Here is a 230,686-nt window from a genome sequence, read left to right as displayed (position 1 = left end):
CCGATCACCCCGACGCCACGATGACCGCCGGCAATTCGACCCCGCTCACCGACGGCGCGGCCACCGTGCTGCTGGCGAGCGAGGAGTGGGCCGAGGAGCACGGCCTCGAACCGCTGGCGTATCTGTCGCTGTACGAGACGGCCGCCGTGGACTACGTGAACGGCGAGGACGGGCTGCTGATGGCGCCCGCGTACGCCGTGCCCCGCATGCTGGAGCGCGCCGGGCTGACCACGGAGGACTTCGACCTCTTCGAGATCCACGAGGCCTTCGCCTCCCAGGTGCTCGCCACCCTGGCGTCCTGGGAGAAGCAGGGGCTCGCCCCCGTCGACAGGGACCGGCTGAACGTGGCCGGATCGTCCCTCGCCACCGGCCATCCCTTCGCCGCCACGGGTGCCAGGATCGTCGCGACCCTGGCCGAGCTCCTCGCGGAACGGGACGCGCCTGGCCGCGGCCTGATCTCGATCTGCGCCGCGGGCGGCCAGGGGGTCACCGCGATCCTGGAACGCCCCTGACGGCCCCTGATGCCCTCCCGGAGCTGACCGCACGGTCGCTGGCCCGGTCCGTACGCCGCGGCTCCGTGTGTTCTTCGTCCGTCGTCCGCATGTGAACGCCCCAGCGCATCCAGCAGCAGCCGCCTCGGCGCCGGAACCCCAGTGACGGGGCCGGCGCCGGACCCCATGTCGAGGAGCCGCTCGTGTCCACGCCCGCCCCCGCCGCCGTATCCGCCACACCCTCCGCTCCGGTCCTGGTCGAGCCGACCAGGATCAGGGCGGCCGACGGCTCCGTACGGGAAGTCTCCGTGCCGCCGTTCGCGCCGACCGTGCGTCGGGGCTCGCTCGCCGAGATCCCCTTCGACAACGCCGCTCAGGCCCCGTCCGACCCGGTCCTCAGCCGTAAGCGGGACGACGGCGGCTGGCAGGACGTGACCGCGGCCGAATTCGCCGACGAGGTACGGGCCGTCGCCAAGGGCCTGATCGCGGAGGGTCTCCAGATCGGTGACCGGGTCGCGATCATGGCCCGTACGACCTACGAGTGGACGCTGCTCGACTTCGCCTCCTGGGCGGCGGGGCTGGTCACCGTGCCCGTCTACCCCACCTCGTCGGCCTTCCAGACGCGCTGGATCCTCCAGGACTCCGGAGCCGTCGCCTGCGCCGTCGAGACGAAGGTGCAGGGCAGGCTGGTCAGCCAGGAGCGGCAGCAGCTCGGGGACCTCGCCCATCTGTGGCAGTTCGACACCGGGGCGATCGGCCGGCTGAAGACGCTCGGCAAGGACATACCCGACGCGGTGGTCGCCGCCCGACGCGGCGCCCTGGAACCGGACAGCCCCGCCACCCTCATCTACACCTCAGGCACCACGGGGCGCCCCAAGGGCTGCGTCCTGACCCACGGAAACTTCTTCGCCGAGGTCGACAACGCCATAGAGCTGCTGCACCCGGTCTTCAAGTCGGTGTCGAAGTATCCGGCCTCCACCCTCCTGTTCCTCCCCCTCTCCCATGTCTTCGGACGGATGGTCGCGATCGGCTGCATGCGCGCCCGCGTACGCCTCGGGCACGCGCCGTCCATCCAGACCGACGATCTGCTTGCGGACCTGGCCGGCTTCAAGCCGTCGTTCCTGCTGGCCATCCCGTACGTCCTGGAGAAGGTCTACAACACCGGCCGCGCCACCGCCGAGAAGATGGGCCGCGCCTCGTCCTTCGACCGTGCGGCCCGGATCGCGCAGCGTTACGGAGAGGCGGTCGAGGCTGCCGAACACGGCACGGGCCCCGGCCCCGGCCTGGGGCTCCGCGCCGCCCGCGCCCTCTACGACCCGCTGGTCTACCGGCGTATCAGGGCGGCGCTCGGTGGCCACGTCCGGTACGCGATCTGCGGCGGCTCCCCGCTGGGGCGCCGGCTCGCCGCCTTCTACGCGGGCGCGGGCATCCAGATCTTCGAGGGCTACGGCCTGACGGAGACCACCGCGGCCGCCACGGTCACCCCGCCCCTCAAACCCCGTCTGGGCACGGTGGGCTGGCCACTGCCCGGCACCGCCGTGCGGATCGCGGACGACGGGGAGGTGCTGCTCGGCGGAGGCCAGGTCTTCCGCGGCTACTGGGACACCGAGCTCGGCAAGGCCACGCGGGGGCCCGACGACGGCTGGTTCGCGACGGGCGACCTCGGGAATCTGGACGAGGACGGCTACCTCACGATCACCGGCCGCAAGAAGGACATCATCATCACGTCCGGCGGCAAGAACGTCGCCCCCGCCCCGCTCGAGGACTGGCTGCGCGCCCACCCGCTGGTCAGCCAGTGCATGGTCGTGGGGGACAACCGGTCGTTCATCAGCGCCCTCATCACCCTGGAACCGGACGGCCTCGCGCACTGGCGCCGGATGCGGAAGAAGGAGACCGTCCCCATGCGTGAGCTCGTCCAGGACGAGGAGCTGCTCAGCACACTCCAGCGCGCGGTCGACGAGGCCAACCGGCTCGTCTCGCGCGCCGAGTCCATCCGTAAGTTCACGGTGCTGCCGAAGGACTTCACCGAGGAGAGCGGCCACCTCACCCCGTCGCTGAAGCTGAAGCGGGACGCGATCACGCGGGACTACGACGCGGAGATCGAGGAGCTCTACCGCAAGCCCTAGATGTATTGCCCTGTGAGGTTGGGGACGCGGCTGAGAGGCTCCACGGGGAAGGGCGACTCCGCCGAGTGCACCCGACGGCACCCCCGCACCGCTTACCGTTGACCCGTCACGACGACGACGGAGGTGCCTCGCATGCGGATCGCCACAACGATCTTCCTCACCGACGAGACGATCACGCCGGTCCGGCTCGCGCGCGAGCTGGAGCAGCGGGGGTTCTCGGGGCTGTATCTGCCCGAGCACACCCATATCCCTGTGAGCCGGGAGAGCCCGTATCCGGCGGGCGGCGAGCTGCCGCCCGAATACGGCCGCACCCTCGACCCCTTCATCGCCCTGGGGCAGGCCCTCGCCGTCACCGAGCGGCTCGACGTCGGTACGGGCATCACGCTGATCGCGCAGCACGACCCCATCGATCTGGCGAAGCAGGCCGCCACGCTCGATCACCTCTCCGGCGGCCGCTTCACGCTCGGCATCGGCTTCGGCTGGAACGTGGAGGAAGCCGCCGACCACGGCGTGGAGTGGTCGACCCGGCGCGCGCTCGGCAGCGACCGGCTGGCCCTGATGCGTGCCCTCTGGTCGGACGAACCGACGGCTTACGACGGTGAGTTCGGCTCGGTCAGGGCGAGCCAGGTCTATCCGAAGCCGGTACGGAGGCCGCGTGGCCCGGTGAACGGCCCTCGCACCCTGATCGGCGGGGCGGCAGGCCCGAAGCTGTTCGCGCAGATCGCCGGGAACGCGGACGGCTGGCTGCCGATCGGCGGGCGCGGCCTCTCGGAGTCCATCCCGAAGCTGCGCGCCGCCTGGGAGGAGGCGGGGCGTGACCCCGAGCATCTCCAGGTGGTGCCGTACGCCGTCCTGCCCTCCCCGGGGAAGCTGGCCCACTACGCGGACCTCGGCGTGGAGGAGGTCGTTCTGCAACTTCCACCGGCCGGAGAGGCCGAGGTGCTGCGCGCACTGGACGGGTACGCGGCCCATCTGTGAGACCACAGACCCGAGAGTCCCGCCGGGGGTGAGACTCCGGTGCAACCATCAACGCTAAAATCGCATCTATCACCTCCGGACATCGATGGTGCGGCCCGTGTGCGTGTGTGCTCGGCTGCCTGGGAGCGGGAGCACGATGAACAGGCCGTTGCGGCACATAGCCATATTCTGTGGGCTGCTGATGCTGGCTCTGCTGATACGGACCAACTGGCTTCAGTACGCCGAGAGCGAGGAGCTGGCCGGCCACGAGCACAACAGGCGGGTCAAGATCACCCAGTTCGCCACCCCGCGCGGCGACATCATCGTCGGCGGCAAGGCCATCACGGGGTCGAAGGCGGTCGAGGGGACCGACTTCAAGTACCAGCGGACGTTCAAACAGGGCGCGATGTACGCCCCCGTCACCGGCTACGCCTCCCAGGCACAGGGCATGTCCCTCCTGGAGAAGACGTACGACAGCATCCTCAGCGGCCAGGACGACCGCTTCGCCTTCCAGAACGCCAAGGGCATCATCACCGGTGAGGAGCGACGAGGCGGCGACGTGATCACCACCATCGACCCGAAGGCGCAGGAGGCGGCCTACAAGGGCCTGACCGACCTCGACGCGCGGGGCGCGGTCGTCGCACTCGAACCGTCGACCGGCAAGGTACTCGCCCTGGTCTCCACCCCCTCGTACGACCCCTCGGTCTTCGCCGGCAACTCCTTCAAGGAGGGCGACAAGTTCCAGGCGCTGGTCGACGAGAAGGGCAAGCCGCTGGCCAACCGCCCGCTGCGTGAGACCTTCCCGCCCGGCTCCACCTTCAAGATCCTCACGGCCGCCGCGGCCTTGGAGCACGGCGTCGTCACGGACGTGGACGCCCGTACCGACGCGGTCTCCCCGTACCCGCTGCCGCTCTCGACGAGCAAGATCAGCAGCGAGGCGGGCGACGCCACGTGCAACAAGGCATCGATGAAGACGGCCATGCAGTACTCCTGCAACAACGTCTTCCTGGACGCCGCCGTCAAGGTCGGCGACAAGGGGATGCGTGAGACGGCCGAGAAGTTCGGCTTCAACGAGGACGTCTACTCCGACGCCTTCGGCGACATGCTCGCCAGCCGGAGCCTCTACCCCGAGAAGCTCGACAAGCCCGGCACCGCCCTCACCGGCATGGGCCAGGGCAGCCTCACGAGCACCCCGATGCAGATGGCGATGGTCACGGCGGCCCTCGCGAACGACGGCAAGCTGATGCAGCCGTACATCGTCGACGAGCTGCGCGGCCCGGACCTGAGCACGCTGGAGAAGCACCAGCCGCAGCTCAAGAGCGAGGCCGTCTCCGAGGAGACGGCAAAGAAGGTGCAGGAGATGATGGAGTTCACCGCCAAGGAGGGCAGCGCGCAGCGCGCGCTGATCGACGGCGTGACGGTGGGCGGCAAGACGGGCACGGCGCAGCGCGGCGACGACGTGAGCAAGGAAGTCCCGTACGGCTGGTTCGTCTCGTACGGCAAGAAGGCCGACGGCCGGTCGGTCGCGGTCGCGGTGTTCATCGACCCGACCGCGATGGACATCTCCCGCTCGGACATCTCGGGCGGCGGCCTGGGCGGCCCGATCGCGAAGAACGTAATGAGCGCAGTCCTGGCCAAGTAGCCCCGCCCGCCGCCCGCCCCGCCCCCCGCCCCGCCCCCCGCGGGGAGGTTACGGACGCGGCTGCGGGCGTTTTGCCCGATTCTTGCGTCCGTAACCTCCCATCGGCTCAGAGCCCCCGGGGGCGGTGTGCTCGCGGGGGTTTGCCGCGTGCGATGTGCGGCTGGTCCGGCCTGAGTTGGGGGTTTCGGCGGCCCTAGAGTGCGGGCATGTCCTTCTCTGCTGATCCGAAGCAACCCTGGTCCGACCCTGTGCTCGCGTCACGGGTACGACAGGGCAGACGCCGGCGGCGGTGGGGCGTCGCGGCTGCCGGATCCGGACTCGTCGTGATCGCCGGAGGTGTGTGGCTCATGGCGGGAGACGTACCCGGTCCTGGTGGTCATGAGCCCATGGCCATATGCGCCGTCGACAGCGGTACCCTGCGCGCCGATGTGGACGCGGACGGGCGGCTGGACGAGATCCTCGACCCGGATCGCGACGGCACCGGCTCAGTGGTCTTCCGGAGCGGCGACGACCGCACGACTGTCGGCGTCGACACTGCCCGCGGGTTCTGGCAGAAGCTGCGAGGGATGCCGAGGGCCGACATGAAGACAAGGGGGACCTTCGGCGACTTCGACGGCGACGGGTACCTCGATCTGGCCCTCTTCTACAGTCAGGAGGACGAGGGCGACAGCCTGCGGGAGAACATGGTGGCGCATGAGGTGCACTACGGTCCCCTCGCCCGCGACCTGAGCAGTGACCGGACCGGCACCATCCGCATGCCGAACTCGGCGTTCGTGTCCGGGGTGCGGGCCACCGACGCCGATCACGACGGCCGCGCCGAGCTCCAGGTCCTTCAGTCGACCGGGGACGGCGTCGTTGTCCGACGTGTCGGTCGACAGCACGACGGCGGGGTCTCCGTGAGCCGGGAGGAGAGCGACTCCTACGGGAACGGGGACTGGCACGGATTCAAGTCCGGCTGGCTCGACTTCGGTACGGGCGAAGGGGCATGCGAACGGGCCGGGTCCTTCATCCCCGGGGGAGAGCCCGGCCCGTCCTCGTAGGAGAACCTGGCGGTGACGCCGGTGTCAGGACCGGGTCGGCGCTTGATCTCCTTGATCTTGAGCATCCGCGTGATGACCTTGTCGAGTTCGTCGTCCTTGAAGACGTTCTTCCAGTCGTCGCGGACGATCGACTCGCGGCCGTAGTCCATCGCGATCAGGCACGCGTCGGAGAGCGGGTTCGACCCCTTGAGGGTGTTGGCCAGTGCCACCTGCGTGTGGCCGAGCGCCATGGCGCGGGCCGCCTCCTCCGGGACGCCCACCGTGTGGACGGTCTCGTGGAGTGCCTCGGTCAGCAGGGCGCCGACCATGCACGCGATCGTCTCGACGAGGGTGGGCTCCAGGACAGCGAGCTGCTTGACGGTCACCCGGTGCACCTCGACGACCGGGGCGTACATGGTGGAGATGACGGCCTCGGCCAGCTCCTGGGCCGCCGGGTCGGCGGACTCGGCGGCGGGCTCGAAGGAGGCTACGACCTCCTGTGGGGCGGCGATGACCAGGGTGCGGGTGCGGCGGCGTAAGGGCCTGGCGCTGTGGGGGCGCCGGAGCCTGGGGGCGTAGGAGGGCTTCAGGTCCGCGACTGCTCGGGTGGCGTGGACTGTGTGGGGAGGACGGGCTGTTCCGACGGGGTGGGCTGATCCTGATCCGGGGAGGCGGCCTGCCCCGGGAACGGGTCCTGCTCCAGGAGCGGGTCCTGTGCCGGCGGGACGGCCTGATCCGGAAGAGGCGCCTGGTCCGGTGGGGCGGCCTGTTCCGTGGGGGACGCCTGGTCCGGTGGGGCGGCCTGTTCCGTGGGGGACGCCTGGTCCGGTGGGGCGGCCTGTTCCCGGACGGACGCCAGGCCCGGTGAGGCGGCGAGTGCCTTGCGGCGCGTGGATCGGCCCAGCAGCGCGGGGAGTTCGGTCAGGGCGCTGATGCGCCAGTCCGCCGTCTCCAGTACGTCCGGATGGTCCGCCCACCAATGCCCGTACGGGCCCCGGCGGATGTGGGCCGTCCGCAACCCGCAGGACCTCGCCGGGAAGAGGTCATCGGCCGGGTGGTCACCGACGTACAGGGTTGCCTCGGGCGCGGCGCCCGACACCTCCAGTACGCGCGTGAAGAACTCCGGGTCCCGCTTGGTGACACCCCACTCCCCGGACGTGACGACCAGGTCGGCCGGCAGGTCCAGGGCCCGCAGCAGCTCTCCCGCCCGGGCCGTCCGGTCACCCGCGACGACGACCCGCAGGCCGAGTGCGCGTAGTTCGGCCAGGGCGGGGCGTACGTCCGGGTAGAGGTCCGTCTCGTCCAGGTGTTCGCCACGCCCGGCCGCCGCGCGTGCGTGGTAGGCCTCGCCGACGTCCATCCCCGGGCGCAGGATGCCCAGTGCGTCGGCACTGTCACGGCCCTGTACGACGGCGGCGCCGACCAGCGCGCTGACCGTGTGCGGGGGGATCCCGAGCCAGTTGGCCCACGAGGCCCAGTGGCGGTCGTCGCGGACGAGGGTTTCTCCGATGTCGAAGACGATCGTTTCCATCACCTCCCCGAGACTACGGGGCAAGAGGTGCATATCGGTCAAGGCGCCAGTGTCGGACGGCGGTCGGACGCGCCGGGGGCGGGACAGATCGGGGCAGGTCCGGGGTAGGTTCGAGGCGTGTCCGGGGGGCGCGGGTGGGACGAAGGTCATGGTCCGTAAGGAGTGACCCGCTCGTATGCTCGGAGCATGACCGATCCTCAGCGCCCCACGACCAACGCCATGCGGCGCGCCCTCCGGCGGGCCCGCGACGGCGTCGCCCTCGACGTGGCCGAGGCCGCAGTCCTGCTCCAGGCGAGAGGAGAGGACCTGACCGATCTGGCCGCGTCCGCCGCCCGGGTCAGGGACGCGGGGCTCGAAGCAGCCGGCCGGCCGGGGGTGATCACGTACTCGCGCAAGGTCTTCATCCCGCTGACCCGGCTCTGCCGTGACACCTGCCACTACTGCACCTTCGTCACCGTGCCGGGGAAGCTCAGGCGTGCGGGCCACGGCATGTTTCTGTCACCGGACGAGATTCTCGACATCGCCCGTAAGGGTGCGGAACTGGGCTGCAAGGAAGCCCTTTTCACGCTCGGGGACCGGCCCGAGGACCGATGGCCCGAGGCGCGGGAGTGGCTGGAGGCCGAGGGCTACGACGACACCCTGGCGTACGTACGCGCCATGGCGATCCGGGTGCTGGAGGAGACGGGGCTGCTGCCGCACCTGAACCCGGGTGTGATGACGTGGACGGACCTCCAGCGGCTGAAGCCCGTCGCCCCGTCCATGGGGATGATGCTGGAGACGACGGCGACCCGGCTGTGGTCCGAGAAGGGTGGCCCGCACTACGGGTCACCGGACAAGGAGCCGGCCGTCCGGCTGCGGGTGCTCGAAGATGCGGGCCGGTCCAACGTGCCCTTCACCACCGGCATCCTGATCGGGATCGGCGAGTCGTACGAGGAGCGTGCCGACTCCCTGTTCGAGCTGCGCAAGACGGCCCGCGCCTATCACGGCATCCAGGAAGTCATCGTCCAGAACTTCCGCGCCAAGCCGGACACCGCGATGCGGGGGATGCCGGACGCCGAACTGGAGGAGCTGGCGGCGGCCATCGCCGTCGCCCGCCACATCCTGGGCCCATCGGCCCGTATCCAGGCCCCGCCGAATCTCGTCGACGCGGAGTACGCCCTGCTGATCGGTGCGGGCATCGACGACTGGGGCGGCGTATCGCCCCTCACCCCGGACCATGTGAACCCCGAGCGCCCCTGGCCGCACATCGACGAGCTGGCCTCGAAGACCGCCGAGTCCGGCTTCCAGCTGCGCGAACGCCTCACCATCTACCCGGAGTTCATCCAACGCGGCGAGCCCTGGCTGGACCCGCGCCTCCTGCCGCACGTGCGCGCGCTCGCCGACCCGGAGACGGGCCTCGCGAAGGAGGGCGCGATCCCGGCCGGACTGCCCTGGCAGGAGCCCGACGAGGGGTTCAACGCCTCAGGCCGCACCGACCTGCACCGCACCATCGACACCGAGGGCCGCACCGGCGACCGGCGGAACGATTTCGACGAGGTGTACGGCGACTGGGAGGCCCTGCGTGAGGCCGCGGCCCCCGGCATGGTCCCGTCCCGTATCGACACCGACGTGCGCCAGGCCCTGAGCCAGGCCGCCGACGACCCCACGAAGCTCACCGACGACCAGGCACTCGCCCTGCTCCACGCGGACGGTCCTGCGCTGGACGAGCTGTGCCGGATCGCGGACACGCTGCGCCGTGACGTGGTCGGGGACGACGTCACCTACATCGTCACCAGGAACATCAACTTCACCAACGTCTGCTACACCGGCTGCCGCTTCTGCGCCTTCGCCCAGCGGCGTACGGACGCCGACGCCTACACCCTCTCCCTCGACCAGGTCGCCGACCGCGCGGCGCAGGCCTGGGACGTCGGCGCGGTCGAGGTCTGCATGCAGGGCGGTATCCACCCGGATCTGCCGGGCACCGCGTACTTCGACATCGCACGGGCGGTGAAGGAACGCGTGCCCGGCATGCACGTCCACGCCTTCTCGCCGATGGAGGTCGTCAACGGCGCGACCCGTACCGGCATGTCGATCCGCGACTGGCTGGCCGCAGCCAAGGACGCGGGCCTCGACTCGATCCCCGGCACGGCGGCGGAGATCCTGGACGACGAGGTCCGCTGGATCCTCACCAAGGGCAAGCTGCCGACCGCCACCTGGCTGGAGGTCATCAGGACGGCCCACGAGACGGGCCTGCGCTCCTCCTCCACGATGATGTACGGCCATGTGGACCAGCCCCGCCACTGGCTCGGCCACCTCAGGACGCTGTCCCGCCTCCAGCAGGAGACCGGCGGCTTCACCGAGTTCGTCACGCTCCCCTTCATCCACACCAACGCCCCGGTCTACCTGGCGGGCATCGCCCGCCCCGGGCCCACCGACCGCGACAACCGCGCTGTCACGGCGATGGCCCGCCTGCTCCTGCACCCGCACATCACCAACATCCAGACCAGCTGGGTGAAGCTCGGCGCGGAGGGCGCGGCGGAGATGCTCCGCTCGGGCGCCAACGATCTGGGCGGGACTCTGATGGAGGAGACCATCTCCCGTATGGCGGGCTCCAGTTACGGCTCGTACCGCTCGATCCAGGACCTCACCGCCATCGCCGACCTCGCGGGCCGGCCGGCCAAGCCGCGCACGACGCTGTACGGCGAGGTGCCGGAGGAGCGCATCACGTCCGGCGCGGCCTCGGACGGCCACCTGCCGGAACTGCTGCCGGTGCTGCCGCAGTAGCGAAGCACGACCCGCTTCCGGAGCCGCCGGCCCTGGCTCCGGAAGCGACCGCTCGCAACTACGGTTCCGCGTACCGTCACTCACATGGGTGAGCCGACCCATTCGGACGGTCTGGGGCGACACTGCGGACATATTCTCCTGGCAAGTACGAACCCGGTGCTCGGGGGCGCTTCGAGCATCACGCCACTCGCAGGAGTCCCGCATGGTCAGTTCGCCCCACGAGGCGATGCACCGCATCTTCCAGGAGCACCCGGGCCTGTTCTCCCGTGTCTCGGAAGTACTGGGGATCACGATCGCCCCACCCGTCTCGGTCACCGTGATGCCCACCGACCTGACCGAGAGCCGTCCACTCGAACGGCGTGTGGACACCCTGCTGCGGCTGGACACGGAGGACGACGAGCCGCTTCTCCTGGCCATCGAAGCCCAGGGGAAGAAGGACACGGACAAGCCGGCGAGCTGGGCCTACTACCTGTCCTACCTGTACACGAAATACCGGCTCCCGCCGCTGCTGCTGGTGGTCTGCCAGGACCGTGTGACCGCGGAATGGGCCTCCCGCACGGTCCCGATCGGCCCCCGCCAGTGGCCCGCGCTCACCCTGCGCCCGCTCGTCGCGGGCCCGCACAACATGCCGGTGATCACCGATGTCGCCGAGGCCCGCAAGGATCTGGCGCTCACCACGCTGGCGGCGATCACACACGCCGCCGATCCGGACGTCGGTGCCATACTGAAAACGCTGTCCACCGCTCTGCGGGACGTACCGGAAATCATCGCCGATCCCCTTGTCGAACTCACCGCACAAGGCTTGGGCAACCGCCCGGCCGCACAACAGTGGAGGAACCTGGTGGCCGTGGACCTCTCTTTCTACAAGTCCTTCATGGCAGAGGAAATCCGGGACGAGGGCCGGACGGAGGGCCGGACGGAGGGCCGGACCGAAGGCATTGCGCAGGGCATCCTGCTCTTCCTCGCGCAGACGGGCGTCGAGGTGTCAGACGAGGCGCGTGAACGGATCACCACCTGCGGCGATCTCGACACCCTGAACCGCTGGCTTCTGCGGGCCCCCACCGCCCGGTCGGCCGAGGACGTCTTCGCCGGGGAGTAGGGGGGTAGGCGTCCCCTCGACCGGAGGCGCGGCAGGGGTCGAGGTGAGGCCAGTGCCCGGCTGCGAAGTCCACGAAGGCGGCCCACGCGAGGGCGTTGACGATGAGGGTCGGGCCGCCGGAGACCTTGCTGCCCCGGACGGGAACCAGGTCGGGGAAGTTGTCCGCGACTTCCAGGCAGTTGTTCGCTCCGCCGTCGCTGTAACTGGACTTGCGCCACGCTGTGGACCCGATCTCGGGGATGCGGCTCATGAACTGCTCTCCTTCCCGGACGACCCGGCCAGCTGGCTGTCCCGGCCGGCCGACGAGGTCGGAGCTGATCGCCTGCGGCGAGGAGGTGCTCGGCGGGGCCGAGTCCGTGCTCGCGGATCAGGCGGCGGGGGAGCGGGCCGTGCGGTTCGCGCTCGTACGGACGACCGAGTCGCTCAGGGACGTACTGCGGGTCGCGGCGCGCAGGGAGCGTCGGGCGTGAGACCCAGTTCACACGTAGCCGTGTCACATCCCGACGGGGCCGGTCCGTCGAGGGAGTGTAGGCATCGGCAACGACTAAGGAGCAGATCATGAGCGCTCGTCTCGACGTCTTCGGCAACAAGGCCGCCAGCACCTTCCTGAAGCACATCAACTCGGCCGGGAAGGTGGTCACCGACCTGGGCCTGCCCGCCACGACCCAGGAGCTGGTCAAGATCCGGGCCAGCCAGATCAACGGGTGCGGCTTCTGCACCGACATGCACACCAAGGACGCCACGGAGGCGGGCGAGACGGCGCTCCGGCTCAACCTGGTCGCCGCGTGGCGCGAGGCCACCGTCTTCACCGATGCCGAGCGCGCCGCGCTTGAGCTGGCCGAGCAGGGCACCCGGATCGCCGACGCGGCCGGCGGTGTGCCGGACGAGGTGTGGACGAACGCCACCAAGTACTACGACGAGGACCAGCTGCTCGCCCTGGTGGCGCTGATCGCACTCATCAACACGTACAACCGCCTGAACGTCATCGTCCAGCAGCCGGCGGGCGACTACCGGCCCGGCATGTTCGGCTGACCTGACCACTCCCGTACCTGATTTTCCCGGGGCCGGCGTCCCGGGAAGACCAGGCCGGAAATGATGAGGAATGCCGCGCACAAGTGCTCTCGCGTACCAGTGCGTACATTCCGTTCCGCCGCTGAACCGCTCGTTCCCGTTCGATTACGCTGCTTGCGCAGTCGCACACGGCAGGCGGGCGGAAGGGGCACGGTGAGCACAGGGACCACAGGGGCCGCAGCTGTCTGGGGCCGTGTCCAGCAGCAGGACTTCCGCGGCCGGGTACGGGGATCCCTGCTCGGCGGCGCCATCGGGGACGCGCTCGGGGCCGGTGTGTCCGGGCTCACCCTGGAGGAGATCCGCGCCGCCCACGGTGTGGACGGGGTGGCCGACTTCGTCCCCGTGCACGGCAGACGGGGTGCCGTCACCGCCGTCACCCAGCTCACCCTCTTCACCGTCGACGGGCTCATCCGCGCTCAGGTCAGGCGTGACACCGGCGCCTGGCATCCGCCCACGGACGTGCACCGCGCCTATCTGAGGTGGGCGGCCACCCAGAACGCCTGGGGGCCCGACGAACGCCGCAAGGACAACGGCTGGCTGGCCAGGGAGGAGTGGCTGTACACGCGCCGCGCCCCCACCCGGGAGTGCCTCGTCGGCTTCGGGGACGCCACGATGGGCACGCTCGCAGTGCCCAAGAACCCCGCGGCGCGGGACTCGGCCGCGCTGACCCGCTCCGCGCCCTTCGGGCTGCTCGTCGGCTGGGACCCCCAGCTGGTCCTCCAGCTGGCTGTCGAGTGCGCCGCCCACACCCACGGCCACGCCACCGCGCAGCTCGCGGCCGGAGCCCTCGCCGTCCTGGTGCACGGGCTGGCGCGCGGCGAGACCCTGGACGGCTCGGTCCAGCACGCTCTGGCCCTGCTCGCCGAGCGTTCGGGCGGCGAGCAGGTCTCCGACGCGCTCCGGCAGGCACTCGGCTCCGTACGCCAGGGGATCCCCGGGCCGGCGCTGATCGAGGCGCTCGGCGACACCGACTCGGCGGAGGAGGTCCTCGCCGTGGCGCTGTACTGCGCGCTGGTCGGCGAGGACATACGCCACGGGCTGCGGCTCGCCGTGAACCACTCCGGGCCGTCCGCGGCCACCGGGGCCGTCTGCGGTGCGCTTCTCGGTGCGCTGCACGGGGAGACGGCGCTGCCGCCGGCCTGGCTGGCGGAACTGGAGGGGCGCTCGACGCTTCTGGAGCTCTCCGACGACTTCGCGATGGAGATGACGCAGGGGCCCGCCCTGCACAGTCCGGCCGCGGTCGCCCCGGGCTGGCTGGCCCGCTACCCGCGGGGCTGAGCGGCGACCGGGCCGGTGCGGGCACGGCAGGCCGGGTGTGCGCGGCAGGGCGGCCGGGCGGCCATGGGAGTCGGACTCCGGCCACGGGGGCCACGGGAGTCGGACTCCGGCCACGGGAGGCCGGGCGGGCGCCGCCGTGCCCGCCCGGCGTTCGTAGGTCCCGCGTGAGTGCCGGTCAGTCCTTCACGCCCTCCTGGACTCCCGTGCTCTCCTGGCCGGGCTTCTGCGTCGGCACGGTCGCCGCCGCGGCTGCGCCCGCAGGCCCCCCGCCATCCGAGTTGATCTTGTCGATCAGCGCGTCGCGCTCCGGGGTGTCCTCGGGCTTGATGAAGCCGATGATGATGTAGAGCACCAGCGAGATCGCGAGCGGCAGTGCCACCTGGTATTGCAGGGCGACATCCGTCTTCGTCGAACCGTCGAAGTTGTAGTTGGTGAAGTAGAAGGCGAGCAGCCCCGCCGCCCAGCTGGTGAGCGCGGCGGTCGGCCCGGACCGGCGGAACCTGCGCAGCAGGCCCAGCATGAAGGGGATCGCGATCGGGCCCATCAGACCGGCCACCCACTTGATGACGACCGAGATGATGTCTTTGAACGTCGGCGAGTTGATCTGGGTCGCCAGAGCCATCGACAGTCCGAGGAACGCGAGCGTGGAGAGCCGCGCGGCCAGCAGACCGCCGCGTTCGTTCCAGCTCCGGGCGGCCTTGGAGAAGACCGGTGCGATGTCCCGGGTGAAGACCGCCGAGATCGCGTTGGCGTCGGAGGAGCACATGGCCATCGTGTGGGAGAAGAAGCCGACGACGACCAGACCGAGCAGACCGTGCGGCAGCAGCTGCTCGGTCATCAGGGCGTAGCTGTCGGACGCGTCCGGCTTCTGGGCGTCGACGAGCAGCGGCGCGGCCCACATCGGGAAGAAGAGCACCGTCGGCCAGATCAGCCACAGCGCGGCCGAGAGCCAGGCCGAACGGGACGCGGAGTGCGCGGAGTCCGTGGCCATGTAGCGCTGGGCCTGGTTCCACATGCCGCCGTTGTACTCGAAGGTCTTGATGAAGAGGTACGCGAGCAGGAACGTCACCGTGTACGGGCCGGCGGTCGGGCTCGTGTGGCCTTCGGGAAGCTTGTCCCAGATCGTCCACAGCGAGCTGAAGCCGCCCAGCTTGCTCATGGTGATGACCAGCATGGCCACACCGGCGAAGAGCTGGATGATGAACTGCCCGAGCTCCGTGAGCGCGTCGGCCCACAGTCCGCCGATCGTGCAGTAGAGGGCGGTGATGGCACCGGTGATGAAGATGCCCTGGGTCAGGGTGATGCCGGTGAAGACGGACAGCAGGGTGGCGATGGCCGCCCACTTGGCGCCGACGTCCACGATCTTCAGCAGCAGACCGGACCACGCCAGGGCCTGCTGGGTCGGGACGTTGTAGCGGTTCTTGAGGTATTCGAGCGGCGAGGCGACGTGCAGGCGTGAACGCAGCCGGTTGAGCCGGGGTGCGAAGAGCTTCGCGCCGATGCCGATACCGATCGCGATCGGCAGCGACCAGGTCACGAACGACGTGACCCCGTACTGATACGCGATGCCCGCGTATCCGGTGAACATCACCGCGCTGTAACCGGACATGTGGTGCGAGATGCCCGACAGCCACCAGGGCATCTTGCCGCCGGCCGTGAAGAAGTCGCTGACATTGTCCACGCGCTTGTGCGACCAGAGTCCGATCGCGACCATCACACCGAAGTAGCCGATGAGCACGGCCCAGTCGAGACTGTTCATGTGCCCCCTCCAGGGGTCCGCCTTGTGAACGGGAACGCGCTTCGTCAGTACGGCCGTTCAGCGGGGCCCCGCGCGGGAACGGGGACTTCGGGGATTGAACCGCCTGTCCGGGGCAGCGGTCAAGGTTTTCTCGATCAGGGATGTGAACACCAATCAGTAAGGCGAACGATTTTACGTCTTCTTGACCTTTCGGGGCGTTGTCGTGAACGTGACCGCGGCCACACGATGGGCGGGCACTTCGTCAGGCTGTGCAGAGATCGGCGAACAAGGCGGAAACCGTAAACGCGGCAGGAACACCCAGGAACGTCGACGACCGCACGGGATGCGGGTCCCGTGTGGCCGGAGGGAGGGGGGAAGCTTCACCTGACAGCGACATTCCGTCGCACATAGTGTGGTCGTCCTGTCCAGGTGCCGAACGGGCGCCGATGGAGTGGGGGCGTGGATGGACGCACAGTTGATCGAGCTGGCTCGGAACGCGGGGGCCACTGTGGTCACGCTCATGGCCACCGACGCGTGGGAGAGGGCCAGGGACGGCATCGTCTCCCTGTGGCAGCGGGCCGGCTCGTCGCGCGCCGGGAGTGTTCAGGGCGAACTGGAAGCGGCTCGGGACGACTTGCTCACCGCCAGGGACAACGGCGACGAGCTGACCGAGCAGGAACTGCGCGACGCGTGGACAGGCCGCGTACGGCGTCTGCTCACCGAAAGGCCCGACATCGCGTCGGACCTGCGCCGGATCCTGGTGGAGCTCGCCCCCGAGGTGGACGACGCGCCGCGAACCGTGCAGATGCGCGCGGAGGCGTCCGGCGGTGGCCGGGTCTACCAGGCAGGGCGCGACCAGCACATCAACGAGCGGTGAGCGGGGCCGAGCAGGGCCAGGACCCCCAGGTGGAAGGCAGGGCGTCGGGGCAGGGCCGTGTCTACCAGACGACCGGCAACCAGTACGTCACCGAGAACCACTACCACCACTCGCCCGAGCACCGTTCGCCCGAGGCCGAGCCGACCGAGCACGAGCCGCCCGGCCGTGGCGGCTCCCTCTTCGGGGCATCCACGCGACGAACGGTGGTCAGGGCGAGGGACCACGCTTTCGGCTGGCCGGCGCCGGACTCGGTACGCACCCCGCTCGTGGGCCGGGCGCCCCGGATCCTCAGGGACCGCGCCGACCTGATGGCCAGGCTGACGGGCGCCGTCCGGCACGAGGGCGGGGGAGGGGTCCACGTACTCCATGGAATGGGTGGCTGCGGCAAGACCGCTGTGGCCCAGACGCTCTTCCATCGGGTCGCCGGCCAGGAGAACCGCGTAGGGCTGTGGGTCAACGCCTCCGAACGGGCCACACTCCGCGCGGGCATGCTGGCCGTGGCCGCCGACCGTGGGGCGGAGACGTCCGAACTCGCGGCGGCTCACGACGGGCAGCGGGCGGCAGCCGATCTCGTCTGGCATCACCTCGGCCATTCCGCACAGCCATGGCTCCTGGTTCTGGACAACGCGGATGATCCCGCTGTTCTTGAAGAAGGCGCATGGCTCAGATCCAGCCCGCGAGGAACGGTCGTCGTGACCACGCGGGTGGCCGGATCACGCGTATGGAACGGCGCCGAACTGCACCCGGTGGGTGTACTTCCACTGGAGGACGCCGCACTGGTTCTGCATGATCTCGCCCCGTCCGCGGGCACCGCGCACGAGGCGGAGACCGTGGCCAGAAGACTCGAATGTCTCCCGCTTGCCCTGACCTTGGCCGGATCCTTTCTGTCCCGTCAACTTCTGGAGAACTGGTCCATGAGTGACTATCGACGGCACCTCGACGAAAACCCCACCGAATTGATCGACCGGGGTGCGGCGCCGGGCAGTTCGGAGCAGAATGCCCGTCAACTCGTGGGACGCACATGGGAGATCTCGTTGAGGTCCCTGGCCGAGGACGGCATTCCCGAGGCCGGGTCGCTGCTGCGTCTGCTCTCCTGCTTGAGCTCCGACCCCGTTCCGCTGGCGCTGTTGAGGCCGCTCTCGGCCGGCACGGTCGACCTCGGTGCGGTGGAGCCGCAGTTGCGTGGTGACCGGGTGGAGACCGCGCTCCGGGGGCTGCTGGATCACTCCCTGATCTCGCTGGTGGACTCCGAGGAGAGCGGTGGAGCCACGCGATGCGTCCAGACGCATGGAGTCCTGCTCGACAGTGTCGCCGCCACGGTGCCGGACGATCGGAGGTCGCTTCTTGTCCAGGGGGCCGTGCGCCTGCTCGAAGCGGAGATCCCCGCCGAGGTGGGCGGGGGAGCGGTGGGAGGCCGGGTCCGTGGACTGGTCCCGCACGTCACGCAGCTGCTTCGGCTGGTCGAGGATCATGACACCGGAGCCGGCGTGGTCGGGGTCGCGAATCTGCTGAACCAGCACGTTTTCGAAAGCGGCGACTATCAGGCGTCCTTGCATATGGCCCAGGCCGCCATGAAGACGGCGGACCGGCATCTGGGCGAAGATCATCCACTGGCCCTCGACGCCGGCCACCATGCGGCCCTGGCTCTTTTCCGGCTGGGGCGGTTCGAGGAGTCCGAAGCTCTTCACCGGAAGGTCCTGGGCGGGCGGGAAAGAGTTTTCGGTGAGGAGCACCCAGAAACTCTGCGCAGCTTCCTGGCCCTTCATGAGCCTCTTGGTCAATTGGGGCGATCCGTAGAGAGCCTGGCGTCTCTGCGAAGGACCCGCGAAGTCCGCGGACGTATTCTCGGCGAGAATCATCCGGACACTCTTTACGTCCGCGCGCTGCTCATCGAATATCTGGCCTCCGCCGGCGAGGCAGAGGAATTCGACCTGGTAGGTCCCGAGACGGTGGCTCTCTGTGAGGAGCACCTCGGTCATGACTCCGTGGTAACCGTCACGAGCCGCCATACGTACGCCTACGGCCTCCACCGCTTCGGCAAGTACGAGCAGGCGGAACCGGTGGCGCGGACGGCTCTGTCCGACCGGCAGCGCGTGCAGGGTGCCGAGCATCCGCTGGCTCTCTCGGCCGCGATCCTCCTGAGCTGGATCCTGGCCGAGCGCGGGGCGCTGGAGGAGTCGATCTCGTACGCCAGGCTTGCGGTGAACGGTCAGGAGCAGGCGCTGGGGCCTGAGCATCCCTACCTGCTCACCAACCGGACAGGGCTGGCCGCTTCCCTTGCGGCCTTCGGTGAGGTGGCCGAGGCCCAGGCGCTCGCCCGGCTGAATCTGCCGCTGTGCGAACGCGTACTGGGCACGGACAGCCCCGTCACGGTGAAGACCCGCAGTTTGTTGCTCGCTCCCTGAGCGAGCTCCTGGAGAAGCCCCTGAATGAGCGAGCAACCCTCTCGGCCAGGACGGCGGGCCAGTCGAGAGGGCGTGTGGCTGGCAGTGCTCAGGTGTTCAGTCGGCCTTTCGGCCGGCTTCAGTGCTCTGCGGGTCGGCTGAGGTCCGAAAGAAACACCGACCAGGTGTCCACCGTAAATCCGAGGACGCCGGTGTGCGGATCCTTGGAATCGCGCACTGCCACGGCACCGTATGCCGCGGACTTGATCTCGACGCAATCCCCATTAACGGCGGAATAGGATGACTTGGTCCACTCTGTCAGCTTGCCTTGCTCCATCAGTGCGCCTCCGATGATTATCTCGGCCGTTGGGCCGTGTGACGCAGTCGCCGCGAGTCAGCGACTCCAGGAAGGACGCTACGCTGCGACCTCATCGAAGGTGAGTACCCCTCACCCTTATGGGTGAACTATTCCTTTGGAGTCTTCCGGGATGGGCCTGGCAAGGCGTATATTGCCGCCTTCCATTCAGGATGAGCCCGGTGTGCCCCGCTCGATCGTTTCCGGTTCAATCGTCCAGGGCGAGGCAGCTGTCGGCCGCCGCCACGATGAAGTCGCGCGACTGTTCCGCGCTCAGCGCCTTGGCCCGCAGGTGCTCGTACATTACGGCGTAACTCTGGACGTCATTCGCCTTCTCCAGATAAAGGTCGCTCGTGACGCCTTCGAGGTAGACCACGCTGGCGTCCATCGCTTCCTGGAATTCGAGGATGGCGAACTTCCCGTACATGCCGGGGTGCGCGCCCACGTCGTAAGGCAGCACCTGAAGTGTCACGTGCGGGAGTTCGCTCAGTTCCGCCAGGTGCATCAACTGGGCCCGCATGGTCTCCGGGTCACCGACGATGCGACGCAGAAGTGCCTCGTCGATCACCGCCCAGAAGCGCAGGGGGTTGACCGGATCGGTGAGGCGGTCCTGGCGCTTGAGGCGGATCTGGATGCGCTTGTCGATCTCACTCGGCGTGGCTTCGGGCCACATCCCCTCGATGACCGCCTGTGCGTACTCGCGTGTCTGCAGGAGGCCGGGGACGATCAGCGACTCGTAGACCCGCAGCGAGGCGGCATCGGTCTCCAGCCCGATGTACACGCTGTACGGGATGTCGCCGAAGGCGTGCCACCAGCCCTGCTGGCGGGAGTCCTTCGCCATCTGCATCAGCGAGTCCACGATGCGGTGGTCCTCGACCTCGTACACCCCGCAGAGATCGCGTACGTCGCGCTGGCTGATCGAACGGCGGCCGTTCTCCAGGCGGCTGATCTTCGACTGCGAGACCAGCAGTCGCTCGGCGACCTCCTCGGCCGTCATGCCCTTGACCTCACGGAGGCGGCGCAGTTCCTGACCCAGCCGGCGTCGCCTGACGGTGGGATTGACGTTGGTCGGCACGGGAAGGGCACCTCCGGCTATGCAGCTGTTGTAGCTGTGCGTATCTGCTTGCTCAGCAGATTGCCACCCGAGGCCCTGGCCGCGCTGGGAAATGGCCACACGCAATCACCGTGCGCAAGAGCGCGGGGCAGCCGGTGGATCCGGCTGCCCCGCGCCTGGTGCGGCTCCCGAACCGGGTCATGGGGACTTCGGTGCGGCGATATGGCGGTATTCGGTACTCCGCGCAAGTGTCCGCGCGGTCGTGCTGTCAGTGGACGGAGGTGTGCGCCATGCTGCCCCGGCGCGCTTGCGCTTGCGGCTGCAACGGCACACCTGCCGTCTGCTGATTACGGCGTGGCTGGACGGCCACGCCGTTCTGGACGTCCATCACGGCGTGCGCCACGAGACCGCCCATCGGGTCGTGTCTGATCAGGTCCCGGAGCCGGGAGCGCGATGAACGCCCCTCGTTCCCGGGGTACAGGTGCTTGCCGAGTCCGACCGCGTGGGCCAGTGCGGCGAGCGCCGCGGTCCGTGGGTCCGGCGGTACGCCGGTACGGATCGCGTTGTCCAGCCGGGCTCTGATGTCCCGGCTGATTGCCGTGTCCGTCGCCTGGTAGCGAGTCGTCGGCAGCACTCCGCACATCTGGCCCGCCACGGCATGAACCATGCCGCACCGCTCCAGATGAGCGAGGTAGATCTGGCGAAGCCCCAGCCGGGGTCCGCCGATCCAGTGGACGGCCCGAACCGGACTGCCACGACGGCGCAGCAGTTCCAGTGCGGAGTCCAGAGTCGGATCTCCTGTCGGCCGTGGCATCACCACGGCGATACGATCCCCGTCAGGGGCTATCCGTCCTGCCAGAGCCAGCTCCACTAGCTGTGCCCCGGCCAGGCCGAGGTCGAGCGACTGCGGCTGCGCTGTGGTACCCGTGGTCGGGTCCAGAGCGAGCAACAGAAGCTCCTCCGGAATTGTTCTGCGGCTCCTGCCCATCCATGCCTCCCCGCGTGGATGAATGACAGGGTGACCCCTCTCACATTGGTCTGTCGAGGGTGCCTGGTCTCTTTGTGAGGGAACCGTTAGGTATGTCGTTCTCGTCTAGCGGGTCGGCCAAGGGTTCACACAGGACACTGGTAGATGGTTCGGACAGTGCGGGGCATGGTCCCGCGGCACAACACGGAGGTATCGGTGGCGGGCGAGTCCCCCGGCAAGTCGGAGCAGCGGAAGTCGTCGGGGACGGCTTCGGGAACGGCTGAGGAACGCGATCCGCGTCTCGCCGTGTTCCGTGAACCGGTCGCAGCAGCGGGCGGGGATACGGCGGGCGGGACGACAGACACCGCGACAGGCACCAGGACGGACGGCGAGGCGGACGGCGCGACGGAGACGGGCAGCGGGGCGGACAGCAAGACGGCTGTCTTCCGCTTGCCGCGCTCGGCGGAGCCCGACGCGTCCGAGGCCACTTCCGCGCCCCGGACGGACGCGGAGGTCTCCGATGACCCTGAGGAGGCCTCCACGGCCCGCGGGGAGGCCGGAGGGGCGGCAGAGGCGGAGCGAGTGCCCGAGGGTGCCACGGCGGCCTCTGAGGCGCCTGTGAGTGCGCCCGAGACCGCGGCGGCCGGCCCCGATGCCGAAGCGGAAGCGGAGCCCGAAGCGGCGTCCGGTTCCGGCGATCCGGACGCCGATGAATCCGCATCGGACGCGGAGCCCGCGCCCGATGCTGCGCCCGATGCCGATGCCGATGCCGATGCCGATGCCGATGCCGGTGTGGGTGCCGACGGTGACGGCGGCGCGGATGCCGATCCGCCGGTCGATGCGCGGCTGCGTGCCGCCGTAGCGGCGTGGGTGGCGACCGGGCCCGAAGAGGAAGCCGCAGCTCAGGACAGTGCGGCCGAGGACGGGGACAAGCCGTCCGCGGCCGATGACGCCGCGGCTGACGACAGCGACAGCGACGATGACGCCGACAACACCTCCGCCCCCGTCGACGAGACGCCCGAAAAGGGCGACGACTCGACGACGGACAGCGCCGCCGGCGCTCCGGCCGGCAGCGACGACTCGGCGACGGATGCCCCGGCCGGGGAGGATGCCGAGGCTCCGGCCGACGGCGCGGCCAAGGCGCCGACCTCCGGCGCCGATGCCGATGCCGATGACGCCGGCACCGATACCGCCGCAACCGATGCCGACGCCCCCCGCGTCCCGAAGAGCCGCGAGGAGGCCTCCCCGGCCAAGGACGCGGCCCCGGCCCCCGCCAAGGACGCGGCAGAGGACTCCGTACAGGACGCACAGGACACCCAGGACGCACAGGACGACGCGGAATCCGCGTCCGACGGGCGAGGAATCGATCATCCGACGGCCGTCTTCAAGGCGCCGCGGCCCGAACGCCTCGACCGGCCGACGACCGCGCTGAAGCTCCCGCCGAAGGAGAAGGAAGCCGCCCGGAAGCCCGCCTCCTGGGCCGCCAAGCCCTCCGACGACCCCGGGACCGCCCCCGGGGCCGCCCCCGGAACTCCCGCCGAGCGGACGAGCAAGTTCGTGCCGCTGCGCTCGGACGACGTACACCCCGCGCCCGTGGTCGGCCCCACGGTCACCCCGGACGTCGCCGCCGGCCCCGGCACGCCCGCGAGTCCGGGCGAGGGTTTCGCCGAGGCCGAGCGGACCAGGCAGCAGCCCATGCCGCCCAGGCCCCCGCTCGACCTGCTCGCCGAGCTGACGAACACCCCGCCGCCCGCCGAGACCCCGGTACGCACCGCGGTCCGCCGGGTGAAGATCTGGACGCCGCTCCTCCTGCTCGTCGTGATCATCTTTGCGATCGCGCAGGCCGTGCGTCCGCTGCCCGACCCGACGCTGACGCTGTCCGTCGCCCCCACCTACACCTTCGGCGGCGAGAAGCTGGACATGCCGTGGCCGGAGGACGGGCAGGGCGCCGTGGAGGTCGAGGGCGTCGGCACCATCGGTGTGTACGGCAAGGAGAAGTCCGCGCCGATCGCGAGCGTCGCGAAGATCATGACGGCGTACGTGATCCTCCAGGGCCACCCGATCACCGGCAAGCAGGCAGGCGACCAGATCGTGGTCGACGCGAAGGCCGGCGAGGAGGCGGACCGGGAGGACGAGTCGACGGCGCCGATCAAGGAGGGGCAGAAGTACACGGAGCGTCAGATGCTCCAGCTCCTGATGATCCCCTCCGGCAACAACGTGGCGCGGCTGCTGGCCCGCTGGGACGCCAAGACCGAGAAGGCGTTCATCGAGAAGATGAACGCGGCGGCCAAGGATCTCGGGATGACGAACTCGGTGTACACGGACCCGAGCGGTCTCGAACCCACCACCCGGTCCACCCCGGCCGACCAGCTCAAGCTGGCCGAGGCGGTCGTGCAGAACGACGTCTTCCGCGAGATCGTGAACATGCCGCAGGCCGATATCCCCGGCATCGACAAGACGATCTACAACAACAACAACATCCTGCTGGAGCCCGGCGTCAGCGGCATCAAGACCGGTTCGTCGACCCCCGCGGGCGGCAACCTCATCTGGACGGCCGAGACGGTCGTCGACGGCAAGACGCGGCGGATCATCGGCGCGGTCATGGGCGCCGACGCCGACGGCACCCTGGACGCCAAGCTGCAGCGCGCTCTGCAGAGCAGTCTGGCGCTGATCCAGACCGCCCAGGAGGGCGTCGACTCCGCCGCCGTCGTCAAGAAGGGCCAGGTCGTCGGTTACGTCGACAACGGCGTCGGCGGCCGGACCCCCGTGGTCGCCACCAAGGACCTGAAGGCCGTCGGCTGGGGCGGGCTCAAGGTCGACCTCAAGCTGACCGACGGTGGGAAGACGCCCGCCCAGGAGGCGAAGGCGGGCACCGTCGTGGGCGAGGTGACCGTCGGTACGGGCGCGGGCAAGGCGTCGGTACCCGTCGCCCTGCAGAGCGCGATGACGGAACCGGGCTTCGGCGACAAGCTCACTCGCATCACCTGACGGGCAGGCCCCTGTCCCGCCCGCGCGGGGCAGGGGCGTCCATCGTGCCAACGGGGCGGCGCGGCGCAAATGCCGCGTGCTAGCGTCCCAAAAGCAACGGATGGGCGCCGGGACGCGTCCTTCCGACTACGGATGAGGCCCGTGCGGTACATGGACGGTTCGGCAGGCCCGGGCGAGGACGGGGAGAGTCGCAGTGACTACCGCTGAGCCGACACGGGCAGCCGCCGACCAGCGGGCCGAGGGCGTGTCCGTCCGTGTCCCGGCCAAGGCCGGCCCCGGCGACGGCGGTTCGATACGGAGCCGCCTCGGACGCCATCCCGTCCTGCTGACGACCGTGGTCGCCGCGGCCGTCCATCTCCTCTGGTTCTTCTTCTTCGCGAACAGCGGCGGCGACATCGCCGCCCAGGACGCCTGGGCGGAGTTCGTCGGCCGCCACCCCGGTACCGCGTACAACCTCGCTTGGTACGGGGGCATGCACCCGGTCTCGTACAGCGTGGTGTCGCCGTATCTGATGTCACTGCTCGGGGTCCGGTCGACGATGATGGTCGCCGGCACGGTGTCATCGGCCCTCACCGCCCTGATCCTGGTGCGGGTGCCCGCCGTCCGTAACCCCCTCGCGTGCGCGCTCGCCGGGGTCTTCGCGTATCTGTGCAACGCCCTGTCCGGCCGGGTGACGTTCGGGCTCGGCATGATGTTCGCGCTCGGTGCCGTCGCCGCCGTCTTCTGCTGGCCGCACCGCTGGCGCTACCGGCGGTGGGCGAAGGCCGCCGTCGCCGCACCGCTGGCCGGGCTCGCGACGGCGAGCAGCCCGGTCGCCGGGCTCTTCCTCGGCGTGGTCGCGGCGGCGCTGTTCCTGAACAAACGACGGCCAGGGGCGTACGCGCTGGGCCTGGCCCCCGTCGCGGTGGTGGTCCTGTCCGCCTGGCTGTTCCCGTTCTCCGGCACACAGCCGATGTCCATCGGCACCCTCTCGCTGCCCTTCGTGTACGCGGTGTTCGTCTTCTTCCTGGTGCCCCGCGACTGGCGCACCGTGCGGACGGCCGCCGCGGTCTACGGCGCCGGGACACTGCTGACCTATGTGGTCGACTCGCAGATCGGCTCGAACGTGTCGCGGATGGCGATGCTGTTCGCCGGTGTCGTCCTGCTCGCCGCGCTCCCGTACACGGCGCCGCGCACCCGGCGCTGGTACGCGCTGCTCGTCGTCTTCGCGGGGCTGAACTTCTGGATCGGCTTCAAGGGCGTCGACGACATCGTCCGTACCGCCCCCACCGCCTCCTGGAACCGTGAACTGGCCCCGCTGGTCAACCAGCTCCAGAAGGTCGGCGCGGAGCGGGGTCGGGTCGAGGTCGTGCCCGCCAGCAGCCACCGTGAGGCCTCCGCGCTCACGCCGTACGTCAATCTGGCCCGCGGCTGGAACCGGCAGGCCGACATGAAGCGCAACCCGCTCTTCTACGACGACACCCTCAACGCCATGAACTACCGGGAGTGGCTGGACCGCTGGGCGGTGCACTACGTGGTGCTGCCGACCGGGATGCCGGACTCCGGGGGCGAGCAGGAGGCGGGGCTCGTCGAGGAGGGGCAGCCGTACCTGAAGGCGGTCTGGAGCGATGCCAACTGGAAGCTGTTCCGGGTCCTGGACCCGGTGCCGCTCGCCGACCCGCCCGCGACGGTGGAGCGGGCAGGTGACGACAAGCTGACGATCCGCGTGCAGTCGGCCGGCCGCGTCCTGATCCGTATCCCGTACTCCAGGTGGCTCGCCGTCGTGGACGACGACGGCAAGAGTGTGGAGCGGCCGCAGGAGACGGAGGCGTCCAAGAAGCGTTCGGAGGAGGACGGGGACGCCCCGAAGGACTTCACCAACGACCACGGCTGTCTGATCAAGGTGGAGGAGGACGGGGACGGCGACGAGTGGACCGAGCTCCTCGCGCCACGCCCCGGCGTCTACCGCCTTGCGGCCCCGTACCAGCTGCAGCCGGGGACCCCGTGCCCCGAGGAACTGCACCCGTAGGGCGGCGCGCGCTCACGACGAAACGGCCGCTCAGTCGAGGCAGAATTCGTTGCCCTCGATGTCCTGCATCACGAGGCACGACTCGTCGAAGTCATCGGCGGTCAGCAGCTGTACGCGCACCGCGCCGAGCGGGATCAGCCGTGCGCACTCGGCCTCGAGCGCGGCCAGCCGCTCGGCGCCCACGAGCCCCGTACCGACCCGCACGTCGAGGTGCACCCGGTTCTTGACGACCTTGCCCTCGGGTACACGCTGGAAGTACATGCGGGGGCCCACCCCTGTGGGATCCATGCAGACGAACCCGGCACCCTGACGCTCGGGCGGCAGCGAGCGATCGTAATCGGCCCACGTGGCGAACCCCTCCGGTACCGGTGGTACGACGTACCCCAGCACCTCGCACCAGAAGCGGGCGACGCGCTCAGGTTCCGCGCAGTCGAAGGTGATCTGGACCTGCTTGATCGACGGCATCGGACCACCATAGAGGCGGAGCGCTTTCGAGCGGACCTGTTTTTTCGGCGGCCCCGACACGGTCGTCCGCTGCCTCCGCGCGTCACGCCGCCGGCTGGAGCACCTCACAGGAGCAGTGGCGGAATTCCAGTCCGAGTTCCTGGTCCACGGCCGTGCTCGAACGGGTGGCGGCCTCGGCGACCTTCTCCCAGGAGCCGTACTTCAGGTAGAGCTGGTCCGCTGTCGGGCCGAGCGGGTTGCCGTACTTCTTCTCGTTGCGTGTCTCCAGTTCCGCGACCTGTTCCGGGGTCATGCCGGCGCGGACGACGTCCTTGGCGTCGTTGCGCATCCGGACCAGTGTCCGGGCGATGTCCTCCTCCGAGCGCCCTTCCGCGCGCATGGCGCACTCCGTGCGCTCCATGTCCTCGAGTAGGTCGTGATAGCGCATCCGCTGGTCGCGGGCGACCTCGCGCTCCTCCGGGGTCTCGCTCCGGATCAGGCACACGACCGGTTCCGGGCTGGTGCAGCGACCGTGGTCAGGGGCCGCCTGGGAGACAGGGGCGACGATGACCGAACCGCAGCCGGCGAGCGCCCGGCAGGGGTGCGTCAGGTGCTGGGCGGCAGCGGCGGAGGCAGGCTGAAGAGGGAGGAAAGCGGCTTGGGCGACCAGCAGTGCGGGAATCACGCGGCGGGCCGGCGAACGCAGAATGTTCAGTGACATGCGCTCATCGTTCGACGGACCACAGCGATGCCGAAGCATGTCGCAGCCGACAGTCCCGCGCGGGCGGCCGACTCCACTCCGCCGAGTGAACCGAGGCGCCCGGTGACACCGCCGATCACCCCTCCGCACCGGTGCGGGCAGCCCGTGCGGGCAGGGGCCCGCCGTGCTGTACTGGCCAGGTGGAGCGAAAGCACGCACTGGCATCGGTCGTCCATCTGAGGCGACCCGGTGGGGCGGCTCCGGACAGTGAGAGTGCCCGGCGCGCCGAGAAGGTACGCACCAGGGTCCGGCTGATGATCGAGATCACCGCGCGGGCAGGGGCGTACCGCAAGGGCCTGCTGGAGGCCGCTCGCCGCCTCAGCCCGGAGGAAGCGACGATCCTCTCGGATCTGGAGCGCCACGGACTGCAGGTGCCCCAGTTGCACGATGTGCTGTGCGGCGGCCATGTGCTGGTGGACGAACCGCGGCTGTACGAGGACTGGCGGTTCGCCGACGTGAGTCATGAGCGCCTGTCCAGCCACCACCGTGACATCGACAAGACGCTCTATCCCGACATCGGGATGCGCGGGGTCGTGGTGCGGGAGAAGCTGCACGGGCGCACGGCCCAGGGCACCTGGGTGCAGCTGGAGAAGACACCGGCTGCGTTCGGCGGGCGGAGGCTGCCCAGCGTGAGCGACCTGCGCCACCTCGTGGACTACGTCGTCTACCGGATCACGCGCAGCAATGTCGGCCCCTGGGGGCTGTCCCGGATGACCGAACGACGACCGATGTACCTGTCGCCGTTCCTCGCCGTGCCGACGTCCCTGTCGCCTCCCGTCGCGCGGGTGCTGACCCAGGCGCTGCGCCGGATCGAGGAGGGGGACGACGTCACCGCCGTTTCCGCGGACCTGGCGGCCCGCTTCCCGCCCCCGGACCGGGAGGATCTGGCCGGCGAGCTGGGGCGGTCGCTGTCCGGCAGGGCGGGCCGTGGGCTGTTCGGCAACTCCGAGGTGTGGGTGACGGAGACCCTCTCGCGCAGCGCAGCCGCCGTGCTCAGGGAGAGTCGCGTGCCGCCTGTGGTGGAACTGTTGCAGCCGGGAGGGCCCTCATGAGCGACGACGAACAGCGCGATGTCCCCCCGGCGGCGCCGGGGGCCACGGGTGCGGTGTCCAGACCCGCGGGGCTGGTGTCGGCCGTGGTGAACCTGGTCGACACAGGACCGGTGCTGCTCGGTGCGTACACCATCGCGGAGCTCACCGCCGTGGACGCGATCGTCGACTTCCTGGAGGCCAGACCGTCGGACGACGTGATCGCCGAGGCCGTCCGCTCGCTGGCGGCCCGACAGCTGCTGCTGGCGGGTGACACGGGCGAGGAGGTTCAGGTGCAGGGAGACCTGGGCATCGCTGTGGCGTTCCAGCAGCGGGCCCGCAAGGTGCTCGATGCCCGTACGACCGGGTCGGGTCCGGGCGAGCCGTGGCGGATCCTGTTGCTCCCCCAGCCCGAGCGGATCTGCCTCATGGTCCGCATCGACGCGCTCGGCGTGCACCAGCTGGGGCTGTACAAGATCGACGAGGCCCTGAACGCGCTCACCGAGTGGCTGCCGCGGGGCTCGGCGGCGGACCGCGGAGAGTCGGCGGACACCGAGGCCGTACTCGCCGAATCGGAGCGCTCCGCGCTGATCACCGTCACCGACTACACGGCGCAGGGATCGGCCGAGACCGCGGGCAGCAGCAGGGACCTGGTGCTGGCCCGCAGCGGCGGACGGCTGCACGTCCTCGCCCGGGACCCCGACGACCGGGAGAAGCTGGTGCCGGACCCCGAGGCGGGCAAGGACGACGTGCGGGAACGACTCATCGATCTTCTGACCTGACCTGACCTGACCTGACCTGACCTGACACATCGACAACTCGCCGGTTCTGGCGTGTCGATGAGGAATGTCGGGCACGGTGTAAGGGAGACGAGCCCCGCGCCGACCGGCCGGAGCTCCCTGTACGTCAGGAGATCCATGTGGCCACACCACTGTCTGCCGCAAAGTTCCTCGCCGCGCTGAAGGCCGAGGGCGTCACCGTCGTCGAGGTGGGCAACTGGCGCACCCACAACCGCGCCGGACACGGTGCATGGGGCCCGGTGCACGGGGTGATGATCCATCACACCGTCACGAAGGGCACGGCGAACACCGTGAAGATCGTGCGCGACGGTTACGCGGGCCTGCCGGGACCGCTGTGCCACGGCATGATCGCGAAGGACGGGCGGGTGCACCTCGTCGGTTACGGCCGGGCGAACCACGCCGGCCTCGGCGACGACGACGTGCTCGCCGCGGTCATCGCCGAGCGCAGGCTGCCCACCGACAACGAGGCGAACACCGACGGCAACGCCCGCTTCTACGGCTTCGAGTGCGAGAACCTGGGCGACGGGAAGGACCCGTGGCCCGACGTCCAGGTCGAGGCGATGGTGCGGGCGTCGGCCGCACTGGTCCGGGCGCACGGATGGGGCAAGCAGGGAACGACGTCCGTCATCGGACACCTGGAGTGGCAGCCCGGGAAGGTCGACCCGAAGGGCGTCAGCATGGGCGGGCTCCGGCGCCGTGTCGCCGAGCGCCTGGAACACGCCGCGTCATGGTCGCGCCCCACCACCACTGCTGTGTACACCGTCGCGCAGGGCGACACGCTCTGGTCGATCGCGGCCGACAAGCTGGGCGACGGCGCCCGCTACACCGAGATCAAGACCCTCAACGGCCTGAAGTCCGACACGCTCACCGTCGGCCAGAAGCTCAAGCTCCCCAAGAAATAGGGCCGGCCTGTCCCTCGGGTCGGTCTGTCGGCCACCGCCCACGCGCGGTGTCGGCGTCGCCTGGGTGGTGTGGGCGCGGTCACCGGATGCCGCACCCACACCCTCAGGTGGGAATCACCGCCTGCGCAGCTTCCGCCGCACCAGTACGCCGGCTACCGCGAGGACCACGCAGCCCCCGAGCGCGCCGGCAACCCCGACGCCGACGTTTGTCCCCGCGTCGGATTCGGCCTCGTCGGGCACCGGCCCGAACAGGTCGAAGGTGCGCGAATTGTTCGTGGCGTCGAGATCGGCATGGTCCTCCTCCATGTCGCCGATCCTGAGCGCGGCCTTGGCCTTTCCGCTCCCCACGCTCTTGCTCCCGCGTACCTCGAAGTCGAGGGTGTAGGACTCGCCGGGCACCGCTGTTCTCAGGGGACAGGTGTAGGTGAGCCCCTGGTGCCGGCAGACCGGATCGAACGTGTCCGTATCGATCTCCTCCATCGGCTCCTTGTGCACGTCGGTGCCCTCCGGCAGCGTGAGGACGAGCGTGGCGCTCCCGCCGCTCGGCCTGCCCGGGCCGTTGTTGCGCAGCCCCACCCGGAGGTGGCGCCCGTCGCCGTCTGCGGCGGAGAGGTCCGACACGAGTACGTAGTCGGGGTGATTGGCGATGCGCACTGTCGTCCAGACCTCTTTCTCCTCGCTGTACTTCGCGCCCTTGGAGGGTGCCGCATGTACCTGCGGGGCGAGCGCCGGGCCGGCGCCCGCGCGCGGGGTGCCGGACGGGGAGGGGCCCGAGGTCGAGCGGGAGGAGCCGTCGAGGCCTCCGTTGTCGGCACCACTGCCCAGGAGTTCGACGGTGGCGCGGAAGAAGGAGCCCATCTGGGTGCGTGAGCCGCGGAGAACGAGCCAGTTCGGGACGTGGGCCTCTTCGCCGGGTTCGATGCGCAGTCCGGGGAAGCGGCACGTCACGACCGTGGCGCCGCGGTGGGAAACGTAGTCGCACGACCGGGAACGGCGGACAGGGCCCATTGCGCCGTCGACCGTCGCGGTCACGGTGAAGCCGTCCGCCGGCAGTTCCCCGGTGTTGCGGACGTCCAGCGCGGCAGCGTGCCGCTTGCCCGATTCCATACGAAGAGGGTCCTGTTCGCGCAGGGCAAGGACGGGGCCGCCGACCGCGATACGGGTCGTCGCCCGACTCACCTCGCCGTTCGCGTTACGGAAGGTGATGTGCAGTTCGCCCTTGTCCCCGGGCTTGCTCGTGGGCGCCGCGCGGGGCAGGACACGGGCTCCGTCGGTCCAGCTGTCATACGCCTCGCCGACACGGCACACCACCTTGTGGTCCGTCCCCGAGCAACTGGTGCTGTACCCCTTGAGCCGCAGCACGCCGGAGGAGCCGGAGACGTCCATGGTGAGCGTGGACTCGTTCCCGACACCGCGCGGCACTCCTCGGTCGTAACTGACGAGGAGGTTCTTCTCGCGGTCGGGACGCGGCTTTCCGCCGTACGGGGCGACACGGAACGACGCGGGTGCCGAGAGCCCTGACGCGGAGCCGTTCTCGTCGGCGGGGCCGGTATTCGGCAGGAGGACGTATAAGCCGAGCACCGCGAGAACGCCGACCAGCAGGCCGAGAGCGGGCAGCCAAGCGCGGGGTGCGGGGGAGCGGCGGCGCGGAGCAACAGCTTCTGAGGAGGGCATCCCTCCAGTCGAACAGTTCGCGCCCGCGTCGCGATCACTGTCGTATGACAGAACAGCGACGGTTCCGGGGCGTCTGTGGCTGCTGTCTTCGCGGGCGGGGTATCCGACGGACTTGGCCTGGGAGTACCACGTCGTCCCTGGAGCAGGTCGTTCATCGAATGATCAGTGCGCGGACAGGATTTTACAGGCGCGGTGCTCGCCGGCGGGTGCGTGACCACCTGTGCCAGCGGCCTGTGAAGAGCCGTTCAACGAGCATCATCAGCGCCAAGCTCGCGACCATGATCCCGCAGGACTGGAGGGCCAGGGTGCTGAAAGGCGCTTTCCCGAGGGTCTTAGAGGCTATGAGGCCGCCGACCACGAACGCGATCGTCCCCACGAGTTGAAGCAGAACGTAGAGCGGCGCAAGGGCGTTACGCAGGCTCCCGGCCGACAGAGGCTTCGGCTGCACTCTGTGAACGTGAACCGTCACATGCTGGTCGCCACCAGCTTGATACACGCGCCCCTTGCCCGCGGCCTGGGCATGCATACTCCATCGGGAGTGCTCTTCATCGCGCCGTCCTTCGGCCGTCATGGCTGGATACTCCTGATGCTGGTGGGCAGCAAGCACATGCTTGGGGCGGGATCACAGAGGGCCGAGCTTGCGAGCAAGCGGTCGTCACCACGGCTGTACCGCCCGCGCCGGCTGAGGCCATAAGCGTCGGGTCCACGGTGTCGCCTCCCCGTTGTGCCCACATGTTCGACTGGTAGTGAATCAGTAACTCGGCTATGTGGGCTGGTGCTTCAGGCAAGAAAGGGACGTGTTGTCCGCAGTCCCATTGCGCCCCTTGGCCTCCAGTCGGTCTCGGCCAAAACCACAACGGGGTCGGGCAGGTCCGCCAGGCTCACTGATGCTCCCGCCATGCCCGGTCCAGCGCCTCGGCGGCAGCTTTCTCGGTGAGCTCCTCGATCTCCTCGGGCACCTCGCGCTCGTCGAGAACAAAGAGTCGGCCCCCGACGAGCCTGGTGGTGGGATTCCAGCCGAGGCGCCGACCCGCCTCCTGGGCAGCACGCCGGACAATCTTCAGCTCGCCCAGCTCTTCGAGGTCACCGCTGCTCAGTGAGCTGCCCGTAGTACCCCCTTGTACGTGGGCTTGACGGCGGACCTCATCAGCGATTCCAGGCGGTCGACCAGCTTCTCGTGTCGGCGCGGGGCCAGCTCGTCCTTCGCAGGCATCTGGTGACAGCTCCCCGTCCTCGGTGCGGACCCATGTGTGCCATATGTGCGCTGCGAGACCAGTGGCCCTGCCGCCCACTTGGACGACAGGGCCACTGACCTGGCGTGTCTCTGTGCCCCCGGCAGGATTCGAACCTGCGACACCCGCTTTAGGAGAGCGGTGCTCTATCCCCTGAGCTACGAAGGCGAAGACGCAGGGACCAGCGTAGCGGATTGCGGTCCGGACCGGGTCATGGATATGGGGGGTGGCCCGGGCGGCGGGTGGCTGTAGAGGGTGGCCTGCCTACTTGTCGGTATGTCCGGAGGGGCTCCGGACATACCGGGCCGCGATTGTCGGGTACCTCGTCGACCCCTGATACACCCGAGCGCGGGCGTGCGAATGGCCCGTATGAAGGCCCCTTTCCATTCAATACGCCCCCATGGTGATAAACGCACCGTTTTCAGTCGTCCAACGCAATGAATCCGCCTGTTTTCTCTCCGTAGCCATAGCGCGGACGGCAAAGGGAACGAATGGGCCTCGTCACTGTTGCCGCACGGCGAGGGGAACGCGTTGGACGTAACCGGGGATCTGACGACCGTAGGAGTGGCGGGCGCATCCGCCCTGGTCGCATCCATGACGGTGGATGGTTGGCACGGCTGCAGGCAATGGATCGCGCAGTGGTTCGGCCGAGGAGGATCGGGCACGGAGGCCCGTACGCTCACTCGGCTCGACCGTGACAGAGAGTCGCTGCTTGCTGCCCCGGAGGACGAAGCCGAGGACCGGGCAAGAGAGGTGTCGGCCTCCTGGGCTGTGCGGTTGCAGGACGCGGCAGATGAAGATCCGTCCGCGGCGGGTGAACTGCTGGAGTTCGTGTCCCGATGGAGGGCGGAGCATCCTGAGGCCGCGCAGAAGGAGACGGTGATCCGGCAGAACGCGAAGGCGAGTGGGAAGGCGCGTGTCAACCAGGTCGGCGGCAACCAGACCGTCTTCCACGCGAGGCGGACATGAGTGGCGAGGAGGAGGCCCCGGGGAGTGTTCACCAGGAGGCCGAAGCGTCCGAGAACGGTCAGGTCACCCAGGTCTCCGGGGACTACGCGGAACACCACCACACGTACGTCCGCGGATGGGAGTACCTGGGGGCGGTCGGTGTGGATCCGGCCGAACTCGCCATGGTGGAGAAGGAGTACGTCCACGCAGTGGCGGAGGCCGGCCAGGAGCGCCAGGTCGACCGTGCTGTGCGACTGCTGAAGAGGCCCGTGGGCCGGCACAACATCGTGGCCCTGACCGGAACGGCCGATACGGGGAGGCGTACGACGGCACTGCGCGTGCTCCAGGGCGTGGGCGTTGCGGGAGAGAACATCCACAGCCTCATCCTCGACTGGGACCGCCCGCGTACCGAGCAGATTCCCTGTACACCCGGGAACGGCTTCCTCCTGGACCTCTCGGACTACAGGACGCTTCCCGAGGACTTCTACCAAGGGCTGAGTGGCTATCAGAAGAAGGCCGCCAGCGTCGGCGCGTATCTCGTGATCCTGGCCGCGCCCTCTACCTGGAAACCCGGCACGATGGCCTCCATCGCCCGCGTCGAACACGCTCAGCCTTCCGGAACCGCGGTGGCCAAGGGACACCTGCGGCAGAACCGGCCCGATCGACTTGACTGGCTCGACGAAGGTCGGACCCTTGCCGCGGTGCTCAGCGCTACGACCCCGCCGGCTGTCGCGGTGCGCCTGGCCCGGATCGCCGCGGTGGCTGCCTCCGATGGCGAGGCGGACGCCAAGAGCGAGTTCGAGAACTGGCACGGCCACCTTGTGGGCTGGTTCGAGAAACATGAGGGCGTTGAGCACTTGCGTGATCGGGCGCTGCTGATCGCTGCGGCTCTGCTGGAAGGGGTGCCCGCCGATGTCGTCATGGCGGCCGGAGACCGGCTGTTCAGTGAGGTGGATGGCACGTTGCCGCCAGGTGGCGCGCTGGGCGGGCCCGATCTGGAGACCCGGCTGGAGATCATCGGGGCGGAGCGCGTCGGCGACGACGCCCTCTCCCTGAGCGAGCTGCGGCACGGCTTGCACGAAGCGGTCCTGGCGCACGTCTGGAAGCAGCGGCCGTTGCTGAGAGATGTGCTTCTGCGCTGGGCCTCGGACATCACCGGCCCCAAGGGCATCGCCGCGAAGTACCGTGGCCACGTCGCCGAGGCGATCACACGACTGGCGGCCGCCCCCGGAGGCCACGTGGTCCTGAGCGTCGTCAGCGTCTGGACTGCCATGGACACCGCCACCCACCGCAAGCTCGCGGTCGGCATCCTGGACAGCACGGCGACCCACCCCGGCATCGGAGTGGCAGTGCGAAAGCGCCTGTACGACATGGCCGGGCACAAGAAGCTCAGTGAGTCACTCGCCACCACGATCGCGGACGTCTGCGCCGGCCGCCTGGGGCAGGTCTATCCCCGTGTCGCCCTTACCCGCCTCCGGCTCCTCGCCTCGCGCACCGACCGGCGCGGCGCCGACGCCGTAGCCCGGAGCATCCGGACTCTGGCCGCCGAGAAGGACCTTCGGGACCTGGTCCTCGGCGAGATCGTCGAATGGGCCGAGGACGGTGACGCCGTGATCCGGCAGGCCGGGGCCACGGCATTCCTCGCCCTAACGGCCTTGGTCGAGGACGAGACTCCCGTCGCCCTGGAGTTCGCCGAAGCAGGGGGCGAGCCCGACCTCGCCTCTGCCACCGAGGAGGACGGAGCCGAGGGAGAACTGTTCGTGCGCGGCTGGCGGGCGGCATGGAGTCACGCGCCGACGACCGACCAGGCGATGCAAGCGCTGGCTGCCTGGCTGAACTCTCCTGCCGTACCCGACAGGCAGGTGCTGGGCACGGCGGAGGCCGTGCTCCGCGGCAACCTCGGTGACGCCGGGGTGTCCCACCTCCTTCTGGGAGTGGAGTGCGGCATCACGGAGACCGGGCGACGACGACGTCAGATCCTGCTCGAAAGCATCCTGGCGTCGGCGTCGTCCGAAGCAGCCCTTGATCCGTCGCCCGAAGGGACCTCCGAGCCGCCGGCGGACGTGACCAGTTCCGGGGTCATCGAACCGGGAGCGCTGGACGCGACACCGGTATGAGCCTGTTCGCCCGACGGCGTACGCGTCCGGGCCCGCCGCCTCTCGCCAAGCGCCCGGCGGCGGTCCCGGACGCGTCAACGACAGAGGCAGTGGCAGCGGGAGCCGTCGAACTCGACGAACGCCTCCCTAGTCGCGTGCCGAGTGTGTTCTTCACCGTGTGCATCGACGGCTCGTGGCAGCTGGCGGAAACTGGCCCGAGGGATCGCCGGGATCCGGCGGTTCTCGCACGTCACCGTCTGCGTGAGCGCACCCGACGGGCGCTCACCCGCCACACGGTGCTCGAACTCGGCGCCGCCCAGGACGCCGTGAACCTGGCCATCGCCTACCCGCCGGATCCGGTCCACGATGCGCTCACCGTGAGAGGCACTGCATCCCTGACCGTCACCGGCCCAGATCTGGCGCTGGCGGAGGAACACCTTCGCCGAGAACAGCAGGGAGACCTCGACCGAGGAGACGAACACCGTCGGCTCGTCTTCCGCCAGCGCATCCTTGCCGACCCTGATCTCCGTCCGGTCTGGTGGATCGACCGGTACCCCGAGCGCATCAACGATCTCAATCAGCTGAATACGGCAGTGCAGGGGCTCAAGCCCCCACGCAGCCTCGAACACCACGCACTGCGCGACGAGATCGTCCGCTTCATCGACCAGCTGCTCATGGACATCCGCACGCCGCACCAGCGGGAGATCTTCCTCCGAGCCCTGACCCAGACCCTGCAGGCGCTCGGCAGCACCGAACTGCATCAGACGGCCGCGGCCTGGCTCCCCACTACTCGGACCGATTCGGGAGACGACCCCGCATGAACGTGAAGACCAGACGCTGGCTCCTCGCGCCTCTACGTCAACGACGCACCTACCGCCTCATGAGGCAGCACGGCCCCGCTCTCGACTACGCGACCGCCTGGGCCCTGATAGCTCTCCGATACGCCCCGGGGGAGTTCGGCTTCATCGAGCAGGCGGCAAGGGAAGGCGGCGCAGAGGGCGGAACCGGTCTCCGCTCCGACGACTGGACCTGGCTCAGCCCCCAGGAACGCGATCGCAGAAGGCGCTGGCTCCGACGCTATGGAAGATCCCCGATACAGCGACTCGGCCTCAGTAACGACTTGCTGATGCGCGCCGGCCTCAGCGTCACGGACTGGGGCCGTCCGCATGACTGACGCAGCCGCAGCCGCAGCCGCAGCCGCGGATGGTTCTCCATGTCGGATCAACGGGGGGCGGAGAGCACTGCTCTCCTAAAGCGGGTGTCGCAGGTTCGCAGGCGGTTGACCGGCTACGTTCGAATGGTGCGGGGGATGTGGGCTCAGCGCGAGTGCGCTCGGCTGAGCACGGCGCACGGCCGAGCACTTACGCCTGCGCGCCGACAGGAGCACCTCCATCGAGCCCTGTTCGCCGGGGCCGGGTGTCCTGGGCCTGGTGGAAGCCCGCTCTGCGGTTGATGCCCCCGGCCACGCGTGTGACCGTCCTGCGGGGCAGCAGTCTTACCGCCCAGGTGGACGCCCGGTTGCTTGGCCGGCCCGGGTACGAGGTCGTCCTGCCGCGTGCGAAGTCGTCCAGTGTCTTCGCGGCGACCGCCGCGGGGGTGTCCGTTCTGCCCGGGTCCATGACGGCCGTGGTGTTGTCGAAGAAGCCGGTCGCGGTCGCGCCGGGGTGGGCAGCCATGACGCGTACCTCCGTGTTCTGGAGTTCCTCCGCGAGTGCCTCGGTGAAGGAGAGGACGAACGCCTTCGTCGCGCCGTAGCTCGCCTGGTAGGGCATGGGCAGGAACGCGGCGGTCGAGGCGACGTTGATGATCCCGCCCGAGCCGCGTTCGAGCATGCTCGTCCCGATGAGCCGGGTCATCAGCATCAGACCGGTGATGTTGAGATCGACCGACCGCAGGTTCTGATCGAGAGGGCGGTCGAAGAAGGGGCCGACGGAGCCCATCCCCGCGTTGTTCACCAGCAGATCGACGGTCAGGCCCTGCCTGTGCAGTTCTTCGACGATGGCGGCGGGGCCCGTCGGGTCCGAGAGGTCCGCTCCGATCACATGGACGTCCACCGGGTGTGCCGCGCGGATCTCGGAGGCGAGCTGATCGAGGGCCGGGGTCGAGCGGGCGACGAGAACCAGGTGCGAGCCTCGCCGGGCGAGTTCCTGGGCGTAGGCCCTCCCGAGCCCTTTGGAAGCTCCGGTGACCAAGGTGGTGGTGCCGTTGTAGCCGTACATGCGACCGGGAGCCTTTCAGTGAGGGTCGGGGGTGGGGTGCGTGGAGGGGTGGGGCGCGTGTGCGTGGTCCCCTCTCGCGTACCAGCGCCGGTAGCGGCGCAGCGCCCGATGGCGGTGGAGCCGTTCGCGCAGCAGTGCCAGGGCGGGCGACAGGGGCCTGCGGGTGTCGCGTTCCGCGCCGAGGCGTGCGAGCCGGTGGCGGACCACGGCCTGGGTCGCGGCGGCGGTCAGTGCCTTGTCCTTCCACCGCGGCTGCACCGGCTCGACGACGGTCTCCTCGCCGCTGAGCCACCGCTGCGGGAGATCCGGGACACAGGCCAGCGCCGTTGCCATGCCGGCCAGCGAGCCTCCCTGGTCAAGGACGCGCTGTGCCACCGCGGCCCGTCTGATTCCGCCGGTCACCATGACCGGCAGCCGTGCGGTGCGGATGATGTCGGAGGCCAGGTCCAGGAAGTAGGCCTCCCGTGCCAGAGTCCGCTCATCGGCGGGGTGTCCATGGGTTGCCAGGCTTTCGACGGAGCCGCCGGAGAGTTCGACCAGGTCGCAGCCGGCCGAGGCGAGTGCGTCCACGACCTGGACGGCTTCGCCCTCGTCGAATCCGCCCCGCTGGAAGTCGGCGGTGTTCAGTTTGACGGCCACCGCGAAGCCCTCGGGCACGGCGGCGCGTACGGCGTGCACCACGTCGAGGAGCATCCGCGCCCGGTTGTCCAGCTCGCCGCCCCACCGGTCGGTGCGCCGGTTGGTCAGGGGGGAGAGGAACTGGGCCAGCAAGTAGCCGTGCGCGGCGTGGATCTGTACGCCGTGGAACCCTGCCTCGGCGGCCAGCGCCGCCGTCGCGGCGAAGCGGGCGACGGTCCCGGCTATCTCCGTCTCGGTCATGGCGCGGGGCCGGCCGAACATACGGGAGTAGCGCCCGGCGTCGACCGCGACGTCCGATGCGGACAGGGCGGGACCCGGCATGTCGGAATTGACCACGCGGCCGGGGTGGTTGATCTGCATCAGGACCCGCCCGCCCGCGCCGCGTACGGCTCCGGCCCAGCGGGTGAACGGTTCGAGTGGCGTGCCGTCCTGAAGGACCACGTCGGAAGGGTCGGCCAGGGCGCTGCCGTCGATCATGACGTGGCCGGTGATCAACAGTCCGGCGCCGCCCATCGCCCAGCGCCGGTACAGCTCCAGCAGCTGCTCGCCGGGCAACTGTCCTTCGGTGGCCAGGTTTTCCTCCATCGCGGACTTCACCAGCCGGTTGGGCAGGGTCAGGCCGCCGGGGAGCACGAGCCGGTCATCGATCCTGGGCAAGGGAGGACACTCCGTCCGCAGGGCGCGCCGTGTGGCGGCACAATGTGTACAGCGCCAACAATCACTCAAGGAAGTGTTCAGTGTCAACATCTGATCGGCGGAGCTATCACCACGGTGATCTGCGTGCCGCGCTGCTCCGGTCCGCTCTGGACCTGCTGGACGCCGACGGCGCGGACGCACTGTCCCTGCGGGCCGTGGCCCGGCACGCCGGTGTCTCCGCCAACGCCCCGTACCGGCACTACCAGGACAAGGAGGCCCTGCTCGCGGCGCTGGCCGCACACGGCTTCATGGAACTCAAGGCGCGCTTCGAGGAGGCCTCGGACGGCTCGAAGGGTGGCACGGCCTCCGCCCCTGCGGACCTGGCCGGCGCTCTGGCGCCCGTGGCGCGGGCCACCGTGCACTACGCCCTCGGCCACCCTGGCCTCTTCCACCTGATGTTCGGGCATCCGTGCGTCAGTCATGCCGAGGTGAGCGCGGCCTCCGACGCGGCGTTGGCCGTCGTGACGGCGCACATCGCCGCTTTCGCGGCCCCGGAACACCGTGAGCCTCTCAAGGTCGGGGTCTGGGCACTCCTCTACGGACTCAGCCTCCTGCTGCTCGACGGTCGCCTCGGTGACCCCGAACCCCACCAGATCGACGCCCTGGTCGATTCGGTGGTGCGCACCGTGATCAGCGCCGACTGGATGTCCGGCGGTGACGTGCCCGATGCACCGGGCGCACCCGGCGTGCCCGGCGCCGGTTCGGACGAAGGGGAGCCGGTTGACGGAGGCGGGGCGCGGGCATAGCGTCGCCGGGTCGCTGAGCCAGTACGCAGTACGTGGGAGGCCGCTCGTGCCGCACAGCAGTTCATCCGGCCCGGCGGACCTCGCCCGGATCGAGGCGTCACTGACCGGCCCGGGGGCCCCGTTCGCCGTGGTGCGGGCGGAGCACGGGCCTCTCGTCTACGCGAACGGCCCGCGCACACTGCGGGAGTTCGTGGAGGCCACCTGGGCGTTCGGCGACCAGCCGTTCCTGATCTCGGGTGAACGGACGTGCTCGTACGGTGAGTTCTTCGCCGCCGCCTCCTCGCTGGCCCGGCGGCTCACCGACGCGTACGGACTCCGCCCCGGGGACCGGGCCGTGCTGGCGATGCGTAACCACCCCGAGTGGCAGATCGCCTTCTGGGCGGTGCAACTGGCAGGCCTCGTCGCCGTACCCCTCAACACCTGGTGGACCGAGGGGGAGTTCGGCTACGCGCTCGACGACTGCGAGCCTGCGGTGCTCCTGGCCGACGCCGAGCAGGTGCCGAAGGTGGTGGGCTGGGTCCGCGCGGCCGGGGCGCGGCTCGTCGTCTTCCATGATGAAGAAGCCGACGAAGACGAAGACGAAGGCGGCCCCGCGCACGCGGCAGGGCCCGAACTCCCGCCCGGGGCCGAGCGGTACGCCGACCTGCCGGAGCCCGATCCGTACGCGGCACCGCCCGAGGTGGAGATCAGGCCGGAGGACGACGCCACCATCATCTACACCTCAGGCACCACCGGGCGGCCCAAGGGTGCCGTGGCCACCCACCTCGCGCAGGCGGGCGCCGCCCTCAACCCGCGCTACCAGGCGGCCGTATCGGCGCTCTGCCGTGGCGTCGTCCCGGGCCAGGGCCCCGCGTTGGCCACCCTGATGACGTTCCCGTTCTTCCATGTCGCGGCGTTCACCGGGCTGTACGCGGCGATGGCGTCGGGCGGCGCCCTCGTCCTGATGCCGAGGTGGGACGCGGGCGAGGCCCTGCGGTTGATCCGCCGCCACGGGGTCACCCACTACGCGGGCGTTCCCGCGACCGCGCTCCAGCTGCTCGCGGCGGCGGACGCCGCGGGCGACGGCCTGGAGAGCCTGAAGGGACTGAACACCGGCGGGGCGGCGGCCCCTCCCGACCTGGTCGCGCAGCTCACGGCCCGGCACGGCGAGCGCATCGAGCCGCGCAACGGTTACGGCCTGACCGAGACCAGCGGCGGGGTGCTGGCCGCCTTCGGCGCGGCGTACCGGGCGCACCCCGACTCCGCGGGCACCCCGACGCCGGTCACCGAGACGCGGATCTCCGGACCCGCGGGCGAGGCGGTCCCGGACGGCGAGGCGGGCGAGCTGTGGTTGCGCGGCCAGTCCCTGGCACGTGGCTACTGGCGCGACGAGGCGGCGACGGCCGAGGCGTTCACGGGAGGCTGGTTCCGCACCGGGGACCTCGCTGTCGTCCGGGACGGGCGGGTGACCGTCGTGGACCGGATCAAGGACATGGTGATCCGGGGCGGCGAGAACGTGTACTGCGTGGAGATCGAGGCCGCGCTGCACGACCATCCCGACGTCCGGGACGCGGCGGTGCTCGGCGTCCCGCATCCGGTGCTGGGCGAGGAGGTCGCGGCGGTCGTCCGGGTGCGCCCGGGGTCCCTCGTCACGGCGGACGCGCTGCGGGAGCACGTGGGCCGTGGACTGGCCGCGTTCAAGGTGCCGGCCCATGTGCTGGTGACGGCGGAGCCGCTGCCCCGCAACGCCACGGGGAAGATCCTCAAGCGGGAGCTGCGCGGCGTGGTTCAGGAGTGCGCGCGAGAAGGCCGCCCTCGGGCCGGGTGACGGAGCGGCCCCGGGAGGCCCCACGGCCGGGCGCCCCGGCGGCTGGACGGTCCACGGCCCCACGGCCGGGCGCCTCGTCGGCGGGACGGTCCACGGCCTCAAGGCCGGGTGATCCGCACCCGGTAGTTCCCGTCGGCGTCCTTGTCCAGCACGGATATGCGTATGCCGTCGGTCCGGTCGGTGAACGTCTCGCCGGGCTGGAACGGGGCGTCGGAGAGCTCGGCGTGGACGTTCGGCCGCCGGGTGCAGCCGCCGCTGTCCTCGGTGCTGTCCTCGACGGACACCGGGCCCCGACCGGTGTCCACGTCGGAGCTCACCTTGTAGATGAGGACGCCGGGCCGGCAGACCGCTTCGTCGTTGCCCTCGGCGGTCCGTACCTCCACCGCGTAGCCGGACTCCGCGCTCACCGGCACGAAGGCCAGCTTCGGGCCGCCCGGCGTGGCCAGCGGCCCGAGCGTGTGCTCGCTGGTGCCGGGCATGGCGGCGCAGCTGATCTGGTCGCTGTCCAGCCAGCCGAGCTTCCACTTGTGCCAGCCCAGGAAGTCGTTGTTGGCTCCCCAGTCCTCGGACATGATGTCCCAGTGCCCCACCGAGCCGCCGCCCTCCATCGTGTAGAGGTCGGGCAGCCCGAAGACATGGCCGTTCTCGTGGGGCAGGACCCGGTAGCCGGTCTTCGCGTACGAGCCGGAGCCGTCGTCCTGGCGGCTGTAGACGAAGGACGTGTTGGCCAGCGGAGTGCCGTCGGCGAACGGGGCGTCGTCGTTGCCGGAGAAGGTCACCGACAGGACGGTGTCCAGTGCCGAGGGGCCGGCGTTCGGGGTGGCCAGGACGTTGACCAGGTCGTACGCCGAGAAGTCGACCTTCGGATCGGCGACGGACACCAGGTCCTTGACCATCTCGCGGTAGCCGGGTTCGTACGGTGAGCCGCGCTCGATCCCGTACTCGGAGAACGGCTTCGGCATCCGCAGCCAGTCCTTCACGGGTGCTTCGGGCACATAGGTGAGCCGGCCGTAGGAGCTGGTGCGGTACCAGTCGGAGGTCTGCGGGAAGAATTCCTCGAGCCGGTCGGATGCCGGTTCCGTGGCCTGCGCGTCCGGGAAGTCGATCATCAGGTTCAGTGCTTTGATCCGGCCGGTGGAGCGGGCGTAGCCGGGCGGTGTCGGCATGCCCTCCGACATCTGTACGCCCATGGTCGAGGGTATTCGGCACGGTGCGAGCCCGGTTCCCCGTGGTGCGGACGCCGGCCCGGCGGAGGCGCGGCTGGCGACGGGGAGGGTGGAGCTGGCCGTTGCCACGGTCGCGATGACCAGGGCCGTCGCTCCGGCGAGTGCGAGGGGACGGTGGTATCGGCGTATCCGGTGGCGGGGCTGCGGCATGGGGCGACGCCTTCGGGTCCGCGGCAGTCGGCCGGCCCTGACTGCGCTCTGGCGATCAGCCTCTGCCGGGTGGTGGGGGACCGCTCGTCGGGTGCGCCGATGGAGGGTTTCTGTCCGACATGCCCTGTGACGTAGATCACATGACGTGAGGGAAATAACTGGGGATCCCGTCCCCGTTTGCACGTGTGTCCCCATGAAGCGGGGACACGGTCCCCGGTTCCGATCGGGGGACCGGCCAGACACCGGAAGAAGGAAGCCGTGAAGTCCGTCGCCGACATCGCCGCCTGTGCGGCGCAGCACCGTACGACCCGCACGCGGGCCGACGCGCTGCGCAACCGGGAGCGGATCGTGACGGCCGCGCGCGAGATGTTCGTCGAGTTCGGTCCTGACGTGCCGCTCGACGAGGTCGCGCGGAGGGCGGGCGTCGGCAACGCCACGCTCTACCGGAACTTCCCCGACCGGTCGGCTCTGATCCATGAGGTCGTCCTCGCCGTCACCTCTCGCACCATCGAGAGGGCGCAGGAGGCCGTCGCGGCCGAGTCCGACCCGTTCGCCGCTCTCAGCCGCTTCGTGCACGCGGCTGCCGGCGAGAGGATCGGCGCCCTGTGCCCGATGCTGTCCGGTGGCTTCGACAGCACCCACCCCGAACTGCTCACCGAGCGCCGTCGCCTCGAAGAGGCCGTCGAGGGGCTCGTGGAGCGTGCCATGTCCGCAGGGAGGCTGCGCACCGACATCGCCGTCGGTGACGTACTCGTCGCCCTCTCCCAGCTCACCCGGCCACTGCCCGGCATCGCCTGCCCGGACATCGACCGGTTCACCCACCGCCATCTGCAGCTCTTCCTGGACGGCCTGGAAAATCCGGCCCGCTCCGAGCTGCCGGGATCGGCGGCGACCTTGGAGGACCTGCGCAGCGGGCGGTGACGCCCGCGCACCGGAGAACCGACCCACAGACTCCCGGCCCCCAGCGGCCCACCCCAGTCCCATGAAGCCGGACCGGACCTGACACGCAGGTCCGGCCGCCGGAATCGCTCGCCCTTTTTCGGCTTCGTACGCGGCCCCGTCGCGGCCCGTTCCGCCGGATTCACCACTCTTCGTGTCCTTAGGTGGCTAGTTCCATGTCGAAAACAGCCGGAACCCTTCCGGATCCCAGTCGCTGGAAAGCGTTGGCGTTCATCGCCCTCGCCCAGCTGATGGTCGTGCTCGACGCGACCATCGTGAACATCGCCCTGCCTTCCGCCCAGACCGACCTGGGCATCTCCGACGGCAACAAGCAGTGGGTGATCACCGCGTACGCGCTCGCGTTCGGCGGGCTCCTGCTCTTCGGTGGGCGCATAGCCGACCTCTGGGGCCGTAAGCGGACCTTCCTGGTAGGTCTGATCGGCTTCGCTCTGGCCTCCGCGCTCGGTGGCGCCGCCACCGGCCAGGCCATGATGTTCGGTTCGCGCGCCCTCCAGGGTGTCTTCGGCGCCCTGCTCGCACCGGCCGCGCTCTCGCTGCTCGCGGTGATGTTCACCGACGCCAAGGAGCGCGCCAAGGCCTTCGGTATCTACGGAGCCATCGCGGGTGGCGGTGGCGCGGTCGGCCTGATCCTGGGCGGCTTCCTCACCGAGTACCTGAACTGGCGCTGGACGTTCTTCGTCAACATCCCGTTCGCGATCATCGCCGCCGCGGGCGCGTACTTCGTCATCCGGGAGCCGGCCGGTGGCCGCAACCGCTCCCCGCTGGACATCCCCGGTGTCGTCCTGTCCACGCTGGGCCTGGTGTCCCTGGTCTACGGCTTCACCCGCGCCGAGTCGGCAGGATGGTCGGACTCGCTGACCATCGGCATGTTCGTCGCGGCCGGTGTGCTGCTGCTGGCCTTCGTCGTCACCGAGGCGCGGGTCAAGTCCCCGCTGCTGCCGCTGCGCGTCCTGACCGAGCGCAACCGTGGTGGTGTCTACCTCTCGCTGGGCCTCGCCATCATCGGGATGTTCGGGCTCTTCCTCTTCCTGACGTACTACCTCCAGGTCGTCCAGGGCTACTCGCCGGTGAAGACCGGCTTCGCGTTCCTGCCGATGATCGCGGGAATGATCACCGGCTCCACGCAGATCGGCGCGCGGCTGATGACCCGCGTCCCGCCGCGGCTCCTGATGGGTCCCGGCTTCCTGGTGGCGGCCGTCGGCATGCTGCTGCTGACCCAGCTGGATCTCAACACGTCCTACACGTCCGTCATCCTGCCGGGCCAGTTGCTGCTCGGCCTCGGCATGGGTACCGCGTTCATGCCGGCCATGTCGCTGGCCACGCACGGCATCGAGCCGCGTGACGCGGGGGTGGCCTCCGCGATGGTGAACACCTCGCAGCAGGTCGGCGGCGCCATCGGTACGGCGCTGCTCAACACCATCGCCGCCGGCGCCACCACGGCCTACATCGCCGATCACGCCGCAGGGGCGAGCGACCCGAAGGTGCTCCAGCTGCAGGCCATGGTCGCGGGCTTCTCCGGCGCGATCTGGTGGGCGGTCGGCATCCTGGTCGCCGCCTCGGCGATCGCGGTGACCCTGATCAACACCGGACGCCCCGGCACGGGTGCGACCGGCGGCTCGGGGGAGCTGACGGAGGGTGCCGAGGACGAGTTCAGGATCCCGGTCGTCGCGCACTGACCTGACGGGCTGCTGACAGGCATCGTGCATCTGCCCTGGTTCCGCTCAGCGGAGCCAGGGCAGATCTGTGTCCGCGCCTTCCGGCTGCAGGCCTGAGGCGATGACTCGCATGATCTCGCCGAGGTTCTTCGCCTGTTCAGGGCTGAGCCGGGAGAAAATCGCCTGGCGCACGGCATCGACATGCCCCGGTGCGGACCGCGACAGCATGGCGTAGCCCTCATCGGTGAGGATCGCGTTCTGGCCGCGCTTGTCGGTGGGGCAGTCCTCGCGGCGGACCCAGCCGTTCTTCTCCAGCCGGGCGACGGCGTGCGAGAGACGCGAGCGCGTGATCTTGGCGTCCTTGGCCAGCTCGGTCATGCGCTTGCGCCGCCGAGGGGCCTGGGAGAGGTGGACGAGCAGTCCGTAGTAGACGTGCGGCATGCCGGCATCGCGCTGCAACTGACGGTCGAGGTGGTCCTCCATGAGCGTGGTGGCCTGGAGATAGGCGCGCCACACGCTCTGCTCTTCGTCGGTGAGCCACCGGGGCCCGCCGTGGGATGCCGTGGTCATGTACTCCACTGTACGACCTTTTCTTGAAAGTTGAACTAGATAGAGCTAAGGTCTCTGGTAGTTGGAACTTGAAGTTTCAAGTTCCAACTTTACCTGTATGGAACACACATACCTTGATCGGCAGCGGAATGGGAGCGTCATGACAACCACCACGGAGCGCATGCCCGCCCTCTACCTCTCCCATGGCGCTCCGCCGCTCGCCGACGATCCGGTCTGGCCCGGCGAACTGGCCGCCTGGTCGGCCGGGCTGCCGCGCCCCAAGGCGATCCTGATGGTGTCCGCGCACTGGGAGGAGGCCCCGCTCGCCCTCGGTGCGATCGAGACCGTGCCGCTGGTCTACGACTTCTGGGGCTTTCCCGAGCACTACTACCAGGTGCGTTACGCCGCCCCGGGCGCCCCGAAGCTCGCGGACGACGTCCGTAAGCTGCTGCGCGGCGCCGGGACCCCGGTCCAGGACATCCCCGACCGTGGCCTCGACCACGGGGCGTACGTGCCGCTGGTCGAGATGTTCCCGGGTGCCGACATCCCCGTGCTCCAGATCTCGATGCCGACGCTCGATCCCCAGAAGCTGATGGCCGTCGGACGCAAGCTGGCCCCGCTGCGCGACGAGGGTGTGCTGATCGTCGGGAGCGGCTTCTTCACGCACAACCTGGCGGCGCTGCGGCATCCCGGTGGCGGCACTCCGGGCTGGTCGGCGGAGTTCGACGACTGGGGGCACCGGGCGCTCCAGGCGCAGGACATCGACTCCCTGCTGGACTTCGAGCACGTGTCACCGGCGGGCCGCCTCGCCCACCCCCGCACGGAGCACTTCGCGCCGCTGTTCGTGACCCTGGGTGCGGCCGAGGGGGAGCTCGATCAGGGGCGCAGTGTCATCGACGGCTTCTGGCTGGGCCTGGCGAAGCGCTCGGTGCAGTTCGGCTGAGCGGCCGGGCCCTCCCGAGGTGCCGGAAGCCGAAGGTGTCGTGCGGCCGCACCGGCTGGTGGCGTAGCCGAGGACATACGGCGCGTCGTGCCGGGTATCCGGACCCGAAGCAACCAGGAGCCGGTGGGGGCCGTCTTCCGGGTGGGAGTGCAACCACGGCAGGCGCTCGTCCCGGGTGAAGGCGACCGTGTCGAAGGTGAGCGCGGTCTCACGGACGTAATGGTTGTAGATGTCCGTCAGGGCCCCCAGGTCGGCCTCCACGCCTGGCCTGACCTGCACTTTTGAGGGTATCTGCACGTTGTGTCCTTATTTTATGGGCGACAGGGTACTGCATGATCTCGAAAGTGAATGGCCCCCGTGGGAATTCTGTCCGGATTCCAGTCGTTGTTTCCATCGGATGCAGGGCACCCGGGAGGGTGTCGCGACCTACTCAGCAAGGGAGCACGCATGGCAACCCGTGCCGTCGCCCGTCGTACGTCCGCCAGCACCGGCGGGACCGACCGGGCAAGCAGTGTTCGCGCCACAGGCGGGGAGATCGCCGATCGCGACCTGGTCGGCATGTACCTGGACGAGATCGCTCGCACACCACTGCTCGACGCCGCCAAGGAGGTCGAGCTCTCCCAGACGATCGAGGCGGGCGTCTTCGCCCAGCAGATCCTCGACGGAGTGGTGGAGAGCGAAGCCGGCGGAGCGAAGCGTGAGGAGCTGGAGGCGCTGGTCGCCGAGAGCGAGCGCGCCAAGGACATATTCATCCGCTCCAACCTCCGGCTCGTCGTTGCCGTGGCCAGGCGCTACCCCAGGGCGGGCCTGCCTCTGCTCGACCTGATCCAGGAGGGGAACGCGGGCCTGGTGCGCGCGGTCGAGAAGTTCGACTACGCCAAGGGCTTCAAGTTCTCCACGTACGCCACCTGGTGGATCCGGCAGGCCATCACCCGTTCCATCGCCGATCAGTCCCGCACGATCCGGCTGCCCGTCCACCTCGTCGAGGAGCTCGGCAGGATCAGGCGCGTGCAGCGTGAATTCAACCGTGAACACGGGCGCGACCCGGACCACACGGAGATCGCCGCCGAGCTCGACTCCAACGCCGAGCGCGTCGGTAACGTCCTGGACTGGGCCCGCGACCCGGTCAGCCTGAACATGTCCGTGGACGACGACGGCGACACGCAGTTCGGGGACCTGCTGGAGGACACATCCGCCGTGTCGCCCGAGCAGTCCGTCATGACGCTGCTGCGCAGCGAGGAGCTCGAGGACCTGATCGGCAAGCTCGACAACCGCACCGCCTCCATCATCAAGATGCGGTACGGCATCGAGGACGGCCGCGAGCGGACCCTCACCGAGGTGGGCAAGCAGCACGGTCTGACGCGCGAGCGGATCCGCCAGATCGAGAAGCACGCATTGCTCGAATTGAAGCGAATGGCTCACGACACGGGCTTTGACGCTGCGGCGTGAGCGAATAACCCGTAATCTCCCCATCAAGCCGGTTTTCACCGGCCCGACGACCGGTCTCCTTCCGGTCCCCTGAGCTGAGTCCCGGCGCCCACCCCCCCCGGCGCCGGGGCTCATCCATGTCGGCCCCGACTCCTGCCGAGTGACGCGGCGCGGGTCAGGCGGGCGCCCAGGCCGCTGAGGTACTCCACCAGGCGGTCGGGCCCGTGCACCTCGAACTCGCAGTCCACGAGCGCCAGCCGCAGGGCCACCCACTCCAGCGAGTCGGAGGAGACCGTGCGCAGCCGGCAGCTCTGCTCACCCGTCGCTTCCACCGCTCCGAGCGTCGCGGGCAGCCGCGCCGCCACGAAGCCCGCCGGCGCCCTGAAGGTCACGTCCAGGTGCAGCCCGGGCTGCGTACGCGCCATCGAGCGCGTCAGGAACTCCGCCGCGTCCCCGTCCCCGGTGGGCAGCTCGCGCGGGGTGAAGCGGGACCCGGTGGCGAAGGGCTCGCTGACCCGGTCCACCCGGAAGGTGCGCCAGTCCTCGCGGTCCATGTCGTACGCCACGAGATACCAGCGGCTGCCCGTGCTCACCAGGCGGTACGGCTCGGCCTGCCGTCTGGAGTCGGTGCCGTCCCCCGCCCGGTAGGCGAAGCGCAGCCGCTCCCGCCCGGTGACGGCCGAGGCGATCGTGGTGAGCGTGTGCGGGTCGATGGTCGAGCCGTCGCCGCGAGTGAGCGGCACGGTGGCGTTCTGCAAGGAGGAGACCCGGTGCCGCAGCCGGGACGGAAGGACCTGCTCCAGTTTGGCCAGGGCCCGTACGGACGCCTCGTCGACGCCTTCGATGGCGTGACCTGCCCCGGCCCGCAGGCCCACCGCGATGGCCACCGCCTCCTCGTCGTCCAGGAGGAGCGGCGGCATGGCGGAGCCCGCGACCAGGCGGTATCCGCCGACCGAACCGCGCGAGGCCTCGACCGGATAGCCGAGGTCACGGAGTCGGTCGATGTCGCGGCGGATGGTGCGCGCGGTGACGTCGAGCCGGTCGGCCAGTTCGCTGCCCGGCCACTCGCGCGGGGTCTGGAGGAGCGACAGCAGTTTCAGCAGTCGTGCCGGGGTGTCGGTCATGCGTACAGGATGCCCATCCAATAGGTCACTATCTGACCTGTTGGCCCTCTAGCTTCGCCGCATGACTTCATCCGAATCTCTGCCGGCCCTGCCGCCGCAGCCGGCGGACCGGCGTCGCTGGTTCGCGCTCGCGATCGTGATGACCGCGGCCTTCATGGACCTGGTCGATGTCACGATCGTGAACATCGCCATCCCGAGCATCACGCGGGACACCGGGGCCTCGTTCACCTCGATCCAGTGGATCACCGCCGGATACGCGCTGGCCTTCGCCGCCGGCCTGATCACCGGCGGCCGGCTCGGCGACATCCATGGCCGCAAGCGGCTCTTCCTCATCGGCATCGGCGGCTTCACGATCGCCTCCGCCCTCTGCGGCTTCGCCGCGAATCCGGAGATGCTGGTCGCCTCGCGCATCCTCCAGGGCGGCATGGCCGCGCTGATGGTGCCGCAGGTGCTGTCGATCGTGCACGCCACCTTCCCGGCGCACGAGCGCGGAAAGGTCTTCGGGTTGTTCGGGGCGATCGTCGGGCTCGGCGCGGTGTCGGGACCCCTGCTGGGCGCCCTGCTCACCGAGTGGAACTTCTTCGGTCTCGAATGGCGGCCGATCTTCCTGATCAACCTGCCGGTCGGCATCGCGGGACTGCTGCTCGGGCGGAAGTTCATCAGCGAGTCCAAGGCGCCGAAGGCCCTCCGGCTGGACCTGACCGGCGTGGCCCTGGTGACGCTCGGGCTCCTCATGCTGCTCTACCCGCTGACCCGGGGACGCGACCTGGGCTGGCCGCTCTGGGGCCATGTCTCGATGGTCGCCAGCCTCCTGGTGTTCGCTGCACTCGTCGTGTTCGAGCGCCGGAAGGCGGACCGGGACGGCTCGCCGCTCATCGAACTGTCGCTGTTCCGGGTGAAGAGCTTCGCGGCGGGCACAGCCGTGCAGCTGACCTTCGGTGTCGTCATGGGGATCTACTTCCTGGTCTGGACGCTCTACCTCCAGATGGGGCTCGGCTGGAGCGCCCTGCGCGCCGGCTCGACGGGGATCCCGTTCTCGGTCGCCGTCTCCTGCGCCGCCGGGATCTCTGTACAGAAGCTGGTGTCCCGCTTCGGCCGCAAGGTGCTTCAGGCGGGCGCGCTGCTGATGATCGCCGGGCTGCTGCTGTACATCTGGGTGGCCGGACGGTACGGATCAGCCGTCACCCCCTGGCAGATGGTGCTCCCGCTGGTGGTCATGGGCGTGGGCATGGGGCTGATCGTGGCTCCGCTGACGGACGCGGTGCTCTCCGGGGTGCCGAAGGAGCACTCCGGCTCGGCGTCCGGGCTGATCAACACGGTGCAGCAGATGGGTACGGCGCTGGGGCTCGGCCTCGTCTCGGTGGTCTTCTTCGGCTCGATCGGGGACCGGCTGCCGCCGGAGGCGATGGGTGCGGCGTTCGTGGACGCGTTCCAGCGGTCGCTGTGGTGGGTGGCCGGGGTGCTCGCGGTGATCTTCCTCGTGATGTTCGCCCTGCCTGCGAGGCCCCGGGTGAGCCCGGGTCAGATCCCGGCCTCGGACCAGGCCGAGTCCTCGGATCAGGTCCCGGCCTCGGACCGGGCCGAGGGTTCGGATCAGGCTCAGGACGACGGTCTGCCGAACGAGCCCGCGCTGACGAGCTGAACCTGCCGCACCCGGGTCAGCAGATCCGGGTGCGGTCCTCCATGGCCAGGCGCGCGGCCTGCTCGTCGTCGTAGACCTCGCACATGTGCCGGCCGTCGGGTGTGGCCGTGTGTTCGACCTCCCACAGGCTCGTCTCGCTGCCGTCCAGGAGGAGGAAGGCGTGCTCGTAGAGCGTGAAACCGGCATCCCGTCCGTCGACGTGATACTGGCGGCCGAAGACCTGGGTGATGTGGTGGGCGAAGGCGGCCCGGAGGAGTCCGGCCGTCCCGTCGCCCGGCCGGTCGCCGTTCTCCGCGCGGCGCAGGACCCGGCGGGCGTGGTCCGCCGAATTGTCCGGGGCGTACGTACGGGGCACGGGGGCGGGCGGGACGCTCATGAGCAGGGTGAACGCCTCCAGCTCGTCCCGCAGGCCCTCGTCACCGAGGGCGGGGGTGTCCCAGAAGCTACCGGCGAGGCGCGCCGCGGCGAGCTGGGCATCGCCCTCGTCGTCGTACAGCTCGTGGCGGAGGGGGGCGGGGACGACGTCTCTGCCGCCGCCGTGCACCAGCTCCCACAGGGTGACCGTGGTGCCGTCGGAGAGCAGGTAGGTGTGCTTGTAGGTCTCGCGGTGCAGCACGGCGCTGTGGTGGGACGAATGCAGGGCGCTGCTGTGCGCCAGCGCCGTCCCGAGCCGGCCGACCGTGGTGTCGGACAGGTCGAAGGAGTTGAGGGCGCATCGCAGGAGTCGCTCGAGGTGCTGCTCGGTTGTCTCGTACGGATCGCTCAAGGTGCTGTCTCCAGGCCGTTGCCGCGTGTTACCTGATGCGTGCATAACGTAGTCCCTGGGTCTGACATCGTGACCGGGGTTCGCAAAAAACGTACCGCGCACGCAGAAAGTTCCCGGCTTTTCGCCACTGCGTGCCGGCGTCCTCAGGGCGCGCCGTAGAGCTCGCCGTACGAGGGGAACGTGCCACCGGGGCCATCGACGCCCCGGGCCGCCCTGACGGCCTTCACGATGGCGCGGGCCAGGGCATCTGCCCCAGCAGCCAGAATGCCGTTGAGCGCGGCCACGGGCTCGGGGGGCAGCGGGAGCCGGCCGGTGGAGAGCGCGAAGACGGTGTCCCCGTCGGTGAGCAGATGGACCGGCCTGACGGCGCGCGCCAGCCCATCGTGCGCCGTGCCCGCGAGCTTCTGCGCCTGGGCGCGGGTGAGGGCGGCGTCGGTGGCGACGACGGCGATCGTGGTGTTGAGGTCGCTGCCCGCCCGTGGGTCGCCGCTCCGTGTGTCGGCCTCCGGCGCGCCCGCCCGTTTCGCGTGCGCCTCCCGCGCGCCCCGGATCCCGGCCAGCCGCCGGCGCGCGGCCTCGTGCACCTCCGGCGCGGGGTGCGCGGGCGGTTCCCCGGCGCCGTACTCCCCGTACAGCACCCCTGTCACCGGGTCGAGGACCGAACCGGCGGCGTTGACGACGGCCAGTGCGGCGACCGTGGTGCCTGAGGCCAGGCGGATGCTCGCCGTGCCGACACCGCCCTTGAGCCCTCCGGCCACCGCACCCGTGCCCGCGCCCACCGTGCCCTCGGGGACCTGTGCGCCCGGCTCGGAAGCGGCGGCGGCCTCCACGGCGGCACGGCCGGTCGACGCGTCGGGGCGGGCCCGCCATGCGCCGCCCCGGCCCAGATCGAAGAGGCAGGCCGCCGGAACCACCGGCACCACCTGGGAGGGGTCGGGGCCGACCTGGACGCCCCGCCCCCGCTCCTCCAGCCAGGCCATCACGCCGGACGCAGCGTCGAGGCCGTACGCGCTGCCGCCGGTCAGGACGACCGCGTCGATCCGCTGCACCAGATTGCGCGGGTCGAGCGCGTCGGTCTCCCTGGTGCCGGGACCCCCTCCTCGTACGTCGACGGCCGCCACGGCTCCGCCCTCGGGGGCGAGGACGACGGTGGTCCCGCTCAGCGCGCCCTCGCCCGGCACCCGGGCGTGCCCGACGCGGATTCCCGCGACGTCCGTGAGCGCGTCCAGCGGGCCCTGGCCGGGCCGTTCCTCGGTCATGGCGAGCTCCTCCTGAGCGAGGGTGTGTGAGTGAGTGCGGGGATGCCGCGTACCGGCGAACGTACAGGCGGCAGCCGGGGGAGGGGGAGATGTGTCGGAACGCACCACCCGGCGCGGCACCCGCCCCGGATAGAATCGGCCACATGGTCCGACCGTCCCGTGGCGACGCGCGCCCCGGGATGTGGCGGCGCGAGGCGGGCACCGTGCTGCGCGAGGTCGCACCGATCCCCGAGCAGGCGACAGCCCCTTTCGCCATCATGGCCGGGCTCCGGATTCCCCGCGTCCCCACGGAGTGGGCACCCCACGCGCATGCCCTGCACGAGCTCGTCTGGGTGCGCGGCGGGACGCTGACGTCCCGGGTGGCGGACCGCGTCTTCACCGTGTCCGAGGGGCAGGGGCTGTGGATGCCCGCCGGGCTGGTGCACGGCGGCAGGGCGACGGCGGGCGCGAGGTTCTACGAGGCCCTCTTCGCCCCCGACCGCGCGCCGGTCGCCTTCGAGGAGCCGAGGGCGATCGCGATGACGCCGCTCCTGGAGTCACTGCTGAACCATCTGTCCAGCTCGGACCTGGACGCGGCGGCCAGGGCGCGGGCGGAGTCGGTCGTGTTCGACGTGCTCCAGCCGTCGGAGCGCCAGTTCGTCCTGCAGCTGCCCGGCGACGCCCGGATCGACGCGATCGCCGAAGCCCTGCTGGACGACCCGGCCGACTGCCGCTCGCTGGAGGAGTGGGCGCGACGGCTGGGGATCAGCGAGCGCACCATCACCCGTGCGTTCCGTCACGCGACGGGGCTGTCCTTCGCGCAGTGGCGGCAGGTGCTGCGGGTGCATCAGGCGCTGACGCTGCTCTCCGACGGGCTCGACGTGACAACCGTGTCCGAGACACTCGGCTACGCGCAGCCCAGCACCTTCATCGCCTCTTTCCGGAGGGTCATGGGCACCACACCTGGCGCGTTCTTCGACGTCGCCGATGACAGCCCACGGGATGTCCGGAATCCCGTATTGCCTGTCCAAAACTCCTGATTGCCGACATGACAAGCGGAACATACCCTTCTGGAGTTAGGTAACCCTTAGTTTTGCTCGCCGGATACGGCGGAGGGTGCCGCAGTCCTGCCCCTCCGAGCATCCGGACCACCCATGTTCACAAGCCCCTCCCGGCGCGCCGACCGGCCCGTGGCCGATCCCGCCACGCCGGCGGCCTCGGCTCTCAACGGGCACGACCTGGTGCTGCGTTACAGCGGCACCCAGGTCGTCCACGGCGTCTCGCTGGCCCTGGAACCCGGCCGTGCGACCGCCCTGGTGGGGCCGAACGGCAGTGGGAAGTCCACGCTGCTGCGTGCGCTCTCCCGGCTGCACCGGGTGGACGGCGGCCGGGTCACGCTCGGCGCCCCCGACGGCCCGTCCGAGCGCGACGCGGCTCTGCTCAGCGCCCGGCAGTTCGCCCGGGAGGTCACGCTGTTCTCCCAGTCGAGGCCCGCACCCCAGGGACTGACGGTCACGGAGGTCGTGGCGTTCGGACGGCACCCCTACCGGCGCGGCTTCGCCGGGCTGACCGCCGATGACCGGAGCGCCATCGACCGCGCCATGGGTGTCACCGGTGTGCGGGAGATGTCGGGCAGGCCGGTCGGGGAGCTCTCCGGCGGCGAGATGCAGCGCGTCTGGCTCGCGGCCTGTCTGGCCCAGGACACCGGCGTCGTACTGCTGGACGAACCGACCAACCACCTGGATCTGCGCTACCAGGTCGAGACCCTCGACCTCGTACGCGATCTCGTCGAGGACCACGGCATCGCGGTCGGGATCGTGCTGCACGACCTCGACCAGGCGTCGCGCGTCGCGGACACCCTGGTCCTGATGCGCTCCGGCCGCGTGCACGCGGCGGGCGCACCCGCCGACGTCCTCACGGCCCGGAACATCGGCGAGGTCTACGACATCCGGGTCGATGTCGGCATCGACCCGCGCACGGGCCGTCTCCGCATCGACCCGATCGGACGCCACCCCGCCTGAGGCGGCCGGACGTCACCCCCGTGCCTGAAGCGGCACATCCGCCGCTGCAACTCCTCGCAACCCATCGCGCCCCCTTGCATCTCGTCGCTTCATCGCAAGAACAAGAAAGAGGATCGTTCATGAACCGTGCCCATCGCCTTGCGGCGTCAGCCTCCACAGGGCTCATAGTCCTCGCCGCAACGGCTTGCGGCACGACCGATGTCGACAAGGCCACGGCCACCAGCAGCGCCAGCGCCTCGCCCGCGTCGAAGGACTGCGCGGCGGACACCACGGCCACCTCGACGAAGCCGGTCTCCTTCAAGGACGGCGTGGGCCGGCAGGTGAAGCTCGACAAGCCGGCCAAGCGGATCGCGGTCCTGGAATGGCAGCAGGTCGAGGACGCGCTGACCCTGTGCGTCACCCCCACCGCGGTCTCCGACGCGAAGGGCTACAGCACCTGGGTCAGCGCGGAGAGGCTGCCCGGCGGGGTGACCGACATCGGCACCCGTGAGGAGCCCGACCTCGACACCCTCTACGCGGCGAAGCCCGACCTGATCGTCGTGGAGGCGTTCGACGCCGACGACGAGACCCTCGCGAAGCTGGAGAAGCGAGGCGTCCCCGTGATGGCCACGCGGGGGGCGAATCCGAAGGACCCGATCGGGAACATGCGGGACGTGTTCAGCATGATCGGCAAGGCGACGGGGCGCACCGAGCGGGCCGACCAGGTGCTCAAGGAGTTCGACGAGCACCTCGTGACGGCGAAGAAGCAGGTCAACGACGCCGATCTGCCGACGAAGGACTTCCTGTTCTTCGACGGATGGCTGGAGGGCGGCAACCTCACGATCCGCCCCTACAGCAAGGGCGCCCTGTTCACCGAGATCGGTGAAGAGCTCGGCATGAAGTCCGCGTGGACCGACGACGTCAACAAGGCCCACGGTGACGGAGGCGTCGACCCCTCCTACGGCCTCGCGCAGACCGATGTCGAGGGACTCACCTCGGTGGGCAACGCCAACCTCTTCTACGCCAATGACGAGGGGGCCGGCGGATACGTCGCCGCGATGGAGAAGAACCCGCTCTGGAAGACCATCCCGGCGGTGAAGGAAGGCCGCACGCACGCCTTCCCGGCGCGGGTGTGGGGGGCCGGGGGTCCGCGCTCCTGCGAGCAGGCGATCGACGCCTACGTCGACGTGCTCGACAAGAAGTGAGCTCACCGCACGACGTGAGCTCACCGCACGAGGTGAGCTCACCGTACGACGTGAGCACACCGCACGACGCGAGCTCACCGTACGACGCGAGCGCAACGCACGACGTGAACGCACCGCAGGACGTGAACCGGCAGGACGTGAAGTGAACGCACCGCAGGACGTGGGTACATCGCCGAAGGCGGGCTCACCGCGTACACCGGCACCCCGGGGGGAAGCGCTGCCGCGCGCGGAGCGCGGCAGCGGCCCCACCGGGGTGGCCGTCCTGGTCCTCCTTCTCGTCCTGACCGCGCTGGTGGGCATGTGGCACCTGACGCAGGGGACGTCGGGCGTCGGGTTCGGCGACCTGGTGCGGTACCTCGCGGGGGACCGGGACAGCACCGGCGGGGCGCCGGTCGGCGAGATCCTCACCGGATCGCGCCTGCCGCGCCTGCTCGCGGGCGCGGCGGTGGGGATCGCCCTCGGCTCCGCCGGCGCGCTGCTGCAGTCCGTCACGCACAACACGCTCGCCTCCCCCGACACCCTCGCGGTCTCGGCCGGGGCCTACTTCATGCTCTCGCTCGTCGCGGCCTTCGGTCTCTCCGTACCGCTCTGGGCGTCGGGCGCAGTCGCCTTCGCCGGCGGCCTGGCAGCGGCGGCGGTCGTACTGGCACTCGCGGGCCGGTCCGCCGGCACGTCGGGCACCCGCCTGATCCTCGCCGGATCGGCGATGGCCATGGCCCTGGACTCGGCGACCGCGATGGTCCTCATCCTCTTCAAGCAGAACACGACCGGCCTGTTCGCCTGGGGCAGCGGTTCGCTCGCCCAGCTGAACATCGACGCGTCCGTACGCGCCTTCCCGCTCGTGGCCGTCGTGCTGTGCGTCGCCCTGGCGCTGTCCCGGCGGCTCGACGTGATGAACCTCGGTGACGACGCCGCGTCCACCCTCGGGGTGCCGATCCGGGCCACCCGCGTGACCGCCGTGATCTGTGCGGTGCTGCTGTCCAGCACCGCGGTGACACTCGCGGGCCCGATCGCCTTCGTCGGCCTCGGCGCCCCGGTCCTGGCGCGACTGCTCGCGGGACGGATCAAGGCGCTGCGCCCGCACCTGCTCCTCGTACCGGCGGCCGGGCTGCTCGGCGCGCTGCTCATCCTGCTCGTGGACGCGACACTGCGCGCCGTGCAGGGCGCGGACGGAGCGGCCTCCATACCCACCGGAGTGCCGACCGCGCTGCTCGGCTCGATCGTGATCGTGGTCCTCGCGCTCCGCCTGCGCGACACGGGCCGGATCGTGCGGCCACCGCACGCGCGGGTCGCCGCACGGTCGCGCCGCGCGTTCCTCCTGGTGGTGCTGGGAGCGGTGGTACTCCTGATCGTTGCGGCCGTCGTGGCGGTGCTGGCGGGGAGCCTCTGGCTGCGAACGGGGGACATCGGGCTCTGGGTCCAGGGAACCGCCCCCGACCTGATCGGGCAGGCGCTCGACGACCGGGTCCCGCGCGTGATGGCCGCGATCGTCGCCGGCGCGGCACTCGGACTGGCCGGATGCGTCGTACAGGGCGCGGTACGCAACCCGCTGGCGGAGCCGGGCATCCTCGGCATCACGGCGGGCGCCGGGCTCGGCGCGGTGTGCATCGTCACGTCGGGTCTGTCCGGCGGACGGCCGCTGCTCATCGTGGCGGCGATCGTGACAGGTCTCGCCACGTTCGCGGTGATCGCCCTGCTGTCGTGGCGCGGAGGCTTCCTGCCCGACCGGTTCGTGCTGATCGGCATCGGCTGTGGATACGGCATCAACGCCATCACCACCTTCCTCCTGCTGCGCGCCGACCCGTACAACACGCCCCGGATCTTCACCTGGCTCTCCGGGACGACGTACGGGCGCACGTTCTCCGACGTCGTACCGGTCGTCGTGGCGCTGGCGCTCGCGCTTCCCCTGCTGCTCGCCCTGCGCAGCCGGCTCGACCTGCTCGCGGTCGACGAGGACACCCCGCGCATCGTCGGCGTCCGGCCCGCACGCGTGCGCTTCACGGCCCTGACGGTCGCCGCGGTGCTGGCGGCGCTCAGCGTGATCGCCGTCGGTGTCGTCGGCTTCGTGGGACTCGTCGCCCCGCACCTCGCCCGCTCACTGGTGGGCGCCCGGCACGGACGGTCGATCCCGGTCTCGATGCTGCTCGGCGCGCTGCTGGTCTGCGTGGCCGACGCCCTCGGCCGCACGCTCGTCGCACCCTCCCAGGTGCCGGCGGGTCTCATGATCGCCCTGGTCGGTGCCCCGTACTTCGTGTGGGTGCTCCGGCAGTCCCGCGCATGACGCACCCGCCCCCCATCCTTCGCCCCCTTCGACCCGTCAGGAGCACCCGTGCGAAGCGTCGTCGTCCCCTTCGACCCGGACACGTCACCGGACCCGCTGAGCCGATTCGGGCACGAGGTGCCGGAGCGATGGAAGACGGTCGACCGCTCCGCCCACGCCCCCCGCATCGTGGCCGTTCCTGGCGAGGACGCTGACGACTGGATCGCTGCCGCGCTCGTGACGGCGCGCCCGCACACGGGGTACCTGAAGATCGTCGACGTCGTCGGGGATGTGCGGGCAGCCGTCACGGCCGTCGTCGCGCACGCGCGCGAGCAGGGGCTCGTACAGGTCAAGTGGGAAGGGTGGACGGCGAGTCCGGAGGACGCCGCCGCTGCCGGCTTCGCCCCGCTGCGTCCTCCGTCCGTGCCGCCGGAGGACGGGGCCGGGCCCGCCGCCGGTTACGTCCGCTGGCTGCGCGACGGCGCGGGGACCGAGCCGCCGTACCACCCGGAGACCGAGCCGCCGCACTACCCGGAGACCGAGACCGAGCCGCCGTACTACCGGCAGACCACGCACTTCACGTGCGGCGCGGTCACCGCCCTGGTGGCGCAGGCGCACGCGGGAACGCTGCCGGGGGAGGGGGCGGCGCTCGACCGCGAGGCGGAGCTGACGTTGTGGCGCGGCGCGACCAACTTCCCCGCGTGCGAGCCCGTCGGGCTGGGTGTCGCCGTGCGCCGGGCATGGCCGACGTCCCCCGTCACGATCCACCTCGATACGGACCTGCCCGTCCTGCTCGACCACTACGCGGCGGAGGAACAGGAGTGGCGTGCCCTGCTCCAGCGCACCTCGCGTACCGAGGCCGGGCGGATCGGCGTCCCGGTCGACCCGAACCGGCTTCCCCTGGCCGGGATCCGGAGCGCGATCGGCCGCCGGGAGCATGTGCTGCTCCTGGTCTCGCTCGACGGGATGCAGGGGTTCGACGTGCCGCACTGGGTGCTCTGCCACGGCGTCGTACCCGGGGCCGTCGTGATCGAGGACCCGTGGGCCCACGCGGTCGCGGGGGACACCTGGGTCGACGCCCATATGCTGCCCGTCCCCGACGCGTCGCTGGACACCATGTCGGCCATGTCGTCGGTGTCCGTGGACGGCTTCCGCGGGGCCGTGACCATCGGCCGCCCTATCCCCAGATCCGGCCCACCAGCGGCTACGCCGACCCCCGGGTGCGTCACACCGGGCCGGGCCCCGGGGCCGGCTCCGAGCAGGAACCGGAGCGTTCCACCAAGCTGACGGCCCGCCTCGTGCTGGCGATGAGCGTCGTCATCGGTCAGCTGTGGGCGCTGGCCGAGGTCGTCAGCGTCCGGATGGGGGGCGACACGGTCACGGCCTGGTGGGGAGCCGGTTTTCTGTGCCTGTCCGTCCTCGTCGTGCTGGGGCTGTGGCTGCTCGACCTCAAGGACCGCTGAGCTCGGCCGTACTCTGGAGGTATGAGTACCGCCCCCACCTCCGGACCGCGCGAGTCGAAGCCGCCGAAGCCACAGCAGCGGCCACCGCAGGAGTCCGGGCCCCGGCCTCCAGCTCTGATCTTCGACGATCCGTTGGACCGGCAGTCCACGGACGACACGGACCAGGGGTGGGGCGAGCGGGCTCCTGCCGGCGGCGGCGCTGCCGACCTGGCCCGCTTCCTCGACGAGAAGCCGCCCCACCACGTCTGAGCCTGTCCTATTCGGCATGGGACACCGCCACTGCGAGCTGCCCCGACGCACCGGCCCCCGCCAGAGCCGCCGCGGTGTCCCGCTCCACGGACAGGACCACCAGCGCGCCATGGCCCATGCCCGCCCCGCCGTCGGCCGCCAGGAACGGCGTCTCCCCGTCCGCCGGTCCCTTTCCGTCAGCCCCTGGGAACGGCGCCTCCCCGGCACCCGCACCACGCGAGCCATCCGCCGAGACGTGCGAGCCAGAGCCGTCCGCCGCACCACGTGGGACTTCCGGCGCACCGCGCGGGACCTCCGCCACCCGTACGTCGCGCGCCACCACCTCGGCCTCGGTCCCGCCGTCGCCCGCGGCGATCACATCGACGCGATCGCCCGGCCGCAGCAGCCCGACCGTCGCCGCGTCGGCGATCCGCACCGGAGCTGACACCAGCTGTACGGCCGGCCTGTCGGGCCCCGGTGGCGCGCTCCCGGCGACGGCGGCCGCCCCTCTCTCACCGACCGCACCCGAAGCCGCGAGCACGGCGGAGGCCAGCGCGAAGCCCGCCGCCAGCGCCCGGCGCTGCCCGCGCAGGACCCTCCTCAGCCGCCGTCCACCGCCGCCGCGCACCCGCAGGGGCCCGAAGGGCGGGACCCCGCACGGCGCGGGAGGCGCGGGAGGCGCGAGGGAAGCGGGATGTGTATCGGGAACCGAGGGGAACATGGCCAACACCACCTGCCGTGAGGGGAGTCCCGCGGGCGGCCCCGCCGGATTCCCTCACGATCCACCCTCCGCGGAAATCCTGCCCTGACCTGTGGACAGCCCGCCCGATGTGGACAACTCGGCCACCCGCACGCGCCGGCCCGAGGCAGTTCGACCCCGTGTCGAGCCCGCGCTACGGCAGCGTGATTGCCGTGTCGAGCCCGCCCTACGGCAGCGTGATTGCCGTGTCGAGCCCGCCCTACGGCAGTGCGATCCCCGTGTCGAGCCCGTCCAGCGCGTGCGCGCAGACGCAGTCACGGTCCTTGGTCCCGGGCAGAGCGGCGACCGCGTCGAAGAGCACCGACCGCAGCCGGTCCACATTGGCCGCGAACACCTCGAGCACCTCCGTGTGGCTGACGCCCTCACCGGCCTCGGCCCCCGCGTCGAGGTCCGTCACCAGCGTCAACGTCGTGTAGCAGAGGTTCAGTTCACGGGCGAGCACCGCCTCCGGGTGTCCCGTCATCCCGACGACGGACCAGCCCATCGCGGCATGCCAGCGCGACTCGGCACGGGTCGAGAAACGCGGGCCCTCGACCACGACCAGGGTTCCGCCGTCCACCGGCTCCCAGTCGCGGCCACGTGCCGCCGCCAGAGCCGCCTTGCGGCCGTCGGGGCAGTAGGGGTCGGCGAAGCCGAGGTGCACCACCTTCGGCTGGGTCCCGTCCGCCAGGGGCTCACCGTCGTAGAACGTCTGCGTGCGGGCCTTGGTGCGGTCGACCATCTGGTCCGGTACGAGCAGGGTGCCGGGGCCGTACTCCGGTCGGAGCCCGCCGACCGCGCACGGGCCGAGCACCTGGCGCACGCCGACGGAGCGCAGCGCCCAGAGATTGGCGCGGTAGTTGATCCTGTGCGGCGGGAGATGGTGGCCGCGCCCGTGGCGCGGGAGGAAGGCCACCCGGCGGCCGGCGAGCTCACCCAGGAAGAGGGAGTCGCTCGGAGCCCCGTACGGGGTGTTCACCTGGACCTCGGTCACGTCCTCCAGGAAGGAGTAGAAGCCCGATCCGCCGATGACACCGATTTCCGCTGTACCCGTTTCTGCGTTCACCATGCGGTCACACTACGGGCCGTCGCGCCACGGGCCGCTGCACCGCGGGCAGTTCCGCGCTGCCGGGCGGGCACGACAAGGACCCCGCCGGGTCGATCGGCGGGGTCCTTGCGAAAGGCGTGGTGTACGTGGGTGGCAGACGGCCTCAGGCGGCCGACGAACCGCTCGACGACGTGGAAGAAGCCGAGGAGGGGGACGAGGAAGCAGCCGAAGCGGCCGGCTTCGCGTCCGACGTCGACGATCCGGCGGACGAGTCCGACCCGGAAGACGAATCCGACGCCTTGTCCGATCCCTTGGAGGACGACGTGGCCGGTGTGCTGCTCGACGAGGAGCCACGGCTGTCGTTCCGGTAGAAACCGGATCCCTTGAAGACGATGCCGACGGCCGAGAACACCTTCTTGAGGCGTCCTTCGCAGTTCGGGCACACGGTCAGGGCATCATCGGTGAACTTCTGCACCGCTTCGAGGCCCTCGCCGCACTCGGTGCACTGGTACTGATAGGTCGGCACTTGCTCCTCCTGGCACTCTCACTCAATGAGTGCTAACGACGTTCTATAGTGACCTATTCCGCGCGATCAGTCCACCGTGACCGGCTCTCGGTGACCGATCCCACGCGCCACGGTCCGCCCTCCGTGTCTCGGTGTCAGTCGTGAACGCAGGGTCAGCAGGGTCGCCAGCGCCAGTGCGGTGCCGGCCAGCGGGACCACGAAACCGGTGCTCGCGCCATGGGTGTCAGCCAGCTGTCCCGCCGCCGTGACGGCCGCCGCCTGGCCGAGCGCCACCGCACCCGTCAGCCAGGTGAAGGCCTCGGTACGCGCGGACGCGGGCACCAGCGCGTCGACCAGGGTGTAGCCGCTGATCAGCGCGGGCGCGATGCACAGTCCGACCAGCAGTCCGAGTCCCGCCAGCAGCGGTACGGAGTGCACGGCCCAGAGCCCGGACGCGGTCAGTGTCAGGGCCACGTAGCCGATGATCAGCCGGCGGCGCGGGCTGCTCTTCCACGCGATGGCCCCGCAGGCGATGCCCGCCAGCATGTTGCCGGCCGCGAATATCCCGTACAGCAGCCCGTTCACACCGGGCCGTCCGATCTCCTCCGAGAACGCCGTCAGGGAGACCTGCATGCCGCCGAAGACGGCGCCGATGCCCAGGAAGGTGACCGCGAGGACCCGGACCCCGGGCACGGAGAGCGCCGAGCGGTGCGGTTCGGCCGCCGTGGCGGCGACACGGGGGGCGGGCTGGGTGGAGCGCTGGGCGGCGAACAGCGCGCCGCCCAGCAGCGTCAGCGCGGCCTCGGCGATCAGTCCGGCGGCCGGGTGCACGCCGGTGCACAGCGCCGTCGCGAGCACGGGTCCGACGACGAAGGTGAATTCGTCCGTCACGGACTCGAAGGCGGTGGCCGTCACCATCAGCGGGGACGCCGGGCGCCCCGGTGCCGCGCCGAGCCGGGCCGCCCAGCGGGCCCGCACCATCGGCCCGACCTGGGGGATGGACGCACCTGTGGGCACCGCCGCAAGGAACAGCGCCCACAGGGGCGCGTCCGCGAGGGCGAGCGCCGTGAGGGCGCCGACGGATGCGGCGTGCGCGAGGACGCCGGGCAGCAGCACGGCGCGCTGGCCGAACCGGTCGGCGAGCCTGCCGCTCTGCGGCGCGAACAGGGCCATGGAGACGCCGGACACGGCGGCCACCGCGCCCGCACTGCCGTACGAGCCGGAGGTGTGCTGCACCAGGAGCACGATGCCGATGGTCAGCATCGCGAAGGGCTGCCGGGCGGCGAAGCCCGGGAGGAGGAAGGTCCACGCACCCGGGGTGCGCAGCAACTGCCCGTAACCGGGGCGGTCGGAGACCGTGGACGCCACGGTCCTTGCCTTTCTGCCGCCTGGTGGCCGTGCTCCCTGGCCGGCCCGCGCCGGGGCGCGGTGGGCGTGCGGGGGCTGCCGAGAGCTGTCCTCTTCGCGCGGGACTGCGGTAGATGCCGGGCGCTCGCCCGGAGGCGATGAGGACGCCACGACCGCCATACGGTCGCGCCAGCTCTGCGTCAGGCAGAGTTGGTCGACGTTGGTCGACGTTGGTCGACGTTGGTCGACGTTGGTCGACGTTGGTCGGTGTTGGTGAATGGTGTCGATCAGGTGGGTAAGTCACTGGATCAGAAGATCCAGTCCTTCATCTTACAGGCCCCAGCCCTGCCGCACCTGCGATTCTGTGCGGGCCCCGGCTGCATCGAGTCCGCCGCGGGTCAGTGACGCGCGGCCTTGCTGCCGTCGGCCTTGTCGCCTGGGCGGCTCTCGTCGCCCTTGCCCAGCTTTCTGGCCAGCTTCGCGAGGCCCGGCACCTCCACCACGGCGTCGTCCGGTCCGTCCGTCCCGCCCGTCCCCAGCCAGCCGGCCAGCTTTCCGCCCTGGCCGACCGCCCGCAGCCGGGCCTCCGCCGCGTCGCGCACCGGGTCGGTCGCGACGACCAGCAGCTCGTCCCCGCGGTGCAGCACGGTCGACGGCGCCGGGACGAAGCTCTTGCCGTCCCGTACGACGAGGGTGACCGCGGCCCCGGCGGGCAGCCGCAGCTCCGCGACCTCCACGCCGTGCATCTTGGACTTGCCGGGGACCGCGACGGACAGCAGATGGCCGCGCAGCCGCTCCAGGGGGGCCGACTCGATACCGAGGTCGGCGGTCTCCGACGGGGCGTCGGAGATCTTCAGGGTCTTCGCCAGCCAGGGCAGCGTCGGTCCCTGGATCAGCGTGTAGACGATGACGAGTACGAAGACGATGTTGAAGACCCGCGTGCTGCCGTCGACCCCGGACACCATGGGAATCGTCGCCAGGACGATGGGTACGGCGCCACGGAGGCCGGCCCACGACATCAGGGCTTTCTCACGTCTCGGCAGCCGGAACGGCGCCAGGCTGATGAAGACCGACAGCGGCCGGGCGACGGCGGTCAGCGCCAGCCCCACGACCACGGCGGGCCAGAAGTCGTCGACCAGGTCGTGCGGGGTGACCAGCAGACCGAGCAGGACGAACATGCCGATCTGTGCCAGCCAGCCGAGTCCGTCGGCGAAGCCCCGGGTGGCCGGCCAGTGCGGGAGCTTGGAGTTGCCGAGGATCATGGCGGCCAGATAGACGGCCAGGAAGCCACTGCCGTGGGCCATGGCGCCCGCCGCGTACGCGGTCACCGCGACGGCCATCACGGCGATCGGGTAGAGCCCGGACGCGGGCAGCGCGACATGACGGATCCCGTAGGAGCCGAGCCACCCCACCGCGAGGCCGATCGCCGCGCCGATGGCCAGCTCCAGGGCTATCTCGCCGATCAGGACGTACCAGTGCTCCACCGGGCCGACGGCGGAGAAGGCCACCACGAGGATGACCACGGGGGCGTCGTTGAAGCCGGATTCAGCCTCCAGGACACCGGTGATCCGGGAGGGCAGAGGGACCCTGCGCAGGACGGAGAAGACCGCCGCCGCGTCGGTGGAGGAGACGACGGCGCCGACGATGAGGGCCTGCCGCCAGTCGAGACCGACGAGGAAGTGCGCCGCGGTCGCGGTGACACCCACGCTGACGCCCACGCCGAGGGTCGACAGCATGGCTGCCGCCGGCAGCACGGGTTTCACTTCTTTCCACTTCGTGCCCAGGCCGCCCTCGGCCAGGATGACGACCAGGGCGGCGTAGCCGATCACCTGCGTCAGCTCGGCGTTGTCGAACTTGACGTCGAAGATGCCGTCCTGCCCCATGACAATGCCGATGCCGAGGTACAGGAGCAGGCTGGGGAGCCCGCTGCGGGACGAAATGCGTACGGCCACCACGGCGACCAGCAGGACGAGTGAGCAGACGAGCAGAAGTTCGTTGAGCGTGTGGACAGTCAGGGTCCGTTCCTTCCCTGCGTACGCCTTCCGGATCGACCTCCGGGCGGCCAGTACTTCGTTACCTTACCTAATCGTTAACGTTTTCTTGACGCCTTCGAGTGTCCGTGCGAACCGGTGCGCAAATGGATGCATCCCCATACCGCGTCCGAGTGGCTTCGGCGGGGCGCTTATGGTTGCTCCTGCACTCCCAGGACCACCCTGCCCCTCGAAGGACAGCGATGCCCGCCAACACAACCGCCCCTTCCGGGTCTTCCGCTGCGAAGAAGGCCGGCAGGAAGAAGGGGCGACGCGCCCGCCTGCTCGTGATCGTCCTGGTGCTGGCGCTTGTCGCGGGTGTCGGATATGGCGCCTACTGGTCCGTTTCCACGGTCAGGGCCTCCTACCCGCAGACCACCGGGTCGATAGAGATGAAGGGTCTTTCCGGCGACGTCGAGGTCAAACGCGACGACTACGGGATCCCGCAGATCTACGCCGACACCGACAGCGACCTCTTCCGCGCCCAGGGCTTCGTCCAGGCCCAGGACCGCTTCTGGGAGATGGACGTACGCCGTCACATGACCTCCGGACGGCTCTCCGAGATGTTCGGCGCCGACCAGGTCGGGACCGACTCCTTCCTGCGCACGCTGGGCTGGCGCAAGGTCGCGCAGGAGGAGTACGACACGGTCCTCGACGAGGACACCAAGAAGAACCTCCAGGCGTACGCGGCCGGGGTGAACGCGTATCTGGACGGCAAGGACGGCAAGGACATCTCCGTCGAGTACGCGGCGCTCGGCCTGACCAACGACTACAAGCCCACCGAGTGGACCCCTGTCGACTCGGTCGCCTGGCTGAAGGCGATGGCCTGGGACCTGCGCGGGAACATGCAGGACGAGATCGACCGCTCGCTGATGACCAGCAGGCTCAGCGCGAAGCAGATCAAGGACCTGTACCCGGACTACCCGTACAAGAAGAACAAGCCGATCGTCGAGGAGGGCGGGATCTCTCCGGCCACCGGCACGTTCGACCCCGAGGCGAACCCGTCGGACGACATCGGCTCGCAGACGATCGAGGGCGCCACCGAAGGACTGAACACCCAGCTCTCCTCGCTCTCCGACACCCTGGACCAGATCCCGGCGCTGCTCGGCCCCAGTGGCAACGGCATCGGATCGAACTCCTGGGTCGTCTCAGGCAAGTACACGACGACCGGTGAACCACTGCTGGCCAACGACCCGCACCTGGCACCGCAGCTTCCCTCGCTCTGGTACCAGATGGGGCTGCACTGCCGTCAGCTCTCGGACTCCTGCCAGTACGACACGGCCGGTTACACGTTCTCAGGGATGCCCGGTGTGATCATCGGCCACAACCAGGACGTCGCCTGGGGCTTCACCAACCTCGGCGCGGACGTCACCGACCTCTTCCTGGAGAAGGTCTCCGCCGACGGCTACCAGTACGACGGAAAGACCAAGCCCTTCACCACCCGTGTGGAGACCATCAAGGTCGCGGGCGGCAAGAGCCGGAAGATCACCATCCGCGAGACCAACAACGGCCCCCTGGTCTCCGATCGCGACACCGAGCTGGAGAAGGTCGGCAAGAAGGCCCCCGTCACCACCTCCGCGCCCGACCGGGGCGAGGGGTACGGCGTCGCCCTGAAGTGGACGGCGTTGCAGCCGGGGAAGTCCATGGACGCGGTCTTCGAGCTCAACCGGGCCAAGGACTTCACGAGCTTCCGTAAGGCCGCCTCGCACTTCGAGGTGCCGTCGCAGAACCTCATCTACGCCGACACCGACGGCAACATCGGTTACCAGGCGCCCGGCACGATCCCGGTCCGCCTGCAGGGCGACGGTACGAGGCCGAGCCCAGGCTGGAGCTCGAAGTACGGCTGGGAGAAGGACCCCATCCCGTTCGACGAGCTGCCGTACGAGTACAACCCGGACCGTGGCTACATCGTCACCGCGAACCAGGCGGTCATCGGCAAGGGTTACGAGCACATGCTCACCAAGGACTGGGGATACGGCACCCGCAGCCAGAGGATCAACGACCTCATACAGACGAAGATCGACGGCGGCGAGAAGATCTCGACCGACGACATGCAGACGATGCAGATGGACAACCAGAGCGCGATCGCCGCGCAGCTGGTGCCCGAGCTGAAGAAGATCTCCATCTCCGACAAGAGCGTCCGCGAGGCGCAGAAGCTGCTGGAGGGCTGGGACTACACCCAGGAGTCCGACTCGGCGGCGGCCGCGTACTTCAACGGTGTCTGGCGCAACATCCTCAAGCTGGCGTTCGGCGACAAGCTCCCCAAGGAGATGCGCGCAGAGGACGACTGCATCTATGTCGAGCCGGTCGCCGGCACCGGGCCGGTGGACGAGCAGAAGAAGCTCGTACGCGAATGCGGACAGCGTGCCCATGACGCCGCGCAGCCGGACGGCGGTGACCGCTGGTACGAGGTCGTCGAGAACATCCTGGACGACCAGGACAACGACTGGTGGAAGGTCCCGGCCAAGGGGCGCGACAAGGCCATCGACAACCGTGACGAGCTCTTCGCCCGCGCCATGAAGGACGCGCGCTGGGAGCTGACCGCCAAGCTCGGCAAGGACATCACCACCTGGAGCTGGGGCAGGCTGCACCAGCTGACCCTGCGCAACCAGACGCTCGGCAAGGAGGGCCCCAGCCTTCTTCAGCGGGCACTCAACCGGGGGCCCTGGGACCTCGGCGGCGGCGAGGCGGCCGTCGACGCCACCGGATGGAACGCGGCGGGCGGCTACCAGGTCGTCTGGGTCCCGTCGATGCGGATGGTCGTCAACGTGGGCCAATGGGACAAGTCCCGCTGGATCAACCTCACCGGAGCGTCCGGACACGCGTTCAGCGCGCACTACACCGACCAGACCGGCAAGTGGGTCGACGGTGAACTGCTCAACTGGTCCTTCGGGGCTCAAGCGGTGAACAAGTCCACCGTCGACACCCTCACGCTCAAGAAACCCTAGGGCCCCTCAGCCGCCGCCCGAGTAGGAAACCAGGCGCCCCTGGTTGATGAGGGATGCCGCCTGTTTGAGGTGGCGTACGCGGATGCTGACCGTGTAGGCGTCGATGTCGGTGATCGCGGCGAGGCTCGTCGTCAGGTAGCGGTAGAAGTCCTGCGTACCGGTGCAGATGACGATGCACATGAGGTTGTGCTCGCCCGCGATGGCAGCGGTGAAGGCGACCTCCGGGTGATGGACGAGGTCGGAGCCGACCTGGTGGAGGTGCGCGGGGGCCGTCCGCAGCCACAGGGTCGCCTGGAGGTTCCAGCCCAGGCGCTGGGACAGCAGGTCCACGTCGAAGTAGAGGGTCCCCGCCTCCACCAGGGTCTCCATACGGCGCGCTACACGGCTTGTCGACCATCCGGTGAGCTGGGCCAGCCGGGCATGGCTCGCACGGCCGTCCTCGGCGAGCGCGGCCAGCAGGGGCTGGTCCTCCTCCTTCGGCGGGACGGGCGTGCCCGGTGAGGGCCCGGGCCGGGTCTCGGGTCGCGATTCGTGCGCGGTCAGCAGTGCGACCGCTTCCGCGCTCAGCGGAGGCCCGAAGCCCGCCCAGTGTGCCCAGGGCGCGTGGAAGGGGTGCAGCAGGAGGGACATGTCGACGCCGAGCACTCCGGAGGAACGCTGGAGACGGCGCGGCAGCAGGTCCGGGCCGCGGTCCTCGGCGATCGGCGCGTGGAGGGTGCAGATGATCTCCGCGCCGCCCGAGGCGAGGTGGGCGTAGGACACGTCGGGCCGACGGGTCAGCGCCTCAGCGATCGCGTCCACCCGGTCCGGACGGCAGGTCACGCGCGCGACCCAGGTGGCCCGGCCGTGGACCGCCGGATCCACCAGGCCCACCACGCGCACCACTCCGCGGCGCAGCAGCGCCTGGAAGCGCCGCGCCACCGTCTGCTCGGACACTCCCGCGACCTCGCTGATCAGGCGGAACGGCGCCCGGGGCGAGATCTGGAGGGAGTGGAGGATTTGTGCGTCCACCGGGTCGACCATGGAGTGAATATCTCTCTTTCGAACTCATGGTGCAATTTTGCCGCGCAGAGGGTGTTTGGAGGGGGTAGTCAGGTGCCCCTTGCCTGAGACTGGTCGACGGAATCAGATGCGGCCGTACCGCGGAGCGCGGGGCAAGGAAGCCCGGCGCCGCGACGGCCGGGCGTGGGAGAGCGGGCAGACCCGAGCCGTACGGCGTCGGGAGCGCCCCGACCACGCTCCGTTTCGTCGTCTCGTCCTGACGACTGAACTGGTTCCGATCGGACGGACCATCGCGCAGGCCCGACAGGGCGCGCGGTGAGGCTGTCGGGTCATCTGTGCCCGCACGGACGTGCGCGCAGGAGCCCGCGGTCCGGCTCGGCGTGAAGAAGTCGCCGGGCGGCCGTCCACGCAGCTACATGCTCAGAAGGAGCTGTCCACGTGTCCCACAGCAGTCCGGCCACCGCGCCGGGCCAGACCGCCGAGCCGGGTGGCGCCAACGCCTCCGGCCGCCAGGCGTCCGCGCCGCCGGTCGCCCACCGCCGCGCCACCATCGTCATGGCCTGCCTGGGGGTCTTCGTCGCGTACCTCCCGGTCACGACGGTGTCGGTGAGCCTCCCGGCCATCCAGGAGGCGCTGGGCGCCTCGACCGCCCAACTGTCCTGGGTCTCGGACGCGTTCGTCCTGCCCATGGCCGCGTTCATCCTGACAGCGGGGGTGTTCGGCGACGTACACGGCCGTAAGAAGGTCTTCCTCACCGGTATCGCGCTGACGGCCGCCGGAGCGGCGACCGCGCTGAGCGCCGGCACCGTGCAGGTCCTGTGGATCGGCCAGGCGCTGTCCGGCCTCGGTGCCGCCGCCCTCCTGCCCACGACACTCGCCCTCATCAGTCACGCCGTGCCCGACTTCCGGGAGCGCGGCAAGTACATCGGTATATGGGCGATGTGCCTGCTCGGAGCGCTCGCCGTCGGCGGTGTCCTGGCCGGCACCGTCCTGTCCCACGCCGAGTGGCGCTGGATCTTCGTGGCGCCCATACCTGTCGCGCTGATCGCCTTCGTCATCGCCGTACGGCTGCTCGCGGACTCCCGCGCCCCGCACGGGCGGCGCCTCGACTGGCCCGGCCAGATCACCGCCGCTCTCGCGATCACCGGGCTCGTCTACGGCGTCATCGAGGGCGGAGCCGGTTCCTTCGGCGACGCCCAGGTCCTGGTGGCGCTCGCCGTGGCCGTGGTCAGCGGCGTCCTGTTCGTGCTCGTCGAACGCCGCTCCGCGAGCCCCATGCTCGACCTGTCCCTGTTCCGCAGCCCGGGCTTCGCCGCGACCACCCTCGTCGCGATGGTGATGTTCATGGCCATGATCGGGTTCTTCTTCGTCCTGAGCCTGTACTTCGGGATGGTGCAGCACCTCGACACCCTGGACGCGGCCTGGCGGATGCTGCTGATGACCGGGACGTCGCTGATCGTCAGCGGGCCGGCCGGCCGTCTCATGCACCGGCTCTCCACGCGCGGCATGATCACCGTCGGCCTGCTCATGGTGACGGTCTCGCTGCTGACCCTGCTGGGCGCGGAGGCCGACACGTCCTTCGGGGCCCTGTCCTGGCGGCTGATCCTGCTCGGGCTCGGGATGGGCCTGGTCACCACACCCATGACGGCGACCGCGGTCGGTTCCGTCCCGCACCAGCTCGCGGGGATGGCCGCCGCGGGGAACAACGCCTTCCGGCAGGTCGGCGGTGCCCTCGGTCCTGCGGTGCTCGGCGCCCTGCTCACCAGCCGTGCCGCCAGTGCTCTGCCCGGCCACCTCGCCGAAGCGGGTGTCTCGGACGCGACGGGCTCCCGCGTCGAGGAGGCCGTGAGCGCCAACGGCCTCGGCGGCGCCAACGGGGTGCCGCTGGGCGCGGAGGCGGGACGGGTGTGGGCCGCCGTCGGCGACTCCTTCCTCGACGGCATGCGCCTGTGCCTGATCGTCGCCGCCGCGTTGACCTTCCTGGCCGCCGTACTCGCCTTCGTCCTCCTGCGCGCCCCGCGCCCGGCCGCGGTGCCCGCCGGGCAGGTCGTACGACAGGGCGGAGGCACGAAGCCGTCCGCCGTGCAGGACGGGACCGCCACCGCGCAGGACGGTGCCGCGAGCCCGGACCTGCCTCCGGCCTCGGTGGCACGGACGGAGGACTAGGGCGGGTTTCGAAAGTCCCGCATGCCCGGCGACGCCTGGCACGCACGCTCGCCGCGTTGTCGGGATCACCCCGATACACCCAGTATCGGGGCGACCCTCCGCCTTGCGATCGCACGCACCGGACGCCGCCGGGCCCGCCCTCCGGGCGGACGGCGCTACTTTCGAAACGCGCCCCAGGGCCTTTCGTCCGGGCCAGGGCGGGAAGGGCCGCTCAGCCCTTCCCGCCCTGGCCCTCTGTCCCTGTGCGGGAAGCGCCGGGCTCCGGCAGGTGTGACCACGGCGTCCACGGGGTGGTCGTGCGGTTCCTCGGGGACCCGCGCGACCACCTCGTCGTCGTACAGCAGGACGACCAGGGCGGGGTGCGCCCCGGCGGACGCGAGGCGGGCCAGTACGCGGTCGTAGCTGCCCCCGCCGCGCCCCAGCCGCATCCCGCGCCCGTCCACGGCCAGTCCGGGCAGCAGGACCACGTCCGCGTCCAGGACCGCCCCCGGCCCGAGGCGTGCGCCGTCCGGCTCCAGGAGGCCCCGGCCGGCGGGCAGGAGGCGCTCCGCGCCCTCGAACTCGGCCCAGTCCAGGTCGTTGTCCGCCATGAGCACCGGCAGCAGTACGCGTACGCCCCGGGCTCGCAGGGCGTCCAGGAGCGCGTGGGTCCCCGGCTCGCGCCCCACGGACACATAGGCCGCCACGGTTCGGGCGCCGGCCAGCTCGGGAAGATTCTCGGTGGCCGGGACGAGAACCGAAGCGGCCTTTCTCACGTCTTCCGGGGTGAGGAGGCGTCGTGCGGCGAGCAAATCACGCCGTAGTGTTGCCTTTCGGGACATGTCGTCGTTCAACGGGTGCTCGCATAGTTCGTTTATGAGGGTGTATGGGGACGAAGTTAACCGGACGATCATCTTCCGCCCATACTCACCGGTTACAGTGCTGGGCATGACTCAGTCGCCCCGCAGGATCAGCAAAGCTGTCATTCCAGCTGCAGGCCTCGGCACCCGGTTCCTGCCGGCCACCAAGGCCACTCCCAAAGAGATGCTGCCTGTCGTCGACAAGCCCGCCATCCAGTATGTCGTCGAGGAAGCCGTCGCAGCAGGCCTCTCCGACGTACTGATGATCACCGGTCGCAACAAGCGTCCCCTGGAGGACCACTTCGACCGGAACTACGAGCTGGAGTCCGCGCTGACCCGCAAGGGAGACGCCGAACGCCTCTCCAAGGTCCAGGAGTCCAGCGACCTGGCCACCATGCACTACGTACGCCAGGGCGACCCGCGCGGTCTCGGCCACGCCGTCCTCTGCGCCGCACCGCACGTCGGCGACGAGCCGTTCGCCGTGCTTCTCGGTGACGACCTCATCGACCCGCGCGACCCTCTTCTCGCCAGGATGGTCGAGGTCCAGGAGCGCGAGGGCGGCAGCGTCGTCGCGCTGATGGAGGTCGACCCCGCGCAGATCCACATGTACGGCTGCGCTGCCACCGAGGCCACCGCCGACAGCGACGTCGTCCGGGTCACCGGGCTCGTCGAGAAGCCCGACCCGACCGACGCCCCCAGCAATCTCGCCGTCATCGGCCGCTACGTCCTGGACCCGGAGATCTTCGGCATACTGCGTCGCACCGAGCCGGGCCGCGGCGGCGAGATCCAGCTCACCGACGCCCTCCAGCTGCTGGCCGAGGACGAGAAGACCGGCGGTCCTGTGCACGGCGTGGTCTTCAAGGGCCGCCGCTACGACACCGGTGACCGCGGCGACTATCTGCGTGCCATTGTCAGACTCGCGTGCGAACGTGAAGACCTGGGCCCGGACTTCCGGACCTGGCTGCGCAGTTACGTCGACGAGGAGTTGTAACAGCTTGAGCAGCACCATCTGGTCGGTGGACGAGCACCTGGACGACATCCTCGCCGCGGTGAAGCCGCTCGAACCCATCGAGCTGCAACTGCCCGACGCCCAGGGCTGTGTCCTGGTCGAGGACGTCGTGGTGGAGGTCTCCCTGCCGCCCTTCGACAACAGCTCGATGGACGGATACGCCGTCCGGATCTCCGATGTCGAGGGCGCCAGCGAGGAGTTCCCCGCCGTGCTCACCGTCATCGGTGACGTCGCGGCGGGCGACGTAGGTCTGGCCGGCGACCGGTCCGTCGGCCCGGGTGAGGCCGCGCGCATCATGACCGGTGCGCCGCTTCCCAAGGGCGCCGAGGCGGTCGTCCCGGTCGAGTGGACCGACGGCGGCACGGGCGGCGGCCCCGCCTCCGCCATGCGGGCCCACAGCGACGCCCCGGAGGGGGCGAGCGGCGAGGTCCGCGTCCACCGCTCCGTCGAGCCACGCGCCCATGTCCGGGCCAAGGGCAGCGATGTGACCCCAGGAGACCTGGCGTTGCGCGCGGGTTCGGTCGTCGGACCGCCGCAGATCGGACTGCTCGCGGCCATCGGCCGCTCGACGGTGCGGGTGCGGCCCCGTCCGCGCGTCGTCGTGCTGTCGACCGGCAGCGAGCTGGTCCAGCCCGGCGACGAGCTGACCGCCGGCCGGATCTACGACTCCAACAGCTTCGCGCTGACCGCCGCCGCGCGGGACGCGGGAGCCATCGCCTACCGCGTGCCGGCGGTCGCCGACGACGCCGAGACGCTGCGGGCCACGATCGACGACCAGCTGATCCGCGCCGACATCGTCGTCACCACGGGCGGTGTGAGCGTCGGCGCGTACGACGTGGTCAAGGAGGCCCTGTCCTCCGTGGGTGACGAGGACGAGCCAGGCAGCGGTGTCGACTTCCGCACGCTCGCCATGCAGCCGGGCAAGCCGCAGGGCTTCGGCTCGATCGGCCCCGACCACACGCCTCTGCTGGCGTTGCCCGGCAATCCGGTCTCCTCGTACGTCTCCTTCGAGCTGTTCGTCCGGCCGGCGATCCTGGCGCTGATGGGGATCGAGGACGTCCACCGTCCGACGGTGCGGGCCACGCTCAACGCCGACGAGGCGCTCACCTCACCGGCCGGCAGACGCCAGTTCCTGCGCGGGACCTATGACGCCGAGTCGGGCACCGTGACCCCTGTCGGAGGGCCCGGATCGCATCTGATCGCCGCCCTCGCCCAGGCGGACGCGCTGATCGTGCTGCCCGAGGACGTCACGAAGGCCGAGCCCGGCACGGAAGCCGAGGTGGTCCTCCTCCGCTGACCCGGGCGCGGTGACGGTACGGTATCTGGCGCTGTGCCTTACCGGGGGAAGCCCCCGGGTCCCCTGGTGCGCGCTCCGGAGCGCGACGGGCGGGCAACCGGCGCCCTACCGCTAGGCGGAGTGAGTTGAGTACGCAGAACAGGCTGACGCACATCGACGAGGCGGGTGCGGCCCGCATGGTCGACGTGTCGGAGAAGGACGTCACGGCTCGTGTCGCCCGGGCGAGCGGCCGGGTCCTCGTGTCGCCGCGTGTCGTCGAACTCCTCAGGGGCGAGGGCGTCCCCAAGGGCGACGCGCTCGCCACCGCGCGCATCGCCGGGATCATGGGGGCCAAGCGCACCCCGGACCTGATCCCGCTCTGTCACCCGCTCGCCGTCTCCGGTGTGAAGGTCGACCTGAGCGTCGCGGACGACGCGGTGGAGATCCTGGCCACCGTGAAGACCACGGACCGTACGGGTGTCGAGATGGAGGCGCTGACCGCGGTGACGGTCGCCGCGCTCACGGTGATCGACATGGTCAAGGCGGTGGACAAGGGCGCGGTGATCACGGACGTCCGGGTCGAGGCGAAGTCGGGCGGCAAGTCCGGCGACTACCGGCGGTCCGCCGCACCGGACGGGGCCGACGCATGACGGAGGCCGGGGGCCACGCGGAGGCCGGGGGCCACGCCGGGGCCGGGGGCCACCACGCCGGGGCCGGCAGCCGGCCGGCCGACAGCCAATCGGCCACCGACGGGGCCCCGGCCGCCGGGGGCCCGCCCGCCACCGTCGGCTCCCCGCCCACCACCGTCGGCTCCCCGCCCACCACCGGATACCGCGCCCTCGTCGTGACCGCCTCCAACCGTGCCTCCGCCGGGCTGTACGCCGACAAGGGCGGCCCCCTCATCGCCGAGGCACTCACCGGTCTCGGATTCACCGTCGAGGGCCCCCAGATCGTCCCGGACGGAGACCCGGTGGAAGCGGCCCTCCGAGCAGGAGCGGCCGCCGGCTACGACGTCATCGTCACCACCGGCGGTACGGGCATCTCGCCCACCGACCGCACCCCCGAGGCCACCCGCCGCGTCCTGGACCGGGAGATCCCGGGTATCGCCGAGGCGATCCGCGCCGAGGGCCGGGACAAGGTCCCTACCGCCGCGCTCTCCCGCGGCCTCGCGGGCATCGCGGACCGCACCCTCGTCGTGAACCTGCCCGGCTCGACCGGCGGCGTGCGCGACGGACTCGCGGTCCTGGGCAGGCTACTGGTGCACGCCGTCGACCAACTGCGCGGCGGCGATCACCCCCGACCAGGGAGCCCGAGCTGAACGTCCGGACCTGGCCGGTGATCCTGACCGACGGCGCTGTCACCCTCCGCCCGATAAAGCTGCGCGACCAGAGCATGTGGCGTGAGGTCAACCGGCGTAACCGCGACTGGCTGCGGCCCTGGGAGGCGACCGTCCCGCCGCCCGCCCCGGGCGGCCCGGTGGCCCACCGCCCCACCTACCGTCAGATGGTCCGCCATCTGCGCGCCGAGGCCAACGCCGGCCGGATGCTGCCCTTCGCCATCGAGTACGAGGGGCGCCTCGTCGGGCAGTTGACGGTGGCGGGCATCACCTGGGGCTCGATGTGCTCGGGCCATGTCGGCTACTGGGTCGACCAGGCCGTGGCGGGCCGCGGTGTCATGCCGACCGCGGTGGCACTCGCCGTCGACCACTGTTTCCGTACGGTCGGACTGCACCGGATCGAGGTATGCATTCGGCCCGAGAACACCCCCAGCCGACGGGTCGTGGAGAAACTCGGATTCCGCGCGGAGGGACTACGTCCACGTTATCTTCACATCGACGGCGCATGGCGTGATCACCTGATCTTCGCGCTCACCGCGGAGGAAGTCCCCGACGGGTTGCTGCGGCGTTGGCGCAGGATGCGACCGGGTTCGCCCCGCACGCCCGGCGAAATGAAATAAGTGTTCGAATTTGATCGCTCTCTGACAGTAATCAGCCTCACTTTCGGCGACTGTTGACCCGAACAATCACAAAAAAAGTCCGCGATATCAGCCGGATCGTGCGACACACCGGCCCAATTGGCGGATGCCGCCGTGCAAACCCCTCTACGGTGTGAGCGTGAGCAGCAGCGGCCTCATCTACGCAGTCATCGTCGGGGCCTGGGCCGCCTACTTGGTGCCGATGTGGCTCCGCAGGCAGGACGAGCTCAATGAAGCCCGTCCGACGGAACGCTTCAGCACCGCCATCCGGCTGCTGTCCGGACGGGCGGCCATGGAGCGCCGTTACGCCAAGGAGCTGCGGGAGCGGGATGCCGAGCAGGCGCCTGGCGACGTGGACCCGGATGCCGTCACGGACCAGTTGGAGTCCGTCGACGTCCGGGCCTTTTCCGCGCCCCCGGACCGTACGGAAGCACGGTTGCGCCCCCCGGTTCCCGCCGCCCGCGCGGACCAGGAGCGTCCGCAGGACCGGGACTCCCGCCCGGCGCCCGCGCGGCGGGAGGGGCGACGCGAGGGCCGACGGCCTTCCGGCGCCGAGACCGAGCGGGAACGCCGACGGCGCTCGCAGGTCCTGGCGCGCCGGCGGCGTACCACCACGATCCTGTTCATGGCGTTCACGCTCGGTGCGGTCGTCGCGGCCGTAGGTGGACTCCGCTTCCTCTGGGCGCCTGCCGTGCCTGCCGTGCTGCTGAGCACGTACATCGTGCATCTGCGCGGCCAGGAGCGCCGCAGGTTCGTCTTCACCATGGACCGGCGCCGTGCCGAGGTGGCCGCGCAGCGGCTGCGCGAGAACCGGCCCCGCAGGCACCAGGCCGCCTCCTCGGCTCCCGCCGAGGCCGACGAGGAGCCCGAAGCGGTCACGCCCGTTCCCACGGTCTCGCCCCAGGAGGCAGGCCGCCGCGCCCTCGTCGAGCAGACGGACCACGCGGAGTGGGTCGACCAGCAGCGCGAACGCGGACCGGCTCAGGGCGACAGCTGGGACCCGGTGCCGGTCCCGCTGCCGACCTACGTCACCGCCCCGGTCGCCCCGCGCGCCACGGGCGGGGTCGAGGTCGGCGACCCGGAGACCTGGAGCGCGGCCCGCTCCAGCTCGGCCGAGCCCACCCGCACGGGCACCCGGGCCGACCAGGAAGCGGCCGCACCCGACGCCGAACCGGCCCCGCGCCGCCGCGGCAACGGACCCAGGCGCACCCGCGACCGCGGCCGGACACCCCTCTTCGACCAGTACGACGACGAGGACCGGCCGCGCGCGGCCAACGAGTGACACCGACGGCGAACCCGACTCGGTGACCTGCCGGGATACGGATTTCCGAGCACCCCGATCGGGGTGCTAGAGTTTCACTCGTTGCAAGGGCCTGTGGCGCAGTCTGGTAGCGCACCTCGTTCGCATCGAGGGGGTCTGGGGTTCAAATCCCCACAGGTCCACCGCACACACGAGATCCCGTCCGATCGAAAGATCGGGCGGGATCTCGTCGTTTGAGGCCCTGGCCCTCAGGTGGGCCTGTCTTTGTTCGATGTGTCGGCGGCTGCCTCCGGAGTACCGATCACGTACGTCCCTTTCGCGGGCAGGGTGGCGACGAGTTCGCGCCTGCGCAGTTCCACGATGGCGCGACGCACGGTCCCGATGCTCACCCCATGCAGTTCCGTCATGGCGCGCTCGCCCGGAAGTGCGGCGCCCTTCGGGAGTGTGCCTGACGCGATATCAGCGGCGATGGCGTCGGCAAGCTTGACGTATTCGTAGCGCGGGAAATCGCTCATCTCTCAACAGTGGTGCACTATGACGCAGAGCACAGAGGTAAGTAGCGGCGGACAGCGTCCGGACGCGGACTAATGCAGAGGGGTGCAGGGGGACGCGGTTGCGGGTGTGGTCGATACGACAGACCCCGGCGAGGTGGCTAGACCTCCCGGGGCATGGCCAACGCTGCGCTTGGAGCGTCGATGTGTACGACCTTATCCGCTGGATTTCTGCATGCCTGCTGAGGCCGGTCAGCGGCCCCCGTGCCGGTGTCGCCGCGCCGGGGGCGGCGGCCTGATGGGTGCCCCGCCGAACCCCGAGGCCCGGCCCGTCCCGCAGGCCGCGACGAGACCCCGCCTGCTGCCGTGGCCGTCCCCTGACGGCCAGCCCTGTTTCCTCGTCACGGACGACGAGAGCAGTCACCTCTCGCAGGTGGCTGACGAGATGGAGGCCGCGCAACTGGACATGGGAGCCGAGGTTCTCGACAACGCCCTTGCGGTGCTGGGCGACACGATGTCCCCCTACAGCGAGGTGCGCTACGCCGGCATCAGACTCGCTGAATGCCTCGGTGACGCTCTGCGGGTCGCCGAATCGCGCGGGATGCGTCTGCTCCCGACGGTGCCGGTGGATGGGTGATCCCTGGGGAGCGGACGGAGGGGAGGAGCGGCGGTGTCCGCCGCCGCGACCGACCGGTAATCTGGGCCTCTTCGCTCACCCGCCCTGTCGGTGACCGCTGTTGAGGGTCGCGTGGAGTCAGGGCGGGGGTGGCTGTTCGAGGTTCCGCATGGAGGGCGCATCGTGACTGCCGGCATACCCAGCACCAGCATCGACACCAGCAAGCCGCACCCGGCGCGGGTCTACGACTGGCTGCTCGGCGGGAAGGACAACTACCCGGTCGATCAGGAGGTCGCGGAGAAGCTTCCCGCCGAGGCGCGCGCCAACGCCGCGCGGAACCGGGCGTTCATGCACCGGGCCTCCGCCTGGCTGGCCCAGCAGGGCGTCGATCAGTTCATGGACATCGGGACCGGCATTCCCACCGCGCCGAACCTCCACCAGGTCGTCCAGGCCGTCATCCCGAGCGCCAAGGTCGTCTACGCGGACAACGACCCCATCGTGCTGCGTCACGCGGAAGCGCTGCTGGTGAGCCACCCCGAGGGGGCGACCGATTACATCCAGGCGGATGTGCGACAGCCCGAGGCGATTCTCGAACAGGCGGCGAAGTCACTGGACTTCGCCAGGCCCGTCGCGCTGTCCCTCATCGCGTTGATGCACTTCCTGCCCGATGAGCAGGACCCGTACGGCATCACCCGCACGCTGGTCGAGGCGCTGCCACGGGGCAGTTACCTCGTGCTGTCGCACGGGACCGCCGATCAGCACCCGGAGCTCAAGCAGGAGACGGAGTCGGCGTACAAGAAGGGCGCCATCGCGCTGCGCATGCGTACGCGTGCGGAGGTCGAGCCGTTCTTCGAGGGGCTTGAGCTCGTCGAGCCGGGGCTCGTCACGGCGCCCGAGTGGTACCGGGACGAGCCCGCGCCGGCGTACGAGCGGAGCGGGTTCTACGTCGGGGTGGCGCGGGTCTCCTGAGAACGGCCGGAGAGAGCGGTGGTCGGTCCCCATGACCGGCCTCGTGGCCCCGCCGACGGTCATGGGGCGGACGCGAGATGCTCGTACACCGTCACCCTTCGGCCGCGGACCTGTTCGTCGGACACCGGTGTGAAGTACTTCTTGAGCACCTCGGTCTTCGTCCGGTCCCGCTCCCCGCTCGTCGGCCTCGCCACCTGCGGCGCATCCGTGATCAGGACTATCCGTCGCTCGGCGAGCATCGCCGTCCGGACTCGCGAAGGGCTCGCCTCCACTCCTTTCAGCGTGCCGGACTCCTCGGGCGTCCGGGCGAGGGCTATGTCCCGCAGGCCTGCGAAGGCGTCGGGGGAGACCAGCCTGGTGTCCCGTCGTGCTGCGGGTATGAACAGCACGCCGCGTCCGTCCTGTTCAAGGCGTCGCATCTGTTCGGCGGCAGCGAGTACGTCGTCGACCCGGCTCGCCGGGGACCTCTTCGCCAGCGACTGAGGAAGCAGCGAGACCACGGCCACGGCGATCACGACGGGAAGTACCCATCTCGAGGCCTTGGCTGAACGTCGCGCGGCCTCGCGCACCGCCGCGCCGATGATCCCGCCGGTCAGCAGTGCCAGACCGAGCAGGCTGAACAGGATGTAGCGGTCCACGAAGAGTGGTTGGAACAGGGAGAGGCCGATCAGGCCGATCTGTGGAACTGCCAGCAGGGGCAGTCCGACGGCCGCCACCGACAACCGCGAAGCCGTCGGCCGGCTGACCAGGCAACCGAGCCCGCCGATGGCCAGGAGCACCGCCGGGCCGATGAGCATGTGCCAGGTCAGCGGCGGCACCCAGGACACCTGGGCGGACTGGGTCATGCTGAAGAGGATCAGGGGCAGGACACCAGCCGTGGCGGCCGTCGAGGCTATGGCCCAGCGCACCTGGACCCGCCGTGCGGCCCGTGTCCACAACAGGCTGGCCAGGTGCGCGGGGAGGATCAGCAGCGCCAGCCAGTTCAGGTAGCCGCACACGAGGACCGTGCAGCCGTAGGCCACCCAGTATCGCCCGCGGTCGCGTCCCTGCAGCACCGTCACGAGCAGCAGGGTCGAGATGCCGGCCCCGGCTGCCACCAGGGCGTACGGGCGCCCTTCCTGGAGGTGGAACTGCACGGCCGGGAGCATTCCGAACACCAGCCCGCCCCCGAGGCCGACGTGCGTGCCCGCCAGTCGCTGACCGATCAGCGAGACACAGGCCGCCCCCGCCGCTATGGCGAGCACGGACGGGAGTCGCAGGACGGTGGTGGAGGGCCCGAAGCACTCGAAGAGGCCATGCATCGAGAGGTAGTACAAGCCGTGCACGACGTCGACGTGCTCCAGCATGCGCCCTATGTCCTCGGTGGACCGCAGGGCCACCTGCCAGGTCGCGGCTTCGTCACGCCAGACACTGGCCTGCCGGGAGAGGCCCCACATGCCGAGGGCGACGGTCCACACCACCGGAATCAGCCAGATGGGAAAAGGCTGATGGGAAGCGACGGCGGGTTTCATGAGCGTCGGCGCTGACCCCTGATATCGGCGTCGGAGCACGTCTGGCGGCAAAGGAATCACGATAACCGAGATTGCTTATTACGCAGAAGTAAAACAATCCATTTCAGGCCGATCTTCGGGCTCATCGCCGAGGGGAAGGCCTCAGTGTGGCCTGAAGTCCATGGTCAGAGTGCCCTCATGGCTTGATCGGGTGCTCGGGGATATTGGTTTGTTTTATTGGCGGCGCTCTGTAAGTCCAGATAGGGTGTAGGGGTGTCGAAGCGCGTGAGAGGTCGCTCTCCTTAATCGGAGTATTCTATTCCGTGCATGTCGGCTTCACTCTTAACGCCTGGAATCGCCGAAGCGCTCGATTGTGTGGCCGCCGCGCGGCTCCTGGTCCAGCAGTCGGCACTCGTGCTCGCGGACGCCGTCGGCCGGGGGTTCGTGAAGGGCACGGTCTAGATCGACGCCGGACCCAGCGGCTTGGCCATGCAGATGCTGCTGTCGTACAGCCGGTAGTGGCCGAACTTCTCGCAGAACGTGTAGCCGCTCGATGTGTACAGCGCGATCGCCTCGGGCTGCTGATCGCCGGTCTCCAGGACCATGCGGGTGCGGCCGGCCGCGAGGGCGTCGGCCTCCAGGGCGGCGAGGAGGCGGCGTGCGAGGCCCCGGCCACGGCCCTCGGGGATCACGTACATCCGCTTGATCTCGGCGTCGCCGTCGGAGTACCCCTCGTCGTTCTGCTCCTGGCTGCGCCAGCCGCCGGTGCCCACGGGGCGGTCCTGCTCGTCGTAGGCCAGCAGGTACAGGCCGAGGGGCGGATCGAACATGGTGGCGTCGAGCGGTGTGATGTCGCCCCCGTCGCCGTAGCGCTCGTCGTATTCGAGCTGCACCTGGTCGTTGAGTTTGACGGCGTCAGGGTGGTCGAAAGGACGAGGCCGGATAATCATGCGAGCCATAGTACAGCTATGCACTAGCGTCTGTAGGTACTCTACGGGGATGCTGACTGTTACCACGGTAAACGTGAACGGGCTCCGTGCCGCCGCGAAGAAGGGTTTCGTCGAGTGGCTGGGGCAGACCGAGGCCGATGTGATCTGCCTCCAGGAAGTCCGCTCCGAGGCGCAGCAGCTCCCTGACGAGGTGCGTGAGCCCGAGGGCTGGCACGTCGTGTTGGCCCCGGCCGAGGCCAAGGGGCGTGCAGGGGTGGCCGTCTACACGCGGCGTGAGCCGGAGCGCGTCCAGATCGGGTTCGGTGGATTCGATATCCCGGGAAGTGACGAATTCGACACCTCGGGCCGCTATGTCGAGGTGGATCTCCCGGGTGTGACGGTCGCCAGTCTCTATCTGCCCTCCGGTGAGGTCGGCACCCCGAGGCAGGAGGAGAAGGAGCGCTTCATGGCGGCCTTCCTCCCCTATCTCCAGGGACTGAAGGCGCGGGCTGCGGCCGAGGGGCGCGAGGTGGTCGTCTGCGGCGACTGGAACATCGCCCACCGCGAGGCCGACCTCAAGAACTGGAAGTCCAACAAGAAGAAGTCCGGCTTCCTCCCCGAGGAGCGGGAGTGGCTGACCCGGGTGTTCGACGAGGCGTCGTACGTCGACGTGGTCCGCGCGCAGCATCCGGAGGAGGAGGGCCCCTACTCCTGGTGGTCCTACCGTGGGCGGGCGTTCGATAATGACGCAGGGTGGCGCATCGACTACCAGGTGGCGACCCCCGGTCTCGCCGGCCGTGCGGTGAAGGCGTGGGTGGAGCGCGCCGCCACGCATGACGAGCGGTGGAGCGACCATGCCCCGGTGACTGTCTCCTACGAGAGCTGATCCGTCGGCCGGTCTACGTCGGCCGGTCTACGTCGGCCGGTCTACGTCGGCCGGTCCGCGTCGGCCGGTCTACGCCCGCCCGTCGTCCTCGTGCAGCCGCCGGTCCAGGGCCATCGACAGCTCGGCGTCCACCACCGCCTGGGCCAGTGTGCGTAGATGCTCCGGTTCGGACTGCGCGGTGTGGGCGCGCAGGACGCGTACGAAGAGGTCCGCGAGCGCGTCGGCGTGCTCGCGAACCTGGCGGCCCGAGGTGAGCACGGCGTCCAGCGGGACCCCGGCCCGCACCAGTTCCGAGGAGGCGTCCAGCAGCCGGCGGCTGATGTGGACGATCTCGTCGCCGTCGATGCCGAGGTAGCCCAGCTCCATGGCGGCGGCGAGGTTCTCCGCCGTCGCCTGGTCCTGGAAGTAGTCGGCGAGCTGCTCGGGCGTGAGCCTGACCGGGGTCTCCTCGCTCGGTTCGCCCAGACCCAGCACCTCGGCGACATCGCGGCCGCTGTCGAAGGTGCTGGCGAGGTCGGCGATGCCGTTGAGGGTGTGGCCCCGCTCCAGCAGGCCCGTGATGGTGCGCAGCCGGGCCAGGTGGTGGTTGTCGTACCAGGCGATGCGGCCCTCGCGGCGAGGTGGCTGGATCAGGCCGCGCTCGCGGTAGAAGCGCAGGGTGCGCACGGTGATTCCGGCCTCCCTGGCCAGCTCCTCCATGCGGTACTCGCGGTGCTCGTCTCCTTCAGCCACACCCGCACCCTATGTCGTACCGCCGGTAACTTTCCTTGCCGCGCCCCCTACCCATCAGTACGGAGCTGCTCTACCCTCCCAACAATGCCAGTGATTGCTGGCAGAGTCGTGTCACGTACCGCGGGGAGGCGGCAGCATGGCCCAGCACGAGCATGTACGAGTGGCGGTGATCGGATCCGGATTCGGGGGCCTCGGAGCCGCGGTCCGGCTCCGCCGCGAGGGCGTCACCGACTTCCTGGTCCTCGAACGGGCCGGCTCCGTCGGCGGCACCTGGCGGGACAACAGCTATCCGGGCTGCGCCTGCGACGTACCGTCCCACCTGTACTCGTTCTCGTTCGCGCCCAACCCCGACTGGCCGCGCACCTTCTCCGGGCAGCAGCACATCCGCGCCTACCTGGAGCATGTGGCCGACACCTTCGGACTGCGCCCGCACCTCAGGCTGAACCACGAAGTCACCGTCATGCGGTGGGACAACGACGAGCTGCACTGGGTGATCGAAGCGGCGAACGGCTCCACGATCACCGCCGACGCGGTCGTGTCCGCCACCGGTCCCCTCTCCGACCCGAAGCTGCCCGACATCCCGGGGCTGGCCGAATTCCCCGGCAAGGTCTTCCACTCCGCCCGGTGGGACCACGACTACGACCTGAGCGGCAAGCGCGTCGCCGTGATCGGCACCGGCGCCTCCGCGATCCAGATCGTCCCGGAGGTCCAGCCCAAGGCCGGCCGGCTCACCCTCTTCCAGCGGACCCCGCCCTGGGTGATGCCGCGCATGGACCGGGCCATCAGCAGCACCGAGAAGTGGCTGCACCGGACGTTCCCCTTCACGGCCACCGCCCGGCGCGGACTGCTCTGGGGAATCAGGGAGTTGCAGGTCGGCGCCTTCACCAAGCATCCCGACCAGCTGGGGCTCGTCGAGCGGATAGCCAAGTCGAACATGGCGCGGGCGATCAAGGACCCCGCGCTGCGGGCCAGGCTGACCCCCTCGTACCGCATCGGCTGCAAGCGCATCCTGCTCTCCAACGCGTACTACCCGGCGCTCGCGCAGCCGAATGTGGACGTCGTCGACTCCGGCCTCTCCGAGGTGCGGGGCTCCACGCTGGTCGGTTCCGACCGTACGGAGACCGAGGCCGACGTGATCATCCTCGGTACCGGCTTCCATGTGACGGACATGCCGATCGCGAGCCGGGTCGTCGGCGCCGAGGGCATCACCCTGGCCGAGGCCTGGAAGGACGGGATGCAGGCACTGCGCGGCGCGACCGCGGCCGGTTTCCCCAACTGGATGACCATCATCGGCCCCAACACCGGGCTCGGTAACTCCTCCATGATCCTCATGATCGAGGCCCAGCTGAACTACATGGCCGACTTTCTGCGCCAGCTGGACGTCCTGGGCGGTCGCGTCGCGCTCGACACACGGCCCGCCGCCGTGGGCGCCTGGAACCGGCGGGTCCAGGAGCGGATGAAGCGGACCGTCTGGAACACCGGCGGCTGCACCAGCTGGTACCTCGACCCCAACGGGCGCAACACCACGGTATGGCCCGGCACCACGGCCGAATTCCGGCGGGCCACCCGCTCGGTCGACCTGGGTGAGTACGACGTGATCCGCCCGCCCGCAACCCGCCCCGCGGTGCGGGCCGTGACCGAGGAGGCCGCACGATGAGCAGGCTGACACGGCGGGGGGACACCCCGCCCGTACCCGTACGCGAGCTGAGCGTGGTGTCCGCGGACGGCGCGCGCATACATGTCGAACTGCACGGACCCGAGGCCGCCCCGGCCGTGGTCCTGTCCCACGGCTGGACCTGCAACACCCGCTTCTGGGACGCCCAGGTGCGTGAACTCGCGGTGGACCACAGGGTCGTCGTCTACGACCAGCGTGGCCACGGCCGTACGCCCGAGCCCGGTGCCGGCGGATACAGCACGCGTGCGCTCGCCGACGACCTCGAAGCGGTCCTGAACGCCACCCTGGAGCCGGGGCGGAAGGCGGTGCTCGGCGGCCACTCGATGGGCGGGATGACGCTGATGGCGGCGGGGGGCCGCGCCGCCGTACGGGAGCACGGGGCGGCCGTACTGCTGTGCAGCACGGGGAGTTCGCGCCTGACGGCGGAGTCCCGGGTGCTTCCGCTGCGGGCCGGCGCCCTCCGTACCCGGATGACCGCGGCCGTGCTCGGTGCGCGTGCACCGCTCGGGCCGGTCAACGCGGTGTCCAGGGCGATCCTCAAGTACGCCACCATGGGGCGTGGTTCTGTCCCGGAACGGGTGGATTTCTGTGCGAAGATCGTCCATGCGTGTCCTCGTGGGGCGCGGGTCGCCTGGGGGCATGTGCTCGCGGAGCTCGACCTGGAGGCGCGCGTACGGGAGCTGCGGCTGCCGACGGCGGTGATCGCGGGCACGGAGGACCGGTTGACGCCTCCGGTGCACGCGAGGGCCATAGAGGCCGCGCTGCCGCAGAGCCTCGGGCTCACCGAGCTGGCGGGCATGGGCCACATGACGCCGGTCGAGGCGCCCGGGACGGTCACGGGGAAGCTGCGCGAACTCGTGGCTCTGTACGTCACTGTGGAAGACGCGGGCAGCGGTACGGCGGAAGCCGTGAGCGAGGAGGAGGTCGCATGAGCGGCAGGCGGAGTCTCGAAGGTCAGGTCGTCGTCGTCACGGGTGCGGCGCGGGGAGTGGGTGAGCTGCTGGCCCGCAAGCTGTCGGCGCGGGGTGCCACGCTGGCGCTGGTCGGCCTCGAGCCGGACGAGCTGAGGAAGGTCTCGGAGCGGCTGCACGCGTCGAGCGGCCACTGGTACGCGGACGTCACCGACCAGGCGGCGATGAGCCGGGTCGCGGACGAGGTCAAGGCGCGTTTCGGGAAGATCGACGTCGTCGTGGCCAACGCGGGCATCGCCATAGGGGGACCGCTGGTGGACTCCGACCCGGAGGCGTGGCGGCGGGTCATCGAGGTGAACCTGATAGGCGGGGCGGTGACCGCGCGGGCCTTCCTTCCGGTACTCATGGAGAGCCGCGGCTACTTCCTCCAGATAGCGTCGCTGGCCGCGATCACCCCGGCGCCGATGATGAGCGCGTACTGCGCCTCCAAATCGGGGGTCGAGGCGTTCGCGCACTGCCTGCGCGGCGAGGTCGGACACCGGGGTGTGAAGGTCGGGGTCGGCTATCTGTCCTGGACCGACACGGACATGGTGCGGGGCGCGGACGAGGATGACGTCATGCGGGAGTTGAGGCAGCGGCTGCCGTGGCCGACGAACCGTACGTATCCGCTGGGTCCTGGGGTCGACCGGATCGTGGCCGGGATCGAGCGGCGCTCCGCGCATGTGTACGCGCAGTGGTGGCTGCGGGGAATGCAGTCGGTCCGGGGGTACCTGCCGATGGTGACAGGGACTGTCGGGCAGCGTGAGATGAAGCGGTTCGGACCAAGGCTCGACGGCGTCGGCAAGGGGTTCGTGGGGGCCGGTGGCGAGGCGGACCGGAAGGCCAGAGTCCCGCAAGGATGATCGAAATGCGATGAATGTCCGGGTGTGTAAGTCTGAGCGAGGTCCCACCGGGGCCGACCCCACGCACCCACATAGGAGTGAACGGCATGGGCATCGCAGACCAGTTCAAGGACAAGGCGCAGGAGCTTGCCGACCAGGCCAAGCAGCAGAAGGCCAAGGGCGGCAAGGACGAGGGCCGGCGTCAGGGCGAGGGTCAGGGCGAGGGCCAGGACCGGCGTCAGGACGCGTCCGGCCGGGCCCGCCAGGCGTCCGAGCAGGGTCGCGACAAGGCGAAGGGTGCGGCGGACGACGTACGCGAGAAGTTCGACCGCTGACCTCGCGCTTCTGAGCGTCGTGTGTCGAGGGGCGTTCCCGGGTGAGTCCGGGAGCGCCCCTTTCCGCGTGGGACGGACGAGGTGTCCGGTCCGGGTCCGCCGTGCTCGTCCCACCGTCCCGCCAAGCCGTCACCACAGGCATTGTTTCCGCAGGTCAGCGCATGGGACGTCCCAGAGGCGCGTCACTTTTCGGCGGTTGTGGAAATGCTTCCTGACCGCCCCGCAATCTGGTTCCCGAACCGGCCGCCACGGTCGGATCGACGACGTGGGAGAGGGAACCAGCATGCGCATCATCACAAGGACGCTCGTGGGTGTCACCACCGCGATCGCCATCGCCGGTGGAGGCGTGGCAGCAGCGGGGACGAGCTTCGCCGCGACCGGTCAGTCCGCGAAGGCGGAGGCGATCTCCGAGGCCGCCACCCCGCTCGCGGTGGTCAACCTCGGCCTCAACGCGACGCAGGCCAAGAAGCTCCAGCGCGACCTGAAGGCCAACTGGAAGTACACCGGCGCCATCGACGGCCAGCTCGGCACCGGCAGCTGGAAGGCGATGCAGCGCTTCCTGAAGGCGAACTACGGCTACACCGCCTCGATCGACGGGGTCGTCGGGAGCGGCACGGTGAAGGCGCTGCAGCGTTGGCTGAAGGCGAACTGGGGCTACACCGGAGCGATCGACGGGGTCGCCGGGGCGGGTACCAAGGCCGCGCTCGCGCGGTACTGCAACTCCTGATCAGCCACCGATCGACGCCTGAACCGTCGTACGTGCCGGAGGCCGGCCGGGCCTCCGGCACGTACGACGCCGGCCTCCGGGTTCAGCCCGCGAAGCATTCGGGGCTGCTGCCCGGTCTGTTCAGGCAGATCCGGGTGCCCGTACCGCTGTTGCCCGCGGCCATCGGCGTCGCCAGATATCCCCCGGGCGCGCCGCTTCCATCGGCCACTGCCTGCTGCGCGCGCCCGGTCGGCAGTGTCAGTTCGATCCGGTCGCCCTGTGTCAGACCGGTGGCCCGTACCCACAGGGCGTGGCAGAGCTCGGCATGGCGGAGTTCCAGGCGTCGTCCGTCGGCTGCGGTGTGGGTGGCGAGCGTGGTGATCATTCCGGCGCCGCCGCATCCCATGGCCACCGCGTTGTGGCCCTCGCACGCGTCGGCCCTGCAGCCCGGGTTCCGTACCAGCGGCTCCGCCGCGCCTCTCGACCCTCCCTCCGGCTTCCCGCCGAGCAGGGCCGGGAGGCCCAGGCCGGCCGCCACCGCCCCCACCACGAGAACCGTGACGGCCGCGCTCCACCGGCGTCGGTCGGCACGAGGAGCGGCGTCCCGGCGGGCGCCGGGCGTTGCGGTCGGCCCGGGTGCGGGCCTTGCCCGGCCGCTCCACTCGGCGTCCGCCAGCTCCCAGAGCGCCAGCAGCCGGCCGGATGGTTCCCCCGTGACTCCGCACAGCGCCGCGACGGCCTGACGCGGGGCGGGCTTCCTGCCGTTGAGGTACCGCTCCCAGGACGACTTGCTGTACGGGGTACGGGACGCGAGTGCGGCCAGGCTCAGCCCGGACCGAGCTCTGATCGCCCGTAGTTCCTCCGCCAGTTGTTCGCACACCGAGGTCGTCATCCGCGCAGTTCCTGCCAGGTGTCCGGCCCGATGATGCCGTCGGTGACCAGGTGGCGACTGCGCTGGAACTCCGTGACGGCCTTCTTGGTCCGCTCGTCGTACAGCCCGTCGAAGACGCCGGGACTGAAGCCCTTCGCGCGGAGCAGGCACTGCGTTTCGACCACGTCGAAGCCCGTGCTGTTGATGTCGAGCAGCATCTCCCGGGTGTCGCTGTGGCCCGCCCGCAGCCGGCCGTCCTTCCGGTGCACCTCGCAGGTGTACGTCTGGCCGCGCAGATACCCGGTCCCGGCCGCCGAGCCACCGGTCGTGGCCGCCGGAGTGTCGTCGTCCCAGGCCCGAGCCGCCAGCAGTCCGGCGCCGAAGGACACGACGACCGCGAGAGCCAGCGCGAGAAGCATGCCCCGCAGGCGCACCGTGCGGCCCGGCGTTCCGGCCGTCCTGCCCTGCGGCTGTTCCTGTTCCGGTTCCGGTTCCCGCGCCTGCGTGGGTACGGATTTCGGTGGCCGCGTCGGGTCGGTCTGTCTCTCGGGTGCCTTGGTGCGGTTCCGTTCGGCGACTTCGTGCAGCGCGATGAGCCGTGTCGGTTCCGTGTCGCACGCCTGGGCGAGTTCCTCGACCGCCCTGCGTGGCACGGGCTTCTTCCCGTTCAGATACCGCTCCCATGAGGATCGGCTGTAGCCGGTGCGGCCGGCCAGGGCGGCCAGGCTGAGACCGCTGTGGTCCTTCAATCGGCGTAAATGTCCCAGCAGTTGCCGTTCGCTGCCGGCAATGTGCGGCGGCAGCTCCTTCCACTGCGCCATGTGGATTCCCCCGATGCGTCCTGTTGGTACCAAATATTCTGCGACATCGTGGGCGCTCCGGGGGAGTGCTTCGCTGAATTCGGTCATAGCGTGGCGGGCCAGGGCATCTTGACACCCGCGATGAACGGTGCCCTGGCCGCATCGAACGCCGTCCCCCTACCGCGGCGGCAGCGGTGGGCGGCGTAGGTTCGGGGCTGTCTCGTAGCTGGGGGGTGTGGCCGCGGGATGGGCGGCCAGGAGGTCAAGGGCCACCCTGACCGCGTCGTCCAGCACCGCGTGGCGGCCCTCCGCCCAGTCCAGCGGGGTGCGCAGCGCCTCCAGATCGGGTTCGACCCCGTGGTTCTCGACGGACCAGCCGTACGTGTCGAACCAGGCCGCGTTCATCGGCACCGTGATCACCGTGCCGTCACCGAGCCGGTGCCGGCCGGTCATGCCGACCACACCGCCCCAGGTGCGCTGTCCCACCACGGGGCCCAGCTTCAGCAGCCGGAACGCGGCCGTGATCATGTCGCCGTCCGAGGACGTGGCCTCGTCGGCGAGGGCGACGACCGGGCCCCGGGGGGCGTTGGAGGCGTAACTGACCGCCTGGGCGTTGCGGGTCAGGTCCCAGCCGAGGATGGTGCGGGTGAGTTTCTCGACGACCAGCTCGCTGATGTGGCCGCCCGCGTTGCCCCGTACGTCCACGATCAGTGCCGGGCGCGACACCTCGAGCCGCAGGTCCCGGTTGAACTGGGCCCAGCCGGAGCCGCCCATGTCGGGGATGTGCAGGTAGCCGCACTTGCCGTGGCTCAACTCCCGTACGACCTCGCGGCGTTTGGCCACCCAGTCCTGGTAGCGCAGGGGGCGCTCGTCGATCAGGGGGACGATCGCGATGCGCCGGGACCGGCCGCCGCACTCGCCGCCGGCCGGGCGGAACGTCAGCTCCACGGTCGTGCCGCCCGCCGCCGTCAGCAGCGGGTACGGCCCCGCCGCCGGGTCGACCGGCCGGCCGTCGACATGGGTGAGGACGGCGCCCTCCCGGATTCCCGTACCGGCGAGCGGCGAACGGGCCCTGGAGTCGGAGGAGTCGCCGGGCAGGACTCGCTGGACTGTCCAGTCGCCGTCCCGGCACACGAGGTTGGCGCCCAGCAGCCCGATCGCGCGCTGGTAGTGCGGGGGGCCTTCGTTGCGGCGGGCGGGTGAGACGTACGCGTGTGAGGTACCGAGCTCGCCGAGCACCTCGCGCAGCAGGTCGGCGAACTCGGCGGGGGAGGCGACCCGTTCGACCAGCGGGCGGTACTGCTCCAGTACGCCGTCCCAGTCGATGCCGCACATGTCCGGTTCCCAGAAGTAGGACCGGGTGATGCGCCCTGCCTCCTCGTACGCCTGGCGCCATTCCGCCGCCGGGTCGACGTCGTGCAGGATGCGGCGCAGGTCGAGGAAGACTGTCGTGTCGTTGTCGCCCGGCTCGTTGGACGGCACGGCGCGCAGCTCGCCGTCGTCCATGACGACCAGCCGGGTCGCGTCCCCGCTGACCGCGAACCAGTCGAGGTGGCCGACCAGTTCGGTCTTGCGGGCCCTGGCGATGTTGAAGTGCTCCAGTGTGGGGCGGCCCGACATGTCCGCCGGGTTCGCGAAGGTCTCGCCGAGGGCGCCGGAGATCGGCCAGCGCAGCCAGACCAGGCCGCCGCCGCTGACCGGCTGGAGCCCCGAGTATTTCGACGCGGAGACCGGGAACGGGGTCACCCTGCTCTCCAGGCCCTCGAACTCCACCATGACCGTCGGCCCCTCGACCGGTCCTTCGGCGATGTCCACCGGGTCCAGACCGCCCGCCGCGGGCCTGCCGTCCGGGAGCAGGGCGAAGGGGGAGGGGGTCGCCGACGAGAGGGGGACCAGGTACGGGCGGCAGCCCAGGGGGAAGGAGAGGTCGCCGGTGTGGACGTCGTACACCGGGTCGAACCCGCGCCAGGAGAGGAAGGCGAGGTAGCGGCCGTCCCCGGTGAAGACGGGGTTCTCGTCCTCGAAGCGGCCGTTGGTGACATCGACTATCACCGGGGCGTCGGGGCCGGTGATCCTGGCCAGTTTGATCTGCCGCAGCGACCGGCCGACGCCGGGGTGCGACCAGGTCAGCCAGTGACCGTCGGGGGAGAACGCGAGGTCGCGCACCGGGCCGTTCACGGAGCGGATGAGTTCGGTGACCTCCACGGCGTCTTCGGCCCCGGCGGCGGCTCCGGCTTCCGCGGGGGCCCCGGCTTGTACGAGGCTGCCTTCCACGCGCCCGCTGTCGACGTCCTCGATGATCTCGACGATGTCCACCACCCCGGTCTCCGTTTCCCGGCCGGTGTCCAGGAGCAGCAGCCGGCCGTCGTGCGACGCGATGGCCAGCCGCTCGCCCTCCGGGTCGGAGACGAGCTCGTGGACCCTGCCCAGCTGCCCCGCCGCCAGCCGGCGGGGTGGGCGGTCGCCACTGGCACGGGGGAGGTGGGCGATCTCGACCGCGTCGTCGCCCTCGGCGTCCGTGACGTACGCGACCTGGCCGCTGCTGCCGAGCATCTCCGGCAGCCGGACCCGCACCCCCGGGGTGTCGGCGATCGTCCGGGCGGGGCCGTCGCGGTGGGTGAGCCAGTACAGGCTGCCGCGCACGGAGACGGCGCTCGCCCGGCCCGTCTCGTCCACGGACAGCGAGTCGACATGGCTGGACGCCGGCACCTGGTACGTACGCCGGCCGGTCCGTGGGCCGCCGAGGCGCACCTCCAGTTTCCGGGGCCTCGCGTCCGGCGACTCCAGGTCGTCGACCAGCCACAGATCGCCCGCGCACTGGTAGACGACCCTGCTGCCGTCGCTGGAGGCGTGGCGGGCGTAGAACGCGTCGTGGTCCGTGTGCCGGCGCAGGTCGCTGCCGTCCATCAGGCAGGAGTACAGATTGCCGACGCCCTCGTGGTCGGAGAGGAAGGCGATCCGGCGGCCGACGAACATCGGCGCGTCCAGGTGTCCGCCGATGTCGGGCAGCAGCCGCTCGCCGTGCAGCCACAGCCGCCCGGTGGCGCCGCCCCGGTACCGCTTCCAGGCCGCCGGCTCGTGCGGCGGCTTCCCGGTGAGCAGCAGGGTGCGGCGCTCGCCGTCGATGTCGGCGACCGCGATGTCGGATACGGGCCCCCAGGGCAGCTTCCCGCCGGGGCTGCCGTCGGTGGGGACGCTGTACGCCCAGGAGAAGTACGAGAACGGCTGGTTGTGCGAGGACACGGCGAGGATCTGGGACGAGTCCCCGGGGTCGGGGCTCCAGCCGCAGACCCGGGCGTCGGTCGAGCCCCAGTAGGTGAGTCTGCGGGCGGGCCCGCCCGCGACGGGCACGAGGTTGATCTCTGGATCGAGCGTGCGCCAGGTCGTATAGGCGATACGGCTGCCGTCGGGCGAGAAGCGCGGATGACTGACCATGGTCCGGTCGACAGTCAGCCGCCACGCCCGTCCGGGCCGCTGCCCCGCCGGGGCGAGAGGGGCGACCCAGAGGTCGTCCTCCGCCGCGAAGCAGAGCAAGTCCTTGTGGAGGTGCGGGAAACGGAGATACGCGACATCGTCACTCACCCTCCAATGCTTTCCGTGTGAAGGGCCCGCGGCAACTTGTGGTGCGGGAACCTGTGGTGCAGGACACAAGCGAAACTGTTCCGTTTCGCTAGGGGTGGGGGCTATCTTCGATGTGTACGAAACAGTTTCGTTCCGCTAGTTGATCTTTTGTGTTTTGGTTGATCTTCGACTGGCGTACGATCCAGCGGGCACAGAGGAAGAGGAGGTCGATCCATGGCACGCAGCCGGCTCACGCCCGAACGCGAGAGCGAGCTGTACACCGCCGTGCTCGACCTGCTCGGCGAGGTCGGCTACGAAGCGCTGACCATGGACGCCGTTGCCGCCCGCACCCGATCCAGCAAGGCCACCCTCTACCGCCAGTGGGGGAGCAAGGCCGAGCTGGTCGTCAAGGCGCTCCGCAACGACAAGCCGGTGCACCTTGCCGATGTCGACACCGGTTCGCTCCGCGGTGACTTCCTGGCCGTGATGGGGCAGACCGACGACTGCAAGATGGAGAAGAACTCCGCGCTGCTGCGGGGTCTGAGCCATGCCGTCCACAACAACCCCGATCTCTTCCAGGCGCTGCGCGAGCTGCTGATCGAGCCCGAGATCACCGGTCTCGGTGCCATGCTCCAGCGGGCCGTGGACAGAGGGGAGGTGCGTCCGGACAATCGGGCGCTCCCCTATGTCCCGCACATGATGATCGGTGCCCTCGCCGCCCGTGAGCTGGTCGACCACTGTCCTGTCGACCAGGTGTTCCTCACCGACTACGCGGAATCCGTGGTGTTCCCCGCCCTCGGCGTCTGACGTCCCCGTTCCTTTCCGTACGACCTGTCTCCGACGCTCCACCTGACACGCCGCTCTCGTCGTCGGGCTGGTTCCTCACGCCCTTTTCCACTCCACGACCTGACCGGGAGTAACCCCTCCGTGGCTACATTCCTGTACAAACTCGGGCGGCTCGCCTTTCGGCGCCGCCGTTACGTCGCCCTGATCTGGGTGGCCCTGCTGGCGCTGGCCGGATTCGGTGCCGCCTCCGCGTCCACCGCGACCTCCAGCTCCTTCTCGATCCCGGGCACGGAGGCGCAGCGCGCCTTCGACCTGCTGGACGAACGTTTCCCCGGAGGCAGCGCGGACGGCGCGACCGCCCGGGTCGTCTTCAAGGCACCCGAGGGCGAGAAGGTCACGGCGACGGCCAACAAGGCCGAGGTCCAGGAGATCGTCGGCGAGTTGAAGTCCGGCTCCGACCAGATCGCCTCGGTCGCCGACCCGTACGATGCGGACGCCGTCAGCAAGGACGGCTCGACGGCCTACATCTCCGTGTCCTACAAGGTCAGCTCCATGGAGCTGACCGACGGGACGCGGGAGGCGCTCGAAGACGCGGGTGAGGCCGCGCAGAGCAGCGGTATGACCGTGGAGATCGGCGGTGACGCGCTCCAGGTGATGCCGGAGACCGGCGCCACCGAGGTCATCGGAGTCGCCATCGCCGCCGTGGTGCTGGTCATCACCTTCGGCTCGCTGATCGCGGCGGGGCTTCCGCTGCTCACCGCGCTGATCGGTGTGGGGGTCGGCGTCTCGTCGATCACCGCCCTGGCGAACGTGCTCGACCTGGGCTCCACCACCTCCATCCTGGCCATGATGATCGGCCTTGCGGTCGGCATCGACTACGCCCTGTTCATCGTCTCCCGCTACCGTGCGGAACTGGCCGAGGGCCGGAAACACGAGGAGGCGGCCGGGCGGGCCGTGGGCACGGCGGGATCCGCGGTGGTCTTCGCCGGTCTGACCGTCGTCATCGCGCTGGTCGGCCTCGCCGTCGTCAACATCCCGATGCTGTCGAAGATGGGCTTCGCCGCCGCGGGTACGGTCGCGATCGCCGTCCTCATCGCGCTCACCCTCGTTCCGGCGATGCTGGGTTTCGCGGGCAAGCGGATCATGGGGCGCAGGGCGCGCAAGGCCGCCGAGGCCGAGAACAGGCCCGACGCCAAGCCGAACATGGGCACCCGCTGGTCACGGTTCGTGCTGCGGAAGCCGGTGTGGGTCCTGCTGGCCGGTGTCATCGGCCTCGGTGCGATCGCCCTGCCGGCGGCCTCACTGGAGATGGGCCTGCCGGACGACGGTTCGCAGCCGAAGAGCACCACGCAGCGCCAGGCCTACGACATGCTGTCCGACGGCTTCGGCCCCGGATTCAACGGTCCGCTGCTGGTCGTCGTGGACACGAAGAACAGCACGGACGGCAAGGCAGCCGTCGACCGGGTCTCCCAGGAGATCGAGGGCACGGGACACGTCGCCGCCGTCACCCCGGCTGCCTTCAACAAGGCCGGCGACGCCGCGACCATCACGGTCATCCCCAAGGACAGGCCGAGCTCCACCGACACGGAGAACGTCGTCCACGCCATCCGTGACGCGGGCCAGGACATCAAGGGCGACACCGGCGCCGAGGTGCTGGTCACCGGTGCCACGGCGATGAACATCGACTTCTCGCAGAAGATGAACGACGCGCTGCTGCCCTACCTGGCGCTCGTCGTCGGACTGGCCTTCCTGCTCCTGATGGTGGTCTTCCGCTCGATCCTGGTGCCGCTGAAGGCGGCCCTCGGATTCCTGCTCTCGGTCGTCGCGGCCCTGGGCGCGGTCGTCGCGGTCTTCCAGTGGGGCTGGCTCGGCTCGCTCTTCGGGGTCGAGCAGACCGGTCCGATCATGAGCATGATGCCGATCTTCATGGTCGGTGTGGTCTTCGGTCTCGCGATGGACTACGAGGTCTTCCTGGTCACACGGATGCGCGAGGCGTACGTCCATGGGGAGACGCCCGGCCAGGCGATCGTCACCGGATTCCGGCACGGCGCCCGGGTGGTCACGGCAGCCGCGGTGATCATGATGGCCGTCTTCTCCGGCTTCATCGGCTCCAGCGAGTCGATGATCAAGATGATCGGCTTCTCGCTGGCCATCGCGGTCTTCTTCGACGCCTTCGTCGTGCGGATGGCCATCGTCCCGGCGGTGCTCGCCCTGCTCGGCAAGCACGCCTGGTGGCTGCCGCGCTGGCTGGACCGTGCGCTGCCCAACGTGGACGTCGAGGGTGAGGGCTTGCGCAAGGAGCTCTCGGACGACGGCACGGGCGAGGGCGGCGGCGAGCGGGAGCTGGCCGGCGTGTGACCCGACACGCCCTGGACCCCGGGGTCTGCTTCTGAGCGGATGAGCGGAACGCGGCCCCGGAGCGCCGGTTACCTGTGGGGACGGGGGGCCGGGGCAAGGATGAGCCCCCGTGCACGCGGCACGGGGGCTCGCCCGTGTTCAGGCGCGGGTGGTGGTGGCGGTGGCAGCCGACGGGCGCTTCGCCGCCATCGCGCCGGTCCGCGCCAGGAAGCGGATGACGGGCGCGTTGTCGAACTGGAAGACGGCGACGCCGTCCGTCGCGTGCAGCTCCAGGACCAGTTGCGCCCGGCCGCACGGCCATATCCGTACGTCGCCGCGGGTGGCGGGGGAGCGCAGCCCGCGCTCCAGGAGGTCGAGGCCGAAGGTCCGGTCGACACCCCCGGGGAACCGGACGTGGACGGTCCCCGGATCATCGGGGTCGTAGCGAAGCTCGACAGGGACCGGCCGCGGGTCGGGACCGTCGGTGATGAGCCGGGCTCGGGCGTGTTCTTGGATCACGAGGGACATGGCCGGCTCCTCCTGTGTGAAAATCTCTCCCCCCAATGTCCCATATATTCCTGTTTGGGCATGTTGGGGTTGGCGTAGTTGTCATGTGTGCGCTCTTGCGAACCCTTCGCAAAAGGTCCCTATCATGGAGCGTTTCCCGACCAGGCCAGCAGTGACGCCCGAAGCGGAGCTCCTTCATGCATGTACCCGACGGTTTCATCAACGCACCTGTCTCCGCTGTCGCAGGTGTCGTCGCCGCCGGCGCGGTCGCCGTCGGCCTCCGTGGTGCCCGGCGGGAGTTGGACGAACGCACCGCGCCGCTGGCAGGGCTCGTCGCCGCGTTCATCTTCGCCGTGCAGATGCTGAACTTCCCTGTCGCGGCGGGTACCAGCGGCCATCTGCTCGGCGGAGCGCTGGCGGCGATCCTGGTCGGGCCCTACACAGGACTGCTCTGCATAGCGGTCGTCCTGCTGATGCAGGGCATCCTCTTCGCCGACGGCGGGCTCACCGCGCTCGGCGTGAACATCACGGTGATGGGGGTCGTCACCACCGTCGTCGCCTACGCCCTCTTCCGCGGGCTGACGCGTGTGCTGCCCCGCACCCGCCGCTCGACGACCGTCGCCGCCTTCGTGGCCGCGCTCGTCTCCGTGCCGGCCGCCGCCGTCGTGTTCACCCTGATCTACGCGATCGGCGGGACCACCGACGTACCCATCGGCAAGGTGTTCACCGCGATGGTCGGCGTCCACGTCCTGATCGGCATCGGGGAGGCGGTGATCACCGCGTTGACCGTCGGCGCCGTGATCGCGGTGCGCCCCGACCTGGTGCACGGGGCCCGCGGCCTGGCCGCCCCGCTCAAGCTCCGTGTCGACGGCGATCTCATCGATGCCCCCGCCGCACCGGCCGCCCCGGCTCCCGCGGCCGCCCGCTCCACGCGCAAGGTCTGGGTCACCGGTCTGGTCGCCGCGCTCCTCCTCGCGGGCTTCGTCTCCTTCTACGCCTCCGCAAGCCCCGACGGCCTGGAGAAGGTCGCCGCGGACAAGGGCATCGACGAGAAGGTCGAGGAGCATGGCGCAGCCGACTCCCCGCTGGCCGACTACGGCGTCAAGGACATCGGCAACGCCCGCGTCTCCGGGGGCCTCGCCGGAGTGATCGGCGTCGGCGTCACCATCGCCGTCGGCAGCGGCGTCTTCTGGGCCGTACGCCGGAGCCGTACGCCGGGGACTTCCGAGAACCGCACCCCCACCGAGTCCGTCTGACATGGGAGCCGGCCACGCGCACAAGCTCTACCGGCACGGTCACTCCCCGGTCCACGCCCTGCCGCCGCACTGCAAGCTCGCCGCCGTCCTGTGCTTCGTCGTGGTCGTCGTCTCCACCCCCCGCGAGGCCGTCTGGGCCTTCGCCCTGTACGCGGTGCTGCTCGCCGCCGTCGCGGCGGTGGCCCGGATTCCCGCCGGATTCCTGCTGAAGCGGCTGGTCATCGAGGTGCCGTTCGTGGCGTTCGCGCTCCTCATGCCCTTCGTCGTACCCGGCGAGCAGACCGAGCTGCTCGGTATCTCCGTCAGCGTCCCCGGACTCTGGGGCGCCTGGAACGTACTCGCGAAGGGCACCCTCGGTGTGGCCGCGTCGGTGATCCTGGCCTCGACCACCGAGCTGCGCTCCCTGCTGCTCGGCCTCCAGCGGCTCCGGCTGCCGCCGCTGCTCGTCCAGATCGCGTCCTTCATGATCCGGTACGGCGACGTCATCACCGACGAGCTGCGCCGGATGTCGATCGCGCGCCGCTCCCGCGGCTTCGAGGCAAGCGGAGTGCGCCACTGGGGTGTCCTCGCCAAGACGGCCGGCGCCCTCTTCATCCGGTCCTACGAGCGCGGCGAACGCGTCCACCTCGCGATGGTCAGCCGCGGCTACACCGGAACCATGCCGGTGATCGACGAGGTGACCGCCTCCCGCACCCAGTGGGCGCGCGCGGCGGCACTCCCCGTGCTCGCCCTCGTCGTATGTCTGCTGGGATGGACCATATGAGCCAGAACACCGCGGCCCCCGTCCCGTCCCTGGAGGTCAGCGGCCTCGCCTATGCCTACCCCGACGGCCACCAGGCCCTCTTCGGCGTCGACCTGACCGTGGCCAGGGGCGAACGCGTGGCGCTCCTCGGCCCCAACGGCGCGGGCAAGACCACACTCGTCCTCCACCTCAACGGCATCCTCGACGCGGGCGCCGGCACCGTCCGGGTCGCCGGGCTGCCCGTGGAGAAGCGGCACCTCGCCGAGATCCGCCGCCGTGTCGGCATCGTCTTCCAGGACCCCGACGACCAGCTCTTCATGCCGACCGTCCGCGAGGACGTCGCCTTCGGACCCGCATCGGCCGGGCTGCGCGGCCCTGAGCTGGAGGACCGGGTCATGACCGCGCTGCGACGGGTCGGCATGGAGGAGTACGTGGCGCGGCCCCCGCACCACCTCTCCTTCGGCCAGCGCCGCCGCGTCGCCGTCGCCACGGTCCTCGCCATGGAGCCGGAGATCCTCGTCCTGGACGAACCCTCCTCGAATCTGGACCCGGCCTCCCGCCGTGAACTCGCCGACATCCTGCGCTCCTTGGACGTCACCGTGCTGATGGTCACCCACGACCTGCCGTACGCACTCGAACTCTGCCCGCGTGCCGTCATCCTCAGCGACGGGGTGATCACCGCCGACGACCGCACACAGGACCTGCTGTGCGACGACGCACTGATGCGCCTGCACCGGCTCGAGTTGCCCTTCGGTTTCGATCCGCGTTCCGTGACCGTTCCGCGTTCGTGAACAGAGGGTGACCCGGCACCCGTTCCACCTGCGCAGGGATGCACCATGGGGGGATGAGCGGGAGTGCGGGAGCAGGCGTGGACGTACGGGGCACGGTGGCGCCGGGATTCGAGGCGGTACGGGACGCTTTCGTCCGTAACTTCGAACAGCGCGGGGAGCGGGGAGCGGCCGTCGCCCTCTACCGGCACGGCCGCAAGGTCGTGGACCTGTGGGCCGGTACGAGAGATGTCGACGGCGTCGAACCCTGGGCCGTCGACACCGTGCAGATCGTCCGCTCGGCCGGGAAGGGCGTCGCCGCCGCCGTACCGTTGCTGCTGCATCAGCGCGGACAGGTGGATCTCGACGCACCCGTCGGCACGTACTGGCCGGAGTTCAAGGCGAACGGCAAGGAGCGCGTCCTCGTACGCCATCTCCTCGCCCACCGTGCGGGGCTGGCCGCCCTGGACGCGACACTCACGCCCGAGGAGGCAGCGGACGGGGTCACCGGACCGCGGGCCGTCGCCGCCCAACGGCCCCAGTGGGAACCGGGAGCCGACCACGGGTACCACGCCCAGACCTACAGCTGGCTCGTCGCGGAACTGGTGCGCAGGGTCACCGGGCGCACCATCGGCCGCTGGATCGCCGAGGAGATCGCGCGTCCGCTCGGGCTGGACTTCTGGTTCGGGCTGCCGGCCGACGAGGCGCACCGTATCGGGCGGATCGGCCCCGTCGAACCTCCGCCGGCCGAAGGCAGCGGCGCCCTGCGTATGCGGCCCAAGCGCTCCGTCGTCGACGCCTACGCCGATCCGGCCTCGCTGACCCGTCGCGCCTTCGGGGCGATCGACCCCTTCCCCGACGAGAACGCCCCGGACTACCGCGCGGCTGAGCTCCCCGCGTCCAACGGCGTCGCCACCGCACGCGGACTCGCCCGCTGCTATGCCGCGATGATCGGCCAGGTCGACGGGCAGCGGCTGTTCGCCCCCGCCACCCTCACCCTGGCCCGCACCGAGGAGTCGGCGGGCCCGGACCAGGTGCTGGTCGTCAACACCCGCTTCGGCCTCGGCTACATGCTGCACGGTCCGGCCGCGCCGCTGCTCGGCCCCGGGTCCTTCGGGCACCCGGGCCGCGGCGGCTCGCTGGGCTTCGCGGATCCCGAATCGGGTATCGCGCTCGGTTATGTGACGAACGGTCTGCAGAAGGGAGTTACCGCCGACCCCCGTGCCCAGGCTCTGGTCCGGGCAGTACGGTCGGCGCTATGACTCCTCGCACCGAAGGAAGCACCGACGGAAGCACCCAAGGAAGCACCGAAGGGCGCCTCGACGGATACGCCGCGCTCCTCACCGGCGCTGGACGGGGCATAGGGGCGGCCACCGCCCGCCGGCTCGCATCCGAGGGCGCGGCCGTCCTGGTCACGGACCTGGACGTCGGCCGCGCCTCCCATGTCGCCACGGAGATCCGGGAGAAGGGCGGCATCGCCGAGTCCCTGGCCTGCGACGTGGGCGACCGGTCGGCGGTCGAGGCGGCGGTGGCCCACGCGGTGGCAGCCTTCGGACGGCTCGACACCCTGGTCAACAACGCCTACGCCGAGCACCAGGACGCCCCGCTCTTCGAGGACGAGACGGACGAGGCCTGGGCCCGCAGCCTCGACATCACCTTGACCGGCCCCTACCGCTGCTCCCGCGCCGCCCTGCCGCACCTGGTGGCCTCCGGCCGTGGCGCGATCGTCAACATCGGCTCGGTGAACGGCGAGCAGGACTTCGGCGGTCACGCCTACAGCGCCGCGAAGGCGGGCCTGGCCGGCCTGACCCGCACCCTCGCCGGCCACGCGGGGCCACGCGGCGTCCGCGTCAACCTCATCGCCCCCGGCACGATCCGCACGGACGCCTGGGCGGGCCGCGAAGCCGTACTGGAGCGGGCGGAGTCCCTCTACCCGCTCGGCCGCGTCGGAGAACCGGACGACATCGCATCCGCGGTCGCCTTCCTCGCCTCCCGGGACGCGGCCTGGATCACCGGGATCACGCTGCGGGTGGACGGCGGCCTGCTGGCCGTCAACACGGGCTTCCGTGCGGCGATATCGGAGGTCTCAGAAGCCCCGTAGCCGGATCCTGACGCGGGCGGACGCTCAGCTCGTGTGCAGCATCAGGCCGATACCGACCACCATCAGCCCCGCCGCAGCGAGCCGTGGAGCCCCGAACCGCTCCTTGAAGAACAGCGTCCCTATGGCCGCGCCCACGATGATCGAGGACTCGCGCAGTGCGGCGATCGGGGCGAGCGCGGCTCTCGTCTGCGCCCACAGGACCAGGCCGTAGGCGGTGACCGACAGTGCCGCGCCCAGCAGTCCACGTGCTGCGAACGGGGTGAGCCGGGGCAGCAGTTCGCCCCGGCGGCGCCAGAACGCGTAGGCGGGGATGGCGATCCCCTCCAGGATCATCAGCCAGGCGATGTAGCCGAGCGGGGTGCCCGAGGTGCGTACCCCCACCCCGTCGACCGTCGTGTAGCCCGCGATGGCCAGACCCGTCGCGAGAGCCGCCGCGATCGCGGGCCAGTGGGGCTGCTTGCCGGAGCCCCGGATGCCCCACAGCGCCAGTCCGACGAGCCCCGCCGACGCCACCGCGACGCCCGCCGCCGCCCAGCGGTCCGGGCGCTCCCCGATGAACACGGCCGCCAGGACCGTCACGACGAGCGGGGCCGTGCCCCGGGCGATCGGATACATCTGGCCGAAGTCGCCCAGGGTGAACGAGCGCATCAGCAGCAGCATGTACGCCACGTGCAGGCCAGCGGAGACGAGCAGATACGGCCAGGCGCCGGACGCCGGGAGCGGCGCGAAACAGGCCAGTACGAGACCGATCAGCGCACCGCCGCCGGAGATCAGGGTGAAGGACACCAGCTGGTCGCGGATGGCGTGGGCGATGGCGTTCCAGGTGGCGTGCGTGATCGCGGCGGCCAGGACGGCCACCGCCACCAGCGGGGTCACGCGCTCTGCTCGCGCACGTCCACCAGGGCTCCGCCGGCGTGCGTGACCAGGCTCTGCGGGTCCAGCGGGAAGACCGTGTGCGGGGTGCCCGCGGCCGCCCAGACCGTCGCGTGGGCGAGCAGCCCCCGGTCGGCCAGCACCCGGGTCCTCGTACGGTGGCCGAAGGGCGGGACCCCGCCGATCGCGTATCCGGTGGTCTCCCGGACGAGGTCGGCCCCCGCCCGCTTGACCTTTCCGGCGCCGAGTTCGGCCCGCACACGCTCCACGTCCACCCGGGACGAGCCGTCCATCAGGACCAGGACCGGAACACCGTCGGCCTCGAAGATCAGGGACTTGACGATCTGGCCGAGTTCGCAGCCGACCGCGGCGGCGGCCTCGACCGCGGTGCGGGTGGCGTCGGGGAAGCGGCGTACCTCGACGTCGAGGCCCAGCTCCCGCAGGGCCTCGGCGAACCGGGGGTGGGCATCGGACGAGCTCGTCGCGGGGGTGATGTCGGAAGTGCTCATACCGCGCACGCTACCGCTGCCGGGGCGGACCACTGCGCTCCCGGCGGCTGTACCGATCGTCGCTCCGAATCGGACACCCGGCCGGAAATGTCCCCTGCGCCTGCCTTCGCGCCCGCCCACGCCCCCAGAGTGGTGAGGAGTACGACAAGGGGGGATATTTTGCTGCGCATCCATTTCACCGCCCAGGACCTGGAGTACCTCCGGATCGCCCGCAGGCCCGACCCGTTGTGGGAGATCGTCTGCAGCCTCTGCCGGCTGCAGAACAAGGAGGGGGCGGTCGCGTTCGGCCCCTGGCGGCGCAGTGTCGCCGGGCGGCTGACGGCGGAAGGACCGGGGCGTCACGCCGCGCGGTTCCTGTGCGGTCTGGTGCCGTACGGGCCCTATTTCCCCGACTTCCTGACGCCCGCCGTGGACTGCGGCGACACCGATCTGCGGCACGGGATCGACCGGGTGCTCACCACCCCGCGCACCCGGCTGCGCACCGAACTGGGGCTGCTGGCCGGGGTGGGTGGCCGGCCCTTGGCGGGAGCGGAGCTCGCCAGGGGTGACACGTCGGCGCTGCGGTCGCTGGGCGGCGCGCTGAGCACCTACGACAGGCTGTTCGTCGCCCCGTTCCGGGAGACCGTCGACGCCGCGGTGTCCTCCGATGTCGCCTGGCGGTCCCGGGAGCTCTCGGCCGGCGGCACCCGGGCGCTGCTGGAGACCTTCCGGCCGATAATCCGGTGGTCCCCGCCGGTGCTGGAGATGGCCTACCCGGTGGAGCGGGACATGCATCTGAACGGGCGCGGTCTCCTGCTCGTGCCCTCGTACTTCTGCTGGCGCATGCCGGTCACCCTGGTCGACGACGCGCTGCTGCCGATGCTGGTCTACCCGGTCGACAAGCAGGTCGTCCCCGGCGCGTCGCCCGCCGGATCGTCGCTGGCCAAACTGCTCGGTCCGACGCGCGCGGCTCTCCTGTACGAGATCGCGGTCCAGGGCTGTGCCTCGACCTCCGAACTGGCCGCCGCCGTCGGCTCGTCGCTGCCCAACACCAGTCAGCAGCTGGCCATCCTGCGCGAGGCCGGGCTGGCCGCCAGCCGCAGGGAAGGGCGGCGTGTGCTGCACCTTCCGTCCCCGCTGGGGCGGCAGTTGCTCGATTCGACGGAGGCCTGACGAAGCGGACGTTTCCACCGTGATGAAAGGGTGCGGTGCGCGCGGCCGCGGGGTGCCAGTCTTCCGTCAGGCCGGGCGTACGCGCAACGGGGGAAGTTGCGGGGGACAAGCGTCCGGGAACCACAACGGAGGAACCATGCGCAAGATCGTACGAGCCACGGTTGCACTGACGTTCGCGGCGGGTGCCGTGCTGGCGACGGGGGCCGGTTCGCAGGCGGCCGAGACAGGAGCCCAGGCCGCTTCCGTCCGCGGATGCGCGTCGGGCGCCGTCTGCATCTACCCGGGTGCGAGCTGGAACGGCAACAAGCCGTCTCACTCGTACTACACGTACGGAGCCCACGACCTGGTCAACCAGACTGGCACGCACCGCATCTTCAACAACCAGACGGGTGGCGCCGTGGTCCAGCTCTGCAAGGCGTACGGCGGCGGTCAGTGCGGGGCCAAGATCCCGGCCGGTAAGTCCTTGGATGTCAACCTGACGCCGATCAACTCGATCAAGCTGTCCAAGTCCTGATCCAGCCCGGCCGTCGCTGCCCGGGGCGCGGATGCCCCGGGCAGCGTTCGCTCACGACCCGGCGCTCAGGACCGCCGCCACCACCGGCCCGGCCGCGTCGCCGCCGTGGCCGCCGGACTGGACGACCGCCGCTGCCGCGAGGTCGTCGCTGAAGCCGGTGAACCAGCTGTTGGACGCGCCCTGGCCGTCGACCTCGGCCGAGCCCGTCTTGGCGCCCTTGTCGCCGCCGACCGAGGCCATGGCAGCCTTGCCCGTGCCCCAGGAGGCGGTGGCCCGCATCATGTCGTTCAGCTGCTGTGTGACGCCTCCCGGCAGCGAGCGGGACGCCTTGGCGAGTTCGCGGTCGTCCAGGGACTGCGGGACGATCACCGGCTGACGGAACGTCCCGGTGCGGGCGGTCGCCGTGATGGACGCGACGTTGAGCGCGTTCATCTGGACGGTGCCCTGGCCTATGTACTGGGCCGCGGCCTCACCACCGGCCTCCTCGGGCACCTTGCCGTCGACGGAGGTGATGCCGGTCTTCCAGTCGAGGCCGATACCGAAGACGTCCCGGGCCTCCTTGGCCAGCGCCGTGTCGTCCTTCGTGTCATCGATCAGCTTGATGAAAGCGGTGTTGCACGAGCGGGCGAAGCTGGTGGTGAAGCTGCTGGACGCGGGCAGTTCGAAGTTGTCGAGGTTGTGGAACGTACGGCCCTGGTACAGCACCTCCTTGGGGCACTCCGTGGGGCCGTTCGCCGTGACCAGGCCCTTCTCCAGGAGCATCGCGGCCGTCATGACCTTCAGCGTGGAACCGGGTGCCTGCGTGCCCTGCATCGCCGCGTTGAAGCCGGTCGCCGGGTTGTTGGCGACCGCGCGTATCTCGCCCGTGGTCGGCTTCACGGCGACCACCGACGCCTCGCTGAACTTCTTGACCGCCTTCTCGGCGGCCGCCTGGGCGCCCGCGTCGAGCGTCGTCCGCAGCTTGCCCGGCTTGCCCTTGGTGAGCGTCAGCAGTGTGGTGTCGGCGACCTTCTCGTCCGCCGGCTCGATCCAGGTCTCGATGCCGGGGGAACCGCCGACGGTGTCGCCGTACCTCTCCCGCAGGCTGTCCAGGACCGTCCCGAGCGACGGGTAGGTCTCCTTGTCGAGCACCTTGCCGTTGTGGTCGACGGCCTCGACGGACGCCGTCGGGGCCTCACCTGTCTTCAGTGACGCGCCCTCGGTGAGCTGCGGATGGAGCACCGCAGGCTGCCAGTCGACGAGGGCCTTGCCGGTCGTCTCACCGCGCACCACGGTCAGTTCGGAGGAGTACGACCAGGGCTTGGTCTTCCCTCCGTACGACACGGTCGCCTTCACCGTGAACGGCACCTTCGCGCCCACGGCGGCACCCGGCGAGATCACCGCCTTCGTGACATGGGCGTCCTTGGCGTAGCCGGTCAGCAGCGGCTCGGCGACGGTCTCGTTGTTCGTGCGCAGGGCGGCGGCCGAGGCGTCGCCCGACGCCCATGCTTCGAGGAAGCCCTTGGCGGTCTCCTCGATCTCCTTCTTGTCCGGTGGCCCTGTCTTCACCTCGGAGGACGTGGACCCGATCCCTCCGGACCCGCCGCCTCCCAGCACGACCTCGTACACGCCGTAACCGAGCCCCCCGGCCACCAGCACGAACGCTCCGCCGATCACGGCGACCTTCGCTCCACTGCGCATCTGTGCAGTCCCCCCTCCCAAGGACCACCCCCTGAACAGGGTTCCGAGGGGTGTCATCCTTCGAGACCCTACGGGACAGCAGAGGCCCCTGAGATGGTTGTTACCGGACCGCTACGCTCACAGGAGAGCGCTTTCCACTCCCTGCCGCTACACCCAGGTGTCCAGCCACATCCGGTCGCGCCAGGACGTGTCCGGGAGCGACGTGCCCGTGTAGAGCGGCCAGAAGTAGATGAAGTTCCAGACGATCAGCAGCACCAGGACGCCCGCGGCGATCGCCCCCAGCGTGCGTCTGCGTTCGCCGGCGGGGTCGGCGGTGATCTCGCCTCCGGGGTGGTGGCCCGGGCCCGTGCCGGAGGCGGGACCCAGGAGGGCGCCGATCATCATCGTGACCGCCAGACAGAGGAACGGCACGAAGACGACCGCGTAGAACAGGAAGATCGTGCGCTCCTGGTAGAGGAACCAGGGCACCCAGCCGGCCGCCACCCCGCAGGCGATCGCGCCGGCCCGCCAGTCGCGGCGGAAGAACCAGCGCCACAGCACGTACAGCAGCGCCACGCACCCGGCCCACCAGAGCAGCGGGGTGCCGAGCGCCAGGACCTCGCGGGCGCACTTGCCGGTCGCGGATTCGGCGCAGCCCGTCTTCTCCTCGTAGAAGTACGAGACGGGGCGGCCCAGCACGATCCAGCTCCATGGATTGGACTGGTAGGTGTGGCCGGAGGTCAGGCCCACATGGAACTCGTAGACCTGGTTCTCGTAGTGCCACAGGCTGCGCAGCCAGTCCGGCAGCCAGGTCCAGCTGCCGCCCTTGCCCTCGGTGGCCGCCCAGTTGCGGTAGTACCCCTTGTCCGTGACGATCCATCCGGTCCACGAGACGAGGTACGTGCCGATCGCGACCGGCACCGTGGAGACGAACGCGGGCAGCAGGTCCCTGAGGGCCACGGCGCGGTACGGCTGCAGGGCGCCCGCCGTGCGCCTCGCGCCGACGTCCCAGAGCACCGACATCACACCGAACGCGGCCAGGATGTAGAGCCCGTTCCACTTCGTGGCGAAGGCCAGGCCCAGCATCAGGCCGGCCATGATCCGCCACGGGCGCCACCCGAGGCGGAGCGTTTCGGCGACGTGGGCGTCCGGGCGCAGGACGCCCTCCTCGTCCACCGGGAGCGCGGCGGCCAGCTTGCGGCGGGACCGGTCACGGTCGATGAGGAAGCACCCGAAGGCGGCGAGCACGAAGAACATCAGGATCAGGTCGAGCAGCGCGGTGCGGCTCATCACGAAGTGCAGCCCGTCCACCGCCAGCAGGGTGCCGGCGAGGCAGCCCAGGAACGTGGAACGGAACAGACGTCGCCCGATGCGGCACAGCATCAGGATCGAGAGGGTGCCGAGCAGCGCCACCATGAAGCGCCAGCCGAACGGGGTGAATCCGAAGATCTGCTCGCCGAACCCGATGATCCACTTGCCGACCGGCGGATGGACGACGTAACCCGGGTCCACCGGGATGTCCACCGACGACGGGTCCTTGAGGATCAGCTTGTCGACGTCCTTGGGCCAGGAGCCCTCGTACCCCTGGTTGACCAGCGCCCAGGCGTCCTTGGCGTAGTACGTCTCGTCGAATATCACCGCCTTCGGGCTGCCCAGGTTCCAGAACCGCAGCACGCCGGCGACCAGCGCGACCAGCAGCGGCCCGCCCCAGGCGGACCAGCGCACCAGACGGTCGGCGAGGACCGGCGGCACCGGGAGCACGTCGCGGAACTGTTTGCCAGGGCGGGCGTAGGGCGGGTCGAGGCGCTCGCGCAGCCCCGCCTCCGGCCGTGGGGAATGGCCGAAGCGGCGCAGCCGCTGCTGCCAGGAAGGCGGCTGGTCGCCGGTGTGAACCCCGGCGTCGTTGCCCTGCTGGGCTTCGGGCGCAGTACTCGTCACCGCGCCATCGTAGGGAACGCATCTGTGCGAGTGGTGCCGCCCGGGCTGGGAGGATGGCCGATGTGACTGGAACGACTGGAACGCTCGTACTCGCAGGGACCCCCATCGGCGATGTGGCGGACGCCCCGCCACGGCTCGCCACCGAGCTGGAGACGGCCGATGTCGTGGCCGCTGAGGACACCCGGCGGCTGCGCCGGCTCACCCAGGCCATGGGCATCCACACGACGGGGCGTGTCGTGTCCTACTTCGAGGGCAACGAGTCGGCGCGCACCCCTGAACTCGTCGAGGCGCTGGTCGGCGGTGCGCGTGTCCTGCTCGTCACCGACGCCGGGATGCCGTCCGTCTCCGACCCCGGCTACCGGCTGGTGGCGGCGGCCGTGGAGCAGGACATCAAGGTCACCGCCGTACCGGGCCCGTCGGCCGTACTGACCGCGCTGGCACTGTCCGCGCTGCCCGTGGACCGCTTCTGCTTCGAGGGCTTCCTGCCGCGCAAGGCGGGCGAGCGGCTCGGGAAGCTGCGCGAGGTCGCCGGTGAGCGCCGCACGATGGTCTTCTTCGAGGCCCCGCACCGGCTGGACGACACCCTGGCCGCGATGGCCGAGGTGTTCGGGGAGGACCGCAGGGCGGCAGTCTGCCGGGAGCTGACCAAGACCTACGAGGAGGTGAAGCGCGGCCCGCTGGGGGAGCTGGCCCGCTGGGCGGCCGAGGGCGTGCGCGGCGAGATCACCGTTGTCGTCGAGGGCGCCACGGACTCGGGGAACGAGGGGCTGGACGCCGCCGAGCTGGTACGCAGGGTGCAGGTGCGCGAGGAGGCGGGGGAGCGGCGCAAGGAGGCCATCGCGGCTGTCGCCGCCGACGCCGGGCTGCCCAAGCGCGAGGTGTTCGATGCGGTGGTCGCGGCAAAGAACGCGGCTCGGACCGGCCAGGATCAGGGCAAAGGACTAGCCTGAAATGTAAAGCGCGAGCCGCATACCGGGCCGTTCGGCCACGGATCGGCCAAAAGCGTTCCAACACTCGGCAGACCTCGTGCTTCGCCGTCGGCGAAGGCGTCCACTTGAGGGTGGAACGCACCATCCGGAGAAGCTTGTCCGGAGTGCTTGTCCAGCGGACAAGAGGAGCAGGCATGAGTGAGATCGCAGCAACCACCGTGCATGAGGCGTACGCCTTCGCCTGCATGAGGTGCGGACACGGCTGGGAACAGGCCTACGAGATATCGCACCACGTCGACAACTCCGGCAACCCCTTCGTGGTGTACACGGCGGACGGGCAGCGCGTGCCGTCGCCGCTGTCCACCCCGACCTGCGCGAACTGCGGCGGGCACGTGGTGCGGATCATGCGCGCGGGACGGGTCTCCACCGTCCAGCGGATGAGCAGGCCCCTGGAGACCGCGCGCCCCGGGGAGACCGCGCGCCCCAGGGAGACCGCGCGTCCCGAGGAGGACGACGTGGACGAGGCGGGTGGGCGGATGTCCGTGGCCACCGCCGTGCCGGCACATGACCGCGAAGCGCACCACTGGCAGCTGTCCGATCTGCTCCGTCCCTTCCAGCGGCGGTAGGGGGCCCACAGGCCCACAGGCCCACACAGGTCACCGGGGCGGTCCCGGGGCCGGCACCGGGGCCCATGGGAGGGCTCACGCCCTTGTGGGCGCGTGCCCTCGTAGAGTCGTGGGCATGAGCCGTACCGACGCCCCGCCGCTCCCCGAACCCCTCAGGGTTCCGGTCGCCGATTCGCACACCCACCTGGACATGCAGGACGGAACCGTCGAGGAGGGCCTCGCCAGGGCCGCCGCGGTCAACGTGACCACCGTCGTCCAGGTGGGCTGTGATGTGAAGGGCTCGCACTGGGCCGCCGAGACCGCCGCAGCGCACCCCTCCGTCCACGCCGCCGTCGCCCTGCACCCCAACGAGGCGCCCCGCATCGTGCACGGCGACCCGGACGGCTGGTCGCGCCAGGGGGCGCGGGAGCCGGGCGGGAAGGCGGCACTCGACGAGGCGCTGGCGGAGATCGACGCACTGGCCGCTCTCGGTCATGTACGCGCGGTCGGCGAGACGGGACTCGACCACTTCCGTACGGGGCCCGAGGGCATCGCGGCCCAGGAGGAGTCCTTCCGGGCCCACATCGAGATCGCCAAGCGGCACGGCAAGGCCCTGGTCATCCACGACCGTGAGGCCCACGCGGACGTCCTGCGCATCCTCGCCGACGCGGGCGCACCGGAGCGGACCGTCTTCCACTGCTACTCGGGGGACGCCGACATGGCCCGGATCTGCGCGGCGGCCGGGTACTACATGTCCTTCGCGGGCAACGTCACCTTCAAGAACGCGCAGCCGCTGCGCGACGCGCTGGCCGTCGCCCCCGCCGAGCTCGTGCTCGTCGAGACGGACGCACCCTTCCTCACCCCCGCCCCGTACCGCGGACGGCCCAACGCGCCCTATCTGATTCCGGTCACGCTCCGTGCCATGGCCGAGGTGAGGGGTACCGACGAGGACACCCTGGCCGCCGCCGTCCAGGACAACACCGCGCGGGCGTTCGACTTCTGAGGGTGGTCGCGGCGTCCGAAGGGCGGGCCGAACCGACACGCTGGGTAATCGTACGACTTTGTACGGTGACGGTGCCTCCGCTAGGGTGCCCGCGCAATGGGGTCGGCCGGCCGGAACGTCTGGAGCGTCGTGGGCCATTCGCAGGGCAGTCACCGCGCGGCGCGCGGCAGTCGGCGCACGAGGCAGGCCCCGGCGAGGGCCCCCGCACCGCCCCCGACAGCGCCGCGCCCCCTCCACGAGGAGCGGACGATCGTCGCCGGGTCCTGGCCGGGCACCCGGCCGGTCCATGACCCCACCGTGCTGGACAGCCCCCTGGTGCCCCGGCAGGCCGCCCCGTGGAAGGCCGTGGGGCCGCGCGACGAGCCCGCCCCGCGCGGCAGGCGGACGGCCGGACACCGGGCGGCCAGGCGGGACCGCCTCACCCCGGAGAGCCTGCGGCGGATCGTCCCGCGCGCCCTGGTCATCGTGGTGCTGGCCGGCGGCACCGCCGCGTTCCTCGCCCAGGACAAGGCCGTCCGCGTCAGCGTCGACGGAACGACGCACACCCTGCACACCTTCGCCGACGACGTCGGAGAGCTCCTCGATGCCGAGGGCGTCACGGTCGGCGCCCGCGACCACGTCGCCCCCGCGCCCGCCACGGGTCTTGGCGACGGCGACGAGGTCGTCGTCCTCCGGGAGGCGCGAGGGTGAGGCCTTCGGGCCCCTCCGGCGGCCGTAGGCTTGACGGGTGAGCACCACAGAGCCCGACGCCCTCCTGGGCCCCGCAGACATCCGCGAGCTGGCCGCAGCGCTGGGCGTACGCCCCACCAAGCAGCGCGGCCAGAATTTCGTCATCGACGCCAACACGGTCCGCAGGATCGTGCGCACCGCCGAGGTGCGGCCCGACGACGTGGTGGTCGAGGTGGGGCCCGGTCTGGGTTCGCTGACGCTGGCCCTGCTGGAGGCGGCCGACCGGGTCGTCGCCGTGGAGATCGACGAAGTGCTCGCGGGCGCCCTGCCGGCCACGGTCGCCGCACGGATGCCGCGGCGCGCAGAGCGCTTCGCGCTCGTCCACTCCGACGCGATGCTGGTCAAGGAGCTCCCCGGCCCCGCGCCCACCGCGCTCGTCGCCAACCTGCCGTACAACGTCGCCGTGCCGGTCCTGCTCACCATGCTGGAGCGCTTCCCCACCATCGAGCGGACGCTCGTGATGGTGCAGGCCGAGGTCGCCGACCGGCTGGCCGCCCGCCCGGGCAACAAGGTCTACGGAGTGCCGTCGGTCAAGGCCAACTGGTACGCCGAGGTCAAGCGCGCCGGGTCGATCGGCCGCACGGTGTTCTGGCCCGCGCCCAACGTCGACTCGGGTCTGGTGTCCCTGGTCCGGCGTACGGAACCGATCCGTACCACCGCGAGCAGGACCGAGGTCTTCGCCGTCGTGGACGCCGCGTTCGCCCAGCGCCGTAAGACGCTGCGCGCCGCCCTTGCGGGCTGGGCGGGCTCCGCACCGGCCGCCGAGGCCGCGCTGACAGCGGCCGGCATCTCGCCGCAGGCGCGTGGCGAGGCGCTGACCGTCGAGGAGTTCGCCGCCATCGCCGAGAACAAGCCGGAGCCCTCCGCATGAACCCCAGCGTCACCGTCCGCGTACCCGCCAAGGTCAACGTGCAGCTCGCGGTGGGCGCCGCACGCCCCGACGGCTTCCACGACCTGGCCAACGTCTTCCTCGCCGTCGGCCTGTACGACGAGGTCACCGTCACCCCCGCCGACACCCTGCGCGTCACCTGCTCGGGTCCCGACGCCGGCCAGGTCCCTCTGGACACCACGAACCTCGCGGCCCGCGCCGCGACGGCGCTGGCCGCCCGGCACGGCATCGCCCCCGATGTGCACCTGCACATCGCCAAGGACATCCCCGTCGCCGGCGGCATGGCGGGCGGCAGCGCCGACGGCGCCGCCGCCCTGCTGGCCTGCGACGCCCTGTGGGCCACCGGTGCCACCCGGGAGGAACTCCTGGAGATCTGCGCCGAGCTGGGCAGCGACGTGCCCTTCAGCCTGACCGGCGGGGCGGCGCTCGGCGTCGGCCGCGGTGAGCGGCTGACGCCCGTCGAGGTCGGCGGCGGCTTCCACTGGGTCTTCGCCGTCGCCGACGGCGGGCTCTCCACCCCCGCGGTGTACGGCGAGTTCGACCGGCTCACCGCCGGCACCCGCGTGCCGGAGCCGACCACGTCCCCCGCGCTCCTGACGGCCCTGCGCAAGGGGGACACCACGGCGCTCGCCGGCGCCCTCAGCAACGACCTCCAGGCCGCGGCGCTCTCCCTGCGCCCCTCGCTGGCCGACACCCTCGCGGCGGGCACCGCCGCGGGCGCCCTGGCCGCCCTGGTCTCGGGATCCGGACCGACCACGGCGTTCCTGACGGCCGACGAGGAGTCGGCGCGGAAGGTGGCCGACGCCCTGCTGTCCTCCGGCACCTGCCGCGAGGCCCGCGTGGCGACGTCCCCGGCGGCGGGCGCCACCGTCGTCTGACCGCGGGCGAGCGCTTCGGCAGGAGCTCCTGAACGCTCCGGCCCGCGCTTATGCCTCATGATCGATCACCGCAGGCGAGCGCACTCCGCGCGGCGACTACGCTGGGACATCGAGCGGTCCCCGACGCAAGGACCCCCGAGGCAGGAGTGAAATGGCCGTCAATCTGGTCAATGTCGAGCAGGTCACCAAGGTGTACGGCACCCGTGCCCTGCTCGACGGTGTATCCCTCGGGGTGTCCGAGGGCGACCGGATCGGCGTCGTCGGCCGCAACGGCGACGGGAAGACGACGCTCATCCGGATGCTCGCCAAGCTGGAGGAGGCGGACACCGGCCGCGTCACCCACAACGGCGGGCTGCGCCTCGGCGTCCTCACCCAGCACGACTCGCTGGACCCCACGGCCACCATCAGGCACGAGGTGATCGGCGACCTCGAGGACCACGAGTGGGCGGGCAGCGCCAAGATCCGCGACGTGCTGACCGGTCTCTTCGGCGGCCTGGCACTCCCCGGCTTCGAGCACGGCCTCGACACCGTCATCGCCCCGCTCTCCGGCGGCGAGCGGCGCCGGATCGCGCTGGCGAAGCTGCTCATCGCCGAACAGGACCTGGTCGTACTCGACGAGCCCACCAACCACCTCGACGTCGAGGGCATCTCCTGGCTGGCCGGGCATCTGCGGGCCCGTCGCTCCGCGCTCGTCTGCGTCACCCACGACCGGTGGTTCCTGGACCAGGTCTGCACCCGCATGTGGGACGTCCAGCGGGGCTCGGTCCACGAGTACGAGGGCGGCTACAGCGACTACGTGTTCGCGCGGGCCGAGCGGGAACGGATCGCCGCGACCGAGGAGTCCAAGCGGCAGAACCTGATGCGCAAGGAGCTGGCCTGGCTGCGGCGGGGAGCCCCCGCCCGTACGTCCAAGCCGCGCTACCGCATCGAGGCGGCCAACGAGCTGATCGCCGACGTGCCGCCCCCGCGTGACACCAGCGAGCTGATGAAGTTCGCCAACGCCCGGCTCGGCAAGACCGTCTTCGACCTGGAGGACGTGACCGTCACGGCCGGGCCCAAGACGCTGCTCACCCACCTCACCTGGCAGCTCGGCCCCGGTGACCGCGTCGGCCTGGTCGGCGTCAACGGCGCCGGCAAGACCTCGCTGCTGCGGGCGCTCGGCGAGGCCTACCGCAGCCAGGGCGACGTACAGCCCGAGGCCGGGAAGGTCGTCGTCGGCAGGACGGTGAAGCTCGCCTACCTCTCCCAGGAGGTCGCGGAGCTCAACCCGAACCTGCGGGTGCTCGAAGCCGTTCAGCAGGTGCGCGACCGGGTCGACCTCGGCAAGGGACGGGAGATGACGGCGGGTCAGCTCTGCGAGCAGTTCGGCTTCGCCAAGGAGAAGCAGTGGACCCCCGTCGGTGACCTGTCCGGTGGTGAGCGGCGGCGGCTTCAGATCCTGCGGCTGCTGATGGACGAGCCCAACGTCCTCTTCCTCGACGAGCCCACCAACGACCTGGACATCGAGACGCTGACCCAGCTGGAGGACCTCCTCGACGGCTGGCCCGGGTCCATGATCGTGATCTCGCACGACCGGTTCTTCATCGAGCGGACCACGGACAAGGTGATGGCGCTCCTCGGCGACCGCGCGCTGCGGATGCTGCCGCGCGGCATCGACGAGTACATCGAGCGCAGGCAGCGCATGGAGGAGGCGGCGACGCCCGCGTCCTCCGGTCCGTCGGCGCCCAGGGCGGCGGCTCCGGCCGAGACGGTCTCGCCGCAGGCGGCGCGCGCCGCGAAGAAGGAACTCCAGAAGGTCGAGCGGCAGCTCGACAAGATGTCGACGAGGGAGACGGCGCTGCACGCGCAGATCGCCGACAACGCCACCGACTTCGAGAAGGTCGCCACGCTCGACGCCGAGCTGCGTGAACTGGTCGCGGAGCGTGACGTGTTGGAGATGCGCTGGCTGGAACTGGCCGAGGACGCCTGAGCCCTGGCGGCAGCGGGTGCGTAACGGCGGCATCACGGCCCGGTTCTCCCTTGGGCACAGGGGATGGACCGAGCCGGTGCCCGGTGTGGTGCGGGTGGTACAAAGAAGCCCCGCTCGACTGCCGTAACGCCGCGGAAGCCATGCCCGATTCGCTCCTTTCCGGGGGGAATTCAGAGATTTCTCGCACCTGAACCTCTGAGCCCAGCGGAATCGCGGGGGAGACCGGACCGGGCACCGGACCGCACGAAGGGGGACGTGCTGATGACCCAGCCGCCCAGCCAGCAACCGCCGCAGGGGGGTTTCGGGGCTCCGCAGGATCCGCAGGGCACTCCTCAGCCGCCGCAGACACCACCGCCCGCGGCTCCGCCGCAGATGCCGCCCGCACCCCCGCAGGGGCCGCCGCCGGGTGCCCCGCAGACGCCTCCGCCCGCGCAGCCCGGCTACGGCTATCCGCAGGCGCCCGGGGAGCAGCCCGGCTACGGCTACCCCCAGGCACCCGGACAGGCACCCGGACAGGCACCCGGTCAGGCCCCTGGCCAGGCGGCCCCCGGCCCGTACTCCCAGCAGCCCGGCCCGTACGGCGCCCCGTCAGGTCCGTACGCCCAGCAGCCCGGCCCTTACGGCCAGCAGCCCGGTTACGGCTACCCGCAGCAGCAGTACCCCGGTGCCCCCGCGCCCGGCGGCCCCGGCGGCGGCGGTTTCTTCAAGGGCAAGCCCGCCGTCATCATCGGTGCCGCGCTCGCCGCGCTCCTCGTCGTCGGCGGCGGCATCTTCTTCGCCACGAGCGGTGGCGACGACGAGAAGGACCCCGTCGCCAAGTCCAGCAGCGGCGCCCCGGACCCGACCGCTTCGCCCACCGTCGACCAGGGCGACGGCAAGGGTGACGGCCGCGAGGCCAACGACGACCTGAACGCCGGGCGCAAGGAGGGCGAGGCGAAGGTCCTCTGGCTGACGAAGAACGACGTCGACCTCCCGCGCAACGGCGCGGACGTGTTCGGCCCGTGGGTCGTCGGGGACACGATCGTCAAGGCCATGTACCGCTCGGTCGTCGGCTACTCGGTGGCCGACGGCAAGGAGAAGTGGAAGCTTCCGCTCCCCGTCGACGTGTGTGCGGGACCGGGTAACGCCACGGCCGACGGCAAGATCGTCCTCGGTGTGAAGAGCGGCACCACGGAGCGGGCCAACTGCTCCGTGCTGCAGATGGTCGACCTCAACACCGGCAAGGCCGGCTGGAAGAAGACGATCAAGAAGAACGGCAACTTCGACATGTTGTCCGACATCGGTCTCGCGATCAGCGGCGACACCGTGGCCGTCGGACGTACGAGCAACTCCAACGCCTACCGCGTCAGCGACGGCAAGGAGCTGTTCGGCAACCCCTCGGGCAACTGCCTGCCGTTCGCCTTCGCCGGCGGTACCAAGATGATCGCCGCGGCCAGTTGCCGCACCGACGACGTGGACAACCCGCAGCACCAGATCCAGGAGATCGACCCGACCACGGGCAAGGCCAAGTGGACGTACCAGCCCAAGCGCGGCTGGGAGGTCGAAAAGGTCTACTCGGTGAGCCCGCTCGTCGTCTCGCTGACCCAGCGCGACGAGAAGAAGTGGGGCATCCTCGCGCTCAAGGAGAACGGGTCGCTGCGCTCCCAGCTGATCAGCGACAAGGGCGACAAGCTCTCCGTCGACTGCGGAGGCGGCTTCGTGGTCTTCGGCGGGCAGTTGGAAGGGTGCACGGGCCTCGCCGCCGACGCCAACACCTTCTACATGATGACCGAGGACGACACCAGCGGGTCCGCCCGCACCAACAAGGTCATCGCGTTCGACCTGAACACCGGCAAGACCAAGTGGAAGGCGGCGGCTCCCGCCGAGCGCACCATGAAGCCGCTGCGCATGGAGGGCGGCAACGTCCTGGTCTACCTGGAGCCCTCGTACGACAAGGGCGGGGCGATCGCGACGATCGCACCCACCGGTGGCGCGCCCAAGGTGCTGTTGCAGCACCCGGACTCCACGACGCGGATCGAGAGCTTCTTCTCGGCCGACGTCTCCTACGTGGGTGGCCGTTCCTTCATCGTCAGCACCCGCGTCAGCGCGAGCAACGACGAGGAAGAGAAGGAACAGACGACCATGATGGCCTTCGGCAAGTGACGGCCGACACCGGCAACCGCCGCCCCTTCTTCTCAGATCCCGCAGAGGTACGCACGCCATGACCCAGCCGCCCCAGCCACCCAACGAACCGCCCCAGGGCGGATTCGGCGCCCCGCAGGACCCGCCGCCCGGCGGTTTCGGCGAGCCCACCCCGCCGCCGTCCGACCCGCTGGCCAAGCCCTCGGCCGCGCCGCCCACCCCGCCCACCGGCGGCTACGGCACGCCGCCCCCGCCGCCGCCCCCGGGTGGTTACGGCACTCCGCAGACGCCGCCGCCCTCGGGTGGTTACGGCGCCCCGCAGACGCCGCCGCCCTCGGGTGGTTACGGCGCCCCGCAGACGCCTCCGCCCGGGCAGCCGCCGCAGAATCCCGCGTACGGCTACCCGCAGGCGCCGCCTCCCGGCCAGCCGCCGGCCCAGCCCGGCTACGGCTTCCCGCAGGGGCCTCCGCCAGGCCAGCCCGGCATGCCTCCGCAGCAGGGGTACGGCTACCCGACCGCGCCGATGCAGCCGCAGTACGCCGGGCCGCAGCAGGGCGGCGGCAAGAAGTTCACCACCCAGATGCAGATCATCGTCGCCGCGGCCGTCGCCGTGGTGCTGATCGTCGGCGGCGGTATCTTCTACGCCTCCAGCGACGACGGCAAGCAGGACGAGGTGTCCTCGGCCGGGCCCGACGGCGGCGGCGAGGGCGGCGAGGGGAAGGGCGGCAGCGGCGACGGCCTGGCCGGCGGCACCGAGAAGGCCCCGTCCGACACCAAGTCCAAGGTCGCCTTCCAGCTTCCCCAGCCGAAGGTCACCGACACCACGGTCGTCGCCGGTTCCTGGGCCACGGACAAGGCGTACGTGAAGACGGGTGTGAACGAGATCGTCGGCTACGACCTCGACAAGGGCACCAAGCTCTGGTCGATCCCGCTGGACGGCCAGCTCTGCGCCGCGTCCCGGCACATGAGCAAGGACTACAAGACGGCCATCGCCTTCCAGGACGGCAAGCCGAGCGCCAAGAACAAGTACCCGTCGTGCACCCAGGTCGCCGGGCTCGACCTCGCCACCGGCAAGCTGATGTGGAGCAAGTCCGTCACCTCCTCGTCCAGCGGTGACGACGCCGTCAGGTTCAACGAGGTGACGCTCAGCGGCGAGACGGTCGCGGCCGGCGGCACGAGCGGCGGCGCCGCCTTCAAGCTCGCTGACGGCGCCGAGCTCTGGAAGCCGAAGGCCGACGCCAACGACTGCTACGACATGGGTTACGGCGGCGGCGAGGCCCTCGCGGTCGTCCGCAAGTGCGGCAGCTACGACGATCCGCAGCTGACCATCCAGCCGCTGAACCCGGACACCGGCGCACCGCTCTCCTCGTACAACATGCCGGCCGGCGTGGAGTACGCGAGCATCGTCTCCACCAAGCCGCTCGTGGTCGCGGCCGACGTCGGTGAAACCGCCGGCGACGGCAGCAGCATCTCGGACTTCTTCTCCATCGACGCGGCCACCGGCAAGCTCATCGTCAAGATCTCGGCCGACGCGGACAAGTACGCGGCGGACTGCGGCTCCACCGAGGTCGAGGAGTGCACGGCCCTGGCCGTCGGCAACAACAAGATCTACCTGCCGACCGAGGACCACGAGGGCGGCGGCGAGTACGGCGACACCAACGAGATCGTCGCCTTCGACCTCACCACCGGCAAGCTCGTCGGCGGCAAGGCGGACGCGGGCGACCGCTACTCGCTGACCCCGCTGCGCATGGACGGTTCCAACGTCATCGCGTACAAGCGGCCCCCGTACGACAAGGGCGGCCAGATCGTCTCCATCAACGGCTCGACCTTCGAGCAGACCGTGCTGATGGTCAACCCGGACGACAAGTCGGTCCACGACGCGGAGACCAGCTTCTCCATCAACTACGCCGAGTTCATCTACGAGAAGGGCCGGCTGTTCATCTCCGAGCAGATGCTCAGCAAGCCCAGCAACAGCTCGCTGGACGACAAGCAGTACCTCGTCGTCTCCTTCGGCACCGGCTGACCCGCCCGGCCCGTTTCGCGGGCCGGCTGCGACGGCCCTGCCGGTTGATCATCCGACCGGCAGGGCCGATCGTTTTCCGGTCGGGTTCCGATCGTTTTTCGACGGGCAAGCGACCCTGAACGACGCATAATTCGGCATTCCGGGGGGCTCCTGCCCGTTAGAGGGCGCGCGGCGTCGAACAAGCGTGTAACTTGCCGGGGCAGAAGGGCCGGGGGGCCTGTTCAGGGTTACGCAGCGGTAGAGCGCTGCACACATGGGGGCTATCTCGATGGGCGTGCGGCTCATGGTGGTCGATGACCACCGACTGCTCGCCGAGGCACTCGCCTCGGCGCTGAAACTTCGTGGGCACCGGGTGCTCGCGGCGGCAGCGCCGACGTCCGGGGCCGCGGAACTGGTCGTCAGCAGGGCGCCGGAGGTCTGCCTGTTCGGCACGGCGGCGCCCGCGGAACCCGGGGCCTTCGACCCGATCCTGCGGATAGGGCGCGAGCGCCCCCAGGTGGCCGTGGTGGTGCTCGGACCGGTGCCGAGCCCGCGGGGGATCGCCGCCGCCTTCGCGGCGGGAGCGGCCGGTTACGTCCGCCACGACGAGCGGATCGAGGGCGTCGAACGCGCCATGGTCAAGGCCCGCGCGGGGGAGGTCGCGGTCGCCCCGCAGCTGCTGCGGGGCGCGTTCGCCGAGCTGCTGCATCCGGCGGCCCAGCCGGACGACGAGGGGCAGCGGCTGCTGCGGATGCTGACCCCGCGCGAGGTGGAGGTGCTGGTGCGGGTCGCCGAGGGTGAGGACACCCGGCTGATCGCGGCCGGCATGAGGATCGCTCCGAGCACCGCCCGCACACATGTGCAGCGGGTGCTGATGAAGCTCGGTGTCGGCTCCCGCCTGGAGGCCGCCGCACTCGCCGCCCGTACGGGACTGCTCGACCGGGCGGCGGCGGGAACGCCGCAGGGGCCGGACGGCCTCGCGTGACGCGTGGTCGTCCGGCCCCTGCGGATGGTGCGACGGGTCAGCTCTCCGGTGTGCCGGGGTCATCCGCGCCGGGCGCGGAGTCGGGCACCTGGGTCGGGCGCAACTTCATCCAGATCAGGAAGAAGAGGCCGAGCACCAGCATGGCCAGGCCGGTCCAGAGGTTGATGTACACGCCCTCGGCCTTCTTCAGGTCGGCGTCGGACGGGCTGATGCCGGCGATGGTGACGATCACTCCGTAGACCACGAAGAGACCGCCGATGATCCGCCGGATATCGAAGAGCCGGGCCGCGGTCGCGGACTTCTGCTCCAGCTCGGAGACTTCCTTATGCAGGTCGGACATGGTGAGTGCCTCCGATCAGAGCGAGTAGGGCAGGTAGCAGAGGGCAGCGAGGACCATGGCGCCCCAGCCGAGCAGGGCAGGCTTGCGGTACCAGGCGCTGTCGCCCTCCTCCGGCGCCTCTTCGGCGTCCGGGGACTCCGTGCCGTAGACCAGACCGGCCAGTTCGGCCTCCGGCTTGGGGGCGGTGAAGAGGGTGACGGCGACCATCACGACCGCACCGGCGACGAATCCGACGATCGCGGAGACGAAGTTGGCGCCCTGGTCGGACGGGATGTCGATGATGCCCTGCTTGTAGATCACGAAGTAGTTCACCATCGCGGCCGTGGTGCCCGCGACGAGACCCCAGACACCGGACTTCATCGAGGCGCGCTTCCAGAACATGCCGATGATGAAGACGACGAACATCGGGACGTTGAAGAAGGAGAACAGCGTCTGCAGGTACGTCATGATGTTGGAGAAGCTGGCCGCGATGAACGCCGTGCCGATCGAGGCCAGCACACCCACCGCGGTGATCAGCCGTCCGAAGCGCAGGTAGTACGCGTCCGGCTGGTCCTTCTTCACGTACCGCTGCCAGATGTCCGTGGTGAACACCGTGTTGAACGAGGACACGTTGGCGGCCATACCGGCCATGAACGCGGCCAGCAGACCGGTCACCGCGATGCCGAGCACACCGTTGGGCAGGAGCTCCTGCATCAGCAGCGGGATGGCGTCGTTGTACGTGAGGTCCGAGCCGGGCGTGCCGATCTGCGGGACGACGACGGCGGCGACCAGGCCGGGGATCATCACCACGAAGACGATGAAGATCTTCGGGAAGGCGGCGATCAGCGGGGTGCGCTGGGCGGCCGAGAGGTTCTTCGCGGACAGGGCGCGCTGCACCTCGGCGAAGTTCGTGGTCCAGTAGCCGAAGGAGAGCACGAAGCCGAGGCCGAGGATGATCGTCAGCCAGTTGGCGCCGAGCGGGTTGGCGTCACCGATGCCGGTACCGCCCCAGGCGGACATGAAGTCCGTGCCGTGCTGCTTCTCCAGCGAGCCGGTCAGACCGTCCCAGCCGCCGACGCGCTTGAGGCCCAGCAGGGTGATCGGGATCAGCGCGGCGAGGATGACGAAGAACTGCAGCACCTCGTTGTAGATCGCCGAGGAGAGTCCTCCGATGGTGATGTACAGGAGGACGAAGAGGCCGGCGACGACGATCGCGACCCACTGCGGCCAGCCGAGCAGCGCCTCGACGACGATCGACAGGGCGTAGAGGTTGACGCCCGCGATCAGGATCGCCGCGAAGGCGAAGAGCACGGAGCTCAGCAGGTGCGCCGACTTGTCGAAGCGCTGGAGCAGGAACTCCGGTACGGAGCGGACCTTCGAGCAGTAGTAGAAGGGCATCATCACCAGGCCGAGGAAGACCATGGCGGGGATGGCGCCGATCCAGTACCAGTGGACGACCGCGACGCCGTACTGCGCGCCGGTCGCCGCCATGCCGAGGATCTCGGTGGCCCCGAGATTCGCCGCGACGAAGGCCAGGCCGGTCACCCAGGCGGGCAGCGACCGTCCGGACAGGAAGAAGTCGAGGCTCGTCTTCACACTGGCCCGGGCGGCGAAGCCGATGCCGAGCACCACGACGAAGTAGATCGCCAGAATCGTGTAGTCGAGCCCGTTCGTGGGGAGCCGGAGCCCTTCGGCCAGATATTGCATGGGGGGTACTCGCTTCGTTGCGCGAACTGAACTCGACGGAACCTACGCCTTTGTGTTCAGAAAATGAACAGGGTGGATGGCGTTCTTTGTTTGATCGTGATCGTGTGGGGTGAAATGTCCCGATCTAGGGCTCCGCTTACACAGTTCATACACAGGACTCGACGGCATTGACTGTGGTGTTTACTTGTGATTTGTTATGTGCGGTTATGTTTGAGGGCGTCACATGGAGGACCCTGGTGAAGAAGACGGTTACGACCCTCGCCGACGGCCGTGAGCTGATCTACTACGACTCCGCGGACGACACCGTCCGCGATGCCGTCGACCTGAGGCCGCTGGATGCCGTCTCGACATCCTCGGAGATCCGTCGCGATCCCCTGCTCGGCGACTCGGTCGCCATCGCCTCCCACCGTCAGGGGCGTACGTACCACCCGCCGGCCGACGAGTGCCCGCTCTGCCCCTCGCGGGACGGCCGCCTCAGCGAGATCCCCGACACCGACTACGACGTCGCCGTCTTCGAGAACCGCTTCCCCTCCCTCGCCGGTGACTCCGGCCGGTGCGAGGTCGTCTGCTTCACCTCCGACCACGACGTGTCCTTCGCCGGCCTCACCGAGGACCAGGCCGCCCTGGTCCTGGAGGCCTGGACCGACCGCACCGCCGACCTCGCCGAGCTCCCGCAGGTCACCCAGGTGTTCTGTTTCGAGAACCGGGGCGCCGAGATCGGCGTCACCCTCGGCCACCCGCACGGCCAGATCTACGGCTACCCGTTCGTCACCCCGCGCACCGAGCTGATGATGCGCTCGGCGGAGAAGCACCGGGCGGAGACCGGCCGCAACCTCTTCGACGACGTCGTCGCCCGCGAGCTGGCCGACGGCGACCGCGTGGTCCTGGAGAGCGAGCACTGGGTCGCCTTCGTGCCGTACGCCGCGCACTGGCCCTACGAGGTCCATCTGTACCCGCGCAACCGCGTCCCCGACCTGCGGGAGCTCGACGCGGGCGCACGCACGGAATTCCCACAGGTCTATCTGGAACTCTTGAGGCGATTCGACCGGATCTTCGGCCCCGGCGAGCCGCCGACCCCGTACATCTCGGCCTGGCACCAGGCACCCTTCAGGGTTCCAGGGCGTGAGGACTTCGGGCTGCACCTGGAGCTCTTCACCATCAGGCGGACCACCGGAAAGCTGAAGTTCCTCGCGGGCTCCGAGTCCGGCATGGGCGTGTTCATCAACGACGTGCCGCCGGAGGCCGCGGCCCAGCGACTGCGAGAGGTAGCGAGCGAATGAGCAACACCGGCAAGAAGTACCTGGTGACGGGCGGCGCGGGATACGTCGGCAGCGTCGTCGCCGCACACCTGCTGGAGGCCGGTCACGCCGTCACCGTCCTCGACGACCTGTCGACCGGCTTCCGCGCAGGCGTCCCCGGGGGCGCCGACTTCATCGAGGGCCGCGTCCAGGACGCCGCCAGGTGGCTGGACGCCTCCTACGACGGAGTGCTGCACTTCGCCGCGTACTCCCAGGTCGGCGAGTCCGTCGTCGACCCCGAGAAGTACTGGGTCAACAACGTCGGCGGCACCACCGCCCTCCTCGCCGCCATGCGCGACGCCGGGGTCCGCACCCTCGTCTTCTCCTCCACCGCGGCCACCTACGGCGAGCCGGTCTCCAGCCCCATCACGGAGACCGACCCCACCGCACCCACCAACCCGTACGGCGCCTCCAAGCTCGCCGTCGACCACATGATCACCGGTGAGGCCGCCGCACACGGCCTGGCAGCGGTCTCCCTGCGCTACTTCAACGTCGCCGGGGCCTACGGCAGCCACGGCGAACGCCACGACCCCGAGTCGCACCTCATCCCGCTGGTCCTCCAGGTCGCCCTCGGGCAGCGCGAGTCGATCTCCGTCTACGGCGACGACTACCCGACCCCCGACGGCACCTGCGTACGCGACTACATCCACGTCGCCGACCTCGCCGAGGCCCACCTGCTGGCCCTGGACGCTGCCACCACGGGTGAGCACCTCATCTGCAACCTCGGCAACGGCAACGGTTTCTCCGTACGCGAAGTGATCGAGACCGTCCGCCAGGTCACCGGCCACCCCGTCCCGGAGACCGCCGCACCCCGGCGCGGCGGCGACCCCGCCGTCCTCGTCGCCTCCGCCGCCACCGCCAGGGAGCGGCTCGGCTGGAAGCCTTCGCGCGCCGACCTGGCCGCCATCGTCGCCGACGCCTGGGCGTTCGCCCGCCGAGAGGAGCCCACCGCACCATGACCGACAACGCCGAGCTGACCGCCTCCTTCACCGAGCTCTACGGGACCGCGCCCGAAGGGGTCTGGGCCGCACCCGGACGAGTGAACCTGATCGGTGAGTACACCGACTTCAACGACGGCTTCGTCATGCCGCTCGCCCTCCCGCACCACGCCCGCGCCGCCGTCGCCCGCCGCACCGACGGGCAGTTGCGCCTGCACTCCACCGACGTACCCGGCGGGGTCGTGTCCCTGCGCGTCGACGAGCTGGTCCCGCACTCGGGTCATGGCTGGGCCGCCTACCCCGCGGGCGTCGTCTGGGCGCTGCGCGAGGCGGGCCACGCCGTGACCGGCGCGGACATCCAGCTCACCTCCACCGTCCCGGTGGGCGCCGGCCTCTCCTCGTCGGCCGCCCTGGAGGTCGTCACCGGGCTTGCCCTGAACGACCTCTTCGAGCTGGGCCTGAGCGCTCCGGAGATCGCCGTGCTCGGCCAGCGCGCCGAGAACGCGTTCGTCGGGGTGCCCTGCGGCGTCATGGACCAGATGGCGTCGGCCTGCTGCACCGAGGGCCACGCGCTGTACCTCGACACGCGTGACCTCACCCAGCGCCAGGTCCCCTTCGACCTGGCCGCGCACGGGCTGCGACTGCTGGTCGTCGACACCCGCGTCAAGCACGCCTTGGGCGACGGCGCGTACGCGGAGCGCAGGGCCGGCTGCGAGGCGGGTGCGAGGGCGCTGGGCATCGGCACCCTCCGCGACCTTCCGTACGAGGGCCTCGACGCCGCGCTGGAGACCCTGGCTGCGGCCGGCGAGGACGAGTCGGTCGTCCGCTACGTCCGCCATGTGGTGAGTGACAACCACCGGGTGGAGCGGGTCATCGCGCTGCTCGACGCCGGTGAGGTGCGCGCGGCGGGCCCGGTGCTCAACGAGGGCCACGTCTCGCTCCGTGACGACCTGCGGGTCTCCTGCCCGGAGCTGGACCTCGTGGTCTCCGCGGCGAACGAGGCGGGCGCGCTCGGGGCCAGGATGACCGGGGGCGGCTTCGGCGGCTCGGCGGTCGTGCTGGTGGAGGAGTCGATGGCGGACACCGTCGCCAAGGCCGTGTCGGAGGCCTTCACCGCCGCCGGCCACGCGGCCCCAGGAGTGTTCCCCGCGGTGCCCTCGGCGGGCGCCCGCCGGGTCGCCACAGCTGCTTGACCGCCGAATACGACGTTCCTGCGACGTTCCTTGTCCACTTCGGTCACAGGACGGAACATGAACAACACCCTGAACGCCTGGGGTGGTCAGTTCTGCGAATCGCCTTCCGGCGCCCACCGCCCGCCGTAGTCTGAGCGCAGCACCGGTGGGGGCCGGTGTCGTTTCAGGGGACGAGACAGTCGGATACGGCGCCCGGGGCGGGTGGCGGCCGGCACACGGCGGCGGCCGTGCGCCGACAGTCACCGGAGTGCTCCGGGCGTCGTATCCGCCGTGGTCCGTCCTCGTCGGGGCCGGCCATGAACGGGGCGCCCCAGGAGCTCACACAGCATGGGGGTGTCTGTGGCTCGTATCCGGGTTCTGGTGGTCGACGACCATCGCATCTTTGCGGAGTCCCTGGCCGCGGCCCTCGCGGCCGAACCGGACGTCGACGTGTCCGCTGCGGGCAGCGGCCCCGCCGCGCTGCGCTGTCTGGAGCGGGCTGCCGCAGAGGGGCGCCGTTACGACGTGATGCTGGTCGACGCCGAGCTGGGTGTCGATGCCACGGGCGGCGCCCGTGGCATTCCCGCGCCGCGCGGCGTACCGGACGGCGCACCCGGCAGGGGAGCGCTCGGCGGGGGAGCGTCCGGCGGTCAGGTCGACGGCCTGTCGCTGGTGGCCGGCGTGCGCGCGGGGCAGCCCAGGATCCGTACGGTGGTACTCGCCGAGAAGGACGACCCGCGCAGGGCAGCGGCGGCGCTGCAGGCCGGTGCCTCGGGCTGGGTCGCCAAGGACTGCTCGCTGCAACGCCTGCTCGCGGTCATACGGGGCGTGTTGCGCGACGAGACGCATCTGCCGGCCGCGCTGCTGACCGGCGTCCTGCGGGAGCTGACCGCGGCCCGCAAGCACCGCACCGAGAGCGAGCAGCTCGTCGAGTCGCTGACGCCGCGCGAGCGCGAGGTGCTGCGCTGCATGGTGGCGGGCCTGGGCCGCAAGGCGGTCGCGGAGCGGCTCTTCCTGTCCCCGCACACGGTGCGTACGCACATGCAGAACGTGCTCGGGAAGCTCGGCGTCCACTCGACCCTGGCGGCCGTGGCGCTCGCCCGGCGGGCCGGGGTGGGCCCGGTCGCGCTAGCTGGGGATGTTGTCGAACGGGGCGGTCAACTGGCGTAGCAGTCCGGCCAGTTCGGAGCGCTGCTGCGGGGAGAGCTCGCCCAGGATGGCCCGCTCCTGGTAGAGCAGCCCGGCCAGCGACTGGTCGGCCTTGTCGCGGCCACGCTCGGTCAGCCGGACGAGGACGCCGCGGCGGTCACTCGGGTCGGGCAGCCGCTCCACGAGATTCTTCTTGGTCAGCCGGTCGATGCGGTTCGTCATCGTGCCCGAGGTGACCAGGGTCTGGGTGAGGAGCTGTCCGGGGGAGAGCTGATACGGGGCGCCGGCGCGGCGCAGCGACGTCAGGACGTCGAACTCCCAGGGCTCCAACTGATGCTCGGCGAAGGCGATTCTGCGGGCCCGGTCCAGATGCCGGGCCAGGCGGGAGACGCGGCTCAGGACCTCGAGTGGTTCCACGTCGAGGTCGGGGCGCTCGCGGCGCCATGCAGCGACCAGTCGGTCGACCTCGTCCTCCATGTCGATCAGTGTAGAGGGTCCCTCGACATGAAGTCTCTTGAATTCAAGTGTCTTGACATCAAGATATTCTCCTGGTGATCCTGATCCCATGACATCACCGACCTGGGACCCGCAGCAGTACCTCCGTCACGCGGATCACCGCACCCGCCCCTTCCACGACCTCCTGGCCCGGATCGGACCACTCCCGCACGACCCCGCACCCCGGATCGCCGACCTCGGCTGCGGCGCGGGCAACGTCACCGCACTCCTCGGCGACCGCTGGCCCCGCGCCCGCATCACCGGCTACGACAGCTCACCCCGGATGCTGGAGCGGGCCCGCACCCACGCCGGCCCCCTCCTGGACTTCGTCCGAGCCGACGCCGCCACCTGGGCCCCCACCGAGACGTACGACCTCATCGTCTCCAACGCCCTGCTCCAATGGGTCCCCGGCCACACCGACCGCTTCCCCCATTGGCTGGACGCCCTCACCCCCGGCGGCACCCTCGCCTTCCAGATCCCCGGCAACTTCGACGCCCCCAGCCACACCCTCATGCGTGAACTCGCCGAATCCCCCCGCTGGCACGACCGCCTCGGCGGCACCCTGCGCCACGCGGACGCCGTACACAGCCCGACCGACTACCTGGAACACCTCACCGCACCCGGCCGCACCGTGGACGTCTGGGAGACCACCTACCTGCACCTCCTCCAGGGCACCGACCCCGTCCTGGACTGGGTCAAGGGCACCGGCCTGCGCCCCGTACTCGACGCCCTCGCCGACACCCCGGATGCCCACGACGCCTTCCTCACCGAATACCGCGACCTGCTGCGCACGGCCTATCCGACGGGCCCGCACGGCACGGTCTTCCCGTTCCGCCGGATCTTCGCGGTCGCCCGCACCGCGGGGTGACCGCGTCCGGGTGAGCGTCAGAGCGCGTCGAGCGCCTCCGCCGAGATGTCGAGGTCGATGGGGAAGGGCACACCCGTCTTGAGCCGGTCGTGATGGATGCCCGTCAGCGCGTACGCCTTCGTCACCGGATCCAGCTCGTAGACCCGCACCACCGGGTGCTGATCAGTGCCGGTCATCTCGACCAGCCAGAAGTGCTCGATCCCGGCGGTCGCGTACTTGTGCGGCTTGGTCTCCCGGTCGCGGGCCTCCGAGTCGGGGGAGACCACCTCGACGGCGAGGAGCACGTCGGCGGCCTCGAAGCGAGTCTGCTCCCGACCGGTGACCGACTCCGCCCGGACGACGGAAACATCAGGCTCAGGCCCGTTGCGCCGGTCGAGGACCACGGTCATCTCGCGCACGACCTTCAGCTCGCGGGGCACGCTGCCGCGCAGCCCGGAGGTCAGCAGGTCGATCATGAGGCTGTGGAAGATGCGCTGCGGACTCACAAAGATGAGGCTCCCGTCGAGCAATTCCGTGTGCGGCGGGAGATCGGGCAGCGTGAACAGGTCGTCCACGGTGTATCCGTCCTGCGGGGGCACCGGCCAGCGGCTGCTGTGCCCGGTGATCGGCTCGGCGGTCATGGTTCCTCCCATGGACGGGATTCTGTGCCCTGCCGACCAGACTACGGCCGGGGTTCCGCAGGCGTCATCACAACGAGTGACGACTTGGGCGTCAGCTCTTCCGGTGGCCTATCAGCCGCGGCTTCGGCTCCAGGTTCTCCAGCCCGTGCCAGGCCAGATTCACCAGATGCGCGGCGACCTCCGCCTTCTTCGGCTTCCGGACGTCCAGCCACCACTGGCCGGTCAGCGCCACCATCCCGACCAGGGCCTGCGCGTACAGCGGGGCCAGCTTCGCGTCGAAGCCCCGGGCCTTGAACTCCAGGCCCAGGATGTCCTCGACCTGTGTCGCGATGTCACTGATCAGCGACGCGAACGTGCCCGTGGACTGCGCGACCGGTGAGTCACGGACCAGGATCCGGAAGCCGTCCGTGTACGTCTCGATGTAGTCGAGCAGCGCGAACGCCGCCTGCTCCAGCAGCTCACGCGGATGCCCCGCCGTGAGCGCGCCCGTCACCAGGTCGAGCAACTGGCGCATCTCACGGTCGACCACCACGGCGTACAGGCCCTCCTTGCCGCCGAAGTGCTCGTACACCACCGGCTTGGAGACCCCGGCACGCGCCGCGATCTCCTCCACCGACGTGCCCTCGAAGCCCTTGTCAGCGAACAGGGTGCGGCCGATGTCCAGGAGCTGCTCGCGGCGCTCCTTCCCCGTCATCCGGACCCGCCGGGCCCTTCGCGTGGGGGTGGTGGATCTGCTCTTCTCTCCGCTGGTACTTCCGTCGGTGGCCACGTCGTCAATCATGCCGGGTCGGCGGCCACGGGCTTGCGCCGGGAGGCGATACGTGACGCATCGGGCCACCGCACATCATGTGCCCAGCCCAGCTTCTCGAACCAGCGGATCAGCCGGGCACTGGAGTCGATCTGCCCCTTCATCACCCCGTGCCGTGCGCTCGTCGGGTCCGCGTGGTGCAGGTTGTGCCAGGACTCACCGCACGAGAGGACCGCGAGCCACCACACGTTCCCCGACCTGTCACGGGACTTGAAGGGCCGCTTCCCGACCGCGTGACAGATCGAGTTGATCGACCACGTCACGTGGTGCAGCAGCGCGACCCGGACCAGCGAACCCCAGAAGAAGGCGGTGAACGCGCCCCACCACGACATCGTGACCAGGCCGCCGACCAGCGGCGGGATCGCCAGCGAGAGAATCGTGAAGCTGAGGAAGTGACGCGAGATCGCACGGATCGCCGGGTCCCTGACCAGGTCCGGGGCGTACTTCTGCTGCGGGGTCTGCTCCTCGTTGAACATCCACCCGATATGGGCCCACCACAGGCCCTTCAGCAGCGCCGGCAGATTCTCGCCGAACCGCCACGGCGAATGCGGGTCGCCCTCGGCGTCGGAGAACCGGTGGTGCTTGCGGTGGTCGGCCACCCAGCGCACGACCGGACCCTCCACCGCCATCGAACCCGCCACGGCCAGCGCGAGTCGCAGCGGGCGCTTCGCCTTGAACGAACCGTGCGTGAAGTAACGGTGGAAACCGATCGTCACACCGTGGCAGCCCCAGTAGTACATGGCGACGAGCAGACCCAGATCGAGCCAGCTGACACCACGGCCCCAGGCCAGCGGCACCGCCGCGACCAGGGCCGCGAACGGCACCACGATGAACAGCAGCAGCGCGATCTGCTCGACCGAACGCTTCTTGTCGCCACCGAGCGTGGCGGAGGTGCCTGCGGGGCCGCCTGCCGCGGTCGGCAGGCCGTCGTCGATCACATCAGGGCTGGTGGGCATTGGGGAGTCCCCCGTGAGGTGAGGAAATATGACGGAATGAGCGGGCTACGCTTCCGTAACCTACGGCAACGTAAGTATGGCAGCGAACAGGCGCACGGCACGAGAGCGCCGCCACCACAACCCGTGTCAGGCGAGGCTCTCCCCGCTCTCCTGCCCCGGATCCTGTCCGCCCCCGCAGGGCAGCGAGCACGCCGGAGTCGCGGACACCTATCCTGGGTGCGTCGGACAGCGCGGTCCGCACTCTGCACATCCGGGGTGACCCGTCAGCACCGCGAGCGCCCCGGCCCCCCTGACAGACGTGCTCAACCACTGCAAGGAGCCGCACACTGTGAGCAGTGCCGACCAGACCCCTGCCGCCAACAGCGAACTGCGGGCCGACATCCGCCGCCTCGGCGACCTGCTGGGCGAGACCCTCGTACGACAGGAGGGCCAGGACCTCCTCGACCTCGTCGAGCGCGTCCGCGCCCTGACCCGGACCGACGGCGAGGCAGCAGCCGAGCTCCTCGGCGACACGGACCTGGAGACCGCCGCACAGCTCGTGCGCGCCTTCTCCACCTACTTCCACCTCGCCAACGTCACCGAGCAGGTCCACCGGGCCCACGAGATGCGCGACCGCCGGTCCGCCGAGGGCGGGCTCCTCGCCCGCACCGCCGACCGCCTCAAGGACGCCGACCCCGAACACCTGCGCGAGACGGTCAAGAACCTCAACGTCCGGCCGGTCTTCACCGCGCACCCCACCGAGGCCGCACGGCGCTCCGTGCTGAACAAGCTCCGCCGCATCGCCGAGCTCCTCGAGACGCCCGTCATCGAGGCCGACCGCCGGCGCCAGGACGTCCGGCTGGCCGAGAACATCGACCTCATCTGGCAGACCGACGAGCTCCGTGTCGTCCGCCCGGAGCCCGCCGACGAGGCCCGCAACGCCATCTACTACCTCGACGAACTCCACGCCAACGCGGTGGGCGACGTCCTGGAGGACCTGGCCGCGGAGCTGGAGCGCGTCGGCGTCGAACTGCCCGCCGGCACCCGCCCGCTCACCTTCGGCACCTGGATCGGCGGCGACCGCGACGGCAACCCCAACGTGACGCCCACCGTCACCTGGGACGTGCTGATCCTCCAGCACGAGCACGGCATCACCGACGCCCTCGAACTCATCGACCAGCTGCGGGGACTGCTCTCCAACTCCATCCGCTACACCGGAGCCACCGACGAGCTCCTCACCTCCCTCCAGACCGACCTGGAGCGGCTCCCGGAGATCAGCCCCCGCTACAAGCGGCTCAACGCCGAGGAGCCCTACCGGCTCAAGGCCACCTGTATCCGCCAGAAGCTGGTCAACACCCGCGAGCGGCTCGCCACCGGCACCCCCCACCGCCCCGGCTGCGACTACCTCGGCACCGCCGAACTCCTCGCCGACCTCGTGCTCATCCAGACCTCCCTGCGCGAGCACCGCGGCGGACTCTTCGCCGACGGCCGCATGGACCGCACGATCCGTACGCTCGCCGCGTTCGGCCTCCAGCTCGCCACCATGGACGTACGCGAGCACGCCGACGCCCACCACCACGCGCTGGGCCAGCTCTTCGACCGCCTCGGCGAGGAGTCCTGGCGCTACACCGACATGCCCCGCGACTACCGGCAGAAGCTCCTCGCCAAGGAGCTGCGCTCCCGCCGCCCCCTCGCACCCACCCCGGCCCCGCTGGACGCCGCCGGCGAGAAGACCCTCGGCGTCTTCCACACCATCAGCCAGGCCTTCGAGCGCTTCGGCCCCGAGGTCATCGAGTCCTACATCATCTCGATGTGCCAGGGCGCCGACGACGTCTTCGCCGCCGCCGTACTCGCCCGCGAAGCCGGCCTCATCGACCTGCACGGCGGCTGGGCCAAGATCGGCATCGTGCCGCTCCTGGAGACGACCGACGAGCTCAAGGCCGCCGACGTCATCCTCGACGCGATGCTCGCCGACCCCTCCTACCGCCGTCTCGTATCACTGCGCGGCGACGTCCAGGAGGTCATGCTCGGCTACTCGGACTCCTCCAAGTTCGGCGGCATCACCACCTCCCAGTGGGAGATCCACCGCGCCCAGCGCCGGCTCCGCGACGTCGCCCACCGCTACGGCGTACGCCTGCGCCTCTTCCACGGCCGCGGCGGCACCGTCGGCCGCGGTGGCGGCCCCTCGCACGACGCGATCCTCGCGCAGCCCTGGGGCACGCTGGAGGGCGAGATCAAGGTGACCGAGCAGGGCGAGGTCATCTCGGACAAGTACCTCATCCCCGCCCTCGCGCGCGAAAACCTGGAACTGACCGTCGCGGCCACCCTCCAGGCCTCCGCGCTGCACACGGCGCCCCGCCAGTCCGACGAGGCCCTCGCCCGCTGGGACGCGGCCATGGACACCGTCTCCGACGCGGCCCACGACGCCTACCGCAAGCTCGTCGAGGACCCCGACCTGCCCTCGTACTTCCTCGCCTCCACCCCGGTGGACCAGCTCGCCGACCTGCACCTGGGCTCGCGGCCCTCCCGCCGCCCCGGCTCGGGCGTCTCGCTCGACGGCCTGCGGGCCATCCCGTGGGTCTTCGGCTGGACCCAGTCGCGGCAGATCGTCCCCGGCTGGTTCGGCGTCGGCTCCGGCCTCAAGGCACTGCGCGAGGCCGGTCTCGACACCGTCCTGGAAGAGATGCACGAGCAGTGGCACTTCTTCCAGAACTTCCTCTCCAACGTCGAGATGACACTGGCCAAGACCGACCTGCGTATCGCCCAGCACTACGTCGACACCCTCGTCCCCGACGAGCTCAAGCACGTCTTCGACGCCATCCGGACCGAGCACGAACTCACCGTCCAGGAAGTCCTCAAGGTCACCGGCGGCAAGGAACTCCTCGGCACCAGCCCGGTGCTCCAGCAGACCTTCGCCATCCGCGACGCCTACCTGGACCCCATCTCCTACCTCCAGGTGTCCCTGCTCGCCCGTCAGCGCCAGGCCGTCGAACGAGGCGAGGAAGCCGACCCGCTGCTCGCCAGGGCCCTGCTGCTCACCGTCAACGGTGTCGCCGCAGGCCTGCGCAACACCGGCTGAGACCCATGTGACCGGGTGCGGTCCTGTTCACAGGGCGATGAACGTCGCCACCAGCAGGACCGCGCCCGCGATCCCCGCACCCCACGCCGTACGCGTCAGCCGCATGCCGCCGCCGATCAACAACGCGGCCAGCACGAGCGCACCGCCCAACGGCACCCAGGCATGCAGAAAGCCCGGCAGCCCCGTACGCACGACGTCGCCGGTCCCGGGCTTCACCACCACGGGGAGCCGGTCCCCCTCGTGCACCGCGACGGACCGCTCGACCGCCACAGCGGACCGCTTCTGCGCATCCGCGTCCGGCGAGAACGACCCCGTGCAGGCATCCTCACCGCACGTCGTCACCTTCATCGTCCCGTGCTCACGGCCCTTGGACAGAACGATGTGCTGCGCGCTGCCCCATGACGCCCAGGCGCCCGCCACCAGCAGCAGCAACACGACACAGCCCACGGCGAACATGCGCCCGTGGGCCACCAGCCGGTGGGAGGAACTCCGCTTCATGGGGGCCGATCCTTGGGTAGAGCCCTGCCACCGGTCAACCTATGGCTGAAAAACACCCAAGAAGCAACAGGAATGTCAGGAGTTGTACGCGGACTGAGCCCGCTCCAACCCCTCGGCCAGCAACGACTCCACCGCGTCGGCGGACCGGTCCACCAGATACGCGAGTTCCTTGCGCTCGGCCGACGAGAAGTCCTTCAGTACGAAGTCCGCGACCTGCATCCGCCCCGGCGGCCTGCCGATGCCGAACCGTACCCGGTGATAGTCGGGCCCCATCGCCTTCGTCATCGACTTCAGCCCGTTGTGCCCGTTGTCGCCGCCGCCCGACTTGAGCCGCAACATCCCGAAATCAATGTCCAACTCATCGTGGATCGCCACGATGTGATCCGTCGGCACCTTGTAGAAATCACGCAACGCCGTCACAGGGCCGCCCGAAAGGTTCATGTACGACATCGGCTTCGCCAGCACCACACGACGGCTCGCCGGCCCGGGCGGCCCGATCCGCCCCTCCAGCACCTGTGCCTGTGCCTTCTGCGCCCGCTTGAACTTCCCGCCGATCCGCTCGGCCAGCAGATCGGCCACCATGAACCCGACGTTGTGCCGGTTGGCCGCGTAGTCGGGGCCCGGATTGCCGAGGCCGACGATCAGCCAGGGGTCGGTGACGTCGGACATCAGAACTCGGTCTCCTCGTGTACGGACCAGTGATGGCAGAGAAGCGGGGCGGCGGAACCCCGGAAGGGAACCGCCACCCCGTCAGTCAAGCAGGTGGGGCGAGACTCAGGCCTCGACGGCCGCCTCCTCGGCGGGGGCCTCCTCGGCCTGCGCGGCGACGACCTGGAGCACAACGGCCTCAGCGTCATCGGCGAGCACGGAGCCCTCGGGCAGCGGGATGTCCTTGGCGAGGATCGAGGCACCGGCGTCCAGGCCCGCGATCGAGACCGTCACGGACTCCGGGATGTGCGTGGCCTCGGCCTCGACGAGCAGCGTGTTCATCACGTACTCGAGAAGGTTGCCGCCCGGGGCCAGCTCGCCCTCGACGTGCACCGCGATCTCGACCTCGACCTTCTCGCCGCGCTTCACGGTCAGCAGGTCGACGTGCTCGATGTTGCCCTTGATGGCGTTGCGCTGCACGGCCTTGGGGATGACCAGCGCGTCCTTGCCGTCGATCTCGAGACCGATCAGCACGTTGGCGGTACGCAGGGCGAGAAGCAGCGCGTGGCCCGGAAGGTTGACGTGAACCGGCTCAGCACCGTGGCCGTAGACGACTCCGGGAACCAGGTTGGCGCGACGGGTACGACGGGCAGCGCCCTTGCCGAACTCCGTACGGACCGTTGCGTCGAGCTTGATCTCAGCCATGCTGCACTCCTCGTAGGTGAAACGTAAGGTGACGAAAACCGATGGTCACCCGGCCCACGACAGGCCTGCTACGAAGAGCGCGTCGATAACGGAGCGCCGGACCCATGACCAGGCATGAGAACGGCCTCCCTCGCCGAGCAACTTGTCCAGTCTACCCGGCGGAGAGGCCGCGCCCAAAGTCGATCACCGGGACCACCCGTGGGCGATCACCCGAGGGTGACTACTCCTGCTCCTCGAAGAGGCTCGTCACCGAACCGTCCTCGAACACCTCGCGCACCGCACGCGCGATCGTCGGTGCGATCGACAGCACCGTGATCTTGTCGAGCTCCAGCTCGCCCGGCGTCGGCAGCGTGTCCGTGAAGACGAACTCGCTCACCTTCGAATTCTTCAGACGGTCCGCGGCAGGACCCGACAGCACACCGTGCGTCGCGGTCACTATGACGTCCTCGGCACCGTGCGCGAACAGGGCGTCCGCGGCCGCACAGATCGTGCCACCCGTGTCGATCATGTCGTCGACCAGGACACACACCCGGCCCTGGACGTTGCCCACGACCTCGTGGACGCTGACCTGGTTCGGCACGTCCTTGTCGCGGCGCTTGTGCACGATCGCGAGGGGAGCGTCGAGCCGGTCGCACCAGCGGTCGGCGACGCGCACCCGGCCGGCGTCCGGAGAGACGATCGTCAGCTTCGAACGGTCGACCTTCGCGCCCACGTAGTCCGCCAGGATCGGCAGCGCGAACAGGTGGTCGACCGGGCCGTCGAAGAAGCCCTGGATCTGGTCCGTGTGCAGATCCACGGTGAGGATGCGGTCCGCACCCGCCGTCTTCATCAGGTCCGCGATCAGACGGGCCGAGATCGGCTCACGGCCACGGTGCTTCTTGTCCTGACGGGCATAGCCGTAGAACGGCACGATCACGGTGATCGACCGGGCCGACGCGCGCTTCAGCGCGTCCAGCATGATCAGCTGTTCCATGATCCACTTGTTGATCGGAGCCGTGTGGCTCTGGATCAGGAAGCAGTCGGCGCCACGAGCGGACTCCTGGAAACGTACGTAGATCTCACCGTTGGCGAAATCGAAGGCCTTCGTCGGCACGAGACCGACACCCAGTTGATGTGCGACCTCCTCGGCCAGCTCGGGGTGGGCGCGGCCGGAGAAGAACATCAGTTTCTTCTCGCCGGTCGTCTTGATCCCGGTCACAGCACAGTCTCCTCAGACGTGTATCTGGCACCGCGCGCATGAGTCCCGATCTGCGACGAGCCAGCCGAAATGGGTGAGCATCTATCACGGTACGCCGCCTTTGGCGCACCTGTTTCCGGTCAGCTTTCGCCGTCGGACTCCTGTGAGGCGGCCTGAGCGGCCTGAGCCGCCGCGCTCCCCGGCCGCTTCCGGGCGACCCAGCCCTCGATATTCCGCTGCTGGCCCCGGGCCACGGCCAGTGAACCCGATGGCACGTCCTTGGTGATGACCGAACCGGCGGCTGTGTAAACGCCGTCCCCGACCGTGACAGGCGCCACAAACATATTGTCCGACCCGGTCCGGCAGTGGGACCCGATCGTGGTGTGGTGCTTGGCCACCCCGTCGTAGTTCACGAACACGCTCGCCGCACCGATGTTCGTGTGCTCACCGATCGTCGCGTCCCCGACGTAACTCAGATGCGGGACCTTGGTGCCCTCGCCGATCGTCGCGTTCTTCATCTCGACGTACGTACCGGCCTTGGCCCTGGCGCCCAGCCGCGTACCGGGACGCAGATACGCGAACGGACCCACCGACGCCCCGGGGCCCACCTCGGCGCCGTCCGAGACCGTGCTGTCCACCCGCGCGCCCGCGTGGACGACGGTGTCCTTCAGACGGGAGTTCGGGCCCACCTCGGCGTCCTCGGCGAGATGAGTGGCCCCCAGCAGCTGGGTCCCCGGGTGCACGACAGCGTCACGCTCGTACGTCACCGTCACGTCGATCAGCGTCGACGCCGGATCCACGACCGTCACGCCGGCCAGCATCGCGCGCTCCAGGAGCCGCTCGTTGAGCAGACGCCTGGCCTCGGCCAGCTGGAGCCGGTTGTTGATCCCCAGGATCTCCCGGTGGTCGCCCGCCACCGAAGCTCCCACCCGGTGGCCGTCCTCGCGCAGGATCGACAGCACGTCGGTGAGGTACTCCTCACCCTGGCTGTTGTCCGTACGCACCTTGCCCAGCGCCTCGCTCAGCAGCCGGCCGTCGAACGCGAAGACTCCGGAGTTGATCTCCCGGATCGCGCGCTGCGCGTCGGTGGCGTCCTTGTGCTCGACGATCTCGGTGACCGCACCGGTGGCCGCGTCGCGGACGATCCGGCCGTAGCCGGTGGAGTCCGGGACCTCGGCGGTCAGGACGGTCACGGCGTTCGCGTCGGCGGCATGGGTGGCGGCGAGCGCGGACAGGGTCTCGCCGGAGAGCAGCGGGGTGTCCCCGCACACGACGATCACGGTCCCGTCGACAGTCCCGCCGAGCTCTTCAAGTCCCGTACGGACCGCGTGACCTGTGCCGTTCTGCTCGGCCTGGTAGGCGGTGCGCACGGGGGTGTCCCCGGCGGACAGATGCGCGGTGACCTGCTCCCCGGCGTGGCCGACGACCACGACGAGGTGCTGGGGGGTGAGCTCGTGGGAGGCGGCGACGACATGTCCGACGAGCGAGCGCCCGGCGATCTCGTGCAGGACCTTGGGCGTCTTCGACTTCATGCGGGTGCCCTCACCCGCTGCGAGGACGACGACGGCGGCCGGGGTGTGGACGCTCACGGAATTGCCCTTCGGCTTCGGGTGGTGGACACCCGCAGGATACCGGGGGCTTTTGTGCACGAAACGAGCGCGGGCCCCGACCAGGACGGTCGGGGCCCGCGCGTGCAGCTCCCCCACCAGGACTTGAACCCGGACAAATAGCACCAAAAGCTACTGTGCTGCCAATTACACCATGGGGGATTGAGCGGACATTCCTTCAGTCCGCTCGATTCGCACCCAACACTATGCCGTACCAAGCGCCTTCTGCGCGATGGTGGAGCTCTGCGCGTGCGGACGTGCGGGTCGAATGCGTGCCCGGTTCGCCGGATCGTGCGATCTATCGGCTTTGCGGTATGACCGGCGGGTTTCTGTGCTGACGGAGTCTCCCGAAAAACAGATGCGCCCGCCCGTAGGCTGGACGCCATGACCGCAACGGGGGAAGACCGGGAAGCGGCGGGCCCGACCACCCGCGGCTACTGGTGGTGGGAGCGGCGGCGCAGTGTCGCCCTGGACGTGGGGCTGGCGCTGGTTTCGGCGCTGGAGTGTGTGGTGGAGGGGGTGGCGTTCGCCGGGGACACCGGGTTGCCGGTGCCGCTCGGGGTGCTTTTCGGGCTGTTCGCGGGGTCGGTGCTGGTGTTGCGCCGGCGGTGGCCGATTGCCGTGGTACTGGTGTCGATAGCGACGACTCCGGCCGAGATGGGTTATCTCATGGCGATCGTCGGGCTGTACACCCTGGCGGCGTCCGAGGTGCCGCGCAGGATCACGGTGGTGCTGACGGGGATGATGCTCGTCGGCACGTTCATCGTGTCGTACGTGCGGCTGCGGCAGAGCGTGAGTGCTCATGCGGATTTCGGGCCGGGTGTCTGGTATGTCCCGGTGGTGTCCGTGTTCATGTCGCTGGGGCTTACGGCGCCCTCGGTGCTCTTCGGCCTGTATATCGGGGCCAGGCGCAGGCTGATGGAGAGCTTGCGCGAGCGCGCGGATTCGCTGGAGCGGGAGTTGTCGCTGCTCGCGGACCGGGCGGAGGAGCGGGCCGAGTGGGCGCGTACCGAGGAGCGGACCCGGATCGCCCGGGAGATGCATGACGTGGTGGCGCACCGGGTGAGTCTGATGGTGGTGCACGCGGCGGCGTTGCAGGCGGTGGCCCCGAAGGATCCGGCGAAGGCGGTGCGTAACGCCGCGCTCGTGGGTGACATGGGCCGGCAGGCGTTGACGGAGCTGCGGGAGATGCTCGGGGTGTTGCGGAGCGGGGATCCTCTGGTGGCTCCTGAAGCCGGGCGGGTGCCGTTGGCTTCGGTGGGGCGGGTGGCCGCGGCGGTCGTGCCCGAGGCGGTGGAGGACGGGCCCCGGCTGCACGAGGTGGAGGCGTTGGTCGCGCAGTCCCGTGAGGCGGGGATGACGGTGGAGCTGTCGGTGGACGGGGAGCCGCGTCCGTATGCGCCGGAGGTGGAGCAGACGGCGTACCGGGTGGTGCAGGAGGCGTTGACGAACGTGCACAAGCATGCGGCGGGTGCGAAGACGTGGGTGCGCCTGGCGCACCGGGGGGCGGAGGTGGCGATGCAGGTGGAGAACGGTCCGACGGACGGTGTGACGGCGGACGCGGGGTTGCCGAGCGGTGGCAACGGCCTGGTGGGGATGCGGGAGCGGGTGCTGGCGCTGGGCGGTGTGTTCGTGTCGGGGGCGACCGACGCGGGGGGTTTCCGGGTGTCGGCGGTTCTGCCGGACGGTGGTGCGGCGTGAGGGGGCAGGCGGTGGCTGCCCGGTGGGGTGCGGCGTGAGGGGGGCCGGGGACGGCTGCGCGGTGCGGGGGTTTCGCTCAGCCTGAGGTGAGGCGTGCGGGCTGTACGCCGGTCATGAGGGTTTCGAGGGCGCGGTCGATGTCGGAGCCGAGGTACCAGTCGCCGGTGTGGTCGATGGAGTAGACGCGCCCCTCGCTGTCGATGGCGAGGATCGCCTGTCCGTCGCCCTCTTCCCCGAGGGGCGCGACCTCGGTCTCCAGCGCCCGTCCGAGGTCGCCGAGCGTGCGTGCCAGGTGGAGTCCGCCGAGTGGGTCGATGTGCACGGTGGTGGTGGCGATCTGGCGGCCGGGTGCGGACGCGGTGATGCGGAGTCCGCCGAATTCCGCCCAGGCTTCGACCGCCGCGGGGAAGACGGCGTGCTGGTGTCCGGCAGGGGAGGCGTGGGAGCGAAGGGCGTCGGCCCATTCCTCGGCCTGGCGGATGTTCCAGCGGCCCGGTTGCCATCCGGCGTCGTGGAGTGCGGCGTCGACGGCGACGGGGAAGCGGGTGGTGGAGGCGCGGTTCTGCTGTCCGGGTACGTCGGTGTGGTGCTGCATGGCGGTGGGCTCAGCCCTTCTCGGCGGTGGTCGCGGCACCCGTGGTGAGGTCGACGGGGCGTACGCCGAAGTGGGCGAGCATGACGGTGCAGGAGCGGCAGGGGGGTGCGTAGCTGCCGTGGAGCGGGTCGCCGTCCTCCCGGATGTGTCGCGCGGTGAGGCGCGAGTGCTTGAGGGCGCGGCGGGCTTCGCTGTTGGTGAGGGGCTTTCGCTGGGCGCGTTTGGAGCGGCTGTCGTCGGCTGCGGTCAGCTGGCGTGACAGGAGTATGGCTTCGGGGCAGCGTCCGGTGAAGCGCTCGCGCTGGTTGCTGGTGAGGGTGTCGAGGAAGTCCTGTACGAGTGGGTGCAGGGTGGGCGGCTGGTCTCCTTTGCCCGCGGTGCAGGTGAGTGTCTCTCCGCGTACGGACAGGGCTGCGGCCACGGCGGGCAGGATGCCGTCGCGGCGGTGGTGGAGCTGGGGCGCGCGGTTCGGTTCGGCGGTGCTCCAGCTGAGTCGCGGGTCTCCGGATGTGACTGTTTGTGCTGTGTGCATGGTGCTGGTGTCCCTCCCTGCAATCCCCCGAGTTGCGGGGGACAGCCTGCCAAATATGCAGGGTGGTGGGGAAGCTGGGTGGGTGAAACTCGTCTGCGTGTCGCGGGTGGGGGGTGCGTTTGTCGCGTGTCCGTCACGCGATGGTGACGGACGGTGAGTGGTCTGCCCGGGGGCGGGTGGCCTTGTTGCGTCACCGCATAGGCTGTGCGGAACACCGGAAGCAGCAGGGGGCAACCGCCATGACGACAGGTCGGCTCGGGCAGCAAGCCGCGCCACCGAATGCGGCCTACACCGGGCAGGTCGTGCATTTCCCGGATCCTGTCCGGGCGTCCCGCCACCCGAGGGGCGTGCGTGTGGACGGGAACGGCCATCCGGTGTTTTCGCCGTACGCGCGTGCGGTCGCGGAGATCGCGGATCCTCCTGAGGGGTTCGGTGTCGACGAGCTGCGGTTGACGGACTACGTGTCGGCGAACGCCGCGTTGGCGGCGAGCGGTCATGAGCTGTGGGACACGATCCCCGCGGTGGCGACCCCGCACGGCTGGACGTGGCATCACGTGGCGGGTGGCCGGCGGATGGAGCTGGTGCCGGTCGAGGTGAAGGCGTTGTTGCGTCATCACGGTGGTCTGGCGACGGCCGGGGTGGATCAGGACCGTCGGGGCACGCGGCCGTTGCAGGAGACGCGGCCGGCCCACTTCCGGCTGCCGAAGGGTTCTGTCGCGGTGGGTGAGCAGCAGGTCCTGGGTGTCGAGGAGGATCTGGGGTATCGCCTTCCGGGTGCGTACCGGTCGTTCCTGAAGGCCGCGGGCGGTTCGGCGCCGGTCGGTGCGGCGCTGGACGCGGAGCTGGGGCTGCTGGTGGACCAGCCGTTCTTCACGGTGCGTGAAGAGGCGGCTGTGAATGATCTGGTCTATGTGAACAAGTGTCTGCGTGATCACTTCACGAAGGATTTCCTGGGCGTGGGTTTTGTCCAGGGCGGGATCCTCGCCGTGAAGGTGCGTGGTGATGGCGTGGGATCTGTGTGGTTCTGCGCGTACGACGATGCGCGGGATCAGGACGGCTGGGGTGTGCAGGAGCGGGTGGACCGGCTTCTGCTGCCGTGCGGCGAGGACTTCGATGCTTTCCTCCAGCGTCTTGCGGGTAATCCGCCGGAGCTGGAGACGGTGGCGAACCTGATGGTGGACGGTGGCTTCGCGCGGGCCGTCCCGGTGGAGGGGTGAGCGCGGTGGTGACGTTCGCGCAGGCGCAGGAGCGGGCGGATGAGTGGGTCAACGGTGACGTGCCCGCGTATCAGCACCGTGAGGTCAGGGTCCGTGAGTTCGAGCTGGGTTTCGTGGTGTGGGCGGAGGACCGTGCGGAGGGCCCCGTTTCGGACGGGGGCCGTCAGCGGCTGGTGATCGCCAGGGACAGCGGCGAGGCGACCTTGTGGCCGGGACTGCCGGTGGGTGAGGTGATCCGGCGGTACGAGGAGGACTACGGGGCGCCCGCGGAGGCGGAGGCCGCTCCGGAGCCGCCGCAGCGTATCGATCTGAATCAGACGTCGTTCCTGTTGACGCCGCCCGAGTGGCTTCAGGAGGCGGCGGACAAGCTGGGGATTCCGGACCGCCGCGCGGGGGCGGAGGAGTCGCCCTCCGATGCCGCCGATTCGGGGTCGGCGTGGCCGGCCGCGGGCGGGCAGCAGGATCACGAGCCGACGGCGAACGACGGCGTACCGGCCGGGGGGACACCCTGGGCGGGTACGGACACGAACGGCGCGGACGAGGGCGGGGTGCCGCTGCCCGCGACGGTGTTCGCACCGCCGCTCTCCGGGTCGGACGATGACGGGACTCCGCCGCCGGTGGTTCCGGCCGAGGCGCCCACGGCGTTGATGTCGGGCGGCAGCCGGCTGCCGCCGACCGCGGTCGTTCCGGGTCTTGACCCGCAGGCACCGCCTCCGGGGCCCCCTGCTCCTGCTGGCCCTCCCGCTCATGCTGCCCCGGGGCCCGCTGCCCCGGCTCCTCCGTCCGTTCCTTCCGCTCCCTCCGCCCCTCCGGCTCCTGCCGGTCCGGGGCCCGGGGACATCGCGGACGCGGCGACGAGCAAGGCCGCGGTGCCGCCGCGGGGTGCGCGTGGGTCGGGGTCGACGACTCCGCCGCCGCCCGGGGCGCCCGGTACGCCGGGGGTGCGGCCGGGGGCGACTCCGCCTCCTTCGGCGCCGGGTGCGCCCGCGGGCCCTTATGTGCCGACGCAGATGGTGTCGCAGCTGGGGCCTCCGGGTGCACCGGACTCCGGTCCGACGCCGCCCCCGCCGCCTCCTGCGGGCTCCGCACCGCCTCCCGGGCCTCCTGGTCAGCCGGGTCCGCCCGGTCCGCCGGGTGCGACGCCGCCTCCGGGTGGTGGGGTGCACCATGCGGAGACGATGTTCGCCGACGCGAGCATCGGTGGCCCGAACGCACTGCGGCCGCCGGGCCCTCCCGGGCCGCCTGCTCCTCCCGGCCCGCCCGGTGCCCCGGGTGCCGTGGGCGCGCCGCCCCCGCCCCCTCCGCCTCCTGCGGGTTCGACGCCGCCCGGCTTCCCCGGGCCGCCTCCGGGCGCGACGCCGCCTCCGGGTGGCGGGGTGCACCATGCCGAGACGATGCTGGCGGGTCCGGGTCCGGGTTCGACACCGCCGCCCGGCCGGCCCGGTCCGCCCGGTCCTCCGGGGGTGCCGGGCCAGGGTCCGCACACGCCGCCGCCTCCCGGGGCGTACGGCTATCCGCAGCAGCCGACGGGTCAGCCGACGGTCGGGCCGGGGTATCAGGCCGTGCTGCGTTTCCGTGCGGCCGATGGCAGTGAGCAGCAGTTGATCCGGCGTTCGGCGCCGGGCACTCCGCATCCGGAGTGGCAGATGCTGTATGAGCTGCGGGGGATGAACGTCCCGCCGCAGCAGGTCATCGAGCTGCATACGGAGCTGGAGTCGTGTGAGCTTCCGGGTGGTTACTGTGCGCGGATGATCCGGGAGACCTGGCCGCAGGTCCGGATCACGAGCGTCGCGCCGTACGGCACGGATCACGCGAGCCGGCAGCAGGGCATGCAGCATCTGCTGACGCATCAGGGTGAGTTGCACCAGGTGGCCGACGGCCCGGCGCGGCCGGCTCCGGTGCGGGCTCCGTTGCCTCAGGTGCCGCCCGCGATGGCGGTGCCTCCTGAGGCGTTGGCCGAGGAGATGCTCGGGGCGTTCGGTCCGCAGGGTGTACTGCGTTTCGACCAGCGGGCGGTGTCCCGTCAGGGTGTGCCCGAGGTGGTGGCGCGGACGCTGATGTGGGCGGGACTGCCCGCCGATTTCGGGCCGTTCTTCTGGGCGCAGCCGGGTCATCCCGTGGTGCCGACGCTGGCGGAGCTGGCGGCGCAGCGTCAGGTGCAGCCGGCGTCGGACGCGGGTTCGTACCTGGTGATGGGTTCGGACTTCGGCCGGGCGATCTGTGTGCAGTACGGCACGGCGAACATCGTGGCTGTTCCGGTGGAGGCGGGTCCGGGTGGCGGGCCGGTTCCGCCGCAGTTCGTGAACACCGGGCTGCCGGAGTTCGTGCGGTCGATGGCGTTGCTGGGCCGGATGTGGCGGCTGCGGTTCGGGCTGAACCCGGAGCAGGCGGGCCGTTGGACGGTCGATTTCCAGGCGCAGTTGGTGGCGATCGATCCGGCGGCGCTGGCCTCGCCCGAGGGCTGGTGGTCGGTTCTGCTGGAGCAGATGTGGGATGGGCTGCTGTAACGCGTCCTGACCGAATCTGATCTGTTGTGTACGAGAGGCGCTCGCCCTGTGATGGGGTAGGCGCCTTTTGTATGGGGTTTTGTGATCCGGGTCGCTTCGGTCCTGAATGCAGCTGATCGATTCCGACTTCCGGGCCAATTACCGCATCCTTGACGTATCGCTTCATGGTCATGGAGTCGAAGAGCGGGAAAGAGGGCTTCAGGGATGAGTGGTGGACCGGTGTCCGCGCACGGTTTCGTCGGCGTACGCGGGCGTGGTTACCGTCCTGAGCAGGTGGACCGCAAGGTGGCCTCGCTGTCCGCGGAGCGGGACGAGGCCCTGGAGCGGATCTCCTGGCTGACGGAGCGTGCCGAGGAGCTGGTGGCCGAGTCGGCGCGGCTGGGCGAGGTGGTGGCCTCGCTCCCGCCGCAGACGTATCAGTCGCTGGGGGAGCGGGCGCAGCGGATCCTGGCTCTGGCCGAGGCGGAGGCCGAGGCGACGCGGGGGGCCGCGATCGAGGAGGCGCAGGCGCTGCGGGACGCGGCGGTCGCGGCGGGCCAGGAGTCCGGGGAGTCGGCGCGTGTGTCGGCGGGGGCTGCGCGGGCCGCGGCGGACGCCGGTGCGGATGAGGTGCTGGCCGCGGCGCGGGATGCCGCCGGGGTGCTGGTGGAGGAGGCGCGCCAGGAGGCCGGTGAGGTGCGCGGGGCCGCGGAGGCGGAGATGGCCGGGACGCGTCGCCGTACGGCGGGTGTGCTGTCCCACCAGGAGCAGGAGCACGCCGAGCGGAGCAGGGGCGCGGACGGCGAGATCGCCGCCGCGGAGGCGGCCGTGGCGGAGCGTGAGACGGAGCTGGCGGCCCGTGGGGCGGCGCTGCTCGACCAGGCGCGGCGGGAGCTCGCGGAGGCGGAGGAGACGGCCGCGCTCGGCCAGCGGGACGCGGAGGCGCGGGCGGCGGAGCTGCTGTCCGGGGCCGAGGTGGCCCAGGAGCGTGTGGTGCGGGAGACCGAGCGGATCCTGCGGGAGCACGAGGAGGGCCGCGAGGAGGTGCAGGCGCACATGGCGCACGTACGCAATTCGCTGGCGGCGCTCACGGGGCGCGCGGTGCCGGGTCCCGCGCGGGACTGAGGCCGGCTCGGGGCGAGGGCTGCGACGCCTGGTCAGGGGCGTGGCCAGGGGCGTTCGGAGAGCTGCTCGATGCCGCTGTTGAAGCGCTTGAGGTAGCCGGCGAAGGCGGCGATGTCCTCGTCGGGCCAGTCGTTCATGACCCGGTCCAGACCGTGCACGATGCGGTCACGTTCCTCGTCCAGGAGCCTGACGCCCTCGTCGGTGATGCGGAATTTGCGGGCCATGCCGCCCTCGGGGTCGGCGATGCGCTCGGCGAGCCCGGCGCGGGTCGCCGCTGCGGTCTGGCGGTTGAGGGTGGAGGCGTCGAGACCGAAGGCGTCGCTCAGTTCGCCGTTGGACATCGGGCCCTGGACGCGGATGCGGCTCAGCAGGACGTAGGCGCTGCGGTCCATGAGGGCGTTCTTGTGACGTCCGCCACGGAGGTGCGCGAGGTCGTGACGCCCGAGCAGCATCTGTTCGTACTCCACGTCGTCCGTGGGCCTGCCCATGCCTGCGGCCTCCTGCTGCTTCCTCGGGTCGATCGTGCGTCCACCGGCGTTCCATGCTCTCATGAGATGTGTACTGGGCACATAACGTGTACGACACATTCGACATGTACGATGCACATCGATATTCGGCAGAAAAAGCAAGACAACAACCCCGTCAGGAGTCCCACCTCTATGGATGCCCCCCAGCCGACAGCCAGATCAGGCGGTGTGATCGCCACGCTCGCCTTCGCGGGCACCGTGGCGGCGATCATGCAGACCCTGGTCACCCCGCTCATCGGAGAGCTGCCGAAGCTCCTCGACACCACGTCCTCCAACGCCGCCTGGGTGATCACGGCCACCCTGCTGGTCTCCGCGGTGTGCGTGCCGGTCTCCGGACGGCTGGGTGACCTGCTGGGCAAGCGCCGGATGCTGCTCGTGTGCGCGGTGCCGCTGGTCGTCGGCTCCGTGGTGTGCGCACTCGCGTCCTCCGTCGTCCCCATGATCGTCGGACGCGGTCTGCAGGGGATGGGGATGGGAATGGTGCCGCTCGGCATCGCCCTGCTGCGTGACGTGGTGCCGAAGGAGAAGATGAGCTCCTCCATCGCCCTGGTCAGCGCCTCCCTCGGCATCGGCGGCGCCCTCGGCCTGCCGATCGCTTCGGCGGTCGCCCAGTACGCGAACTGGCGGGCGCTGTTCTGGGGCTCCGCCGTGCTGGCCCTCATCATCTTCGCCCTGATCTGGTTCCTGGTCCCGGACGTCCCGGCCGGCGCCAAGGGGCAGCGCTTCGACGTGCCCGGCGCCATCGGTCTGGCCATCGGTCTGGTCTGTCTGCTCCTCGCCATCTCCAAGGGCGCCGAGTGGGGCTGGACCTCCACGACGACGCTCGGCCTGCTCGTCGGCGCCGTCGTGGTGCTGCTCGTCTGGGGCTTCTGGGAACTGCGCACCAGGGACCCCCTGGTCGACCTCCGCACCACGGCACGACCCCGCGTGCTCATCACCAACATCGCGTCGCTCTTCGTCGGCTTCGGCATGTACGCCGGCATGCTGATCGCGCCGCAGCTCCTGCAGTTCCCCGAGGCCACCGGCTACGGCCTGGGCCAGTCGATGCTCGCGGCGGGCCTGTGGATGGCCCCCGGCGGCCTCATGATGATGATCGTCTCCCCGCTCGGCGGGAAGCTCATCGACGCCCGCGGTCCCAAGTTCGCGCTGATCTCCGGTGTGCTGGTCATCGCCGCGGCCTACGGGATCGGGATTCTCCTGATGAGCTCCGCCTGGGGCCTGATGCTGTTCCTCATGGTCAGCAGCAGCGGTGTCGGTCTCGCCTACGGGGCCATCCCCGCCCTGATCATGAGCGGCGTCCCGGCGTCCGAGACGGCCGCGGCCAACGGGTTCAACACCCTCATGCGCTCGCTCGGTACCTCGATCGGCGCCGCCGTGATCGGCGCGCTCCTGTCCCAGATGACCACGGACATGGGCGGCTTCACCCTGACCTCCGAGTCCGGGTTCCGTACGGGCCTGATGTTCGGCTGCGGTGTCGCCATCGTCGCCGTGGTGATCGCGTCGTTCATCCCGGCCGTCCGCCGTTCCGCCACCGCCCCGGACGAAACGGCCGGCACGGCCGTCTCGCCGGAGGCGGCCCCGGTCAAGGGCTGATCCCGGCCCGCGTTCCCGTACGCCGAAGTGCCCGGCCTCGACCCCACAGGGGTGGAGGCCGGGCACTTCGGCGTCGAAGGCCGGGCACCGGGGCGGGCTGCCTCAGATACGCGGGTCCGTCGGGTGGGAGCCCGTGGTTGGGCCGCCACCGGGAGTGTTGCGCCGCGGTGCGTCGTGCTCCTTCTTCTTGCGGGGGATGAGGCCCGCCAGGCCGAGGAGGCCGACGAGCCCCCAGAGCCCCCATCCGCCACTGCTGTCATCCTTCTTGTCGTCGTCGTTCGCGGCGACGGGGGAGACCGCGGCGGTGGCTGCCACCTGCCCCGCGGGGGCCTGGGCAAGAGCCGGTGCCGCGGGGGCGAGGAGAAGCGCGGCGGTGAGGGCGAGGGTGGCGGAGGTGTGTCGCATCGTGTCGTTCCTCTTCTTCCGGTGAGGCGTCGCTGGGTGCTCGCTGACCGGTCACCGTCACGATGCGGGGGGAGCAAGGGCTCCGGGCGCACCTGCGGGGGCCGGACGCGTCCCGGCCATCACCCCCCGCCCGGCCCGGCTCCGCAACCGCAACCACAGCCTCTCCGGCCGACTTCACCCTCGCCACCTGCGGATATGCCGCGACGGTTGCCGGACGTCATACCTGCCGAACGGAGGACGCCCACCCGGACTCAGGCCGCGAGGTGCACCACTGCGCGGAGACCGCACGGGGCCGCCGCCCCCGGCCGAGGGTGTCGGGGAGCTTCCCGTACACCGGCAGGGTGACGGTCACGGCGAGCAGACAGCCGGAGAAGAGCCAGGAGAAGACGGAGAACCCGCCGACGATCTGCGGCACGGCTGTCGCGACGACGGTGCCGTCGTTGGCGGCGAGTCCCATGCCGATCAAACTACTTGCCGGTGGACGCTGTCTCACCGCGCGGCTCCGTACGGGAGACGCAGGCCGGAGAGCGGGTCCCCTACTCAGGGCTTGCACTCGGGGCCCGGCCCCCTAGGGGGAGCACCGGAGTCGGGCCCGGGGGCCGTTCCTCCCGCCGGAGGACGAGAGGCGGGTGCCCCGTTCCTTAGCGTGTTCCTGTACCGGCCGGCGCGTGGGGGGCGGCCGGTACGACGCCGTCCCCCTGCGGCCGGCCACAGGGGGACGGGTGGGGGAAACCCCCCTCGAAGACTGCGCCGTGCACCAGCGCGCCGGAAGGCCTCTTCACCCGAGACTCGGTACGTACACAGGGACGTCCGCGCATCGACCGACATAGGAGAATAACCGTGACAACGGCTGTAACCATTCCCAGGCACGGGGACACTGGAGGGCGTACGGCCGTTGCTGCGCGAGCGCGGCAGGTCGTCAAGGCCTACGGCACGGGCGAGACCCGGGTCGTGGCGCTCGACCACGTCGACGTGGACATCGTCCGCGGGCAGTTCACGGCGATCATGGGCCCGTCCGGGTCGGGCAAGTCGACGCTGATGCACTGTCTGGCAGGTCTGGACACGGTGACCTCAGGTCAGATCCACCTCGCCGACACCGAGATCACCGGCCTCAAGGACAAGAAGCTGACGCAGCTGCGCCGGGACCGGATCGGCTTCATCTTCCAGGCGTTCAACCTGCTCCCGACGCTCAACGCGATAGAGAACATCACGCTGCCGATGGACATCGCGGGCCGTAAGCCCGACGCCGCCTGGCTGCGGCAGGTCGTGGAGACCGTCGGTCTGGCCGAGCGGCTCAAGCACCGGCCCACACAGCTCTCCGGCGGTCAGCAGCAGCGCGTCGCGGTGGCCCGGGCGCTCGCCGCCCGCCCCGAGATCATCTTCGGCGACGAGCCCACCGGGAACCTGGACTCGCGGGCCGGTGCCGAGGTGCTGTCCTTCCTGCGCAGGTCGGTCGACGAGCTCGGCCAGACCATCGTCATGGTCACCCACGACCCGGTGGCCGCCTCCTACGCGGACCGGGTCCTCTACCTCGCGGACGGCTCCATCGTCGACGAGATGAAGAACCCGACCGCCGAGCAGGTACTCGACCGGATGAAGGACTTCGACGCACGCGGGCGGACGTCATGACCGTGTGGAAGACCTCGATGCGCAACTTCCTCGCGCACAAGGGGCGGATGGCGCTCTCCGCCGTCGCCGTCCTGCTGTCGGTGGCGTTCGTGTGCGGCACGCTCGTCTTCACCGACACGATGAACACCACCTTCGACAAGCTCTTCGCGGCGACGTCCGCCGACGTCACGGTCAGCCCGAAGACGGCCACGTCCGATGACATCCCGGAGAACGGCAAGCCCGAGGCGCTCCCCGCGTCCGCCGTGGCCGAGGTCGCCGGCGTGGACGGGGTGAAGGCGGCCGAGGGCGGCGTCAGCAGCATGGCCGTCACCCTCGTCGACAGCCACAACAAGAACCTCGGATCCGAGACCGGTGCCCCGACCATCGCGGGCAACTGGACGAAGAACGAACTGCGCTCCATGGAGATCACCTCGGGTCACGCCCCACGCGGCCCGACCGAGGCCATGATCGACGGTGACACCGCGAAGAGGCACCACCTGAAGCTCGGCGACGAGGTGCGCACCATCGCCGTCACCGGTGACGTCACGACGAAGGTCACCGGTATCGCCTCGTTCACCGTGACCAACCCCGGCGCGGCCATCGTCTTCCTCGACACCGCCACCGCACAGCAGAAGCTGCTGGGCGGGCCCGATCTCTTCACGCACATCGCGGTCACCGCCGAACCCGGTGTCGCCGACGCGGAGCTGAAGAAGAACGTCGCCGCCGCCCTGGGTGACCCGGCGACGTACAAGCTGCAGACGCAGAAGGAGGCCGCGGACGCCGACAAGGACTCCATGGGCTCCTTCCTGGACGTCATGAAGTACGCGATGCTCGGCTTCGCCGGGATCGCCCTGCTCGTCGGCATCTTCCTGATCGTCAACACCTTCTCGATGCTGGTCGCCCAGCGGACCCGCGAGATCGGCCTGATGCGGGCGATCGGTTCCAGCCGCAAGCAGGTCAACCGTTCCGTCCTCGTCGAGGCGGTGCTCCTGGGCATCGTCGGATCGGTCCTGGGCGTCGCGGCCGGTATCGGTCTCGCCGTGGGGCTGATGAAGGTCATGGGCGCCGTCGGCATGGAGCTGTCCACCGACGACCTCACGATCGCCTGGACGACACCCGCCGTCGGTCTCGCGCTCGGCATCGTCGTCACCGTCCTCGCCGCGTACATCCCGGCCCGCCGGGCCGGCAAGGTCTCCCCGATGGCCGCGCTCCGGGACGCGGGGACCCCGGCGGACGCCAGGTCCGGCTGGGTCCGCGCGGTGATCGGCCTGGTCCTCACGGGCGCGGGCGCCGCGGGTCTGTGGGCGACGACACGGGTGGACGAGGCGAGCGAGGGCTCGATGTACCTCGGCCTCGGTGTGCTCCTCACCCTCGTCGGTTTCATCGTGATCGGCCCGCTGCTCGCCGGTGCGGTCGTGCGGGTCTTCGGCCTGGTCGTCCTGCGGCTGTTCGGCCCGGTCGGGCGGCTGGCGGAGCGCAACGCGCTGCGTAACCCCCGGCGTACGGGGGCGACCGGCGCCGCCCTGATGATCGGCCTGGCCCTGGTGGCGTGCCTGTCGGTCGTCGGCTCGTCCATGGTCGCATCGGCCACCGACGAGCTGGACAAGTCGGTCGGCGCGGACTTCATCGTCCAGTCGAACACCGGCCAGCCGATCGTGCCGCAGGCCGCGAAGGGGCTGGAGACCGCTCCCGGCATGGATCACGTCACGAGCTACAAGGACATCAGCGCGAAGCTCACGGCACCGGACGGTTCGACGGAGGACGGCGGAGTCGTCGCAGCCGACCCGACCTACCAGCAGGACCTGCGGCGCACGACGGTCTCCGGTGACCTGGCCAAGGCCTACGGCAAGGACGCCATGTCGGTCGGCGACGCGTACGCCACCGAGCACGGGATCGAGCTCGGGGACGAGATCACCGTCGCGTTCAAGGCAGGCGGGACGGCGAAGCTTGAGGTCGCCGCGATCACCTCGGACGACGTGGCCGTCGACAAGGGCATGAACTACGTCTCCACCACGACCGCCGAGTCCTATGTCCCCGCCGACAAGATGCCGAACAACGTGGCCATGTTCGCCAAGGCACAGGACGGCAAGGAGAAGGAGGCGTACGCAGCCGTCAAGGGCGCGCTCGCCGAGTACCCGCAGTACAACGTGCAGAACCAGGCCGACTTCAAGCAGGACCTCAAGGACCAGATCGGCCAGCTGCTGAACATCGTCTACGGCCTGCTCGCGCTCGCGATCATCGTCGCGGTGCTCGGTGTGGTGAACACCCTGGCCCTGTCGGTGGTCGAGCGGACCCGCGAGATCGGCCTGATGCGGGCGATCGGCCTCTCCCGTCGCCAGCTGCGGCGCATGATCCGTCTTGAGTCCGTCGTCATCGCCCTGTTCGGCGCGCTGCTCGGTCTCGGCCTGGGCATGGGCTGGGGCACCTCGGCCCAGAAGCTGCTGGCCCTGGAGGGGCTCGGGGTCCTGGAGATCCCGTGGCCGACGATCCTCACGGTGTTCGTCGCCTCGGCCTTCGTCGGACTGTTCGCGGCGCTGGTCCCGGCGTTCCGGGCAGGCAGGATGAACGTCCTGAACGCGATCGCCACGGACGGGTGACGGAGCCGTCGTAGGATGACTGACCAGACCCGGCCCCGGGGCGTTCCTCCAAACGCTCCGGGGCCGGATCGTGTCCGGCCCCCGCCGTCGTCAGGCGTGCATGACCGGCACGTCGTACTGGGGGATCCACTTGTCGCGGGTGACGAGGGTCAGCCCTTCGGTCTGGGCCTGGGCGACGAGGATGCGGTCGAAGGGGTCACTGTGGAACGGGGGGAGTCGGCCGGCTTTGACGCCGTGCTCGGCGGTGATCGGGAATGGCCTGAACTGCATGTCTCTGGCACGCTCGGCGAGGTCCGGGGCGCCTACCAGCTTCCCGATGCTCTGCTTGATCGCAATCTCCCACGGCGTGGCGGCGCTCACGTAGACCTCGGATTCGGTGCGCAGGAGCTCCCTGGTGTCCTCGGCAAGTTCCGGTGAGGCGTTGAGCCACCACAGAACGACGTGTGTGTCGAGAAGGAGTCTCATCCACGCATCCCGAAGGCTTCGGCGATGTCGTCGGGGAGTTCGTCGAAGTCCTCCGGGATATGGATCTGTCCCCGGAGCGCGCCGTAGTCGGTCCGGTTGACCTTGGACCGAAGGGGCACGACCTTCGCGACGGGTTCCCCCGCCCGGCTGATCACGACTTCCTCGCCGGTCTCCACCTGCTGCAGTATGCGCGAGAAGTGGGTCTTGGCCTCGTGCACGTTGTACTGCCGGGCTGCTTCCATGACTGCCTCACAGGGGGACAGGGTGGACTAACTTAAGACTAAGGCTAGCCCGGCTGCCGCCGTACGGACAACGGCGTTCCCTCGCGCGAGTGACACACCGGCGTCGTACGCTGGAGACCCCGGCCCGTCCCACGTGTCGGGCCCTTCGCGTTGCTCACTCGCCACACCGGACGGAACTTCATGAGCCTGCACGGTCTGCTGGATGTCGTCGTCACCGACCCGGCGCTCGAAGAAGCGGTGAAGGCCGCCTCCGACGGCCACCGGGCCCATGTCGACCTGGTCGGCCCGCCCGCCGCGCGGCCCTTCGCCGTGGCCGCGCTGGCCCGTGAGGCCCGGCGTACGGTGCTCGCCGTCACCGCGACCGGCCGGGAGGCCGAGGACCTGGCGGCCGCGCTGCGGACCCTGCTGCCCCCCGACACCGTGGCGGAGTTCCCCTCCTGGGAGACCCTGCCCCACGAGCGGCTCTCGCCGCGCTCGGACACCGTGGGCCGCCGCCTCGCCGTGCTCAGGCGCCTTGTGCACCCCCGGCAGGACGACCCGGAGACCGGGCCGGTCAGCGTGGTCGTCGCGCCGGTACGCTCCGTGCTCCAGCCGCAGGTCAAGGGGCTCGGCGACCTGGAGCCCGTCGCGCTGAGCAGCGGGCAGAGCACGGATCTGGGCGAGGTCGTGGACGCGCTCGCGGCAGCGGCGTACGCCCGCGTGGAGCTGGTCGAGAAGCGCGGGGAGTTCGCCGTGCGCGGCGGCATCCTGGACGTCTTCCCGCCGACCGAAGAGCACCCTCTGCGGGTGGAGTTCTGGGGCGACGACGTCGAGGAGATCCGCTACTTCAAGATCGCCGACCAGCGTTCCCTGGAGGTCGCCGAGCACGGGCTGTGGGCGCCGCCCTGTCGTGAGCTGCTGCTCACCGACGACGTACGCGGCCGGGCCGCGGTCCTCGCGGAGGCCCACCCCGAGCTGGGGGAACTGCTGGGGAAGATCGCGGAGGGGATCGCGGTCGAGGGCATGGAATCCCTCGCTCCGGTGCTCGTGGACGAGATGGAGCTGCTGCTCGACGTCCTGCCGGAGGGCTCGATGACGCTGGTCTGCGACCCGGAGCGGGTGCGGACCAGGGCGGCCGACCTCGTCGCGACGAGCCAGGAGTTCCTCCAGGCGTCCTGGGCGGCGACGGCGGGCGGCGGCCAGGCCCCGATCGATGTCGGCGCGGCCTCCCTGTGGGGCATCGCCGATGTCCGGGACCGGGCCCGTGAGCTGGGAATGATGTGGTGGTCCACCTCCCCGTTCGCCGCCGACGAGGAGGTGGACGGGGACTCCCTGAAGCTCGGGATGCACGCCCCTGAGGCGTACCGCGGCGACACCGCGCGGGCGCTCGCCGACACCAAGGGGTGGCTGGCCGATGGCTGGCGCACGGTGTACGTCACCGAGGGACAGGGCCCCGCCTCGCGCACGGTCGAGGTGCTCGGCGGCGAGGGCATCGCGGCCCGCCTCGACCAGGACCTGGCCGAGATCACGCCGTCGCTCGTCCATGTCTCGTGCGGAGCCATCGACAACGGCTTCGTGGACCCGGGGCTGAAGCTGGCCGTGCTGACCGAGACGGACCTGACCGGCCAGCGCACCGCCAGCAAGGACCTGGGGCGGATGCCGGCCCGCCGCCGCAAGTCCGTCGACCCGCTGACCCTCCAGGCGAACGACTACATCGTCCACGAGCAGCACGGTGTCGGCCGCTACATCGAGATGGTGCAGCGCACCGTGCAGGGCGCGACCCGCGAGTACCTCCTCGTCGAGTACGCCCCCGCCAAGCGCGGGCAGCCCGGGGACCGTCTCTACATCCCGACCGACCAGCTGGAGCAGGTCACCAAGTACGTCGGTGGGGAGGCCCCGACCCTGCACCGGCTGGGCGGCGCCGACTGGACGAAGACGAAGCAGCGGGCCAAGAAGGCGGTCAAGGAGATCGCCGCCGACCTGATCAAGCTGTACTCGGCGCGGATGGCGGCCCCCGGCCACGCCTTCGCCCCCGACACCCCGTGGCAGCGGGAGCTGGAGGACGCCTTCCCGTACGCGGAGACGCCCGACCAGCTGTCCACGATCGCCGAGGTCAAGGAGGACATGGAGAAGTCCGTCCCGATGGACAGGCTGATCTGCGGCGACGTGGGGTACGGCAAGACGGAGATCGCGGTGCGCGCGGCCTTCAAGGCGGTCCAGGACGGCAAGCAGGTCGCGGTCCTCGTGCCCACGACGCTCCTGGTCCAGCAGCACTTCGGCACGTTCACCGAGCGGTACGCGCAGTTCCCCGTCAAGGTGCGGGCGCTGAGCCGCTTCCAGTCGGACACCGAGTCCAAGGCGACGCTGGAAGGGCTGAAGGACGGGTCCGTGGACCTGGTCATCGGCACGCACCGGCTGTTCTCGTCGGAGACGAAGTTCAAGGACCTGGGCCTGGTCATCGTCGATGAGGAGCAACGCTTCGGTGTCGAGCACAAGGAGCAGCTGAAGAAGCTGCGGGCCAACGTGGACGTGCTCACGATGTCGGCGACGCCCATCCCCCGTACGCTCGAAATGGCGGTGACGGGCATCCGGGAGATGTCGACGATCACGACGCCTCCGGAGGAGCGGCACCCGGTCCTCACCTTCGTCGGGCCGTACGAGGAGAAGCAGATCGGCGCGGCCGTGCGGCGTGAACTCCTGCGTGAGGGCCAGGTGTTCTACATCCACAACCGGGTCGAGTCCATCGACAGGGCCGCGGCGCGGCTGCGGGAGATCGTGCCCGAGGCGCGGATCGCCACGGCCCACGGGCAGATGGGGGAGAGCCAGCTCGAGAAGGTCGTCGTCGACTTCTGGGAGAAGCGGTTCGACGTGCTGGTCTCGACGACGATCGTCGAGTCCGGCATCGACATCTCCAACGCCAACACGCTGATCGTCGAGCGCGGTGACAACTTCGGTCTGTCCCAGCTGCACCAGCTGCGCGGCCGTGTCGGCCGTGGCAGGGACCGGGGTTACTCCTACTTCCTGTATCCGCCGGAGAAGCCGCTGACCGAGACCGCGCACGAGCGTCTGGCGACGATCGCCCAGCACACCGAGATGGGCGCGGGCATGTACGTGGCCATGAAGGACCTGGAGATCCGTGGCGCCGGGAACATGCTCGGCGGTGAGCAGTCCGGTCATATCGCGGGTGTCGGCTTCGATCTGTACATCCGGATGGTCGGCGAGGCGGTGGCGGACTACCGCGCGGCGGTGGACGGCACGGTCGAGGAGGAACCGCCGCTGGAGGTCAAGATCGAGCTTCCGGTCGACGCGCACGTCCCGCACGACTACGCCCCGGGAGAGCGGCTGCGCCTCCAGGCGTACCGCTCGATCGCCTCCGCGAACTCCGAGGAGGACATCAGGGCGGTGCGCGAGGAGCTCACCGACCGCTACGGCAAGCTGCCGGAGCCGGTGGAGAACCTCCTGCTGGTGGCGGGCCTGCGGATGCTGGCGCGGGCCTGCGGGGTCGGCGAGATCGTGCTCCAGGGGCCGAACATCCGCTTCGCGCCGGTGGAGCTGAGGGAGTCGCAGGAGCTGCGGCTGAAGCGGCTGCACCCGAAGACGGTCATCAAGCCGGCCGCGCACCAGATCCTGGTACCGCGCCCGACGGCGGGCCGGATCGGCGGCAAGCCGGTGGTGGGCCGCGAACTCCTCTCGTGGACCGGGGAGTTCCTCACGACGATCCTGGGGTCGTAGGACGCCGGCTATCGGCCGTCGTGGCCCTCGTCCCGAGGAGTGAGGATCAGCCCCGTCAGGGAGCGGAAGGCGGACTCGGGGGTGCGGTCGGCGAGGGCGTCGGAGAGGTTGCCGCTCAGCAGCAGCGTGGCGAAACCGTGGGCCAGGGACCAGGCGGCGACGCCGGTGAGGCGGGCGTCAGCGCCGCCTGCCGTGTCGGGCAGGCCGTCGACGCCGGCGCGTAGCGCCTCGGTGGCGCGGGCTTTCGCGGCGAGCAGGGCGGTGTCGTCGGCGCGGTGCAGTTCCGGGCGGAACATCACCTGGAAGTGCGCGGGGTGCGTGACGGCGAACCGTACGTAGGCCACGCCTCGTTCCTGGAGGTCGGGGGCGGCCGTCAGGGCGTCGGCGAAGAGTGCGTAGCCCTCGGCGGCGACGGCGGTGAGCAGGCCGGCGCGGTCCTTGAAGTGGTGAGCCGGAGCGGCGTGCGAGACCCCGGCCCGGCGGGCCAGGCCGCGCAGGGACAGGGCGTCGGGGCCGTCGGCCGCGATGACGTCGAGCGCGGCCGTCAGGACCGCCCGCCGCAGGTCGCCGTGGTGGTAGGTGCCCTCGTTGCTCATGGGAGCCAACGGTACGCGGTATTTAGTCATTGACAAGTTCCGGGAGTGGGTCGCATGCTGGGCCAAGGATCTAGCCGATGGCAAGTTTCGACACAGTCCAGGATGACGGGGAGACCGGGGACATGACCGACGAGCTGGGGCACGTACGTCAGATGTGGCACCTGCTGGAGCCGCTGCACGCCGTCTTCTACTACGCGCCGGAGGTGTTCGATGAGGCCGCCGCCCTCGGGTACGCCACGGACGAGCGGTGGCCCAGCTATTTCGTGTGGCGGGCGGCGCCGCTCGGGGCGGCGGGCGTGGACCAGGTGAGTGCCGACCGGGTGGGGGCCCTGTTCCACAGCTTCAGCCCGGCGATGGTCGGCAGGTATGTCCCGGCCGGCTGGGGCGTGGCCGGGCCGCGGGCCGTGCTGGATGCCCGGGAGCGGGCCGTCGACCGCGCGTACCGTGCGCTGCTCGGTGACCGGGTGGACGGCCCGGAGCTCGCGGAGGCCGCCGCGCTCGCCCGGCGGGCGGCGGAGGCCGCCGATGTCGCGGGGCGGCCGCTCGCCGCGGCCAACGCGGCCCTGCCCTGGCCCGACGCACCGCACCTGGTGCTGTGGCACGCGGCCACGATCCTGCGGGAGCACCGGGGCGACGGCCATGTCGCGGCGCTGGTCGCGGCGGGTCTCGACCCGGTGGAGTCGCTGGTGTCGTTCGCGGCGATCGGAGCGGCCAGGCCCGAGGTGTTCGAGAGCCGGGGGTGGAGCCCCGCCGAGTGGAACGCCGCCCGTGAACGCCTCGCGGCACGCGGGCTGCTGGAGCCGGACGGGACGGCCACGGACGCCGGGCGGGCGCTGCGCGCCGAGGTGGAGCGGCGTACGGACGAGAGCGCCGCGGGCCCCTGGGAGGCCCTCGGCACCGAGGGCCGGGAGCGGCTCGCGGAGCTGCTGGGTCCGCTGTGGGTGGAGGCGATCAGTTCGGGCCTGCTGCCGTCCGAGACGACGCTGGGGATCGGCAAGGTGTAGGACGGCCCGAGAGGGGCGGGGCGTTCGGGCGGGTGGATGGCTGTGCGCCCTCGCGCACGCGCCGTGCCCGACCGCCCGCTCTGCCGGTGCGCGCCGGCAATGCCCCCTTCGCCGGCGGTTTTCGCGCCGCATACGCTGAACCGTTGTGACGCCTCCTCATGCTGTACGCAGCCACGGCCCCCTGAACCCCCGGCACCGCCTGCTCCCCGTCCTCGGGCTGGCTCTGACGGGCGCGCTCGCCCTGACCGGCTGCGACGAGCTGGGGGACCCGACGGACTCCTCGCGGACCCCCGACACCACAGCGGCCGCCGGCTCGGCGCTGCGGGCCGCCGAGGGGCTGACGGTGAAGGGCCGTGCGCCCAAGACCGGGTACGAGAGGAGCGCGTTCGGGTCCGCCTGGCTGGACACCGACCGCAACGGCTGCGGAACCCGCGACGACATACTGGCCGCCCAGCTCGACGCCGTCTCCAGGGACGCCGACGGCTGCAAGGTCCTCAAGGGCGTGCTCGACCCCGACCCGTACACCGGGACGCGTATCGCGTTCCGGCGGGGAGCGAGCAAGGTGGACATAGACCACCTTGTCGCACTGTCCGACGCGTGGCAGAAGGGCGCTCAGAAGTGGAGCGACGGCAAGCGGCGGGCCTTCGCGAACGACCCGCTCAACCTGGTGGCGGCGGACTCGTCCACCAACCGCCGCAAGGGCGACGGGGACACCGCGACCTGGCTGCCGCCCAACAAGGACTACCGCTGCACGTATGTGGCGGGGCAGGTCGCGGTCAAGAAGAAGTACGAGCTGTGGGTGACGCGGGCCGAACAAGAGGCGATGACGAAGGTCCTGGCCGGGTGTTCCGGCCAGGAGCTGCCCACGGGCGGTAACCCCACGGAGGCGCCCACCCGCTGAGCGGCGCGGGCCGTCAGAGCCTCAGATCCCACTGGCTCGCGTCCCACTCGAAGCCTGGGGCGACCTCGACGGTGAGGTTCTTGGCGTCGGCCGGGGCGTCGAAGGCGTACTTCGCGGTGATCTTCCTGCCCGGAAGGACGGTGCCGGAGAAGCCCTCGCCGATCTTGCCGTCGAAGATCTGCTCGGCGTTCACACCGTCCTCGCCGGCGCGGGCGTCGACGCTGACGAGCAGTGCGTCGAACTTCTCCTTGCCCTTGTTCTCGATGACGATCGAGACCGTGTAGGCGCTGTTGCCCTTGGTGTGGCCGACCGTGAACCCGTCGGTGGTGTACGGGGCAGGGGCGCCGACGGTGATCTCCAGGCCGTCGTCGTACGCCGCGGAGTCGCCCTCACGCAGAGCGTCGGCCTCGCTGTCGGTGCCGTCCTTGTCGTCGGCCGCGTTCTCGCCGGAGGCCGGCTTCGCGGAGGCCGAGCTGTTCGCGACCGCCTTGTTGATGTCGCTCACCACGTCGTCCACGGCCTTGAAGGTCAGGACCGCTCCGACGACCGACAGGATCAGCGAGACAAGGCCGAGGGCTGCGCCGAACGTCGTCACGCCCTTGTTCGTGGCCTCTCCGCGCTTGGCGCGGCCCCGGCCGGCCAGGCCCAGGATCAGGGCGATGAGGCCGAGGATCCCCGCGAGCCAGAAGAAGAAGGGGATCAGCCCCGAGACCGTCCCGATGATGCCGAGCACGAGTGCGGCGGTGCCGAGGCCGTTGCGGGCGGGGTGGGTGCCGGGGGCGTGTCCGGGGGCGTAGGGCTGCTGGGGCTGGGGCTGTTGCGGCTGCGTGTACTGGGACATGGGTGTGCCCTTTCGGTGAAGAGTGGGGACGGTGAGCGGGGATTCATGGTGGAGCTGTGAATGCCAGGCTAATAAGAACATTCGCTGTGAATCGAGTCAACACGTCTAATCGTGTGAACCGATGACTCGGGTGGATTGGTATGCTCGACCACACACAGCAGGCGACACCGACATGCGCGGAACGGGAGCAGGCCAGTGCCGGACAACTCCACCGAGGTGACCGCGGCCGGAATCGCCAGACTCGCGGGCGTCGGACGCGCGGCCGTCAGTAACTGGCGCCGTCGTCACGCCGACTTCCCCAAGCCCTCAGGGGGCACCGAGGCCAGCCCCTCCTTCGCGCTGCCCGAGGTCGAACAGTGGCTGCGCGACCAGGGCAAGCTCGCCGAGGTCCCGCTGCGCGAGCGGGTCTGGCAGCAGGTGGCCGGTCACCCCGACGGCGCCGTGACCGCACTCGTCCATGCCGGGTGCGCCCTGCTGCTCGTCCGGGACAGACCCACCGCCTGGCTGGAGATCACCGCCGTCTCGGACGCCCGGATGGCGAGCGTGCTGCCCGGCGCCCTGGACCATGTGCTCACGGACCGCCTCGGAGCGGGGCGGGTATTCCCCACGCCCACGGCGTCCGCCCTCCTGCCGTCCGTCCCGCTGCTGCGCGCAGCGGCCGAACTGGCGGCGGAGACCGGCGCCAGGCGCGCCTTCGACTTCCTCTTCGGCCGGCAACTTGACGCCAACCCGCGCCAGTACACACTCACGCCCCCCGGCCTCGCCGAGCTGATGGCCGACCTCGCGATGCCGGCCAGGGACGCCGCCGCCCGGCAGGGCGGCAGGAAGGGCCCCCGCGCGGTCCTCGACCCCGCCGCGGGAACCGGCGCCCTGCTGTGTGCCGTCGGCCGGCCCACAGCGCTCCACGCCCAGGAGGCCGATCCCGACCTGGCCGCGCTCACCACGCTCCGGCTCGCCCTGCACTCCGCGGGGAACGGAGCCGACGGGCCCACGCTCGCCGTGCGGACCGGAGACACCCTGCGCGCCGACGCCTTCCCGGGGCTCACCGTGGACGCGGTGCTCTGCCACCCGCCGTTCAACGAACGCAACTGGGGCCACGACGACCTTGCCTACGACCCACGCTGGGAGTACGGCTTCCCCGCCCGCACCGATTCCGAACTGGCCTGGGTGCAGCACGCCCTGGCTCATCTACGCGATGGCGGCACCGCCGTGGTGCTGATGCCCCCGGCCGCCGCGTCCCGCCGTTCCGGTCGAAGGATCCGCGCCGATCTGCTGCGCCGCGGCGCCCTCCGTGCCGTCATCGCGCTCCCCGCCGGCGCCGCACCGCCCTACGGCATCCCGCTCCACATCTGGGTCCTCCGCAGGCCGGGCGCCGAACACTCCCCCGCACCCGAACTGCTCGTCGTCGACGCGGCGGAGCCCGATCCCGCCGGCGCCCCGTCGGGCCGTGACCGGCTGGACTGGCCGGCGGTACGCGGCACGGTGCTCGACGCGTGGAACCCCTTCGACGTGCCGGGGCGCCGCGAACCCGTCGAGGAGCAGCCGGGGACCAGCCGGGCCGTCCCCGTCATCGAACTCCTCGACGACGACGTGGACCTGGCCCCCGCCCGCCATCTGCCGCCCCCGGCCGCCGGCGGCGGCGCTGCGGAGCTGGTCCGCGTACGCGAACGGCTGGACGACACCCTGAAGCTGACCGCCCGGCTCACCCCGCCGCCCGCCACCGCGGGAGAACCGGCCAGGAGGCCCTTCACCACCGTCGGTGAACTGGCCAGGACAGGCGCCCTGCACCTGCGGACCGGCTCCGGCGGCAGCGGCACGGTGCCGGTCCTCACCGAGCACGACGTCCTCGCCGGTACGGCCCCCAGCGGTACGCCCTCCACACCGGCCGCGAGCCCCGAGGACGAGCCGCTCCTGCTGGAATCCGGCGACGTCATCGTCCCGCTGGTCGGGGGCGGTTCGGTCGCCAGAGTCGTCGACGGGGCCACCGCCGGGGCGGCGCTCGGCCGCAACCTCCAGCTGCTGCGCCCCGATCCCGCGGCCCTCGATCCCTGGTTCCTCGCCGGTTTCCTGCGGGGAACCGCGAACAACCGGCAGGCCAGCAGCTATGCCTCGTCCGCGACACGGCTCGACGCCCGCCGGCTGCGGGTGCCGCGCCTGCCGCTGGACGAACAGCGCAAGTATGGTGAGCAGTTCAGCGCCCTCGCCGCATTCGAGGAGGCGCTCCGCGTGGCGGGGCGGCTCGGTGGGCAGCTGGTGCAGGGGATGTACGACGGGCTCACGGACGGATCGGTCGCTCCGGAGTGATGTGAAGCACAACGTTGTGCACAACCCCGGCCCGGTTGTCCGTACCGGTGTATACGCTCACTGCACACGTCCGATCCACGCCCTCCGGGAGCAGCGCATGCACGGCTACGGCTATCCGCCGGAGCGTCGCCCGTCCTCGTCCACACTGGTCACGCTGCGCGTGGTCTTCGCGTCACTCACCGTACTGAGCTGCGGGTTCCTTGCCTGGGCGGCGATGCTGCGGCTGGCGATCGTCACGCGCAGGCAGCGCGACTGGTGGCTGTTCGGCCTTGTGCTGGCGCTGAACATCGGCCTCATGGGGTACGTCGGGTCGTTGCCGGACGAAGGCGAGATGATGAAGGACAGCGAGGGGACCCTGAGTGGCCTCTGGATGTTCCTGGTCGTCGTCGGCACGGTCGCCTACTACCTGTACGCGGACATACGGCACTTCGCCCGGCCCCGCGGCCTGCCCGGAGGCCCGTCCGTGGGCCCGCAGGCCGGCCCGCAGGCCAACCCGTACGCCGGCCCGTACGGCGCCGGGCAGCCGGGGGCGGCGCCCGCGTTCCGGTCCACCCCGTCGCCCCAGTCCCCTTCCTACGGCTATCCGCCCGCCCCGCAGCCGGGTTCCGCCCCGACGCCGCCCACGTCCGCGCCGCCCGGCACGCCCGCCGAGGGGCCGAGAACCGCCCCTCAGCGCCTCGACCAGGTGCGCGCCGAGCTCGACGAGCTGAGCGACTACCTCCGCAAGGAGGGTGACAGTAAGTGAACGGGCGGGTCATCGCCGGGCGTTACCAGCTGGCCACCATCCTCGGCCAGGGCGGCATGGGGCAGGTCTGGACGGCGTACGACGAGCGCCTCGACCGCAGGGTCGCGGTGAAGCTGCTGCGCCCCGACCGGGTCGCCGGCCCCTCCGGCAGCGACGCCGCCGAGGAGCTGCGCCGCAGATTCGTCCGCGAGTGCCGGGTCACCGCGCAGGTCGACCACCCCGGTCTTGTCACCGTCCACGACGCGGGGAGCGACGGCGACGACCTCTACCTCGTCATGCAGTACGTCGAGGGCGCCGACCTCGCCGACCATCTCGCCGAGCAGGACCCCTATCCGTGGCCCTGGGCCGTGGCGGTCGCCGCCCAGCTGTGCGCGGTGCTCTCCGCCGTGCACGCCGTGCCGATCGTCCACCGCGACCTGAAGCCCCGCAACGCGATGGTGAAGCCCGACGGCACCCTCACGGTGCTCGACCTGGGTATCGCCTCCGTCATGGACACCGACACCACGCGCCTGACACACACGGGCTCACCGATCGGCTCCCCGGCCTACATGGCCCCCGAGCAGGCGATGGGCGGCGCCGTCGGCCCGTACACCGACCTGTACGCCCTCGGCGTGCTCCTGCACGAACTCCTCAGCGGTGACGTGCCGTTCTCCGGGTCCACCGCCCTGGGCGTCCTGCACCGCCATCTCTACGAGCCGCCGCTCCCGGTCAGGCAGCTCAGGCCCGAGGTCCCGGAGGCGCTCGAAGCGCTCGTCCTGCGGCTGCTCGCCAAGGACCCGCAGGACCGCCCCGACTCCGCCCAGGAGGTCTACGAGTCCCTGCGGCCCCTGCTGCCCGCCGGCGGCACACCGGCCGGGCCCCTCGACCCGACCCGCCCCTTCCTGCGCCCACAGGCCCCCTGGCCCGACAGGCCGGCCACCCCGGCACCGGCGGCAGCCCCCACCCAGCGGGAACCCGCCGCACAGGCATCCACCACACAGGCACCCGCCGTGCAGCTACCCGCCCAGCCGACGAAGCCGCCGGCCGACCGGCCGAACGTCGCGCAGGCCGTCGACGACGTGAAGCGGCTGCTCGGCGAGGGCCGCATCACCCAGGCCGTCGACATCCTCGGCGGGATCCTCCCGGCCGCCGCCGTCGAGCACGGCGAACACTCACCGGTCGTCCGCATCCTGCGCAAGCAGTACGCGGCCACGCTGATGGACGACGGCCAGTACCGCCGCGCCCTCCCCGAGCTCCGTCGCCTCGCCGACGACCGCGCCGCGGAGGCGGGCCCCGCCGACTCCCAGACGCTGCAATTCCGTTACGACGCCGCGCAGTGCCTCGAACAGCTCGGCGAGGCGGCCGCCGCGCTCGCCGAGTACCGCGCCGTCCTCCCCTTCTACGAGAACAGCTACGCGACGACCTCAGGACCCGGCCGGGCCTTCGACATCCGCCATCGCATCGGGCACCTCCTGCTCGGGGTGGGCGACCACGCGGCGGGCCGCGCCCAGTTGCAGGCCCTGCTGTACGACGCGGAGCGCGTCTACGGCCCGCACCACCCGCTGCCCACGGAGCTCCGACGGCGACTGACCCACCACCGGGACGTACGCGGCTCGGTGTGAGGCGGGGGGAGAGAAGCGGGGGGCGAGGCCGAGGACGCCCGATCGGGAGGGATTTCGCCCGCGGCCCCGCACCGACCGGTCCGGAAATCGTTGGTCGAAGCGGTGGCCCGAATCACGTCCACTGCCTAACATCGATCATCGCAAGGCTTTGTGCACTGATGCACAATCTCCCCGGGAGGCTCCTTTGCACCGCCGACGTCGCACCGCGCTCGCCCTCTCCGCCGCAGCACTCCTCGCGGCTCCGCTCCTGACCGCCTGCGGCAGCGAGGCCCATCCAGGCGCCGCGGCCGTGGTCGGCGGCGACCGTATCGACGTGGCCACGGTCCAGGCGGAGGCGGCCGATGTGCGCAGCGCGCAGCAGGGCTCCGAGCACTCCGAGGAGCTGGTGACCAAGTCGGGCCAGCTGGCCCGGGTCAAGCTGTCCGGCCTGATCTTCGGACGGGTCCTGGACCGCGCGGCGAAGGACGCCGGGGTGAGCGTCAGCCGTAAGGAGATCCAGGAGCTCCGCGGCCAGGCCGCCGCGCAGTCAGGCGGGGACGAGGCGGTGCAGGCGGGCATGCTGGAGCAGCGCTGGGTGGCGCCCGGCCAGATCGAGGCGAGCCTGCGCCAGGAGGCCCAGCTCCAGAAGCTGGCCCGGAAGATCGGCGCCGACCTGCAGAGCCCCGCCGGGGTACAGGCCGTCGGCGAGAACCTCACCGAGGCGTCGAAGGCGCTGCACATCGACGTCAACCCGCGCTACGGCAGCTGGGACGACCGGAAGGTCCAGCTCAGCACCTACAAGGCCCCGTGGATCACCCAGGTCACACCCGTCCAGGGACAGGACCCGGAGGCGGACGCCTGACCCGCCCCACCCGGGAGTAGGTTCGGGTGGTGAACACTCAAGACCCCGGCCGTATCGTCCTGCTCACCGCCAGCCACCGGGTCGCCCCCGGTCTGCTGTCCTGGCCCGCCTGGCAGACGCTGCACGCCGCCGACCGGGTGCTGTGTGCCGAGCCCGACCACCCTCAGCTGCCGTACCTTCGGGACGCGGGGGTGGCCGTGGAGCACACCGCGCCGTCGGCCGACGAGCTGGTGGACGACTGCGCGGGTGGCAGGACCGTGGTGCTGCTGGTGGGCGGCGAGGGCGACCAGCGGCTCACCGACGGCCTGGCCAGGCTCGGCGGCTCGGGCCGGGTGCAGATGCCGGACCTGGAGCTGCTGCCCGGCTCGTACGACCTGCCGGGTGCCCGGCTCCTGGACTTGGTGCAGGTCATGGACCGGATCAGGCTCGAATGCCCCTGGACGTCGCAGCGGACCCACAAGGGCCTCGCGAAGTACGCCATCGAGGAGGCGTACGAGCTGGTCGAGGCCATCGAGGACGGCGACCGTGAGGAGCTGCGCGAGGAACTCGGCGACGTACTGCTCCAGGTCGTCTTCCACGCCCGTATCGCCCAGGAGGACCAGGACGAGCCGTTCGGCATCGACGACGTCGCGGCCACGATCGTCGAGAAGCTGATCCACCGTCATCCGCACGTGTTCGGCGACGAGACCGCCGAGACCCCGGAGGACGTCCACGCGCACTGGCTCCGTACGAAGGCGATCGAGAAGCAGCGCGCGTCGGTCACCGACGGGGTGCCGCTCGGCCAGCCCGGTCTCGCGCTCGCCGCCAAGCTCGGCAGCAGGGTGCGCACGGCGGGCCTCGACGCCCCGCTCCCGGAAGGCGGGGGCGTCGGCCACCAGCTGCTCGCTATCGCCGTACGGGCCGAGCAGGACGGCACCGACCCCGAGGCCGCCCTGCGGGAGGCCGCCCGCGCCTACCGGGACGCGATCCGGACGGCTGAGGGCCTCGGCGGTCCCGGGGCCGCTCCCGACGGCGTCGAGGAGTGAACGACTGCCCCGGGAAGACCCCCGCACCCGACGCGGCACCTCATCCGGCACCGGAGGCCGCACACGCCCCCGAAGCCTCACCCGCACCCGAACTCTTCACCTGGGAGTTCGCCACCGACCCGTACCCCGCCTACGCCTGGCTCCGCGAGCACAGCCCCGTGCACCGCACGCAGCTGCCGAGCGGTGTGGAGGCCTGGCTGGTGACCCGTTACGCCGATGCCAGGCAGGCACTCGCCGACACCCGGCTCTCCAAGAACCCGGCCCACCACGCGGGCTCCGCGAACGCCAAGGGCAAGACGGGCATTCCTGGCGAGCGCAAGGCGGAGCTGATGACGCATCTGCTGAACATCGACCCGCCCGACCACACCCGGCTGCGCCGGCTCGTCTCCAAGGCGTTCACTCCGCGCCGGGTCGCCGAGTTCGCGCCGCGTGTGCAGGAGCTGACGGACCGCCTCATCGACTCGTTCATCGAGGAGGGGAAGGCGGACCTCATCCATGACTTCGCGTTCCCCCTGCCCATCTACGCGATCTGTGACCTGCTGGGCGTGCCCCGGGAGGACCAGGACGACTTCCGCGACTGGGCCGGCATGATGATCCGGCACGGCGGCGGGCCGCGTGGCGGGGTGGCCAGGTCGGTCAAGAAGATGCGCGGCTATCTCGCCGAACTCATCCACCGTAAAAGGGAGAATCCCGGCGACGACCTGATCTCCGGGCTGATCCGGGCGAGCGACCACGGTGAGCACCTCAGCGAGAACGAGGCGGCGGCGATGGCCTTCATCCTCCTTTTCGCCGGCTTCGAGACGACCGTGAACCTCATCGGCAACGGCACCTACGCGCTGCTGCGCAACCCCTCGCAGCGTGAGCGCCTGGAGCGCTCGCTGGCCGCGGGGGAGACCGAACTGCTCGCCACCGGGATCGAGGAGCTGCTGCGCTACGACGGTCCGGTGGAGCTCGCGACATGGCGTTACGCCACCGAGCCCGTGAGGCTGGGAGGGCAGGACATCGCGGCCGGGGACCCGGTCCTCGTGGTGCTGGCCGCCGCCGACCGGGACCCGGAGCGGTTCCAGGATGCGGACACCCTGGACCTTGCGCGGAGTGACAATCAGCACCTCGGATACGGGCACGGCATTCACTACTGCCTGGGGGCGCCGCTGGCCCGGCTGGAGGGGCAGGCGGCCCTGGCGACACTGCTCAGGCGCCTCCCCGACCTGCGGCTCGCTGCGGAACCTGCCGATTTGCGCTGGCGCGGCGGGCTCATCATGCGTGGACTGCGCACACTTCCCGTGGAGTTCACTCCCGGGGATCCGACCGAGAAAGGTGACAATCAGTCAACTCTGTGACTTTGACGTGATCTCCGCTGCATCGACTTGTGACACACGTTCGAGTACGGCTAGGTTCACCGTTCGACTCACCCGTCACATGTCAGTCACACGGAAGGCAATCCCATGGGCTCCGCGAACGGCAGACACCGCCGCCCTCGCCAGGCACCCGCCATCGTCGTCGCCGCAGGCGTCACCGGGTCGGCCATTGCCATCCCGCTCCTCGGCGCCGGTGGCGCGCAGGCCGCTGACGCGTCGACCTGGGACCGGGTCGCCGAATGCGAGAGTGGTGGCGTGTGGAGTGCCGACCTCGGCAACGGCCGCTACGGCGGCCTGCAGTTCTCGCAGGACACCTGGTTCGACTACGGCGGCACCGAGTACGCGTCCCGCGCCGACCTCGCCAGCCGCTCGCAGCAGATCGCGGTCGCCGAGAAGGTGCTGGACGACAAGGGCCCGCAGGCATGGTCCAGCTGCGCGGTGATCTCCGGGCTCGCCCTGGACGGGACGCTGCCGGGGGTGGACCCGGGCGACGAGTCCTCCGCAGACCCCTCGGACACGGCGACCCCGTCCGAAACCCCCTCGTCCGAGGCGACGGACCCGGCGGACTCCGCGGACCCTGCGGACGAAACGGATGGATCCGGCGACTCGGATGACTCGGACGAATCCGATGCGAAGGGCGAGGCGGGCAAGGACGCTTCCGGCGACGCGACGGACAAGGGCAGCGGCTCGGACGAGGACGACGAAGCGGGCGCCTCACCGTCCGCGACTCCGTCCCCGGAGGCCACCGGCTCCTCCGACACGTCGAAGGATGACGGGGCGAAGGCCGGCAAGCACCGCGGCACCCCGGCCCCCGAGGCGGGCGCGGAGCAGGGTGACGGGCGCGAGTCCGGCCGGCACGCCTCGCGCGGCGAATCCGACGCGCGTCAGGGCGCCGAGGGGGCGTACACCGTCCGCGAGGGCGACAACCTCTGGGCGATCGCCGAGGCGCAGGACCTCTCCGGTGGCTGGACGGCGCTCTACGAGGCCAACAGGGACGAGCTGGGTTCCGACCCGGACCTGATCCTTCCCGGCCAGAGCCTGGATCTCCTCGGCCTCAAGTGATCAAAAACGGGAAAACGCCCCAAAATCAGGGGTAGTTCAGAGGCCTATGTCCACTTATGTGTAAGTGAGACATGGGTCTCTTTGCTTCAACTGCGGCGCCCGGTCCGTCCGGTCCGTCCATTTTGGCTCCGACCTGCGAAAACGGTCCATCTGGGCGGACCGGTACGGGCTGATTGGTCGTTATGTCCATCTTTGAATGTGGGGGTTGCGTGTGTTTACGGTCGGAGCCGCTCGCACCGCGGGCACCTTCGACCGTCACGCCGAATCCTGCCGTCGGCCGAAGGGAACCGACGCGTAAAGCGCCGTAGGCAGGAGCGGGGGACCCAGGTAAGCGCCGGACCCGGCCGTCGGAAGACGGGTGGAGTGCGGCTAGGGGTGAAGTCGTCCGCGAGTAGGACGACCGGGCACACTCACAGCCCGAACCCGACAGCTCACCTCGTAGGCGTCGGTGAGGAGAACCATGCTGCTTTCCAGCAAGGGCAAGCACCGTCGCCCGTCCAAGGCCGTCCGTGTCGCCACCCTGGCCGGTGTCGCCGGCGCCGCTGTCGCCGTCCCGCTGATGGGTGCGACCGGTGCCTCCGCCGCCTCCGTCGACACCTGGGACGCCGTCGCCCAGTGCGAGTCGGGTGGCGACTGGTCCATCAACACCGGCAACGGCTACTACGGCGGTCTGCAGTTCTCGCAGTCCAGCTGGGCGGCCGCCGGCGGCACGCAGTACGCCTCCCGCGCCGACCTGGCCACCAAGGACCAGCAGATAGCCGCCGCCGAGAAGCTCCTCGACATCCAGGGCCCGGGTGCCTGGTCCTGCGCCGGAGCCGGCGGTCTGACGAACGACGGTGTGGACCCGGGCGTCGACACCGGCTCCTCCGCGAAGAACGGCGACACGGACCCGCAGGCCACGCAGGAGCGCACGGCCGAGCAGCCCACCACGCGCAGCGAGAAGCGCGCCGCCCCCGAGAAGACCGTCACCACGCCGACCGGCGACAAGGTCGAGAAGGGTGACGGCGAGTACAAGGTGAAGGCCGGCGACACCCTCAGCAAGATCGCCGGTGCGAAGAAGGTCGACGGCGGCTGGGAGAAGCTCTTCAAGCTCAACGACGACATCGTCGACGACGCCGACCTGATCTTCCCGGGGCAGCAGCTCCACCTGAAGTAGGCGAGCGGCTCCATCCGAAGGAGTCGGAAACAGCCCGGGGTGTTCCTCCTGCCCCGGAGACCCGGCCCGGCGTGCTGACCCCCCGCACGCCGGGCCGACGGTCGCTCGCCGTAGAATTTTTGAGCTTTGCCCGGAATGTGGATCCTTGGGTCCTTTTTCGTCCCAGGAGACGGGCGCACGGCCGACGGAGCGCCACGAGCCGGTTAGGCTCGTGGCGCAAGGCCACAGTGACCCTGCACAACCAGTGTCAGATCCCAGAAGGAGATGCCTCGTGCCGTCCATCGACGTCGTCGTAGCCAGGGAAATCCTCGACTCCCGGGGTAACCCCACGGTCGAGGTCGAGGTTGGCCTCGACGACGGCAGCACGGGACGTGCTGCTGTTCCGTCCGGCGCCTCCACCGGTGCGTTCGAGGCCATTGAGCTTCGCGACGGTGACCCCAACCGCTACCAGGGCAAGGGCGTCGAGAAGGCCGTCCTCGCCGTGATCGAGCAGATCGGCCCGGAGCTCGTCGGCTACGACGCCACCGAGCAGCGTCTCATCGACCAGGCGATGTTCGACCTGGACGCGACAGAGAACAAGGGCTCCCTCGGCGCCAACGCCATCCTCGGCGTCTCGCTGGCCGTGGCGCACGCCGCGTCCGAGGCGTCCGACCTCCCGCTGTTCCGCTACCTCGGCGGCCCGAACGCGCACCTGCTGCCCGTTCCGATGATGAACATCCTGAACGGCGGCTCGCACGCCGACTCCAACGTGGACATCCAGGAGTTCATGATCGCGCCGATCGGCGCCGAGTCGTTCTCCGAGGCCCTGCGCTGGGGCGCGGAGGTCTACCACACGCTGAAGAAGGTCCTGAAGACCAAGGGCCTGTCCACCGGTCTCGGTGACGAGGGCGGCTTCGCCCCGAACCTCGAGTCGAACCGCGCCGCCCTCGACCTCATCCTCGAGGCCGTCAAGGAGGCCGGTTACGTCCCGGGCCGCGACATCGCGCTCGCGCTCGACGTCGCCGCGTCCGAGTTCTACAAGGACGGCGTCTACGAGTTCGAGGGCAAGTCCCGCTCGGCCGCCGAGATGACCGAGTACTACGAGGAGCTCGTCGCCGCGTACCCGCTGGTCTCCATCGAGGACCCGCTGTACGAGGACGACTGGGCCGGCTGGAAGGTCATCACCGACCGGCTGGGCTCCCAGGTGCAGATCGTCGGTGACGACCTGTTCGTCACCAACCCCGAGCGCCTGTCGCGCGGCATCGAGGAGGGCTCGGCCAACGCCCTGCTCGTGAAGGTGAACCAGATCGGTTCGCTGACCGAGACCCTGGACGCCGTCGAGCTGGCCCAGCGCAACGGCTTCAAGTGCATGATGTCCCACCGCTCCGGTGAGACCGAGGACGTCACCATCGCCGACCTCGCCGTCGCGGTGAACTGCGGTCAGATCAAGACCGGCGCCCCGGCCCGCTCGGACCGCGTCGCCAAGTACAACCAGCTGCTGCGCATCGAGGAGATCCTCGACGACGCCGCGGTGTACGCCGGTCGTTCGGCGTTCCCGCGGTTCCGCTACGAGGGCTGACAGCCCGAGTCCGGAGCACCAGCCTCCGTCCGTCCCCGCATCCGGTCCCGTACCGTGTGCGGGGACGGACGTGCGTAACGGGGAGGCGTGAGACATGGCCGGGAAGGACCGCGACCGGTTCTCCACCGCGACCAGGCTGCGACTGCTCGGTGAGCAGACGGCGGCCCGTGTCTACCGGTCCCAGAACCGCCGTCAGGCGCGCCGCTCCAGGCTCACCGGGCGTGCGGCGTTCCTGGCGCTGATCGTCTGCTCCCTGGTGGTCGCCCTCGCGTATCCCATGCGGCAGTACATCTCCCAGCGCGACCAGATCGCGGACCAGGAGAGGCTCTCCCGTCAGGCGCACGAGCGGACCGAGGAGCTGCGCGACGAGAAGGCGCGGCTCAAGGACGACGCGTACATCCGGCGTCTCGCGCGCCAGCATCTGCACTACGTGCTGCCGGGCGAGACCGGTTATACGGTGGTCGACCCGGACGCCGCAGAGGCCCGTAAGGGTGAGCCGGGGGCGACGGACCGGCCCTGGCACTCGAACCTCTGGGACGGCGTGGACAGCGCGGACCGTGAATGACCCCGTGCCCGTGCCGGGTCCTGATCCCGTACCGATTCATACAGTCCGACCGATGACATTCAAGGCAGGCATGGACACGCCCCCTCCGCAGACCGAATCCACCAAGCCGACCGCTGAGGACATCGCCGCGTTCGAGCTCCAGCTCGGCCGGCCGCCGCGCGGACTGCGCGCCATCGCGCACCGCTGCCCCTGCGGCAACCCGGACGTGGTCGAGACGCAGCCCCGTCTGGAGGACGGCACACCGTTCCCGACGACGTACTACCTGACGTGCCCGCGTGCCGCGTCCGCGATCGGCACGCTGGAGGCCAACGGCGTCATGAAGGAGATGACCGAGCGCCTCACGACGGACCCGGAGCTGGCCGCCGCCTACCGTGCCGCGCACGAGGACTACATCGCGCGCCGTGACGCCATCGAGGTCCTGGCGGGCTTCCCGAGCGCCGGTGGCATGCCGGACCGCGTGAAGTGCCTGCACGTCCTGGTCGGCCACTCGCTGGCGGCGGGACCCGGGGTCAACCCGCTGGGCGACGAGGCCATCGCGATGCTGCCGCAGTGGTGGGCGAAGGGCCCGTGCGTCACCCCGTGCGGCTCCGGCGCCGAGCCCGACGCGTCCTGACCCGCCCGCGCGGCATTCGTACAACTCACAGGAGCCCCATGACCCGCGTTGCCGCCATCGACTGCGGTACCAACTCCATCCGTCTGCTCGTCGCCGACGTGGACCCCGCGACCGGGGAGTTCGACGAGCTCGACCGGCGGATGCGGATCGTCCGGCTCGGCCAGGGCGTCGACCGGACGGGCCGGCTGGCCCCCGAGGCGATCGAGCGCACCTTCGAGGCCTGCCGTGAGTACGCGGCCCGGATCGAGGAGCTCGGCGCCGAGCGGATCCGCTTCGTGGCCACGTCCGCCTCCCGCGACGCGGAGAACAGCGACACCTTCGTCCGCGGCGTCCTGGACATCCTGGGCGTCGAACCGGAGGTCGTCACGGGGGACCAGGAGGCGCAGCTCTCCTTCGACGGCGCGACGAAGGAACTGGTGGGCGCCGACCACCTGGAGAAGCCGTATCTCGTCGTGGACATCGGCGGCGGCTCCACGGAGTTCGTCGTCGGTGACGACCGGGTCCTCGCGGCCCGCTCCGTGGACATCGGCTGCGTACGCATGACCGAGCGTCACCTCGTCGTGGACGGGGCCGTGGTGGACCCTCCCACGCCCGACCGGATCGCCGCGATCCGTGCGGACATCGGCGCCGCCCTGGATCTGGCCGAGGAGAGTGTGCCGATCTCCTCGGCGGCCACGCTCGTCGGCCTGGCGGGGACGGTCACCACGATCGCCGCGACGGCGCTGGGTCTCGCGGAGTACGACTCGGAGGCGATCCATCACTCCCGGGTCTCCGTCGAGCAGGTCAGGGAGATCACCGCACGGCTGCTCGCGTCGACCCACGAGGAGCGCGCGGCGATCCCCGCGATGCACCCCGGCCGGGTCGATGTGATCCCCTCCGGGGCGCTCGTCCTGCTCGCGCTGATGGAGCGGACCGGGGCCCGTGAGGTCGTCGTCAGCGAACACGACATTCTCGACGGGATCGCCTGGTCGGCGGCCTGATCACAGCGCGGGCGCAGGCGCGGTGAGGTGGTGCTCAAACGCATTCCGGCCTGCACTTCTGAGCTGCTGGAGCCCCCTTCGGACCTGTCCGGAGGGGGCTTTCACGCGGTGCTCCGACGAACTTCGTGAACTTCTTCACAAGGAATTCGGCCCCTCCGGGCGAAGTTCTTCCCTCTGAGGGCCGCGCGGGGCCCCCGGAGGTGCGTACAGGGGTGCTGCGGGAGGGTTTCGGGGGTGTGGCGGGGGTGTGTCCCGGGCAGGTGGTTCATCTTGCCCGGGGGCTCAAGGGCCAGCTCACAGGCGGTGGACAACGTTCGCCGGGGCGTCGTGGTTCCCCGTTCACGCCATGACCTGGGTCACGAGGGCGGCAGAGTGTAGCAGAGGGTGGCGCATACCTTGTGAAGGGGCTCACGAGCATGCCCCCCGAGGGGGGTGGATACTCGATGGCATGAGCACCACGGAGCGTCCCAGGATCCTCGTTGTAGGCGGTGGGTACGTAGGCCTGTACGCAGCTCGTCGCATTCTGAAGAAGATGCGGTATGGAGAGGCGACCGTCACGGTCGTCGACCCGCGCTCGTACATGACGTACCAGCCCTTCCTCCCCGAAGCTGCTGCCGGCAGCATCTCGCCTCGGCATGTCGTCGTCCCGCTGCGACGCGTGCTGCCCAAGGCAGAGGTTCTCACCGGCCGTGTCACGACCATCGATCAGGACCGCAAGGTCGCCACGATCGCGCCGCTCGTCGGCGAGGCCTACGAGCTGCCCTTCGACTACCTGGTCATCGCGATGGGCGCGGTCTCCCGTACCTTCCCGATCCCCGGCCTCGCCGAGCAGGGCATCGGTATGAAGGGCATCGAGGAGTCCATCGGTCTGCGCAACCACGTCCTGGAGCAGCTGGACAAGGCCGACTCGACGACCGATGAGGACGTCCGCCGCAAGGCGTTGACGTTCGTCTTCGTGGGCGGCGGCTTCGCCGGTGCGGAGACCATCGGCGAGGTCGAGGACATGGCGCGCGACGCGGCCAAGTACTACACGAGCGTGAAGCGCGAGGACATGCGCTTCGTCCTGGTGGACGCCGCCGACAAGATCCTTCCCGAGGTCGGCCCGAAGCTGGGCGCGTACGGCAAGGAGCACCTGGAGAGCCGCGGTGTCGAGGTCTACCTCTCGACCTCGATGGACTCCTGCGTCGACGGGCACGTGGTGCTGAAGAACGGCCTAGAGGTCGACTCCAGCACGATCGTGTGGACGGCCGGCGTGAAGCCGAACCCGGCGCTGGCCCGTTTCGGCCTGCCGCTCGGCCCGCGTGGTCACGTGGACACCTCCGAGAAGCTCCAGGTGCAGGGCACCGACTACATCTGGGCCGCGGGCGACAACGCCCAGGTGCCGGACATGGTCGGCCGCCGCGCGGGCAACCCGAACGCCTGGTGCCCGCCGAACGCCCAGCACGCGCTGCGTCAGGCGAAGGTCCTCGGCGACAACGTCATCTCCGGCATGCGGGGCTTCCCGCAGAAGGAGTACAGCCACGCCAACAAGGGTGCGGTCGCCGGTCTCGGCCTGCACAAGGGCGTCGCGATGATCGTCGTCGGCAAGGTGAAGATCAAGGTCAAGGGCCGTCTCGCCTGGTACATGCACCGTGGCTACCACGGCATGGCCATGCCGACCTGGAACCGCAAGATCCGGATCTTCGCGGACTGGACGCTGGCGATGTTCCTGAAGCGCGAGGTCGTCTCGCTCGGCGCCATGGAGACTCCGCGCGAGGAGTTCTACGAGGCCGCCAAGCCGAGCCCGGCTCCGGTCGCGGCCAAGACCGACGACGACAAGAGCAAGTCCGGCGAGAAGGCCAAGGCGTCCTGAGGCTTCTCGTCCTGACCGTGCCCGGGTCCGCTTGCCCAGGCATCTGCACATGACCGTAGGGGTCGTCCGCCATCCGTGGTGCGGACGGCCCCTACGGCGTTCCTGGGCCTCTTGAAGTAGGTGGTGAATGCAGGTATTTTGCCGTTCCGTTGCCCGGGAACGGGATGGCACGGACGCCGGGCGGCGTTGAGGCTGGTGTACCTGGCCGTGGCCCCGAGGTGTCGCGGCCCGGTTTGGATGCGTATATGCGAATTTAGGCACGTTCGGAAACACCACCACGGAGGTGTGCACCATGGCCGACGCCGCATCGCGGCTGACCGCTCTTGCCGAAGAGTTGCTGGGCGAGCCCCTACCGGTCCGTATCCGGGCCTGGGACGGCAGCGAATCCGGGCCGCCGGGTGCCCCCACCCTCGTCCTGCGCCACCGCCGCGCCCTGCGCCGGCTCCTGTGGAAGCCGGGCGAGCTGGGCCTGGCCCGTGCCTGGGTGGCCGGCGAGATCGACGTCGAGGGCGACCTGTACGCGACCCTGGACGCCCTGGCCTCGCTGCTCTGGGAACGCGGTGCCGACGCGAAGGACTCCGTCCACCCCGTCCGCGACCCGAAGGTACGGGAGTTCGCGCGCGGGCTCATCCAGCTGGCCGGCCCCTGGCTGCCGCCCTCGCCGCCCGCCGAGGAGGTGCGCCGCCGCAGCGGGCCGCTGCACACCAAGCGCCGGGACAAGGAAGCGATCAGCCACCACTACGACGTGGGCAACGACTTCTACGCGATGGTCCTCGGCCCGTCCATGGTGTACTCCTGCGCCTACTGGCAGGACGGCTCCACGCTCGAGGACGCCCAGCGGGACAAGCTCGACCTCGTCTGCCGCAAGCTCGCCCTCAAGGAGGGCGACCGCCTCCTCGACGTCGGCTGCGGCTGGGGCTCCATGGCGCTCCACGCCGCCCGTGAGTACGGCGCCCGGGTCACCGGGGTGACCCTCTCCACCGAGCAGGCCGCCTTCGCCCGCAAGCGCATCGCGGAGGAAGGCCTGACCGACAGGATCGAGATCCGGGTCCAGGACTACCGGGACGTCAGGGACGGGCCGTACGACGCCATTTCCTCGATCGGCATGGCCGAGCACGTGGGCTCGGTCCGCTTCCGTGAGTACGCCGACGACCTCTACGCACTCCTGCGGCCGGGCGGCCGGCTGCTCAACCACCAGATCGCCCGCCGTCCGGAGAAGGACGAGTCGAACTACCGCATCGACGAGTTCATCGACGCCTACGTCTTCCCCGACGGGGAGCTCGCCCCGGTCGGCCGCACGGTCGGCACCCTGGAGGAGGCCGGCTTCGAGGCCCGGGACGTCGAGGCGATCCGTGAGCACTACGCACTGACCCTGCGTCAGTGGGTGGCCAATCTGGAGAAGCACTGGAAGGAGGCCGTACGGGCCACCTCGCCCGGACGGGCCAGGGTGTGGCGGCTCTACATGGCCGCGTCCGCACTCTCCTTCGAGCACAACAAGATCGGCGTCAACCAGATCCTCGCGGTGCGCCCGCGCGACGGCGGCGCGTCCGCCATGCCGCTGCGGGCCCGTGACTGGACGGCGTCGGCGAACGGCTGACCAGGGCAGGAGAGGCGTGAACGGCTGACCCGGGAACGCGTCAGGGCCGGTACCCGCACGGGTACCGGCCCTGACGACGTACGTACGGCTACGCGGTCATTCCGTCTTGATCGCGGTCAGCATGTTCAGCTTCGCGCCGCTGCGCGCCGGCCACAGCGAGGCCAGCACACCGACGAGTCCCGCCAGCGCCAGGAAGATCGCGAGCCGGCCCCACGGGATGACCAGGACGTAGCCAGGGATGTCGCCGGACAGGGTCTTCCCGATCGCCCAGCCCAGGAACGTACCCAGAGCCACCCCGACCACCGCTCCGAAGAGCGAGATGACGACGGCCTCCAGCCGGATCATGCGCTTGACCCTGCGCCGGTCCAGGCCGATCGCCCGCACCATGCCGATCTCCTGCTGGCGTTCGAACACCGACATGGCCAGCGTGTTGACGACCCCGAGCACGGCGATGACCAGGGCCATGGCCAGCAGCGCGTACATGATGTTCAGCGCCGTGTTCACGAGCCCGCCGAACTCGTCCCGGATTCCCTGGCGGTCCAGGATGCTCATCGCGGGGTTGTCGCCGAGAGCGTCGACCACGGCATGCTCGTTGGCCTCGGACTGGCCGCCGTCCATGGTCAGCCAGATCTCGCGGATGTCGGCGAGGCTCTCGTGGGGGGCGACGACGTCCTCGTCCACCAGGACGGGGGAGAGGAACTGGTTGCCCTCGTAGAGCGCGCCAACCTTCAGGTTGTCCTTCTTGTCGTCCTCGAAGGTGATGGGCACGCTGTCGCCGGTCTTCCAGCCGTACGACTCCGCGGTCTCGCGGTCGACGGCGATCTCACCGTCCTTCAGGGAGGACAGCGAGCCGGAGACCGTCTTCAGGTTGAAGACCTTCTCGATATCGCCGGGGGTGACTCCGGAGGCCGAGACCTCCTCCTCCTCACCGTCGACGGTGAGCCAGGCGGATCGCTGGGGTGAGACCGCGTCGACGCCGTCGGCCTTGCGCAGGGCGGTGAGAGCAGACGCGTCGAGCGAGTCGCCGCCGGCCATCGAGACCATGTAGTCGGCCTTGATGTTGTCCGTCGTCTCCTTGTCGACGGCCTGGCCGAGCGTGACGCCGAGCACCGAGATGCCGGTGACCAGGGTGAGCCCGATCGCCAGGGCGGACGCCGTGGCCCCGGTGCGGCGCGGGTTGCGGACGGCGTTCTGCGCGGCCAGCTTGCCGGAGATCCCGAACACCCCGCTCAGCAGCGGGCGCGCCAGGGCGATCACCGGACGTGAGAGCAGCGGGATGAGCACGATGACGCCGACCAGGGCGAAGAAGGCCCCGACACCGAGGATCGTGCGGCCGTCGGAGCCCGCGACGGCCCCGGCCACGATCGCGGCGGACCCGAACAGGGTGAGCACACCGCCGATGGCGTTCCGCACGATCAGCGACTTGGTGGTGGCCACCGCGTGCACGCTGCTCATCGCCGCCACCGGCGGGATCTTGGCGGCGCGGCGGGCGGGCAGCCAGGCGGCGAACACGGTGATCAGCACGCCGACTGCGAACGCGGAGACGACCGCGGTGGGGGAGACGACCAGCGGGCCGGCCGGGATCTTCCCGCCGAACAGGCCCATCGCGGAGCGCAGACCCGTCGCGAGGCCCAAGCCGAGCAGGAAGCCGGCCACCGACGCGATCAGACCGACCACACCTGCCTCCATCAGGATGGCCCACTTGACCTGCTTGCGGGTGGCGCCGACGGCACGCATCAGGGCGAGTTCCCTGGTGCGCTGGGCGATGAGCATGGTGAACGTGTTGGCGATCAGGAACACACCGACGAAGAGCGAGATGCCCGCGAAGACCAGCAGCATCGTGGTGAGGCTCTTGACGCTGGCCTCGGTCATCCTGGCGTCGTCGGCGGCGAGCGCCGCGCCCGTCCGGGCCTCGGCGTCCTCGGGGAGCAGGGGCTTCACCGCGTCCAGCAGCTCCTGGTCGGACGCGCCGGCCGCGGCGGTCACGGTGGCGTCCGCGAACTTGCCGGGCCGCAGGTAGAGCTGCTGGGCGACATCGGTGTCGAAGAGGACCAGGCTGCCGCCGGCGTTCACGGCGCCGTCCTCGGTGGTGAAGATGCCGGAGAGGGTGTACTCCTTCACCGGCCCGTTGGTCGCGACCCGCACCGGGCCGCCCACGTGGTAGTCGCCCTTGCTCGCGCTCTCCTTGTCGAGGGCGATCTGGCCGTCCTTCACCGGGCCCGTGCCGTCGGTGAACGTGTACTGCGCGTCCTTGCCGTCGTCGCCGGGGGCGAAGTTGGCACCGGTGTTGGACCAGCCGTTGCCGATGAGCTTGCCGTCGGTGTCGGCGACGCCGGCGAATCCGGAGACCCGTCCGGTGGCCTCTTCCACGCCGTCGAGCGCCCGGATCTTCTCGAGGGTGGCCTCGTCGATGGCGGCGCTGTCCTCGTCGCTCGGGTCGGCCCAGGTCTGGATGGCGACAGCGACGTCGTCGTAGCTCTTGGCTGACTGGTTGCGGAAGGCGTTGCCGAGGGTGTCGGTGAAGACCAGGGTGCCCGAGACGAAGGCGACGCCGAGCATCACGGCGAGCACGGTCATCAGCAGCCTGGCCTTGTGCGCAAGCACATTGCGCACAGCGGTACGGAACATGTCGTCAATTCCTGGGGAGAGTTCGGGAAGCGGAAGGGCGGTGCGGAAGCCTCCGGGGCGTCAGCTGGTGCGGCCCTTCGTGTCGAACGCCTTCATCCGGTCGAGGACTCCGTCGGCGGTGGGGTGCAGCATCTGGTCGACGACGGCGCCGTCCGCGAGGAAGACGACGCGGTCCGCGTAGGAGGCGGCCACCGGGTCGTGGGTCACCATCACCACGGTCTGGCCGAGTTCACGCACCGAGTTGCGCAGGAAGCCGAGGACCTCGGCGCCCGACCGGGAGTCGAGGTTGCCGGTCGGCTCGTCACCGAAGATGATCTCCGGCTGCGAGGCCAGGGCGCGGGCCACCGCGACGCGCTGCTGCTGGCCGCCGGAGAGCTCCGTGGGGCGGTGCTTCAGCCGGTCGGAGAGACCCACCATGTCGATGACCTTCTGGAGCCAGGCGGCATCGGGCTTACGGCCGGCGATGTCCATCGGCAGGGTGATGTTCTCCAGGGCCGTCAGCGTGGGCAGCAGGTTGAAGGCCTGGAAGATGAAGCCGATCTTGTCCCGGCGCAGCTGCGTCAGCTGCTTGTCCTTCAGTGTCCCGAGCTCGGTCTCACCGATGCGTACGGAGCCGTTGCTGAAGCTGTCGAGGCCGGCCACACAGTGCATCAGCGTGGACTTGCCGGAACCCGAGGGGCCCATGATCGCGGTGAACTCCCCCTGCGGGAAGTCCACGCTCACGCGGTCGAGGGCGACCACCTGGGTCTCACCCTCGCCGTAGACCTTCGACAGCTCCGTCGCGCGGGCGGCGACCGTGGTGGTGCGGTGCACGGTGGTGGTGGTCACAGGGGTACTCCTGGTTCGACAGTTTCGCGGGGACCCCTTAATCCTCGCCGTCCGGTGCCGCCGGGGCGTCAGCCCGCGTGCCGGTTCCCGGGGCCCTCTTGAGTCGCATCAACCAGCCGGTCGCGTAGTCCTGAGGTAGGAGAGCGCCCCCGAGAGCCGCAGGCCGCTCAGCGGGGCGGTGCGGTGGATCCGCGGGGCACCAGACGGGCCGCCGCGTCCTCGAAGCCGGGGGCCGAGCCCTCGGACACCATGGCCAGCAGCGTGCGGGCCGCATGGCTGCCGTACGCGGGGATGTCCCTGCTCAGCGCGGTCAGCGGGGGACGTACGACGCGCGAGAGCTGGCTGTCGTCCCAGGCGACGAGCGACAGGTCGGCCGGCACGTCGAGCCCCATCTCCTGGGCGACCGAAAGCCCGGCGACGGCCATGATGTCGTTGTCGTAGATCACGGCGGTCGGCCGCTCGGCCGAGCTGATCAGCCGCCGGGTGGCGTGCGCGCCCTCCTCGCCCGAGTAGTCGGTGTGCACCACCACCGGCTCGCCCAGGCCGAGTCCGGCGCTGATCTCACGCTGTGCACGGTCGCGCAGCTGTGTGTGGATCAGCTCGGGCAGCCCGGCGACGCGGGCGACGGAGCGATGACCGAGCGCGGCCAGATACGTCAGGGTGTCCCGCAGGGCGGCCGAGTCGTCCGACCACACGGGGGTGAGGGATCCGGCCGCCGACGGATGGCCGATCACCACGGCGGGCATGCCCAGTTCGGCGATGCCGTCGATGCGGGGATCGGGGGAGCGGACATCGGCGAGGAACACCCCGTCCACCCGGCCCTCGCCCCACCAGCGGCGGTACATCTCCAGCTCCTGCGCCGGGTCGGTGACGACCTGGAGGAGCAGGGCGCAGCCGCGGGCGGAGAGCTCGGTCTCGATACCGCTGATCAGCTCCATGAAGAACGGCTCCACCCCGAGCATCCTGGCCGGCCGGGACAGCGCGAGCCCCACGGTGTCGGCGCGGGCGTGAGTGAGGGCGCGGGCCGCGCTGTTGGGGCGCCAGCCGATCTCCTGCGCGATCGCCTTGATGGAGGCACGGGTCGCGGGGGAGACCCCGGGGCGGTCGTTCAGGGCGTAGGACACCGCGACCTTCGATACCCCGGCGCGGCGCGCGATGTCGGCGATCGTGGGGCGGTGCTTGGACATACGACCTCGCTTAACCGGTTCCTTTTCCATGCCCATCCTAGCGGCAAGCGCCTGACCACTGTCTTCCGCCAGGCGGTCCAGACCTCTTTCGAAATCCATGAGGAAACCGGCAATGGGAGCGCTCCCGCACCCTTGACACGACTCCTGGGCGCCCATACCTTCACGGCACTTACCCGGTTCAGTAACTCCGCTCGGCAGGGACGGCGCGGGGAAAAAGGAGGGGCTATGGGTACGCGTACCCGGCTGCGGGTCACGACCGCGCTGGCCGTGTTCACACTCGCCGCCACGGCGTGCACGGGAGGCGGTTCGGGGACGGGCGGCACCGGCGGCCAGGCAGGCAAGGGCGGTTCGCTGCCGCGCAACGAGACGCTCTACACCACCGGCACCCAGTGGGGACCTCCGGCCAACTACAACCCGCTGCGCAACTGGGACCACGCGACCGGCACCAAGGGACTGGTCTACGAGACCCTGTTCCACTTCGACCCGAACGAGGGCAAGCTGACGCCCTGGCTGGCCGAGTCGGGCAGCTGGACCGACGACAAGACGTACGAGGTGAAGCTGCGCAAGGGCATCACCTGGGCCGACGGGAAGCCGCTGACCGCGAAGGACGTGGCGTACTCCTACGGTCTCGGCAAGATCGAGGCCTCCTCCTTCCACTCGCTGTGGAGCTGGCTGTCCGACGCGAAGGCGGTGGACGACACCACGGTCCGCTTCACCTTCAAGGAGGCCCGCTACCAGGAGTGGGACTACACCCTCTACGGCCAGCCGGTCGTCCCCGAGCACATCTGGAGCTCGCGCAGCGACGAGGACATCCTCAACGGCGTCAACGACAAGCCGGTCGGCACCGGGGCGTACAAGCTGAAGAGCAAGACCCAGGACCGGGTCGTGTGGGAGCGTCGCGACGACTGGTGGGGCACGAAGGCGCTCTCCATGACGCCGGCGCCCCGTTACATCGTGGACGTCTCCAACCCGAGCAACGAAGTGGTCATCGGCCAGTTGGGCCAGGGCCAGCTTGACCTCAGCAACAACTTCCTGCCCGGCGCCTCCTCGCTGATCAAGAGCAAGAAGGTCGTGTCGTACTACGACAAGGCCCCGTACATGCTCTCGGCCAACACCGCGTGGCTGGTGCCCAACACGACCAGGAAGCCGATGGACGACGCCGCCTTCCGCCGTGCGCTCGCCGCGTCCGTCGACACCGGGAAGATCGTCAAGGGCGTGTACGGCGACCTGGTCAAGCCCGCGTCCCCGACCGGTCTGCTGCCGCAGTGGGAGCAGTTCGACGACAAGGCCCTCATCGCCGAGAAGGGCTTCACGCACGACGTCGGCGCGGCGAAGAAGGAGCTGGCTGAGGCCGGCTTCAAGGACACGAACGGCGACGGTTTCGTCGAGAACAAGGACGGCTCGGCTCTCGGTCTGAAGCTGGCCGTGCCCTCGGGCTGGACCGACTGGATGGAGGCGGCCAAGGTCATCGCCGCCGGGGCCAAGGACGTCGGCATCAAGATCAGCACGGAGTTCCCCGACCAGAACGCCCTCAACGAGCAGCGCGGCAAGGGTGACTTCGACCTGGTCCTCAACAACGAGCGCCAGCTGTCCAGCACCCCGTGGACGTACTACGAGTACATGTTCCAGCTGCCGATCCAGAAGCAGCAGAACACGGTCAACTTCGGGCGCTACGAGAACAAGGAGGCCTGGAAGCTGGTGGAGGAGCTCGGCGGGGTCAAGACCGACGACACGGCGGGCATGAAGGCCGCCGTCTCCAAGCTCCAGGACATCCAGCTGACCGAGATGCCCCTCATCCCCCTCTGGTACAACGGCCTCTGGGCGCAGTCCACCACCGGGACCTGGGCGAACTGGCCTTCGGACGCCGAGGGTGCCCCGAAGACGGCACCGGCCCTGTGGCGCAACTGGCTGGAGATGGGCGGCTTCGAGACGCTCACGCAGATCAAGCCCGCCAAGTGACGCGGCTGCAGCCGACTCCATGACCGCCCCGCCGTGCGCGTGCACCTGACCGCGTGCGCACGGCGGGGCTCTCCACCAGGGGAGCACCCTTGCGCCGCTACTTCGCCCGCAAACTTCTCATCTACGGACTGACGTTCGTCGTCGCCGTCACCGTCAACTGGATGATCCCGCGCTTCATGCCCGGCGACCCGGTCTCCGCCATGGTCGCCCGCGCCCGCGTCTCCCAGCCGGAGGCCGCCGAGGCGATGCGCACCTACTACAACAACCTCTTCGGCTTCGACGAACCGCTGTGGCAGCAGTACCTCCACTTCTGGGGCTCGCTGCTCCAGGGCGACTTCGGGATCTCCATCTTCGTCTTCCCCACGCCCGTCGGAGACGTCCTTCTCGACGCGCTCCCGTACACGCTCGGCCTGATGATCCCGGCCGTCCTGCTCAGCTGGTTCGTGGGCAACTGGATCGGCGCGCTGTCCGCCCGCCGTAAGGTCCTGGACAACACCGTGCTGCCGGCCGGCTATCTGCTGACGGCCATGCCGTACATGTGGATCGCCGTCATCCTCGCCTGGGCGCTGGGTGCCAAGGCCGGCTGGTTCCCCATATCGGGGGGCTACAGCCTGGACATCCAGCCCGGCTGGAACGCCGACTTCGTGCTGGACGCGCTGCACCACTGGGTGCTGCCGTTCCTCTCGCTGTTCCTCGTCGCGCTGGGCGGCTGGGCCATCGGCATGCGCAACATGATCATCTACGAGCTGGAGTCCGACTACTCCTCGTACCTGTCGGCCCTCGGCGCGCCCCAGCGGCTCATCCGCCGCTACGCGTTCCGCAACGCCGTCCTGCCCCAGGTCACCGGCCTGGCACTCCAGTTGGGGGTGCTGGTCGCCGGAGCGCTCGTCACGGAGATCGTGTTCGCCTACCCCGGGCTCGGCTCACTGATCCTGTCCGCGATCCAGAACCAGGACTTCTTCCTGCTCCAGGGCGCGTTCCTGTTCATCGTCATCGGCGTACTGATCGCCAACTTCCTCATCGACATCGTGTACGTCGTCGTCGACCCCCGCACCCGTACGGGCATGGCAGGAGGCACCTCATGAGCACACTGCCCGACCCGGCGCCCGAGGCCCCCTCCGGCCCCTCCACCGGGGCCCCGGCGGCCAAGCCCGGCCGCGAGTCGCTGCACTACGCGGTGCGCAACCCCAAGCTGATCATCGGCGTGACCCTGGTCGTCGTCCTGCTCGCGATCGGCGTCGTCGGACCGATGCTGCTCGACAGCGGCAACCCCAACGAATACGTGGGCCCGCAGGCGTCGGCGCCGGACGGCACGTACTGGATGGGCACCACCACCTTCGGCCAGGACGTGTACGCCCAGTTCGTGCACGGGCTGCGCGCCACCTTCCTGGTGGGCGTGGTCGGCGGGGCCATCGCCGCCGTCATCGCCATGATCGTCGGCTTCCTCGCCGGCTACCGGGGCGGAGTCGTCGACGAGATCCTCAACATGCTCACCAACGTCGTCCTGGTGATCCCCGCCCTCGCGGTCCTGCTGATCATCAACGCCTACATGGGGGTGCGCAGCGTCGCCGTGCAGGGCCTGTTCATCGGCCTGACCTCGTGGCCCTGGGCGGCGCGCGCGATCCGGGCGCAGACGTTCTCGCTGCGCACCCGGGAGTTCGTGGACCTGGCCAGGCTCAGCGGCAGCGGCACCTGGCGGATCGTGTTCCGCGAGATCGCGCCCAACATGAGCTCGTACCTCTTCATGATGTTCATCCTGCTCTTCGGCGGGTCCATCCTCATCGCCTCCTCGCTGGACTTCATCGGGCTCGGCCCGACCGAGGGCGTCTCGCTCGGCCTGATGCTGCAGAGCGCCCAGCAGTGGAGCGCGCTCCAACTCGGCATGTGGTGGTGGTTCGTCCCCCCGGGCGCCGGGATCACCGCGATCGTCGGCGCGCTCTACGTCGCCAACGTGGGCCTCGACGAGGTCTTCAACCCGAAGCTGAGGGAGTCCTGAGGACATGACCCTGACCGTCAACGATCTGCGGGTCCACTACCGCACGCTGCGCGGCGAGGTCCGGGCCCTGGACGGCGTCGGCTTCGACCTGGCTGACGGCGAGATCCTGGGCCTGGCCGGCGAGTCCGGCTGCGGCAAGACCACCCTGGGCAAGTCCCTCATCCGGCTCGACGGGCGGATGAGGCACGTGGGCGGCACCGTGACGCTGGACGGCGACGAACTGCCGCTGTCCGACGACCGCGCGATGAACGCCTACCGCTTCCACAAGATCTCGCTCGTGCCCCAGTACTCGATGAGCGCGCTCAACCCGACGCGCCGCATCGGACGCATGATCCGCGAGCTGCTCGCCTCCCGCGGCGTCACCGTGGACACCGGCGAACTGCACCGCAGGCTCGCCCTGGTGGGCCTCGAACCCACGGTCCTCGACCGCTATCCGATCGAGCTGTCCGGGGGCATGAAACAGCGTGCCGTCATGGTGATCTCCACGCTGCTCGACCCGTCCGTCCTCATCGCCGACGAGGTCACATCGGCCCTGGACGTCTCCAACCAGCAGGCCGTCGTGGGCGCCCTCACCGGGCTCCGCGACAAGGGCCTCGTCACCAGCATGATCTTCGTGACCCATGACCTCGGGCTCACCTCGCACATCGCCGACTCGATCATGGTGATGTACGCGGGCAAGCTCGCCGAGAAGGCCCCCACGAAGGCGCTGACGACCGCACCCCGCCACCCGTACACGAAGATGCTGATCGGCTCGCTGCCCCAGGTCGGCGCCCGCTACAAGGACAAGCCGCTCAGCGGCATCGAGGGCTCCCCACCATCGCTGCTCGACCCTCCGGCCGGCTGCCGCTTCCGCGCTCGCTGTCCGCTCGCCGACAGCGGGTGCGCCGACGAGCCGCCGGTCGTCGAGATCGCCCCCCGCCATACCGTCGCATGCTGGAAGGCGGCCTGATGCTGGCCCTCGACCGTGTCACCAAGACCTTCCGGGCCGGCGCCTTCGGCGGCGGCTCCACCACCGCCGTCGACCGGGTCTCCTTCGAGGCGGCGCCCGGCGAGCTGGTCTCGCTCATCGGCGAGAGCGGCAGCGGGAAGTCCACCATCGGCCGTATGGTCCTCGGTCTCACCCGGGCCAGCTCAGGCAGCCTCACCCTGGACGGCGAACAGGTCCGGCCGGGCAAGGACTTCTACCGTCGCGTCCAGGGCGTCTTCCAGGACCCCTTCAGCTGCTACAACCCGGTCTTCAAGGCGGACAGGGTCTTCGCCCTGGTCCGCCGTGCCTACCACCCGGGCGTCTCCGACAAGGAGTGGGCCGAGCGCGTCGAGAAGGCGGTACGGGACGTACGCCTGGATCCCGGGCAGGTGCTCGGCCGCTACCCGCACCAGCTCAGCGGCGGGCAGCTGCAGCGGTTGCTCATCGCCCGCGCCCTCCTGCTCGATCTGCGGTTCCTGGTCGCGGACGAGATCACCAGCATGCTCGACGCCTCCACCCGTATCGATGTCCTCAACCTCCTCGCCGGCCTGAAGGAACGCGGTCTCGGTGTCCTCTACATCACCCATGACCTCTCGCTCGGCACCTACCTCGCCGAGAGGACCGTGGTGCTGAGGAACGGCCGCGTCGTCGAACGCGGCGACACACAGAAGGTCTTCGGCAACCCCCTCCACCCCTACACCCGCACACTGCTGGCCGCGGTGCCCCGGCTCAACGAGCCCTGGACGTCCGCCGAACCCGTGGAGGCCTGCGCTTACCACGAGGGGGGCGCGCGGGACACCGACCTGTACGAGACCGAGCCCGACCACTTCGTCGCCTGTGCCGGGCTCCCCGACTGCGGAAGGACCTCCGCGTGACCCCTCGCCACCTGCCCCTGCACGACGGCTGGACGCTCAGGGCCGACAGCGCCGTCCCCGTGGGGCTCCCCACAGGCGGCGTCCCGGCCACCGTCCCCGGCTGTGTCCACACCGACCTGCTGGCCGCCGGGCTGATCGACGACCCCTACCTGGACGACAACGAGACGCGCCTCGGCTGGATCGGCCGCACCGACTGGACGTACAGCACCACGTTCGAGTGGTCCGACGACGGCCACGCCTTCACCGACCTGTGCTTCGACGGCCTCGACACCGTCGCCGCGGTCCGGCTCAACGGCACCGAGGTGGGCACCACGGCCAACCAGCACCGCGGCTACCGCTTCCCCGTCCGGCCGTTGCTGCGCGAGGGCCCCAACACGCTCGCCGTACGCTTCACCGCCCCGTACACCTACGCCGAGGCCATGCGCGACAAGCTCGGCGACCGGCCGGGCGCGTACGCCGAGCCGTACGCCTTCATCCGCAAGATGGCCTGCAACTTCGGTTGGGACTGGGGCCCCACCCTGGTGACCTCCGGCATCTGGCGGCCTGTCGCGCTGGAGTCCTGGACCGGCCCGCGCCTCGCCGCCGTCAAGGTGCTGGGCGACCTCGACGAGGCCGGGGCGCCGCGCCTGGCCGTCACCCTGGAGGTGGAGCGCGACGAGGGCGCCGCGGCGCTGTCGGGCTCGGTCGAGGTGCTCGGAGTGTGCGCCGTCTTCACCGCGTCGCAGGACGAGCACCACGTCTCGGTGACCCTCCCGGTTCCCGACGCCGAGCCCTGGTGGCCGCACAGCCACGGTGAACAGTCGCTGTACGACGTCACCGTCCGCCTCGGCGGCGAGGTCGCCTGGACCGGCAGGACCGGCTTCCGGGCGGTCACCCTGGAACGCGAGGCGTTCCGTGTCTCCGTCAACGGCGAGCCCGTCTTCGTACGCGGGGTGAACTGGATCCCCGACGACTGCTTCCCCGCCCGGATCACCCGGCAGCGGGTCTCCGACCGCCTCGACCAGGCACTCGCGGCGGGCGTCAACCTGATCCGGGTCTGGGGCGGCGGCCTCTACGAGAGCGATGACTTCTACGAACTGTGCGACGAGAAGGGGCTGCTGGTCTGGCAGGACTTCCCGTTCGCCTGCGCGGCCTACCCGGAGGAGCAGCCGCTGTACGACGAGGTGGCCGCCGAGGTCCGCGAGAACCTCGTCCGGCTCGCCCCGCACCCTTCGCTGGTCCTGTGGTGCGGCAACAACGAGAACCTGGAGGGCCACGCCGACTGGGGCTGGCAGGAGAAGCTGGAGGGCCGCACCTGGGGCCACGGCTATTACCACGAGCTGCTCCCCGCGCTGTGCGCCGAGACCGACCCGACCCGCCCGTACTGGCCGGGCTCGCCGTACTCCGCCTCCCCCGAGCTTCCCCCGAACGACCCGGCCCTGGGCACGGTCCACCTCTGGGAGGTCTGGAACCGGGTCGACTACCGCCACTACGCCGACACCGCCCACCGCTTCGTCGCGGAATTCGGCTTCCAGGGCCCGCCCGCGTACGCCACACTGCGCCGCGCGGTCAGCGGGGAGCTCGCCCCGGACGCCCCGCTGCTCGCCCACCACCAGAAGGCGGAGGACGGGGACACCAAGCTGCTGCGAGGCCTGGGCGACCACCTGCCGCAGCCGGGGGGCTTCGACGACTGGCACTGGCTCACCCAGCTCAACCAGGCCCGCGCCGTGGCCTTCGGCATCCGCCACTTCCGCTCGCACACGCCGTACTGCATGGGCGCGATCGTGTGGCAGCTCAACGACTGCTGGCCGGTGGTCTCCTGGGCGGCCGTGGACGGCGACGGCCGCCGCAAGCCGCTCTGGTACGCCCTGCGCGAGGTGTACGCGGACCGGCTGATGGCCGTACGTGACGGAGCCCTGCACCTGGTCAACGACTCCGCCCACCCGTGGGAGGGCACCCTGCGGCTGACCCGGCGTTCCCTGGACGGCACGGTCCTGGCCGAGGAGACGGCCGAGGTCACCACGGCCCCCCGCGACATCACCCGGGTACCCCTGCCGCCCTCGGTCGCCGAGCCGGACAACAGCACCCGCGAGGTGCTGGTGGCGGAGCTGGGCGAGCAGCGGACGGTCGAGTTCTACGAGGAGGACACCCGCGTCGAGCTTCCGCCGGCACGCTACGACGCCACGGTCACCCAGGGTGATGAATCGGGCATCGGCTACCGGGTCACGGTGACGGCGCGAACGCTGCTGCGGGACCTCGCGCTCTTCCCCGACCGGCTGGATCCGGCGGCCGAGGTGGACGACATGCTGGTCACTCTGCTGCCCGGCGAGAGCGCCGTCCTCCATGTCACGGGCGCGGTGCTGGAGGACCCTGAGGCCCTGTGTTCACGGCCCGTTCTCCGGTGCGTCAACGACGCCGTCCGCGCTTGAACGGGCGGCCTCCGGCGAACGATGGCGCGGCCCACGGCGGAGGGGCCGCGCGAGTGCGGCGACTTTCCGTCATTCCGCTTTGCCGGGGTTCGCACCCCTTGACCGGGCGGGGCGTGTGCTGATGCGATGACCGGTGTCTGACGGACCCTCACATGGTCGATAAAATAAGACAACATCGACCGGCGGTTCCGCTGTTCGAGGGACGCCCCCGGATAGGGTCTTGTGCCAAACGCGGAGCCGCGCGCCCACGCCCGGGTGGTGGAATGCAGACACGGCGAGCTTAAACCTCGCTGCCTCCTCGGGGGCGTGCCGGTTCGAGTCCGGCTCCGGGCACCACCGCGCAGCCGGTGGAGCCCGGGACGGCCGCACGGTACTTCAGCTCTCAACTTCCCGCACCGCGCAACGCACCTGCACGCGATGCCTCACGGAATGTCACCGTACGTAGCCGAGTCGTGTCCCGGGGGCCCGGCCTGAGGACGCCGTCCGCGAGGCCCGACCTGGGTCGCGTCGAGTGGGCGATCGCGGTGCGGAGGCATGCTGCTGACGTTGGACCCATTGATATGTTAAGTGGCCGATCGGTAATGGCGATTTCACGGGGCGGCGTCGTATGGCTTGGGATGAGTGGGAGCAGCTGAAGAGCGAGGCTGCGCAGCGGCAGACAACGGGTATGCAGCTCAATCAGCTTCCCGGCGAGCCCGGTGGGCCGGGACCCCAGGGCGATCTCAAGGTCAACCAGCAGGACTTGGCCGCAGTTGGAGACAGCGCGTTCAAGCTCTTCGAGACACTGGGCAAGCACGGACGCGATGCCTGGTCCCCCAGCCAGACAGCGGCCAAGGACCTGACGACGCAGGGCTTCGCGCTTGGCGGCGGTCTCGACCATGTGCAGGAGCGGTGGGAGGAGCAGCTGAAGTCGCTGCTGGACGCCTGTGCGCACATCTCGAACCACATGGACTACACGAAGAACGCGCACGCGGGCGACGAGTACCACATCTACTCAACCGTGAGCAGCATCTCCACTCTCGATGACGGCTTCAACGAGAGGACCCAGCGCTGATGGACCTCGAAACGCTGCGGGACGCTGATTTCGCGAAGCTCGGTGAAGCGCTCACCGCGTGGAAAGGGGTCGTCGACAAGCTCAAGACGCTGGCGGATGACGCCCGGGACGACCTCAAGGCCAAGGCGGACAAGGCGAACTGGGCCGGCGAGAACGCCACGATCACCAAGGGGTTCGTCACGAAGACCGTGGGCGAGTTCTCCGACGCGCATACGCAGGCGACGACGATCCACAACATCCTCAAGGACACCCGTGACGAGCTCGTGGGGTACAAGGAGGAGCTGGACCAGGCGCTGGAGCGTGGCCGGAAGAAGAACATCACGGTGGTGCCGAGTGGTGGAGGCGGGTTCACCGTCACGATGCTCATCCACCCCGACCGGGCGGCCAAGGGGCACGAGGTGCCCGATCACTCCGCGCAGGACGTCGAGAATCTCCGCGACGACGTACAGAGGATCCTCGGCAGAGCGACCGAAAGTGACAGCAGCGCGGCGCGAGTACTGAAGGCCATCTCCGATCAGGCAGAAGTCGGCTTCTCCGGGGCCAAGTACGGGGACCGGGACTCCGCGGTCGACGCCGTGAAGAAGGCGGAGGAAGCGGCGAAGCTCATGAAGGAGAAGGGCGACGAGATGACGCCCGAGGAGTTCCGCAGGCTCAACTCCACGCTCGACTCCTACAAGAACGACCCCCTGTTCCAGGAGCAGTTCGCCAGGACACTGGGTCCCAAGGGCGTGCTGGAGTTCTGGGCGGACCTCACGGATGTATCGACACCCAACGACCTGGCGCGCACCCAGCTGGACCAGCTGGGCAGCTTCCAGGAGAACCTCGGTCTGACCCTGGCCGGAGCCACCCAGTCGGACAGCCCTGCCATGCGGCGGTGGGAGAACGACATGGTGAAGTTCTCGGGTGAGATGTACCAGACGCACGGCACGCGGGTGTACGGGTACCAGGTGATGAGCAACCTGATGCGCGTCGGGGACTACGACGATCAGTTCCTCAACAAGTACGGCAACTCCCTGGTGGAGACCGAACAGAAGATGAAGCTGCCGAAGAACTACTGGACCGGGATCGGCGGCCCGTCCATGCCGAAGATGAACTTCATGGACGACGAGGACTTCGGCCGTGACCCGATGACGGGTTTCATGACGGCACTGTCCAACAGCCCGGACGCGTCCACGGACTTCTTCAACGCCAAGGAACCTCAGGACAACGCCGAGTGGGTGCTCAAGGAGCGCCCCTCCTTCGACGACACCCCGCTGAGCGACGGCCCCAACCCGGCGCTGGAGGCCACGGGCAAGGCCATGTTCGCCGCGGTGTCGGGCGTCGGGGACCCGGACGCCCCGGGCGCGGAGTTCTCCGAACACACGCCGCAGCAGACGGAGGCCATGAAGCGCTCGCTCGGGTTCCTCGCGGCGACGGGCAACGACTTCCCCTCCGAGATGCGCGACGACATGGCCCGGGCCATGGGGAACCACGGGGAGACCGTCCACAAGGCCATGAGCGACCCTCTGGGGTCCTACGGGCTGCCTGCGGACGACCTGATGGAGGTGAGTAAGCAGATCTCCCGGAACAAGGACACCTACGGCTTGCTCACCGAGCAGATGAACAACGCGATGATGGCCGACATCCTCACGGAGAAGGACCACCCCGAGGACAGTCTCGACAAGGCCGGCAGGACTGTCGGGTTCCTGGAGGAAGCCAGGTACCAGGCCACCAACGACGAGAAGGACGGGGACCTCACCGACGCCTCCTGGAAGAAGGCGTGGACGTACCACCTCGTCGGGGGCGTACTGACGCCGCTCGGAGGCGGGGTTATCGGGGACCCGCTCCAGCGAGGCGTCGATGCGATCACGACGGCCTGGCTCGAGGACAAGCAAAACGAGATCAACGACACAGCGAGCGCAGACCACAAGGAGACCTACGGTGCACGGAACAGTCAGCTTCGGGCGCTGGCTGATGAGTGGTACAAGGTGAATTCCGATTGGGCAGAGGACCCGGCGCACGAGGGGTACTCGAAGGACCATGGGATGTACGCATCCATCGGAGCATCTGCCAACGACGGAAACAAGAAGGCCGAAGGGGTGGCGGGGGATCAGTGACGATGAAATCACCCCGAACAGCCGCTGCGGTGGCCCTCTGCAGCCTCGTCCTGTTCGCAGCGGGGTGCGGCGGAGGACGGGAGTATGCGTTGCCGGAGGATCTGTGTGGTGTTCCGGTCGGTGGGGAGGAGCTGTCGCCTCTGTTGCCCGACGGTGAGACTCTCGAGGTCGTCGGTGATCCCCTCACAGTGAACGGCAGTACGTGCGAAGTGTCGGTGGACGACCACTGGGCCGTGTCCGTTCAGGTCGAAAAGGTGGAAAAGTTCTACGACCCGATGGGCAAGCTCGATAGCTTCAGGTTCACGAACCGTAAGAAGATCTCTGCTCTGCCGTTCGACGGTGCAGGTGCGACGGGTGACAGGAACGTGATGATCAGCGCTCGGTGTGAGGCGCCCGATGCCGATCACGCGATCGTGTTCGTAACTGTCCCGGACAAGACAGGGAGCGACGTGGACAGGCGGCGTGCCGACATGGAGAAGTTCGCCGCGGCCTTCGTCCCTGCGGTCAAGAAAGAGATGGCCTGCACGGCCTGACGCCATGTCTGGACTTGCGTATACCGCGTACGGCAATACGAAGGCTGAAAGGGCGGCGGGGGACCAGTGATGTGGAAATCGTCCCGCACGGCGGCGTCGGCCGCGCTCCTCTGCGGTCTTGCTCTGCTTGCGGTGGGCTGCGACGCGGGCCGGGACTACGCGACGCCCGAGGACGTATGCGGCGTTCCGGTCGGCAAGGAGGAGATCGAGCCGCTGCTCCCGGACGGCGAGAAGCTTGTTGTCGACGGCGAGCCTTTGGCGGACCTGTCCGGTATGTGCTACGTCACGGTGGACTCGGACAAGGGTGTGACCGCCTCGGTCGAGAGGACGGACAGGCTCTACGACCCCATGGGCAAGCTCGTCGCCTACAAGTTCGCCAACCGGAAGAAGATGTCAGCCCTGCCGTTCGATGGAGCTGGGGCGGTGGGCGACAAGAACTTCGTGATCAGTGCCCGGTGCGATACCGCCGAGGTTCCCTACCTCACAGTGTCCGTCGGTGTCGGTGAGAGGGCCGAGAAGGACGTGGAGAAGCGCCGGGCCGACATCGAGAGGTTCGCCCTGTCCTTCGTCCCCGCGGTCAAGAAGGAGATGGCCTGCACGGCCTGACGCCGTGCCTGGGTCACCTCGCGGCCCGTAGGGTCCAGGTGTGCATCCGGGTGGCCGGCGGTGAATCTTCTCTCGAAGATCCTCCTCCGGTACCAGGGTGATTGTTTTGCCTACCCATTACTCTTGACGCAAGGCCGCGCAGGGTGGCCATGAAGGAGTGAAATGAGGAGCAGCAACCCGGTCTTCTCGCGACGGGGGTTCAGCCGCGACAACGGCAGCGCTGGCTTCAACGCGGCGCCGCAGGCCGGGGCCGCCGCCGCGGGTGCGAACCCGTATGCGCAGGGCGCCGCCAACCCGTACGCCACGAACCCTTACGCCCAGCAGGGCACCCAGTACGGCGCCCCGCAGGCGCCCGCGCGCTCCGGCGCGATGACGATCGACGACGTCGTCACGCGTACGGCGATGACGCTGGGCACCGTGGTGCTCACCGCCGCGCTGTCCTGGGCCCTGTTGCCGGTCGACGAGGCCAATCTCGGCAAGTCCTACGGCATCGGCATCGGCGCCGCCCTGGTGGCGTTCGTCTTCGCGATCATCCAGTCCTTCAAGCGCAAGGCCTCGCCCGCGCTGATCCTGGCCTACGCGGCCTTCGAGGGTGTCTTCCTCGGGGTGATCTCCAGCACGGTCAGCACCTACATCAGCCCCGGCACGGTGATGCAGGCGGTGATGGGCACCATGTGTGTCTTCGCCGGTGTCCTCTTCGCGTACAAGATGCGCTGGATCCGCGTCACCCGCCGTTTCTACGGCTTCGTGATGGCCGCGGCCATGGGCTTCGTGCTCCTGATGATGGTCAACATGCTGTTCAGCGTGTTCGGCGGCGGTGACGGCCTCGGCTTCCGCAGCGGCGGTCTCGGCATCCTCTTCGGAATCGCCGGCATCATCCTCGGTGCCTGCTTCCTGGCCCTGGACTTCAAGCAGGTCGAGGACGGCATCAACTACGGCGCACCGCGCGAGGAGTCCTGGCTGGCGGCCTTCGGCCTCACCCTGACCCTGGTGTGGATCTACCTGGAGATGCTGCGTCTGCTCTCCATCCTCAACGGGAACGACTGACCCGTAGGTACGACGGCGTAACGGGACGGCCCGCAGGCGATTCGAGCCTGCGGGCCGTCCCGTTACGTGGTCCTGCCAAGCGGTCCGGTCACGCCGTCGCGGGGGAGTGCTCGCCTCAGGCCTCGGCGTCTCCGGCGGTGGCGGCCGTCCGACGGGGGCGCGTAGGGTCACGGCGTGCTCGATACGACGCCCCTGATCACCGCCGTGGACCGTTTCGCCGACCGACTGCGCAGTACGCCGCAGAGCCGACTCCAGCGTGGCGTGGCCGAAGAGGCCCTGGCGACGGCCAGGGAGCTGTCGGCCCGTGCCCAGCGGGCCGACGCCCCTGACCAGGAGCCGAAGGCCATGCCGGACGCCGGGATATTCGCGGTGGGGGACCAGCTCGCGGTTGCCGGGCGGGACCTGGCCGTGGCACTGGAAACGGCCTCGTCCCAGGAGCTGGACGAGGCCGTGCGGCGTGTCGAGGAAGCGGCGGCGCGGGCGTTCGCACCCGGGCAGTAGCCCTGGGGGGGGCTTTCGCGAGAAGGGCCTAGAACGAGGCGATGACGCGGTCGGCGAGGATGTAGACGTTCTCCCTGCCGCACGAGAACGTCAGCGCGTAGGCGCCCGAGACCCCGGAACCGCCCAGCAGCACCGGCTGTTCACCGGAGCGCAGCGAGTCGGCGAGCCGCTCCGCGGTCTCCCGGTGGCCGGGGGTCATGCAGAGCGTCGTGCCGTCGGCGAAGACGTACACATCGAGGGTCCCCAGGGGGCCGGGGCGCACGTCGGTGAGCTCCGTACCGGTGTCGGCGAGCCGCTCCAGGCGGTTCACGGTACGCTCATGGTCGGTGACGACAGGTGTCTGCACGGGGACGAAGTCCGGGTGCGAGGGGTGGCGGCGACGGGCCGCGGCCAGCTCCGGGGAGTCCTCGGGGTACTCCGCGTACTCGGTGACCTCGGGCAGGTCGGTGAGTTCGGCCAGCTCCGTCAGCTCGTCCAGGGCGTCTCCGGCTTCGAGGTCCATCGCGTCGAGGCCCGCGAAGTCGCTCTGGCGGGGCATGAAGAACGGGACGTCCTCGCCGAACCCGCCCAGCAGGGACGGGGCGTCGGCGGCGTCGCGTGCTTCCTGGGCCGCCCAGAAGGCACGGGCCTCGGCGAGCTCGCGCTCCCGCTCCTCGGCGAGTGCCTCGGCCACGGCCGTGCGTATCTCCTCGGCGGGTGTGCCGGTGCTCCGGTTCTGCTGCTCGGGTACGGACGCGTGCAGACTGCGCCCCTCGGCCAGCTCCGCGCGCAGAGCGGTGACCTGCTTGCGCAGCCCGTGAGCAGCGTGCAGAGCGGCGGCGCCGACAGCCGTGGCAGCGGCGGTGGTCAGCAACAGGGCAAACGGCATGGCGCTCACTGACATACTCCCGGTTTCGATCGACACCCCCGACTTCCTACATCAGCTTGTCCTCCACCGGCGCCCGCTGTCAGTGCATTACGTCACGAATTGGACAGGTCTTTGGGCCCGGTGTTTAGCTCTGTGACTGGTGTGACCTGCGGAAACGACTCTCCCCCGGGATGCACATCACATCCTGGGGGAGATTCGGTCACGATCGGAGCTCAGCCCGATTCAGGACGGCCCCCGCGAGGGAGTGCTGACCTGCAATAAGCCTGCCGTACCCTCCGCTGCGGCTCGGCTCAGCCGCTCGCGTTGTTGGTCGCGTTCGCTTCGCCTCCGCTGCGGGCAGGTGCCGCCCTCGTGCCTCGGGCGACCCCTACCCTCCGCTGCGGCTCAGCTCAGCCGCTCGATGACCATGGCCATGCCCTGGCCGCCGCCCACGCACATCGTCTCCAGGCCGAACTGCTTGTCATGGAACTGCAGGCTGTTGATCAGCGTGCCCGTGATGCGGGCGCCCGTCATGCCGAAGGGGTGGCCGACGGCGATCGCGCCACCGTTGACGTTGACCTTGTCCAGCGGCAGGCCGAGGTCCCGGTAGGAGGGGATGACCTGGGCGGCGAACGCCTCGTTGATCTCGGCCAGGTCGATGTCGTCGATGGTCAGGCCGGCGCGCCTGAGCGCCTGCTTGCTGGCCTCGACCGGTCCGTAGCCCATGATCTCGGGGGACAGGCCGGAGACGCCCGTCGAGACGATGCGGGCCAGCGGGGTCAGGCCCAGCTCGCGCGCCTTGGTGTCGGACATGACCACCAGGGCGGCGGCGCCGTCGTTGAGCGGGCAGCAGTTGGCCGCGGTGACGAGTCCGTCGGGGCGGAACACCGGCTTCAGGCCCTGCACGCCCTCCAGGGTGACGCCCGCGCGGGGGCCGTCGTCCTTCGCGACGACCGTGCCGTCCGGCGTGGTCACGGGGGTGATCTCGCGTTCCCAGAAGCCGTTCTTGATGGCTTCCTCGGCGAGGTTCTGCGACCGCACGCCGAACTCGTCCATGTCCTGGCGGGTGACGCCCTTGATCCGGGCGAGGTTCTCGGCGGTCTGCCCCATCGCGATGTACGCGTCCGGGACGAGGCCCTCCTCGCGCGGGTCGGTCCAGCTCGTGCCCTCCTGCTCGGCGCGGGCGGCGGTGCGGGCCTCGGCGTCGGCGAAGAGCGGGTTGTGCGTGTCCGGCAGGCTGTCGGAGTTGCCCTTCACGAAACGGGACACCGTCTCGACACCGGCGGAGATGAAGACGTCGCCCTCGCCGGCCTTGATGGCGTGCAGCGCCATGCGGCTGGTCTGGAGCGAGGACGAGCAGTAGCGGGTGACCGTACAGCCGGGAAGGTGGTCCATCCCCATCTGTACGGCGATGATGCGGCCCAGGTTGTTGCCCTGCTCGCCGCCGGGGAGGCCGCAGCCGAGCATCAGGTCGTCGATGTCCTTCGGGTCCAGCTCGGGGACCTTGGCCAGCGCGGTCTTGATGATGGTCGCGGTCAGGTCGTCCGCGCGCAGATCCTTGAGGGACCCCTTGAAGGCCCGGCCGATGGGTGAACGGGCAGCAGAGACGATCACGGCTTCGGGCATCACGCGGCTCCATGAGGGCTGGAAGGCAGGGCTGCCTTGGAAGTTACCCGGACGTATAGCTGAGGTCACCCAACAGGCTGTGTGATGCGGACCTCTTTTCTAAGCAACCGCTCAGTCGCTTGCCTTCCTCGCTCATGCCCGCCGCCATGTCGCCCCTGATCCGCGACCCGATCCGCGCCCCTGCCCGCGCTCCGGCAGGGACCCGCCGTCGTGGCCGTCCGTGTCCTTCCCCGTGCCGTCGTGAGGCACGGGTTCCGTATGGGCGGGCAGGCGCCGACGCCTGCGGTGCTTGAGCAGCGCCCAGGGTGCCCGCGCACCCGTGACCTCGGTGCCGGCCTCCCGCGCGGCACGGGAGGCGGCCTTGGCGACCGGCAGCATGCCTTCGCGGCGCGAGACATCCAGGTGGTCGGACTCCGGCCACAGCCCGAGGACCGCGCACAGCGTCGGCAGCATGGCCATCGAAGCGGTCGCGTATCCCTCGGCCGATGGGTGGTAGTTGTCGGGGCCGAAGAGCTCCCGTGGGTTCGCCTCGAACTCAGGGCCCAGCAGGTCGCCCAGGGAGACCGTCCGGCCGCCCTGTTCCACCGAACCGATCGTCTGGGCCGCCGCCAGCTGCCGGCTCACCCGCCGGGCCAGCCACCGCAACGGCTGGTAGACCGGCTCGATCGTGCCCAGGTCGGGACAGGTGCCCACGACCACCTCCGCGCCGGCCGTACGCAGCCTGCGTACGGCGGTGCTCAGACAGCGCACCGACTGCGTCGCCGGCATCCGATGGGTCACGTCGTTCGCGCCGATCATGATCGCGCAGACGTCCGGCGCCCCCGAAGGATCCGCCAGCACCAGGGACACCTGCCGCTCCAGATCGTCCGACCTGGCCCCCGGCAAGGCCACGTTGCGCAGATCGACCGGCCGTTCGGCCACCGCCGCAAGACCGGACGCCAGCAGGGCACCGGGGGTCTGCCCGGCCCTGCGTACGCCCTGGCCGGCAGCCGTCGAGTCACCCAGCATCACGAAGCGCAACGGATCGGACGGCCCGGCGAAGGCCACCCCGTACCGTCCGTCCGCACTCGGCGGGACAGGTGCCTTGCCCCCGCCCACCAGTCGTTTCGCCAACTGCACCTCGGCCAGCACCAGCCCCACTGTCGCCGCCCCGATCAGACCGACGCTGCCGCCCCCATAGGCCGCACCCGCTGCGATCCGCCGTGCCACCCTCGCTCTCGACACAGTCCGGTCCACCTCCTCCGTGCTGTACAGCCGTACACAGCAGTACCTGCCCCGTGGAGGGCGTAGCTCAATCGCGCAGCCCAATCTCCGGCCCGTACGCATACTCTTGCCTGACCATTACGGAGATCCCGGAGTACACGGTGCAATTCCACGATTCGATGATCAGTCTTGTCGGCAACACCCCGCTGGTCAGGCTGCGCAATGTGTCGGCAGGCATTCAGGCGACGGTCCTGGCCAAGGTCGAGTACTTCAACCCCGGCGGGTCGGTGAAGGACCGCATCGCGCTGCGCATGATCGAGGCCGCCGAGGAGAGCGGCGAACTCGTGCCGGGCGGCACGATCGTGGAGCCGACCAGCGGCAACACGGGCGTCGGCCTGGCCATCGTCGCCCAGCAGAAGGGCTACAAGTGCGTCTTCGTCTGCCCGGACAAGGTGTCCACGGACAAGATCAACGTGCTGCGCGCCTACGGTGCGGAGGTCGTCGTCTGCCCGACGGCCGTCGACCCCGACCACCCGGACTCGTACTACAACGTCTCCGACCGCCTGGTCCGTGAGACGCCGGGGGCCTGGAAGCCCGACCAGTACTCCAACCCGAACAACCCGCGCTCGCACTACGAGACGACGGGCCCTGAGCTCTGGGAGCAGACGGAGGGGAGGATCACCCACTTCGTCGCGGGCGTCGGCACCGGCGGCACGATCACCGGTACGGGCCGCTATCTCAAGGAGATCAGCGAGAACGGCGTCCGTGTCGTCGGCGCGGACCCGGAGGGTTCCGTCTACTCCGGCGGTTCGGGGCGCCCGTATCTCGTGGAGGGCGTCGGCGAGGACTTCTGGCCGAGCGCCTACGACCGTACGGTCACGGACGAGATCGTCGCGGTCTCGGACAAGGACTCCTTCCAGATGACGCGCCGTCTGGCCAAGGAGGAGGGCCTGCTCGTCGGCGGATCCTGTGGCATGGCGGTCGTCGCGGCCCTGGAGGTCGCCGAGCGGCTCGGCCCCGACGATGTGGTCGTCGTCCTGCTGCCGGACAGCGGCCGCGGTTACATGAGCAAGATCTTCAACGACGAGTGGATGGCCGACTACGGCTTCCTGGAGGACTCCGGCCCCTCCGCCCGGGTCGGCGCGGTGCTGGACTTCAAGGAGGGCCCGCTTCCCTCACTCGTCCATATGCACCCCGAGGAGACGGTCGGCGAGGCCATCGACGTCCTGCGTGAGTACGGCGTCTCCCAGATGCCGATCGTGAAGCCCGGTGCGGGACACCCGGATGTGATGGCCGCCGAGGTCATCGGCTCCGTCGTGGAGCGTCAGCTCCTGGACGCGCTGTTCACCCAGCGGGCCACCCTGTCCGATTCGCTGGAGAAGCACATGTCGGCCCCGCTGCCGCAGGTCGGTTCGGGTGAGCCCGTCGAGGACCTGATGGCTGTGCTCAGTGGTCCGGACGGTGCCGATGCGGCGATCGTTCTCGTCGAGGGCAAGCCGAAGGGGGTCGTGAGCAGGCAGGATCTGCTGGCCTTCCTGGCGAAGGGTGCGGTGGCCAGGCCGTAGCGCCCGGTTTCCCGGGTTCGCGAAAACGGTACGAGCGCGACACGTCGACGCAGCACCGGCTTAACACGGCTCCGGCAGAGTAATGGGTGTCGGCAGGGAAACCAGCCGGCACCCATACGGCGACACGGACTACGGAGCGGCTCCCGGACCTCCACCGTCGCCAGGACGCGACTCCCGGCCCTGACCCGGGACCGCGTCCCTCGCGGGGACCGCCGTCGTCCCGCCCCTCGGGCAACCGGGGGTGCGGCGGTCCCCGCGACTATCCTTCCCAGTCGGACGCGTTCCGCTGCCTGCCCCGGGCCCACGGCCATGCGCGGGCGGCATGCACGGCGTTCACGCCGAAGATTCCCAGCCAGGCCACGACGAGCCCCTCGATCCCGGCGTTCGCGACACCGATCGCGGACAGGGGGACGGCCAGGACCAGGGACACGACTCCGAAGCCGAACCGCTCCCCGAAGCCGCCGGCCGCCTTGGCGGGCAGGGCGGCGCTCCTGGCGGCGGCCAGCTGCTGCTCGGCCTGATGGCGCCGCGTGCGCTGGTCCTGCGCGTCCCGCGTGCCGGAGAGCCGCTGCTCGACCTTCTCCAGGAACGAGTCGATGAGCGCGGGCTCGTACTCGGGGCCGAGCTCGCCGCGGGCCTGCAGGGTGGCGTCGAGCTCTCGCCTGAGCTCAGGGTCACGGGCTTCCATACGCTTCACGTTACGAATCCGGGGCGCCCGGGTCAGTGGGGTTAGCCCCCCTGTTTCCTGTTTTCGGCGCTGTTCGGCCGACGGCCGACGGCCGGGGTTGTTCACGGGGGGCGTCCCCTGTTCACTGGGGCGTCGCCCCGGCGAGGAAGGCCTCGGGCGTGACCGCGTAGCCCGTGGTGTTCAGGACGGGGACCGGGGTGCGGTCGATCAGGACCGTCGGGGTGGACCGGATGCCGCTCGTCGCGAAGGCGGCCGACACCTGCGCCGCCCAGGGCAGGTAGGTGCGCTCCATGACCTTCTGCCGGAAGCCGTCGGTGTGCAGTGCCTCGACCCCGCCCGCGAGCCGTAGCAAGGTGTCCTGGTCGGCGAATGCGTCCACGTCCTCACTGGGCTGATCGGCGTAGAGCGCCCGCAGGAAGTGCATGAACGGCTTCTGTCCCTCGTCGGCGGCGGCCCCCAGCGCGGCCAGGGCCTCCATGGAGCCGCTGCCGCCCGTGGAGTCGTCGATGAACGTGCCGAAATGGTGGTCCACCGCGAATCTGCCCTCGTCCGCGGCCTGCTCCATCACGGCTCCGAGTCCGAGCTCCATGCGCTTGCAGTAGGGGCAGCGCAGATCGGCGTAGACGTTCAGCACGTGCGCGGCATCGGCGTCGCCGTAGCGGACGGTGACGCCGCCCTGGCCTCTTGTGTTGGCTGGGATCATGACCCCAGGGTCGGCATCGGAGCACGGTCCCGCAATGCGAGCACCCTGGGGGTGCACCGCACGGCGTCCGGAGCGGCGGCTGTATGCAGCGGCTGTATATGGACATTCAGGCCTCTTGCTGGCTGAATGGATTACCTGGTGCACGGTCGGTACGGCGGAACACTCCGGAGGGGACAGCATGAGCGGGAGCAGCCCGGCTGCGCGGTTGCAGCGGCTCTTCGAGGGGAAGAGGCTCACGCCCACCCAGCGGCGGATCGCGCACTCCATGGTGCGGCGCGCCGCCGATGCCCCGTTCCTGTCGAGCGTGGAGCTGGCCGAACTGGCCGGGGTCAGCCAGCCGTCCGTCACCCGCTTCGCCGTGGCGCTCGGCTTCGACGGGTACCCCGCGCTGCGCAAGCACCTCAGGGAGGTCACCCCGGACGGGGCGGCCGACGGGGACGGTGCGCAGGAGAGCTTCAACGAGTACCAGCAGGCCGTGCGGGAGGAGATCGAGAATCTGCGGCAGCTGTCCGAACTGCTCGCCGATCCGGCCCCGGTGGAGCGTGCGGGGCGGCTGCTCGCCGGGTCGAGGCCGCTGCTCGTGCTCGGGCTGCGGGCCGCATCGTCGCAGGCCCGCGGGTTCGGGTACTTCGCCGCCAAGGTGCACCCCGACGTACGGGTGCTCGACGAGGGCGGCAGCATGCTGTACGACCGCGTCGACACCGCCAGGCGGGCGGGGGCGAGCGCGCTGATGTGCTTCGCGCTGCCACGGCACCCGCGCGAGGTCGTGGACGCGCTGGCGTACGCGCGGGAGCAGGGGCTGACCACCGTGACGGTGGCCGACTCCGCGTTCGCCCCGGTGGCGGCCCACAGCGATCTGCTGATTCCGGCGGCCGTGGGGACCGGCCTGGCCTTCGACACGGCGTGTGCGCCGATGCTGCTGGGGCGGGCGCTGCTGGAGGCCATGTGCGACGGGCTGCCCGAGGCGCAGGCCCGGCTGGAGGAGTTCGACGCCAGGGCCGCGTCGCGGGGGCTGTTCGTCGAGTAGGACTCGGTCCGCGGGGGCTGTTCGTCGAGTAGGCGTCGGTCCGCGGGGCGCTCTCCGCCGATTCTCAGACATCGCTCATCTGCGCCGATTAATCTCCGCGCCCAGAAGGTCCACAGGGAACCGCGGAAGAGGGGTACGGACGTGGGGCGCGGAGCGCAGTCTTTGGCGAGGGTGGCCGTGATCGTACGGGCCGGGGCCTCGCCGTTGTGGTGGCCCGGGCTGGTGGCGGCGGCCGTCGGGGCGTTCATCCCCGGCCTCACCGGGCGCCGGATCGGGTTGCTGGCAGGGGCCGCGCTGTTCCTGATCACCCTGGCCGTGGTGGCGTTCAGCCGTACGGGCCGCTACGCGGAGCTCGCCAGGGGTGCCACGCGGGCCGGGCGGAGCGACTTCCTCCAGGACCGGGACGTGACCGTACGCAACTGGCGGCGCGGCTACCGCTGGTGGCTCGTCGGTGCGTTCCTGGTCGCGGTCGCGAGCGCGTACGTGCTCCCCGGTGCCGGGGGGCTGGTGCTGGCCGGGGCCGGCGCGGGGCTCTGGCTGAGGTCCGTACGGATCGGACAGCGGGAGCGGCGGGACGACGTCCTGTACTGGGTGCGCACCGACTGGGCGGAGCGCGGCCGGCCCGCGGGCCGGCGGGTGAAGGCCTACCGGACGACCGGCCCCATGGCGGGGGACGCCGCACCCGGTGGGGCGCGGCGTCGTCGCCGGTGAGAGAGCCGGACCTTGGGCCCAAGACCTCGGCTCAGACCTCCAGGTCCGCTTCGATCTTCCTCAGCTGGTGGCGTGCCATCGCGAGGTTGGCCCGGCCCGAGTCCAGGACGAGGTAGAGGAACAGGCCGTTGTTGCCACGGGTTTTGAGCAGCCGGATCAGGTGGTACTGGGAGCCGAGGGTGATCAGGATGTCCTCGATCTCGTCCTTGATGCCGAGGTGCTCCATGGTCCGCAGCTTCGCCCGGACGACATCCGTGTTCCCGGCGGCTGCGACCTCCAGGTTGAACTCCTTGCCACCGCCGAGGGTGCCCAGGGCCATGCCGCTGGTGTAGTCGACGAGTGCGACACCGACGGTCCCCTCGATCGACGCCATCGCATCCTTCAGTGACGCTTCGGTGTTGGCCATAGTGCTCGTTCCTTTCCCTGGCCGGCCCGGTGGCCGGTCCGCTGCTGGTGTTCTTCGACTTGCTGGTGCTGGTGTCAGGTGGGATCCGGTGTGATGGTGCGGCGGGGCAGGGCCTCCGGCTGCTGAGGCCGTGGCGCCGGCACGGGGCGGTCGGGGCGGTCCTGCGCGGCATCGACCACTTCGCCGATGCGCGCACCGGCGCGACGGCCTTCGAGATGGAGGCGGCCGACGTTGATGCGGTCCTCGGCCAGCAGGGTGAGTACGGCGGAGGCGCCCGCCGCGTACGTGGCGATGTAGCCGTTCTCGCCGCGGATCAGGAGCTCGCGGAAGCCGCCGCGCCCGGTGGCGTCGGTCATCCGGATCGAGACGCCGAGCGCGGCGGCGGTCAGCGCGGCGACGCCTTCCGCCTCGATGCCCGGGGTGTCCTGGGCGACGATCAGGCCGTCGGTACTGGCGGCCAGTGCCCCGGTCAGGAGCGGTACCCGGGCGCGTAACCGCTGGAGCTCGTCGAGGACGTCCTTTGCCTCTGCCTCGGGCACCATCAGCTGTCTCCTCCCGGCACGCTGTCTGAGCGCGCGTATCACAAGGCCTCCAATGCGTCTCTGAGCCGGCGCAACAGGGCGACGTCGGGGTCGGTCGTGACCTCGGGCAGCGTGATGCGGCTGTGCCCGGACACCGGGGCGGAGCCGTCAGCGGCGGGGCGGACCGCTTCGACCAGGCCGGCGGCCGCCAGCCGGCGCAGGTCGACCAGGATGTGGAACGCCGAGCGGCCCAGCTCCTGGGCGATGTCCGTGGCCGTGCGCTCGCCGTCCACCAGGGCCAGGACGCGGCGCTGGCGTGGCGGGACCGGGGCGTCGACCGGGTGGGCCGTGGGGGAGAGCGGTGCGCTGTCGGTGCGTGCGTCCGGCCAGATCCGGTCCAGGAGCTCCCGGCGCCTGAGCGTCTCGCGCTGCACGGCGTGCACGGGCACGGGACGGACGGGGCCGATCCAGTGGGAGACCCCGTAGCGGAAGCGGGCCGGTGTGTGCGTGGGGGCAAGGGCGAAGAAGGCCGCGTCGTACAGGGCGCCCAGATGGCAGAGCTCCAGCGCGCCGCCGGGCACCCGGCCGCTGTCCACGAGATAGCGGCCGACCCGCTGTCCGGCACCCGCCTGGGCGACCGCGTCCCACCAGCCCTCGGAGCGCAGGGCCCCGCCCGTGGTGAGCAGGACGTCGATTCCGGGGGTCGCGGGGCTCTCCGCGTGGACGACCTGGCCGTCGGCGAGATACAGGGTGCCGCGGTCGCGCATCAGTGCGCCGGTGGCGCGCTCCGCCTCCAGCCGCTGCAACATCGGGGAGGGCGCTGCCCCTTCGGGTGTGCCGGGCCTTTCGGGTGTGCCGGGCCTGAGGGCGGCGGTGGGTCTCATGCCAGGACCAGCCGCTCCGCTATCTCCCCGAGCCGGATGCGCGCCAGGGCGAGGTTGCCTTCGGCGCGGTCCAGCCAGAGATGGAGGAAGACGCTGCTGTCGAAGGCCGTCTCGACGAATCGGAGGATGTGGTAGCCGGGGGCGGTGGTGACGATGACGTCCTCGACGGCGGATGCGGGCGGCCCCGGTAAGTCCCCGGGCTGACCCGGTAAGTCCCCGGGCTGCCCCGGAGGGCCGGTGGGTGACCCCGGCGAACCGGCGGGCGCGTCCGGCTGTGCGAAGGCAGGCTGCGCGAAGACCGGCTGCTCGGCGGCCATCCTTGCCACCTCGGCCGTCTCGGCGGCCGTGGCCTCGTGGTCGCCGTTGGGCGACTCGCCGATGGTGCCGAGCGCGAGACCGCTCGTCCAGTCGACCACCGATGCACCCCGGGCACCGGGCAGCCTCATGACTTCGATCAGGCACTCGTCGATTCCGGGCAACGCGAACTCCCTCCCGACGTGGCGTACGGATGTGGATGTAGTGGAGAGGCTACGCAACGTGTGCGCGCCTGGTGGGAGTTCTGGCATTTTCCATTGGTACATGCGGCGGGCCGTGTAAAGGGCCACCGGTCGACGTGCGGCGGCCGTGCGGGGGGCGCCACCTGTTGACTAGGAGTATTCAGATAGCCAGGATGTGAATAGGAGAGTCACATACGCGAGGAGGCATCCCCATGTCAGGACCCCGCCCCGTACGGGCACCGCGCGGTACGGAACTGAGCGCCCTGGGGTGGCCGCAGGAAGCCGCCCTCCGCATGCTGCAGAACAACCTCGACCCCGAGGTCGCCGAACACCCCGACAAGCTCGTCGTCTACGGGGGCACGGGCAAGGCGGCCCGCGACTGGCGGTCCTTCGACGCCATGGTCCGTACGCTGCGGACGCTCAAGCAGGACGAGACGATGCTCGTCCAGTCCGGCCGCCCGGTGGGTGTCATGCAGACCCACGAATGGGCTCCGCGCGTCCTGATCGCCAACTCCAACCTGGTCGGCGACTGGGCCAACTGGGAGGAGTTCCGCCGTCTCGAGGCCCTCGGGCTCACCATGTACGGGCAGATGACCGCCGGTTCCTGGATCTACATCGGGACCCAGGGCATCCTCCAGGGCACCTACGAGACCTTCGCCGCAGTCGCCGCCAAGCGGTTCGGCGGGACGCTCGCCGGGACCATCACACTGACCGCGGGACTCGGCGGTATGGGCGGGGCCCAGCCGCTTGCCGTCACCATGAACGACGGCGTCGCCCTCTGCATCGACTGCGACCCGCGCGCCATCGAACGACGCATCGAGCACCGCTTCCTGGACGTACGGGCCGACTCCCTGGAGCACGCGCTCCAGCTGGCCGTCGAGGCCCGCGACGCGCGGCGCCCGCTCTCCATCGGTCTGCTCGGCAACGCGGCGGAGCTGCTGCCCCGGATGCTCGCCGAGGGCGCGCCCGTCGACATCGTCACGGACCAGACCAGCGCGCACGACCCGCTGGCCTATCTGCCCGTCGGCGTCGACTTCGACGACATGGCCTCCTACGCGGCCGAGAAGCCCGCCGACTTCACCCGGCGCGCCCGGGAGTCGATGGCCGCGCATGTCGAGGCGATGGTCGGCTTCATGGACGCGGGGGCCGAGGTCTTCGACTACGGCAACTCGATCCGGGGCGAGGCCCAGCTCGCCGGGTACGCGCGCGCGTTCGACTTCCCCGGCTTCGTGCCCGCCTACATCCGGCCCCTCTTCTGCGAGGGCAAGGGGCCCTTCCGCTGGGCGGCGCTGTCGGGTGAGGCGTCGGACATCCACAAGACGGACAAGGCCCTGCTCGAACTCTTCCCGGAGAACGAGTCCCTGCACCGCTGGATCAGGATGGCCGGTGAGCGGGTCCACTTCCAGGGCCTCCCGGCCCGGATCTGCTGGCTCGGCTACGGCGAACGCGACCTGGCGGGCGAGCGGTTCAACGACATGGTGGCGAGCGGTGAGCTCGCCGCGCCGCTGGCCATCGGGCGCGACCACCTGGACTGCGGATCGGTCGCCTCGCCCTACCGGGAGACCGAGGCCATGCTCGACGGTTCCGACGCCATCGCGGACTGGCCGCTGCTCAACGCCATGGTCAACGTGGCCTCCGGGGCGTCCTGGGTGTCCCTGCACCACGGGGGTGGTGTGGGCATGGGCCGCTCGATCCACGCGGGGCAGGTCACGGTCGCCGACGGCACGGAACTCGCCGGCGAGAAGATCCGGCGGGTGCTGACGAACGACCCCGGGATGGGCGTCATCCGGCATGTCGACGCGGGGTACGACATCGCGGAGTCGGTCGCATCGGACAAGGACGTACGGGTCCCGATGAGGGAGGACGAAGCCCGGTGACCGGACCTACGGAACAGGGGCCGACGGGGCGGGCATCGGTGTCGCAGGCGTCGGCGGAGCAGGCACCGGTGGCGCAGGCACCGACGGAGCGGGCACCGGTGGAGCAGGCGTCGGCAGGGCAGGGGCCGGCAGCGGGGCAGGGTGGGGTGCGGCCCTCTTCCCGGAGGTCTCCCGAGCCGGAGTCCTTCCAGTCGATGTGGCGCGGCCTCGCGCCTCTCGGGCTCGACCCCGGCAGCGGCGGCTACCGCCGCTACGCCTGGACCGCCGCCGACCAGGACTGCCGCGCGTGGTTCCGCGCCCAGGCCGAGTCCCGCGGGCTCGTCCACGAGGTCGACCGCAACGGCAACCAGTGGGCCTGGCTCGGCGATCCGCTGGCCGGGGACGCCGTGGTCACCGGGTCCCATCTCGACTCCGTGCCCGACGGCGGCGCCTTCGACGGCCCCCTGGGTGTGGTGTCCTCCTTCGCCGCCCTGGACGAACTGCGCCGCAGAGGGGCGGAGTTCACCAAGCCCTTCGCCATCACCAACTTCGGCGACGAGGAAGGAGCCAGGTTCGGGCTCGCCTGCGTCGGCTCCCGGCTCGCCGCCGGACAGCTGACCGTCGAGAGCGCGCACCGGCTCCGTGACGGCGAGGGCGTCTCGCTCCCCGCGGCCATGGAGGCCGCGGGGCACGACCCCGACGCGATCGGGCCCGACCCGGGGCGCCTGGCCCGGATCGGCGCGTTCGTCGAGCTCCATGTGGAGCAGGGCCGCGCCCTGGACCTGAGCGGGGACCCGGTCGGTATCGCCTCGGCCATCTGGCCGCACGGCCGCTGGAGGTTCGACTTCCGCGGTGAGGCCAACCACGCCGGCACCACCCGCCTCGCGGACCGGCGCGACCCGATGCTCACGTACGCCGAGACGGTGCTCGCGGCCCGGCGCGAGGCGGAGCTCGCCGGAGGCCTGGCGACCTTCGGCAAGATCGCGGTCGAGCCGAACGGGGTCAACGCGATCCCCTCCCTCGTGCGGGGCTGGCTCGACTCACGGGCCGCCGACCAGGCCACCCTCGACGCCGTGGTGAGCGGCGTCGAGCGGGCCGCGCGGGAGCACGCCGAGCGGGCCGGGATCGATCTCGACGTCGTACGCGAGTCGTTCACGCCGGTCGTGGACTTCGAGCACGCCCTGCGCGACGAGATCCGCCGTGTGCTGGACGAGCGGGGCCGGGACGGCGCGGACGGCGGTGGGAGCACCGTGCCCGTGCTCGGCACGGGTGCGGGACACGATGCGGGTATTTTGTCCGCTTCCGTGCCGACCGCCATGCTGTTCGTACGGAACCCCACCGGGATCTCGCACTCACCCGCAGAGCACGCCGCGGAGGACGACTGCGTGGCCGGAGTGAGGGCACTCGCCGACGTACTGGAAGGTCTCGCGTGCAGCTGACAACGCAACCGACGGGCACACCGGTCACCGCGACGTACTGGATGTCGTACGCCTGGCTCGGCACCCATGTCGAGCCCGGTGTCCTCCTGGACGTGGCCGGCGGACGCATCGCCGGTGTCCGGACCGGCATCGACACGCCACCGCCCGGCTCCACCGTGCTGGAGGGGCTGACCGTCCCCGGACTGGCCAACACCCACTCGCACGCCTTCCACCGCGCTCTGCGCTCCACCGCCCAGGTGGGTTCCGGCACCTTCTGGACGTGGCGCGAGCTGATGTACCGGACGGCCGCCCGCCTCAACCCCGACACCTACTACGACCTCGCCCGAGCCACATACGCCGAGATGGCGCTCGCAGGGATCACCGCGGTGGGCGAATTCCACTATCTGCACCACGCGCCCGGCGGGACGCCCTACGACGAGCCGAATGCCATGGGCGAGGCGCTCATCGCCGCGGCGGCCGAGGCCGGGATCCGCATCACGCTGCTCGACACCGCCTATCTCGCCGCCGGATTCGGGCAGAAGCCGAGCCGGCACCAGCTGCGTTTCTCCGACACCACCGCCGACGCCTGGGCCGAGCGTGTCTCCCTCCTCAAGGGCGACGACGACCTGGTGGTGATCGGCGCCGCGATCCACTCCGTACGCGCCGTCCCCGCGGGACAGCTCGCCACCGTCGCGCAATGGGCGCAGGAGCGGGCGGCCCCGCTGCACGTCCACCTCTCTGAGCAGACAGCGGAGAACGACGCCTGCCTCGCCGCGCACCGCCGCACCCCCACCCGGCTCCTCGCCGACCACGGGGTCCTCGGCCCGTACACCACCGGCATTCACAACACACACCTCACCTCCGAGGACATCGGGCTCCTCGGCTCCTCCCGTACGGGCACCTGCATGTGCCCCACGACCGAACGCGACCTCGCCGACGGCATCGGACCCGCAGCCGCACTCCAGGGCGCGGGATCCCCTCTCTCGCTGGGCAGCGACAGCCATGCCGTGATCGACCTCTTCGAGGAGGCCAGGGCGATGGAGCTCAACGAACGCCTGCGCACCCACGCACGCGGTCACTGGACAGCGGCGGCCCTGCTCAGGGCGGCCTCCGCCACGGGACACGCCGCGCTCGGCCACCCGGACGCGGGCGTGCTGGAACCGGGTGCGCCGGCCGATCTCGCCACCGTCGCGCTGGACTCCGTCAGAACAGCGGGGCCGGTGCCCCGACTGGCAGCCGAAGCAGCCGTATTCGCCGCGACCGCCGCCGATGTGCGGCACACCGTGGTGGCGGGCCGGCACATCGTCCGGGACGGCCGGCACACCCGGATCCACGACGTGCCGGCCGCGCTCGCATCGGCCGTCGCCGCCGTGTACCGCTGAACGCCCCGCCGTCGGACGCTCGGCCGACGAACGTCCTGCCGCTCGATGTCCCGCCGCTCGACGCTCCGCCGAGCCCCGCCCCGTGAACCCGGGCACGCCCCGGGTCCGAGCCGAAAGAAGGCTGTGCCCGGATGACGCCCTCGACGAACACGACGACCGCCCTCACCCACATCGCGAACCTGGTCACCAATGACCCCTCCCTCGGAGACGGGACCCCCCTGGGCCTGATCCAGGACGCGGCCGTCGTCATCGAGGGCGACCGCATCGTGTGGACCGGTGAATCCAGCAAAGCACCCGCCACTGACAACGCCGTCGACGCGGGCGGCCGAGCGGTCATCCCCGGCTTCGTGGACTCCCACTCCCACCTGGTGTTCGCCGGTGACCGCACCGCCGAGTTCCACGCACGTATGTCCGGGCGCGCCTACTCGGCGGGCGGCATCCGCACGACCGTGGCCGCCACCCGGGCCGCCTCCGACGAAGAGCTCTCCGCCAACGTCGCGCGCTATCTGGCGGAGGCGCTGCGGCAGGGCACCACCACTTTCGAGACCAAGTCCGGATACGGCCTCACCGTCGAGGACGAGGCACGCGCGCTGCGCATCGCCGCCCGCCACACCGACGAGGTCACCTTCCTCGGCGCCCACATCGTGTCCCCCGACTACGCCGACGACCCCGCCGGCTACGTCGACCTCGTCACCGGACCGATGCTGGACGCCTGTGCCCCGCACGCCCGTTGGATCGACGTCTTCTGCGAGCGGGGCGCCTTCGACGCGGACCAGGCGCGCACGATCCTCACCGCGGGCGCCGCCAGGGGCCTGCACCCCCGCGTCCACGCCAACCAGCTGGGCCACGGCCCCGGGGTCCAGCTGGCCGTCGAGCTGGACGCGGCCTCCGCCGACCACTGCACCCACCTCGACGACGCCGACCTCGACGCGCTCGGCCAGGGCTCCACCGTCGCCACCCTGCTCCCCGGCGCCGAGTTCTCCACCCGCGCCGAGTGGCCCGACGCCCGGCGCATCCTCGGCGCGGGTGCCACCGTCGCCCTGTCCACCGACTGCAACCCGGGCTCCTCGTTCACCTCCTCCATGCCGTTCTGCATCGCCCTCGCCGTACGGGACATGGGCATGACCCCCGACGAAGCGGTCTGGTCGGCCACCGCCGGCGGCGCCGCCGCGCTGCGTCGCAGCGACGTCGGCCGCATCACCCCGGGCGCCCGCGCCGACCTCGTGATCCTCGACGCCCCGAGCCATGTCCACCTCGCCTACCGGCCGGGAGTCCCGCTGGTCGACGCGGTGTGGCGAGGTGGGGAGAGGGTCCTGTGACACTCCGGACGTGATGGACCCGATATTCACCGGTCGGTCGTGAGATGTCGCGGCTGTCTACCGCTCAGTGACCTCGCCCGGTACCGTTCTGGGCAGCGTGGCTCAGGGGGTAGGACCGGGGGGTTCTTGTGAGCAGCAGGCGCATACGCGTGATCAGGCCCGGAGATCTGGGCGCGGGGGACATCGAGAGCTGGCGGGAGCTGCGGGCGAAGTCCGGCGCCCCGGCCCATCCGTTCATGGAACCGGAATTCGCCCTTGCCATCGGCCGCGTTCGGCCGCACGCACGGGTGGCGGTGATCGGCGAGGGCCCCGGAGGCCGGGCCGGGCCTGCGGGCTTCCTCCCCTTCGAGCGGGGTCCGCTCGGCCACGGCCGGGCCATCGGCCTCGGCGTCTCCGACGTCCAGGGCGCCGTGCTGCGCCCCGGTCTCGGTCTCGGGGCGAAGGAGTTGCTGCGGGCCTGCTCCCTTTCCGCCTGGGAGTTCGACAACCTCGAAGAGGGCCAGAGCCTCTTCGAGCCGGACGCCGCGAGCGCGTACGCCTCGTACGTCATCGATGTCGGCGACGGTTACGCCGGCTACGAGACGGCGTTGCGCGCACGGTCGCCGAAGTTCCTGCGGACCACGCTCGCCAAGGAGCGCAAGCTCGGCCGCGACGTGGGGGAGGTGCGGTTCGTCCTCGACGAGCGGGATCCGGCGGCGCTGGAGACCCTGATGGGGTGGAAGTCCGGCCAGTACCGCAGGACCGGCCGCAGGGACCGCTTCGCGAAGGCGTGGATCCGAGACCTGGTGGAGTTCCTCTTCCACACCAGAGCATCCGGATGCTCCGGCCTGCTCTCCGTCCTGTACGCGGGTGACCGCCCGGTGGCTGCCCACTTCGGGCTGCGCTCGCGGACGGTGCTCTCGTGCTGGTTCCCGGCGTACGACCCGGCGTTCGCGAAGTTCTCGCCCGGCCTGATCCTGCATCTGGGGATGGCGCGGGCGGCGGCCGACGACGGCATCGGGATGCTCGACATGGGGCGCGGGGCCGCCGAGTACAAGGACGCCCTGAAGACCGGCGAACTGACCGTGTACGAGGGTGCGTCGGTCCGGCCGGGCGTGGGCGCCGCTCTGCACTGGATCGGTCGCGAGCCCTCCCGCCGCGCGCACGGCTTCGTGCGGGAGCGGCCCCGGCTGGCGGGTCTGGCCCAGCGCGGTCTCGAACGGGCCGGCCGGCTGCGCGAACCGAAACGTCCATAGCGTCCGGGTCACGACGGCGCCGGGTCACGACGGCGCCGGGTCACGACGGCGCCGGGTCACGACGGTGGCGGCGTCTCGACAGCGTCGGCGTCACGACAGCGCCGGAACCACGACAGCGTTCAGCATCACGACCGGGGGGACCGGATGCCGTACAGGAACGAACAGACGGAGAAGACAGCACGGTTACCCGGTATCGGCCGCCTCGCCGGCCTGGCCGTCGCCGACCTGGAGCTCGACGCCGCCGACGGCACGGGCGTACAACTGCGGCCCGTGCCCGGCGGGCCGCCCCTGGACACCGCCCCGCGGGACGGTGACGACCAGCGGTTCTTCGTCCTCGTACGGCTGCGCGGGCGCCCGGTCGGCACGGTCGTCGGGCGCGTCAGGGCGGGCGACGACCCGGCCGCCGTCCTCGCCGAACAGGCCGCGGACGAGATCGACGTCCCGGACGCCCCGGAGCGGCCACCGACCGGTGAGATACCCAGGGCGACGGTCGTCGTCGCGACCCGGGAGCGCCCCGCGCAGCTGGCCCGTGCCCTGGACTCGCTGCTCGCCCAGGACCACCCGGACTTCGAGATCGTGGTCGTCGACAACGCCCCGGCCACCGGTGCCACCCGCGAGCTCGTCACCTCCGCCTACACCGGCCGGGGCGTGCGCTACGCCCTGGAACCGGTGCCAGGCCTGGCCGCCGCGCACAACAGGGGCGTAGCCCTCGCCGGGGCCGACGTCCTGGCCTTCACCGACGACGACGTCCTGGCCGATCCGCACTGGCTCACCGCCCTCACCCGGCCGTTCGGCGACGACCCCAGGACGGCCTGCGTCACCGGCCTGATCCTTCCGGCCAGGCTGACCACGCCGGCGCAGGTCCTGCTGGAGAGCCACGGTGGATTCGCCAAGGGCTTCGCACCGCGCCGCTACGACCCCGCGCACCCGCCCGCCGACGAGCCGCTGTTCCCGTTCACCGCCGGACGGTTCGGCTCCGGTGCCAACATGGCGTTCCGCGCCGGGCCGCTGCGTGCGGTCGGTGGTTTCGACCCCGCCACCGGCACCGGCACCCCGGCCAAGGGGGGCGATGACCTCTACGCCTTCGTACGGCTTCTCGCCGAGGGCCACCCGCTGCACTACACCCCCGAGGCGATCGTCTGGCACCACCACCGTGAGCGCTGGGCGGACCTGTGCGGCCAGGCGTACGGCTACGGCGCCGGCCTCACCGCCTGCCTCACCGCACTCCTGGTCCGCAGACCGGCCCTGCTGCCGCCGCTCCTGGCCAGGCTGCCGAGAGGTCTCGCCCATGCCCGCACGATGACGGCGCCGCGTACGGCCGATGCCGCCGGGCGCGCCGGTGTTCCCGGCGAGCACGGCGCCCACACCTACCCGTGGCCCCGGCATCTGTCCCGTCTGGAGCGCCGGGGCCTGCTGTACGGCCCCCTCGGATACGTACGTGCCCGGCTCGCCGTCCGGGGCGCCTCACGCCCCTGGGAGGAGGCGGGATGAGTGCGCGCGGACCCGAGGGGCGTGCGGGCGTGTCCCGGATACCCGTGCTGCTGTACCACGCGGTGATGGACGACCCGCCGGAGTGGATCGCCGAATTCACCGTCACACCGCGGGCGTTCGCCGCGCAGCTGGACGTGATCCGCGCCTGCGGCCGTACGCCGGTCCCGGTCGGCGCGCTCGTCGCCCATCTCGCGGAAGGTGAGCCGCTGCCTGACCGGCCGGTCGTCCTGACCTTCGACGACGGCTTCGCGGATCTGCCGGGGCCGACCGCCGAGGCGCTCGCGGGACGGTCGATGCCGGCCACCGCCTATCTCACGACCGGCGCGCTGGGGCGGTCCGGCGGGGGCAGCCTGCTGCCGCCCGGCCCGATGATGCGCCTGGAACAGGCGCCCCTGCTGGAGCAGTACGGCATGGAGGTGGGCGGCCACACCGTCACCCACGCGCAACTGGACACCCTGACGGCCGCGGCGCTCCGCTCGGAACTCGTCGACTCCAAGAAGGTGTTGGAGGACGTCCTGGGGCATGAGGTGGCCCATCTCGCCTATCCGCACGGATACAACAGCGCGCGGGTGCGCCACGCCGCCCGTGCGGCGGGTTACGAGAGCGCGGTGGCCGTGCGGCACGCCCTGAGTTCCGGCCGGGACGAGCCGTACCGGATCGCGCGGCTCATCCTGCGGCGCGGCCACACGGTGCGGGACATCGAGCGCTGGATGGCGGGTGAGGGGGCCCGCGTCGCGCCGTTCCCCGACTCGCCGCCGACCGTGGGCTGGCGGTGGTACCGGCGGGCCCGGGCCGCCGCGCGGGGGCCGGTGTTCGCGGGGTGAGGCGCCCGGGAAACGGGGCGAGAGCGCCCCGATGTCAGAGCACCTTCCTATAGTTCACTCAAGGGACAGCGGCGTGACGGCCGCGACCACATCCGTGGGGGGAGTCGCACCGTGCCACAGCATGTGCCCGCGCCGGTCAAGGGGGACACCGCGGGGAGCGCCGAGCAGATGCCTCCTCCTGGGCAGCCGCCACCCGGCGTGACGGCCGGCAGGACGGGCGGGGCGCTCCGCATCCCGGACGCGCTGAGACCCCGGACGCTCCTCACCTGGCTGCCGTTACTCCTGGCGGCCGCCCTCTGGACCTTCTCGCTGCCGCACATCGGGTTCCGCTCGATGGGTGAGTACGGCCTCCTCGACCGGCTGCCCGTCACCTACTACGTCTCGCTGCTCGTCCTGACCGCGGGCTTCCTGGTCAGCCTCCGCCGCGCCGGCACGGCCCCCTGGTGGCCCGCCCTGTACTGCGCCGGGCTGCTGATGGCCATCAAGGGCGTCCCCGCCGTGCTGTACGACTCGGAGCGCTACCCCTGGGCCTCCAAGCACGACGCCGTCATCAACCACCTGCTGGCCAACGGCGATCTGCGCCCCGGCGAGGGCCTGTCGGGCAACATGTCCGCCTACGACCAGTGGCCCGGCTTCTTCACGCTCAACGGCGGACTCGTCCGTACCTTCGGGGCGGACAGCGCCGCCACCTATCTGAACTGGGCCCCCGTCGTCCTCGGCCTGCTGATGATGCCGGTCCTGATCCTGATCTACCGCACCTTCAGCGAGGACTGGCGCCTCGTGTGGGCCGCCGTCTGGATCTTCCAGCTCGCCAACTGGGTGGGCCAGGACTACCTCGCCCCGCAGGGCCTCGCCTTCCTCCTCCACCTCGCCGTACTCGCCGTCGTCCTGCGGCACTTCGTACGGCCCGGTTCCGCAGGACGGCTGCGCTCGCGCGCCTGGCTCGACCCCGCCGCCGCGGCCGTCCCGCCACCCACCGGCACCCGGCAGCGCGCGGTCTGTGTCGCGGTCCTCGTGCCCCTGCTCGTGGCGATCAACGCGGTGCACCAGCTGACCCCGGTGATGCTCTGCGTCACCCTGATCGCGCTCAGCCTCACCCGCCGCTACCGCAACCTCGGACTCCTCGCCGCGGCCGGCCTGCTCATGCTGGCCTGGGACCTCACCATGGGCCGCCCCCTGTTCACCGAGACGCTGGGTACGCTGCGCGACTCCCTCGGCCGGCTCACCGAGAACTCCCGCGCGGGATACGCCGGAGAGCTCACCGGCGCCGGCCCGGAGCTCGCGGGGCGGGCCGGTGTCCTGATGGTGCTGGCCGTCGCGGTCCTCGCGGGCGCGGCCCTCCTGCTGCGGCGCCGTCTGGCGCACAGCGCCCTGCCGCTGCTGCTGGCCTCTGTCGCGCCCGTACCCCTGTTCGTGGTCAACGACTACGGCGGCGAAATGCTCTTCCGCGTCTATCTGTTCGCGCTCCCGGGGGCCGCCTTCTTCGCCGCTGCGGCGCTCGTCCCGGCCGCCGGAGGCACCGGAGCGCACCGGGTCCGCCCCGCCGTGCGCAGGATCTGCGCGGTCGCCCTCCCGGTGGCGCTGGCCGCGCTGCTGGCGGGCTTCATGCCCGCGTACTACGGCAAGGAGCGGATGAACTACACCCCGCCCGCGGAGACCGCGCTCGTCAGCCGCGCCATCGACAGCGCGCCCGAAGGGTCGTTGATCCTGGCCACCACGGGCTCCTTCCCACAGGCGCTGCACCGTTACGACCGTCTTGAGCACTGGTTCTTCGCCGAGCAGGAGCTCCCGGAGAACACAGAGATGCTCAAGGACCCGGCGCACTACCTCTCGACCCGGCTGCCGCCGGGCACCACGGCCTACGTCCTCCTCACCCGCACCCAGGACATCTACACCGCGGGCGAGGGGCTGCTGCCCCCGGGAGGCTTCGCCTCGCTGACGCGGGACCTCAGCGCATCCCCGCTCTTCCAGGTGGTCGAGCGGACCGAATACGGCGTCGTCCTGCGCTACGACAGCTGAGACACCCACGACAGCCCCCGGCCCTCCGATACGCACCCGGACCAGGAAGGCAGCCACGTGTCCGAGAACAGGCACCCACGACCGGCCCACCCCGCCCGGCGGATCCTGCCCAGAGCCGCCCTGGCGCTCTCCGGCTGGGTGGCGCTCGCCGCGACCGCGCTGCCGGCCGGCTCGCCCCTGCGCTGGGCCCCGGTGCTCCTCTTCGTCTGCTTCGGCCCCGGCCTCGCCCTGCTGTATCCGCAGCCCGGACAGCTCAGGCCGGGCGCCCGCATCGAAGCGGCCGCGCTCGCCGCGCCCGTCGGGCTGTCCCTGGCCGTCATCGCGGCCACCTCGCTGTTCCTGGTGAAGGGCTTCTCTGGGACCGCGTTCCTGGTGTCGCTCGCCGCGTTCACCACCCTCGCCTCGGCCTTCCCCGGGCTACCCCTGCCCGCGGCCACCCGGGGCGCGGTCGAGCGGTCCCGGGTGACACCCGTGAGGCGCCGATGACCCCCCGCCGCGCGCCGTGGGAGCGCCGCCCGCGTGCGTACGTCCTGCTCGCCCTGGCCGCCGTCGTGGCACTGCTGACCGGACTGCTCGCCTGGTTCGGCCCGCCCTCGTCGGACGGCGAGGACGGTGTGCCGTCCGCCGGCGCGCTCCCCTCCGACGCCGCCACGGGGCCGGTGCCCGGTGGGAGGTGTGCCCCCACCGCCACGCTCGTCCCGCCGTGCGGGGCCTGGTGGGGCGCCTATGTCCCGTACGCCGGGAACGGCTCGCTGAAGGACGCGGTGTACGCGTTCGAGGAGAAGATCGGCCGGAAGCTCGACCTCCTGTACACCTACCACGACATGTCGAACACAGAGCTCGACGGACAGCTCCTGACCCCCGACGAGCAGATACTCGGCCGGGACCGGATGCTGATGCTGGCCTGGGAGTCCACGGTGTGGCGCGAGCCCCATCACGCCAACTGGACCGAGGACCAGCTCGGCTGGGCCAAGCTCGCCTCAGGGGCGTACGACCGCGAGATCATCGATCCGCAGGCGCGTCGCATCAAGGCGTACGGGAAGCGGGTGTTCTTCTCCTTCGACCAGGAGGTCGACGCCAGGGTCGGCGACGCGGGCACGCCCGAGGAGTACGTCGCCGCCTACCGCCACCTCCACGACCGGTTCGAGGAGCTCGGTGTGGACAACGTGGTGTGGGTGTGGACGGTCTCCGGCTTCCTCGCGTCGGCGAAGCTCTTCGAGCGGCTCTACCCGGGCGACGCCTACGTCGACTGGATCGGCATGGACCAGTACAACTACTTCACCTGCCACGACACCACGGACTGGAAGGACTTCGACCGCAGCCAGCGGCCGACGTACGAGTGGCTGCGCAGCCACATCAGCGCCGAGAAGCCGCTGATGTTCGCCGAGTTCGCCACGGTGCCCGATCCTGCGGACGAGGACCGCCAGCGTGAGTGGTACGAGAAGATCCCCGAGGTGGCCAGGACCATGCCCGAGGCCAAGGCGCTGGTGCACTGGAACAGGGCCGTCCCCGGCAAGGGCTGCGACCTCACGGTCAACGAGGGCCCAGGCCTGGAGGGTTACCGCACGGCAGGCCAGGACGCGTACTTCAAGCAGCCGGTCCCCGGCCGCTGACCCGCCCCCGGAGGCCGTACGCCACCGCCGTGGCCGCGAACAGCCCCAGGAACACGGGCAGCGCTGCCGAGGCGAAGGCGTCCTGCGCGACCCACCCGGCCACCGCGAGCACCCACACCAGGGCGGCGGTGGCCCGCCGGTGGGCCCCGGCCGTCCGCAGCAGCACCGCACACAGCGCCAGGCACAGCAGCTGGAGCGCGAACGGCAGGGCACGGAGCACCCCCGCCGGGGAGTCCATCCCCACGGCGCCGGCGAGGAAGCCGGCGAGCGTCCCGTGCCACTCCCGCGATGCGGCGGCCGGCCGGACGCCGAGAAGGAGTGGCGCGGAGTGCAGGGCCCCGACGGTCACCAGCAGCGTCGCGCCCAGCAGGGCGGGCCGGACCCTGTGGAGCGCGAGGGCAGCGCTGTGGACGACGATCAGGAGCACCCCGGCGGTCACGGTGACCGGAGGCAGGGCTTCGATCAGCTCCCTGCCGGTCAGATGCGCGTGCCCGGCGGGCGCCGAGCGCGCCAACGGCACCCAGAACAGCCCGGCCGCGAGCCCGAGCAGCCCCCAGAGCCACACCGCCTCGCCGTGCCCCGGCCAGGTGTCCGCCCTCGCGGCCGGGGCCTGCTGCGCCGCGACCCGGGCCCAGCTCGTCCCGAACTGCTCGCTCCCCGGCTTCGGCCGCCGCGAGACCCGGCCGGGCCGCATACGCCGCGAGCCACGCCCCGGCCGCATACGCCGCGAGCCCCGGTCGCGTGACGTACGCCCGGTGAGTGCCGAGCGCAGTCCCACGGCGGACACGGCCGCCACCGCGGTCATGGCCGTCAGCACCGCCCAGCCCGCTCCGGCGATCCCGGCCGGGCCGAGCAGCACGGCCGCAGAGCCCAGGACGAGGACGCACATCGTCCCCTGAAGGATGGCCAGCGCACCGGTGCGGCCCTGCACCCGCAGGACCCCGATGTACAGCTCGACCACGACCCGGGGCAGGGCGGCCGCGGCCAGCAGCCGCAGGACCAGGGTGCCGTGGCGGGCGTACTCGGCGCCGAAGGGGCTGAGGATCTGCGGGGCGAAGAGGACCAGGACGACCACGACGGGAACCAGCAGCACGGCCATGCGGCGCAGCGCCCCGCGTACACCTTCGGCCAGCCGGCCGGGGCTGTGCGAGGCGTGTGCGGTGAGGGAGGAGGCCATGTTGATGGCCATGAACTCCATGGTGCCGCCGACGGTGTACGCGATGTAGAAGAAGCCGTTGTTCGCGGCGTCGAAGCGCACGGCCACCATCACCGGCAGCAGGTTGATCATGGCCAGACTGAACAGCGCGCCGACGGAGTCACCGGCCAGGAACCGGCCGATCTCGCGCATCCGGGGCGGTTCGCGGTCACGGTCGGCCCCGGCCTGACGCGGGATCAGCCTGCGGAAGATCAGCCAGCCGAGCGGCAGCACGGACAGCGCGATGGCCACGGCCCAGGACACGAAGACGCCGAGGACGGGCAGGGCGGTGGCGAAGGCGGCGAGGAGCAGCAGCTTGCCGACGGAGAACACGGCGTTGCCGACGGGCACCCAGACGGCCTTGCGCAGTCCGGTCAGCACCCCGTCCTGGAGCGTGAGGACCGCCCAGGCGACGCAGGCACCGGTGAAGACCAGCCCGGCGGACAGGGTGCCGAGCGGGGCGTACGAGTCACCCCACAGGTCAAGGGTGAGCAGGAAGACCGCGCAGGCCAGGATGACGACGACGGTGCTGACCAGGTAGGTACGGGCGACCAGGGATGCGGTGGCGCGCCCGGCGCGGGGCACGTAGCGCACGACGGCGCCGATCATCGTGGTCGCGGTGACCGAGGCGAGGAGCCGCATCGCCGCGATGGCCGCGGAGCCCTGGCCGACGGCCTCCTCCGTGTAGTAGCGGGCGGCGACCAGCCAGAAGCCCAGGCCGAGCGCGGCGGACACCCCGGTGGAGAGCATCAGGGCGTAGGCGTTGCGGAACATCGAGTCGGCGCCGGCCGCGGCCTCCGGGGCCGGCGAGGGCGCCGCCACGGCCTCCGGCAGGCCGGCTCTCGCGGTGTCAGTCACCGGGCAGCTCTCGCGCGGCCCTGGCACCCGCCGATGCCAGGATGTCGATGACCCGGGCTGCGTTCAGTGGGTCGACGGGCAGGGCATGCCGGGCGAACCAGGCCGCGTCGGCGGGGGAGTGGGACGGGTCGGTGAACGGCGTGCCCGCGTAGGTGTCGAGCGGCGGGTCGTAGAGATAGCCGACGGTGATGCGCCGGCGGGCGAGCGCGGCGACGGCCGCGTCCCGGTCGGCCACCAGCAACGGCACCCGGAACAGTGGCTGTACGCGCGCGTCGGCGGTGACCGGGGGCGCCCAGGGGGTCGCGAGGAGGCGCTCGGTGCCCGCCCGGTGCGCGGCGAGCCGCTCGTCGAGGCCTGCCAGCAGACGCCGGATACGCCGCAGCCGTAATCGCCCCGGAGCGATGCGGTAGTCGTGCATGTCGACGCGGACCCAGGAGTGGAAGGCCGCCAGCGAAGGCGCGGACCGCAGCGCCTCGCGCAGCTCGGTGGGCCGCAACGGCATCCGGATCTCCTCCCGTTCCTGGAGCCCGAGGAGCCGCAGGGCCCACCAGGCGGCGGGGGCGAGCCGCAGCCCGCGCACGGCCGACTCCGCGTACGGGCGTACGGCGTAGGCGAGTTCGGCGGTGAGGCGGGCCGGGTCGAGCAGAGCGTCCCTGGCGCGCTCCAGCGGGGCGCGCAGGGCGGGGTCGGCGACGGCGAGGAAGCCTCCGGCCTTCGCGCCGACGTGTTTGGAGAGGCTGAAGACGGCCGCGTCCCCGAAGGAGCCGACCGGCTTCCCGTCCGTGACACTGCCGATGGCGTGCGCGGCGTCCTCGATCAGCGGGACGCCGAGGCGGTCGCAGCGCTCGCGCAGCCGCAGGGCCGGGTCCGGATTTCCGTACAGATTGGTCGTGAGGACGGCGCACAGGCCGTTCCACACGGCGTCGGGCACGGCGTCCACGTCGATCGAGCCGTCCGCAGCGGACAGCGGGGCCTGGACGGGCCGCAGGCCGGCGGCGAGGACGACGAAGAGGATCACGTCGTCGTTGACCGGGGACATCAGGACCCTGCCGCCGGGTTCGCACCAGTGGCGGAGCGCCAGGTAGAGGCCAAGCCGGCAGGACGGGACGTACAGGCATTCCCGGCCGAGCCGGACGCCCATCGCCTCTTCCACCGCTTGCGGTACGGCACGGCCGACAGGGCCGCTCTCCCCACGATGCATGTGTTCCCCCCAGAACCCCGCCCAATGTCGCCCAGTCCGTGGCACTTCGTCAACAATGCGGAAGGACCCGCCCGTTCGGGCAGGTCCTTCCGCAATGATCACGTACGGGTGGTGGGGTGACTCCGGGTCACTCCTCCACGGTCAGGCCCTTCCTGAGCTTGGCCAGGGTCCGCGAGAGCAGCCGGGACACGTGCATCTGCGAGATGCCGAGCTCCTCGCCGATCTCCGACTGCGTCATGTTCGAGACGAACCGCATCGAGAGGATCGTGCGGTCACGCAGGGGGAGCGAGGCGATGAGCGGCTTGAGGGACTCGACGTACTCGATGCCTTCGAGCCCGTGGTCCTCGTAGCCGATGCGGTCCGCGAGGGCGCCGTCGTTGCCTTCGGCGTGCTCGTCGGGCTTGGCGTCCAGCGAACTCGCGGTGTACGCGTTGCTCGCGGCCATGCCCTCGACGACCTCGTCCCTGCTGAGGCCGAGCCGGTCGGCGAGTTCGACGACCGTGGGCGAGCGGTCCAGCTTCTGGGCCAGCTCGTCGCCCGCCTTGGCCAGGTCGAGCCGCAGCTCCTGGAGCCGGCGCGGGACGCGCACGGACCAGCTGGTGTCACGGAAGAAGCGCTTGATCTCGCCGACGATGGTGGGCATCGCGAATGTCGGGAATTCGACGCCCCTGCTGAGCTCGAAGCGGTCGATCGCCTTGATCAGGCCGATGGTGCCGACCTGGACGATGTCCTCCATGGGCTCACTGCGGGAGCGGAACCGCGCGGCGGCGAACTTGACCAGGGCCAGATTCAGCTCGACGAGGGTGTTGCGTACGTACGCGTACTCGTGGGTGCCCTCTTCCAGGGCTTCGAGCCGCGCGAAGAGTGTCTTCGACAGCGCCCTGGCGTCCAGCGCGCCCACTTCGGCGTAGGGCGGGATCTCGGGAAGGCCTTCCAGGCCCTCGAATTCCTCGCCGGGGAGATGGTCGTCGGCGGTCAGGCCGGTGGTGCTGAGGGTGCTGGTGCGCGGGCCGGGGACGGCGTTCGCGGCAGCGGAGTCGGAATCGGTCGGTCCCTGAGGACATGCCGACGTCGCGATGTGGGTACGCGATACGTCGAGCCGGGGTGACATGGTTCTCCTCCATCGTTCTCGGCATATGGCTGCCGATGCCCATACGTCTTCCTGCGGTGAAGCGGCGCCTCCGAAGCCGATCGAAATTCCTGGTGCAGATGTCCCTTCTACCCTTACCCGTTTCCAGCCATGAGTTACAAGCGCCAAATACGCCTGTATGTCCGGTTTGTTGAGTTCTTCGACTACCGTGTGGCGAGGGAAACGCGTAATGTTTTACGCACGTCGGGGGCAGCCACGATGAAGCCGCGTACACAGGGACGTGGGTAGTGACGGACGGCGAAGAGGGACAGTCAATGGACCGCGGGACGGTCGGCAGTGCGAACCGGGGTCGGCTGAGTGTCGGCGTCCGGACCGAGGGGCGGAGCGAGGTCGTGACGCCGGTGGGTGAGCTCGATCACCACACCGCCGATCTGCTCCGGGAGCCCCTGGAGAGCGCGGTCGCGGAAGGGCGTGCGCGCCTCGTGGTCGACTGCTCGGGGCTCGACTTCTGCGACTCCACCGGGCTCAATGTGCTGCTCGGAGCGCGTTTGAAGGCCGAGGCAGCCGGAGGAGGGGTTCATCTGGCCGGAATGCAGCCCGTGGTGGCCCGCGTCTTCGAGATCACGGGAGCGGAGGCGGTCTTCACCGTCCACGCCTCGCTCGCAGACGCTCTGAGCGGCTGACAGCGGCGGCGTTCCGCATGTGGGTCCCCGGCCTCGGAAGCCCCGGATGTCGCGCGCGTCACGCTCTTGGTGTAGGCGAAAAGGGTGTTGTCACCATTCGGCCGGGCAGGAGACATCCCGTCGGGGTCATGGAACCCGCACACTCTGTATCTGAATCAGTTCTGTTCGATGGCAACACGGTGAATCGGTGAGGTGAAGCGCTGATGAGCACCACCCGGCAGCATCCGCCGGGCGGCCTCGGCCGCGAGCCGGACGGCACGGGCGGCACCGCCTCTGCCGTACCCGCTGACCGGCAGTGGCGCACGCTCTCGCTGAGACATGCCAGCGGCATCGTGCCGATGGCCCGCGACTTCGCCCGGCAGGCGCTGCACGACTGGGGCTGGCTGCCCGCGTCGGGTGCGGACCGGCGGGCCGCCGCCGAGGACGTCCTCCTGGTCGTCTCCGAGCTCGTCACGAACGCCTGCCTGCACGCGGACGGCCCCGACGAGCTCCGTATCGCCTGCTCGCCCAAGGTGCTCCGGGTCGAGGTCGTCGACGCCGGGGCGGGGCAGCCGGCCCCGCGCACCCCGCACCGCGCGGGGCGGCCCGGCGGGCACGGCATGTTCATCGTGCAGCGGCTCTGTCTGGACTGGGGCGTGACGCGCACGCCCGAGCGGCCGGGCAAGACGGTCTGGGCGGAGCTCGCCGCGCCCGCGTGATCGATCCGCGGGATTCGCGCGTGAACGGCTTCCCGTACGACGCGTGAACGGCTTCCTGTACGAACGGAACGAACGGCTCAGGGCCCGCACCGACCGGTGCGGGCCCTGAGCCGTAGGGGCTGTCCGTGTCAGCGGACGTCGCCCATGAGCTTCTTGACCTTGCCGCGGTACATGAAGACCGCGACACCCGCGAGGACCGCGAGCGCTGCCTGGAGCGCCACCACCGAGTTGCCGTTGAGTTCGACACCCGCGAGGGACAGCAGCCCCGTGGTGCAGTCGCCGGCGGTCACGGCCAGGAACCAGACACCCATCATCTGGCTGGCGTACTTGGCCGGGGCCATCTTGGTGGTGACAGAGAGGCCGACCGGGGAGAGGGTCAGCTCGCCGACGGTCTGCACGAAGTAGATCGCGACCAGCCACATCGCGGCGGCCTTGTGGCCGTCGCCCGCGATGGCCAGGGGCGCCAGGAACAGGAAGAACGACGCACCGACCAGCACCAGACCGGAGCTGAACTTCACGATCGTGCTCGGCTCCTTGCCCCGCCGGTTCAGCGCCATCCAGAAGGCCGCGAAGACCGGGGCCAGCGCCATGATCAGGACCGGGTTGACCGACTGGTACCAGGAGACCGGGAAGTCCCAGCCGAGCACCGAGTTCTCCGCGGACGAGTCGGCGAAGATCGCCAGGGTCGAACCACCCTGGTCGTAGATCATCCAGAAGATGGCGGCGGCCACGAAGAACCAGATGTAGCCGGACATCTTCGCCTGCTCCGTCTTGCTGAGCTCCTTGTCGCGCTTGATGCGCGCCAGGACCATGACGGGGATGACGAGACCGGCGACCGTGATCGGGACCAGCAGCCAGTTCAGCGTGTAGACGCCGGTGACGACCGTGCCGATGTAGAAGACGGCCGCGATGCCCAGCCAGATCATCGACTTGCGCAGTGTGGAGGCGCGCTCGTCGGCGGAGAGCGGCTTGGGCACGACGAGGCTGCGCTCGTCCAGGTGGCGGGTGCCGAGCAGGAACTGGGCGACACCGAGTGCCATGCCGAGGGCGGCCAGGGCGAAGCCCAGGTGCCAGCTCACGTTCTCGCCGACGGTGCCGATGGTCAGCGGGGCGAAGAAGGCACCGAGGTTGATGCCCATGTAGAAGATCGTGAAGCCACCGTCACGGCGGGGGTCGTCGGGGCCGTCGTAGAGATGGCCGACCATCGTCGAGATGTTGGCCTTCAGCAGACCGGAACCGATCGCCACGAGGCCGAGGCCCGCGAAGAAGGTGCCCTCGGAGGGCAGCGCCAGCACCAGGTGGCCGAGCACGACGACGCCGCCCGCGATGGCGACGGTCTTGCGGGGGCCCCAGACGCGGTCGCCGATCCAGCCGCCGGGCATCGTGAGGAGGTACACCAGCGACAGGTAGACCGAGTAGATCGCGGTGGCGGTGGCGGGGTTCATGTGAAGCCCGTTGGGAGCGATCAGGTAGAGCGGGAGAAGGGCGCGCATGCCGTAATAGCTGAAACGCTCCCACATCTCCGTCATGAAGAGAGTGGCCAGGCCGCGGGGGTGGCCGAAGAAGGTCTTCTCCGCACCAGGAGTGCTGGCCGAGTCCTTCGTCAGGCTGGACGCCATGGTCGATCCTTGCTGGTCGGGACGCGCCGCCTCGTGAGCGGTGGGCGCCCGGTGGGGGGTGGCCGGCACCGGGCGGACACGCCCCGACCCCCGACGCCTCGAGGGATCCGATCCGCCCACAGCTCCGTAGGGAGCTCAGGGGCGGGATCGTGGGACAGACCGCTCCGGGATCCACGCCCGGCACGCGTCCTCGCGCTCCGGGCCCGGCCCACAGGTCATTCACTGGTCGGGGCCGGCGGGAACCGGCCCGTATACAAAAGAGACCCTTGGCGCTAAAAGCTGCCCAAAGGTCCTTCGGTGGTGCAACAGGCGTCAAGCAACCATACGACACGACACGCGGGAATATGGAAGGACTTGAGACATGGATCACAGGCGGGTATGGAACCACGCTCCCATATTCAAAGGGAGATGCCCGATTCGTGGCCCTGACCCGCAGGGCTCACCCGGTGCCGCACCCCACAAGGCCTGCGCGGACTACCATCACTCCATGACCCGTGTACTGCTCGCCGAGGACGACGCATCCATCTCGGAGCCACTGGCCCGCGCCCTGCGTCGTGAGGGTTACGAGGTCGAGGTCCGTGAGGACGGCCCGACCGCCCTCGACGCCGGACTCCAGGGTGGTATCGACCTGGTCGTCCTCGACCTGGGGCTGCCCGGGATGGACGGCCTCGAGGTCGCCAGGCGACTGCGGGCCGACGGCCACGCCGTGCCGATCCTGGTGCTCACCGCCAGGGCCGACGAGGTCGACACGGTGGTCGGCCTGGACGCAGGGGCCGACGACTACGTCACCAAGCCCTTCCGCCTCGCCGAGCTCCTCGCCCGGGTCCGCGCCCTGTTGCGCCGCGGCGCAACCGAGCCCGCCCCGCAGCCCGCCACACACGGCGTCAGGATCGACGTCGAGTCCCACCGTGCGTGGATGGGTGACGAGGAACTCCAGCTCACCGCAAAGGAGTTCGACCTCCTGCGGGTCCT

At 70.4% G+C, this 230,686-nt stretch carries 195 protein-coding genes, 4 tRNA genes, 8 pseudogenes and 1 riboswitch (1 of these 208 cut by a window edge); of the genes and pseudogenes, 131 read left to right on the top strand and 76 right to left on the bottom strand.

Annotated elements, in window-relative coordinates; translation table 11 throughout:
• From AB0C75_RS13030 to AB0C75_RS13010, 5 genes are all read left to right on the top strand, one after another.
• Positions 1-512, top strand: the 3' end of a protein-coding gene (locus AB0C75_RS13030; protein ID WP_362890093.1) for an acetyl-CoA C-acetyltransferase. 766 nt of this gene lie to the left of the window's left edge; the window shows 512 of its 1,278 coding nt (coding positions 767-1,278); its start codon lies beyond the left edge, outside the window; its stop codon occupies positions 510-512.
• Positions 513-694: 182 nt separating this feature from the next.
• Positions 695-2,617, top strand: coding sequence for an AMP-dependent synthetase/ligase (locus AB0C75_RS13025; protein ID WP_362889992.1), 1,923 nt, complete (start codon positions 695-697; stop codon positions 2,615-2,617).
• 132 nt (positions 2,618-2,749) lie between these two features.
• Entirely contained in the window at positions 2,750-3,595 is an 846-nt protein-coding gene (locus AB0C75_RS13020) for an LLM class F420-dependent oxidoreductase (RefSeq protein ID WP_362889990.1), read from the top strand.
• Between the two features lie 136 nt (positions 3,596-3,731).
• Positions 3,732-5,216, top strand: a complete 1,485-nt coding sequence (locus tag AB0C75_RS13015) for a penicillin-binding protein 2 (RefSeq protein WP_362889988.1) — start codon at positions 3,732-3,734, stop codon at positions 5,214-5,216.
• Between the two features lie 206 nt (positions 5,217-5,422).
• Entirely contained in the window at positions 5,423-6,256 is an 834-nt protein-coding gene (locus tag AB0C75_RS13010; protein ID WP_362889986.1) for a hypothetical protein, read from the top strand.
• A gap of 38 nt (positions 6,257-6,294) precedes the next feature.
• Here AB0C75_RS13010 and AB0C75_RS13005 read toward each other — a convergent pair.
• Positions 6,295-6,747, bottom strand: a pseudogene (locus tag AB0C75_RS13005) (phosphogluconate dehydrogenase C-terminal domain-containing protein); the annotation flags it as partial.
• Positions 6,748-7,136: 389 nt separating this feature from the next.
• A pseudogene (locus AB0C75_RS13000) lies at positions 7,137-7,766 on the bottom strand (HAD family hydrolase); the annotation flags it as partial.
• Between the two features lie 186 nt (positions 7,767-7,952).
• Here AB0C75_RS13000 and AB0C75_RS12995 point away from each other — a divergent pair.
• Both AB0C75_RS12995 and AB0C75_RS12990 read left to right on the top strand, forming a co-directional pair.
• Positions 7,953-10,529 carry a bifunctional FO biosynthesis protein CofGH gene (locus AB0C75_RS12995; protein WP_362889983.1) on the top strand — a complete coding sequence of 859 codons (2,577 nt, stop codon included), beginning with the start codon at positions 7,953-7,955 and terminating at the stop codon, positions 10,527-10,529.
• A 202-nt stretch (positions 10,530-10,731) separates the two neighbouring features.
• On the top strand, positions 10,732-11,628 hold the full coding sequence (locus tag AB0C75_RS12990) for a hypothetical protein (RefSeq protein ID WP_362889981.1): 897 nt from the start codon (positions 10,732-10,734) through the stop codon (positions 11,626-11,628).
• A 58-nt stretch (positions 11,629-11,686) separates the two neighbouring features.
• Here AB0C75_RS12990 and AB0C75_RS12985 read toward each other — a convergent pair.
• Positions 11,687-11,878, bottom strand: a pseudogene (locus AB0C75_RS12985) (DUF397 domain-containing protein); the annotation flags it as partial.
• Between the two features lie 3 nt (positions 11,879-11,881).
• Here AB0C75_RS12985 and AB0C75_RS12980 point away from each other — a divergent pair.
• The 3 genes and pseudogenes from AB0C75_RS12980 (at position 11,882) to AB0C75_RS12970 (ending at position 13,977) form a co-directional block, all read left to right on the top strand.
• Positions 11,882-12,098, top strand: a pseudogene (locus tag AB0C75_RS12980) (hypothetical protein).
• A gap of 88 nt (positions 12,099-12,186) precedes the next feature.
• Complete coding sequence (locus AB0C75_RS12975; protein ID WP_362889978.1) at positions 12,187-12,660, top strand: carboxymuconolactone decarboxylase family protein; 474 nt, start codon at positions 12,187-12,189, stop codon at positions 12,658-12,660.
• 192 nt (positions 12,661-12,852) lie between these two features.
• Complete coding sequence (locus AB0C75_RS12970; RefSeq protein WP_362889976.1) at positions 12,853-13,977, top strand: ADP-ribosylglycohydrolase family protein; 1,125 nt, start codon at positions 12,853-12,855, stop codon at positions 13,975-13,977.
• A gap of 175 nt (positions 13,978-14,152) precedes the next feature.
• Here AB0C75_RS12970 and AB0C75_RS12965 read toward each other — a convergent pair whose 3' ends face one another.
• A complete protein-coding gene (locus tag AB0C75_RS12965; protein ID WP_362889974.1) occupies positions 14,153-15,736 on the bottom strand; it encodes a sodium:solute symporter family protein in 1,584 nt (527 codons plus the stop codon).
• Between the two features lie 442 nt (positions 15,737-16,178).
• Between AB0C75_RS12965 and AB0C75_RS12960 the strand changes: the two genes are divergently transcribed.
• Positions 16,179-16,592, top strand: coding sequence for a hypothetical protein (locus AB0C75_RS12960; protein ID WP_362889972.1), 414 nt, complete (start codon positions 16,179-16,181; stop codon positions 16,590-16,592).
• Positions 16,589-18,997: a tetratricopeptide repeat protein gene (locus AB0C75_RS12955; RefSeq protein ID WP_362889970.1), complete on the top strand. Its 2,409-nt coding sequence runs from the start codon at positions 16,589-16,591 to the stop codon at positions 18,995-18,997. Before AB0C75_RS12960 ends, AB0C75_RS12955 begins: the two co-directional genes overlap by 4 nt.
• 118 nt (positions 18,998-19,115) lie before the next feature.
• Here the strand turns inward: AB0C75_RS12955 and AB0C75_RS12950 are convergent, their stop codons facing one another.
• The 3 genes from AB0C75_RS12950 to AB0C75_RS12940 all read right to left on the bottom strand — a co-directional run bounded on the left by AB0C75_RS12950 (position 19,116) and on the right by AB0C75_RS12940 (position 21,373).
• Positions 19,116-19,313, bottom strand: coding sequence for a DUF397 domain-containing protein (locus AB0C75_RS12950; RefSeq protein WP_362889969.1), 198 nt, complete (start codon positions 19,311-19,313; stop codon positions 19,116-19,118).
• Positions 19,314-19,539: 226 nt separating this feature from the next.
• On the bottom strand, positions 19,540-20,406 hold the full coding sequence (locus AB0C75_RS12945; protein WP_362889968.1) for a helix-turn-helix transcriptional regulator: 867 nt from the start codon (positions 20,404-20,406) through the stop codon (positions 19,540-19,542).
• A 247-nt stretch (positions 20,407-20,653) separates the two neighbouring features.
• The gene (locus tag AB0C75_RS12940; protein WP_356709848.1) at positions 20,654-21,373 is read right to left on the bottom strand and encodes a GPP34 family phosphoprotein; all 720 of its coding nucleotides are present in this window, start codon (positions 21,371-21,373) and stop codon (positions 20,654-20,656) included.
• A 165-nt stretch (positions 21,374-21,538) separates the two neighbouring features.
• On the opposite strand from AB0C75_RS12940, the gene AB0C75_RS12935 reads away from it, so the two are divergent.
• Both AB0C75_RS12935 and AB0C75_RS12930 read left to right on the top strand, forming a co-directional pair.
• A complete protein-coding gene (locus tag AB0C75_RS12935; RefSeq protein WP_362889967.1) occupies positions 21,539-24,340 on the top strand; it encodes a serine hydrolase in 2,802 nt (933 codons plus the stop codon).
• 244 nt (positions 24,341-24,584) lie between these two features.
• Complete coding sequence (locus tag AB0C75_RS12930; RefSeq protein WP_362890091.1) at positions 24,585-26,348, top strand: MFS transporter; 1,764 nt, start codon at positions 24,585-24,587, stop codon at positions 26,346-26,348.
• A 30-nt stretch (positions 26,349-26,378) separates the two neighbouring features.
• Here the strand turns inward: AB0C75_RS12930 and AB0C75_RS12925 are convergent, their stop codons facing one another.
• The gene (locus tag AB0C75_RS12925) at positions 26,379-26,813 is read right to left on the bottom strand and encodes a VOC family protein (RefSeq protein WP_362889965.1); all 435 of its coding nucleotides are present in this window, start codon (positions 26,811-26,813) and stop codon (positions 26,379-26,381) included.
• A gap of 82 nt (positions 26,814-26,895) precedes the next feature.
• Positions 26,896-27,513, bottom strand: a complete 618-nt coding sequence (locus AB0C75_RS12920; protein WP_362889963.1) for a hypothetical protein — start codon at positions 27,511-27,513, stop codon at positions 26,896-26,898.
• A gap of 293 nt (positions 27,514-27,806) precedes the next feature.
• Here AB0C75_RS12920 and AB0C75_RS12915 point away from each other — a divergent pair, with 293 nt between their 5' ends.
• The 3 genes from AB0C75_RS12915 to AB0C75_RS12905 all read left to right on the top strand — a co-directional run bounded on the left by AB0C75_RS12915 (position 27,807) and on the right by AB0C75_RS12905 (position 30,282).
• Positions 27,807-28,604 carry a hypothetical protein gene (locus AB0C75_RS12915; RefSeq protein WP_362889961.1) on the top strand — a complete coding sequence of 266 codons (798 nt, stop codon included), beginning with the start codon at positions 27,807-27,809 and terminating at the stop codon, positions 28,602-28,604.
• Positions 28,601-29,362, top strand: coding sequence for a hypothetical protein (locus tag AB0C75_RS12910; RefSeq protein WP_362889959.1), 762 nt, complete (start codon positions 28,601-28,603; stop codon positions 29,360-29,362). The genes AB0C75_RS12915 and AB0C75_RS12910 overlap by 4 nt, the downstream gene beginning before the upstream one ends.
• A gap of 137 nt (positions 29,363-29,499) precedes the next feature.
• On the top strand, positions 29,500-30,282 hold the full coding sequence (locus tag AB0C75_RS12905; protein WP_362889957.1) for an N-acetylmuramoyl-L-alanine amidase: 783 nt from the start codon (positions 29,500-29,502) through the stop codon (positions 30,280-30,282).
• 114 nt (positions 30,283-30,396) lie between these two features.
• On the opposite strand, the gene AB0C75_RS12900 is transcribed toward AB0C75_RS12905, so the two are convergent.
• Complete coding sequence (locus AB0C75_RS12900; protein WP_362889955.1) at positions 30,397-31,956, bottom strand: hypothetical protein; 1,560 nt, start codon at positions 31,954-31,956, stop codon at positions 30,397-30,399.
• 181 nt (positions 31,957-32,137) lie between these two features.
• On the bottom strand, positions 32,138-32,527 hold the full coding sequence (locus AB0C75_RS12895; protein ID WP_362889953.1) for a hypothetical protein: 390 nt from the start codon (positions 32,525-32,527) through the stop codon (positions 32,138-32,140).
• Between the two features lie 316 nt (positions 32,528-32,843).
• Here AB0C75_RS12895 and AB0C75_RS12890 point away from each other — a divergent pair, with 316 nt between their 5' ends.
• The gene (locus AB0C75_RS12890; protein WP_362889951.1) at positions 32,844-33,056 is read left to right on the top strand and encodes a hypothetical protein; all 213 of its coding nucleotides are present in this window, start codon (positions 32,844-32,846) and stop codon (positions 33,054-33,056) included.
• A gap of 227 nt (positions 33,057-33,283) precedes the next feature.
• Here the strand turns inward: AB0C75_RS12890 and AB0C75_RS12885 are convergent.
• A tRNA-Arg gene (locus AB0C75_RS12885) sits at positions 33,284-33,356 on the bottom strand.
• A gap of 363 nt (positions 33,357-33,719) precedes the next feature.
• Between AB0C75_RS12885 and AB0C75_RS12880 the strand changes: the two genes are divergently transcribed.
• From AB0C75_RS12880 to AB0C75_RS12870, 3 genes are all read left to right on the top strand, one after another.
• On the top strand, positions 33,720-34,157 hold the full coding sequence (locus AB0C75_RS12880; RefSeq protein ID WP_362889949.1) for a hypothetical protein: 438 nt from the start codon (positions 33,720-33,722) through the stop codon (positions 34,155-34,157).
• Positions 34,154-36,253 carry a hypothetical protein gene (locus AB0C75_RS12875; RefSeq protein ID WP_362889947.1) on the top strand — a complete coding sequence of 700 codons (2,100 nt, stop codon included), beginning with the start codon at positions 34,154-34,156 and terminating at the stop codon, positions 36,251-36,253. Before AB0C75_RS12880 ends, AB0C75_RS12875 begins: the two co-directional genes overlap by 4 nt.
• A gap of 89 nt (positions 36,254-36,342) precedes the next feature.
• Positions 36,343-37,053: a hypothetical protein gene (locus tag AB0C75_RS12870; protein WP_362889945.1), complete on the top strand. Its 711-nt coding sequence runs from the start codon at positions 36,343-36,345 to the stop codon at positions 37,051-37,053.
• A 540-nt stretch (positions 37,054-37,593) separates the two neighbouring features.
• On the opposite strand, the gene AB0C75_RS12865 is transcribed toward AB0C75_RS12870, so the two are convergent.
• Both AB0C75_RS12865 and AB0C75_RS12860 read right to left on the bottom strand, forming a co-directional pair.
• Entirely contained in the window at positions 37,594-38,451 is an 858-nt protein-coding gene (locus AB0C75_RS12865) for an SDR family oxidoreductase (RefSeq protein ID WP_362889943.1), read from the bottom strand.
• Positions 38,452-38,466: 15 nt separating this feature from the next.
• On the bottom strand, positions 38,467-39,747 hold the full coding sequence (locus AB0C75_RS12860) for a tRNA-dihydrouridine synthase (RefSeq protein WP_362889941.1): 1,281 nt from the start codon (positions 39,745-39,747) through the stop codon (positions 38,467-38,469).
• 80 nt (positions 39,748-39,827) lie between these two features.
• Between AB0C75_RS12860 and AB0C75_RS12855 the strand changes: the two genes are divergently transcribed.
• Together AB0C75_RS12855 and AB0C75_RS12850 are read left to right on the top strand one after the other, a co-directional pair.
• Positions 39,828-40,532 carry a TetR/AcrR family transcriptional regulator gene (locus AB0C75_RS12855; protein ID WP_362889939.1) on the top strand — a complete coding sequence of 235 codons (705 nt, stop codon included), beginning with the start codon at positions 39,828-39,830 and terminating at the stop codon, positions 40,530-40,532.
• Positions 40,533-40,578: 46 nt separating this feature from the next.
• On the top strand, positions 40,579-42,339 hold the full coding sequence (locus tag AB0C75_RS12850) for a class I adenylate-forming enzyme family protein (protein WP_362889937.1): 1,761 nt from the start codon (positions 40,579-40,581) through the stop codon (positions 42,337-42,339).
• A gap of 98 nt (positions 42,340-42,437) precedes the next feature.
• On the opposite strand, the gene AB0C75_RS12845 is transcribed toward AB0C75_RS12850, so the two are convergent.
• Positions 42,438-43,715, bottom strand: coding sequence for a M6 family metalloprotease domain-containing protein (locus AB0C75_RS12845; RefSeq protein WP_362889935.1), 1,278 nt, complete (start codon positions 43,713-43,715; stop codon positions 42,438-42,440).
• A 258-nt stretch (positions 43,716-43,973) separates the two neighbouring features.
• Between AB0C75_RS12845 and AB0C75_RS12840 the strand changes: the two genes are divergently transcribed.
• Both AB0C75_RS12840 and AB0C75_RS12835 read left to right on the top strand, forming a co-directional pair.
• Positions 43,974-44,636, top strand: a complete 663-nt coding sequence (locus tag AB0C75_RS12840; RefSeq protein WP_362889934.1) for a TetR/AcrR family transcriptional regulator — start codon at positions 43,974-43,976, stop codon at positions 44,634-44,636.
• A 194-nt stretch (positions 44,637-44,830) separates the two neighbouring features.
• Positions 44,831-46,351, top strand: coding sequence for an MFS transporter (locus tag AB0C75_RS12835; RefSeq protein ID WP_362889932.1), 1,521 nt, complete (start codon positions 44,831-44,833; stop codon positions 46,349-46,351).
• Positions 46,352-46,396: 45 nt separating this feature from the next.
• Here the strand turns inward: AB0C75_RS12835 and AB0C75_RS12830 are convergent, their stop codons facing one another.
• A complete protein-coding gene (locus tag AB0C75_RS12830) occupies positions 46,397-46,909 on the bottom strand; it encodes a MarR family transcriptional regulator (protein ID WP_362889930.1) in 513 nt (170 codons plus the stop codon).
• Positions 46,910-47,039: 130 nt separating this feature from the next.
• Here AB0C75_RS12830 and AB0C75_RS12825 point away from each other — a divergent pair, with 130 nt between their 5' ends.
• Positions 47,040-47,822 carry a class III extradiol ring-cleavage dioxygenase gene (locus AB0C75_RS12825; RefSeq protein WP_362889928.1) on the top strand — a complete coding sequence of 261 codons (783 nt, stop codon included), beginning with the start codon at positions 47,040-47,042 and terminating at the stop codon, positions 47,820-47,822.
• A 54-nt stretch (positions 47,823-47,876) separates the two neighbouring features.
• Here the strand turns inward: AB0C75_RS12825 and AB0C75_RS12820 are convergent.
• Positions 47,877-48,101: pseudogene (locus AB0C75_RS12820) on the bottom strand (GNAT family N-acetyltransferase); the annotation flags it as partial.
• A gap of 168 nt (positions 48,102-48,269) precedes the next feature.
• Here AB0C75_RS12820 and AB0C75_RS12815 point away from each other — a divergent pair.
• A complete protein-coding gene (locus AB0C75_RS12815) occupies positions 48,270-49,271 on the top strand; it encodes a sigma-70 family RNA polymerase sigma factor (RefSeq protein WP_362889927.1) in 1,002 nt (333 codons plus the stop codon).
• A 110-nt stretch (positions 49,272-49,381) separates the two neighbouring features.
• Here the strand turns inward: AB0C75_RS12815 and AB0C75_RS12810 are convergent, their stop codons facing one another.
• Entirely contained in the window at positions 49,382-50,374 is a 993-nt protein-coding gene (locus AB0C75_RS12810) for a transcriptional regulator (protein WP_362889925.1), read from the bottom strand.
• Positions 50,375-50,435: 61 nt separating this feature from the next.
• On the opposite strand from AB0C75_RS12810, the gene AB0C75_RS12805 reads away from it, so the two are divergent.
• The gene (locus AB0C75_RS12805) at positions 50,436-52,016 is read left to right on the top strand and encodes an MFS transporter (protein WP_362889923.1); all 1,581 of its coding nucleotides are present in this window, start codon (positions 50,436-50,438) and stop codon (positions 52,014-52,016) included.
• A gap of 16 nt (positions 52,017-52,032) precedes the next feature.
• Here AB0C75_RS12805 and AB0C75_RS12800 read toward each other — a convergent pair whose 3' ends face one another.
• Positions 52,033-52,782: a DUF6227 family protein gene (locus tag AB0C75_RS12800; RefSeq protein WP_362889921.1), complete on the bottom strand. Its 750-nt coding sequence runs from the start codon at positions 52,780-52,782 to the stop codon at positions 52,033-52,035.
• Positions 52,783-52,925: 143 nt separating this feature from the next.
• A complete protein-coding gene (locus tag AB0C75_RS12795; RefSeq protein ID WP_362889919.1) occupies positions 52,926-54,041 on the bottom strand; it encodes a P1 family peptidase in 1,116 nt (371 codons plus the stop codon).
• A 143-nt stretch (positions 54,042-54,184) separates the two neighbouring features.
• Here AB0C75_RS12795 and AB0C75_RS12790 point away from each other — a divergent pair, with 143 nt between their 5' ends.
• The 7 genes and pseudogenes from AB0C75_RS12790 to AB0C75_RS12760 all read left to right on the top strand — a co-directional run bounded on the left by AB0C75_RS12790 (position 54,185) and on the right by AB0C75_RS12760 (position 61,197).
• Positions 54,185-55,060 carry a helix-turn-helix domain-containing protein gene (locus AB0C75_RS12790; RefSeq protein WP_362889917.1) on the top strand — a complete coding sequence of 292 codons (876 nt, stop codon included), beginning with the start codon at positions 54,185-54,187 and terminating at the stop codon, positions 55,058-55,060.
• 114 nt (positions 55,061-55,174) lie between these two features.
• Positions 55,175-56,041 (top strand): ABC transporter ATP-binding protein, encoded by an 867-nt coding sequence (locus AB0C75_RS12785; RefSeq protein WP_362889915.1) that lies wholly within the window; start codon positions 55,175-55,177, stop codon positions 56,039-56,041.
• A 119-nt stretch (positions 56,042-56,160) separates the two neighbouring features.
• Positions 56,161-57,225, top strand: a complete 1,065-nt coding sequence (locus AB0C75_RS12780; RefSeq protein ID WP_362889913.1) for an iron-siderophore ABC transporter substrate-binding protein — start codon at positions 56,161-56,163, stop codon at positions 57,223-57,225.
• Between the two features lie 142 nt (positions 57,226-57,367).
• A complete protein-coding gene (locus AB0C75_RS12775) occupies positions 57,368-59,506 on the top strand; it encodes an iron ABC transporter permease (RefSeq protein ID WP_362889911.1) in 2,139 nt (712 codons plus the stop codon).
• 48 nt (positions 59,507-59,554) lie between these two features.
• Complete coding sequence (locus AB0C75_RS12770) at positions 59,555-60,772, top strand: peptidase C39 family protein (RefSeq protein WP_362889909.1); 1,218 nt, start codon at positions 59,555-59,557, stop codon at positions 60,770-60,772.
• A pseudogene (locus tag AB0C75_RS12765) lies at positions 60,664-60,948 on the top strand (hypothetical protein); the annotation flags it as partial. The gene AB0C75_RS12770 and the pseudogene AB0C75_RS12765, both read left to right, overlap by 109 nt.
• A 21-nt stretch (positions 60,949-60,969) precedes the next feature.
• Complete coding sequence (locus tag AB0C75_RS12760; RefSeq protein WP_362889907.1) at positions 60,970-61,197, top strand: hypothetical protein; 228 nt, start codon at positions 60,970-60,972, stop codon at positions 61,195-61,197.
• Between the two features lie 7 nt (positions 61,198-61,204).
• Here the strand turns inward: AB0C75_RS12760 and AB0C75_RS12755 are convergent, their stop codons facing one another.
• The 5 genes from AB0C75_RS12755 to AB0C75_RS12735 all read right to left on the bottom strand — a co-directional run bounded on the left by AB0C75_RS12755 (position 61,205) and on the right by AB0C75_RS12735 (position 66,770).
• Entirely contained in the window at positions 61,205-61,897 is a 693-nt protein-coding gene (locus tag AB0C75_RS12755) for a hypothetical protein (protein WP_362889905.1), read from the bottom strand.
• A gap of 238 nt (positions 61,898-62,135) precedes the next feature.
• The gene (locus AB0C75_RS12750) at positions 62,136-62,984 is read right to left on the bottom strand and encodes an S-methyl-5'-thioadenosine phosphorylase (RefSeq protein WP_362889903.1); all 849 of its coding nucleotides are present in this window, start codon (positions 62,982-62,984) and stop codon (positions 62,136-62,138) included.
• A 142-nt stretch (positions 62,985-63,126) separates the two neighbouring features.
• Positions 63,127-63,489, bottom strand: a complete 363-nt coding sequence (locus tag AB0C75_RS12745) for an FmdB family zinc ribbon protein (RefSeq protein WP_362889901.1) — start codon at positions 63,487-63,489, stop codon at positions 63,127-63,129.
• Between the two features lie 66 nt (positions 63,490-63,555).
• The gene (locus AB0C75_RS12740) at positions 63,556-64,836 is read right to left on the bottom strand and encodes an MFS transporter (RefSeq protein WP_362889900.1); all 1,281 of its coding nucleotides are present in this window, start codon (positions 64,834-64,836) and stop codon (positions 63,556-63,558) included.
• A gap of 377 nt (positions 64,837-65,213) precedes the next feature.
• A complete protein-coding gene (locus tag AB0C75_RS12735) occupies positions 65,214-66,770 on the bottom strand; it encodes a potassium/proton antiporter (RefSeq protein WP_362889898.1) in 1,557 nt (518 codons plus the stop codon).
• Between the two features lie 278 nt (positions 66,771-67,048).
• Between AB0C75_RS12735 and AB0C75_RS12730 the strand changes: the two genes are divergently transcribed.
• Positions 67,049-69,793: a penicillin acylase family protein gene (locus tag AB0C75_RS12730; protein WP_362889896.1), complete on the top strand. Its 2,745-nt coding sequence runs from the start codon at positions 67,049-67,051 to the stop codon at positions 69,791-69,793.
• 6 nt (positions 69,794-69,799) lie between these two features.
• On the opposite strand, the gene AB0C75_RS12725 is transcribed toward AB0C75_RS12730, so the two are convergent.
• Positions 69,800-70,816, bottom strand: coding sequence for an AsnC family transcriptional regulator (locus AB0C75_RS12725; RefSeq protein WP_362889894.1), 1,017 nt, complete (start codon positions 70,814-70,816; stop codon positions 69,800-69,802).
• Positions 70,817-71,350: 534 nt separating this feature from the next.
• Here AB0C75_RS12725 and AB0C75_RS12720 point away from each other — a divergent pair.
• Positions 71,351-72,961, top strand: a complete 1,611-nt coding sequence (locus AB0C75_RS12720; RefSeq protein ID WP_362890089.1) for an MFS transporter — start codon at positions 71,351-71,353, stop codon at positions 72,959-72,961.
• A 155-nt stretch (positions 72,962-73,116) separates the two neighbouring features.
• Here AB0C75_RS12720 and AB0C75_RS12715 read toward each other — a convergent pair whose 3' ends face one another.
• A complete protein-coding gene (locus AB0C75_RS12715) occupies positions 73,117-73,782 on the bottom strand; it encodes a 5-formyltetrahydrofolate cyclo-ligase (RefSeq protein WP_362889892.1) in 666 nt (221 codons plus the stop codon).
• 106 nt (positions 73,783-73,888) lie between these two features.
• Between AB0C75_RS12715 and galU the strand changes: the two genes are divergently transcribed.
• The 7 genes from galU to AB0C75_RS12680 all read left to right on the top strand — a co-directional run bounded on the left by galU (position 73,889) and on the right by AB0C75_RS12680 (position 79,502).
• Complete coding sequence (galU, locus tag AB0C75_RS12710; protein ID WP_362889890.1) at positions 73,889-74,791, top strand: UTP--glucose-1-phosphate uridylyltransferase GalU; 903 nt, start codon at positions 73,889-73,891, stop codon at positions 74,789-74,791.
• Between the two features lie 4 nt (positions 74,792-74,795).
• Positions 74,796-76,106, top strand: coding sequence for a gephyrin-like molybdotransferase Glp (gene glp / locus AB0C75_RS12705; protein ID WP_362889887.1), 1,311 nt, complete (start codon positions 74,796-74,798; stop codon positions 76,104-76,106).
• Positions 76,107-76,231: 125 nt separating this feature from the next.
• Positions 76,232-76,735, top strand: coding sequence for a cyclic pyranopterin monophosphate synthase MoaC (moaC, locus tag AB0C75_RS12700; protein ID WP_362889885.1), 504 nt, complete (start codon positions 76,232-76,234; stop codon positions 76,733-76,735).
• Between the two features lie 194 nt (positions 76,736-76,929).
• On the top strand, positions 76,930-77,403 hold the full coding sequence (locus AB0C75_RS12695; RefSeq protein ID WP_362890087.1) for a MogA/MoaB family molybdenum cofactor biosynthesis protein: 474 nt from the start codon (positions 76,930-76,932) through the stop codon (positions 77,401-77,403).
• A 17-nt stretch (positions 77,404-77,420) separates the two neighbouring features.
• Complete coding sequence (locus AB0C75_RS12690) at positions 77,421-78,041, top strand: GNAT family protein (RefSeq protein ID WP_362889883.1); 621 nt, start codon at positions 77,421-77,423, stop codon at positions 78,039-78,041.
• 124 nt (positions 78,042-78,165) lie between these two features.
• Positions 78,166-79,341, top strand: coding sequence for a gephyrin-like molybdotransferase receptor GlpR (gene glpR / locus AB0C75_RS12685; RefSeq protein ID WP_362889881.1), 1,176 nt, complete (start codon positions 78,166-78,168; stop codon positions 79,339-79,341).
• Positions 79,342-79,428: 87 nt separating this feature from the next.
• Positions 79,429-79,502: transfer RNA gene (locus AB0C75_RS12680), tRNA-Ala, on the top strand.
• Positions 79,503-79,568: 66 nt separating this feature from the next.
• Here the strand turns inward: AB0C75_RS12680 and AB0C75_RS12675 are convergent.
• Positions 79,569-79,835: a GntR family transcriptional regulator gene (locus AB0C75_RS12675; protein ID WP_362889879.1), complete on the bottom strand. Its 267-nt coding sequence runs from the start codon at positions 79,833-79,835 to the stop codon at positions 79,569-79,571.
• Positions 79,836-80,109: 274 nt separating this feature from the next.
• On the opposite strand from AB0C75_RS12675, the gene AB0C75_RS12670 reads away from it, so the two are divergent.
• Entirely contained in the window at positions 80,110-80,448 is a 339-nt protein-coding gene (locus AB0C75_RS12670) for a hypothetical protein (protein WP_362889877.1), read from the top strand.
• Between the two features lie 162 nt (positions 80,449-80,610).
• Entirely contained in the window at positions 80,611-81,396 is a 786-nt protein-coding gene (locus AB0C75_RS12665) for an SAM-dependent methyltransferase (RefSeq protein ID WP_362889875.1), read from the top strand.
• A gap of 59 nt (positions 81,397-81,455) precedes the next feature.
• On the opposite strand, the gene AB0C75_RS12660 is transcribed toward AB0C75_RS12665, so the two are convergent.
• Positions 81,456-82,907, bottom strand: a complete 1,452-nt coding sequence (locus tag AB0C75_RS12660; RefSeq protein WP_362889873.1) for a glycosyltransferase family 39 protein — start codon at positions 82,905-82,907, stop codon at positions 81,456-81,458.
• A 306-nt stretch (positions 82,908-83,213) separates the two neighbouring features.
• Here AB0C75_RS12660 and AB0C75_RS12655 point away from each other — a divergent pair, with 306 nt between their 5' ends.
• The gene (locus tag AB0C75_RS12655) at positions 83,214-83,348 is read left to right on the top strand and encodes a hypothetical protein (protein WP_362889871.1); all 135 of its coding nucleotides are present in this window, start codon (positions 83,214-83,216) and stop codon (positions 83,346-83,348) included.
• Here the strand turns inward: AB0C75_RS12655 and AB0C75_RS12650 are convergent.
• Positions 83,345-83,836 (bottom strand): GNAT family N-acetyltransferase, encoded by a 492-nt coding sequence (locus AB0C75_RS12650; protein WP_362889869.1) that lies wholly within the window; start codon positions 83,834-83,836, stop codon positions 83,345-83,347. The genes AB0C75_RS12655 and AB0C75_RS12650 overlap by 4 nt on opposite strands.
• A gap of 49 nt (positions 83,837-83,885) precedes the next feature.
• Between AB0C75_RS12650 and AB0C75_RS12645 the strand changes: the two genes are divergently transcribed.
• Positions 83,886-84,701, top strand: a complete 816-nt coding sequence (locus tag AB0C75_RS12645) for an exodeoxyribonuclease III (protein WP_362889867.1) — start codon at positions 83,886-83,888, stop codon at positions 84,699-84,701.
• A gap of 69 nt (positions 84,702-84,770) precedes the next feature.
• Here AB0C75_RS12645 and AB0C75_RS12640 read toward each other — a convergent pair whose 3' ends face one another.
• Positions 84,771-85,400, bottom strand: a complete 630-nt coding sequence (locus AB0C75_RS12640; RefSeq protein ID WP_362890085.1) for a MerR family transcriptional regulator — start codon at positions 85,398-85,400, stop codon at positions 84,771-84,773.
• A 169-nt stretch (positions 85,401-85,569) separates the two neighbouring features.
• Here AB0C75_RS12640 and AB0C75_RS12635 point away from each other — a divergent pair, with 169 nt between their 5' ends.
• The 5 genes from AB0C75_RS12635 to AB0C75_RS12615 all read left to right on the top strand — a co-directional run bounded on the left by AB0C75_RS12635 (position 85,570) and on the right by AB0C75_RS12615 (position 89,962).
• Positions 85,570-87,090, top strand: coding sequence for an NAD(P)/FAD-dependent oxidoreductase (locus AB0C75_RS12635; RefSeq protein ID WP_362889865.1), 1,521 nt, complete (start codon positions 85,570-85,572; stop codon positions 87,088-87,090).
• Positions 87,087-88,040, top strand: a complete 954-nt coding sequence (locus AB0C75_RS12630) for an alpha/beta fold hydrolase (RefSeq protein WP_362889863.1) — start codon at positions 87,087-87,089, stop codon at positions 88,038-88,040. Before AB0C75_RS12635 ends, AB0C75_RS12630 begins: the two co-directional genes overlap by 4 nt.
• On the top strand, positions 88,037-88,921 hold the full coding sequence (locus AB0C75_RS12625) for an SDR family oxidoreductase (RefSeq protein WP_362889862.1): 885 nt from the start codon (positions 88,037-88,039) through the stop codon (positions 88,919-88,921). Before AB0C75_RS12630 ends, AB0C75_RS12625 begins: the two co-directional genes overlap by 4 nt.
• An 86-nt stretch (positions 88,922-89,007) precedes the next feature.
• Positions 89,008-89,235, top strand: a complete 228-nt coding sequence (locus AB0C75_RS12620) for a hypothetical protein (protein ID WP_362889860.1) — start codon at positions 89,008-89,010, stop codon at positions 89,233-89,235.
• 283 nt (positions 89,236-89,518) lie between these two features.
• Positions 89,519-89,962, top strand: coding sequence for a peptidoglycan-binding domain-containing protein (locus AB0C75_RS12615; RefSeq protein ID WP_362889858.1), 444 nt, complete (start codon positions 89,519-89,521; stop codon positions 89,960-89,962).
• Between the two features lie 82 nt (positions 89,963-90,044).
• Here AB0C75_RS12615 and AB0C75_RS12610 read toward each other — a convergent pair whose 3' ends face one another.
• The 3 genes from AB0C75_RS12610 to AB0C75_RS12600 form a co-directional block, all read right to left on the bottom strand.
• Positions 90,045-90,833 (bottom strand): helix-turn-helix domain-containing protein, encoded by a 789-nt coding sequence (locus tag AB0C75_RS12610; RefSeq protein ID WP_362889856.1) that lies wholly within the window; start codon positions 90,831-90,833, stop codon positions 90,045-90,047.
• Positions 90,830-91,633, bottom strand: a complete 804-nt coding sequence (locus tag AB0C75_RS12605; protein ID WP_362889854.1) for a helix-turn-helix domain-containing protein — start codon at positions 91,631-91,633, stop codon at positions 90,830-90,832. Before AB0C75_RS12605 ends, AB0C75_RS12610 begins: the two co-directional genes overlap by 4 nt.
• A gap of 156 nt (positions 91,634-91,789) precedes the next feature.
• Complete coding sequence (locus tag AB0C75_RS12600; RefSeq protein ID WP_362889852.1) at positions 91,790-95,194, bottom strand: S41 family peptidase; 3,405 nt, start codon at positions 95,192-95,194, stop codon at positions 91,790-91,792.
• Positions 95,195-95,407: 213 nt separating this feature from the next.
• On the opposite strand from AB0C75_RS12600, the gene AB0C75_RS12595 reads away from it, so the two are divergent.
• Together AB0C75_RS12595 and AB0C75_RS12590 are read left to right on the top strand one after the other, a co-directional pair.
• The gene (locus AB0C75_RS12595) at positions 95,408-95,980 is read left to right on the top strand and encodes a TetR/AcrR family transcriptional regulator (protein WP_362889850.1); all 573 of its coding nucleotides are present in this window, start codon (positions 95,408-95,410) and stop codon (positions 95,978-95,980) included.
• Positions 95,981-96,100: 120 nt separating this feature from the next.
• Complete coding sequence (locus AB0C75_RS12590; RefSeq protein ID WP_362889848.1) at positions 96,101-98,317, top strand: MMPL family transporter; 2,217 nt, start codon at positions 96,101-96,103, stop codon at positions 98,315-98,317.
• A gap of 138 nt (positions 98,318-98,455) precedes the next feature.
• Here AB0C75_RS12590 and AB0C75_RS12585 read toward each other — a convergent pair whose 3' ends face one another.
• Complete coding sequence (locus tag AB0C75_RS12585; RefSeq protein ID WP_362889847.1) at positions 98,456-98,824, bottom strand: SsgA family sporulation/cell division regulator; 369 nt, start codon at positions 98,822-98,824, stop codon at positions 98,456-98,458.
• A 176-nt stretch (positions 98,825-99,000) separates the two neighbouring features.
• On the opposite strand from AB0C75_RS12585, the gene AB0C75_RS12580 reads away from it, so the two are divergent.
• The 5 genes from AB0C75_RS12580 to AB0C75_RS12560 all read left to right on the top strand — a co-directional run bounded on the left by AB0C75_RS12580 (position 99,001) and on the right by AB0C75_RS12560 (position 103,669).
• Positions 99,001-100,059 carry an energy-coupling factor ABC transporter permease gene (locus tag AB0C75_RS12580; RefSeq protein ID WP_362889845.1) on the top strand — a complete coding sequence of 353 codons (1,059 nt, stop codon included), beginning with the start codon at positions 99,001-99,003 and terminating at the stop codon, positions 100,057-100,059.
• Position 100,060: 1 nt separating this feature from the next.
• Complete coding sequence (cbiQ, locus tag AB0C75_RS12575) at positions 100,061-100,822, top strand: cobalt ECF transporter T component CbiQ (RefSeq protein WP_362889843.1); 762 nt, start codon at positions 100,061-100,063, stop codon at positions 100,820-100,822.
• Positions 100,819-101,592 (top strand): ABC transporter ATP-binding protein, encoded by a 774-nt coding sequence (locus AB0C75_RS12570; protein ID WP_362889841.1) that lies wholly within the window; start codon positions 100,819-100,821, stop codon positions 101,590-101,592. Before cbiQ ends, AB0C75_RS12570 begins: the two co-directional genes overlap by 4 nt.
• Positions 101,593-101,669: 77 nt before the next feature.
• A complete protein-coding gene (locus tag AB0C75_RS12565; protein WP_362890083.1) occupies positions 101,670-102,830 on the top strand; it encodes a serine hydrolase domain-containing protein in 1,161 nt (386 codons plus the stop codon).
• Complete coding sequence (locus tag AB0C75_RS12560) at positions 102,827-103,669, top strand: SDR family NAD(P)-dependent oxidoreductase (RefSeq protein ID WP_362889838.1); 843 nt, start codon at positions 102,827-102,829, stop codon at positions 103,667-103,669. Before AB0C75_RS12565 ends, AB0C75_RS12560 begins: the two co-directional genes overlap by 4 nt.
• Positions 103,670-103,693: 24 nt before the next feature.
• Here AB0C75_RS12560 and AB0C75_RS12555 read toward each other — a convergent pair whose 3' ends face one another.
• Positions 103,694-104,545, bottom strand: coding sequence for a DMT family transporter (locus AB0C75_RS12555; RefSeq protein WP_362889836.1), 852 nt, complete (start codon positions 104,543-104,545; stop codon positions 103,694-103,696).
• Complete coding sequence (locus AB0C75_RS12550; RefSeq protein ID WP_362889835.1) at positions 104,542-105,051, bottom strand: YbaK/EbsC family protein; 510 nt, start codon at positions 105,049-105,051, stop codon at positions 104,542-104,544. The genes AB0C75_RS12555 and AB0C75_RS12550 overlap by 4 nt, the downstream gene beginning before the upstream one ends.
• A gap of 159 nt (positions 105,052-105,210) precedes the next feature.
• Between AB0C75_RS12550 and AB0C75_RS12545 the strand changes: the two genes are divergently transcribed.
• Positions 105,211-106,203, top strand: coding sequence for a metalloregulator ArsR/SmtB family transcription factor (locus tag AB0C75_RS12545; protein WP_362889833.1), 993 nt, complete (start codon positions 105,211-105,213; stop codon positions 106,201-106,203).
• A 136-nt stretch (positions 106,204-106,339) separates the two neighbouring features.
• On the top strand, positions 106,340-106,717 hold the full coding sequence (locus AB0C75_RS12540; protein WP_362889831.1) for a hypothetical protein: 378 nt from the start codon (positions 106,340-106,342) through the stop codon (positions 106,715-106,717).
• Positions 106,718-106,768: 51 nt separating this feature from the next.
• Here AB0C75_RS12540 and AB0C75_RS12535 read toward each other — a convergent pair whose 3' ends face one another.
• Positions 106,769-108,397: a penicillin-binding transpeptidase domain-containing protein gene (locus AB0C75_RS12535; RefSeq protein ID WP_362889829.1), complete on the bottom strand. Its 1,629-nt coding sequence runs from the start codon at positions 108,395-108,397 to the stop codon at positions 106,769-106,771.
• Positions 108,398-108,544: 147 nt separating this feature from the next.
• Positions 108,545-110,314 carry a phospholipid carrier-dependent glycosyltransferase gene (locus tag AB0C75_RS12530; protein ID WP_362889827.1) on the bottom strand — a complete coding sequence of 590 codons (1,770 nt, stop codon included), beginning with the start codon at positions 110,312-110,314 and terminating at the stop codon, positions 108,545-108,547.
• A gap of 53 nt (positions 110,315-110,367) precedes the next feature.
• Between AB0C75_RS12530 and rsmI the strand changes: the two genes are divergently transcribed.
• The 10 genes and pseudogenes from rsmI (at position 110,368) to AB0C75_RS12480 (ending at position 122,424) form a co-directional block, all read left to right on the top strand.
• Positions 110,368-111,264: a 16S rRNA (cytidine(1402)-2'-O)-methyltransferase gene (gene rsmI / locus AB0C75_RS12525; protein WP_362889826.1), complete on the top strand. Its 897-nt coding sequence runs from the start codon at positions 110,368-110,370 to the stop codon at positions 111,262-111,264.
• A 173-nt stretch (positions 111,265-111,437) separates the two neighbouring features.
• Positions 111,438-111,869, top strand: coding sequence for a hypothetical protein (locus AB0C75_RS12520; protein WP_362889825.1), 432 nt, complete (start codon positions 111,438-111,440; stop codon positions 111,867-111,869).
• Between the two features lie 115 nt (positions 111,870-111,984).
• On the top strand, positions 111,985-112,851 hold the full coding sequence (locus AB0C75_RS12515) for a TatD family hydrolase (protein WP_362889824.1): 867 nt from the start codon (positions 111,985-111,987) through the stop codon (positions 112,849-112,851).
• 345 nt (positions 112,852-113,196) lie between these two features.
• Positions 113,197-113,520 (top strand): annotated as a pseudogene (locus AB0C75_RS12510) (ubiquitin-like domain-containing protein); the annotation flags it as partial.
• 58 nt (positions 113,521-113,578) lie between these two features.
• Positions 113,579-114,451, top strand: a complete 873-nt coding sequence (gene rsmA, locus AB0C75_RS12505; RefSeq protein ID WP_362889821.1) for a 16S rRNA (adenine(1518)-N(6)/adenine(1519)-N(6))-dimethyltransferase RsmA — start codon at positions 113,579-113,581, stop codon at positions 114,449-114,451.
• Positions 114,448-115,347 (top strand): 4-(cytidine 5'-diphospho)-2-C-methyl-D-erythritol kinase, encoded by a 900-nt coding sequence (locus AB0C75_RS12500; protein ID WP_362889819.1) that lies wholly within the window; start codon positions 114,448-114,450, stop codon positions 115,345-115,347. The genes rsmA and AB0C75_RS12500 overlap by 4 nt, the downstream gene beginning before the upstream one ends.
• A 151-nt stretch (positions 115,348-115,498) precedes the next feature.
• Positions 115,499-117,316 (top strand): ABC-F family ATP-binding cassette domain-containing protein, encoded by a 1,818-nt coding sequence (locus AB0C75_RS12495; RefSeq protein WP_362889816.1) that lies wholly within the window; start codon positions 115,499-115,501, stop codon positions 117,314-117,316.
• 261 nt (positions 117,317-117,577) lie between these two features.
• Positions 117,578-119,458 carry a PQQ-binding-like beta-propeller repeat protein gene (locus AB0C75_RS12490; protein WP_362889814.1) on the top strand — a complete coding sequence of 627 codons (1,881 nt, stop codon included), beginning with the start codon at positions 117,578-117,580 and terminating at the stop codon, positions 119,456-119,458.
• Between the two features lie 58 nt (positions 119,459-119,516).
• Positions 119,517-121,460, top strand: coding sequence for a PQQ-binding-like beta-propeller repeat protein (locus AB0C75_RS12485; RefSeq protein WP_362889812.1), 1,944 nt, complete (start codon positions 119,517-119,519; stop codon positions 121,458-121,460).
• A gap of 268 nt (positions 121,461-121,728) precedes the next feature.
• Positions 121,729-122,424 carry a LuxR C-terminal-related transcriptional regulator gene (locus AB0C75_RS12480; RefSeq protein WP_362890081.1) on the top strand — a complete coding sequence of 232 codons (696 nt, stop codon included), beginning with the start codon at positions 121,729-121,731 and terminating at the stop codon, positions 122,422-122,424.
• 37 nt (positions 122,425-122,461) lie between these two features.
• Here the strand turns inward: AB0C75_RS12480 and AB0C75_RS12475 are convergent, their stop codons facing one another.
• Together AB0C75_RS12475 and AB0C75_RS12470 are read right to left on the bottom strand one after the other, a co-directional pair.
• The gene (locus AB0C75_RS12475) at positions 122,462-122,764 is read right to left on the bottom strand and encodes a hypothetical protein (protein ID WP_362889810.1); all 303 of its coding nucleotides are present in this window, start codon (positions 122,762-122,764) and stop codon (positions 122,462-122,464) included.
• A gap of 15 nt (positions 122,765-122,779) precedes the next feature.
• Complete coding sequence (locus AB0C75_RS12470) at positions 122,780-124,450, bottom strand: sodium:solute symporter family protein (RefSeq protein ID WP_362889808.1); 1,671 nt, start codon at positions 124,448-124,450, stop codon at positions 122,780-122,782.
• A gap of 236 nt (positions 124,451-124,686) precedes the next feature.
• Here AB0C75_RS12470 and galT point away from each other — a divergent pair, with 236 nt between their 5' ends.
• The 4 genes from galT (at position 124,687) to AB0C75_RS12450 (ending at position 129,028) form a co-directional block, all read left to right on the top strand.
• On the top strand, positions 124,687-125,730 hold the full coding sequence (gene galT, locus AB0C75_RS12465) for a galactose-1-phosphate uridylyltransferase (RefSeq protein WP_362889806.1): 1,044 nt from the start codon (positions 124,687-124,689) through the stop codon (positions 125,728-125,730).
• Positions 125,727-126,707, top strand: a complete 981-nt coding sequence (gene galE / locus AB0C75_RS12460; protein WP_362889804.1) for a UDP-glucose 4-epimerase GalE — start codon at positions 125,727-125,729, stop codon at positions 126,705-126,707. The genes galT and galE overlap by 4 nt, the downstream gene beginning before the upstream one ends.
• Positions 126,704-127,879 (top strand): galactokinase, encoded by a 1,176-nt coding sequence (gene galK / locus AB0C75_RS12455; RefSeq protein WP_362889802.1) that lies wholly within the window; start codon positions 126,704-126,706, stop codon positions 127,877-127,879. The genes galE and galK overlap by 4 nt, the downstream gene beginning before the upstream one ends.
• Positions 127,880-128,206: 327 nt before the next feature.
• Complete coding sequence (locus AB0C75_RS12450; RefSeq protein ID WP_362889800.1) at positions 128,207-129,028, top strand: response regulator transcription factor; 822 nt, start codon at positions 128,207-128,209, stop codon at positions 129,026-129,028.
• On the opposite strand, the gene AB0C75_RS12445 is transcribed toward AB0C75_RS12450, so the two are convergent.
• Complete coding sequence (locus tag AB0C75_RS12445; protein WP_362889798.1) at positions 128,987-129,484, bottom strand: MarR family transcriptional regulator; 498 nt, start codon at positions 129,482-129,484, stop codon at positions 128,987-128,989. The genes AB0C75_RS12450 and AB0C75_RS12445 overlap by 42 nt on opposite strands.
• 88 nt (positions 129,485-129,572) lie before the next feature.
• On the opposite strand from AB0C75_RS12445, the gene AB0C75_RS12440 reads away from it, so the two are divergent.
• Positions 129,573-130,370, top strand: coding sequence for a trans-aconitate 2-methyltransferase (locus tag AB0C75_RS12440; RefSeq protein WP_362889796.1), 798 nt, complete (start codon positions 129,573-129,575; stop codon positions 130,368-130,370).
• A gap of 17 nt (positions 130,371-130,387) precedes the next feature.
• Here AB0C75_RS12440 and AB0C75_RS12435 read toward each other — a convergent pair whose 3' ends face one another.
• From AB0C75_RS12435 to AB0C75_RS12425, 3 genes are all read right to left on the bottom strand, one after another.
• Positions 130,388-130,990 (bottom strand): Uma2 family endonuclease, encoded by a 603-nt coding sequence (locus AB0C75_RS12435; RefSeq protein WP_362890079.1) that lies wholly within the window; start codon positions 130,988-130,990, stop codon positions 130,388-130,390.
• Between the two features lie 91 nt (positions 130,991-131,081).
• Positions 131,082-131,771: a TetR/AcrR family transcriptional regulator gene (locus AB0C75_RS12430; RefSeq protein ID WP_362889794.1), complete on the bottom strand. Its 690-nt coding sequence runs from the start codon at positions 131,769-131,771 to the stop codon at positions 131,082-131,084.
• Positions 131,768-132,754 carry a fatty acid desaturase gene (locus AB0C75_RS12425; RefSeq protein ID WP_362889792.1) on the bottom strand — a complete coding sequence of 329 codons (987 nt, stop codon included), beginning with the start codon at positions 132,752-132,754 and terminating at the stop codon, positions 131,768-131,770. Before AB0C75_RS12425 ends, AB0C75_RS12430 begins: the two co-directional genes overlap by 4 nt.
• Before the next feature lie 328 nt (positions 132,755-133,082).
• Here AB0C75_RS12425 and ppc point away from each other — a divergent pair, with 328 nt between their 5' ends.
• Positions 133,083-135,812, top strand: coding sequence for a phosphoenolpyruvate carboxylase (gene ppc / locus AB0C75_RS12420; protein WP_362889790.1), 2,730 nt, complete (start codon positions 133,083-133,085; stop codon positions 135,810-135,812).
• Between the two features lie 27 nt (positions 135,813-135,839).
• Here ppc and AB0C75_RS12415 read toward each other — a convergent pair whose 3' ends face one another.
• The 6 genes from AB0C75_RS12415 to AB0C75_RS12390 all read right to left on the bottom strand — a co-directional run bounded on the left by AB0C75_RS12415 (position 135,840) and on the right by AB0C75_RS12390 (position 140,609).
• A complete protein-coding gene (locus AB0C75_RS12415) occupies positions 135,840-136,310 on the bottom strand; it encodes a hypothetical protein (RefSeq protein WP_362889788.1) in 471 nt (156 codons plus the stop codon).
• Between the two features lie 75 nt (positions 136,311-136,385).
• Positions 136,386-136,979: an aminoacyl-tRNA hydrolase gene (gene pth / locus AB0C75_RS12410; protein ID WP_362889786.1), complete on the bottom strand. Its 594-nt coding sequence runs from the start codon at positions 136,977-136,979 to the stop codon at positions 136,386-136,388.
• 105 nt (positions 136,980-137,084) lie between these two features.
• Positions 137,085-137,663 (bottom strand): 50S ribosomal protein L25/general stress protein Ctc, encoded by a 579-nt coding sequence (locus AB0C75_RS12405; RefSeq protein ID WP_362889784.1) that lies wholly within the window; start codon positions 137,661-137,663, stop codon positions 137,085-137,087.
• 220 nt (positions 137,664-137,883) lie between these two features.
• Positions 137,884-138,861 (bottom strand): ribose-phosphate diphosphokinase, encoded by a 978-nt coding sequence (locus AB0C75_RS12400; protein ID WP_362889782.1) that lies wholly within the window; start codon positions 138,859-138,861, stop codon positions 137,884-137,886.
• A 119-nt stretch (positions 138,862-138,980) separates the two neighbouring features.
• Positions 138,981-140,429, bottom strand: coding sequence for a bifunctional UDP-N-acetylglucosamine diphosphorylase/glucosamine-1-phosphate N-acetyltransferase GlmU (gene glmU, locus AB0C75_RS12395; RefSeq protein ID WP_362889780.1), 1,449 nt, complete (start codon positions 140,427-140,429; stop codon positions 138,981-138,983).
• A 108-nt stretch (positions 140,430-140,537) separates the two neighbouring features.
• Positions 140,538-140,609 (bottom strand) — tRNA-Gln (locus AB0C75_RS12390).
• 222 nt (positions 140,610-140,831) lie between these two features.
• On the opposite strand from AB0C75_RS12390, the gene AB0C75_RS12385 reads away from it, so the two are divergent.
• On the top strand, positions 140,832-142,148 hold the full coding sequence (locus tag AB0C75_RS12385; protein WP_362889779.1) for a histidine kinase: 1,317 nt from the start codon (positions 140,832-140,834) through the stop codon (positions 142,146-142,148).
• A 76-nt stretch (positions 142,149-142,224) separates the two neighbouring features.
• Here the strand turns inward: AB0C75_RS12385 and AB0C75_RS12380 are convergent, their stop codons facing one another.
• Together AB0C75_RS12380 and AB0C75_RS12375 are read right to left on the bottom strand one after the other, a co-directional pair.
• Positions 142,225-142,743 carry an SUKH-3 domain-containing protein gene (locus AB0C75_RS12380; RefSeq protein ID WP_362889777.1) on the bottom strand — a complete coding sequence of 173 codons (519 nt, stop codon included), beginning with the start codon at positions 142,741-142,743 and terminating at the stop codon, positions 142,225-142,227.
• Between the two features lie 10 nt (positions 142,744-142,753).
• Entirely contained in the window at positions 142,754-143,275 is a 522-nt protein-coding gene (locus tag AB0C75_RS12375) for a YwqJ-related putative deaminase (RefSeq protein ID WP_362889775.1), read from the bottom strand.
• A gap of 239 nt (positions 143,276-143,514) precedes the next feature.
• On the opposite strand from AB0C75_RS12375, the gene AB0C75_RS12370 reads away from it, so the two are divergent.
• The 3 genes from AB0C75_RS12370 (at position 143,515) to AB0C75_RS12360 (ending at position 148,103) form a co-directional block, all read left to right on the top strand.
• On the top strand, positions 143,515-144,492 hold the full coding sequence (locus AB0C75_RS12370) for an SMI1/KNR4 family protein (protein WP_362889773.1): 978 nt from the start codon (positions 143,515-143,517) through the stop codon (positions 144,490-144,492).
• Between the two features lie 5 nt (positions 144,493-144,497).
• Positions 144,498-146,999, top strand: a complete 2,502-nt coding sequence (locus tag AB0C75_RS12365) for an SUKH-4 family immunity protein (RefSeq protein ID WP_362890077.1) — start codon at positions 144,498-144,500, stop codon at positions 146,997-146,999.
• Between the two features lie 204 nt (positions 147,000-147,203).
• Positions 147,204-148,103, top strand: coding sequence for a cellulose-binding protein (locus AB0C75_RS12360; RefSeq protein ID WP_362889771.1), 900 nt, complete (start codon positions 147,204-147,206; stop codon positions 148,101-148,103).
• Between the two features lie 32 nt (positions 148,104-148,135).
• Here AB0C75_RS12360 and AB0C75_RS12355 read toward each other — a convergent pair whose 3' ends face one another.
• Entirely contained in the window at positions 148,136-148,591 is a 456-nt protein-coding gene (locus tag AB0C75_RS12355; RefSeq protein WP_362890075.1) for a MarR family transcriptional regulator, read from the bottom strand.
• A gap of 171 nt (positions 148,592-148,762) precedes the next feature.
• Between AB0C75_RS12355 and AB0C75_RS12350 the strand changes: the two genes are divergently transcribed.
• The gene (locus AB0C75_RS12350; protein ID WP_362889769.1) at positions 148,763-150,223 is read left to right on the top strand and encodes an MFS transporter; all 1,461 of its coding nucleotides are present in this window, start codon (positions 148,763-148,765) and stop codon (positions 150,221-150,223) included.
• 102 nt (positions 150,224-150,325) lie between these two features.
• Here the strand turns inward: AB0C75_RS12350 and AB0C75_RS12345 are convergent, their stop codons facing one another.
• Positions 150,326-150,628 carry a WGxxGxxG family protein gene (locus AB0C75_RS12345; protein ID WP_362889767.1) on the bottom strand — a complete coding sequence of 101 codons (303 nt, stop codon included), beginning with the start codon at positions 150,626-150,628 and terminating at the stop codon, positions 150,326-150,328.
• A gap of 289 nt (positions 150,629-150,917) precedes the next feature.
• Positions 150,918-151,121, bottom strand: a pseudogene (locus AB0C75_RS12340) (MFS transporter); the annotation flags it as partial.
• A gap of 347 nt (positions 151,122-151,468) precedes the next feature.
• On the opposite strand from AB0C75_RS12340, the gene AB0C75_RS12335 reads away from it, so the two are divergent.
• Both AB0C75_RS12335 and AB0C75_RS12330 read left to right on the top strand, forming a co-directional pair.
• Positions 151,469-152,257: an ABC transporter ATP-binding protein gene (locus tag AB0C75_RS12335; RefSeq protein WP_362889765.1), complete on the top strand. Its 789-nt coding sequence runs from the start codon at positions 151,469-151,471 to the stop codon at positions 152,255-152,257.
• The gene (locus AB0C75_RS12330; protein WP_362889763.1) at positions 152,254-154,833 is read left to right on the top strand and encodes an FtsX-like permease family protein; all 2,580 of its coding nucleotides are present in this window, start codon (positions 152,254-152,256) and stop codon (positions 154,831-154,833) included. Before AB0C75_RS12335 ends, AB0C75_RS12330 begins: the two co-directional genes overlap by 4 nt.
• 90 nt (positions 154,834-154,923) lie before the next feature.
• Here the strand turns inward: AB0C75_RS12330 and AB0C75_RS12325 are convergent, their stop codons facing one another.
• Positions 154,924-155,298, bottom strand: a complete 375-nt coding sequence (locus AB0C75_RS12325; protein WP_362889761.1) for a type II toxin-antitoxin system VapC family toxin — start codon at positions 155,296-155,298, stop codon at positions 154,924-154,926.
• Positions 155,295-155,540 carry a type II toxin-antitoxin system prevent-host-death family antitoxin gene (locus AB0C75_RS12320; protein WP_362889759.1) on the bottom strand — a complete coding sequence of 82 codons (246 nt, stop codon included), beginning with the start codon at positions 155,538-155,540 and terminating at the stop codon, positions 155,295-155,297. Before AB0C75_RS12320 ends, AB0C75_RS12325 begins: the two co-directional genes overlap by 4 nt.
• Before the next feature lie 180 nt (positions 155,541-155,720).
• Between AB0C75_RS12320 and mfd the strand changes: the two genes are divergently transcribed.
• Positions 155,721-159,251, top strand: coding sequence for a transcription-repair coupling factor (gene mfd, locus AB0C75_RS12315; RefSeq protein ID WP_362889757.1), 3,531 nt, complete (start codon positions 155,721-155,723; stop codon positions 159,249-159,251).
• 8 nt (positions 159,252-159,259) lie between these two features.
• Here mfd and AB0C75_RS12310 read toward each other — a convergent pair whose 3' ends face one another.
• Complete coding sequence (locus tag AB0C75_RS12310) at positions 159,260-159,847, bottom strand: TetR/AcrR family transcriptional regulator (RefSeq protein WP_362889755.1); 588 nt, start codon at positions 159,845-159,847, stop codon at positions 159,260-159,262.
• Between the two features lie 122 nt (positions 159,848-159,969).
• On the opposite strand from AB0C75_RS12310, the gene AB0C75_RS12305 reads away from it, so the two are divergent.
• A complete protein-coding gene (locus AB0C75_RS12305) occupies positions 159,970-160,851 on the top strand; it encodes a hypothetical protein (protein WP_362890073.1) in 882 nt (293 codons plus the stop codon).
• 145 nt (positions 160,852-160,996) lie between these two features.
• On the top strand, positions 160,997-161,752 hold the full coding sequence (locus AB0C75_RS12300) for an HNH endonuclease family protein (RefSeq protein WP_362889753.1): 756 nt from the start codon (positions 160,997-160,999) through the stop codon (positions 161,750-161,752).
• Between the two features lie 13 nt (positions 161,753-161,765).
• Here AB0C75_RS12300 and AB0C75_RS12295 read toward each other — a convergent pair whose 3' ends face one another.
• Positions 161,766-162,593 carry a DUF4352 domain-containing protein gene (locus AB0C75_RS12295; protein ID WP_362889751.1) on the bottom strand — a complete coding sequence of 276 codons (828 nt, stop codon included), beginning with the start codon at positions 162,591-162,593 and terminating at the stop codon, positions 161,766-161,768.
• Between the two features lie 195 nt (positions 162,594-162,788).
• Between AB0C75_RS12295 and AB0C75_RS12290 the strand changes: the two genes are divergently transcribed.
• From AB0C75_RS12290 to AB0C75_RS12225, 14 genes are all read left to right on the top strand, one after another.
• Positions 162,789-164,897 (top strand): N-6 DNA methylase, encoded by a 2,109-nt coding sequence (locus tag AB0C75_RS12290; protein WP_362889749.1) that lies wholly within the window; start codon positions 162,789-162,791, stop codon positions 164,895-164,897.
• A 97-nt stretch (positions 164,898-164,994) separates the two neighbouring features.
• Positions 164,995-165,642, top strand: coding sequence for a hypothetical protein (locus AB0C75_RS12285; protein ID WP_362889747.1), 648 nt, complete (start codon positions 164,995-164,997; stop codon positions 165,640-165,642).
• Positions 165,639-167,243 carry a serine/threonine-protein kinase gene (locus AB0C75_RS12280; protein WP_362889745.1) on the top strand — a complete coding sequence of 535 codons (1,605 nt, stop codon included), beginning with the start codon at positions 165,639-165,641 and terminating at the stop codon, positions 167,241-167,243. Before AB0C75_RS12285 ends, AB0C75_RS12280 begins: the two co-directional genes overlap by 4 nt.
• A 184-nt stretch (positions 167,244-167,427) precedes the next feature.
• Positions 167,428-168,084, top strand: a complete 657-nt coding sequence (locus tag AB0C75_RS12275) for a SurA N-terminal domain-containing protein (RefSeq protein ID WP_362889743.1) — start codon at positions 167,428-167,430, stop codon at positions 168,082-168,084.
• A 29-nt stretch (positions 168,085-168,113) separates the two neighbouring features.
• Positions 168,114-169,109 (top strand): nucleoside triphosphate pyrophosphohydrolase, encoded by a 996-nt coding sequence (locus tag AB0C75_RS12270; protein ID WP_362889741.1) that lies wholly within the window; start codon positions 168,114-168,116, stop codon positions 169,107-169,109.
• Positions 169,106-170,449 carry a cytochrome P450 gene (locus tag AB0C75_RS12265; protein ID WP_362889739.1) on the top strand — a complete coding sequence of 448 codons (1,344 nt, stop codon included), beginning with the start codon at positions 169,106-169,108 and terminating at the stop codon, positions 170,447-170,449. Before AB0C75_RS12270 ends, AB0C75_RS12265 begins: the two co-directional genes overlap by 4 nt.
• Positions 170,450-170,554: 105 nt before the next feature.
• Entirely contained in the window at positions 170,555-171,529 is a 975-nt protein-coding gene (locus tag AB0C75_RS12260) for a transglycosylase family protein (protein ID WP_362889737.1), read from the top strand.
• Between the two features lie 290 nt (positions 171,530-171,819).
• Positions 171,820-171,989: riboswitch (cyclic di-AMP (ydaO/yuaA leader) on the top strand.
• Positions 171,990-172,685: a transglycosylase family protein gene (locus AB0C75_RS12255; RefSeq protein ID WP_362889735.1), complete on the top strand. Its 696-nt coding sequence runs from the start codon at positions 171,990-171,992 to the stop codon at positions 172,683-172,685.
• Between the two features lie 271 nt (positions 172,686-172,956).
• Positions 172,957-174,243 (top strand): phosphopyruvate hydratase, encoded by a 1,287-nt coding sequence (eno, locus tag AB0C75_RS12250; RefSeq protein ID WP_362889733.1) that lies wholly within the window; start codon positions 172,957-172,959, stop codon positions 174,241-174,243.
• A 94-nt stretch (positions 174,244-174,337) separates the two neighbouring features.
• Positions 174,338-174,808, top strand: a complete 471-nt coding sequence (locus AB0C75_RS12245) for a septum formation initiator family protein (RefSeq protein ID WP_362889731.1) — start codon at positions 174,338-174,340, stop codon at positions 174,806-174,808.
• Between the two features lie 70 nt (positions 174,809-174,878).
• Positions 174,879-175,421 carry a DUF501 domain-containing protein gene (locus AB0C75_RS12240; RefSeq protein WP_362890071.1) on the top strand — a complete coding sequence of 181 codons (543 nt, stop codon included), beginning with the start codon at positions 174,879-174,881 and terminating at the stop codon, positions 175,419-175,421.
• A gap of 38 nt (positions 175,422-175,459) precedes the next feature.
• On the top strand, positions 175,460-176,401 hold the full coding sequence (locus AB0C75_RS12235; RefSeq protein ID WP_362889729.1) for a Ppx/GppA phosphatase family protein: 942 nt from the start codon (positions 175,460-175,462) through the stop codon (positions 176,399-176,401).
• Between the two features lie 448 nt (positions 176,402-176,849).
• On the top strand, positions 176,850-178,253 hold the full coding sequence (locus AB0C75_RS12230; protein ID WP_362889727.1) for an NAD(P)/FAD-dependent oxidoreductase: 1,404 nt from the start codon (positions 176,850-176,852) through the stop codon (positions 178,251-178,253).
• 292 nt (positions 178,254-178,545) lie between these two features.
• Entirely contained in the window at positions 178,546-179,850 is a 1,305-nt protein-coding gene (locus AB0C75_RS12225) for a cyclopropane-fatty-acyl-phospholipid synthase family protein (RefSeq protein ID WP_362889725.1), read from the top strand.
• Between the two features lie 96 nt (positions 179,851-179,946).
• On the opposite strand, the gene AB0C75_RS12220 is transcribed toward AB0C75_RS12225, so the two are convergent.
• From AB0C75_RS12220 to AB0C75_RS12210, 3 genes are all read right to left on the bottom strand, one after another.
• Positions 179,947-182,478 (bottom strand): ABC transporter permease, encoded by a 2,532-nt coding sequence (locus AB0C75_RS12220; protein WP_362889723.1) that lies wholly within the window; start codon positions 182,476-182,478, stop codon positions 179,947-179,949.
• Between the two features lie 60 nt (positions 182,479-182,538).
• Complete coding sequence (locus tag AB0C75_RS12215; protein WP_362889721.1) at positions 182,539-183,306, bottom strand: ABC transporter ATP-binding protein; 768 nt, start codon at positions 183,304-183,306, stop codon at positions 182,539-182,541.
• Between the two features lie 167 nt (positions 183,307-183,473).
• Entirely contained in the window at positions 183,474-184,493 is a 1,020-nt protein-coding gene (locus tag AB0C75_RS12210; RefSeq protein ID WP_362889719.1) for a LacI family DNA-binding transcriptional regulator, read from the bottom strand.
• Between the two features lie 225 nt (positions 184,494-184,718).
• Here AB0C75_RS12210 and AB0C75_RS12205 point away from each other — a divergent pair, with 225 nt between their 5' ends.
• The 13 genes from AB0C75_RS12205 to AB0C75_RS12145 all read left to right on the top strand — a co-directional run bounded on the left by AB0C75_RS12205 (position 184,719) and on the right by AB0C75_RS12145 (position 198,535).
• Positions 184,719-186,452, top strand: coding sequence for an ABC transporter substrate-binding protein (locus tag AB0C75_RS12205; protein WP_362889717.1), 1,734 nt, complete (start codon positions 184,719-184,721; stop codon positions 186,450-186,452).
• A gap of 89 nt (positions 186,453-186,541) precedes the next feature.
• Positions 186,542-187,537: an ABC transporter permease gene (locus tag AB0C75_RS12200; protein ID WP_362889715.1), complete on the top strand. Its 996-nt coding sequence runs from the start codon at positions 186,542-186,544 to the stop codon at positions 187,535-187,537.
• Complete coding sequence (locus AB0C75_RS12195; protein ID WP_362889713.1) at positions 187,534-188,448, top strand: ABC transporter permease; 915 nt, start codon at positions 187,534-187,536, stop codon at positions 188,446-188,448. Before AB0C75_RS12200 ends, AB0C75_RS12195 begins: the two co-directional genes overlap by 4 nt.
• Before the next feature lie 4 nt (positions 188,449-188,452).
• On the top strand, positions 188,453-189,397 hold the full coding sequence (locus AB0C75_RS12190; protein WP_362889711.1) for an ABC transporter ATP-binding protein: 945 nt from the start codon (positions 188,453-188,455) through the stop codon (positions 189,395-189,397).
• Positions 189,379-190,290 (top strand): ATP-binding cassette domain-containing protein, encoded by a 912-nt coding sequence (locus AB0C75_RS12185; RefSeq protein ID WP_362889709.1) that lies wholly within the window; start codon positions 189,379-189,381, stop codon positions 190,288-190,290. The genes AB0C75_RS12190 and AB0C75_RS12185 overlap by 19 nt, the downstream gene beginning before the upstream one ends.
• Positions 190,287-192,698 (top strand): glycoside hydrolase family 2 TIM barrel-domain containing protein, encoded by a 2,412-nt coding sequence (locus tag AB0C75_RS12180; protein ID WP_362889707.1) that lies wholly within the window; start codon positions 190,287-190,289, stop codon positions 192,696-192,698. Before AB0C75_RS12185 ends, AB0C75_RS12180 begins: the two co-directional genes overlap by 4 nt.
• 249 nt (positions 192,699-192,947) lie before the next feature.
• A tRNA-Leu gene (locus AB0C75_RS12175) sits at positions 192,948-193,034 on the top strand.
• Between the two features lie 271 nt (positions 193,035-193,305).
• Entirely contained in the window at positions 193,306-193,752 is a 447-nt protein-coding gene (locus tag AB0C75_RS12170; RefSeq protein WP_362889705.1) for a hypothetical protein, read from the top strand.
• Entirely contained in the window at positions 193,752-195,848 is a 2,097-nt protein-coding gene (locus AB0C75_RS12165) for a hypothetical protein (RefSeq protein WP_362889704.1), read from the top strand. Before AB0C75_RS12170 ends, AB0C75_RS12165 begins: the two co-directional genes overlap by 1 nt.
• Positions 195,849-195,877: 29 nt before the next feature.
• Entirely contained in the window at positions 195,878-196,381 is a 504-nt protein-coding gene (locus AB0C75_RS12160; protein ID WP_362889702.1) for a hypothetical protein, read from the top strand.
• Between the two features lie 69 nt (positions 196,382-196,450).
• Positions 196,451-196,987, top strand: a complete 537-nt coding sequence (locus AB0C75_RS12155; protein ID WP_362889700.1) for a hypothetical protein — start codon at positions 196,451-196,453, stop codon at positions 196,985-196,987.
• A 162-nt stretch (positions 196,988-197,149) separates the two neighbouring features.
• A complete protein-coding gene (locus tag AB0C75_RS12150; RefSeq protein WP_362889698.1) occupies positions 197,150-198,034 on the top strand; it encodes a Bax inhibitor-1/YccA family protein in 885 nt (294 codons plus the stop codon).
• Positions 198,035-198,208: 174 nt separating this feature from the next.
• The gene (locus AB0C75_RS12145) at positions 198,209-198,535 is read left to right on the top strand and encodes a hypothetical protein (protein WP_362889696.1); all 327 of its coding nucleotides are present in this window, start codon (positions 198,209-198,211) and stop codon (positions 198,533-198,535) included.
• A gap of 28 nt (positions 198,536-198,563) precedes the next feature.
• Here the strand turns inward: AB0C75_RS12145 and AB0C75_RS12140 are convergent, their stop codons facing one another.
• The 3 genes from AB0C75_RS12140 to AB0C75_RS12130 form a co-directional block, all read right to left on the bottom strand.
• Entirely contained in the window at positions 198,564-199,418 is an 855-nt protein-coding gene (locus AB0C75_RS12140) for a hypothetical protein (protein WP_362890069.1), read from the bottom strand.
• Positions 199,419-199,787: 369 nt separating this feature from the next.
• Entirely contained in the window at positions 199,788-201,008 is a 1,221-nt protein-coding gene (locus AB0C75_RS12135) for an acetyl-CoA C-acetyltransferase (protein WP_362889694.1), read from the bottom strand.
• Positions 201,009-201,140: 132 nt separating this feature from the next.
• Positions 201,141-202,217 (bottom strand): SGNH/GDSL hydrolase family protein, encoded by a 1,077-nt coding sequence (locus AB0C75_RS12130; protein WP_362890067.1) that lies wholly within the window; start codon positions 202,215-202,217, stop codon positions 201,141-201,143.
• 155 nt (positions 202,218-202,372) lie between these two features.
• On the opposite strand from AB0C75_RS12130, the gene AB0C75_RS12125 reads away from it, so the two are divergent.
• Complete coding sequence (locus tag AB0C75_RS12125) at positions 202,373-203,776, top strand: cystathionine beta-synthase (protein ID WP_362889692.1); 1,404 nt, start codon at positions 202,373-202,375, stop codon at positions 203,774-203,776.
• A 259-nt stretch (positions 203,777-204,035) separates the two neighbouring features.
• Here the strand turns inward: AB0C75_RS12125 and AB0C75_RS12120 are convergent, their stop codons facing one another.
• Together AB0C75_RS12120 and AB0C75_RS12115 are read right to left on the bottom strand one after the other, a co-directional pair.
• A complete protein-coding gene (locus AB0C75_RS12120) occupies positions 204,036-204,464 on the bottom strand; it encodes a hypothetical protein (RefSeq protein ID WP_362889690.1) in 429 nt (142 codons plus the stop codon).
• Positions 204,465-204,585: 121 nt separating this feature from the next.
• On the bottom strand, positions 204,586-205,167 hold the full coding sequence (locus tag AB0C75_RS12115) for a thioredoxin domain-containing protein (RefSeq protein WP_362889688.1): 582 nt from the start codon (positions 205,165-205,167) through the stop codon (positions 204,586-204,588).
• 178 nt (positions 205,168-205,345) lie between these two features.
• Between AB0C75_RS12115 and AB0C75_RS12110 the strand changes: the two genes are divergently transcribed.
• Both AB0C75_RS12110 and AB0C75_RS12105 read left to right on the top strand, forming a co-directional pair.
• Positions 205,346-206,194, top strand: a complete 849-nt coding sequence (locus tag AB0C75_RS12110) for a MurR/RpiR family transcriptional regulator (RefSeq protein WP_362889686.1) — start codon at positions 205,346-205,348, stop codon at positions 206,192-206,194.
• 171 nt (positions 206,195-206,365) lie between these two features.
• Entirely contained in the window at positions 206,366-206,905 is a 540-nt protein-coding gene (locus tag AB0C75_RS12105; RefSeq protein ID WP_362889684.1) for a hypothetical protein, read from the top strand.
• A gap of 31 nt (positions 206,906-206,936) precedes the next feature.
• On the opposite strand, the gene AB0C75_RS12100 is transcribed toward AB0C75_RS12105, so the two are convergent.
• The 4 genes from AB0C75_RS12100 to AB0C75_RS12085 form a co-directional block, all read right to left on the bottom strand.
• Positions 206,937-207,311, bottom strand: coding sequence for a hypothetical protein (locus AB0C75_RS12100; protein WP_362889682.1), 375 nt, complete (start codon positions 207,309-207,311; stop codon positions 206,937-206,939).
• Between the two features lie 74 nt (positions 207,312-207,385).
• Entirely contained in the window at positions 207,386-207,853 is a 468-nt protein-coding gene (locus AB0C75_RS12095) for a roadblock/LC7 domain-containing protein (RefSeq protein WP_362889680.1), read from the bottom strand.
• A gap of 38 nt (positions 207,854-207,891) precedes the next feature.
• Positions 207,892-208,641 carry a helix-turn-helix domain-containing protein gene (locus AB0C75_RS12090; RefSeq protein ID WP_362889678.1) on the bottom strand — a complete coding sequence of 250 codons (750 nt, stop codon included), beginning with the start codon at positions 208,639-208,641 and terminating at the stop codon, positions 207,892-207,894.
• A 71-nt stretch (positions 208,642-208,712) separates the two neighbouring features.
• Positions 208,713-209,195, bottom strand: a complete 483-nt coding sequence (locus tag AB0C75_RS12085) for a hypothetical protein (RefSeq protein WP_362889676.1) — start codon at positions 209,193-209,195, stop codon at positions 208,713-208,715.
• Between the two features lie 230 nt (positions 209,196-209,425).
• Here AB0C75_RS12085 and hutU point away from each other — a divergent pair, with 230 nt between their 5' ends.
• From hutU to AB0C75_RS12035, 10 genes are all read left to right on the top strand, one after another.
• Entirely contained in the window at positions 209,426-211,090 is a 1,665-nt protein-coding gene (gene hutU, locus AB0C75_RS12080) for a urocanate hydratase (RefSeq protein WP_362889674.1), read from the top strand.
• Positions 211,091-211,284: 194 nt separating this feature from the next.
• A complete protein-coding gene (locus AB0C75_RS12075; RefSeq protein ID WP_362890065.1) occupies positions 211,285-212,508 on the top strand; it encodes an allantoate amidohydrolase in 1,224 nt (407 codons plus the stop codon).
• Positions 212,499-213,869, top strand: a complete 1,371-nt coding sequence (locus tag AB0C75_RS12070) for a formimidoylglutamate deiminase (protein ID WP_362889672.1) — start codon at positions 212,499-212,501, stop codon at positions 213,867-213,869. Before AB0C75_RS12075 ends, AB0C75_RS12070 begins: the two co-directional genes overlap by 10 nt.
• A gap of 131 nt (positions 213,870-214,000) precedes the next feature.
• Entirely contained in the window at positions 214,001-215,188 is a 1,188-nt protein-coding gene (gene hutI, locus AB0C75_RS12065) for an imidazolonepropionase (protein ID WP_362889670.1), read from the top strand.
• 143 nt (positions 215,189-215,331) lie between these two features.
• Positions 215,332-216,423, top strand: a complete 1,092-nt coding sequence (locus AB0C75_RS12060; protein ID WP_362890063.1) for a GNAT family N-acetyltransferase — start codon at positions 215,332-215,334, stop codon at positions 216,421-216,423.
• Positions 216,424-216,567: 144 nt separating this feature from the next.
• Positions 216,568-217,914: a glycosyltransferase gene (locus tag AB0C75_RS12055; RefSeq protein WP_362889668.1), complete on the top strand. Its 1,347-nt coding sequence runs from the start codon at positions 216,568-216,570 to the stop codon at positions 217,912-217,914.
• Positions 217,911-218,738 carry a polysaccharide deacetylase family protein gene (locus tag AB0C75_RS12050; RefSeq protein ID WP_362889666.1) on the top strand — a complete coding sequence of 276 codons (828 nt, stop codon included), beginning with the start codon at positions 217,911-217,913 and terminating at the stop codon, positions 218,736-218,738. Before AB0C75_RS12055 ends, AB0C75_RS12050 begins: the two co-directional genes overlap by 4 nt.
• Positions 218,739-218,849: 111 nt before the next feature.
• Positions 218,850-220,757, top strand: coding sequence for a hypothetical protein (locus tag AB0C75_RS12045; RefSeq protein ID WP_362889664.1), 1,908 nt, complete (start codon positions 218,850-218,852; stop codon positions 220,755-220,757).
• A gap of 57 nt (positions 220,758-220,814) precedes the next feature.
• Positions 220,815-221,243, top strand: a complete 429-nt coding sequence (locus AB0C75_RS12040; RefSeq protein ID WP_362889662.1) for a hypothetical protein — start codon at positions 220,815-220,817, stop codon at positions 221,241-221,243.
• Positions 221,240-222,370, top strand: a complete 1,131-nt coding sequence (locus AB0C75_RS12035) for a glycosyl hydrolase (protein WP_362889660.1) — start codon at positions 221,240-221,242, stop codon at positions 222,368-222,370. The genes AB0C75_RS12040 and AB0C75_RS12035 overlap by 4 nt, the downstream gene beginning before the upstream one ends.
• Here the strand turns inward: AB0C75_RS12035 and AB0C75_RS12030 are convergent.
• The 3 genes from AB0C75_RS12030 to AB0C75_RS12020 all read right to left on the bottom strand — a co-directional run bounded on the left by AB0C75_RS12030 (position 222,345) and on the right by AB0C75_RS12020 (position 226,735).
• A complete protein-coding gene (locus AB0C75_RS12030) occupies positions 222,345-224,339 on the bottom strand; it encodes a lipopolysaccharide biosynthesis protein (RefSeq protein WP_362890062.1) in 1,995 nt (664 codons plus the stop codon). The genes AB0C75_RS12035 and AB0C75_RS12030 overlap by 26 nt on opposite strands.
• 76 nt (positions 224,340-224,415) lie before the next feature.
• Positions 224,416-225,564, bottom strand: a complete 1,149-nt coding sequence (locus AB0C75_RS12025; RefSeq protein WP_362890060.1) for a DegT/DnrJ/EryC1/StrS family aminotransferase — start codon at positions 225,562-225,564, stop codon at positions 224,416-224,418.
• 187 nt (positions 225,565-225,751) lie between these two features.
• On the bottom strand, positions 225,752-226,735 hold the full coding sequence (locus AB0C75_RS12020) for an RNA polymerase sigma factor SigF (protein ID WP_362889658.1): 984 nt from the start codon (positions 226,733-226,735) through the stop codon (positions 225,752-225,754).
• Between the two features lie 293 nt (positions 226,736-227,028).
• Here AB0C75_RS12020 and AB0C75_RS12015 point away from each other — a divergent pair, with 293 nt between their 5' ends.
• Positions 227,029-227,397, top strand: a complete 369-nt coding sequence (locus tag AB0C75_RS12015) for an STAS domain-containing protein (RefSeq protein WP_362889656.1) — start codon at positions 227,029-227,031, stop codon at positions 227,395-227,397.
• A gap of 203 nt (positions 227,398-227,600) precedes the next feature.
• Positions 227,601-228,095, top strand: coding sequence for an ATP-binding protein (locus AB0C75_RS12010; protein WP_362889654.1), 495 nt, complete (start codon positions 227,601-227,603; stop codon positions 228,093-228,095).
• Positions 228,096-228,223: 128 nt separating this feature from the next.
• Here AB0C75_RS12010 and AB0C75_RS12005 read toward each other — a convergent pair whose 3' ends face one another.
• Positions 228,224-229,714, bottom strand: a complete 1,491-nt coding sequence (locus AB0C75_RS12005) for an oligopeptide:H+ symporter (RefSeq protein WP_362889652.1) — start codon at positions 229,712-229,714, stop codon at positions 228,224-228,226.
• 487 nt (positions 229,715-230,201) lie between these two features.
• On the opposite strand from AB0C75_RS12005, the gene AB0C75_RS12000 reads away from it, so the two are divergent.
• Positions 230,202-230,686 (top strand): response regulator transcription factor (locus tag AB0C75_RS12000; RefSeq protein ID WP_362889650.1); only part of this gene is annotated, 485 nt, incomplete at its 3' end.

This window comes from Streptomyces sp. NPDC048565, assembly GCF_040650935.1.
Classification (GTDB): Bacteria; Actinomycetota; Actinomycetes; order Streptomycetales; family Streptomycetaceae; genus Streptomyces.
This window is presented reverse-complemented; position numbering and strand designations above follow the sequence as displayed.

Bases quoted from the DNA above. Each gene is read 5' to 3' on its own strand.
- AB0C75_RS12170 (WP_362889705.1), top strand. From the start codon at position 193,306: ATGGCTTGGGATGAGTGGGAGCAGCTGAAGAGCGAGGCTGCGCAGCGG.
- AB0C75_RS12950 (WP_362889969.1), bottom strand. From the start codon at position 19,313: ATGGAGCAAGGCAAGCTGACAGAGTGGACCAAGTCATCCTATTCCGCC.
- AB0C75_RS12430 (WP_362889794.1), bottom strand. From the start codon at position 131,771: ATGATTGACGACGTGGCCACCGACGGAAGTACCAGCGGAGAGAAGAGC.
- AB0C75_RS12100 (WP_362889682.1), bottom strand. From the start codon at position 207,311: ATGGCCAACACCGAAGCGTCACTGAAGGATGCGATGGCGTCGATCGAG.
- AB0C75_RS12330 (WP_362889763.1), top strand. From the start codon at position 152,254: ATGACCGTGTGGAAGACCTCGATGCGCAACTTCCTCGCGCACAAGGGG.
- AB0C75_RS12990 (WP_362889981.1), top strand. From the start codon at position 10,732: ATGGTCAGTTCGCCCCACGAGGCGATGCACCGCATCTTCCAGGAGCAC.
- AB0C75_RS12995 (WP_362889983.1), top strand. From the start codon at position 7,953: ATGACCGATCCTCAGCGCCCCACGACCAACGCCATGCGGCGCGCCCTC.
- AB0C75_RS12960 (WP_362889972.1), top strand. From the start codon at position 16,179: ATGGACGCACAGTTGATCGAGCTGGCTCGGAACGCGGGGGCCACTGTG.
- AB0C75_RS12015 (WP_362889656.1), top strand. From the start codon at position 227,029: ATGGACCGCGGGACGGTCGGCAGTGCGAACCGGGGTCGGCTGAGTGTC.
- AB0C75_RS12810 (WP_362889925.1), bottom strand. From the start codon at position 50,374: ATGACCGACACCCCGGCACGACTGCTGAAACTGCTGTCGCTCCTCCAG.
- AB0C75_RS12375 (WP_362889775.1), bottom strand. From the start codon at position 143,275: ATGCACACAGCACAAACAGTCACATCCGGAGACCCGCGACTCAGCTGG.
- AB0C75_RS12900 (WP_362889955.1), bottom strand. From the start codon at position 31,956: ATGCCCTCCTCAGAAGCTGTTGCTCCGCGCCGCCGCTCCCCCGCACCC.
- AB0C75_RS12670 (WP_362889877.1), top strand. From the start codon at position 80,110: ATGGGTGCCCCGCCGAACCCCGAGGCCCGGCCCGTCCCGCAGGCCGCG.
- AB0C75_RS12150 (WP_362889698.1), top strand. From the start codon at position 197,150: ATGAGGAGCAGCAACCCGGTCTTCTCGCGACGGGGGTTCAGCCGCGAC.
- AB0C75_RS12440 (WP_362889796.1), top strand. From the start codon at position 129,573: ATGACATCACCGACCTGGGACCCGCAGCAGTACCTCCGTCACGCGGAT.
- AB0C75_RS12470 (WP_362889808.1), bottom strand. From the start codon at position 124,450: ATGCAATATCTGGCCGAAGGGCTCCGGCTCCCCACGAACGGGCTCGAC.
- AB0C75_RS12815 (WP_362889927.1), top strand. From the start codon at position 48,270: ATGGCAACCCGTGCCGTCGCCCGTCGTACGTCCGCCAGCACCGGCGGG.
- AB0C75_RS12715 (WP_362889892.1), bottom strand. From the start codon at position 73,782: ATGTCCCGAAAGGCAACACTACGGCGTGATTTGCTCGCCGCACGACGC.
- AB0C75_RS12010 (WP_362889654.1), top strand. From the start codon at position 227,601: ATGAGCACCACCCGGCAGCATCCGCCGGGCGGCCTCGGCCGCGAGCCG.
- AB0C75_RS12895 (WP_362889953.1), bottom strand. From the start codon at position 32,527: ATGACGGCCGAAGGACGGCGCGATGAAGAGCACTCCCGATGGAGTATG.
- AB0C75_RS12035 (WP_362889660.1), top strand. From the start codon at position 221,240: ATGACCCCCCGCCGCGCGCCGTGGGAGCGCCGCCCGCGTGCGTACGTC.
- AB0C75_RS12385 (WP_362889779.1), top strand. From the start codon at position 140,832: ATGACCGCAACGGGGGAAGACCGGGAAGCGGCGGGCCCGACCACCCGC.
- AB0C75_RS12360 (WP_362889771.1), top strand. From the start codon at position 147,204: ATGAGTGGTGGACCGGTGTCCGCGCACGGTTTCGTCGGCGTACGCGGG.
- AB0C75_RS13020 (WP_362889990.1), top strand. From the start codon at position 2,750: ATGCGGATCGCCACAACGATCTTCCTCACCGACGAGACGATCACGCCG.
- galU (WP_362889890.1), top strand. From the start codon at position 73,889: ATGACTCAGTCGCCCCGCAGGATCAGCAAAGCTGTCATTCCAGCTGCA.
- AB0C75_RS12495 (WP_362889816.1), top strand. From the start codon at position 115,499: ATGGCCGTCAATCTGGTCAATGTCGAGCAGGTCACCAAGGTGTACGGC.
- AB0C75_RS12165 (WP_362889704.1), top strand. From the start codon at position 193,752: ATGGACCTCGAAACGCTGCGGGACGCTGATTTCGCGAAGCTCGGTGAA.
- AB0C75_RS12230 (WP_362889727.1), top strand. From the start codon at position 176,850: ATGAGCACCACGGAGCGTCCCAGGATCCTCGTTGTAGGCGGTGGGTAC.
- AB0C75_RS12640 (WP_362890085.1), bottom strand. From the start codon at position 85,400: ATGGAGGAGCTGGCCAGGGAGGCCGGAATCACCGTGCGCACCCTGCGC.
- AB0C75_RS12480 (WP_362890081.1), top strand. From the start codon at position 121,729: ATGGGCGTGCGGCTCATGGTGGTCGATGACCACCGACTGCTCGCCGAG.
- AB0C75_RS12835 (WP_362889932.1), top strand. From the start codon at position 44,831: ATGTCGAAAACAGCCGGAACCCTTCCGGATCCCAGTCGCTGGAAAGCG.
- cbiQ (WP_362889843.1), top strand. From the start codon at position 100,061: ATGGGAGCCGGCCACGCGCACAAGCTCTACCGGCACGGTCACTCCCCG.
- AB0C75_RS12730 (WP_362889896.1), top strand. From the start codon at position 67,049: ATGCCCGCCAACACAACCGCCCCTTCCGGGTCTTCCGCTGCGAAGAAG.
- AB0C75_RS12350 (WP_362889769.1), top strand. From the start codon at position 148,763: ATGGATGCCCCCCAGCCGACAGCCAGATCAGGCGGTGTGATCGCCACG.
- AB0C75_RS12915 (WP_362889961.1), top strand. From the start codon at position 27,807: ATGATCGAGATCACCGCGCGGGCAGGGGCGTACCGCAAGGGCCTGCTG.
- AB0C75_RS12630 (WP_362889863.1), top strand. From the start codon at position 87,087: ATGAGCAGGCTGACACGGCGGGGGGACACCCCGCCCGTACCCGTACGC.
- AB0C75_RS12540 (WP_362889831.1), top strand. From the start codon at position 106,340: ATGCGCAAGATCGTACGAGCCACGGTTGCACTGACGTTCGCGGCGGGT.
- AB0C75_RS12055 (WP_362889668.1), top strand. From the start codon at position 216,568: ATGCCGTACAGGAACGAACAGACGGAGAAGACAGCACGGTTACCCGGT.
- AB0C75_RS12025 (WP_362890060.1), bottom strand. From the start codon at position 225,564: ATGGGCGTCCGGCTCGGCCGGGAATGCCTGTACGTCCCGTCCTGCCGG.
- AB0C75_RS12925 (WP_362889965.1), bottom strand. From the start codon at position 26,813: ATGCCGTCGATCAAGCAGGTCCAGATCACCTTCGACTGCGCGGAACCT.
- AB0C75_RS12760 (WP_362889907.1), top strand. From the start codon at position 60,970: ATGAGTACCGCCCCCACCTCCGGACCGCGCGAGTCGAAGCCGCCGAAG.
- AB0C75_RS12190 (WP_362889711.1), top strand. From the start codon at position 188,453: ATGACCCTGACCGTCAACGATCTGCGGGTCCACTACCGCACGCTGCGC.
- galE (WP_362889804.1), top strand. From the start codon at position 125,727: ATGAGCAACACCGGCAAGAAGTACCTGGTGACGGGCGGCGCGGGATAC.
- AB0C75_RS12235 (WP_362889729.1), top strand. From the start codon at position 175,460: ATGACCCGCGTTGCCGCCATCGACTGCGGTACCAACTCCATCCGTCTG.
- AB0C75_RS12285 (WP_362889747.1), top strand. From the start codon at position 164,995: ATGCACGGCTACGGCTATCCGCCGGAGCGTCGCCCGTCCTCGTCCACA.
- AB0C75_RS12490 (WP_362889814.1), top strand. From the start codon at position 117,578: ATGACCCAGCCGCCCAGCCAGCAACCGCCGCAGGGGGGTTTCGGGGCT.
- AB0C75_RS12405 (WP_362889784.1), bottom strand. From the start codon at position 137,663: ATGGCTGAGATCAAGCTCGACGCAACGGTCCGTACGGAGTTCGGCAAG.
- AB0C75_RS12110 (WP_362889686.1), top strand. From the start codon at position 205,346: ATGAGCGGGAGCAGCCCGGCTGCGCGGTTGCAGCGGCTCTTCGAGGGG.
- mfd (WP_362889757.1), top strand. From the start codon at position 155,721: ATGAGCCTGCACGGTCTGCTGGATGTCGTCGTCACCGACCCGGCGCTC.
- AB0C75_RS12115 (WP_362889688.1), bottom strand. From the start codon at position 205,167: ATGATCCCAGCCAACACAAGAGGCCAGGGCGGCGTCACCGTCCGCTAC.
- AB0C75_RS12295 (WP_362889751.1), bottom strand. From the start codon at position 162,593: ATGTCCCAGTACACGCAGCCGCAACAGCCCCAGCCCCAGCAGCCCTAC.
- AB0C75_RS12975 (WP_362889978.1), top strand. From the start codon at position 12,187: ATGAGCGCTCGTCTCGACGTCTTCGGCAACAAGGCCGCCAGCACCTTC.
- AB0C75_RS12875 (WP_362889947.1), top strand. From the start codon at position 34,154: ATGAGTGGCGAGGAGGAGGCCCCGGGGAGTGTTCACCAGGAGGCCGAA.
- AB0C75_RS12445 (WP_362889798.1), bottom strand. From the start codon at position 129,484: ATGGAGGACGAGGTCGACCGACTGGTCGCTGCATGGCGCCGCGAGCGC.
- AB0C75_RS12580 (WP_362889845.1), top strand. From the start codon at position 99,001: ATGCATGTACCCGACGGTTTCATCAACGCACCTGTCTCCGCTGTCGCA.
- hutU (WP_362889674.1), top strand. From the start codon at position 209,426: ATGTCAGGACCCCGCCCCGTACGGGCACCGCGCGGTACGGAACTGAGC.
- AB0C75_RS12020 (WP_362889658.1), bottom strand. From the start codon at position 226,735: ATGTCACCCCGGCTCGACGTATCGCGTACCCACATCGCGACGTCGGCA.
- AB0C75_RS12030 (WP_362890062.1), bottom strand. From the start codon at position 224,339: ATGTTCCGCAACGCCTACGCCCTGATGCTCTCCACCGGGGTGTCCGCC.
- AB0C75_RS12550 (WP_362889835.1), bottom strand. From the start codon at position 105,051: ATGAGCACTTCCGACATCACCCCCGCGACGAGCTCGTCCGATGCCCAC.
- AB0C75_RS12240 (WP_362890071.1), top strand. From the start codon at position 174,879: ATGGACACGCCCCCTCCGCAGACCGAATCCACCAAGCCGACCGCTGAG.
- AB0C75_RS12140 (WP_362890069.1), bottom strand. From the start codon at position 199,418: ATGTCAGTGAGCGCCATGCCGTTTGCCCTGTTGCTGACCACCGCCGCT.
- AB0C75_RS12935 (WP_362889967.1), top strand. From the start codon at position 21,539: ATGGTCCCGCGGCACAACACGGAGGTATCGGTGGCGGGCGAGTCCCCC.
- AB0C75_RS12380 (WP_362889777.1), bottom strand. From the start codon at position 142,743: ATGCAGCACCACACCGACGTACCCGGACAGCAGAACCGCGCCTCCACC.
- AB0C75_RS12720 (WP_362890089.1), top strand. From the start codon at position 71,351: ATGGCCTGCCTGGGGGTCTTCGTCGCGTACCTCCCGGTCACGACGGTG.
- AB0C75_RS12075 (WP_362890065.1), top strand. From the start codon at position 211,285: ATGTGGCGCGGCCTCGCGCCTCTCGGGCTCGACCCCGGCAGCGGCGGC.
- AB0C75_RS12135 (WP_362889694.1), bottom strand. From the start codon at position 201,008: ATGCCCGAAGCCGTGATCGTCTCTGCTGCCCGTTCACCCATCGGCCGG.
- AB0C75_RS12475 (WP_362889810.1), bottom strand. From the start codon at position 122,764: ATGTCCGACCTGCATAAGGAAGTCTCCGAGCTGGAGCAGAAGTCCGCG.
- AB0C75_RS12005 (WP_362889652.1), bottom strand. From the start codon at position 229,714: ATGGCGTCCAGCCTGACGAAGGACTCGGCCAGCACTCCTGGTGCGGAG.
- AB0C75_RS12570 (WP_362889841.1), top strand. From the start codon at position 100,819: ATGAGCCAGAACACCGCGGCCCCCGTCCCGTCCCTGGAGGTCAGCGGC.
- AB0C75_RS12500 (WP_362889819.1), top strand. From the start codon at position 114,448: ATGAACCCCAGCGTCACCGTCCGCGTACCCGCCAAGGTCAACGTGCAG.
- AB0C75_RS12655 (WP_362889871.1), top strand. From the start codon at position 83,214: ATGTCGGCTTCACTCTTAACGCCTGGAATCGCCGAAGCGCTCGATTGT.
- AB0C75_RS12675 (WP_362889879.1), bottom strand. From the start codon at position 79,835: ATGAGCGATTTCCCGCGCTACGAATACGTCAAGCTTGCCGACGCCATC.
- AB0C75_RS12310 (WP_362889755.1), bottom strand. From the start codon at position 159,847: ATGAGCAACGAGGGCACCTACCACCACGGCGACCTGCGGCGGGCGGTC.
- AB0C75_RS12865 (WP_362889943.1), bottom strand. From the start codon at position 38,451: ATGTACGGCTACAACGGCACCACCACCTTGGTCACCGGAGCTTCCAAA.
- AB0C75_RS12790 (WP_362889917.1), top strand. From the start codon at position 54,185: ATGGTCCGACCGTCCCGTGGCGACGCGCGCCCCGGGATGTGGCGGCGC.
- AB0C75_RS12325 (WP_362889761.1), bottom strand. From the start codon at position 155,298: ATGAGACTCCTTCTCGACACACACGTCGTTCTGTGGTGGCTCAACGCC.
- AB0C75_RS12515 (WP_362889824.1), top strand. From the start codon at position 111,985: ATGAGCCGTACCGACGCCCCGCCGCTCCCCGAACCCCTCAGGGTTCCG.
- AB0C75_RS12220 (WP_362889723.1), bottom strand. From the start codon at position 182,478: ATGTTCCGTACCGCTGTGCGCAATGTGCTTGCGCACAAGGCCAGGCTG.
- glpR (WP_362889881.1), top strand. From the start codon at position 78,166: ATGCCGCCGTGCAAACCCCTCTACGGTGTGAGCGTGAGCAGCAGCGGC.
- galK (WP_362889802.1), top strand. From the start codon at position 126,704: ATGACCGACAACGCCGAGCTGACCGCCTCCTTCACCGAGCTCTACGGG.
- AB0C75_RS12225 (WP_362889725.1), top strand. From the start codon at position 178,546: ATGGCCGACGCCGCATCGCGGCTGACCGCTCTTGCCGAAGAGTTGCTG.
- AB0C75_RS12345 (WP_362889767.1), bottom strand. From the start codon at position 150,628: ATGCGACACACCTCCGCCACCCTCGCCCTCACCGCCGCGCTTCTCCTC.
- AB0C75_RS12120 (WP_362889690.1), bottom strand. From the start codon at position 204,464: ATGGAAGCCCGTGACCCTGAGCTCAGGCGAGAGCTCGACGCCACCCTG.
- AB0C75_RS12560 (WP_362889838.1), top strand. From the start codon at position 102,827: ATGACTCCTCGCACCGAAGGAAGCACCGACGGAAGCACCCAAGGAAGC.
- AB0C75_RS12185 (WP_362889709.1), top strand. From the start codon at position 189,379: ATGCTGGAAGGCGGCCTGATGCTGGCCCTCGACCGTGTCACCAAGACC.
- AB0C75_RS12660 (WP_362889873.1), bottom strand. From the start codon at position 82,907: ATGAAACCCGCCGTCGCTTCCCATCAGCCTTTTCCCATCTGGCTGATT.
- AB0C75_RS12260 (WP_362889737.1), top strand. From the start codon at position 170,555: ATGGGCTCCGCGAACGGCAGACACCGCCGCCCTCGCCAGGCACCCGCC.
- AB0C75_RS12795 (WP_362889919.1), bottom strand. From the start codon at position 54,041: ATGACCGAGGAACGGCCCGGCCAGGGCCCGCTGGACGCGCTCACGGAC.
- AB0C75_RS12595 (WP_362889850.1), top strand. From the start codon at position 95,408: ATGGCACGCAGCCGGCTCACGCCCGAACGCGAGAGCGAGCTGTACACC.
- AB0C75_RS12780 (WP_362889913.1), top strand. From the start codon at position 56,161: ATGAACCGTGCCCATCGCCTTGCGGCGTCAGCCTCCACAGGGCTCATA.
- pth (WP_362889786.1), bottom strand. From the start codon at position 136,979: ATGTCCGACGTCACCGACCCCTGGCTGATCGTCGGCCTCGGCAATCCG.
- AB0C75_RS12095 (WP_362889680.1), bottom strand. From the start codon at position 207,853: ATGGTGCCCGAGGCAGAGGCAAAGGACGTCCTCGACGAGCTCCAGCGG.
- AB0C75_RS12825 (WP_362889928.1), top strand. From the start codon at position 47,040: ATGACAACCACCACGGAGCGCATGCCCGCCCTCTACCTCTCCCATGGC.
- AB0C75_RS13015 (WP_362889988.1), top strand. From the start codon at position 3,732: ATGAACAGGCCGTTGCGGCACATAGCCATATTCTGTGGGCTGCTGATG.
- AB0C75_RS12255 (WP_362889735.1), top strand. From the start codon at position 171,990: ATGCTGCTTTCCAGCAAGGGCAAGCACCGTCGCCCGTCCAAGGCCGTC.
- AB0C75_RS12610 (WP_362889856.1), bottom strand. From the start codon at position 90,833: ATGACGACCTCGGTGTGCGAACAACTGGCGGAGGAACTACGGGCGATC.
- AB0C75_RS12370 (WP_362889773.1), top strand. From the start codon at position 143,515: ATGACGACAGGTCGGCTCGGGCAGCAAGCCGCGCCACCGAATGCGGCC.
- AB0C75_RS12485 (WP_362889812.1), top strand. From the start codon at position 119,517: ATGACCCAGCCGCCCCAGCCACCCAACGAACCGCCCCAGGGCGGATTC.
- AB0C75_RS12320 (WP_362889759.1), bottom strand. From the start codon at position 155,540: ATGGAAGCAGCCCGGCAGTACAACGTGCACGAGGCCAAGACCCACTTC.
- AB0C75_RS12890 (WP_362889951.1), top strand. From the start codon at position 32,844: ATGCTCCCGCCATGCCCGGTCCAGCGCCTCGGCGGCAGCTTTCTCGGT.
- AB0C75_RS12155 (WP_362889700.1), top strand. From the start codon at position 196,451: ATGTGGAAATCGTCCCGCACGGCGGCGTCGGCCGCGCTCCTCTGCGGT.
- AB0C75_RS12305 (WP_362890073.1), top strand. From the start codon at position 159,970: ATGACCGACGAGCTGGGGCACGTACGTCAGATGTGGCACCTGCTGGAG.
- AB0C75_RS12845 (WP_362889935.1), bottom strand. From the start codon at position 43,715: ATGCCGCAGCCCCGCCACCGGATACGCCGATACCACCGTCCCCTCGCA.
- AB0C75_RS12205 (WP_362889717.1), top strand. From the start codon at position 184,719: ATGGGTACGCGTACCCGGCTGCGGGTCACGACCGCGCTGGCCGTGTTC.
- AB0C75_RS13010 (WP_362889986.1), top strand. From the start codon at position 5,423: ATGTCCTTCTCTGCTGATCCGAAGCAACCCTGGTCCGACCCTGTGCTC.
- rsmI (WP_362889826.1), top strand. From the start codon at position 110,368: ATGGCCGATGTGACTGGAACGACTGGAACGCTCGTACTCGCAGGGACC.
- AB0C75_RS12805 (WP_362889923.1), top strand. From the start codon at position 50,436: ATGACTTCATCCGAATCTCTGCCGGCCCTGCCGCCGCAGCCGGCGGAC.
- AB0C75_RS12750 (WP_362889903.1), bottom strand. From the start codon at position 62,984: ATGGTGAACGCAGAAACGGGTACAGCGGAAATCGGTGTCATCGGCGGA.
- AB0C75_RS12755 (WP_362889905.1), bottom strand. From the start codon at position 61,897: ATGTTCCCCTCGGTTCCCGATACACATCCCGCTTCCCTCGCGCCTCCC.
- AB0C75_RS12940 (WP_356709848.1), bottom strand. From the start codon at position 21,373: ATGGGCAGGAGCCGCAGAACAATTCCGGAGGAGCTTCTGTTGCTCGCT.
- AB0C75_RS12210 (WP_362889719.1), bottom strand. From the start codon at position 184,493: ATGTCCAAGCACCGCCCCACGATCGCCGACATCGCGCGCCGCGCCGGG.
- AB0C75_RS12425 (WP_362889792.1), bottom strand. From the start codon at position 132,754: ATGCCCACCAGCCCTGATGTGATCGACGACGGCCTGCCGACCGCGGCA.
- AB0C75_RS12195 (WP_362889713.1), top strand. From the start codon at position 187,534: ATGAGCACACTGCCCGACCCGGCGCCCGAGGCCCCCTCCGGCCCCTCC.
- AB0C75_RS12645 (WP_362889867.1), top strand. From the start codon at position 83,886: ATGCTGACTGTTACCACGGTAAACGTGAACGGGCTCCGTGCCGCCGCG.
- AB0C75_RS12965 (WP_362889974.1), bottom strand. From the start codon at position 15,736: ATGAACAGTCTCGACTGGGCCGTGCTCATCGGCTACTTCGGTGTGATG.
- AB0C75_RS12625 (WP_362889862.1), top strand. From the start codon at position 88,037: ATGAGCGGCAGGCGGAGTCTCGAAGGTCAGGTCGTCGTCGTCACGGGT.
- AB0C75_RS12585 (WP_362889847.1), bottom strand. From the start codon at position 98,824: ATGTCCCTCGTGATCCAAGAACACGCCCGAGCCCGGCTCATCACCGAC.
- AB0C75_RS12650 (WP_362889869.1), bottom strand. From the start codon at position 83,836: ATGATTATCCGGCCTCGTCCTTTCGACCACCCTGACGCCGTCAAACTC.
- AB0C75_RS12435 (WP_362890079.1), bottom strand. From the start codon at position 130,990: ATGACCGCCGAGCCGATCACCGGGCACAGCAGCCGCTGGCCGGTGCCC.
- AB0C75_RS12785 (WP_362889915.1), top strand. From the start codon at position 55,175: ATGTTCACAAGCCCCTCCCGGCGCGCCGACCGGCCCGTGGCCGATCCC.
- AB0C75_RS12620 (WP_362889860.1), top strand. From the start codon at position 89,008: ATGGGCATCGCAGACCAGTTCAAGGACAAGGCGCAGGAGCTTGCCGAC.
- AB0C75_RS12450 (WP_362889800.1), top strand. From the start codon at position 128,207: ATGGGGGTGTCTGTGGCTCGTATCCGGGTTCTGGTGGTCGACGACCAT.
- AB0C75_RS12520 (WP_362889825.1), top strand. From the start codon at position 111,438: ATGAGTGAGATCGCAGCAACCACCGTGCATGAGGCGTACGCCTTCGCC.
- AB0C75_RS12615 (WP_362889858.1), top strand. From the start codon at position 89,519: ATGCGCATCATCACAAGGACGCTCGTGGGTGTCACCACCGCGATCGCC.
- AB0C75_RS12725 (WP_362889894.1), bottom strand. From the start codon at position 70,816: ATGGTCGACCCGGTGGACGCACAAATCCTCCACTCCCTCCAGATCTCG.
- AB0C75_RS12605 (WP_362889854.1), bottom strand. From the start codon at position 91,633: ATGGCGCAGTGGAAGGAGCTGCCGCCGCACATTGCCGGCAGCGAACGG.
- AB0C75_RS12245 (WP_362889731.1), top strand. From the start codon at position 174,338: ATGGCCGGGAAGGACCGCGACCGGTTCTCCACCGCGACCAGGCTGCGA.
- AB0C75_RS12910 (WP_362889959.1), top strand. From the start codon at position 28,601: ATGAGCGACGACGAACAGCGCGATGTCCCCCCGGCGGCGCCGGGGGCC.
- AB0C75_RS12415 (WP_362889788.1), bottom strand. From the start codon at position 136,310: ATGAAGCGGAGTTCCTCCCACCGGCTGGTGGCCCACGGGCGCATGTTC.
- AB0C75_RS12050 (WP_362889666.1), top strand. From the start codon at position 217,911: ATGAGTGCGCGCGGACCCGAGGGGCGTGCGGGCGTGTCCCGGATACCC.
- AB0C75_RS12090 (WP_362889678.1), bottom strand. From the start codon at position 208,641: ATGTTGCAGCGGCTGGAGGCGGAGCGCGCCACCGGCGCACTGATGCGC.
- AB0C75_RS12535 (WP_362889829.1), bottom strand. From the start codon at position 108,397: ATGCGCAGTGGAGCGAAGGTCGCCGTGATCGGCGGAGCGTTCGTGCTG.
- AB0C75_RS12355 (WP_362890075.1), bottom strand. From the start codon at position 148,591: ATGGGCAGGCCCACGGACGACGTGGAGTACGAACAGATGCTGCTCGGG.
- AB0C75_RS12635 (WP_362889865.1), top strand. From the start codon at position 85,570: ATGGCCCAGCACGAGCATGTACGAGTGGCGGTGATCGGATCCGGATTC.
- hutI (WP_362889670.1), top strand. From the start codon at position 214,001: ATGACGCCCTCGACGAACACGACGACCGCCCTCACCCACATCGCGAAC.
- AB0C75_RS12920 (WP_362889963.1), bottom strand. From the start codon at position 27,513: ATGTCACTGAACATTCTGCGTTCGCCGGCCCGCCGCGTGATTCCCGCA.